222 protein-coding genes, 2 tRNA genes, 1 pseudogene, 1 riboswitch and 1 other annotated feature (2 of these 227 only partly in view) are annotated in these 230,686 nt (G+C 39.3%); of the genes and pseudogenes, 46 read left to right on the forward strand and 179 right to left on the reverse strand.

Annotation, left to right across the window (positions count from 1 at the left end; all coding sequences use genetic code 11):
• The 8 genes from rsfS to RWN13_RS00280 form a co-directional block, all read right to left on the reverse strand.
• Positions 1-334 carry the 5' portion of a ribosome silencing factor gene (gene rsfS, locus RWN13_RS00245; protein ID WP_314059905.1) on the reverse strand. Its footprint begins 26 nt before the window's first position, so only the first 334 of its 360 coding nucleotides appear in the window; its start codon is at positions 332-334; the stop codon falls past the left edge of the window.
• Positions 335-340: 6 nt separating this feature from the next.
• On the reverse strand, positions 341-862 hold the full coding sequence (yqeK, locus tag RWN13_RS00250) for a bis(5'-nucleosyl)-tetraphosphatase (symmetrical) YqeK (protein ID WP_399553620.1): 522 nt from the start codon (positions 860-862) through the stop codon (positions 341-343).
• Between the two features lie 61 nt (positions 863-923).
• A complete protein-coding gene (locus tag RWN13_RS00255) occupies positions 924-1,565 on the reverse strand; it encodes a nicotinate-nucleotide adenylyltransferase (protein ID WP_314059288.1) in 642 nt (213 codons plus the stop codon).
• A gap of 19 nt (positions 1,566-1,584) precedes the next feature.
• The gene (yhbY, locus tag RWN13_RS00260) at positions 1,585-1,896 is read right to left on the reverse strand and encodes a ribosome assembly RNA-binding protein YhbY (protein ID WP_314059290.1); all 312 of its coding nucleotides are present in this window, start codon (positions 1,894-1,896) and stop codon (positions 1,585-1,587) included.
• A gap of 49 nt (positions 1,897-1,945) precedes the next feature.
• Positions 1,946-3,055, reverse strand: coding sequence for a ribosome biogenesis GTPase YqeH (gene yqeH / locus RWN13_RS00265; RefSeq protein ID WP_314059291.1), 1,110 nt, complete (start codon positions 3,053-3,055; stop codon positions 1,946-1,948).
• Positions 3,052-3,579, reverse strand: coding sequence for a YqeG family HAD IIIA-type phosphatase (locus tag RWN13_RS00270; RefSeq protein ID WP_314059292.1), 528 nt, complete (start codon positions 3,577-3,579; stop codon positions 3,052-3,054). The genes yqeH and RWN13_RS00270 overlap by 4 nt, the downstream gene beginning before the upstream one ends.
• Before the next feature lie 194 nt (positions 3,580-3,773).
• Entirely contained in the window at positions 3,774-4,934 is a 1,161-nt protein-coding gene (locus RWN13_RS00275; RefSeq protein ID WP_314059295.1) for a TraB/GumN family protein, read from the reverse strand.
• 182 nt (positions 4,935-5,116) lie between these two features.
• Complete coding sequence (locus tag RWN13_RS00280; protein WP_314059297.1) at positions 5,117-6,214, reverse strand: Glu/Leu/Phe/Val dehydrogenase dimerization domain-containing protein; 1,098 nt, start codon at positions 6,212-6,214, stop codon at positions 5,117-5,119.
• A 544-nt stretch (positions 6,215-6,758) separates the two neighbouring features.
• On the opposite strand from RWN13_RS00280, the gene RWN13_RS00285 reads away from it, so the two are divergent.
• The 3 genes from RWN13_RS00285 (at position 6,759) to RWN13_RS00295 (ending at position 10,985) form a co-directional block, all read left to right on the forward strand.
• The gene (locus tag RWN13_RS00285) at positions 6,759-8,411 is read left to right on the forward strand and encodes a peptide ABC transporter substrate-binding protein (RefSeq protein ID WP_314059299.1); all 1,653 of its coding nucleotides are present in this window, start codon (positions 6,759-6,761) and stop codon (positions 8,409-8,411) included.
• A 123-nt stretch (positions 8,412-8,534) separates the two neighbouring features.
• Positions 8,535-9,770 (forward strand): amidohydrolase, encoded by a 1,236-nt coding sequence (locus RWN13_RS00290; protein ID WP_314059300.1) that lies wholly within the window; start codon positions 8,535-8,537, stop codon positions 9,768-9,770.
• Between the two features lie 3 nt (positions 9,771-9,773).
• A complete protein-coding gene (locus tag RWN13_RS00295; RefSeq protein ID WP_314059302.1) occupies positions 9,774-10,985 on the forward strand; it encodes an amidohydrolase in 1,212 nt (403 codons plus the stop codon).
• 53 nt (positions 10,986-11,038) lie between these two features.
• Here the strand turns inward: RWN13_RS00295 and selA are convergent, their stop codons facing one another.
• From selA to selD, 4 genes are read right to left on the reverse strand one after another with little or no spacing between them, the layout of a single operon-like run.
• Positions 11,039-12,427 carry an L-seryl-tRNA(Sec) selenium transferase gene (selA, locus tag RWN13_RS00300; RefSeq protein WP_314059304.1) on the reverse strand — a complete coding sequence of 463 codons (1,389 nt, stop codon included), beginning with the start codon at positions 12,425-12,427 and terminating at the stop codon, positions 11,039-11,041.
• The gene (locus tag RWN13_RS00305; protein ID WP_314059306.1) at positions 12,420-12,695 is read right to left on the reverse strand and encodes a DUF3343 domain-containing protein; all 276 of its coding nucleotides are present in this window, start codon (positions 12,693-12,695) and stop codon (positions 12,420-12,422) included. Before RWN13_RS00305 ends, selA begins: the two co-directional genes overlap by 8 nt.
• 15 nt (positions 12,696-12,710) lie before the next feature.
• Entirely contained in the window at positions 12,711-13,301 is a 591-nt protein-coding gene (gene yedF / locus RWN13_RS00310; protein WP_314059311.1) for a sulfurtransferase-like selenium metabolism protein YedF, read from the reverse strand.
• A complete protein-coding gene (gene selD, locus RWN13_RS00315) occupies positions 13,289-14,344 on the reverse strand; it encodes a selenide, water dikinase SelD (protein ID WP_314059314.1) in 1,056 nt (351 codons plus the stop codon). Before selD ends, yedF begins: the two co-directional genes overlap by 13 nt.
• A 156-nt stretch (positions 14,345-14,500) precedes the next feature.
• Between selD and RWN13_RS00320 the strand changes: the two genes are divergently transcribed.
• Positions 14,501-14,597, forward strand: a tRNA-Sec gene (locus RWN13_RS00320).
• 135 nt (positions 14,598-14,732) lie between these two features.
• Here the strand turns inward: RWN13_RS00320 and selB are convergent.
• The 9 genes from selB to prdC form a co-directional block, all read right to left on the reverse strand.
• Positions 14,733-16,616: a selenocysteine-specific translation elongation factor gene (gene selB / locus RWN13_RS00325; protein WP_314059317.1), complete on the reverse strand. Its 1,884-nt coding sequence runs from the start codon at positions 16,614-16,616 to the stop codon at positions 14,733-14,735.
• Between the two features lie 137 nt (positions 16,617-16,753).
• The gene (locus tag RWN13_RS00330) at positions 16,754-17,641 is read right to left on the reverse strand and encodes a sulfite exporter TauE/SafE family protein (protein ID WP_314059320.1); all 888 of its coding nucleotides are present in this window, start codon (positions 17,639-17,641) and stop codon (positions 16,754-16,756) included.
• A 24-nt stretch (positions 17,642-17,665) separates the two neighbouring features.
• Positions 17,666-18,682 (reverse strand): proline racemase family protein, encoded by a 1,017-nt coding sequence (locus RWN13_RS00335; protein WP_314059322.1) that lies wholly within the window; start codon positions 18,680-18,682, stop codon positions 17,666-17,668.
• A gap of 60 nt (positions 18,683-18,742) precedes the next feature.
• Positions 18,743-19,213, reverse strand: a complete 471-nt coding sequence (locus RWN13_RS00340; protein WP_314059325.1) for a glycine/sarcosine/betaine reductase component B subunit — start codon at positions 19,211-19,213, stop codon at positions 18,743-18,745.
• 30 nt (positions 19,214-19,243) lie between these two features.
• The gene (gene prdD, locus RWN13_RS00345; protein ID WP_314059327.1) at positions 19,244-19,984 is read right to left on the reverse strand and encodes a proline reductase cluster protein PrdD; all 741 of its coding nucleotides are present in this window, start codon (positions 19,982-19,984) and stop codon (positions 19,244-19,246) included.
• A gap of 155 nt (positions 19,985-20,139) precedes the next feature.
• Positions 20,140-20,865 carry a D-proline reductase (dithiol) protein PrdB gene (gene prdB / locus RWN13_RS00350; RefSeq protein WP_314059329.1) on the reverse strand — a complete coding sequence of 242 codons (726 nt, stop codon included), beginning with the start codon at positions 20,863-20,865 and terminating at the stop codon, positions 20,140-20,142.
• A gap of 23 nt (positions 20,866-20,888) precedes the next feature.
• Positions 20,889-21,182, reverse strand: a complete 294-nt coding sequence (locus RWN13_RS00355) for a CBO2463/CBO2479 domain-containing protein (RefSeq protein ID WP_314059331.1) — start codon at positions 21,180-21,182, stop codon at positions 20,889-20,891.
• Between the two features lie 29 nt (positions 21,183-21,211).
• A complete protein-coding gene (gene prdA, locus RWN13_RS00360; protein WP_314059335.1) occupies positions 21,212-23,086 on the reverse strand; it encodes a D-proline reductase (dithiol) proprotein PrdA in 1,875 nt (624 codons plus the stop codon).
• A 28-nt stretch (positions 23,087-23,114) separates the two neighbouring features.
• Positions 23,115-24,398, reverse strand: coding sequence for a proline reductase-associated electron transfer protein PrdC (gene prdC, locus RWN13_RS00365; protein ID WP_314059337.1), 1,284 nt, complete (start codon positions 24,396-24,398; stop codon positions 23,115-23,117).
• 449 nt (positions 24,399-24,847) lie between these two features.
• Here prdC and RWN13_RS00370 point away from each other — a divergent pair, with 449 nt between their 5' ends.
• The 3 genes from RWN13_RS00370 (at position 24,848) to RWN13_RS00380 (ending at position 29,118) form a co-directional block, all read left to right on the forward strand.
• The gene (locus RWN13_RS00370) at positions 24,848-25,807 is read left to right on the forward strand and encodes an AraC family transcriptional regulator (RefSeq protein WP_314059340.1); all 960 of its coding nucleotides are present in this window, start codon (positions 24,848-24,850) and stop codon (positions 25,805-25,807) included.
• Between the two features lie 341 nt (positions 25,808-26,148).
• Positions 26,149-27,591: a proline--tRNA ligase gene (gene proS / locus RWN13_RS00375; RefSeq protein ID WP_314059343.1), complete on the forward strand. Its 1,443-nt coding sequence runs from the start codon at positions 26,149-26,151 to the stop codon at positions 27,589-27,591.
• Between the two features lie 231 nt (positions 27,592-27,822).
• Positions 27,823-29,118, forward strand: coding sequence for a hypothetical protein (locus tag RWN13_RS00380; RefSeq protein ID WP_314059345.1), 1,296 nt, complete (start codon positions 27,823-27,825; stop codon positions 29,116-29,118).
• Positions 29,119-29,173: 55 nt separating this feature from the next.
• Here RWN13_RS00380 and RWN13_RS00385 read toward each other — a convergent pair whose 3' ends face one another.
• A complete protein-coding gene (locus tag RWN13_RS00385; protein WP_314059347.1) occupies positions 29,174-30,250 on the reverse strand; it encodes an aminopeptidase P family protein in 1,077 nt (358 codons plus the stop codon).
• Positions 30,251-30,671: 421 nt separating this feature from the next.
• Between RWN13_RS00385 and RWN13_RS00390 the strand changes: the two genes are divergently transcribed.
• The 3 genes from RWN13_RS00390 (at position 30,672) to RWN13_RS00400 (ending at position 33,873) form a co-directional block, all read left to right on the forward strand.
• Positions 30,672-31,811 carry an aminotransferase class V-fold PLP-dependent enzyme gene (locus RWN13_RS00390; protein WP_314059348.1) on the forward strand — a complete coding sequence of 380 codons (1,140 nt, stop codon included), beginning with the start codon at positions 30,672-30,674 and terminating at the stop codon, positions 31,809-31,811.
• A gap of 125 nt (positions 31,812-31,936) precedes the next feature.
• Entirely contained in the window at positions 31,937-33,094 is a 1,158-nt protein-coding gene (locus RWN13_RS00395) for a double-cubane-cluster-containing anaerobic reductase (RefSeq protein WP_314059350.1), read from the forward strand.
• A 2-nt stretch (positions 33,095-33,096) separates the two neighbouring features.
• Positions 33,097-33,873 carry an acyl-CoA dehydratase activase gene (locus tag RWN13_RS00400; protein WP_314059352.1) on the forward strand — a complete coding sequence of 259 codons (777 nt, stop codon included), beginning with the start codon at positions 33,097-33,099 and terminating at the stop codon, positions 33,871-33,873.
• A 78-nt stretch (positions 33,874-33,951) separates the two neighbouring features.
• Here the strand turns inward: RWN13_RS00400 and RWN13_RS00405 are convergent, their stop codons facing one another.
• The 12 genes from RWN13_RS00405 to RWN13_RS00460 all read right to left on the reverse strand — a co-directional run bounded on the left by RWN13_RS00405 (position 33,952) and on the right by RWN13_RS00460 (position 46,163).
• A complete protein-coding gene (locus tag RWN13_RS00405; RefSeq protein WP_314059355.1) occupies positions 33,952-34,530 on the reverse strand; it encodes a YdhK family protein in 579 nt (192 codons plus the stop codon).
• 23 nt (positions 34,531-34,553) lie between these two features.
• On the reverse strand, positions 34,554-34,766 hold the full coding sequence (locus RWN13_RS00410) for a heavy-metal-associated domain-containing protein (RefSeq protein ID WP_314059358.1): 213 nt from the start codon (positions 34,764-34,766) through the stop codon (positions 34,554-34,556).
• Between the two features lie 368 nt (positions 34,767-35,134).
• The gene (locus RWN13_RS00415) at positions 35,135-35,974 is read right to left on the reverse strand and encodes a helix-turn-helix transcriptional regulator (protein ID WP_314059360.1); all 840 of its coding nucleotides are present in this window, start codon (positions 35,972-35,974) and stop codon (positions 35,135-35,137) included.
• Between the two features lie 290 nt (positions 35,975-36,264).
• Entirely contained in the window at positions 36,265-37,269 is a 1,005-nt protein-coding gene (locus RWN13_RS00420) for an ABC transporter ATP-binding protein (protein ID WP_314059362.1), read from the reverse strand.
• Positions 37,269-38,120: an ABC transporter permease subunit gene (locus RWN13_RS00425; RefSeq protein ID WP_314059363.1), complete on the reverse strand. Its 852-nt coding sequence runs from the start codon at positions 38,118-38,120 to the stop codon at positions 37,269-37,271. Before RWN13_RS00425 ends, RWN13_RS00420 begins: the two co-directional genes overlap by 1 nt.
• 3 nt (positions 38,121-38,123) lie before the next feature.
• Positions 38,124-38,948 (reverse strand): ABC transporter permease, encoded by an 825-nt coding sequence (locus RWN13_RS00430; protein WP_314059366.1) that lies wholly within the window; start codon positions 38,946-38,948, stop codon positions 38,124-38,126.
• Positions 38,945-39,727 carry an alkaline phosphatase family protein gene (locus RWN13_RS00435; RefSeq protein WP_314059367.1) on the reverse strand — a complete coding sequence of 261 codons (783 nt, stop codon included), beginning with the start codon at positions 39,725-39,727 and terminating at the stop codon, positions 38,945-38,947. The genes RWN13_RS00430 and RWN13_RS00435 overlap by 4 nt, the downstream gene beginning before the upstream one ends.
• On the reverse strand, positions 39,714-40,817 hold the full coding sequence (locus tag RWN13_RS00440; protein WP_314059369.1) for an extracellular solute-binding protein: 1,104 nt from the start codon (positions 40,815-40,817) through the stop codon (positions 39,714-39,716). Before RWN13_RS00440 ends, RWN13_RS00435 begins: the two co-directional genes overlap by 14 nt.
• Positions 40,818-41,018: 201 nt before the next feature.
• Positions 41,019-42,167 carry a mannitol-1-phosphate 5-dehydrogenase gene (locus tag RWN13_RS00445; RefSeq protein ID WP_314059371.1) on the reverse strand — a complete coding sequence of 383 codons (1,149 nt, stop codon included), beginning with the start codon at positions 42,165-42,167 and terminating at the stop codon, positions 41,019-41,021.
• Positions 42,160-42,597, reverse strand: a complete 438-nt coding sequence (locus tag RWN13_RS00450; RefSeq protein WP_314059373.1) for a PTS sugar transporter subunit IIA — start codon at positions 42,595-42,597, stop codon at positions 42,160-42,162. Before RWN13_RS00450 ends, RWN13_RS00445 begins: the two co-directional genes overlap by 8 nt.
• Before the next feature lie 37 nt (positions 42,598-42,634).
• Complete coding sequence (locus tag RWN13_RS00455; protein WP_314059374.1) at positions 42,635-44,704, reverse strand: BglG family transcription antiterminator; 2,070 nt, start codon at positions 44,702-44,704, stop codon at positions 42,635-42,637.
• A 37-nt stretch (positions 44,705-44,741) separates the two neighbouring features.
• Positions 44,742-46,163, reverse strand: coding sequence for a PTS mannitol transporter subunit IICBA (locus tag RWN13_RS00460; protein ID WP_314059375.1), 1,422 nt, complete (start codon positions 46,161-46,163; stop codon positions 44,742-44,744).
• A 370-nt stretch (positions 46,164-46,533) separates the two neighbouring features.
• Here RWN13_RS00460 and RWN13_RS00465 point away from each other — a divergent pair, with 370 nt between their 5' ends.
• On the forward strand, positions 46,534-46,971 hold the full coding sequence (locus tag RWN13_RS00465) for a carboxymuconolactone decarboxylase family protein (protein WP_314059378.1): 438 nt from the start codon (positions 46,534-46,536) through the stop codon (positions 46,969-46,971).
• Positions 46,972-47,013: 42 nt separating this feature from the next.
• On the opposite strand, the gene RWN13_RS00470 is transcribed toward RWN13_RS00465, so the two are convergent.
• Positions 47,014-47,871, reverse strand: coding sequence for a VOC family protein (locus tag RWN13_RS00470; protein WP_314059379.1), 858 nt, complete (start codon positions 47,869-47,871; stop codon positions 47,014-47,016).
• A 446-nt stretch (positions 47,872-48,317) separates the two neighbouring features.
• On the opposite strand from RWN13_RS00470, the gene RWN13_RS00475 reads away from it, so the two are divergent.
• Complete coding sequence (locus RWN13_RS00475) at positions 48,318-48,995, forward strand: TetR/AcrR family transcriptional regulator (protein WP_314059380.1); 678 nt, start codon at positions 48,318-48,320, stop codon at positions 48,993-48,995.
• The gene (locus RWN13_RS00480; protein WP_314059383.1) at positions 48,992-50,056 is read left to right on the forward strand and encodes an alpha/beta hydrolase; all 1,065 of its coding nucleotides are present in this window, start codon (positions 48,992-48,994) and stop codon (positions 50,054-50,056) included. The genes RWN13_RS00475 and RWN13_RS00480 overlap by 4 nt, the downstream gene beginning before the upstream one ends.
• Positions 50,057-50,102: 46 nt before the next feature.
• Here the strand turns inward: RWN13_RS00480 and RWN13_RS00485 are convergent, their stop codons facing one another.
• The 17 genes from RWN13_RS00485 to eis form a co-directional block, all read right to left on the reverse strand.
• On the reverse strand, positions 50,103-51,287 hold the full coding sequence (locus tag RWN13_RS00485; RefSeq protein WP_314059385.1) for an MFS transporter: 1,185 nt from the start codon (positions 51,285-51,287) through the stop codon (positions 50,103-50,105).
• Between the two features lie 124 nt (positions 51,288-51,411).
• A complete protein-coding gene (locus tag RWN13_RS00490) occupies positions 51,412-52,065 on the reverse strand; it encodes a FadR/GntR family transcriptional regulator (RefSeq protein WP_314059387.1) in 654 nt (217 codons plus the stop codon).
• A gap of 74 nt (positions 52,066-52,139) precedes the next feature.
• Entirely contained in the window at positions 52,140-52,460 is a 321-nt protein-coding gene (locus tag RWN13_RS00495) for a hypothetical protein (RefSeq protein ID WP_314059388.1), read from the reverse strand.
• A 566-nt stretch (positions 52,461-53,026) separates the two neighbouring features.
• Positions 53,027-53,626: a sugar O-acetyltransferase gene (locus RWN13_RS00500; protein WP_314059390.1), complete on the reverse strand. Its 600-nt coding sequence runs from the start codon at positions 53,624-53,626 to the stop codon at positions 53,027-53,029.
• A gap of 2 nt (positions 53,627-53,628) precedes the next feature.
• Entirely contained in the window at positions 53,629-54,189 is a 561-nt protein-coding gene (locus RWN13_RS00505) for a nucleotidyltransferase family protein (protein WP_314059391.1), read from the reverse strand.
• A gap of 171 nt (positions 54,190-54,360) precedes the next feature.
• A tRNA-Ala gene (locus tag RWN13_RS00510) sits at positions 54,361-54,433 on the reverse strand.
• A 277-nt stretch (positions 54,434-54,710) separates the two neighbouring features.
• On the reverse strand, positions 54,711-55,223 hold the full coding sequence (locus RWN13_RS00515) for a GNAT family N-acetyltransferase (protein WP_314059392.1): 513 nt from the start codon (positions 55,221-55,223) through the stop codon (positions 54,711-54,713).
• A gap of 327 nt (positions 55,224-55,550) precedes the next feature.
• The gene (locus tag RWN13_RS00520; protein WP_314059393.1) at positions 55,551-55,718 is read right to left on the reverse strand and encodes a hypothetical protein; all 168 of its coding nucleotides are present in this window, start codon (positions 55,716-55,718) and stop codon (positions 55,551-55,553) included.
• A gap of 32 nt (positions 55,719-55,750) precedes the next feature.
• On the reverse strand, positions 55,751-55,891 hold the full coding sequence (locus RWN13_RS00525) for an NUDIX hydrolase N-terminal domain-containing protein (RefSeq protein ID WP_314059394.1): 141 nt from the start codon (positions 55,889-55,891) through the stop codon (positions 55,751-55,753).
• A gap of 5 nt (positions 55,892-55,896) precedes the next feature.
• Positions 55,897-56,352 (reverse strand): GNAT family N-acetyltransferase, encoded by a 456-nt coding sequence (locus RWN13_RS00530; protein WP_314059397.1) that lies wholly within the window; start codon positions 56,350-56,352, stop codon positions 55,897-55,899.
• A gap of 27 nt (positions 56,353-56,379) precedes the next feature.
• A complete protein-coding gene (locus RWN13_RS00535; RefSeq protein ID WP_314059399.1) occupies positions 56,380-56,898 on the reverse strand; it encodes a 2'-5' RNA ligase family protein in 519 nt (172 codons plus the stop codon).
• A 10-nt stretch (positions 56,899-56,908) separates the two neighbouring features.
• Positions 56,909-57,928: a serine hydrolase domain-containing protein gene (locus RWN13_RS00540; RefSeq protein ID WP_314059401.1), complete on the reverse strand. Its 1,020-nt coding sequence runs from the start codon at positions 57,926-57,928 to the stop codon at positions 56,909-56,911.
• Positions 57,929-57,960: 32 nt separating this feature from the next.
• On the reverse strand, positions 57,961-58,239 hold the full coding sequence (locus tag RWN13_RS00545) for a hypothetical protein (RefSeq protein WP_314059403.1): 279 nt from the start codon (positions 58,237-58,239) through the stop codon (positions 57,961-57,963).
• A gap of 15 nt (positions 58,240-58,254) precedes the next feature.
• Complete coding sequence (locus tag RWN13_RS00550; protein ID WP_314059405.1) at positions 58,255-58,896, reverse strand: sugar O-acetyltransferase; 642 nt, start codon at positions 58,894-58,896, stop codon at positions 58,255-58,257.
• Between the two features lie 159 nt (positions 58,897-59,055).
• On the reverse strand, positions 59,056-60,153 hold the full coding sequence (locus RWN13_RS00555) for a DUF4097 family beta strand repeat-containing protein (protein ID WP_399553621.1): 1,098 nt from the start codon (positions 60,151-60,153) through the stop codon (positions 59,056-59,058).
• A gap of 451 nt (positions 60,154-60,604) precedes the next feature.
• Positions 60,605-60,922, reverse strand: coding sequence for a PadR family transcriptional regulator (locus RWN13_RS00560; protein WP_314059409.1), 318 nt, complete (start codon positions 60,920-60,922; stop codon positions 60,605-60,607).
• A gap of 177 nt (positions 60,923-61,099) precedes the next feature.
• Positions 61,100-62,290, reverse strand: a complete 1,191-nt coding sequence (gene eis / locus RWN13_RS00565; protein ID WP_314059411.1) for a GNAT family N-acetyltransferase — start codon at positions 62,288-62,290, stop codon at positions 61,100-61,102.
• A 375-nt stretch (positions 62,291-62,665) separates the two neighbouring features.
• On the opposite strand from eis, the gene RWN13_RS00570 reads away from it, so the two are divergent.
• Positions 62,666-64,009: an FAD-dependent oxidoreductase gene (locus RWN13_RS00570; RefSeq protein WP_314059413.1), complete on the forward strand. Its 1,344-nt coding sequence runs from the start codon at positions 62,666-62,668 to the stop codon at positions 64,007-64,009.
• A gap of 42 nt (positions 64,010-64,051) precedes the next feature.
• Here RWN13_RS00570 and RWN13_RS00575 read toward each other — a convergent pair whose 3' ends face one another.
• From RWN13_RS00575 to RWN13_RS00595, 5 genes are all read right to left on the reverse strand, one after another.
• Entirely contained in the window at positions 64,052-64,300 is a 249-nt protein-coding gene (locus RWN13_RS00575) for a TfoX/Sxy family protein (RefSeq protein WP_314059415.1), read from the reverse strand.
• A gap of 25 nt (positions 64,301-64,325) precedes the next feature.
• On the reverse strand, positions 64,326-64,568 hold the full coding sequence (locus tag RWN13_RS00580; protein ID WP_314059417.1) for a zinc ribbon domain-containing protein: 243 nt from the start codon (positions 64,566-64,568) through the stop codon (positions 64,326-64,328).
• Between the two features lie 8 nt (positions 64,569-64,576).
• Positions 64,577-65,146: a TetR/AcrR family transcriptional regulator gene (locus RWN13_RS00585; RefSeq protein ID WP_314059418.1), complete on the reverse strand. Its 570-nt coding sequence runs from the start codon at positions 65,144-65,146 to the stop codon at positions 64,577-64,579.
• A gap of 751 nt (positions 65,147-65,897) precedes the next feature.
• The gene (locus RWN13_RS00590) at positions 65,898-67,433 is read right to left on the reverse strand and encodes an acyl-CoA synthetase (RefSeq protein ID WP_314059420.1); all 1,536 of its coding nucleotides are present in this window, start codon (positions 67,431-67,433) and stop codon (positions 65,898-65,900) included.
• Positions 67,434-67,518: 85 nt separating this feature from the next.
• The gene (locus RWN13_RS00595) at positions 67,519-68,043 is read right to left on the reverse strand and encodes a GNAT family N-acetyltransferase (protein ID WP_314059422.1); all 525 of its coding nucleotides are present in this window, start codon (positions 68,041-68,043) and stop codon (positions 67,519-67,521) included.
• Between the two features lie 132 nt (positions 68,044-68,175).
• On the opposite strand from RWN13_RS00595, the gene RWN13_RS00600 reads away from it, so the two are divergent.
• The gene (locus tag RWN13_RS00600; RefSeq protein ID WP_314059424.1) at positions 68,176-68,790 is read left to right on the forward strand and encodes an HAD hydrolase-like protein; all 615 of its coding nucleotides are present in this window, start codon (positions 68,176-68,178) and stop codon (positions 68,788-68,790) included.
• 55 nt (positions 68,791-68,845) lie between these two features.
• Here the strand turns inward: RWN13_RS00600 and pcp are convergent, their stop codons facing one another.
• Positions 68,846-69,493: a pyroglutamyl-peptidase I gene (gene pcp, locus RWN13_RS00605; protein ID WP_314059427.1), complete on the reverse strand. Its 648-nt coding sequence runs from the start codon at positions 69,491-69,493 to the stop codon at positions 68,846-68,848.
• A 224-nt stretch (positions 69,494-69,717) separates the two neighbouring features.
• Here pcp and RWN13_RS00610 point away from each other — a divergent pair, with 224 nt between their 5' ends.
• Positions 69,718-70,137: a hypothetical protein gene (locus tag RWN13_RS00610; protein ID WP_314059429.1), complete on the forward strand. Its 420-nt coding sequence runs from the start codon at positions 69,718-69,720 to the stop codon at positions 70,135-70,137.
• 33 nt (positions 70,138-70,170) lie between these two features.
• Here RWN13_RS00610 and RWN13_RS00615 read toward each other — a convergent pair whose 3' ends face one another.
• The 17 genes from RWN13_RS00615 to RWN13_RS00695 all read right to left on the reverse strand — a co-directional run bounded on the left by RWN13_RS00615 (position 70,171) and on the right by RWN13_RS00695 (position 94,455).
• Positions 70,171-71,949 carry an ABC transporter ATP-binding protein gene (locus RWN13_RS00615; RefSeq protein ID WP_314059430.1) on the reverse strand — a complete coding sequence of 593 codons (1,779 nt, stop codon included), beginning with the start codon at positions 71,947-71,949 and terminating at the stop codon, positions 70,171-70,173.
• Positions 71,950-73,668 (reverse strand): ABC transporter ATP-binding protein, encoded by a 1,719-nt coding sequence (locus RWN13_RS00620; RefSeq protein WP_314059433.1) that lies wholly within the window; start codon positions 73,666-73,668, stop codon positions 71,950-71,952.
• Between the two features lie 316 nt (positions 73,669-73,984).
• Positions 73,985-78,874 (reverse strand): 5'-nucleotidase C-terminal domain-containing protein, encoded by a 4,890-nt coding sequence (locus RWN13_RS00625; RefSeq protein WP_314059436.1) that lies wholly within the window; start codon positions 78,872-78,874, stop codon positions 73,985-73,987.
• A 353-nt stretch (positions 78,875-79,227) separates the two neighbouring features.
• On the reverse strand, positions 79,228-80,400 hold the full coding sequence (locus tag RWN13_RS00630) for an MFS transporter (protein WP_314059438.1): 1,173 nt from the start codon (positions 80,398-80,400) through the stop codon (positions 79,228-79,230).
• Between the two features lie 166 nt (positions 80,401-80,566).
• On the reverse strand, positions 80,567-81,808 hold the full coding sequence (locus RWN13_RS00635; RefSeq protein WP_314059439.1) for a dihydrolipoamide acetyltransferase family protein: 1,242 nt from the start codon (positions 81,806-81,808) through the stop codon (positions 80,567-80,569).
• Between the two features lie 18 nt (positions 81,809-81,826).
• Complete coding sequence (locus RWN13_RS00640; protein ID WP_314059440.1) at positions 81,827-82,810, reverse strand: alpha-ketoacid dehydrogenase subunit beta; 984 nt, start codon at positions 82,808-82,810, stop codon at positions 81,827-81,829.
• Positions 82,803-83,810, reverse strand: a complete 1,008-nt coding sequence (locus RWN13_RS00645) for a thiamine pyrophosphate-dependent dehydrogenase E1 component subunit alpha (RefSeq protein ID WP_314059441.1) — start codon at positions 83,808-83,810, stop codon at positions 82,803-82,805. The genes RWN13_RS00640 and RWN13_RS00645 overlap by 8 nt, the downstream gene beginning before the upstream one ends.
• Positions 83,811-83,867: 57 nt before the next feature.
• Complete coding sequence (gene lpdA, locus RWN13_RS00650; RefSeq protein WP_314059442.1) at positions 83,868-85,298, reverse strand: dihydrolipoyl dehydrogenase; 1,431 nt, start codon at positions 85,296-85,298, stop codon at positions 83,868-83,870.
• On the reverse strand, positions 85,289-86,386 hold the full coding sequence (gene buk / locus RWN13_RS00655; protein WP_314059443.1) for a butyrate kinase: 1,098 nt from the start codon (positions 86,384-86,386) through the stop codon (positions 85,289-85,291). Before buk ends, lpdA begins: the two co-directional genes overlap by 10 nt.
• Positions 86,387-86,399: 13 nt before the next feature.
• Positions 86,400-87,221, reverse strand: a complete 822-nt coding sequence (locus tag RWN13_RS00660) for a phosphate acyltransferase (RefSeq protein ID WP_314059445.1) — start codon at positions 87,219-87,221, stop codon at positions 86,400-86,402.
• A gap of 468 nt (positions 87,222-87,689) precedes the next feature.
• On the reverse strand, positions 87,690-88,727 hold the full coding sequence (locus RWN13_RS00665; protein WP_314059447.1) for an AI-2E family transporter: 1,038 nt from the start codon (positions 88,725-88,727) through the stop codon (positions 87,690-87,692).
• 108 nt (positions 88,728-88,835) lie between these two features.
• Entirely contained in the window at positions 88,836-90,695 is a 1,860-nt protein-coding gene (locus tag RWN13_RS00670) for an acyltransferase family protein (protein ID WP_314059449.1), read from the reverse strand.
• A gap of 516 nt (positions 90,696-91,211) precedes the next feature.
• Positions 91,212-91,430, reverse strand: a complete 219-nt coding sequence (locus RWN13_RS00675; RefSeq protein ID WP_314059451.1) for a YozE family protein — start codon at positions 91,428-91,430, stop codon at positions 91,212-91,214.
• Positions 91,427-91,951, reverse strand: a complete 525-nt coding sequence (gene msrA, locus RWN13_RS00680) for a peptide-methionine (S)-S-oxide reductase MsrA (RefSeq protein ID WP_314059453.1) — start codon at positions 91,949-91,951, stop codon at positions 91,427-91,429. Before msrA ends, RWN13_RS00675 begins: the two co-directional genes overlap by 4 nt.
• Before the next feature lie 9 nt (positions 91,952-91,960).
• A complete protein-coding gene (locus tag RWN13_RS00685; protein WP_314059455.1) occupies positions 91,961-92,644 on the reverse strand; it encodes a YpmS family protein in 684 nt (227 codons plus the stop codon).
• 8 nt (positions 92,645-92,652) lie between these two features.
• Positions 92,653-93,525, reverse strand: a complete 873-nt coding sequence (locus RWN13_RS00690; protein ID WP_314059457.1) for an SGNH/GDSL hydrolase family protein — start codon at positions 93,523-93,525, stop codon at positions 92,653-92,655.
• A gap of 90 nt (positions 93,526-93,615) precedes the next feature.
• Entirely contained in the window at positions 93,616-94,455 is an 840-nt protein-coding gene (locus RWN13_RS00695; protein ID WP_314059458.1) for a DegV family protein, read from the reverse strand.
• Between the two features lie 131 nt (positions 94,456-94,586).
• On the opposite strand from RWN13_RS00695, the gene RWN13_RS00700 reads away from it, so the two are divergent.
• On the forward strand, positions 94,587-95,231 hold the full coding sequence (locus RWN13_RS00700) for a hemolysin III family protein (protein ID WP_314059459.1): 645 nt from the start codon (positions 94,587-94,589) through the stop codon (positions 95,229-95,231).
• A gap of 56 nt (positions 95,232-95,287) precedes the next feature.
• Here RWN13_RS00700 and RWN13_RS00705 read toward each other — a convergent pair whose 3' ends face one another.
• The 12 genes from RWN13_RS00705 to RWN13_RS00760 form a co-directional block, all read right to left on the reverse strand.
• Complete coding sequence (locus RWN13_RS00705; RefSeq protein WP_314059460.1) at positions 95,288-95,998, reverse strand: amino acid racemase; 711 nt, start codon at positions 95,996-95,998, stop codon at positions 95,288-95,290.
• A gap of 2 nt (positions 95,999-96,000) precedes the next feature.
• A complete protein-coding gene (locus RWN13_RS00710) occupies positions 96,001-97,245 on the reverse strand; it encodes a carboxylate--amine ligase (protein ID WP_314059461.1) in 1,245 nt (414 codons plus the stop codon).
• Between the two features lies 1 nt (position 97,246).
• Positions 97,247-98,761: a UDP-N-acetylmuramoyl-L-alanyl-D-glutamate--L-lysine ligase gene (locus RWN13_RS00715; protein ID WP_314059463.1), complete on the reverse strand. Its 1,515-nt coding sequence runs from the start codon at positions 98,759-98,761 to the stop codon at positions 97,247-97,249.
• Positions 98,762-99,002: 241 nt separating this feature from the next.
• Entirely contained in the window at positions 99,003-100,871 is a 1,869-nt protein-coding gene (asnB, locus tag RWN13_RS00720) for an asparagine synthase (glutamine-hydrolyzing) (protein WP_314059908.1), read from the reverse strand.
• Positions 100,872-101,154: 283 nt separating this feature from the next.
• Positions 101,155-101,649 carry a dihydrofolate reductase gene (locus tag RWN13_RS00725; RefSeq protein WP_314059465.1) on the reverse strand — a complete coding sequence of 165 codons (495 nt, stop codon included), beginning with the start codon at positions 101,647-101,649 and terminating at the stop codon, positions 101,155-101,157.
• 29 nt (positions 101,650-101,678) lie between these two features.
• Positions 101,679-102,626 carry a thymidylate synthase gene (locus RWN13_RS00730; RefSeq protein WP_314059466.1) on the reverse strand — a complete coding sequence of 316 codons (948 nt, stop codon included), beginning with the start codon at positions 102,624-102,626 and terminating at the stop codon, positions 101,679-101,681.
• A 20-nt stretch (positions 102,627-102,646) separates the two neighbouring features.
• On the reverse strand, positions 102,647-104,518 hold the full coding sequence (locus RWN13_RS00735; RefSeq protein WP_314059467.1) for an ABC-F family ATP-binding cassette domain-containing protein: 1,872 nt from the start codon (positions 104,516-104,518) through the stop codon (positions 102,647-102,649).
• A gap of 226 nt (positions 104,519-104,744) precedes the next feature.
• The gene (locus RWN13_RS00740; protein ID WP_314059470.1) at positions 104,745-105,203 is read right to left on the reverse strand and encodes a hypothetical protein; all 459 of its coding nucleotides are present in this window, start codon (positions 105,201-105,203) and stop codon (positions 104,745-104,747) included.
• 108 nt (positions 105,204-105,311) lie between these two features.
• Positions 105,312-105,674, reverse strand: coding sequence for a thioesterase, FlK family (locus RWN13_RS00745; protein ID WP_314059471.1), 363 nt, complete (start codon positions 105,672-105,674; stop codon positions 105,312-105,314).
• Between the two features lie 17 nt (positions 105,675-105,691).
• On the reverse strand, positions 105,692-106,906 hold the full coding sequence (locus RWN13_RS00750; protein ID WP_314059473.1) for a CCA tRNA nucleotidyltransferase: 1,215 nt from the start codon (positions 106,904-106,906) through the stop codon (positions 105,692-105,694).
• Entirely contained in the window at positions 106,903-107,694 is a 792-nt protein-coding gene (gene dapB, locus RWN13_RS00755) for a 4-hydroxy-tetrahydrodipicolinate reductase (protein ID WP_314059474.1), read from the reverse strand. The genes RWN13_RS00750 and dapB overlap by 4 nt, the downstream gene beginning before the upstream one ends.
• A gap of 23 nt (positions 107,695-107,717) precedes the next feature.
• A complete protein-coding gene (locus tag RWN13_RS00760; protein ID WP_314059476.1) occupies positions 107,718-107,993 on the reverse strand; it encodes a hypothetical protein in 276 nt (91 codons plus the stop codon).
• A gap of 194 nt (positions 107,994-108,187) precedes the next feature.
• On the opposite strand from RWN13_RS00760, the pseudogene RWN13_RS00765 reads away from it, so the two are divergent.
• Positions 108,188-109,074 (forward strand): annotated as a pseudogene (locus tag RWN13_RS00765) (YitT family protein).
• A gap of 39 nt (positions 109,075-109,113) precedes the next feature.
• Here the strand turns inward: RWN13_RS00765 and RWN13_RS00770 are convergent.
• The 9 genes from RWN13_RS00770 to RWN13_RS00810 form a co-directional block, all read right to left on the reverse strand.
• Positions 109,114-109,644 (reverse strand): YpiB family protein, encoded by a 531-nt coding sequence (locus RWN13_RS00770; protein ID WP_314059479.1) that lies wholly within the window; start codon positions 109,642-109,644, stop codon positions 109,114-109,116.
• Between the two features lie 34 nt (positions 109,645-109,678).
• Entirely contained in the window at positions 109,679-110,926 is a 1,248-nt protein-coding gene (locus RWN13_RS00775; protein ID WP_314059480.1) for a tetratricopeptide repeat protein, read from the reverse strand.
• 261 nt (positions 110,927-111,187) lie between these two features.
• Positions 111,188-111,463 carry an HU family DNA-binding protein gene (locus RWN13_RS00780; RefSeq protein WP_209525764.1) on the reverse strand — a complete coding sequence of 92 codons (276 nt, stop codon included), beginning with the start codon at positions 111,461-111,463 and terminating at the stop codon, positions 111,188-111,190.
• Positions 111,464-111,711: 248 nt separating this feature from the next.
• Positions 111,712-113,022 carry a ribosome biogenesis GTPase Der gene (gene der / locus RWN13_RS00785; RefSeq protein ID WP_314059481.1) on the reverse strand — a complete coding sequence of 437 codons (1,311 nt, stop codon included), beginning with the start codon at positions 113,020-113,022 and terminating at the stop codon, positions 111,712-111,714.
• A 413-nt stretch (positions 113,023-113,435) separates the two neighbouring features.
• A complete protein-coding gene (gene rpsA, locus RWN13_RS00790) occupies positions 113,436-114,656 on the reverse strand; it encodes a 30S ribosomal protein S1 (protein WP_314059483.1) in 1,221 nt (406 codons plus the stop codon).
• A gap of 90 nt (positions 114,657-114,746) precedes the next feature.
• Positions 114,747-115,421, reverse strand: coding sequence for a (d)CMP kinase (gene cmk / locus RWN13_RS00795; RefSeq protein WP_314059484.1), 675 nt, complete (start codon positions 115,419-115,421; stop codon positions 114,747-114,749).
• Between the two features lie 73 nt (positions 115,422-115,494).
• Entirely contained in the window at positions 115,495-116,100 is a 606-nt protein-coding gene (locus tag RWN13_RS00800) for an SAG1386/EF1546 family surface-associated protein (RefSeq protein WP_314059487.1), read from the reverse strand.
• Between the two features lie 67 nt (positions 116,101-116,167).
• Positions 116,168-117,595: an ATP-dependent DNA helicase RecQ gene (locus RWN13_RS00805; protein ID WP_314059488.1), complete on the reverse strand. Its 1,428-nt coding sequence runs from the start codon at positions 117,593-117,595 to the stop codon at positions 116,168-116,170.
• A gap of 3 nt (positions 117,596-117,598) precedes the next feature.
• Entirely contained in the window at positions 117,599-118,648 is a 1,050-nt protein-coding gene (locus tag RWN13_RS00810; RefSeq protein ID WP_314059489.1) for a helix-turn-helix domain-containing protein, read from the reverse strand.
• Between the two features lie 27 nt (positions 118,649-118,675).
• Here RWN13_RS00810 and RWN13_RS00815 point away from each other — a divergent pair, with 27 nt between their 5' ends.
• The gene (locus tag RWN13_RS00815; protein WP_314059490.1) at positions 118,676-118,885 is read left to right on the forward strand and encodes a ferredoxin; all 210 of its coding nucleotides are present in this window, start codon (positions 118,676-118,678) and stop codon (positions 118,883-118,885) included.
• Positions 118,886-118,985: 100 nt separating this feature from the next.
• Here RWN13_RS00815 and RWN13_RS00820 read toward each other — a convergent pair whose 3' ends face one another.
• The 13 genes from RWN13_RS00820 to RWN13_RS00880 all read right to left on the reverse strand — a co-directional run bounded on the left by RWN13_RS00820 (position 118,986) and on the right by RWN13_RS00880 (position 131,445).
• Positions 118,986-119,579 carry an ECF transporter S component gene (locus RWN13_RS00820; RefSeq protein ID WP_314059492.1) on the reverse strand — a complete coding sequence of 198 codons (594 nt, stop codon included), beginning with the start codon at positions 119,577-119,579 and terminating at the stop codon, positions 118,986-118,988.
• Positions 119,580-119,764: 185 nt separating this feature from the next.
• A riboswitch (FMN riboswitch) is annotated at positions 119,765-119,897 on the reverse strand.
• Between the two features lie 106 nt (positions 119,898-120,003).
• Positions 120,004-120,714 carry a response regulator transcription factor gene (locus RWN13_RS00825; protein WP_314059493.1) on the reverse strand — a complete coding sequence of 237 codons (711 nt, stop codon included), beginning with the start codon at positions 120,712-120,714 and terminating at the stop codon, positions 120,004-120,006.
• A 58-nt stretch (positions 120,715-120,772) separates the two neighbouring features.
• A complete protein-coding gene (locus tag RWN13_RS00830; protein WP_314059494.1) occupies positions 120,773-121,489 on the reverse strand; it encodes a pseudouridine synthase in 717 nt (238 codons plus the stop codon).
• Positions 121,490-122,104, reverse strand: a complete 615-nt coding sequence (gene scpB / locus RWN13_RS00835; protein WP_314059496.1) for an SMC-Scp complex subunit ScpB — start codon at positions 122,102-122,104, stop codon at positions 121,490-121,492. It abuts the gene before it with no gap.
• Complete coding sequence (locus RWN13_RS00840) at positions 122,101-122,874, reverse strand: segregation/condensation protein A (RefSeq protein WP_314059497.1); 774 nt, start codon at positions 122,872-122,874, stop codon at positions 122,101-122,103. Before RWN13_RS00840 ends, scpB begins: the two co-directional genes overlap by 4 nt.
• Positions 122,875-123,017: 143 nt before the next feature.
• Positions 123,018-123,908 (reverse strand): site-specific tyrosine recombinase XerD, encoded by an 891-nt coding sequence (gene xerD / locus RWN13_RS00845; RefSeq protein WP_314059498.1) that lies wholly within the window; start codon positions 123,906-123,908, stop codon positions 123,018-123,020.
• A 119-nt stretch (positions 123,909-124,027) separates the two neighbouring features.
• Positions 124,028-124,690 carry a SatD family protein gene (locus RWN13_RS00850; protein WP_314059500.1) on the reverse strand — a complete coding sequence of 221 codons (663 nt, stop codon included), beginning with the start codon at positions 124,688-124,690 and terminating at the stop codon, positions 124,028-124,030.
• Between the two features lie 165 nt (positions 124,691-124,855).
• Entirely contained in the window at positions 124,856-125,314 is a 459-nt protein-coding gene (locus RWN13_RS00855) for a Fur family transcriptional regulator (RefSeq protein WP_314059501.1), read from the reverse strand.
• Positions 125,315-125,414: 100 nt separating this feature from the next.
• Positions 125,415-127,958, reverse strand: coding sequence for a LuxR C-terminal-related transcriptional regulator (locus tag RWN13_RS00860; protein WP_314059503.1), 2,544 nt, complete (start codon positions 127,956-127,958; stop codon positions 125,415-125,417).
• A gap of 103 nt (positions 127,959-128,061) precedes the next feature.
• A complete protein-coding gene (locus RWN13_RS00865) occupies positions 128,062-129,003 on the reverse strand; it encodes an ABC transporter permease (RefSeq protein WP_314059505.1) in 942 nt (313 codons plus the stop codon).
• Positions 129,000-129,737 carry an ABC transporter permease gene (locus RWN13_RS00870; RefSeq protein WP_314059507.1) on the reverse strand — a complete coding sequence of 246 codons (738 nt, stop codon included), beginning with the start codon at positions 129,735-129,737 and terminating at the stop codon, positions 129,000-129,002. Before RWN13_RS00870 ends, RWN13_RS00865 begins: the two co-directional genes overlap by 4 nt.
• 29 nt (positions 129,738-129,766) lie before the next feature.
• Positions 129,767-130,705 carry an ABC transporter ATP-binding protein gene (locus tag RWN13_RS00875; protein WP_314059508.1) on the reverse strand — a complete coding sequence of 313 codons (939 nt, stop codon included), beginning with the start codon at positions 130,703-130,705 and terminating at the stop codon, positions 129,767-129,769.
• Positions 130,706-130,860: 155 nt separating this feature from the next.
• Complete coding sequence (locus tag RWN13_RS00880; RefSeq protein WP_314059510.1) at positions 130,861-131,445, reverse strand: DUF1697 domain-containing protein; 585 nt, start codon at positions 131,443-131,445, stop codon at positions 130,861-130,863.
• Positions 131,446-131,606: 161 nt separating this feature from the next.
• Here RWN13_RS00880 and RWN13_RS00885 point away from each other — a divergent pair, with 161 nt between their 5' ends.
• On the forward strand, positions 131,607-132,491 hold the full coding sequence (locus RWN13_RS00885; RefSeq protein ID WP_314059512.1) for a GNAT family N-acetyltransferase: 885 nt from the start codon (positions 131,607-131,609) through the stop codon (positions 132,489-132,491).
• 223 nt (positions 132,492-132,714) lie between these two features.
• Complete coding sequence (locus RWN13_RS00890) at positions 132,715-133,224, forward strand: flavodoxin domain-containing protein (RefSeq protein ID WP_314059514.1); 510 nt, start codon at positions 132,715-132,717, stop codon at positions 133,222-133,224.
• Between the two features lie 39 nt (positions 133,225-133,263).
• Here the strand turns inward: RWN13_RS00890 and RWN13_RS00895 are convergent, their stop codons facing one another.
• The gene (locus RWN13_RS00895; RefSeq protein WP_314059516.1) at positions 133,264-134,178 is read right to left on the reverse strand and encodes a DUF5692 family protein; all 915 of its coding nucleotides are present in this window, start codon (positions 134,176-134,178) and stop codon (positions 133,264-133,266) included.
• Between the two features lie 138 nt (positions 134,179-134,316).
• Complete coding sequence (locus tag RWN13_RS00900) at positions 134,317-134,880, reverse strand: TetR-like C-terminal domain-containing protein (RefSeq protein ID WP_314059517.1); 564 nt, start codon at positions 134,878-134,880, stop codon at positions 134,317-134,319.
• Between the two features lie 290 nt (positions 134,881-135,170).
• Between RWN13_RS00900 and RWN13_RS00905 the strand changes: the two genes are divergently transcribed.
• Together RWN13_RS00905 and RWN13_RS00910 are read left to right on the forward strand one after the other, a co-directional pair.
• Positions 135,171-135,647 carry an NUDIX domain-containing protein gene (locus RWN13_RS00905; RefSeq protein WP_314059518.1) on the forward strand — a complete coding sequence of 159 codons (477 nt, stop codon included), beginning with the start codon at positions 135,171-135,173 and terminating at the stop codon, positions 135,645-135,647.
• On the forward strand, positions 135,631-136,080 hold the full coding sequence (locus RWN13_RS00910) for a GNAT family N-acetyltransferase (protein ID WP_314059521.1): 450 nt from the start codon (positions 135,631-135,633) through the stop codon (positions 136,078-136,080). Before RWN13_RS00905 ends, RWN13_RS00910 begins: the two co-directional genes overlap by 17 nt.
• Positions 136,081-136,117: 37 nt before the next feature.
• On the opposite strand, the gene RWN13_RS00915 is transcribed toward RWN13_RS00910, so the two are convergent.
• The 8 genes from RWN13_RS00915 to RWN13_RS00950 form a co-directional block, all read right to left on the reverse strand.
• Complete coding sequence (locus tag RWN13_RS00915) at positions 136,118-137,482, reverse strand: GHKL domain-containing protein (protein ID WP_314059522.1); 1,365 nt, start codon at positions 137,480-137,482, stop codon at positions 136,118-136,120.
• Between the two features lie 35 nt (positions 137,483-137,517).
• A complete protein-coding gene (locus RWN13_RS00920; RefSeq protein WP_314059525.1) occupies positions 137,518-138,267 on the reverse strand; it encodes a LytTR family DNA-binding domain-containing protein in 750 nt (249 codons plus the stop codon).
• A 238-nt stretch (positions 138,268-138,505) separates the two neighbouring features.
• Entirely contained in the window at positions 138,506-139,318 is an 813-nt protein-coding gene (locus tag RWN13_RS00925; protein WP_314059530.1) for a MerR family transcriptional regulator, read from the reverse strand.
• Positions 139,319-139,394: 76 nt separating this feature from the next.
• Positions 139,395-140,573: an MFS transporter gene (locus RWN13_RS00930; protein ID WP_314059532.1), complete on the reverse strand. Its 1,179-nt coding sequence runs from the start codon at positions 140,571-140,573 to the stop codon at positions 139,395-139,397.
• A 501-nt stretch (positions 140,574-141,074) separates the two neighbouring features.
• Positions 141,075-141,527: a hypothetical protein gene (locus RWN13_RS00935; protein WP_314059535.1), complete on the reverse strand. Its 453-nt coding sequence runs from the start codon at positions 141,525-141,527 to the stop codon at positions 141,075-141,077.
• A 171-nt stretch (positions 141,528-141,698) separates the two neighbouring features.
• Complete coding sequence (locus RWN13_RS00940; protein ID WP_314059537.1) at positions 141,699-142,562, reverse strand: S1-like domain-containing RNA-binding protein; 864 nt, start codon at positions 142,560-142,562, stop codon at positions 141,699-141,701.
• Positions 142,563-142,665: 103 nt separating this feature from the next.
• On the reverse strand, positions 142,666-142,992 hold the full coding sequence (locus RWN13_RS00945) for an AzlD domain-containing protein (protein WP_314059539.1): 327 nt from the start codon (positions 142,990-142,992) through the stop codon (positions 142,666-142,668).
• Positions 142,979-143,698: an AzlC family ABC transporter permease gene (locus RWN13_RS00950; RefSeq protein ID WP_314059541.1), complete on the reverse strand. Its 720-nt coding sequence runs from the start codon at positions 143,696-143,698 to the stop codon at positions 142,979-142,981. The genes RWN13_RS00945 and RWN13_RS00950 overlap by 14 nt, the downstream gene beginning before the upstream one ends.
• Positions 143,699-143,904: 206 nt before the next feature.
• Here RWN13_RS00950 and RWN13_RS00955 point away from each other — a divergent pair, with 206 nt between their 5' ends.
• Positions 143,905-144,108 (forward strand): hypothetical protein, encoded by a 204-nt coding sequence (locus tag RWN13_RS00955; RefSeq protein ID WP_314059543.1) that lies wholly within the window; start codon positions 143,905-143,907, stop codon positions 144,106-144,108.
• Positions 144,109-144,885: 777 nt separating this feature from the next.
• Here RWN13_RS00955 and RWN13_RS00960 read toward each other — a convergent pair.
• The 6 genes from RWN13_RS00960 to RWN13_RS00985 form a co-directional block, all read right to left on the reverse strand.
• Positions 144,886-146,322, reverse strand: a complete 1,437-nt coding sequence (locus RWN13_RS00960) for an NCS2 family permease (RefSeq protein ID WP_314059545.1) — start codon at positions 146,320-146,322, stop codon at positions 144,886-144,888.
• A gap of 320 nt (positions 146,323-146,642) precedes the next feature.
• The gene (locus RWN13_RS00965; RefSeq protein WP_314059548.1) at positions 146,643-147,215 is read right to left on the reverse strand and encodes a hypothetical protein; all 573 of its coding nucleotides are present in this window, start codon (positions 147,213-147,215) and stop codon (positions 146,643-146,645) included.
• 88 nt (positions 147,216-147,303) lie between these two features.
• On the reverse strand, positions 147,304-147,819 hold the full coding sequence (locus RWN13_RS00970) for an N-acetyltransferase (protein WP_314059549.1): 516 nt from the start codon (positions 147,817-147,819) through the stop codon (positions 147,304-147,306).
• Between the two features lie 160 nt (positions 147,820-147,979).
• Positions 147,980-148,639: an aquaporin gene (locus RWN13_RS00975; RefSeq protein WP_314059551.1), complete on the reverse strand. Its 660-nt coding sequence runs from the start codon at positions 148,637-148,639 to the stop codon at positions 147,980-147,982.
• A 188-nt stretch (positions 148,640-148,827) separates the two neighbouring features.
• Positions 148,828-150,219 (reverse strand): L-cystine transporter, encoded by a 1,392-nt coding sequence (locus RWN13_RS00980; protein ID WP_314059554.1) that lies wholly within the window; start codon positions 150,217-150,219, stop codon positions 148,828-148,830.
• Positions 150,220-150,570: 351 nt separating this feature from the next.
• The gene (locus RWN13_RS00985) at positions 150,571-151,536 is read right to left on the reverse strand and encodes a DUF4097 family beta strand repeat-containing protein (protein WP_314059557.1); all 966 of its coding nucleotides are present in this window, start codon (positions 151,534-151,536) and stop codon (positions 150,571-150,573) included.
• A gap of 180 nt (positions 151,537-151,716) precedes the next feature.
• Between RWN13_RS00985 and RWN13_RS00990 the strand changes: the two genes are divergently transcribed.
• The 3 genes from RWN13_RS00990 to RWN13_RS01000 all read left to right on the forward strand — a co-directional run bounded on the left by RWN13_RS00990 (position 151,717) and on the right by RWN13_RS01000 (position 154,087).
• Positions 151,717-153,027, forward strand: coding sequence for a putative DNA modification/repair radical SAM protein (locus RWN13_RS00990; RefSeq protein ID WP_314059559.1), 1,311 nt, complete (start codon positions 151,717-151,719; stop codon positions 153,025-153,027).
• Positions 153,024-153,779, forward strand: coding sequence for a TIGR03915 family putative DNA repair protein (locus RWN13_RS00995; protein ID WP_314059561.1), 756 nt, complete (start codon positions 153,024-153,026; stop codon positions 153,777-153,779). Before RWN13_RS00990 ends, RWN13_RS00995 begins: the two co-directional genes overlap by 4 nt.
• Before the next feature lie 149 nt (positions 153,780-153,928).
• Complete coding sequence (locus RWN13_RS01000) at positions 153,929-154,087, forward strand: hypothetical protein (protein WP_314059921.1); 159 nt, start codon at positions 153,929-153,931, stop codon at positions 154,085-154,087.
• A gap of 96 nt (positions 154,088-154,183) precedes the next feature.
• Here RWN13_RS01000 and cls read toward each other — a convergent pair whose 3' ends face one another.
• From cls to RWN13_RS01020, 4 genes are all read right to left on the reverse strand, one after another.
• A complete protein-coding gene (cls, locus tag RWN13_RS01005) occupies positions 154,184-155,710 on the reverse strand; it encodes a cardiolipin synthase (protein ID WP_314059563.1) in 1,527 nt (508 codons plus the stop codon).
• A 228-nt stretch (positions 155,711-155,938) separates the two neighbouring features.
• Entirely contained in the window at positions 155,939-156,961 is a 1,023-nt protein-coding gene (locus RWN13_RS01010) for a DUF1002 domain-containing protein (protein WP_314059565.1), read from the reverse strand.
• 704 nt (positions 156,962-157,665) lie between these two features.
• On the reverse strand, positions 157,666-157,998 hold the full coding sequence (locus tag RWN13_RS01015; RefSeq protein ID WP_314059568.1) for a metal-sulfur cluster assembly factor: 333 nt from the start codon (positions 157,996-157,998) through the stop codon (positions 157,666-157,668).
• 130 nt (positions 157,999-158,128) lie between these two features.
• Entirely contained in the window at positions 158,129-158,881 is a 753-nt protein-coding gene (locus tag RWN13_RS01020) for a prolyl oligopeptidase family serine peptidase (RefSeq protein ID WP_314059569.1), read from the reverse strand.
• Positions 158,882-159,028: 147 nt separating this feature from the next.
• Between RWN13_RS01020 and RWN13_RS01025 the strand changes: the two genes are divergently transcribed.
• The gene (locus RWN13_RS01025; RefSeq protein ID WP_314059570.1) at positions 159,029-159,700 is read left to right on the forward strand and encodes an alpha/beta hydrolase; all 672 of its coding nucleotides are present in this window, start codon (positions 159,029-159,031) and stop codon (positions 159,698-159,700) included.
• Positions 159,701-159,727: 27 nt separating this feature from the next.
• On the opposite strand, the gene lysA is transcribed toward RWN13_RS01025, so the two are convergent.
• The gene (lysA, locus tag RWN13_RS01030; RefSeq protein WP_314059572.1) at positions 159,728-161,026 is read right to left on the reverse strand and encodes a diaminopimelate decarboxylase; all 1,299 of its coding nucleotides are present in this window, start codon (positions 161,024-161,026) and stop codon (positions 159,728-159,730) included.
• Between the two features lie 108 nt (positions 161,027-161,134).
• Positions 161,135-162,049, reverse strand: a complete 915-nt coding sequence (locus tag RWN13_RS01035; RefSeq protein WP_314059575.1) for a YitT family protein — start codon at positions 162,047-162,049, stop codon at positions 161,135-161,137.
• Between the two features lie 311 nt (positions 162,050-162,360).
• Here RWN13_RS01035 and RWN13_RS01040 point away from each other — a divergent pair, with 311 nt between their 5' ends.
• Together RWN13_RS01040 and RWN13_RS01045 are read left to right on the forward strand one after the other, a co-directional pair.
• Entirely contained in the window at positions 162,361-162,852 is a 492-nt protein-coding gene (locus RWN13_RS01040; protein WP_314059577.1) for a YajQ family cyclic di-GMP-binding protein, read from the forward strand.
• A 519-nt stretch (positions 162,853-163,371) separates the two neighbouring features.
• Positions 163,372-163,914, forward strand: a complete 543-nt coding sequence (locus RWN13_RS01045; RefSeq protein WP_314059910.1) for a biotin transporter BioY — start codon at positions 163,372-163,374, stop codon at positions 163,912-163,914.
• Between the two features lie 404 nt (positions 163,915-164,318).
• Here the strand turns inward: RWN13_RS01045 and RWN13_RS01050 are convergent, their stop codons facing one another.
• The 7 genes from RWN13_RS01050 to RWN13_RS01080 form a co-directional block, all read right to left on the reverse strand.
• On the reverse strand, positions 164,319-165,806 hold the full coding sequence (locus RWN13_RS01050; RefSeq protein ID WP_314059579.1) for a TPM domain-containing protein: 1,488 nt from the start codon (positions 165,804-165,806) through the stop codon (positions 164,319-164,321).
• A gap of 50 nt (positions 165,807-165,856) precedes the next feature.
• Positions 165,857-166,429 carry a LemA family protein gene (locus tag RWN13_RS01055; RefSeq protein WP_314059582.1) on the reverse strand — a complete coding sequence of 191 codons (573 nt, stop codon included), beginning with the start codon at positions 166,427-166,429 and terminating at the stop codon, positions 165,857-165,859.
• A 269-nt stretch (positions 166,430-166,698) separates the two neighbouring features.
• Entirely contained in the window at positions 166,699-167,358 is a 660-nt protein-coding gene (locus RWN13_RS01060; RefSeq protein WP_314059584.1) for a DUF4240 domain-containing protein, read from the reverse strand.
• A gap of 143 nt (positions 167,359-167,501) precedes the next feature.
• On the reverse strand, positions 167,502-167,846 hold the full coding sequence (locus tag RWN13_RS01065) for an EamA family transporter (protein ID WP_314059586.1): 345 nt from the start codon (positions 167,844-167,846) through the stop codon (positions 167,502-167,504).
• Positions 167,846-168,208 carry an EamA family transporter gene (locus tag RWN13_RS01070; protein WP_314059587.1) on the reverse strand — a complete coding sequence of 121 codons (363 nt, stop codon included), beginning with the start codon at positions 168,206-168,208 and terminating at the stop codon, positions 167,846-167,848. The genes RWN13_RS01065 and RWN13_RS01070 overlap by 1 nt, the downstream gene beginning before the upstream one ends.
• A 595-nt stretch (positions 168,209-168,803) precedes the next feature.
• Positions 168,804-169,022: a hypothetical protein gene (locus RWN13_RS01075; protein WP_314059588.1), complete on the reverse strand. Its 219-nt coding sequence runs from the start codon at positions 169,020-169,022 to the stop codon at positions 168,804-168,806.
• On the reverse strand, positions 168,994-169,341 hold the full coding sequence (locus RWN13_RS01080; RefSeq protein WP_314059590.1) for a hypothetical protein: 348 nt from the start codon (positions 169,339-169,341) through the stop codon (positions 168,994-168,996). The genes RWN13_RS01075 and RWN13_RS01080 overlap by 29 nt, the downstream gene beginning before the upstream one ends.
• 12 nt (positions 169,342-169,353) lie before the next feature.
• Between RWN13_RS01080 and RWN13_RS01085 the strand changes: the two genes are divergently transcribed.
• Positions 169,354-170,040 (forward strand): alpha/beta hydrolase, encoded by a 687-nt coding sequence (locus RWN13_RS01085; RefSeq protein ID WP_314059593.1) that lies wholly within the window; start codon positions 169,354-169,356, stop codon positions 170,038-170,040.
• Positions 170,041-170,292: 252 nt separating this feature from the next.
• On the opposite strand, the gene RWN13_RS01090 is transcribed toward RWN13_RS01085, so the two are convergent.
• Complete coding sequence (locus RWN13_RS01090; RefSeq protein ID WP_314059595.1) at positions 170,293-170,712, reverse strand: hypothetical protein; 420 nt, start codon at positions 170,710-170,712, stop codon at positions 170,293-170,295.
• Between the two features lie 421 nt (positions 170,713-171,133).
• On the opposite strand from RWN13_RS01090, the gene RWN13_RS01095 reads away from it, so the two are divergent.
• On the forward strand, positions 171,134-171,922 hold the full coding sequence (locus tag RWN13_RS01095; RefSeq protein ID WP_314059597.1) for an AraC family transcriptional regulator: 789 nt from the start codon (positions 171,134-171,136) through the stop codon (positions 171,920-171,922).
• A 24-nt stretch (positions 171,923-171,946) separates the two neighbouring features.
• A complete protein-coding gene (locus RWN13_RS01100; protein WP_314059598.1) occupies positions 171,947-172,837 on the forward strand; it encodes a DMT family transporter in 891 nt (296 codons plus the stop codon).
• A 324-nt stretch (positions 172,838-173,161) separates the two neighbouring features.
• On the opposite strand, the gene RWN13_RS01105 is transcribed toward RWN13_RS01100, so the two are convergent.
• Genes RWN13_RS01105 through RWN13_RS01120 form a run of 4 tightly spaced genes read right to left on the reverse strand, consistent with a single transcriptional unit; the run spans position 173,162 to position 177,612 of the window.
• A complete protein-coding gene (locus RWN13_RS01105; RefSeq protein WP_314059601.1) occupies positions 173,162-173,872 on the reverse strand; it encodes a transaldolase in 711 nt (236 codons plus the stop codon).
• A gap of 16 nt (positions 173,873-173,888) precedes the next feature.
• Positions 173,889-175,253 carry a PTS ascorbate transporter subunit IIC gene (locus tag RWN13_RS01110; RefSeq protein WP_314059604.1) on the reverse strand — a complete coding sequence of 455 codons (1,365 nt, stop codon included), beginning with the start codon at positions 175,251-175,253 and terminating at the stop codon, positions 173,889-173,891.
• Positions 175,254-175,269: 16 nt separating this feature from the next.
• Positions 175,270-175,551 (reverse strand): PTS sugar transporter subunit IIB, encoded by a 282-nt coding sequence (locus RWN13_RS01115; RefSeq protein WP_314059607.1) that lies wholly within the window; start codon positions 175,549-175,551, stop codon positions 175,270-175,272.
• Positions 175,552-175,572: 21 nt separating this feature from the next.
• Positions 175,573-177,612: a BglG family transcription antiterminator gene (locus RWN13_RS01120; RefSeq protein ID WP_314059609.1), complete on the reverse strand. Its 2,040-nt coding sequence runs from the start codon at positions 177,610-177,612 to the stop codon at positions 175,573-175,575.
• Positions 177,613-177,862: 250 nt separating this feature from the next.
• Between RWN13_RS01120 and RWN13_RS01125 the strand changes: the two genes are divergently transcribed.
• The 3 genes from RWN13_RS01125 to RWN13_RS01135 all read left to right on the forward strand — a co-directional run bounded on the left by RWN13_RS01125 (position 177,863) and on the right by RWN13_RS01135 (position 180,526).
• Entirely contained in the window at positions 177,863-178,267 is a 405-nt protein-coding gene (locus RWN13_RS01125; RefSeq protein WP_314059612.1) for a DUF1801 domain-containing protein, read from the forward strand.
• 40 nt (positions 178,268-178,307) lie between these two features.
• Positions 178,308-179,222, forward strand: coding sequence for a LysR family transcriptional regulator (locus tag RWN13_RS01130; RefSeq protein WP_314059912.1), 915 nt, complete (start codon positions 178,308-178,310; stop codon positions 179,220-179,222).
• A 107-nt stretch (positions 179,223-179,329) separates the two neighbouring features.
• Positions 179,330-180,526 (forward strand): 5-methyltetrahydropteroyltriglutamate--homocysteine S-methyltransferase, encoded by a 1,197-nt coding sequence (locus RWN13_RS01135; RefSeq protein ID WP_399553617.1) that lies wholly within the window; start codon positions 179,330-179,332, stop codon positions 180,524-180,526.
• Positions 180,527-180,819: 293 nt separating this feature from the next.
• On the opposite strand, the gene RWN13_RS01140 is transcribed toward RWN13_RS01135, so the two are convergent.
• The 7 genes from RWN13_RS01140 to RWN13_RS01170 all read right to left on the reverse strand — a co-directional run bounded on the left by RWN13_RS01140 (position 180,820) and on the right by RWN13_RS01170 (position 185,912).
• The gene (locus tag RWN13_RS01140) at positions 180,820-181,422 is read right to left on the reverse strand and encodes a DUF2812 domain-containing protein (protein ID WP_314059616.1); all 603 of its coding nucleotides are present in this window, start codon (positions 181,420-181,422) and stop codon (positions 180,820-180,822) included.
• Positions 181,409-181,744, reverse strand: a complete 336-nt coding sequence (locus tag RWN13_RS01145) for a PadR family transcriptional regulator (protein ID WP_314059618.1) — start codon at positions 181,742-181,744, stop codon at positions 181,409-181,411. Before RWN13_RS01145 ends, RWN13_RS01140 begins: the two co-directional genes overlap by 14 nt.
• A 215-nt stretch (positions 181,745-181,959) precedes the next feature.
• Entirely contained in the window at positions 181,960-182,874 is a 915-nt protein-coding gene (locus RWN13_RS01150) for a LysR family transcriptional regulator (protein WP_314059621.1), read from the reverse strand.
• A gap of 182 nt (positions 182,875-183,056) precedes the next feature.
• Positions 183,057-183,773 carry a 5'-methylthioadenosine/adenosylhomocysteine nucleosidase gene (locus RWN13_RS01155; protein ID WP_314059623.1) on the reverse strand — a complete coding sequence of 239 codons (717 nt, stop codon included), beginning with the start codon at positions 183,771-183,773 and terminating at the stop codon, positions 183,057-183,059.
• Positions 183,770-184,642, reverse strand: a complete 873-nt coding sequence (locus tag RWN13_RS01160; RefSeq protein WP_314059625.1) for a MetQ/NlpA family ABC transporter substrate-binding protein — start codon at positions 184,640-184,642, stop codon at positions 183,770-183,772. The genes RWN13_RS01155 and RWN13_RS01160 overlap by 4 nt, the downstream gene beginning before the upstream one ends.
• Before the next feature lie 15 nt (positions 184,643-184,657).
• Complete coding sequence (locus RWN13_RS01165; RefSeq protein ID WP_314059626.1) at positions 184,658-185,428, reverse strand: SDR family NAD(P)-dependent oxidoreductase; 771 nt, start codon at positions 185,426-185,428, stop codon at positions 184,658-184,660.
• Positions 185,429-185,438: 10 nt separating this feature from the next.
• Positions 185,439-185,912, reverse strand: a complete 474-nt coding sequence (locus tag RWN13_RS01170; protein WP_314059628.1) for an S-ribosylhomocysteine lyase — start codon at positions 185,910-185,912, stop codon at positions 185,439-185,441.
• 110 nt (positions 185,913-186,022) lie between these two features.
• Positions 186,023-186,253: a binding site (T-box leader), on the reverse strand.
• Positions 186,254-186,458: 205 nt separating this feature from the next.
• Between RWN13_RS01170 and RWN13_RS01175 the strand changes: the two genes are divergently transcribed.
• Together RWN13_RS01175 and RWN13_RS01180 are read left to right on the forward strand one after the other, a co-directional pair.
• The gene (locus RWN13_RS01175) at positions 186,459-186,788 is read left to right on the forward strand and encodes a cupin domain-containing protein (RefSeq protein WP_314059630.1); all 330 of its coding nucleotides are present in this window, start codon (positions 186,459-186,461) and stop codon (positions 186,786-186,788) included.
• A gap of 25 nt (positions 186,789-186,813) precedes the next feature.
• Positions 186,814-187,440: a histidine phosphatase family protein gene (locus tag RWN13_RS01180; RefSeq protein ID WP_314059631.1), complete on the forward strand. Its 627-nt coding sequence runs from the start codon at positions 186,814-186,816 to the stop codon at positions 187,438-187,440.
• Between the two features lie 44 nt (positions 187,441-187,484).
• Here RWN13_RS01180 and RWN13_RS01185 read toward each other — a convergent pair whose 3' ends face one another.
• From RWN13_RS01185 to rimM, 13 genes are all read right to left on the reverse strand, one after another.
• Positions 187,485-188,000 (reverse strand): hypothetical protein, encoded by a 516-nt coding sequence (locus tag RWN13_RS01185; RefSeq protein ID WP_314059632.1) that lies wholly within the window; start codon positions 187,998-188,000, stop codon positions 187,485-187,487.
• A gap of 291 nt (positions 188,001-188,291) precedes the next feature.
• Complete coding sequence (locus RWN13_RS01190; protein WP_314059633.1) at positions 188,292-190,130, reverse strand: ABC transporter ATP-binding protein; 1,839 nt, start codon at positions 190,128-190,130, stop codon at positions 188,292-188,294.
• A 15-nt stretch (positions 190,131-190,145) separates the two neighbouring features.
• Complete coding sequence (locus RWN13_RS01195; protein ID WP_314059634.1) at positions 190,146-192,527, reverse strand: ABC transporter ATP-binding protein; 2,382 nt, start codon at positions 192,525-192,527, stop codon at positions 190,146-190,148.
• Positions 192,527-192,973: a transcriptional regulator gene (locus RWN13_RS01200; RefSeq protein WP_314059637.1), complete on the reverse strand. Its 447-nt coding sequence runs from the start codon at positions 192,971-192,973 to the stop codon at positions 192,527-192,529. Before RWN13_RS01200 ends, RWN13_RS01195 begins: the two co-directional genes overlap by 1 nt.
• A 946-nt stretch (positions 192,974-193,919) precedes the next feature.
• The gene (locus RWN13_RS01205; protein ID WP_314059639.1) at positions 193,920-194,711 is read right to left on the reverse strand and encodes a gluconate 5-dehydrogenase; all 792 of its coding nucleotides are present in this window, start codon (positions 194,709-194,711) and stop codon (positions 193,920-193,922) included.
• A 13-nt stretch (positions 194,712-194,724) separates the two neighbouring features.
• Positions 194,725-195,555, reverse strand: a complete 831-nt coding sequence (gene kduI / locus RWN13_RS01210) for a 5-dehydro-4-deoxy-D-glucuronate isomerase (RefSeq protein ID WP_314059916.1) — start codon at positions 195,553-195,555, stop codon at positions 194,725-194,727.
• A 344-nt stretch (positions 195,556-195,899) separates the two neighbouring features.
• Positions 195,900-196,670 carry an IclR family transcriptional regulator gene (locus RWN13_RS01215; RefSeq protein ID WP_314059640.1) on the reverse strand — a complete coding sequence of 257 codons (771 nt, stop codon included), beginning with the start codon at positions 196,668-196,670 and terminating at the stop codon, positions 195,900-195,902.
• A gap of 687 nt (positions 196,671-197,357) precedes the next feature.
• A complete protein-coding gene (rplS, locus tag RWN13_RS01220; RefSeq protein WP_209525992.1) occupies positions 197,358-197,705 on the reverse strand; it encodes a 50S ribosomal protein L19 in 348 nt (115 codons plus the stop codon).
• 150 nt (positions 197,706-197,855) lie between these two features.
• Positions 197,856-199,283: a 6-phospho-beta-glucosidase gene (locus RWN13_RS01225; protein ID WP_314059642.1), complete on the reverse strand. Its 1,428-nt coding sequence runs from the start codon at positions 199,281-199,283 to the stop codon at positions 197,856-197,858.
• Between the two features lie 16 nt (positions 199,284-199,299).
• Complete coding sequence (locus RWN13_RS01230) at positions 199,300-201,159, reverse strand: glucose PTS transporter subunit IIA (RefSeq protein WP_314059644.1); 1,860 nt, start codon at positions 201,157-201,159, stop codon at positions 199,300-199,302.
• A 94-nt stretch (positions 201,160-201,253) separates the two neighbouring features.
• Positions 201,254-202,087 (reverse strand): BglG family transcription antiterminator LicT, encoded by an 834-nt coding sequence (gene licT / locus RWN13_RS01235; RefSeq protein ID WP_314059646.1) that lies wholly within the window; start codon positions 202,085-202,087, stop codon positions 201,254-201,256.
• A gap of 128 nt (positions 202,088-202,215) precedes the next feature.
• Complete coding sequence (gene trmD, locus RWN13_RS01240; RefSeq protein ID WP_314059649.1) at positions 202,216-202,977, reverse strand: tRNA (guanosine(37)-N1)-methyltransferase TrmD; 762 nt, start codon at positions 202,975-202,977, stop codon at positions 202,216-202,218.
• On the reverse strand, positions 202,967-203,491 hold the full coding sequence (rimM, locus tag RWN13_RS01245) for a ribosome maturation factor RimM (protein WP_314059650.1): 525 nt from the start codon (positions 203,489-203,491) through the stop codon (positions 202,967-202,969). The genes trmD and rimM overlap by 11 nt, the downstream gene beginning before the upstream one ends.
• A gap of 215 nt (positions 203,492-203,706) precedes the next feature.
• Between rimM and RWN13_RS01250 the strand changes: the two genes are divergently transcribed.
• Positions 203,707-206,043 carry a family 10 glycosylhydrolase gene (locus tag RWN13_RS01250; protein WP_314059652.1) on the forward strand — a complete coding sequence of 779 codons (2,337 nt, stop codon included), beginning with the start codon at positions 203,707-203,709 and terminating at the stop codon, positions 206,041-206,043.
• Between the two features lie 40 nt (positions 206,044-206,083).
• Here the strand turns inward: RWN13_RS01250 and RWN13_RS01255 are convergent, their stop codons facing one another.
• Positions 206,084-207,073, reverse strand: a complete 990-nt coding sequence (locus tag RWN13_RS01255; RefSeq protein ID WP_314059654.1) for a serine hydrolase domain-containing protein — start codon at positions 207,071-207,073, stop codon at positions 206,084-206,086.
• A gap of 368 nt (positions 207,074-207,441) precedes the next feature.
• On the opposite strand from RWN13_RS01255, the gene RWN13_RS01260 reads away from it, so the two are divergent.
• Positions 207,442-208,449: a MerR family transcriptional regulator gene (locus RWN13_RS01260; protein WP_314059657.1), complete on the forward strand. Its 1,008-nt coding sequence runs from the start codon at positions 207,442-207,444 to the stop codon at positions 208,447-208,449.
• A gap of 20 nt (positions 208,450-208,469) precedes the next feature.
• Entirely contained in the window at positions 208,470-209,081 is a 612-nt protein-coding gene (locus tag RWN13_RS01265; protein WP_314059659.1) for a DUF6273 domain-containing protein, read from the forward strand.
• 79 nt (positions 209,082-209,160) lie between these two features.
• On the opposite strand, the gene RWN13_RS01270 is transcribed toward RWN13_RS01265, so the two are convergent.
• The 5 genes from RWN13_RS01270 to RWN13_RS01290 form a co-directional block, all read right to left on the reverse strand.
• Positions 209,161-210,495, reverse strand: a complete 1,335-nt coding sequence (locus RWN13_RS01270; RefSeq protein WP_314059660.1) for a GntP family permease — start codon at positions 210,493-210,495, stop codon at positions 209,161-209,163.
• A gap of 62 nt (positions 210,496-210,557) precedes the next feature.
• Positions 210,558-211,337 (reverse strand): 3-hydroxybutyrate dehydrogenase, encoded by a 780-nt coding sequence (locus RWN13_RS01275; RefSeq protein ID WP_314059663.1) that lies wholly within the window; start codon positions 211,335-211,337, stop codon positions 210,558-210,560.
• Between the two features lie 21 nt (positions 211,338-211,358).
• A complete protein-coding gene (locus RWN13_RS01280) occupies positions 211,359-212,015 on the reverse strand; it encodes a 3-oxoacid CoA-transferase subunit B (RefSeq protein WP_314059665.1) in 657 nt (218 codons plus the stop codon).
• A gap of 1 nt (position 212,016) precedes the next feature.
• Complete coding sequence (locus RWN13_RS01285; protein WP_314059666.1) at positions 212,017-212,670, reverse strand: CoA transferase subunit A; 654 nt, start codon at positions 212,668-212,670, stop codon at positions 212,017-212,019.
• 15 nt (positions 212,671-212,685) lie between these two features.
• The gene (locus RWN13_RS01290) at positions 212,686-213,891 is read right to left on the reverse strand and encodes an acetyl-CoA C-acetyltransferase (RefSeq protein WP_314059669.1); all 1,206 of its coding nucleotides are present in this window, start codon (positions 213,889-213,891) and stop codon (positions 212,686-212,688) included.
• Between the two features lie 221 nt (positions 213,892-214,112).
• Between RWN13_RS01290 and RWN13_RS01295 the strand changes: the two genes are divergently transcribed.
• Complete coding sequence (locus RWN13_RS01295; RefSeq protein WP_314059670.1) at positions 214,113-215,012, forward strand: LysR family transcriptional regulator; 900 nt, start codon at positions 214,113-214,115, stop codon at positions 215,010-215,012.
• Between the two features lie 270 nt (positions 215,013-215,282).
• On the opposite strand, the gene RWN13_RS01300 is transcribed toward RWN13_RS01295, so the two are convergent.
• From RWN13_RS01300 to adhE, 8 genes are all read right to left on the reverse strand, one after another.
• Positions 215,283-216,059, reverse strand: coding sequence for a hypothetical protein (locus RWN13_RS01300; RefSeq protein WP_314059671.1), 777 nt, complete (start codon positions 216,057-216,059; stop codon positions 215,283-215,285).
• 3 nt (positions 216,060-216,062) lie between these two features.
• Positions 216,063-216,359, reverse strand: a complete 297-nt coding sequence (locus tag RWN13_RS01305; RefSeq protein ID WP_314059672.1) for a hypothetical protein — start codon at positions 216,357-216,359, stop codon at positions 216,063-216,065.
• A gap of 297 nt (positions 216,360-216,656) precedes the next feature.
• Positions 216,657-217,079: a GNAT family N-acetyltransferase gene (locus tag RWN13_RS01310; RefSeq protein WP_314059674.1), complete on the reverse strand. Its 423-nt coding sequence runs from the start codon at positions 217,077-217,079 to the stop codon at positions 216,657-216,659.
• A gap of 103 nt (positions 217,080-217,182) precedes the next feature.
• Positions 217,183-219,429: a glycosyl hydrolase family 18 protein gene (locus tag RWN13_RS01315; RefSeq protein ID WP_314059675.1), complete on the reverse strand. Its 2,247-nt coding sequence runs from the start codon at positions 219,427-219,429 to the stop codon at positions 217,183-217,185.
• Positions 219,430-219,598: 169 nt separating this feature from the next.
• A complete protein-coding gene (locus RWN13_RS01320; RefSeq protein ID WP_314059677.1) occupies positions 219,599-220,795 on the reverse strand; it encodes a serpin family protein in 1,197 nt (398 codons plus the stop codon).
• 102 nt (positions 220,796-220,897) lie between these two features.
• Positions 220,898-221,143: a KH domain-containing protein gene (locus RWN13_RS01325; protein WP_314059678.1), complete on the reverse strand. Its 246-nt coding sequence runs from the start codon at positions 221,141-221,143 to the stop codon at positions 220,898-220,900.
• Between the two features lie 13 nt (positions 221,144-221,156).
• The gene (rpsP, locus tag RWN13_RS01330) at positions 221,157-221,432 is read right to left on the reverse strand and encodes a 30S ribosomal protein S16 (RefSeq protein ID WP_209526034.1); all 276 of its coding nucleotides are present in this window, start codon (positions 221,430-221,432) and stop codon (positions 221,157-221,159) included.
• A gap of 759 nt (positions 221,433-222,191) precedes the next feature.
• On the reverse strand, positions 222,192-224,777 hold the full coding sequence (gene adhE / locus RWN13_RS01335; RefSeq protein WP_314059679.1) for a bifunctional acetaldehyde-CoA/alcohol dehydrogenase: 2,586 nt from the start codon (positions 224,775-224,777) through the stop codon (positions 222,192-222,194).
• Between the two features lie 474 nt (positions 224,778-225,251).
• Here adhE and RWN13_RS01340 point away from each other — a divergent pair, with 474 nt between their 5' ends.
• Complete coding sequence (locus RWN13_RS01340) at positions 225,252-226,025, forward strand: AraC family transcriptional regulator (protein ID WP_314059681.1); 774 nt, start codon at positions 225,252-225,254, stop codon at positions 226,023-226,025.
• Between the two features lie 374 nt (positions 226,026-226,399).
• Positions 226,400-227,794 (forward strand): Na+/H+ antiporter NhaC, encoded by a 1,395-nt coding sequence (gene nhaC / locus RWN13_RS01345; RefSeq protein ID WP_314059682.1) that lies wholly within the window; start codon positions 226,400-226,402, stop codon positions 227,792-227,794.
• A gap of 233 nt (positions 227,795-228,027) precedes the next feature.
• On the opposite strand, the gene RWN13_RS01350 is transcribed toward nhaC, so the two are convergent.
• Both RWN13_RS01350 and RWN13_RS01355 read right to left on the reverse strand, forming a co-directional pair.
• Positions 228,028-228,318: a hypothetical protein gene (locus RWN13_RS01350; protein WP_314059684.1), complete on the reverse strand. Its 291-nt coding sequence runs from the start codon at positions 228,316-228,318 to the stop codon at positions 228,028-228,030.
• Positions 228,319-228,509: 191 nt separating this feature from the next.
• A complete protein-coding gene (locus RWN13_RS01355; RefSeq protein WP_314059686.1) occupies positions 228,510-229,085 on the reverse strand; it encodes a DUF1349 domain-containing protein in 576 nt (191 codons plus the stop codon).
• A 785-nt stretch (positions 229,086-229,870) separates the two neighbouring features.
• Between RWN13_RS01355 and RWN13_RS01360 the strand changes: the two genes are divergently transcribed.
• Together RWN13_RS01360 and RWN13_RS01365 are read left to right on the forward strand one after the other, a co-directional pair.
• The gene (locus RWN13_RS01360) at positions 229,871-230,257 is read left to right on the forward strand and encodes an FMN-binding protein (RefSeq protein WP_314059687.1); all 387 of its coding nucleotides are present in this window, start codon (positions 229,871-229,873) and stop codon (positions 230,255-230,257) included.
• Position 230,258: 1 nt separating this feature from the next.
• Positions 230,259-230,686 carry the 5' portion of a TetR/AcrR family transcriptional regulator gene (locus tag RWN13_RS01365; protein WP_314059689.1) on the forward strand. Its footprint extends 163 nt past the window's final position, so only the first 428 of its 591 coding nucleotides appear in the window; it begins with the start codon at positions 230,259-230,261; its stop codon lies beyond the right edge, outside the window.

Consider the following 230,686-nt stretch of genomic DNA (forward strand, 5'->3'; position numbering starts at 1 on the left):
CCATCGGCGCATCTGACCATAATTTTTCTAAATTGTAAAACTCTCGTTCTGAGGCATGGAAAACATGAACAACGATATCGCCCAAATCGACTAATACCCACTTGCCAGACTCTTTCCCTTCAATACGCCCCACTTCAATACCAGCTTGACGAGCTGCGTTTGCTACTTCATCTACGATTGCACCGACTTGTTTCTCACTGTTACCATGGCAAATCACAAAATAATCGGCTAATAACGAAATACCTTGAACATCTAAGGCAACGATATCCTCCCCACGTTTGTCATCTGCTGCTTTCACTACTACTTCTAATAATTGACTACTTTCTATGATAATTCCCTCCTAGTTTTTTACAACCCATTGATTGTATGTTTCAATTGTTTTCGGATAAATTTTAACTTCTTGATCAATCAAATGACTCAATGTCTGCTTAGTTTCATATGCAACTGCCTCATCAAGGTTGTTAAATGCCACGATTCGAGCCTCTTCTACTCCGGGAAACTGACGACCAGGTTCAATAAAATCAGCAACGTAAATGATTTTATCCAAGAGGGTCATCTCTTTTGCTCCTGTTGTATGAAGTCGAATTGCTTGTAAAACTTCCTCATCAGCGACACCTAGCTCTTCTTTAGCTAAATAAGCGCCTAAAATACCATGCCAAATCTGATTGCCATAATCCAGTAACGCCAAATCGAATCCCTGATTCTTAATTAAGGCAATCATTTCTTCATCTGGCCGTTCCTTGGCATAATCATGACATAAAGCGGCCAAACTCACCTGCTCTGGGTTTCCACCATATAATTCTGCGAGCTTCAGAGCCATCTCTTCCACCCCTAAGACGTGTGTAAACCGTCGTTCACTCATACTAGCTTGAATGTTGTGCAACAATTCGTCACGGGTCAGACTTTGAGAATAAACTAAATCATTAGGGTTCATCCACATACAGTCCTTTCTCGTGTATATAGTTTATCACACTTTGAGGCAGAAGGTAGTTGATTGAACACCCTTCTGCCACTTTCTTACGAATATAAGACGAACTTAAATCCATTAAAGGCACATCCACCCAGATAATTGGATAGCTCGATTCTATCGGATAGTTAGGTCTACGGACGCCGACCAATTGGACCAAGTCCAGCAGTTCTTCCAATCGATGCCACTTGGGCAGATAATCAACCATGTCGCCACCGATAATAAAATAATAATCTGTCTCGGGATTTTGTTGGGTTAATGCTTTCATCGTGTCATACGTGTAACTTTTTCCAGTTCGTTCAATTTCAATGGTTTCAATTTCCAAATGCTCTGCATCACTTAACGCCAATGCCAACATATCCAAACGGAAATTAGCAGAAATCGTCTTTTTTTCATCCACATGAGGAGATTCATTGGACGGCATTAAATAAATTTTATCCAAGCCTAACTGATGGTAGACTTGATCAGCAATAATTAAATGAGCGTTATGAACGGGATTAAAATTGCCACCAAGTATCCCTACTTGTCTCCTTGACTGCTTTTCAAGAGGTTCAACTTGCGGCTGAGTTAAGACTTGACATCTTCCCTTAGATTCCATTATGACTCACCTCATTGTTTTATAGTTTACGGACGTCGATTGATAATTTTTGGTTAGCTTCTTTTGACGATGGCTTAAACAAGACCAACACACGGCCAATAATTTGGACAACATCACATTTGATTTCTTTTTCAAGAACTGCAGCCACGTCAGTTGCAACCTCGTCAGTATTTTGTAAAAGATTGATTTTGATTAATTCTCTTTTCTCAAGAGCTTCCTCAATCTGAGTTATCATCGCCTCATTTAAGCCGCCTTTACCAATTTGAAATAACGGACTTAAATGATGTGCCTGACTACGTAAAAAGCGTTTTTGTTTGCCTCTTAATTCCATGTTTCTTCCTCTTTTCTAACATTCCAATCAGGAAATGCCTATCTTACTGTTATACTAATGCCTTTCGACGAATCACGTCAACACCTTTAGGCGCCCATCCAGCCACCACACAAGGCTCACTGACCATAATCCAACCTAAACCGGCAAAGACAATATCTGTGTTTTCTTTAACAGAAAATTCAAACCGGACTAATTCCGGAAAATCCTCTGTTTCATCAGGACGTGGTGGTTGTAACAGTCCACCTACATGCTTTTGATAAAACTCGTCGGCTTTTTCTAATTTCGTTCGGTGAATTTCCACATCATTTGAGACGTATGCCACAAATGAGCTGCGTTTCCCTTGAATGAAATCAAAGCGGGCTAAACCGCCTAAGAACAACGTTTGTTCCGGATTAAGTTGATAAACTTTCGGTTTGATTTCTTTCGTTGGCGCAATAATTCGCAAGTCTTTTTTTCCAAGGTAATGAGCCATTTGAAATTTATGAATAATACCGGGGGTGTCAATTAAGAACTTACCGTCTTCCAGCGGAATTTCAATCTTATCTAAAGTCGTACCAGGAAATTGAGAGGTTGTAATAAGCTCTTGAACCCCTGCTGTGGACTTAATGATTGCATTAATTAATGTTGATTTACCCACATTGGTCACACCTACCACATAGACATCTCGTCCATTTCGGTACTTTTCAATCGTCTCTAACAAGGTTTCCATTTCCAATGGTTTCTTAGCACTGGTTAATAAGACGTCAATGGGACGCAAGCCAGCCTCGTGAGCTCGTTCTCTCATCCATTGGGTCATTTTACCACGCTTCAAGGATTTTGGTAATATATCGACCTTGTTGCCAACTAATAAAACCGGATTGCTGCCAATAAAACGATGTAAACCAGGAATCAGACTGCCGTTAAAATCAAAAATATCAACCACGTTGACGATTAAAGCGTCCTCTTGTCCAATGCCATTTAACAACCGTAGAAAATCATCATCTGTTAATGACACATCTTGAATATCATTATAGTGACGCAGGCGGAAACACCTCTGGCAATACACTTCCCCTGATTCTAACCCTTTTTCCAAAGCTGATTGGGGCGTATATCCTAAGCCCTCTTTGTCTTCTGTTTGAACAATTGAGCCACAGCCTATACAACGAATTTCTTCGCTCATACTAATTCACTTCTCCATTCCATATCTGAATGATTTTTTTTCAAGGTTTTCATAACTACTTTCTCCATTGCTCGATTTGGCTTAGTATTCCAAGCATCTGATTTTACAATCGGTTGAACTAAAATGGAGCGTATGCCCGCACCGTTAGATGCCCGAATATCGGTCATCACCTGGTCGCCGACCATGACGATTTCACTTTTTGGTAGCCCTAGTTTACTTGCAGCCTCGTTCATCCCTTTCGCCAAGGGTTTTAATGCCCGAGCCACATAGTCCAGTTCTAAATGGGAAATCGCTCGCTCTACTCGTTCAGCCTTATTGTTAGAAACAACGATGACTGGAATCTTCGCCTCTTTCATCGTTTCAATCCAATGAAGTAATTCTTTTGTCCCATCTGGATTATTCCAGGCGATTAACGTATTGTCCAAGTCCGTTAAGACCGCTTTAATGTTATGTTTCGCCAATTGTTCCGGCGTTAACTGATAAATGGCCTCTAACATCCAAGTTGGTTTAAATTTCGAAAACATACATGCTCCTTTCAAGGGCGTCTAAATTTAAGTGAGGTCACACTTTCTCACCTAAAAAACAGGCGTACTGACTCAGTACCCCTTTCATCAACCTTATTATACATTATTTCCATGTTATTTTCATCCTATTACCACTACTTTTCTCAGAGTCATCAAAAAAGGCCTGAGACTATTGCTCAGACCTACACCATTATTTATGAAAAAAGATTGCGGATCATATCGGCACCGCCGATAAAGTTTCCTATTACCCCACCAATATTAGCCATCATCACAACGAGTAATATTCGTAGTACCCGGTTTCTAAAAAAACCTTTCACACTTGAGATATCTTCTTGAACCGTCTGTAAATCATGGACCCTTGGTTTCCGCAATGTCGCTTCAACAATTCCCGCAAAAAAGCCCACAGCTACTAAGGGATTGAGCGTGCCAATCGGAGCTGTCACAAAGGAAGTTAAAATCGTCAAAGGATGCCCCAAAGAAAACAAGGTAAAGAGTGCAGCTAACCCACTGTTCCAAAGAATCCAAGTAGACAGTTGTTGCCAGCCAGTATCCACACTAACAAAAAAGGAATAAATCACTAGCGCAACAATCGCCGCTGGGAACAACCAACCGATCAGCTTCGTCGTTTTTTTAGCAGGTGGAACAGTCGAAATCCTTTCTAAATCGTGGGTCTCAAAGATTTCTTTGGTCACACCAGGTACATGGGCCCCACCTAAAACTGCCACAATTTTTCCACCTGGGGCTTCTTTGATTTTTGTCGCTAAATAAATATCACGCTCATGTACGAGAATCTGTCCAATAACAGGGAATTCTTTTCTTAAATCAGCTAAAGCACTTTCCAACATATCGCTTTCTAACATGTTTGCTAAATCTGCTTCTGATAATTCCTCTTCCTCATCTTCAAAAGACACAAACAAGCTAACTAGCAATTTAGACTTTTCCCAAAAACTCAATTCCCGCCAAATCCGCAAAAAAGTCGTTTGAATATCTCGATCGGCTAGAATAATGTCCGCCCCGATCTCTTCAGCACTTGAGATACCTTGCAACATTTCTCCACCCACAGGCGTATCCAGCTGTTTAGCCATCTTTTTCTGATAAGAACTTAACACTAGATTAACGAGTAAATAACCAACTTTTTTAGATTTTATCACCTGGACAATATCTGTCTCTTCCCAAGCCTTTGGGTGACGAATATTATCATATCGGGCTTCATCTAATTCGATGCAGACGCTGTTCGGTTGCTCTGCCTCGATAACCTCTTTAACTAAGGTGACACTTTCTTTTGACACGTGAGCCGTGGCAATTAATATTATTTCTTTTCCTTCATAAGATAATCGTGTAATCGCTTGTTCCATTTAGTTGTGACTCCTTCAATCCGTTTATAGGCCCCTTTGTCATCTCGTTATCTCTGATAACACTAGGGACTCTTTCTATTATAATACTGGCTATAAAAAAATGATAGTTAAACAGACAAGCCGTTGCAAATAACCAGTATTAAGGGGCCTACTCCGGCTCTAATACTGGTTAACCTCTTACTTTATCGTCTACAGATGGCAGATTTTTCCGTTTGTAAAAAAGTACGTCTAACCTTTAACATTTGAGCAATCCGCTGTTCAGCCAAGTGATTGGCCGCCGCCGCTGTCGTAATGTTCTCTGACTCAGCAATTTCAAAAACCTGTCCCATTTGCTCATAGATAGCTTTGACTTTAACAATCGCCCGTTCTTCATCGTACCCACTTAATTCATCGGCTACATTAATAACGCCCCCACTGTTAACTATGAAATCTGGGGCATAGAGAATGCCTAGTTCTTTCAACCTTTGACTGTGAATCTCGATGTCCGCTAATTGGTTGTTGGCAGAGCCACAAATAGCTTTCACCCTGAGTTGAGGAATGGTTTCATCATTGATAATCGCACCCAAAGCACATGGAGAAAAAATATCCGCTGCCACACGATATATCTCATTGACTCCCACAGCTTCCGCACCAAAATCATTGACTACCCGTTGAACAGCTTCCTGATTGATATCAGTCACAATTAATTTTCCGCCATCGTCACGAATTAACTGGCATAAATCATAGGCCACATTTCCCACACCTTGGATGGCAATTGTTTTCCCCTTTAGAGAACTGTCACCAAAAACCTCTTTAGCCGTTCGTTTCATGGCAGAATAGACACCTAAAGCAGTCTTGGCACTGGGGTTACCTGAAGAACCTGCTCGTGCAGTACTGCCAGTAACATAGTCAGTCTCTAAGTACATCTGATTCATATCGTATTCTGTTGTTCCAACATCTTCCGCAATGATATAACGGCCATTCAAACTTTCTACATAGCGACCCATGGCTCTAAATAACGCTTCACTTTTATCGGTCTTAGGGTTGCCGATAATCACTGACTTGCCACCACCGATATTTAAGCCTGCAGCGGCATTTTTATATGTCATCCCTTTGGACAAACGTAACACATCTCGTAACGCAGCTTCTTCACTCTCATAAGGCCACATGCGACAACCACCTAAGGCTGGCCCCAAAGTCGTATCATGAATCGCGATAATCGCTTTTAAGCCCGACTCCTTATCTTGGCAAAAAATCACTTGTTCATAATCTCCCATGCTCATTTCTTCAAATAACATCATCTTAATTTCCTCCAATTCACCTTATTAAAGAAAGCGTTCGCAACGCCTTAATGGTAACACTCCTGACACTATTCAACAACCAAAGTTTGTGAAAGTAAGAAATTTCTTTCTCCCTTCTAAGCCCTCTGAAAGGAATGGAATATTCTGACAATAACCTCTTATTAAATAACAGTTTCTTCTATTAAATAAGATTAGCTATATTTAGAATGTATGCTTAACCAATATTATAGGTATTATTCATCTGCTTAGCTATATGCTAAACTATCTATAATTTAAGAAAGAAGTCAGCTTAACCGCTACACTTTTTATCAATAATGAGAGAGTTACTGATTAAAAAAAAATCATATAATTGTCGCTTAACCTCTCTTTTTTATGATATTTTCCCCCATATTAGAAAGTAAGTCAAGAAGATTCAATGAAGGGGATTTTTTTGACTTGTTAAAATAACTAAATAAAGCAAAAAACTGGCTTCTTTCTTAAATAGTAAAGGTCCATTGGACATATTCTAAGATTATCACAAACTTAGAATGGAATAGGAGGAGCTATGAAAAAGAAATTCGGGATTATGCTGGTATCATTAACGCTTGCATCACTATTGGTGGCTTGCGAGAAAAAAGACGATACGATCAGCGAGAAAATGGAACAAACGATTAACATAACGTCAGAAGCACAAATATCGACAATGGATCCTGCTTTAGCTGCGGACACAACGTCGACGCTGGCGATGAATCAGGTTTATGAAGGCCTCTATGTTATTGGAAAAGATGATGAGTTTGTTTTAGGGGCTGCGGCCGAGGAGCCGACTATTTCCGATGATCAGTTGACCTATACATTCCCTCTACGAAAAGAGGCAAAATGGTCAAATGGGGACCCTGTTACGGCTCATGATTTTGTTTACGCCTGGCGCCTAATTGCTGACCCAACAACCGGTTCACCAAATACCGATGTTTTGTTGGGTGTCATTAAAAATGCCCAAGAGATTTATACCGAAGGAGCCAATCCTGAGACTCTTGGAGTCAAAGCTCTCGATGATCACACCCTGGAAGTGACCTTAGAGCAACCAATTCCCTACTTAAAATCACTTTTAACTTTTGCCATCTTCTACCCAAAAAATCAGGCGTTTATTGAGAGTCAAGGGGATGACTATGCAACCAGTGGCGATCACTTGGTTTACAACGGGCCTTTTGTCCTTAAAAAGTGGGACTCATTCGCTGATGAATGGACCTACGAAAAAAATCCAGAATACTGGGATGCCAAACATGTTAAGTTAACAGATGCCAAGGTTTCAGTCATTAAATCACCTTCCACAGCGGTAAATCTCTTTACTACAGGAGAAGTTGACGTCGTAAACAAATTAACCTCTGAATTCGCCAAAAACTATCGTGAGGATGAGAGTTTTTTACCTGTCAGTCAATATGTAACTTTTTTCCTAAAGATGAACCCAAAACGGGGCGACAAAGAGACACCCTTGGCTAACTTGGACTTACGGAAAGCCATTGCTCAAGCGTTTAACAAACAACAATTTGTCGATAACATCTTAGGCGACGGTTCTACTCCAACTAATCATTTGATTCCTAAGGGTCAAACACCGAGTCCAGATGGTAAGAGTGACTTTACCGATGCTGCCAGTGAGGCCTATGATTATTTTGAGTACAATCCTGAAGCGGCAAAAAAATCATGGGCGCAAGCACAAAAGCAACTAGGCGATACTGTTTCAGTTGAATTTTTAACTGATGATACAGATGCCGCAAAAACCTCTGCAGAATTTTTTGCAGATCAACTACAAACCAATTTACCTGGTCTGACCGTTAAAATCGTTCAGGTACCATTTCCAATTCGCGTTGAACGTGATCAAAAGCAAGACTTTGAGATTCAATTAAGCGGCTGGGGAACCGATTATCGAGATCCGTTGACGGTGATGCGAATCTTCACCTCCAATAATCCAACTGGTGGTATCACTTACGCAAATCCTGATTACGATGCCTATATTAACGCCTCTCGAACGACAGATGCTACAGATAATCCTAAACGAATCAAAAACTTTATTGAAGCCGAAAACATCTTGTTAAATAAAGACGTTATGTTGGCACCTATCTACAATCGCTCACTGGCGATTTTAAGTAATCCCACTATTCAAGATATGTACTGGCATCCATTCGGCCCCAGTTATAGTTTAAAATGGGCTTTTCGTCAGTAATTCTTAGTAAAATCGACGAGATTCCCATGTCTAAGAAAAAGCTAAAAGCTGTTAGGTACTGATGTTCTTTATCTATTTTCGGTACCTAACCGTTATTAGAAATCAATTAAAAGGAGTTGTCCCATGACCCTGCTCATTCAAAACTGCAGATTAGAAACTGGTTTCAATATCGTCAATCAGCAAGTTGTCAGCACTAAAACGGAGACATATGATGTGTTGATAACAAATGGTATCATTTGTGAAATCGCCAAAGCCATTCCAACTACACCTGATATGACACTAATTAATGCTCAAGAGGCGCTGTTACTGCCGGCCTTAAAAGAGATGCACATCCATATCGACAAAACTTACTTCGGCGGCCCTTGGCAAGCTTGCCAACCTATTACAAATGGTATTTTTACTCGTTTTGAGGAAGAGCGTACTCTTTTGCCTAATCAATTGGACACTGCTTATGATCGAGCTTGTAAGGTGTTAGAACATTATATTGCTCAAGGACACCATCATATTCGCAGCCACTGTAACGTGGATCCTTATATTGGTACTAAGCATATCGAGCTGACAAAAAGGGCCTTTGACACCTATCGTGATTATTTGACTTACGAAATCGTGGCTTTCCCTCAACACGGTCTTTTAAGATCAAATGTCCTGCCTCTAATGAAAGAGGCCATGAAAATGGGCGCTTCTCATGTTGGCGGTGTTGACCCTTCAACCGTTGATCGGGACGTTGATCGTTCTTTGACGACGATTCTCGATTTAGCTGTGGAATTCGAGGCTGGAGTTGATGTCCATCTTCACAATCGTGATTCATTAGGTGAATATGAATTTTATAAATTAGCTGACTACACCCGACAAGCTAATAAACAAAACCAAGTGACGATTAGCCACGGCATGGCTCTCGGTGACTTGTCCGGAGAAGCCTTGACTAAGATGGTCGACACATTAGTAGCTACGGGAATCGACGTCACTACGACTGTTCCCATCAATCGACCGACGATGCCGATCCCTCAGTTAGTCAAGGACGGCTTAAGGGTCTCCCTCGGCCATGATAGCCTAACTGATCACTGGTCTCCTTTTGGAACGGGTAACACAATCGCAAAAATGAATGTCTTGGCTCAACGCTTTGGCTTAAGTGACGAACTAAGACTTAGTCGTATTTGGCAATACGGAGCAGGCGGTTTATTGCCACTTGATGACTTTGGTCAGCAAGTCTGGCCTTATATCGGTGCGCCAGCCGATGCTGTTTTGGTTTCCGCTGAGTCTTCGGCTCATGCCATTGCACGTCAGCGAGAGATCACTCATACGATTACCAAAGGTATTTGCGCCTATGAACAATCTAACCGAATCGATCAGGGGGAATAGCCGATGACAACCAAACGCTTAATTAATGTAAAATTGGAAACCGGTCGCCTCATCAATGAAGGTCAGTTACGTACGTCCACAGCCCTTTACACCATTGATTTAGACGACACATTGATAACAGGAATCTACCTTAAGGACCAAGAACCCATATTCACTGGCCCGACGATTGACATCAAAGGTCGCTTGGCAATGCCACCTTTCAAAGACATGCACAATCATCTCGATAAAACCTATATGACACTTGGCTGGCGGGCTGCCTTACCAGTAGGGAGTTTCCCCGAACGCTTGGCAGCTGAAGCAAGCGAATTGCCACTGCTTGCCCCTTCAACCGAACGCCGCGCCAAGGCAATGATTGAAAGTTTAATGAAACGTGGAATTAATCATATTCGCACACACGTCAACATTGACCCTTACATAGGATTAGAAAATCTAGAAGGCGTTTTAAACGCACTCCAACACTATGACAAATTTATCACATATGACATTGTAGCCTTTCCCCAGCATGGACTACTCCGTGACAAGGTTCCGCAATTAATGCGAGAGGCTCTCCGTTCCGGTGCGACTATGGTTGGGGGACTTGATCCCGGTGGCATTGACAATGCTGTTGAAAGGTCTTTAGACGAAATCATGTCTCTTGCCACCTTATTTGATGCTGATGTGGATATTCACCTTCACGATCGTGGCCATTTAGGCACTTATACCTATAGTAAATGGCTTGATATAGTCGCTGAAAACCACTATCAGGGGCGGACAGCAATCAGTCACGGCTTTTCTCTTGGAGACGTCAGTATCCCAGAACAAGATGAACTTATCGCCAGACTTAATGAACAAGATGTAAAAATCATGTCCACTATCCCTTATGGACTAACGCACCAAATGCCGCCGATTGACCGCTTGCGACAAGGGGGAGTTAACGTTCATCTCGGTTGCGATGGCTTTTATGATTCTTGGAGTTCCTGCGTTTCAAGTGATGTTTTAGAAAAGCTCAGCACATTTTGCGAATTAACGGGAAAAATCACCGAAGAAGGCTTAGCCGATTCTCTTTCTCTCATTACTAATGGTAAACAACCACTAACCATGGGACAGCTCACTTGGCCATTAGTCGGTGACTCGGCTGATTTTATCTTTATCGAAGCAGCGGCTAGTGCGGAAATCATCGCCCGAAAACCGATTGATCGCTTAGTTATGTTTAACAGTCAGATTCTTCAATTTTAAACAAATAACCCACAGCAAAAATTGCTGTGGGTTATTTGTTTATTACGGACATGTCAGGTGAAAATCATTGTCAAGGCACTAGCAATTAAGGGGACTTCCACCTCATTTATGGTACGGACATCGAGTTGAACTTGGTCGTCTTTAATTCTAGCAATGATGGGCGTCTGAGAATCTCTCAAAGCCTTTTCCAGTTTGTCAGCCGTCAGATTTAAACTCTTTAAGGTCACTAATCTAGTCGGCAATTGAACCCCTGGGTAGGATCCGCCGCCGACTTGCGATAGACCTTCTACCACACTTATTTCCAATGGCAGATTTAAAGCCTCTAACGTCTGTTTTAAGTCAGCCCCTCTTTTTTCAATTTCCTCTTTTGAAAGAGATAATAAATGTAAGGTTGGGATGTTTGTCAACAAGGATTCTGGCTTTAAATATTCCTTCAACGTCAATTCCAGTGCGCTGAGGGTCATTTTATCCACCCGCAATGCCCGAGTGAGCTGATTAGCCTTCATCTGATCGATATAAGTCTTTTTTCCAACGATAAGACCTGCTTGGGGGCCCCCTAACAGTTTATCGCCACTAAAGGTAATGATATCACACCCGGCTTGAACACAGTCCATAACGGTCGGTTCATAAGGAAAGCCGAAGGGGGTCAAATCAGTTAATAAGCCGCTACCTAAATCATTCATCACCGGAATATGATGGGAACTCCCTAACTTAACTAATTCTTCCATAGGGACGGTTTCCGTAAAACCAATCACTTTATAATTGCTTGTATGTACCTTTAAAATAGCTCCAGTGTTTTCATTAATCGCTTGCTCATAATCACGAAGATGAGTTTTATTAGTAGTGCCAACTTCACGTATAATTCCGCCACTCAAGGCGATAATATCGGGAATTCTAAAAGAACCGCCGATCTCAACCAACTCACCACGAGAAATAATAATTTCTTTCCCTTGGATAAATGTTTGCAAGGCTAATAATACGGCAGCCGCGTTATTATTTACAACTAGGCCGGCCTCAGCACCTGTTAGTTTCAATAAATCCGCTTCTAAATGCTGATACCGTGACCCGCGACTGCCTTTTTCTAAATCATACTCTAAATTTGAATACCCAAAACTAATCTCAGCCAGTTGTTTCTGTATCATCGGTGGCAACTGAGCTCTGCCAAGGTTGGTGTGAAGGACAACACCTGTGGCATTTATTACCGATCGTAAATAAGGTTCTTGGGTCTGTCGGCAGCGTTCTTTAACAGGTCCAATAAAGCTTCTCAGGCTGAGATCAAGCGATTCATTCCCCTCTATTATGGACTGCCGACGACGGTTAATCTCAGCTTGTGCGGACTCTTTAACCAAGGACCTACCATAGTACCTGACAACCTCTTCCAGTTCAGTCGCCATTAATAACAGATCGACTTTTGGTAGTCGGCTTAAATCATCTTTATTCATCAGAATCGCCTCCTAGTTGAAACTGAGTATAGGTCTTACGAGCATGGTCCTCAATCATTATTCGATACATCTTGGCCTGATCCCCCATCTTCTCAAGGTGTTGTGCAATTGTTGTCAAATCAGTGTCGTTAAATTTTAACGCTAAACCACAACTAGCTGTAATAGACTCTGGTGTAGGAATTAAGCGTGCTCTTAAATGACGCTCTTTGACCCATGACTCCATTTCCATTGCCTGATGAGTGGAATTAAACGCAACAAGATAGTCCATTTCCCAATCTCCTCTCTATGGCTTAACAATCCGTGAGGCTTCACGCATCATTTCAACAATTCGATACATATTGGTAATCTCTCCGACCTTTACTTTTTCCGTCAGGCCATAATAATCCGTACAAGCCCCACAAGCATAGATTTCCACACCGTCATTAGCCAACCTAGTTAAATCCTCAAAAGAGTCAGAGGCTTCCACTGTAAAGTGAACACCACCATTATACATAATCACTCGGCTTGGCAAGCGATCTTGTTCAGTCAGCGCATAAATAAATCCTTTGATTAAAGTGGCCCCCAACTTGTCATCCCCCCGTCCCATACAGTCGGTATCGATGACAACGGTGTATGCCTCATCCAGTTGAGGTCTCGTTTCTTCCAGAACCGCTTCTGGACTTGTCTCATTTTTACTAATGATAACGGAATACTCTTTAAGAGCCAATTGTTGGGTGGCATAACCATACCCTTTCTGTTCCGCTAACTTTTTCAAATTTTGAGTGGCGATTTCATTGTCCACTTTAATTTCAACTTTATCGTGTTCAACTAATGCTTTTTTTGCTTTAATAACGGGTACAGGACAGGCTTCGCCTAATGCATTTATTTTTTCCATATCAATTCCTCCTCTTCCTTCACATATACAGTCTTTTCTTGACGTTCTATGACTTCGCCGATGATTGTTCCTTCTAGTCCACCTAGAGCCATTTCTTTAATCAAATAATCTGCCTCATCTGCAGGCAAACTGACCAGCAATCCTCCAGATGTTTGCGGATCAAAAAGAATTTCTTCTAAAGCAAAATCCTCGCACTGAAACGCAATTTGCTCACTTAAATAGTTACGGTTCCGTTGCCCACCTGCTGTAACTAACAACTCTTTCGCACACTCATAGGCTTCTTCAATATAAGGCACTTGCGACACAGTTAGCACGGCTGAACATTTTTCATTCATCATCTCGACTAAATGTCCAAGTAATCCAAACCCCGTCACATCGGTGCAGCCGTGAACCGCTCGTTGCCGAATATAGTCAGCTGCTTTTTTATTAAGGGTTGTCATTGATTTAACGGCTTTTTGAAACGCTTCTTCTGTTGTTTCAGCCACACTGAAAGCTGTTGTGATAATGCCGACACCGAGAGGTTTTGTTAATACTAGAACGTCCCCCACTTGAGCTCCGTTATTCCTTAGAATTTTTTGAGGATGCACCGTTCCTGTCACTGACAAGCCATACTTAGGTGCAGCATCATGGATGGAATGTCCCCCTACTAAAATCGCTCCTGCTTCTGCTACTTTTTCGGACCCTCCTCGCAGAATTTCTCCTAAAATACCAAGATCCATCTCTTCTGGAAAACAGACGATATTCATGGCAGACAATACGTCCCCTCCCATAGCATAGACATCGCTTAGTGCGTTAGTAGCAGCGATTTGACCGAAAAGATAAGGGTCGCTCACCATCGTCGGAAAAAAATCCAAGGTTTGAATTAATGCCATCTCCTCACTGATTTTTATCACCCCCGCATCGTCAGTCGAGTCAAAACCGACTAAAAGTCGGGGATCCTCATTTTTAGGTAACTGCTCTAATAAATTTGAAAGATTCCCCGGACCGATTTTAGCGTTGCAGCCTCCGCATATAAATAATTGACCAAACTCTTCATTTACCATTTTTTTCACCTCTATATTTTTAGGTACTTCATTATTTGCTCACATTTGAGCAACGTAACCATAACATCCAGCCTTTATCTTTTTAACGCCGCCATTCTGCTGTCCATTGGAAATAGACAATTGACTCATTCCACTCATATATGCTACTATGATTGTGGGAGTGGATGGGTTCTGGTGTTCCTTGCGGTCTTCAAAACCGTTTTGAGGGGTTAGTAGCTTCTTAGGTGGGTTCGATTCCCACACATTCCCGCCAATTGATAATAAGTGATCAATCTTTTCTTTATTAAGATAATCATGTGCCATAAAAAATTGTCTCTAGCTACTTAGGTGGCTTTTTTTTGTCGATCAACTATTTGTCAGCCCACCGATGACTGGGAGTCCCTAATCCTTAAGCCTTGCTACCGAGAATTCTGACACTTTCCACGCGCTTCGTTATCTGCTGTTTATCTAGATATTCCAAAATCAGCATGGATGCTTTTCGACTGGACTCTGTTCTATTTCTAAAATCGGCTAAAGTCATTTCGCTTTTCTCACTCATTAGTTCCCTGACAATCTGAATCCCACGATCCAAATAAACTGTTGAAATGACGTATTCGTGAGTCAAATAAACCAATTCTCCTTCCATGACTTCGATTACCTCTAGAGCATTTTTATTGTTAGCGATTAGTTCCTCTACTTTAATTGGTAAAAAACCGCTCTTTAGCAACTCTTTTAACATCCGCTCTTTTTCCCCCACATGATAGGCATTTAAGACCACTTGAACATTAGGATCGCCAATCCCACGGTCAGACAAAACAATTTTATTTAACTGGGCCATTTCATTTAAAAGTAGCTCCAGTTGGCGTGGTGTTCCCCCAAAGGCCATTTTCGAGCGAAACTCTTCTATGGGCATCCATTGACGAAGGCGATAAGCCTTGCGATAGCTCACCAGAACATTCAATACAGCCTCTTCTACAGCGCTAAACCTGTCACAGGCCAGATAATAATCAGCTAATTGAATCACCTCGCCCTCATCAACTAACTGCCTTAATAAGATACTGATAGCCGTTGTCTCAATTGATAAGTACTGACTTATTTCCGCCACTTTAGTCAAGGGGTCTTGCTTGTTTTGCAAAAAGTCATAAACTAAGTCTTGATAACTCCCTTGATCTTTAATCGTCAAGCTTTCAACGACTTTTTCTTTAAAACGACGATGCTTTTGCGGATTACTGTCTAAAACCACTCCGCCACCAATCGTCACAACGGGGGAATAGCCTCGCAAAATGAAACGATCTCCTTGTTTAACAGCCACTTGTTCTTCTAAGCGCAATTGAACGAATCCGTCTTCTCCTGAATTAAGTTTCTCAACACCTATTGGCACAAGTCTAGCCATCACTTCCCGAGTCCCAATTAGCAGTCGTACACGTTCCCAGAGTCCAATCCCCGGCTCATAGCGTTTCAAACAATTAACTTTAGCATCCAACATCCAAGCTAAGCTAATATTATCAGGGACCGTCAAGACATCGCCACGACTAATGTCCTCCACCTTCAAATTACTAAGATTTAACGCGGTTCTTTGCCCTGTAACGGCCGACTTAACCTCTTCCTCATGAACTTGGATATGCCTAATTTTCGCTTTTCGCTGACTTGGTAAACAGACGAGCTCATCCCCAACTGATAAACGACCTTCAATTAGCGTTCCTGTCACGACGGTTCCAAAGCCTTTGACTGAAAAAACTCGATCCACATTCAAGCGAGCTGGAACTCGTTGTCTGTTGGGACTGCCTCCTTGGATTCTGTCCTGAATCGCCCTCTTTAACTCATCTATACCTAAACCAGACAGGGCGTCGGTCTCAACAATTGCCACTTCTTTTAAAGGTGTCTCATTTAGTTGGTCTCTAATATCTGAAATCACCAACTCTTTCATCTCTTCATCAACCGTGGCCACCTTCGTTAAAACGATGATAAAATCTGTGATCCCTAATAACGTCAAAATATCCAGATGCTCTTTGGTTTGAGGCATAATGCCTTCATTGGCATCAATTGCCAGTAAAACCAAATTGATGCCTGGCAAGCCGGCAACCATGTTTTTGATAAATTTCTCATGACCAGGGACATCGACTATGCCGATACGCTGTTTGTTTGGTAAATCCAAATAAGCGAATCCTAAATTAATTGACAGCCCTCTTTTTTTTTCTTCTTTTGTGGTATCTGTCTCAATACCTGTTAAGGCTTTTATCAAGGTAGTTTTTCCATGATCAATGTGTCCAGCTGTCCCAACTACGGTATGCATCAACTCTCACCTATTTTCTTTCTATAAATTAAGAGCTTCGCAAGTTCGGCCAGCCTTTTAAAGGTTCAGACTTACTTGCGAAGCTATTAGGTCTTATTTACCTCTCAATTCCCACTCTATTAGCAAATACTATTGGTTTAACTTTCTACTAAAACAGATTTAGTCTTCATGGCTTTTAAGAACATTGAAACGCCAGTGTAAAGGACCACACAAACGATAATCCAAGTCAAAATGTCCAAGTTTAAGGCCACAACAAATTTAGCTGCAACGATTACCCCTATTGTACCACCAACGATGATCCCTAGGGAAGTCTTTCGAGAATATTTACCAGCTTTAACAAATTCTGCACTGGCAACTGGCATCAGACCTGCGCAAGACCCCATCATAATTGGCAACGCCACAATCGGACTCATCCCCAGCATATACACCATGGCCATACACGGAGCGTACAACCCGACACCTACGGTCATCAAAGCGCCAAAGATAAAATTACCGACAATCCCAATAATCAAAGCGCCACCTGTCAACCCAAGGGCTGTGTTCCCTTCACCTAACATCTCCAACATGCCAAGCTGTTTTAACGCCATTAAAGCGGCTGTCACGATTAAGGCAATTCCCATCACTAGCTGAATATTGCGCTCAGGTAATTTAGTCACTGTTTTTGACCCAATCCAAGATCCGACAATAGCTGCAACAATCAAGGAAAACAGGGTTAATGGTTCAACTTTAACCACGGTAATAAAGATAAACGCTTCAATCATAACAGGGATGGTATGTGACACATTTAGCGTCCCCGGCAATAAGTCATCTGATTTTAACGATTTAAATAGTTTGAACAGTAAGGTTGTTGGGGCAAAACTGCCAATTCCTAATGTATCTAGAAAATCTGTCACAAATCCAATACCACCAGCAATCAGGAAGTTTCCTTCGCCTAAATTAGCACGATTCTCGTAGATATCTTTGCCAAAAATAACCATGTAATACGCCAACAAAAGGCCTAAGCCTGTTAATAAAATAGTTACCATTATTTTTCGCCTCTTTTCTTTTGCCTATTGCAAGACAAATCCATGATTTAGGGGATCTTCCGGGTCAATCAGAAAACTGTTAAAACCAGTGATATAAGCTGATCCACTAACATTGGGAATGACCCCATCAAACTCTCCGACCTTCGCTTCTTTAACTACTTTCCCTTTAAACAATGTCCCTAAAATACTTTCATAGACAAAAGGCGCTCCCAAAGATAACTCTCCCTTGGCATATAAGGTTGCCAGTTTGGCACTGGTTCCCGTGCCACAAGGAGACCGATCCACTTGTCCATCACCAAAGACAACCACATTTTTATACGTCGCTTCCGGATGAGTTGGTTCGTCATAAAACTCCACAAGATCAACACTGTTTATGTGTGCCATGGTTGGATGTTGAACCTCAATTTGCTCATTGATCGCCTCTCGCAATTGAATTCCTATCTGAGAAAATTTTGAGGCGTTTTTCGGCTCAATCTTCAATCCAACTTCACTTGATCGAATGATGGCAAAAAAACTGCCGCCAAATGAAATATCGAAAGTCACCTTCCCGTATCCTTCCAACTCAATTGTTTGATTTTCTTTATAGAGAAAAGCCTCCACATTGTCAAATGAGACCTCCTCGACTGAACCACTAGTTCCGTGATGAGCAATCGCTCTTACAATTCCAGCTGGTGTTTCTAAGACCACTTTCGTTTCTTCAGCATTCGGACCTGATTCAACCATCCCTGTTTCAACTGCTGCGGTCACTGCAGCAATGGTATTATGTCCGCACATATTTAAATACCCACCAGCATCCATAAAGATGATACCAAAATCGGCTTCTTCAATCGTTGGCTCTAGAATAAAGGCCCCAAACATTTCATTGTGTCCACGAGGTTCATGCATTAATGCGGTTCTCAAATGATCTGAATGGTCAATCAAATACTGTTTTTTATCAGCCATGGTTTCCCCTGGAAATTTAGGGATGCCTCCCGTAATTAAACGGGCAGCTTCACCTGCTGTATGAGTATCAATGGCTGAAATCATCGTTGCTATTTTCATAATATTGCCTCCTAATTAGTCATTTCATGTTAATAAATGAGCAAGTCACCCTATCGGCTATTACTTTCCATCCTTGCGCATCTTCAATTTCAAAAATGCCAAGGCCTTTGTTGCATCTGTCTCACTTACTGTATTCTCACCTACGACTTCGGTTTCTGTTCCGGTTGTTGATTTATTAATATCCACAACTAAATCCGTGTAATCGTTTTCGACAACAAATTTAGCTTGTTGCCCGATAAATTTTAGACCAATCACACTGATTCCTGCTTCACCTATTTTTTCCATTGTATTCGCAAAGTCAACGTCCGAATTTCCCCAACCATCTGAGGACAGGATAGCCCCGTCGCACCTCATCCCTGCCAACCAACGAGCTGTCCGCTCACCTACAAGGTATTTCATCTTATTATCTTGAGGTGTTCCAACTACTACGACACCTTGAAAATCAATGTCAGGATCATTGGCAAAAACGGCCAATAAGGGGTCTCGGAAGTGGTGCAAGGACGTCTCTTTTGTTGAAGGACCTATTCCCATTCGATTCACTCACTTTCTAGAATTTAAAGATCATACCATTGCGCGAATAGCGCCATCACGGTACTCATTAGCACTTAATAATATAGGCATGTTATTGATATCAATGATTGATATCCCTCCTACAAAGCCACTAGGTTCATTCGGGAAAAGTAAATTATCGTACATGGCGCCCTGCCCTGCTACTTGTTTAACCATTGCCACTTTTGGCTTACCTGTTGAATGATAATTCTGAAAGTCATGAACTTCATCGGCCAAGCGTCCATTCACCATCTTTAACAACTGGCGTATAGGTTGAATCACCTGATCCACATAAGCAAACATGTCAAGACAAAGGGGTCTTTCGAGAATAGCGCCTTGTTTTGCGATTAAATCAATGTGAATGAGATAATCACTTTTTTCAGGGGTACCATTTTTGCCAAAAATCATCTGTTCAGATAACCGTCCGTCAGAGGATCCAAACTCATGCATTTGTTCGCCATTTAAAATTTTTCCAGTCATCAAGACATAGACACCCGTTAACGTATGAGTAATACCTTGGCCAATATCGCCTAATACTTTTGTTGAAATCGGGATGACATCCATAATGGTATTAATTTCAAGGTTATGCTCGTAAGGCTGAATAATACTGATGGTTACTTTTTCAAAATCATGATCTAAGTGTGAGTTTATCGGCAGTGACAGATGCTTATCTTTATAGTTATAAGTATCTGCAAGTGTGACATCTTCCACATGAAATGCTTTAATTTTTAAGGTAGACTGCTTACTCATCATTTCACCTCTTCTACTGAGTTCAAAGATCTGGAGTAACTGATGCTTTCATCTCTAGTTACTCCAGATTTCAAACCAATCCATTATTAGTCGATTATCAAACAGCTGCCAAAAGATGTTTTTAACGTCCTTTATAAATATTTTTCCCCATGGGCCATTTACACATGAGCAATGTATTCGTAAGGTAAAGGTACAATTTTACCCGGTGTTTGAATAGCAACTAACTCTGTTAAGGTGTCTTTTAATATATGAGTTTGCATGTCAATATTATGAGGCTCTCCAGCATTGGCACCCATTGGTACAAGTGGCGCTACGGCTCTTGGAGATCCATTCTGTCTAACGACAGGTGGTAATGCTGCAATTAATATCGTAGGAATTCCTGCTTCCTCAATAGCTCTCTGCACGATCACGGCAGTTCTGTGGCAGGTCCCTCAACCAGCAGTTAAAACAACTGCATCGACGTCTTCTTCCACTAATTTTTGAGCTATTTCTGGACCGGTATGATTAATAAACGCATCCTGGTCTCCACCACCGCCCATAAACCCAAAGTGAAGAGGGGCGCACTCCTTAATGAACCCTTCAGAAGCTAGTTCTCTTAAACGCTCAATCGGAAACATGCAGTTAACGTCTTTATTGACGTCAGCATTATCGTAACCCCCATGTGAAACCATTAAATCTTGTACGTCGGCATCGCTTGGAATTTCACGGTAACTTGTATCTCCCGCTAAATTAAACCGCTTATCGCTTTTCAGATGAACACCTGCAGCCGTTGCCATGGCAACACGCATTTCTTTTAACTCTTTGGTAACAGGTGTAAAAACTGATTTAGGGGTAATTGGCACAAAAATCTCAGATTGTAACCCGTTAAATACTGTTAATGACATGTTAATTAACTCCCTTCGACTTATTAATTTTCTGTTTTCATTTCGTAACGACTTTTAATTTCTTCCATTCGCCTTTTGTTTTGTTCGATGGCATAGACATATTTTTCATCAGGCTCTGGATCCAAAACTTCAGGATACGACATAACGAACCCAACAACTTGTCCGACTTTTAGTTCATTGTGCGAAATCAGCATCCGTTTTGGAAGTTTGATTTGGCCTAATCGTCCTTTTAAGTCGATCGTGACACCGGCATCTGTTAATTCGACCAAAATGCCTTCATACATCCGTTCAGTTGAAATATACTTTAATCTATCCATACATACACCTTCAAATAAAGTTTTTATGATTATTCTTGTTCGTAGATTTCCAGTCTCTTTTTACTCTTAGGCAGTACTTGCTCATTATCTGCCAACGCGACCTTCGTTCCTAATGTGGCCTCGATTGCTTCCACATTATTTTGCTTGACATTAGGATTCCACTTACGTTCGGCTTTTTCAATTGTGCCACCACCCATTAGCGTCTTAATCATCGCCAGAGCTCTAAGAGCATCCTCAGGACAAAGGGTATTATTTGATAAGATTTCATTTTCAATCCCTTGCATCGATTTATTGTTATCAATCATGGCATTCATGTATTTATTCCCAACCACTAAGGCCCCTTGAACAGCGCTATAAGTCTCGCCAACGACGTGAACGCCACGCTTGCCAATTTCTTCAATGTGAGAAGCAAAATCAATGTGATTATTTCCAAAGCCTTCCGTTGTCACAATTGCTCCATCAATGCCCATGGCTTCAATCGTCATGCCTAACCGCTTAGAAACATAAAATTTCTCTGAGTTAGCTTGAGGTGATCCCACAAACATAACGCCTACCAAATCAATTTCTTGATCTTCCATAGCCGCTTTGACCAGAGGTTCTCTAAAGTAATGACGAGAGGTTTCTTTCGAAGCGGGCCCAATACAGGTCAAAGCGTGAATGCCGCCATCTAAGACCTCTGTCGGCGCCAACATAACAGGCAAATTACCTAGATCAACATTTGGCTTCGCCCCCAAAACACCAACAGGCTCTACTGGCATAATCAAATTGTCGTGCATGGCGCCTTGTCCCATAATCTCTTTGACAATCAGCACACGTTTTTTTCCTGGACGACGGTATTGAACGATTTCCTCAGAATCAACAACAAGGGCGTCATCAGCTACTTTCATGGCTTGACGAATTTCTTCTGTGATGTGATCAGCAGATTTATGGGCAGCTAACGGTCCACTGCGTTCCATGTTAGTGCCCGCCTTAACGATCACTTCGACTTTAATGAAAATATCACCTTTATCTGGCGCACCCGGTCGTCCCCACATAATATTACGGTCAAGTTCTCCTTCTGATGAACCAAATTCACCAATTTGGACACCATTAGCATCCGTACCAGTAAGAACGATCACGACTCCATCTAAAATTCTCGTAATGCCGTGGCCGAGATCCCCTTCTTCTTTCGTGGCAATCGGTTGAACATCCATAATCGTTTCGCTATAAACTTCATATTTATCAGGTGTGATAATTTCCACATTCATATCTTCTACCAATTCTTGCAATTCAACTGATTCTTTGCAGATGTCAGCGGCACTGCGAATAGTTAAGGTTGTACCTTCTAGTTTAGTCTCATCACCAAATACCACGTTATCAATTTTGAAGTGCTTACGAACAAAAGAACGAACTTCTTGTTCAGCAGCTTCTTTTGGCACGATTGCTTTTGTGACTGCCTGTGATTCGATTGCAACTGGTACTTCTGGAGCAGCTCCCATAGCCCCGGCTAGCATTAGGGGAATTTCTAATTCAATTCCTTTTCCTTCTGCAATGTGAATTTTTACCATTTGATTGGCATTCACAGCTGCTGGAATAGCAGTCGTCGTTATGCTATTGTCTACTTTTTTCTGTACTTTCGGCACTTCCGTAGAAGGTTTTTCTTTTTCAACAACGGTTATTCCTTCTAGTAATTCAGCGGTTAAAGGAACTAACGCATCGGTTGTTTTTAATAATGTTGCACCCAGTACTTCGCCGATGGTCAACGTCTTGTCTCCAAGGCTTAATAAACCAGAATCTTCCAAGTCTGGAAATATTACCGGATCTTCTAAATCTCCGGGTCCAATCACTTTTCCTGATTCTGTTCGACAACAAAGTACGGCTGGATCTTTTGCATGCTCTTGTGCAGTTTCTACAGTAATTGACATTTGTCAAAACCTCCCATTAATTATTATGTTAGTCATCGGTGGGTAATTTTCTGTATAGTTTGTGACCTGCAGCACGAAGCACATGATCCGTATGATGATAAACTGGAACTCCTAACCTAGGAGCAACACCCATGACGGTGTTTGTTCAATCCTGACACGTGCCCGTTAAGATAACTTCAGCACCTGCTTTTTTCATAGATAATACTTTTTCAGCTTGTCCTGGACATATCCCCGGCAAGTCACATCTATATCTTCCATTAACTTCAACCATCCGTTTACAACGTTCAGCTGCCACAACTTTTGCACCCATATTGGTTGCAATTTCAGTCAAGCGTTCTTCACTACCACCACATTCACAAATTAAAATACCAATGTCTCGTGTTTCCTGGGGATAAGGCATCGCAACAATAAATCCGCCAGTTGTTTTCATAACCGGACTCATTTCGTCACCACCGGCTCCTGTGAAAGGCCCTCCTAAAACAATCTCCCCATGAGGTTCAATGTAACCTCCCGTCGCTTCAATTAACGTCGCTGCAGGTGTCCCAATCGGAATCTCTCTGAAGACAGTGCCATTGATAACTCGTCCAGACACGGTCAAATCTTTATCAATAAACGGCTTTCTGAAGATGACGGCTTCTGCTACATGCTTAACTGTTTCAATATTTGAAACAATCACGTTCGCCTCAATCGGCAACTGACCTGGTTCAAGTGTCACCCCAACCAGTTCTCTGACTACCACTCGCTCATCCCCTGCTGGATACATATCCGATAAAAATTTAACATGAATGGTCGCTTCGTCTTTAACGGCCTCTTCCAATAATCTAACTGCCTGTGTATATTTGGCTTTGATGGCCACATAGACCTCAGCTGCCTGAGTAATTTCCTGCATAATTTTTAGACCCTTGATTAAGAGCTCACTGTCCTCTTCTATCGAACGAATATTGTGAGCCAATAAAGGTTCACATTCAGCAGCATTCGCAATTAAATAACCGCCTTTAATCGTTGAAGATAATTTGACATGAGTTGGAAAACCAGCACCACCAGCACCAACAATCCCTGCGGCTTCAATCATTTCTAAAGGATTAACGGATTCTTTAATTGGTAGAAACTCGTGATTCTGTTCGTTCGACAAACTAATAACAATCCCGGTATTAATACTTGTCACCTGACCGTTAACACTGGAATGAATGTTCGCTCCAAGTCCATTAGGCGTTGCAATGAGTTGCCCGCGCCTAACTTGATCGCCGACTGATACAATCGCCTGGCAACTTGGACCAACGTGTTGTTTTAATGGAATTTGAATAGTTACCATGTTTTTTTTCACCTCCTTCTATCGATTGATTGAACTCGACATAAAACGTGTCTAATTCCCCTACATATTAACATATAAAAATATAGAATGCATCACTTTATCACAGGTTTGTCGATGTTTTTCACAAAAGAACCAATTTGAAAATAAATCGGTTACAATTCTTGTTATATTTTACGTCCAACAATTGACTTTTCATATTCTCCATGGTAACCTTAATAAATAAACCGATATAAACATTGCTACAACAAGGAAAATAAGCATTCCCACTCGACCATCTCACTTAATATCGCAGTAAAAAAAGTGACTGATTCAAATGCAAACGTGGTGGTATCAAATATAATAAAATCGCTTTAAAACGGTTTTATAGTGTTATTTTTCACAATAAAATAAAAGTGTCTATTTCTAACCAATGAGTGTCTAAATGACATTTAATAAAGGAGGCCATACAATTGAATACCGATAACACAACTTACTTAAACGGTTTTTTCTATCATTTGGAAGAGAAAAGGTTTTTTTTAAAACAAGAAACCAGTATCAAATCCTATATACAGTCCTTTGAGAACAACCCAGAACTGTCTGCCACTGCCTTTATTTCAGATAACCCCATAAAGTTAACTTATCGTGTGCCTTATTTCCGACTGCTTTACGTCTTAAAAGGGTCTATTGGAATATCTGTGGATCAAAAAGAATTGGATTTTTTTGAAGGTGGCGTTATTTTAGCAAACCCTAATTCTCATATTGTCTATCGTGGCATGAGCACAGATACTGAGGTTGCTACGATTATTTTCAAACCAGAATTTTTTAGCAATTTATTCTTAAGTGATTTAGTCGATTTACCCCTATTTTATGATTTTGTGATGCAAGGCTTAGATGAGAATTACCAGAAAAGCAATTATTTTTTCTTTCAACAATCTTTAGAAAATTTTAGTAATTACTTGCTATTATTTCTTTTTAAAGAAACTATTTTGAACAACCCCAATAAAGCAGTTAAACATCCCGCTTTGTTTCTGCTGCTTTCAGAACTAGATGATAACAAAGATAAGACATTGGTTTTGGAAAAATCAACTTTACCTTCTAACTTATTTATTGGTGAGATTCTTAAACATATTAACCATCATTACGACGAAGTATCCTTAAATGAATTGGCTACTCTTTATAATTTACATCCTAACTCCCTTTCGTCCATGATCAAAAAACAAACAGGTAAAAATTTTTCAGAGCATTTAACAGAAGTACGCTTAAACAGAGCGTCTTATTATTTAAAGAACTCAACTGTCTCAGTTCAAGAGATTAGCGAGAAGATGGGCTACCAAGATAAAAGTTATTTTTTCCGCTTGTTTAAAAAGCATTTTGGTCTCTCGCCAAACCAGTACCGCAAGAAGAATCAACAGTTTATTGAGAAGACGTAAGAGCGTTTTTTTCGTTGAATCTTTGTCATTTAATTCTTTTAATTGCGATTTACATTTGACAAAGTTTAGTTTTAATATATAATTGGCATTACCAAATTGAATAGTTAGTATGGACTAGTAAAGGTATTGCAAATACTTACAGAAAGAAAATCATTAGCTGAGAGATTTTCGTCAATGGCGCCCTTGAACCTACCAGAAGTTATTTTTCGGTGAGATACCGTTATCAGCTATTAGAGTCGTAAAGTTAGCATTACTTTAAAACAAGGTGGTACCGCCAATTATTGGTCCTTGTATTAAAGTAATGCTTTTTTATTTTTATATAATGAAAGGTGGATTTTTGCATGTCAGAAAAAGAATTTGTAAAAGAAATTACGAAACGAGACGTGGATTTTGCTAAGTGGTATACGGATATTGTCTTAAAGAGTGAACTATGTGATTACTCTAGTGTTAAGGGATGTATGATCTTACGTCCTGCTGGATTTGGCTTATGGGAAAATATTCAGGCCGTTGTGGATAAGCGCTTAAAAGCGATGAAACATGAGAATGTCATGATGCCGATGCTTATTCCTGAACATATGTTATTAAAAGAAGCTGAACATGTGGAAGGTTTTGCCCCAGAAGTTGCTTGGGTAACTCATGGTGGTGACAGTGAATTAGCCGAGCGTCTAGCCATTCGCCCGACATCAGAAGTCCACTTTGCTGAACATTTTAAAAAAATTGTCCGCTCCCATAGAGATTTACCAAAGCTGTATAATCAATGGGTCAGTGTGGTTCGCTGGGAAAAAACAACTCGCCCATTCTTAAGAACTACTGAATTTTTCTGGCAAGAAGGTCACACTTGTCATGTTGATTTTGATGATGCCAACGATGAAGCTTTACAAATTTTAGAGTTATATAAGGACGTTTGTGAAAATATGCTGGCAATTCCAGTGGTTGGGGGCGCCAAAACTGAAAGTGAGAAATTTGCAGGTGCCGACATCACCTATACGAATGAAACCTTGATGTATGATGGCAAAGCGTTGCAAATTACGACTTCTCACCACTTAGGCGATAACTTTGGTCGTGCTTTCGACATCACTTACGCGGACAAAGAAGGCAAAGAACAATTTGTTCATCAGACCTCCTGGGCGATTACAACTCGCTCAATTGGTGGCATCATCATGGTTCACGGAGATGATCGCGGTCTTGTATTGCCACCTCGAATTGCCCATGTCCAAATCATGATTATTCCGATTGCCCAACATAAAGAGGGTGTGTTGGATAAAGCCTACGAGCTTGAAACTAACTTACTTGAACGTTTTACTGTCCGCGTAGACGATTCTGATAAGCAAGCTGGTTGGAAATTCAATGATGCTGAGATGAAAGGCATCCCTGTTCGTATCGAGTTTGGGCCTAAGGATCTTGAAAAAAATCAAGTAATCGTTGTCCGCCGTGATACGCTTGAAAAACAAACGATGGCTCTTGACGAGCAATTAGAGGATAATCTTGCCAAGTTAATGGATGATATCCACGATAATATGCTGGCTACCGCTCGCAAACGCCAAGAAGAAAAGACACATCGGACAAATGATAAAGCTGAGTTTATTGAATTGGTTAAAAATGGTGGTTTTGTCATAGCTCCTTGGAATGGCGAAGATGCTGTTGAAGAACAGATTAAAGAAGAAACAGGCGCAACAGCCCGCGTTATCGCTTTTGAAGATGCTAACGCCGATTTAACAGATGTCAAATGTGTTTGGACTGGCGAACCTGCCAAGTTTATTGTTCACTGGGCAAAAGCTTATTAACAATCTTTCCCCCATCTTTTCAACTAAGATGGGGGATTTTTTTCTTCTCTATCTCCCCCTTTTTACCCTAGGCAAGATTCTGTTATTTTAGCTAAAAATCTGATACTATCGTGCTACACTAATTTTTGACCGTTTAAATGAGGTTTTACGCTAAAAACAGACAATTGTAAAGAACCTGGTGATACTCAATCATTATAAGGTGCTAATCGAATTGGGAATGGAGTAGCGATTATGAGAGTGACAGACATTGTTCTAATTTTTTGGCAAATTTTAATGCTAGGGTTATTACCCCATTCAATTGCCAATAAAAGAATCCGCATAAGTTTTACCCTCATTACCAGTAGTCTATTGTTATTGCACCTTGTCCTTGAAAACTATCACTGGCAAATGATTCCCACATATCTGAGTTTATTGCTAACTTTTTGGTTAATCATTCGCCCAACGGCTATTTCTGCCAACTTAACTCTCCTAAAGAAAATAAGTTTAATTTTTATAACTATTGTCATGATTGTGCCGGTCACTCTATTTCCAGTTGTTCAGTTCGACTCTCCCACAGGATCTTTTATCGTCGGCAAACGCTCGATTAGCTTCACTCACCTAGAAACTCAGGACCTTTCTTTTGATCATCTACCTCAGAGACAACTTAAGTTACAAATCTACTATCCAGCAACAGCAAAAACGAGTCAGATGGCTAGCTATCTTCCAAATTCCAATGATTTTCCGAGTGCGTTTGGTACTCGAGTGTTCCCTAATTTTCTTTTCTCCCATTATAAGTTAATTCATACAAATGCCTATACCGATGCCCCTTACTATGAGGGAACTAGTCAATTTCCTTTGTTAATTTTTTCAGGGGGTGGCCAGCAAAACACCTTTCAATTAGTTGAAATGGCCAGTCATGGCTTCATTATCATAGAGATCGATCACACAAGGAAGTCTCAAACGAGTGGAAAAAACCATCTGTTTCCAGTTGCTAGCCAAGGTAAATTAACTCCTTCGTCATGTCTAGATAAACGAGTCTCTCGTTGGGAAGCTGAAATTAAATTTGTTCTGGACAGTTTAAGTAGCAATAAACTTGCCTCAATCACATCAATCGCAGACCGTCATCGAATCGGAGTCATGGGCTATTCTGAGGGTGGCACAGCAGCCACTCAAGCTTTAATCCACGATTCACGTCTTAAGGCCGGTATTAATCTTGATGGCCCAATTTTAGATAATCAACAGGGAGTTGATTTCAGTAAACCTTATCTCTTGCTGAACGCCTCCTCTACAAGTACCGGTCCTTCCAAGCCAATAAACGTAACTAATTGGCTAAATGGCGAAGACAGTCTCGCAATAACTATACCTAACTCCAACCATTTAAGTTTCACCGACCTAGGAGCCGCTTCTTTCTTACTCAATCAACCAGGGGCTGACCCATTTGAACTCTATCGTGACATCAATCGATACTCTCTTAACTTTTTCACTAAACATTTGCAAAATGTTATTGTTTTTGACAATAAAAGGCCTGTCATTGCTTTTTCTGAATAAAAATATGGCTAGGACATTAGTCCCAGCCATATTTCAATTTCCACTTCATAATCCTCTAACCGATAATTGTTAGCTCTTTAGGATAACTATTCAAATTTTCATAACCATCTTCTGTCGCTACAATTAAATCTTCAATTCTTACACCAACTTCTCCCAAAATATAGATTCCAGGTTCTATTGAAAAAATCATGCCTGGTTCTACCAGATTATGATTAGCTGCCGAAACATCGCCAGCTTCATGACATTCAATCCCAATAAAATGACCTGTCCGATGGGTAAAATATTCCCCATAACCTTTTTCTGTAATATAATCACGGGCCGCAGCGTCAATATCACTGAATTTAACCCCTGGTTTAACCATGGCGATTGCTCTCTTATTAGCTTCCAATACTGTTTCATAAACGTCGCGGCTCTTATCAGAAACTGTTTTATAAAAAAAGGTACGAGTCATATCTGAATTATAACCATTTTTCACGCCACCGATATCCAGAATAATACTGTCTCCTTCTTTAACACGCGACTCATCATTCATATGGTGAGGATCTGCTCCATTTGGCCCATAAGCCACTATTGGATCAAATGCAAAACCAGAGTTACCTAAATCAGCATAAATCTCGGCTAATCGAGTGGTCATCTCTAACTCTGTTAACTTCTCAGGAATCAATTGTTTTAATCGATCAATTGCTACGTCGTTATCCTTTGATACGTCACGCATTAATTGAATTTCTTCTGGACTTTTCCGCGCTCTAACTAAGTCCGTAATCTCAGAACCAACCATAAAGTTAGTTGAGTTTGTTAACGTCATCAAACGCAATAAGAAATGTGCAGGCCAATTTTTATCAATCCCCATTACTTGCTCTTGGTCAATGTAATTCAGTAGCACTTTAACACCGTCATCAACGTCATCCACATAAACCAGATTCACACCAAGGTTTTCCGTAATGGGGAATAATTTATTCAAAACTAAGGTATGATCTCCGGATGCTTTCAAAACTAATACTAAAATCCTCTCACCAGGGTGGATCCACCGTCCAGTTAAATAGAAAATTGTAGTTGGATCAGAAATTAACAATTGAGGCACGTCTCGCTTTTTCATTTCAGTTAACACATTGTCTAAACGATCTTGAATCATTTAAAATTCCTCCTTGTTGGTATTATTTAAAGAGAGTTCTCTCTTATTGCCACGGCACGATTTTATAAGAAGCCTAACTGCCATTGCCCTACTTTCATTATATACTATATCAACTGATGGCAAAAGGCGAGGGACTAACTTAATCACGACGTTTGTGATTATTCTTAAACAAATTAATATTATCACAAGAAAACGTTTTTAAGTCCGTTAATAAAAAATTCTAATGGTTATATCAGAAATTAGCCTAACCTAACTTTTCCCATTTACATTGTTTTAGCTAACCTGTTACAATGAAATGGAGCATCCAGAAGATTCGTCACTTTCAACTGATTTTCCGACACTTTCAACTCCGTCTAAAATGATGTATGCTAAAAGTGAAATAGGTAACATGGCATTGCTCTATCACTGAAAACGAGGTTAAATGATGATTTATTTCGATAATGCAGCAACCACACTCAAAAAACCGAGAGAAGTAACCGAGGCAATGGTCAAAGCAGTGACCACCATGGGGAATTCTGGTAGAGGTGTTCACGAAAGCGCCTTAGACTCTTCGCGGATCATTTATCAAACGCGAAAACAATTGGCTGAACTCTTTTGCGTACCCGACCCTAAACAAATTGCGTTCACACTGAATGCCACCGACAGTTTAAATATGGCCATCCAAGGCTTATTAAAGCCTGGTGATCACGTGATTACAACTGTCATGGAACATAACTCAGTGCTGCGCCCTCTGTATCACTTAGAAAAACAAGGGGTTACCCTTTCATTTATTGCCACTAATTCACTGGGAGTCATCGATTATGAGCTTCTTTACAAGGCCATTCGACCTGATACCAAAGCGATAGTCATCACACATGCTTCTAATTTAACCGGCAATTTAGTTAATTTGACTAAAATCAGTCACATAGCTCAAGAAAAAAAATTGCTGGTAATTATCGACGCCTCACAAACAGCTGGCGTTATACCGATTGATGTTACGGACCTGCAGATTGATGCTTTGTGTTTCACCGGACATAAAAGTTTGTTAGGTCCACAAGGAACAGGTGGTATTTATCTGAAGGAAGGCCTCTCTATTCAACCTTTGAGATATGGTGGGACTGGCGTCGAGACTTACAACAAAGACCAACCTCAAAGCATGCCAACTCTACTTGAAGCGGGGACTCTTAATAGTCATGGCATCGCAGGTCTCAATGCCGCCTTAAGCTATATTGAGAAAACAGGTAGGCAAACCATCTATCAACTTGAGCAAGAGTTAATGATTCGCTTTTATAAGGGGATTAAACAATTACCCGGAATTAAGATATATGGAGATTTCAGCACCTTTAACCGCTGCCCCATTGTCTCATTAAACATTCGTGATTTAGATTCTTCTGATGTTAGTGATCAGCTCTATAGTGAATTCGATATCGCCACCCGTTCTGGTGGTCATTGTGCCCCCTTAATGCATCAAACACTAGGAACCATCAACCAAGGAGCTGTCAGATTTAGCTTTTCACATTACAATACAAATAAGGAGGTCGATGAGGCCATTCACGCCATTAACGTTATTTTATCCAAGTAATCAACGTTAATGGCGAAAGCCAGAATAACATAAATTGAATGCGGTTACCTGACGTACTTAATGCGTGTTCGAAATAGAATTAACAGCTATACCATCATAAACTATCACAGAGAGAAGGAATCAAAATGAACATCGTAACAGACTTACCGCTAATCTTTGATACATTTTCTGAGGCTCGCCAACAGGGTTTTTTAGCCGTTAAAGAGCTTAAGGAACAAGGAACGCCAGTCATTGGAGGTTACTGTACATTTTTACCAGAAGAATTGGCCATGGCAGCTGGTGCCTTACAAATCAGTCTTTGCTCCACATCTGACGAAACAATTAGTGCCGCAGAGGAAGATTTACCGCGAAATCTTTGTCCCCTAATAAAATCTAGCTATGGTTTTGGCAAAACAGACAAATGCCCTTACTTCTACTTCTCTGATTTAGTAGTTGGAGAAACAACTTGCGACGGCAAGAAAAAAATGTATGAATACATGGAAGATTTTAAACCTACTTACGTCATGCAACTTCCAAACAAAAAAGATACTACTGCTAGTTTAGCTTTATGGAAAGACGAAATTATTCGATATAAAGAAAAATTAGAAGATTTTTTGGATGTAACCATTACCGACGATCAGATTCAAGATGCGATTCACTTAAAAAATCGCGAACGGCAGGCACGAAAAAATTTTTATGGCTTAGGCAAATTAAACCCGCCAGCTTTATCTGGCACAGATATTTTCAAAGTCATGTATGGTGCTAACTTTACTTTAGATAAAGAAAAACTCATTCAATCCTTGAATGAAATGACGGCTCAAGTGACAGCCGATTATCAAGCTGGCAAGCGATTAGAACAAAAGCCTAGAATATTGATTACTGGTTGCCCAATTGGAGGCGTCACTGAAAAAGTCATTCGGGCAGTTGAAGAAAACGGCGCCGTGGCTGTGGCCTTTGAAAATTGTACCGTTGCTAAATCTGTGGAACGTCTAGTAGATGAAGAGATCGATGTCTATGATGCCTTAACCGAAAAATACATTAATATCGGTTGCGCCTGTATTTCCAATAACAATAATCGTGTGGAGTTATTAAACCAGATGATTGACGACTATCAGGTTGACGGTGTCCTCGATATGGTTTTACAAGCCTGTATTCCTTTTGCAGTTGAGTCAAATAAAATTCGTGAATTTTGTCAAGATAAGAAAGAAATCCCTTATATTTATCTAGAAACTGACTATTCTACTTCAGATATTGAGCAGATCAATACCCGCGTTACTGCCTTTATTGAAATGATTGGTGCCTGAAAATGAAAATAATCGGAATTGATAGTGGCTCAACTACTACTAAAGGAGTCCTCATCGAGAACGGTGTGTTGATCACAAAAAAGTTGATTAAGACGAAAGGCAATCCCAAAGGTGCCATGGTTGACATTCTGACTGATTTGAACTATTTGCCAGATCAGATGCTCCTGACTTCCACAGGTTACGGACGTCAACTCATTGAAGCGGATTACGTCATTACAGAAATTACGTGCCACGCTGAGGGTGTTCGACATCTTAGTCCCACAATCGAGCAAATGATTGATATTGGTGGACAGGATTGCAAAGCCATCAAGATGAACCCCTCAGGAAAAGTACTGGACTTTAATATGAACGACAAATGTGCTGCTGGAACGGGGCGGTTTATTGACGTGATGATGGGCATTCTTGGAGAAGATATTGAAAATATGGACACATTTGTTGACGGTGCTAACGCCATTAAAATCAACAGCATGTGCACCGTTTTTGCCGAATCAGAAGTTATCGGCTTGATCGCACAGGGCTCTGCCAGAGAAGATATTGCCTTAGGTGTCTTGCATTCAATCATCAGCCGCGTCAGCAGTCAATTTACTAAAATCAGACCAAAAGCGCAACAAGCTCTCTTTCTTTCAGGAGGCTTATCCCAAAGTTTGATTATTCGTGAACTATTGAGCGAATACACAGGCGTCCCTGTTCTCAGTCATCCCGACGCTCAATTCGCAGGCGCTATTGGTGCAGCTTATTTAGGAGTGGAACGCCATATTAAAGAAACTCACCTTGTTTAGCTCGTCATCATTTAAACACCAAAAGACCGTTTTCTTAAGGGTAACGGTCTTTTGGCTTTGTCATTCCTAAATCATCTTTTATTCTGCTTTTACTAACTCATCTTCCGTCATCCATAAATGATCTCTGATTAACGCTCCCCCTGTTGTTGGCTGGTAATCCACAACATAAGCCACCGTCTTTTTCGCACTGTCAACTGCCCCGTCTGCCCCCATCATTCCAGTCATATGATTTGCCTGAATATTAACACGGTTCCCAACTTTAGCTCCACGTGGTGTGACTTCTTCATCAACAACCCATTTGTGATTAGTGATTACTTCATCACTACCAGATAAAGGTCGGAAACTAACAGCATAAGCAATCGTATCAAAAGCCTCAACCACCTCACCCTTGGCCCCCTTCATTCCTTCCATATGATCGGCTTTCAAAATTACCTTAGTGTTGACGGGGAACATCGGTTTAGTCGCTTTTTTCATGGTGACAGGAATCACACTTTCATGGTTCATTTCCATTGATGAACTTTCAGTCTGCTGATTGCTACTCATTGACATCTTGCCATGATCCATGTCCCTTGCAGTCTCTTTCTCTGAAAGAGAACAAGCAGCTAAACTCATCGCAAAGCCAATTACCATTGCGGATAGTCCTATTTTTCTTTTCATTAGACCGCTCCCTTTACTTTTCCCTAATTGATCTCACTGACAATCGAAAATTTAGTTCCTTCCAAGGATTTAACTAACTCACTAACTTTTACAGGTTCTTCACTTAAAATTTCTACTGTTTTCTCTTTTAAATCAACCATTATCTCATCAACACCCGTTACAGTTTGAAAGTACTCTTTTACACGGCTAGCACATTTACCACAATTCATGCCTTTAATAATCATCTTTTTATTCATCTAATACACTCCTTAATAGTATCTATCTAATTTTATATACTTCCTGAAATAAGCAAGGATTTTATAACTAGTCTAAAGCCCCTTGCTTTAATGCCTACCTTATTCAATAGATTTAAGTCTTCGATATAAGTTAGTTGGACATAGGTCCTTATCTCATTCAATGCTTTTTTTCTAGGCAATCAAAATGCTAATCTGTTTCTTAGGCTAACAATTATCTCTTTTTTCAACTACCCGTCCCCTTCTTTCAACCATAAATTCCCCCTTATTGTATCTCTACCAATAAGTTTACATCTGTAAACTATTTTAATCAAGAAATACACTTGTGATAAGTAAAACAACCACTGAGTTAAAACCTCAGTGGTTGTTGATTAGCTTGCAGCGACTAATTTTTCTAATGTTTCGGCAATTTCTACTGTTTCAATAGCCTCATCAAACCGATTCGTATCTTGAAATACTAACCCTTTTAAAAGATATAAATCATCTAAGCGATAATAGCTTTTTTTCTCTTGACACCACAGGATTCCTCTTTCAATGTAAGAAAGTGCTTCTTCATAAGTCTTTAAATCAATGAACGCTGTAGCAATGTTATAAAAAACTTTACTCAAATCTACTGTCGATCGGGTAGCATTTTCTTGATAAAATTGACTGATACTCCGCTTCATAAATGATAGCCCCATTTCAAAGTTACCTTGCATATAATAAACGCGACCAATTTCGCTTAATAATAATACTTCTAAATCAGTTGCCGTTGACGTTTGACGGCTATATGTATAGTTTAAACCTTGTTGCAACGTATCAAGGGCTTTTGATGATTGATAATTAGCATAACTCAAGGCGCAGCCATGATAATAAGCAATTTCCTGTAACTCTAACTTTGTAGTAAAGGTGGATTCTTCTAATTGTTCAATCTCGTCAAGTGCTAAGATTAATTGCTCAAATTGTTTGGCGTGCTTGTACTGTTTGATTTTTTCCAACCAAGCATTGATCGGTGTTTTAGCGGCTTCTTCCCGATTCAACACGTAATGAACAGAGACATTTAACTTTTCGCAGATCTTTTGCATAACCAAAACATTGGGTACCACATCGTTGTTCTCAATTCGACTCAACATACCTTGTGAACAAATATTTTCTGCAAGTTCCCCTTGAGATAAAAAACGATTTGTTCGTAATTCCTTAATAACAGTTCCATAGGTTAATGAGTTATACATAATCATGCTCCTTTTCATTTTCATAGTTAATTTATCACTTCTTAAACAGTATACAAAGAAAATGAATGCGAATTGTCTCAATTTTTCAGTAAATAACATCATTTTTTGGCACCAGGCTTTTAAATTCACCTGAGACCCCCTTTTTATATCGATCTATTATTGGAACAAGACGACTGATATCACTATTAATTCAATCATCAAAAGAGGATATCTCAAAAGGATAAACGTTCTTTAATAAAAAAATAATACTCCAATGAACGGACGTCATTGGAGTATTATTAAGGGATATCTCAACCATGGGCTTCAACAGCAATAATATCCGTTGGCTGAATGTATAACATCACATTGTCAGGTAACTGAATTAAGTTGCCATCATTTAAAACATCCACATGGATAAGCTGTTGGTTCTTAGTATGTAAATGATAGCGAACTGTGTTACCAAGGACTTGCTTACTTTGGTAAGTAGCTGCTAAAGCAAAGCTGTCTGGCGTTGACACAAATTTAATTACTTCTGGTCGTACAAAATAACTCGTCTGTTTTTTTTCAATAAATGAGCCACTTAATTCATTGACATCCAGTTGATTATAGTCTCCTATAAACTCTGCTACAAATTGATTATCAGGTTGGGTGTATAGCTCATGGGGCGTGGAGACTTGGGCTAGCTCACCAGCCGATAAGATATGAATCCGATCACTAATCCGCATGGCCTCTTCCTGATCATGAGTCACAAATATCATCGTAATCCCTAATTCTTGTTGAATTCGTCGAACCTCATTTTGCAATTGTTTGCGAATTCGGGCATCAAGGGCACTTAATGGTTCATCTAATAATAGTAGTTTCGGTTCAATAATTAGAGCACGAGCTAGTGCAACTCGTTGTTGCTGACCACCTGACAAACTAGTCACAACCTGACCATGAAAATCAGTTAGCTCAACTAATTGCAACATTTGCCGAACTCGTTCGTTTATTTCTTTTTTGTCAATTTTTTTTACTCGCAATCCAAAGGCTATATTTTCGTAAACCGTCATATTCGGAAACAGTGCATAGGACTGAAAGACCATCCCTATTTGACGCTCTCTGGCTGCTTTGCTCTGAATTTCTTGACCATCCAAAAAAATCTTGCCTTTAGTCGGCTCTTCTAAACCCGCTATCGTTCGCAATAAGGTTGATTTACCACACCCACTCGGTCCTAACAAGGTGACCAGCTCCCCCTTTTCAATTGCCAGTGATACGCCTTTTAATACCTCTGTTTGACCAAAAGAAACATTCATATTCTCGACTTCCAAATAGGCCATTAAATCCCCTCCTCTTTTAATAATTGACCCGTGCTCGTTTCAATTTGCTTGTCTCTTTTTTTCAGTGGCTTAAGCTGTTGACGTTGCCGATGAGACAAGTGATTGATTAGCAATCCAATCAGCATGATACAAATAAAATAAAAAACCATCACAGCACTTGCCAAATGACCATTTTCATTCATTCGACGAAGCATGTAAATCCTCAAGGTTTCAAAACGCCCACCAATCAGTAAATTAGTTAAGACGTATTCACCAAACAATCCTGAAAAAATCATCACGCTTGATAAGACCACACCAATTCGAATGTTCGGTAAGATTACCTGCTTGATAATCGTGAATCCACTGGCGCCTAATGTTTGGCCCGCTTCCATTAGCTCTTTCGTATTAATCGCTAATAAACTGTTGCGTATTCCTAGATACATAATTGGCAAAGCGCTAATAAATAACGCACCGCCCAAAACAATTAACATAGAAACCTCTAATTTTGAGTAAGTTTTTAGTAAGGCCGTCACTAATATAACTCCTGGTATAGCATATGGCATTAAAGACATGCCTTGCATATAGTTGTCTAATTTAGGGAAGTTCAACACGATTACCAAAACACTGGGAATCAGCACTACCAATACAACCGCTAAAACAATTAAAGCTAAAAACGCTGAACGAAGCACTGCCAACCCAAAATCAGCGTCTTGAAATAAGGTTTGAAACCAATAGAAAGTCCACCCCTTTGGGAGAATTGTTTTCCCCCATTCACGACTGAGGGCATAGACAGCAGTCATTATAAAGGGCGACAAATAAAAGAGACCAAACAAACTTAGCACTAGTTTGGACGCATAAATTTTTTGCTTCATTTTTTAAGCGACCTCCTTACGAACTTGTTTCATGACTTTTTGAGAAAGCCCAATGACAACAATCATGCTCAAAGCAAATAGAACAGCCAAAGCACTGCCTACATTTGGTTTTGCGTAAACATCTCCGGCTACTAAAGCCGAAATCCTAGTTGTTACCAAGTTAATGTTGCTACCAACCAGAGCATAGGCTGTTTCATAGGTTCCCATGCCGTTCACAAACAAAATAATAAAGGTTCCTGTTAAACTCGGAGCCATGAAAGGCATAACCACTCGTCGCCAATAATAAAAAGAACTGGCTCCAAATAGCTCAGCACTCTCTTGCCATTCTCTTTTCACTTTTTTTATAACGGGATAAAGAAATAGAGTCGCAAGAGGAATTTGAAAGTAGACATAGGTCAGGACTAATCCCTTCCATGAATACAAATCAAATTCAGCAAAAATCGGTAATAACAATTTTAACACACCAGCATTTCCTAGCATAATGATAAATCCAAAGGCTAAAGGCACGCCTGCAAAGTTGGCAGCTAAGTTAGAAAAAAGCGTCAACCGTTCTTGTGCCCGTTTGGGTAAGGCTAATAAAGCCTGGCAAAAAATTAAAGCTCCCAACAATCCAACAATGCTTGAGACAAAGGCAATCAGGCTGCTATTGGCAAAACTTTGATAGTAATAAGGATTTGTTAAACTTTGCCTGTAATTAGCCAGTGTCCATTGGTTACTGCCATCTAATTGAAAACTTGAAACCACCATGTAAAACAAGGGAATCACTAAGAACATCCCTAAGATTAGCCCTAGAGGAACTAACCAATAAATTGTGACTCGCGACTTCATGAATTCACCTGATCCATTCCCAACAACTGACAAACAAGGGGCATAACTGCCAGTTGTGACAACTCTCTTTCTACCGTCAGGAAATCACCTAAGTAAAACAAAGGGACTTCCCGATGGTCATTAAGGCTACCTCCATGCAAGCCAAATTGATCCATACCGTGATCCGCTGTCACAATAATCTGATAGCCGAGTTTTTGCCAAACAGGAATAAAATAACCTAATATAATATCCGCGTAATTTACAGCAGTCATATATTCTTTTGAATTCGCTGTGTATTTATGTCCAACGTCATCGATGTTCATAGAATGAACCACCATAAAATCAGGTTGATGGTCATTCACCAAGGCATTAGCATCTGCAAAGACATGGCTGTCGGGATAATGATCCTCACTATAGAAAATACCATGTTGAATCAACTTCTCCCGATCGTGTTGAATCCGATCCGTCATGATATTGTAAGGAGCCTGATTGTATAATTCACTTAACCAATAATAACCAGCAACTGCTGTTGTTCCCCCTGCCTTCTTAACCAAATCAAAAATAGACAACTCTTTAGAACGTTGGACCGCTAAATTAGTATAAATCTGATTCTGATGCATCGGAGTCCCTGTCATCAAGACCTCATAAAGAGGTCTTGAATTACTGGGCATCTCCGCAATCACTTTAGTTAATTGGGCTTTTTGATGAGTCACCAAACTATTAAGAAACCCCATCTGTCCCACTGCCGTGTCATAACGACAGCCATCTAAAATAACCATAATAACTTTATTTTTTAACATTCACTAACACCTCACTTTGCCACTTTTCAGGCAGTTCAACGGCTGTTTGATCCCAGGTTTCATTCGATTTAACTGGTTGGGCAGACTTGTATTCTGTCTCATTTAATAACTTTTCTGCTACTTCAGCCGGTAATTTAACATTTTCTCGTATTGGTCGAGCATACCCTTTTGCTAAATTAATTTGACCTTTATCAGATAAAATATACTCACGCGTCAATTTTGCCGCATTTGGATGGGGGGCATTTTTATTAATTAAGGTTGTATAACCACTAATCACAGAGCCATCAGAAGGGATGGTGACTTTAAACCGTTCACTATCAATTTGATCCCGATAGTTCAACGCATTAAAATCCCATAAAACCGTCACATCGATTTCTCCTTTTTCAATATTAGCAAGAGAAGCGTCTACTGCGGATAATCTGCCAGCCTTTGCGATTTCTTTAAAATAATCCAAGCCCGGTTGAATATTCCCTTCATCGCCACCTTTGGCAATAGCGGCAGCCAAGACAGCGAACTGGGCTTGATTAGCTTTGGTCACATCACCCACTGCCACTTGATAATCGCCTTTGGCCAACTCTTCCCAACTTGTGGGCGCCTCTTTCACATTATCGATATCAGTCATAAAAGCAATAGTTCCAGTGTAACTTAGCAGCCAATGCCCATCCTTATCTTTGGCCCATTCTGGAATATCATTCCAGTAACTCGTTTTGTATGGTAAAGTCAAATTCTTACTAACAGCTAATGGACCAAAACTAATCCCAACATCACCGATATCGGCGGTCCCATTTTTACCTTCTGACTCGAATTTAGCTAACTCTTCTGCACTGGACATATCTGTATCTTTATGTTTAAGGCCAAATTCGTTATTCAGGTCTTCCCATGTACCTACCCAATTAGCCCACGTATCAGGCATTCCGACACTGGCTACTTCGCCCTCTTCTTTCGCTTTATCTGTCATCGTTTCAAGGGTCTCTGGTGTTTCACTCTTTTTTTCTGCTTCTGCTGTTTTTTCACTCGAACAACCAGCTAGGGTTGCAACAGCTGCTACACTTAATAAACTTCCAACCAATACCTTCTTAAAACTTTTCATCTCTTCACCTCATCAGTTAGTATGTTACAAATTGATTGTAAAAGATGAATGTAAAGACCGCGTAAATTATCAGTAAACAACAGGTTTTTTTTAGGTAAATATTCTATCTTCACAAAAATGAGCACTTAAAATGACTCATAATCGATGCTAAATACTCATAAATAAAAAAACGCCTGACAGATTGTCAGGTCGTTATAAAACTTAAACTAAACTGTAATAGGAGTCTTTAATCCGTTGAAATAGCATGGTGTAAGGTTTAATCCCGGTATAATCTTCGATTGCTTGATCCAACCCGTCACGAAGGATTGCTGCTTGTAATTGACGAGCCTCTTCATCTTCTGGATCATTGAATTTCAATGCCGCTGCAATGGCATGAGAAAGTGCTTTTGGTGTTTCATTAAACGCCTCTACAAATTGGCGGGCTGGCTGAACAAACCGGTCGTTCTCGCCTATTTTGCGAATCGGCGAACGACCTACACGGGTAACATAATCGGAGATAAAAGGATTTTTAAAGCGTTCAATAATTTTATCAATATAGGATTGATGTTCTTCATGGGAAAAATCAAATTTTTTCTCTAAAAGAGCGCCGGTTTCCTCCAAAGCACTTCTCACTGCGAACAAAATTCGTTCATTATGGATAGCATCTTCAATTGAAGATATCTCTTTCATATAGCCCAGATAAGCTGTCACGGCATGCCCTGTATTAACAGTGAACAACTTCCGCTCAATATAAGGAGTTAAATCCGATACGGTTAACATTCCCTCTATGTGAGGCAATTGAGCCCCCGGTGTTTCCACCACCCACTCGCAAAAAGGTTCCACCATTACTGTTAATTTATCTTGATGAGACTGATTTGGCACAATTCGATCAACTGCTGCATTAGGGAACGTCACATAAGATTCCGCATAACTTTTGGCCTGGACTGATAAAAGAGGCATAATGGCCTCTTGCAATATACTTGAGCCGCCAATCATATTCTCGCAGGCAATAATCGTTAAGGGCTGATTGGAAGAAGCACGTTCTTCAATCCCTTTAGCCAAGGCTCCTGCTAACAAAGGTAAGACGGTCGGGCCTACTGCTGTGGTGATTATAGATGCCTGCCCAATAGTCGCAACCAAAGCCTCTTCTTCTTTACTGGAATGAAGAGCCCTGACTCCCTCCACCCAAAAAGTGTCTTGCTCTTCATTGGCCAAAATAACTTGATAGCGTCCTTTATCGTTGATCTCATTGACAAGTTCATCATTGACATCAGCAAAGACAACTTGGTAACCCGATTGAACTAACAGCCAGCCGATAAAGCCACGGCCGATATTCCCAGCACCAAAATGAACGGCTATTTTCTTAGACATTTTCTTCCACTCCTTCAAATAGGGCGATAATTTCAGCTTGAGAAGTCGCATTAACCATTGTTTCAACGTTGGTGATCTCGGAACACACAATCGCTATCTTGGACAATAACTCCAAATGTTGACCATCAGCCCCAGCAATACCAATTAGTAGTTTCACTTCATTGCCATCAAAACTAACACCTGACGGGACCTGTAGTACCACTAACCCAGACTCATTAATAAACTGTTGTGAGCCGTCTGTGCCATGTGGAATTGCCACCATATTGCCTATAAAGGTCGATGTCAGTTGATCTCTCTCATGCATGGTAGTAATGTAATCCGATTGGATAAAGCCACGTTCAAGTAATGCTTGTCCGGTTGCTTCAATGGCCTCTTTCTTCGTGTTAAATTGTTGGTTCAATAAAATAGCGTCTGTTTGTAAATGTTCCACATTAATTCCTCCTAAATTTGACTCATTTGTTCATTCTTTATGTATAGTTGTTAGCAAAAGCCAACAATCTCTCGACAATAAATTGCGTGATTTGACGAGTATCACCTGATTGTAGTCGTTCCGTGGTTGATTCACTTTCAATTAACAGAGAACTGATCTGACTCATTAACTCTAATCCTTGCTGTTCTAACTTTTCAGGCGCAAGCAACAAGACAATCGTTGAGACCCTGACCTCACCCCCACCCATGGCAGGCATTACGATCGAATGTGCCAAAGGAAACAGTTGAAAAATCGGTTGAATAATACTAGCATTCCGAGCATGAAATAGGGCTAATTGGGTATCTGAAATGCCAAATCCGCTCCATTTTTCTCTGACTAAGAGACTTTGCAACAACCCTTCCACGTCCAACCCACCATCTCGCTCCAGTAAGGTCGTACAAATGGCTCGTAGCGTGTCTTCAATTGTGGTCAAGGTATTATCAATGGGGACTACTTGAAAATGATTCAGTAACGTCACTACCGTCCCAGTGTATAGTTGACGGTTTTCCAATAAGTGAATCGCTTCTAATTTGGTTAGTTGCTGTTCCTTTTCCTCACGATTTTGCTTACGTCGATACTGGGAACGTTTGTTTTGAAGATAGACTTCAATTTGAGATATTTCCCGTTCACTTAAAATAGGCGTGACATGGAAATAGTCATAAGAAACCTCTCCTAAGTCAATTGTTGAAACAATCAAGTCATAAGAAGAATGACCTAGCTCTTTTGATAATTCAAATAACGAAATCGTTTTCAGTGTGTTTAATTGAGGAATCGCTTGTTTCAAACGGGTCACCAACATCCTCGAGGTACCGATTCCACTGGCACAAACAACTAAGGCCGAAAGTGCCACTTGTTCTTCTTGCTGTAGTAAAGCCGCCCCAAAATGTAGAACCAAATAGCCGATTTCTTCTTCTGGAACCGTCTGATAGCGATAGATATCTTTCATACTCTCTTGGACAATACTAAAAAGCTCTTCATAGTCACGCTTAATGGATTGAATAAGTGGGTTTGTAATACTCATTTCAGCATTTAAGCGTCGCAACGCAGGTCGCAGATGAGCTGTTAAGCTTTTTAGTAAGGAGTCCGAGGCTAAAGAACTACCTGTCTTTTCACTTACTTTTGCAATTAGCTGTGTCGCAATCGTCACGGCCTGAACTTGTTCATTACTATTGAACTCACCCACATAGTTTTGTGCCTTTGCACCGCGTAAGTGCATCGTCACAAACTCGACTTCTCCCAAAGGTAATTCCTCTATGGTCAATGACAAACTGGTCGTTAATAATTCTTGAGCAAACTGAAACTCTGGGTAGTTGACCACTTCAGGATTAACCAATTCTTCCTTCATTGCATTTCCGTCCGTGATACGCTGAACAGATATCGCCACATGAATAACTAAGTTAATGTATGACTCATCGGTAATATCGTAAGACATACTATCACGAATATTGCGCAGACTCTGTTCTACCCGTTCAATATGAACTTGTTGAGTAATATAGTTCAACCGATCTTCAGTGAAATCATCGGCAAATTGATTAAACAAAACTCTCATAAATTGTTGTTTAGGGTATTTTTTCCAAAAAAGATCGCTTAGCATGCCACGTTTTTCCATCTCACTAGCATTCAAGCTGATACCCATGCCTTTTTTTCGACTAATCAATGTCGGATTCAAATAATCCTCTTCAATTTTGGTTAAATCATTGCTGATTGTCGAGACTGTCACACTTAGATCGTTTGCCAATCCAATGAGCTTAAGGGTACCATCCGATTTAAGTAATTCTTTTAAGATATACTGTTGTCGCTCCTCTGGTGAAAAATCGTTGTAGGTCAAGTCTAATAATTGCCACTTGAATCGCTGTTTTGCTTCTTCGGAGCCCTGAACAGATAGGTAATGTTTTTCTTTCGTTAACTTTAGATCAAAGGTTGCCAACGTTGCCTTGACTTCCTTTAAATCCCGTCTAATAGTCCGCTCACTTACTTCAAATTCTTCTGCTATATCTGACAGATGCAGAGGCTGTGGCGTCATCATCAGTTGCTCTAATAGTAATCTTGGACGAGCGCTCAAATACATATCTGTTCAGACCTCCTTTATACTTTATAAGGCTTATTTATACCCCTTGAATACTCACTAATTTATCTACAAGGGCATCGTATTGATCACTATTCAGAAAGTTATCAACTGAGACGTGATAAGCATTGGGTAATTTTTCTTTTGCCCGATCCGTTAAATCTTTGTGAGTCACAATAATATCTGCGTCTGCAGGTAATTGCGAAATTGCCGTATTAACAACTGTCAAACCTAACCCAGCATTTTTCACTTTATTTCGTAAAACCGAGGCTCCCATGGCACTTGAGCCCATGCCTGCATCACAAGCAAAGACAATTTTTTGAGCTAAAGTCAAGTCGCCCTTATTCGATAGAGCACTGGCAACATCAGTTGGCGCCATTGTTTTTTTCCCCTTAAGCGAAGATGCTTGATCAGCTGCTGCTTCTAATGATGTAGCGGGTTCTTTAGATGTTCTTAAAATCAATACCGAGACGACAAAGGAGACCGCAGTAGCCCCAATAATCCCGGCTAATAACCCTAGATAATTCCCTCTTGGCGCCATTGCCAAAATAGCGAAAATGCTACCTGGTGATGCTGGTGCAACTAACCCAACATTAAACAGTGAAAACGTAAAGATTCCTGTCATGCCACCAGCTATAGCAGATAATAATAAGGCTGGTTTCATCAAAATATAAGGGAAGTAAATCTCGTGAATCCCTCCAAAAAAGTGAATAATAATCGCACCAGGGGCCGTTTGCTTAGCCGACCCTTTGCCAAATAATGAATAGGCTAATAAAATACCCAAACCTGGCCCAGGGTTTGCTTCTACTAAGAATAAAATCGACTTGCCAACTTCGGTGGCCTGCTCAATGGCAATCGGTCCAATAACACCGTGATTAATGGCGTTATTCAAAAATAACACCTTCGCTGGTTCGACAAAAATACTAACCAAAGGTAACAGTGAGTGGTCCACTAAAAAAGCTACCCCAGTTGCCAGAAAACCGTTTAATGCTTCAACTGCTGGCCCAATTGCCCAAAAGGAAAGGATGGCTAAAATAGCACTCAAAATCCCAGCTGAAAAATTATTAACCAACATTTCAAAACCAGCAGGTACTTTACCGTCAATCGCTTCATCGAATTTTTTCATTAACCAAGCTCCCAAGGGGCCGACCATCATTGCACCCAAGAACATCGGAATATCCGTCCCAACAATAACCCCCATAGTAACCATTGCGCCAACAACGCCACCGCGCTTATCATAAATCAAACTACCACCAGTGAAACCAATCAATATCGGTAACAAATACTTGATAGTTGGATCAACCATTGACCCTAAAGCTTCATTCGGCGCCCACCCTGTAGGAATAAAGAGGGCTGTAATAATCCCCCAGGCAATAAAAGCACCAATATTCGGCATGATCATGCCACTTAAAAAACTACCAAACTGCTGAATCTTTACTTTAGCTCCAGACTTTTTCTCCATTTATCTTTCCTCCTGAATCTTGATTCTTGATTATATCAAGAACAAGCTTGTTTACCTGATTATCGAATAACCGAATTTACTCTTTGTGAAGGATTGATTTGCGCAAATCAATGTATCAGGACAACCTCTTGTTGTCATCCTTATTGTAATCTGTTTGTAAGCGGAAACTCAACCATTTGAAAATACATCTTTGTCCATAATAGTTGGACAAACATTTTGAATTGACTTTCCTTTATTGTAAGTCAGAACACTTAACAAAAAAACGGTTTATGAACGCAATCAAACAGTCATTCAACAACAATCAATTAGCTGGACGCGAACTGACGTTCTTGTTATAATGAGTGTTAAAGATGAAAGGAATGATTATCTAATGTCTCAACGTATTGATTATTACAAAGTTGCTTCTAATGGCTTAAAACCATTGTTGGCAATGGAAAGCTATTTAGGAGAACAGACCACTCTGGACCCCTTATTAAAAGAACTTATTAAAATCAGAGTCTCACAAATTAACGGCTGCGCTTATTGCTTAAACATGCATACAACTGATACACGTAAACTCGGTGAAACTGAACAACGAATTAACTGTGTTAGTGCCTTTGAGGAATGTGGTTTTTATTCAGATCAAGAAAAAAGTGCTTTACGTCTTGCTGAAAAAATGACGTTGATTTCTGACAATCATATTTCCAATGAGCTTTATGACGACCTTCGCACTTATTTTGATGAAAAAGAATACTGTGACTTAGTTTTAACAATCAGTCAAATTAACTCGTGGAACCGGATTGCTATTTCTATGGGAACCACTATCTAAACAAAAACAGCTAGAACCTCCTGGAGGTCTAGCTGTTTTTGTTTAACTATTTGACAACTCTCGTAAATAATCAATATCTATTTTTTTCATTTTATATAAAGCTTCCGTAATCTCTGCTGCTTTTGGATTGTTTGAGCGCAGTAAGGTGTCCATATCTCGAGTCGTTGTTTGCCAAGCAACCCCAAATTTATCAACCATCCAGCCGCACTGACTTTCTTCACCGTCTACCGTGACAGCTTCCCACACTCGATTGATTTCATCTTGGTTATCACAATACACACAAAAAGAATTGCCCATAGTCATTTCAAACTGATGATCATAATCATTATCCATGACAATAAAAGGTTGACCGTGAAGGGTGAATTTCGCAAATTGAATCGTTCCATCTGGATTATTAATCAGCACATCACGCTCTAATTCACCATAATACTTGCCCCATGCATCCATCGCTTCCGCCGCTTCACCAAAATACTGATGGATAAACATAATACAAGGCGTAATAGTTTCCGGTCCTTCGCCCACTGTAATTTGCCAAGAGACACCAAACTCGTCATTGAGCCAGCCAAATAATTTGCCCATTGATTGATCTTCAATTCCCATCAAAATCTGACCTCTGGGTGCTAGCTGATCCCAAATGGCTTGAGCTTTTTCATCAGATTCTGCTTCAACGACATAAGAAACAGCTGGCGTCATGTTAAACTCTGAGCCACCATTTAAAAGAAGAAACTCCTGATTATCAATATCTATTGAAACAGTTAAGATGTCTCCGATTGTCCCATGTTCGTCAGTCTGATAAAAATTTGTCACCTTTCGTTCAATTCGAGAAAAAACCATCTCATAAACAGCAATCATTTCTTCAACACGACCATTAACCCATAAGCACGATGAAAACTTCCCCATCTATGTCACTCCTTAAATTATCCCTTAATATTATTTTGTTCCGCCAACCAACACAAAAAACAAGACACCTAAAATATAATGCAGGCAACGCTTATTCAGCTTTCGGTTATGACTAAAAAGGAAAGTCAATTCCTGTTTGAGTCCCCACCTTTTTCATTAATAGAATAACACTTTCTAGGTTAAATCACAATCATAATGATCTTCCATTTTCAACTACTGTGTTTAGTATGGAACCTTACATTGATTTACCGAAAAATTCAACACTTAAGTTCCTAAAGTAAGCTTTTCGGTCGCCTTTTTTTGACATTTCCACTAGTAACTGTCTGCATTAGTAGTTGATTTAGTAATCACAACCTAATCACATTGAAGAATTTTGACATTTCAAATAACCCATGATAAAGTTAATTAACCGACCTCGGTCTAGTAACTAAGAAAGGACGTTACACATGCGACCAAATAGTAATTTTCCACTCAAGCGTTTAGAAATCATCAAGGTTGCTTTGGATTTATTTTTAGTAAAAGGTTACGAACAGACGAAGATCAGTCATATTTTAAAGACCGCTAACCTTTCTAAGGGGGGAATGTATCACTATTTCGAGTCAAAAGAAGCTATTTTAGATGGTGTTATCGAGTATGCTTTGTCAGAAGAACTGACTGATTTTGATAAAAAGTTACATTCGGCTGACACTGTTTTCGATAAATTAGAACTTTATTTGGATAATTCCCCTCTTGACTATTCCGATTATCTGAAAAAATTCACGCAATTTAAAGGACACTCTAATTCCATCGTGTCTTATCGCATTAAAGATATCTCGGCTAGTTTCGGCATCCCTTATTTACAAACCGTTATTGAATCTGGCATTGATGAAAAAATTTTTAAAACAGACTATCCTGAAGAACTTGCTTTTGTTCTTTACCAAGCTGGTGAAAAATTAGTTACTACTGTTGCCAATCTAAATCAATCTGGTAATCTCGATGCAAACAAGGAGAAGCGTCGAAAAATATTAGCCTTCAACCAATTATTAACTTGCACCTTACAGATTGAAGAGAATTACTCGCAAAAACTGTATCAACAGCTAACCCGTATTTTAATGCCTGAAGATATTCAAGGAGGACAACTATGATTTTACTTTTTACCATCTTTTTTTTACTTTGTTTCATCGTATTTCTTTTAGTTAAAAGCCCAGGAAAGCTCATGCCAATGGCTACAAAGGATGGAACTTATCCAAAAGCTCTCGCCGAAAAAATAAAATTACCAATTGGGAACCATCAACAAGGCCTGTTCATTATGAGTCAGAATCATGATAACCCCGTCTTACTTTTTTTACACGGGGGACCCGGAAGTCCCGAGCTACCTTTAATTTACTCAAAAGACAATCCTCACCCTTTAGAAAGTGACTTTACGGTTTGTTACTGGGATCAGCGTGGCGCAGGTATGTCTCTTAAAAATACATCTGAAGAAACCATGACCCTGGAACAATTAATAGCAGACACTTTGGAAGTGACATGTTATTTAAAAGAACGCTTTAACCAGAAAAAAATATACCTGATGGGCCATTCTTGGGGGAGTTATTTAGGGGTCAAAACAATTAGTCAAGAGCCTGAACATTTTTTTGCTTATATCGGTATGGGCCAAATCAGCAATCAAACATTATCGGAGCAATTGGCCTACGACTATATGGTTCAGCACGCGACTGACATTAACGACAAAAAAACACTTAAAACCTTAGCCAGATTTGACTCTAACTCACCTGAATTCCCTTCTGCCCCCTACATGATGGGAATTCGAAGCTCTACCATGAATCGCTATGGCATTGGAATTACCCATGAGAACTTCTCTATGATGACCCTTGTCAAACAACTTATTTTCTTTACGGGCTATACTTTACCGGAGAAGATCAACTATCTACGTGGTTCCTTATTCTCTCTAAAACATCTGTTTCACTACACGACAGCAGAAGAGTTAACCTTGACAACTCGAGAGTTCGACATACCTGTGTATATCACTCATGGAAAATATGATTTGCAAGTTTCCTATGACTTAGCCCAAAACTATCTTAAGACTTTATCAGCTCCTAAAAAAGGCTTTATTACATTTGAACACTCTGCTCACTCGCCAATTATTGAAGAGCGAGAAAAATTTCTAAAAACTCTCAGACAGATAAAAGAAGATACCTTTTACTAAAATCAAAAAAATGGACAAGTAGCTGGTTAGACTACTTGTCCACTTTTTATGACACTTTTCCCTCTCTTGCTGACGCAATCCCCACAACTAATAAAATTAAACACAATAGGATTAATGTCAAATAAGTCGATGACCAAGAATGGTTCATTTCATACATCAAACCGAATAAAAATGGCCCTGTGCTAGCTAAAAAGTAACCGATTGATTGTGCCATTCCCGATAACTGGGCTGCCTCAGAAGCTGTATTAGTTCTCAAATTAAAGAACATCATCGCAAGACTGAAACAAAATCCACACCCCGCACCTATGAGACTTACTGCTACAAAATTAAGCCCTACACTATTAAATAAGCTAATGCCTAAAACACCCATAAGTAAAATGCTAACCCCTAATACCGTTAGCTTTACCTGTTCTCTCACCCTTCCAGCAATAATCGACACGACAAAAGTGGTGGGTACTAAAAATAATTGCAAAACTGCTAGCATCACACCAGATACTTCTTCCCCAATCCCCTTTGATAATAATATTTGTGGCAACCAGGCAATCGCCACATAAAAGAAAAGAGATTGCAGTCCCATAAAAATGCTAATCTTCCACGCTAAAGTTGATTTCAATAAATTACTTTTCTCATTAAACCCCGTTTCAATTTTAATCACTGAGTGTTTTTTTAATTGAGGGCTCCAGATAACAATCGCTAGAATAGCTAAAATCCCCCAGATACCCAAGGATTGTTGCCACGTAAAACCAAATGAGGTCACTAGTGGCAAACTTATGCCTGATGCTAATGCACCAAATGTATTCATGGTTACCGAATAAAGACCTGTTACCAAGCCGGGATTCTTTTTAAAATCTCGTTTGACCAAACTAGGCACTAGCACATTACAGTGAGCGATCGCTATGCCTATTATGATTGTCCCACTAAAGAGGGCCCATTGGCTGCCTTGAGACCGTAAAAAAATCCCCCCTGCCAATAATAGTAAGGAAACAAAGATCACACGCTCCAAGCCAAATTTTCGTTCAGTCAACGGAGCAATCGTCGAAAAAACGGCAAAAGCTAATAAAGGGGTGGTGGTAATCATGCCGGTTGTCCCTAAACTCATGTTTAATTGTTTACTAATCAGGCTAACTAATGGGCTGATTGATGTTAGAGGGACCCGTAAGTTTGCTGCCATTATCAGCACGCCTAATAGTAATAACCACTGTCCCCCCTTAGATTGTAATTTTTCGTTCATATAAAAGCTCCTTTAATTTAATTGTAGGACAATTGGACAATTAAATAATACTGCTAATACTTTGATTTGTCAAACACTTTTACTATCTTGAGTAAAAAAAAGAAGCCCTACTGGCTTCTTTGGATTAATATGAACTTATTTTGCCAACAATCGTTTCAGCCAACTTACTGTCTCTCGCCTTAATCGCATCAAATAACTCAATATGAAGTTGTTGAGAATCATCGTGATTAAAGGTGACATCTTGTTGCATGTGATCAAAGATCAATTGAAACAAATAAGTTGAAATACTCTGGTAAACATCTAGCATAATTGAATTATGGGCTGCCTTCGCTATTTCTATGTGATAATCAATATCTTTTAAAGCTAGCTCTTCCAGTGTGAAAGCAGGATTATTACGCCTTTCAAGTGCCACTTCCATGGCAATCAAGTCCTCTTCAGTCCTTTTTTTGGCCGCTAAAAAGGCCAAGTTTTTTTCTAGTAACTGACGTGCCTCGGCTATTTCCTGATAATCAGCTTTCCCTAATTCATGATACATATTGGCTTCAAATTTATTTGCGGCAATCACATAGGTGCCATCTCCTGCTTTTGACTCCAATAAACCTGCTTGGATCAAGGATTGTAGTGCTTCTCGCACCGTATTCCGACTAACCTCAAACTGCTCCGTCAGTTGCGCTTCCGTCGGTATTTTGGTTTGAATTGGCCAATCACCTGTTTCAATTTTTTTGGTTAATTCTTGAACTATTTGAGTGGATAATGACACTCTCCTTGGTTTTTTCACAGACTTCCCTCTTACTTTCTCTAAATAATCCTACAGCCTATTATAGCTTACAACCAGTAAAATAGAAAAGAATATTATCGTTCTGGCTCGTCAATGGAAGTCAAAACACCATCAATCACTAGATAGTGACGTTGCTCATTCACCATAACTTTCTGTTCGATTTCAATTTGCAAATCAATCTCAACGATTTCCACCAGACCTATAAGAGAAATGGCAACGTCGGCTAGCGCCTCTCCAATTGATGAGTCCTTTGTAATAAACGCTTGATACCCTTCGACAAATTCACGTAGCATTAGACAAAATTCTTTTTCCACCTTAGTCGTATTAACACATTTGGCAACTTTATTGCTAAAAAACAGCCTTTTGTCATTAATGTACGTTCGCCACTCACTCATTCTAGAAACCATTTTTCTTCAAAATTTGGTATACTAACACATAAATATATGTCTGTTTACATGATATAACGTTTAAATTCCGTAACTTGAAAGTAAGTTGACTATGATTACTTATTAGAATATCACCACACCTAATTCCGAACCCCTATCTGACCTAATGTATCAAGGAAACCACCCATCTCCCGGCAAAAAAATGACCTTTTGATATAATCTACCAACCAGCCATTTATCATTACCTCGTTGATTTTGGGCAATGGGAAGATGATGTTATGATTGGGGCATTCGACCAAGATCGATTGATTGGCGCTGCTCGGTCACGTTTTTTTCACTTGAAGATCCCGGATATGGGACCATTAGCGAAACCATCCCAGAGCTGACACTGGTCGTCAATCATTCCTATCAACAGCGAGGGATTGGCGCCAATTTATTAAAACAATTGCTAACTAGAACTTAAACAAGCTGGTTATCAACAATTGTCATTAAGTGTCACTAAAGAAAATCATGCTCGTCTATTATACGAAAAACAAGGATTTGTCGTCATTGAAAATGACAAAAATAAAGACTCTCTAACCTAAAAATGTTAAATAATCAGTTTTATCTTGTTCGGTAATCTTGCGAATAATTTTACAGGGAACACCAGCTGCTACTACATTAGCTGGGACGTCTTTTGTCACAACACTACCTGAACCGATGACCGTATTGTCACCGATGGTCACTCCCTGATTAACTGTGACATTAGCACCAAACCATACATTATTGCCGATTGTCACAGGCTTTGCGTAACAACCACCCTTAGCGCGTTCCATTGGATCTATGGCGTGGTTAGAGGTGAAAATTCCCGCACGAGGCCCAAATAATACATTATCGCCAATGGTTATCTTGGCGCCATCCAACATGATACAATCAAAATTTGCATAGAAATTTTCGCCTAAACTAATGTTACAGCCAAACTCACAGCGAAATGTTGGTTCAAAATGAGCATTTTCGCCCATTTCCCCAACGATCCGTTTCAAAAGCGATTTTCTAGCCTCAGGGGATTGACCAAAGCTCTGATTGTATTCAGTAGTTTTGATGACGGCTTCTTGTCGATAAGCGGTCAATTCCTCGGTGAGATCATTGTACATGGCCCCTGTTGCCATTCGTTCAAATTGTTGCTCAATCCTCATATTTAATCCTCCATATTTGCCAGAGTTAATCGTGGCCAAATCTCCTGCCACTGCTTATCTGTCACTCTTTTTTTATAAATCTTTAATCGTTCAGCTGTTTCTAAAAAGTGTGGCGTAGGTCTAACCTTAAAATTAACTAAATCTTCAATGCCATGTGGCGCCAAGAAGTCATAATCATCGCCATCTTTCCGCAAAGCAATGGCCGTGCACGTTTCAGGAAAGGAGGCCAGACTCTCAACCAAACTACTATATGGCGCAGTATTTGGATTATGTTCATGCATGTATACTTGATTTTTTACCTCCCAATCAAACTCAGGAAACCCTTCCCTTAATCGCGTCTCCAACTGACACGTCTCATCATAACTAACCCTCTTATCAAAAAAAATAATATCGACATCGGTGAACTGACGGTTCTCTTTTTGAGACAGATAATCCCAAGTGAAATTACGCAGAGTTCCTGCTGACAAATAGCACGTCACCCCTTCGACCTCTTCAATAACCGTAAGAATCTTTTTAATGGTTTCATCTTGTCTAAACATGGCAATTAATTCTTTTTCTGTCATCTATTTCATCCTTCACATCTCATTTCTCTTCATTATACCGAAGCGAATTTAGTAATGAAAGGACTATCAGACTTTTTTTGATCAGTCAGGTATTGCCTAATTTAATTAAGATGGACCTGATACGATTATATAAAAAATAACGCTAGGTCAGATGACCTAGCGTTATTTAAGTGGAGATAAGCGGGATCGAACCGCTGACCTCTTGCATGCCATGCAAGCGCTCTCCCAGCTGAGCTATACCCCCAATAATTGGCTACCTATCTAGTATAACAAAAATATTTTTTTCTTCAAGTCTTTTTTCATTTTTTTTTACTTATTCATAACTTTATCTCTTTCGATAGGCACGAAAATTCTCAATGCTCCTTTGTGACTATCTCAGTCTTAATACGTATGTCAAACAATCACGACTTTTGCTATAATTAAAAGAAAAAGGAGTTAAACCTTGAAAAAATTCGAACCATTCATTAATTGTGCCATTATTTGTTTTTTCATACTTTGGTTAATCATAATCGGGTATATGATTATGGAGATTTGGATCCATCTCCATATGCTTTAAAATCGAAACGATAGCGATAAAAGACTGTATCGACTGCCACTAAGGGAAAACCGATTGGCAAATCATCCTTTCCAATTGAGGTAAAGCCATTCTTTTCATAAAAGCGATGGGCGGCTTTAAATAAAGAAGTGGTTCCTAAGTACAGTGCTTGAAATTGATGGTCAGCTGACCATGTTAATAAAGTTTCTAATAACTGGCTAGAAACTCCGTGCTTTTGTCCTCTGTAGGCTGAGTCGACAAATAGTTTGCGAATCGTGCCAATGTGATTATTTAAATTGAGTAAGGCAACTGTGCCAATAACCTTGCCTTCCTCAATCGCTACCCAAAAATTCCCAGTAGTTTGATAAATTTCAGGGATCCTCTTTAAATCTGGCTGATCCTCCAGTGTAATAGGCACTTGGTATTCATCTTGTTGAATTCTTAAAATTAACTCAATTACTTGTTTTTCAAATAACTCATGATACGCCACAATTTCCATGTTTATCCCCCTTTGGATATCTTCCAGTTTCGCCTCATTTAATCCAAGATTATCTGCCCTCCCACTAATGTCAGGCATTTCTCTAATTGTTGAAGCGTGTTTCTTCTCTCTGATAAAACGAGTAAATCAGTTAAATGAAAATAAGCCAAATCACTTATTTCAACACTAGTTTCCAGCTTACAAGACCGTATTTGACACCCAAAAACAAGTTTATAATACTGTGCCTGTAAAATTTCAGGATTAGACTTATTGGTATCATAAATAGCCAATAAGCGATCCACTGTCACTACTAACCCAGTTTACTCAAAGACTTCCTTAATGACATTTTCAGGTGCTGATAACCCCCTCAGCGTAACCACCAGGTAGCGACCACTGAGCACTGTCACGATCCTGGCCTAATAACAGCCGGTTTGTCTCGTCAGCAATCACTCCTCGAATATCAATTTTTAGGCGTGGCGTAGCCGCTCTCTTGTGCATAAAACTTCCGTATTTCATCCATACTTTTGGTCGTAGATGCAGCCATCATCTCAAAAGGCTATCGTCTGCTGCTCTTCATAGCGTTCTTGATCATAGATATTTGTCGAAAAGGTTAACCCCGATTGAGCAATAGCTTGAATGCGTTGAGCGTATTGCAACACGTCACTTAAATCTCCTCTCTCTTCGCCCATTTAACTCATAACTGTTTTTCCATACAGACGCACAACTCATCTCCAATAAATTCTCCGTAATTAGGAATGATCTGATAACCTTGTTTTTCATAAAAACAGATCGCTCCCGCCATCTCGGCTCCTGTTTCAAGAACCGCTTCAGTGTATCCTTTTTTTAGGATGTCTGCTTCCAATGCCTCTAACAACTTACGAGCCACCCCTCCACCGCGCACTGTTGGTAAGACAAACATACGCTTAATCTCTGGTCGTCCATCGGCTAATAATTTCCAACAGCCACAGCCCACTGCTTGATCATCCCTGTATGCAACTACGGCACAAGCCATTTTGGCAAGGCTGTGATGATTTTGATACCCACTGGCAACTTCGGCACCCCACTCCTGATTAAAAAAATCATTTAACTGATCAACTAGATCGATTAAATCCGGATGTTCTACCTTGACATATCTTAAATCTATTTCCATACCATCACCTTTTTCTTTTCTTCTATTTCAGTTCCTTCCATCCAAATAGTGGATGTATTCGATTGTTGAGTTCTCATCTTGATCGATTGTTTCTAAAGCAATTGTCCGCACTTCTAATTTATAAGACTGGTCATTCTTTCTACTTTCCTCTAAAGCGCCTTGAAAAATATCATAATCTCCAATTTGTCCTACAGTAATATGTGGTAAATAGTGACCCCACCATAAATAAGGCCTCAGTATACCTTGATATAACTGATCATGAATGGCAATCAATTGGTCATTGCCTTTTTTTACATTTAAAAATAAATAACCACTTGGCCAATCACCTGTAATCCCACTAAAAACGACTTTAAAAGACGTTATTCCCCTTAATACCTCTTTCATATGAGTGATTATATCATCGTTTTTCAAATCACTTTCAAAAGGAAATACAACTGTCACATGAGGCCCTATTTTGGAGAATAAGGGGTCATACTGATAACGTAGTTGATGAATCCAATCATCTTCTTCAATTTCAGGTAAAAATAATATGGATCTTTTTAACATACTTTCCACCTCATTCAACAATTTGACTAAACGAACTCAGGGTAAAACTTAGATTAATATCGAAGGAAAAAGCTACCTGACCATTAACTAGAGTCAATTGAATCGTCACAACATAAGGCGTTTCGATAAATGACACAACGAGTGTCAATTTATTATCCGATAAGACTGTTTGGCAATGGTACTCCTGAAGATATTCTGACCGGTCTTTGATGAACCATGTTTGCCCTCTTGTCTCTCGATCGATATGAAACTCAATATCAATCGAATGTTCGACTCTCACTAATTTTAACCCATAAACGTCTGACCCTTTGAGGACTTGACATTTAAGAACGTTCAGACAATTCTCTTTTAGTCTAAACTGCCGCCCCAACAACCACTCCATATCAGTCGCCAAAGAGACACTAGGCTGAGGTATAAACGTTTCCTCTGCTGGCAATAACTTCCGTTGCTCAAATACATACTCATTAATTAATTTAAGGATTCTCTCTTGTTTCACTCCACGACTTAGTACAACCATCACCAATTTATGCGCAGGTGAGATAAATACAAGCTGACCAAAGGCACCATCTAATCGAAAACACCCTTCACCAGATAGATGAAATTGGTAACCATAACTATCCCCTGAATAAAACTTCCCATCCCGTTCTTTCTGTATTTGCCAGCTTGTAGCTTGTGACAAATAACCACTTGAAATTAATTGCCTACCTTTGTAATTTCCTTCATTTAATAAGAGTTCACCAATTTTCAATAGTTCCATTGGCGTAAGGCTCAGCCCCATGCCACCGCATGTCAGCCCTTCTGGTGAGGTTTCCCACTGTGGTTTGGAAATCTCCATTGGATAAAATAAATGTTCTTCTAAAAAATCGACCAACGACCTATTAGCTACAACTGAAATAATAGCTGATAGGATATGACTACTAGGTGTACTGTAAAGATAGGTTTTACCCGGCCGGCAATTAAACTCTTGAGCCAGAAAGGCTTTTACCCAATTTGTCGAAAACATAATACTTTGGTAATGATCGGTCTTCATGCCTGGACTCATCATCAATAAATGGCGAATGGTTAGCTCCTGTAGATGATGGTTAATTCGTTGCGGGCTCTCTTTCGGAAAAATGATACGACCCTCTCATCTAATCCCAACAGCCCTTTATCACAAGCAAGCCCAATCCCTAATGATGTGATTGACTTAGTCATGGAAAACAACATTTGTGGATTAGCTAACTTATAAGGCCCATTTGTATTAGAAACAACTAACTCCCCCCCATAAGATGCTAAGAAATGATTGATAGGCAGTCTCTGACAATAGTCGCCAAATTTTAGAAGTCTTTCACAAATCGTCATATTAACCACCTGCATTTACCTTAGATGTTCTGGCTTGATTTTTCGATTCTGATGATAAAAGTCCTTATCCCGCTGACCTATTGGGCGATTCACTCGACAGGGACTACCAAAGGCAACCACATTAGCTGGAATATCTCTAGTTACTACACTTCCGGCGCCTATCACCGTATTTTCTCCAACTGTTACCCCAGGCATAATCACCACATTCGCCCCTATCCAAACACCATCCTCAATCACCACAGGAAGTGAAAACTGCCCGCCTCCTTGACGGTAATCAGGATGAATAGGATGCCCTGTAGTTGTAATAGTCACGTTAGGCCCAATCATCACATTGTTACCAATCTTGACTGGACCATCATCAACGACAACTAAATTAAAATTCGCGTAAAAATGATTTCCAATTGACGTGTTGACGCCATAGGCAAAATGAATAGGTGATTCCATCCAAATCCCCTCACCCACGCTTCTTAGGAGTTCGCCTAAAAGGTGTGTCTTTCGCGTACTATTACTTGGACGAGTTTGATTAAAATCAAACACCACTTCTTTGCAATTGGTACGCTGCTCCTCAATTATCTTTTCATAATACTGATCCGCTTTAGCAAGATTGCCACTTTCCCAATATAATTCGCCTGTCTTCATCTTCTCTTCTAATGACATCTGATGACCTCCTGATTTCTAAGTATATGCATGATGTTAACTATTTAACCAGATTGTTCCACTGGCTAACTTATTTATCATAACTAATATAAGTTTATCATTTTTCAACTAAAATAGTAGCAATACAATAGAATTCTCTACTATACTGCTACTATTTTACTACTTAACTTTTTCAATTACCCGGATATCACCACTTGTGGATTGGATAAAAATAGTCGGCCCACTTTCTAAATCAGTCAGCTCATTGCGCACCTCACCACTTTTGCTGGAAACCTTAAACTGAACAGGATTACTGACATCGTGTATCCATTTAATAAAGCCACTTACACTAGATACCTCACTAGGCATGCCTTCTGTATCAATGATAATTGACACACCACTGTCATTTTTAGTCCTCAGCTCACCTTGATTGCTTTCGGATACTATTTTACCACGGGTACTTCCAAGAGTTAACTCCCCTGTGGTCCGTGCCACAACGTTTTGACCACTCTCAGCAAAGGAGGTGAGATTAGTCACTTGAGAGTTTTCTAGGGTGATTTTCCCATCTACTGTCCTTAACTCACTTACCTCGGATCTTAGCTCCTTAATAATCGTATGACCATGGTCTCCATTAATAACCAGATCACCAATTATATGGGTCAAAATAGTTTTACCATCTCTATTGTTAATCTGACCATCAATTTGTGAATCCTCCATTACTATGTCGCCTTTTTGACTATTGATCTCGGCCTCATTTGCCATAATACTCTTGCTAAAAATATCACCTTCCACTAAATCCAATGATAATTTTTCAGTTGTCATATGTAATAAACGTAAGTCACCTTTCAATAAATCCAAATTAAAGGCCGATAATTTAGTCCCTTTAGGAATCAACAAAATAATTTCAGACTCTTTCGTACGAGTAAATAAATTGAAGAGTCCTTTCTTATCAATCTTTAAGTCCATTTCTTTTTTTTCGCTATTTTCCGCAATATGCTTGATGTCTTGTTTTTTAAAATTTCCATCAAAGAGAACTCTAAACGCCTCATTAGGTCCTACTTCTGAAGTGGTGATTTCAATGACCCCATCAGATTCTAAAGAAAAGTTCAAATCCTTTAGGCCATCTGCAGTAATTTCCTGAAAATGAGAAATACCTCGGTAAAAAAGATGTTGATTGACCATCCCTTCAATCAAAAAAACTAGACTCAGACTAAGTAATGACAGAATTAATACTCGTCTCATTTGACCCATTTTCAGCCTCACATGACTCACATTCATAAAAACTGCAAGACTGAGCAGGCAGCCAATCAGCGGTATGCGGGCCAAATTCCCCTCAAAATATAACTCGTGAACGATATAAATAAATAAAAAAACATCTACACCTATTAATGAAAATAATAGCACTTTCCTTGAAATAAGAATCCCTTTTTGAACAATTTTACCAAGACGCTTACGACGCGCCTCTTTAAAAACTCCTTCAACATCTTCTTCTGGTACAAGATCTCCCACGGCTGATTGAGCTGTTTCAAACCGTCTATCTGCAAAAAAATCACTGGCAATTTCTGCTGGACTGGATAATTTTTTGACAGCCTCTTCTTCTGTTTGCCCCTCTCCCATAGCGTTTTGGACTTCTTCCAATAAATCTTCCTCTAACTCCTGATAATCAGCCATATTACTTTCTGAAAAATAAGACTTAAGTTCAGCTAAATAAGCATCAATTGTCTTCATCTTAATTCTCCCCTCTCAATCGGTTAACACTTGAAACAAACTCATCCCACTCAGCTATCAGGTCTGACAAATAAGCTTTTCCTTCTTCGGTAATCTGATAGTATTTTCTTGAAGGGCCTTCTGCTGACTGTTTAGTATACGTTAAACAATAACCATCTTTAACCAATCGTCGTAAAACAGGGTAAAGAGCGCCTTCTGTAATTTGGATATACTCATTGACACTCTCACGAAGTTCGTAACCATAACGATCTTCTAACTGAACCAGGTAAAGAACACACATCTCTAGTGCACCTTTTTTAAATTGTCCCGATGCTCTCATCTGTCAATCCTCTCATCCTTAACATTTGCCCGTTTAGTCCTGATAATTCATTCAGAAAAAACGCAGCTTTTCACCATTCCCTCATTGATACTATACTGATAATCCGAACTATTGTCAATAAACCAATAGGGCTAGAACAATAGTTCCAACCTATTGGTTTATAAAAAATTCAACCATTTAGAAATAATCATATAAAGCCAGATCACTTTTTGGTAACAAACGACTGAGTACTTCAGCACTTATTGAGGTTCCCCCACCCATTGTCTCTAGAAAAAGGTGCGTTTCCAGAGATACACGTCCTAAAAAGACTTGTGTCCAAGATTGAATACTCCCACTAAAATCAGCCTCTGGTAAAAGTAAATCAGAAACTAAACTTAGGCTGCCTTTTCCTGATTCAACCGTTAGTCTCCAAGTCCCCGAATTCCATGGCGTCGTAACATCATCGACAGCAAGCAAAAAGGAAACTTTTTCGCTAACATTAAAACTGTACTGATCAATAAAGCCTTCAAGTGAAATGATTTTCACCATCATTCCTTCGTTAATCGTTTGTTCCACTGGCCGCGATTCATTAAACAATAGCTTGACTTGCTCCGATAACTTACTGCTAAAACGGAAGGTCTCAAATGTGCCGCTATGGGAGGCAATAAAACTGCCGATTTTACGAATTGCAAACCCCGATTTATAACTAATTTCATGAATAATCATTTCACCTGGTGCCATTTCATAAGCAATATAGCCGACAGGACTGTTTTGCTCATCAAAACAAATAGCATATTTTGTTTTTGGCGAATAATCGAAACTATTTATCCACCACCAAGATTCTCGAATAACACTTCCTGTGTCTTTTTCTAACGTATCTGCATACAGCTGTTTGATAATAACCTGCCAAGGTTCTTGAGTTTTATCCACTCTTTTCATACTACCGGCTTTCTCATTGGCTAATTGGGTAATGTCTTTTCGAGTCACTTTTGACTCAATTTTATTGAAAATAGCCTCATAACCAAATTTACGATAAAAAGGTTGATAAAATGGTGATAAATAAGAAAGAACGGTTCCATTTTCTTTTAATTCTTCAAAAATAGCCGTAAATAACTGACGTATTCCACCGTTGCCTCGATATTCGGGATAGGTAGCCACATTACCGATTCCAGCCATCTTCATTGATTGACCAAAAATATTAACATGGAAAGGAAATACTAAAATCTGACTTGTAAGTTCTCCCTCTTTAAGAATTCCCCAATTATCCGTGTATTGCCATGTCCTCAAAAAAACTTCTTGAAAGTCTTCGATATGATTAAAATTAAAGGCGTATTCGCTTAGCTTAAGTATATCCTGTAATTCCTTATCTGATGTCAATTTTTTTAACATATTGTCACCTCTTCTTTTATTATACAACTACATGACCATGATACCACAATATCCGTGCTTAGAGACACACTGAAATGTAAATTTGTTTCTCAATATCTCTTTAACTAGACTTATCTCTAAATGAGAATGCATACGTCTTATTCTCATTTGTGAACCCCCCATGTGAATCTACATGTTGTGAAAAATATGCTTAATTGTGAAGTTGATTTCAAACAGTTTTAACAGCGCCCGCTACAACGCCTTAGTTTGTGAATTTACGAGTTATGAACAAAGCTTTTGAAATTCACAAGCAAGAAACTATTTTCACAAAATAGGATATGTTAAATTAAACACGTAACAAAATACGAGTAAGTCTTATTAGGAGGACGTAATTTTATGAAAGTCATCGTTGTTGGCTGTACCCATGCTGGAACATCAGCCGTTAAAAATATATTGAAAGAGGCTCCTGAAGCCCAAGTGACTATTTATGAACGAAATGATAATGTGTCATTCTTATCATGTGGCATTGCCCTTTATGTCGGTGGTGTTGTGAAAAATTCAGCAAGTCTTTTTTATTCAAATCCTGAAGAATTAACCGCTTTAGGTGCAAATGTTAACATGGAACACGATGTGTTAAACATTGATGTTGAAACCAAAACAGTTACTGTTCGCAATTTAAAAACAGGTGCTGAGCTTAATGATACTTATGATAAATTAGTTATGACAACTGGTTCGTGGCCTTTAACACCCCCGATTCCCGGAATTGACCAGGAAAACATTTTATTATGTAAAAACTTTAATCAAGCAAAAGAAATTATTGACCGAGCCGACTCTGCTAAAAAAATTACTGTCGTTGGAGCAGGGTATATTGGAATTGAATTAGTTGAAGCTTTTGCTATGAAAGGCAAAGAAGTAACCTTAATCGACGGCTTAGATCGTATTCTCAACAAATACCTAGACCGTGAATTTACAGACGTGATTGAAACTCAACTAGAAGAAGAAGGCATCACTCTTGCTCTTAACCAGCAGGTCTCATCATTTTTAGGTGAAGGTGGAAAAGTAACTGGCGTGGAGACGGCTGCTGCTGTTTACGAAGCAGATTTAGTAATTCTTTGCATTGGTTTCCGTCCAATGACTGATTTATTAGCTGGAAAAGTTGACCGCATCGACTCTGGTGCAATTATTGTCGACGAATACATGCGGACAAGTAATCCGGATATCTTTGCAGCTGGTGACAGTGCCGTTGTCCACTACAACCCAACCGGAGACTATAGTTATATTCCTTTAGCGACTAACGCTGTTCGTCAGGGGATGTTAGTTGGTAAAAACATTATTGAGCCAAAACTTGCTTACCGAGGGACTCAAGGGACATCTGGTTTGCATCTATTTGGCCTTAACATCGGGTCAACCGGTCTAACTGAAGCAAGTGCCAAACACCTCGGTATGAATGTTGGCGCTACTTATTTTGAAGATAATTATCGTCCAGAATTTATGCCAACAACTGAAAATATTCAAATGAAACTTGTTTACGACGCTGATACTCACCGCATTTTAGGTGGACAGTTGATGTCTAAATATGATATCACGCAGTCGGCAAACACCCTTTCTTTAGCCATCCAAAATAAGATGACTATTGAGGACTTAGCGATTACTGACTTTTTCTTCCAGCCTCACTTTGATCGCCCATGGAACTACTTAAATCTATTAGCTCAACAAGCCATGGAAGATACCGCAAAATAAAAAGCATCAAAAAGGCATCCTAGCGATGCCTTTTTGATGCTTTTACAGCCGATGATAAAAATCTTTTAGGGCTTCTTTTCGAGCAGGGCAGATATCCTTTTTCGGAATACCTTTAATAGCGCCTTCCAAACCATATAGCAAATGTAAACAAGCGCCTTTATCCACTTCACGAACTTGTACAAAAGCGCCTTCTGTGCCAATAGCGCGTAATTCTTCTGGTGTTTCAATCCCCACTTCTTTAAGTCTCTCTTCATTCACTTTACCTAAATTTGGCATCTCTGACAGAGTCATATTCTCACCCTCTTTCCCTCCCTTATTAAAAATAGTCCCGCCATGCTGGTAAGTCTTTCATCATGGAGATAACCATTTTTTCCGCCACTTCTTGACTAATTTCCTGAGTATGAATTAGCAGTCCCTGCAAATCAGATTGCTTTTCTTCGAATGATTTCATAGAGCCATCTTCATTGGCACAATAACAACAATAATTATTGTTGATATCGCCTGAGGCAAAATCACTAGGCACTTTCATTAGCATCCCGCAGGCTACACATTTTTTCATCAGGCACCTCACTTTTCAATCAGTATTAAATATTGATTAACTAACTTCTCTTTTTGATTCTTCACTACTGGCGTAAACCACTCTCTATTTTGAATATAATAGTGAATCACACCTAACCAGGTATTAACTAAAAAACTGAGAGGCAGTTTTTTTACGGGACTTACTACATCTAGTTTTTTGATTAAGCTCTCCATATCAATTGCTAAGGCCGCTTGGAAACCAATTATTTTTGCCTGACAGCCATCTGATACTAATGCCCCCTCAGAACTAATTCGTCGATAAAAACCCTCTTCTAACTCAATCAACTCCAGCCATTTGTGCAAATAACTTTTCAGATCAGCACCTCCGCGGATACATTCATCTAAAGCCTCTCCCATGTCATCGAAGTAATTTGTTAGCACCTCCTGGCATAACAAATCTGCTGTCGAAAAATGAGCAAAAATAGAACCATGAGAAACATTTGCCACTAGGGCAATTTCTTTTGTCGCTACTTGAAATCCCTTATTACAATAACTTTCTTTTGCTGCCATTAATATTTTTTGACGTGTCTCTTCTTTTTGCTTTGCACGTTTATTCATCTCTTCACCTTTTCGTTGAGTACATACTCAATATAAAACAAAAAAGAAATTATGTCAATGATTTTTATTTCTAGGATATAATAAAAACCATTTCACTTAATTTACGTCTTTCATCACTACTTTATAGGAGGTCAGCAAATGACTGAAAATTTAATAACGTTCTATTAGTCAGCCTTTTAACACAAGACAGAGAAATATTAAGATCCTTTTTCACACCCGATGCTTCGATTAAATGGCACACATCAAATGAACAATTACTCCTGATGAATTTTTGATTGCTAATTGTTATTACCTTCGTAACTGACAAGGTACTATTTCTCGTGTATAAAAAGCAGATAGCCAAGTGATCACAATCACTGATATTAACTCTCCTGATTTTAAGAAAATCTATGTGGTTACTTCTATTTTTTCGTTTAAAGATAATAGAAGTAACGAACTAGATGAGTACTGGGCAGAAAACGAGAGTGCCCCCCGAATGGCCCCAAAATCTAAAGATAGGAAAACCCATTAAGTAAAAGATTTTTTCGTTCAATTTGAGATAAAAAACCAGCAGGCTATCCAGGCGGATACGATATTGTTTGTAGCCAATTTTAAAAAATTATGGCTCTAATGAACTAATAACAGGGCGTAAAATAAGGTTTCAATCCCTGTTTTTGAGATTGAAACCTTATTTTTTCTCTCTAAAGTCTAAAGAGATAGAAATCTCTTCCTTTTTCAGCAGCCTCGTATGTTGTCTACAGTTTTTTACATATTAACTATCTGCTTTTAAGCCCTCTTCTATTTTCAAACGCTGAACCTTCATTGTAGCTGTTCGGGGAATGTCCTCAAAAGCCCAAATTAACGGCTCATTCAACAATGGGAAATCAGCAATAGCTTGCCACCATCGTTCCCAATCCATTTCACTGTCAGCATCGACAGAAATAATCGGTTGCGCCACATTGTTTTTGCCACGGACAATAACAACTTCATCAAGAAATTCAAGTTGATCCAACAAAACATCCTCAATTAATAACGTGCTGTCAACTTTATTAATTAAATCAACTTGGCGGTCCAACAAATATAAATCGCCTGCATCGTCTTTATAACCAAAATCACCACTGTCCCACCATAATCCATAAGTATTTTCAGTAAAGCGCAGGTCTTCCTGATAATATGTCAAGGCCCGTCCTTTTGAGAGCATCTGAATATTCCCAGATTCCTTCGCTGGTAATTCCCTTCCTTTTTGATCCACAATTCTAACTTCTGTTAATTCAGGCATTCCAATTCCCATATTGCGGGCATTTAACTCGACGATGCTTTCTTTTGTATGAAATCTCATGATCATCGGTCCACATTCACTTTGCCCATACACTTGCATAAAGACTGGCTTATCAGCTTGCGAGGCCTCTAAGAAGATTTTCATTGTTCCTTTGTTAATCGCATCGAAAGTTGAATGGAAATAATTAAACGAGGCAAACAACTCAGGTTTTTCCTTTGCTAAACGACTCCACTGAACAAAATTATTTGGATGAGTTTCCAAAGCGTAAGGCTCAAACTGACTTAAAGTTTTAGAAACCGCCTCGATTTGACCATTACCAATCCACAATAAAGGAAATCCTTTAGACATCAAAGAAGAAATACCAATGTTAAATCGGGAATGAACCGGTGAAATATGAAATGCCACCAATTTTTTTTCAGGCATTAAATCAAAGACATTGCGCTGCCACTTTGTCCGCCACCCCATCGATTGAGCCGAATGGGCAATCAATTTAGGAACACCTGTTGTCCCTGATGTATGAGTCATATACGAAATCTCACTTAATGGTAAAAATGATTGAGGGACCGTCCCGTTGACTGGTAACTCTCTTAATTGTTCCAATTCAACTAAATGATCCCTTTTAATACTCGTAATTGCTGGTGCTTTAGCGGCTGTTTCATGATCATAAATCAACCAAGGCTCTTCCAATCGCTGACACATTATTGTCATTGTAGGTACAGGTAAGTGATAAGAAATCATGATTGGCACGGCGCCTAAATAGCTGACTGCAACAGCTAGCAGATACGTGTCAAACATTGGTGATTTATAAATCACTACTTTATCACCCTTTTGTATCCCCATAAGGCTTAAACGACTAGCTTGAACAATGATTCTCTTTTCTGCTTCTTCATAGGTTGTTTCCAAGCCTAGTTCAGGAAATCCAATCAAAGTTCCATCAAAATGAATCGCTACTTTTGGGTATTTTTTAGCTGCCTGTGAAAAATTACTATAAAGATTTAATTCTTCATAGGGATTATTGGGAAATTCCATTATACATAACTCCTTCGTCTATTAAAACTAATTAAATTGTCACACAAGGTTATTATAGCAAAAAAAACACTAATAGTTAACTATTTCACAACTTCCTCTCAAAATTTATACTGTAAACTAAGTGTTTAACAGCTGTTCCAGAATAATCTTTGTTATACTCATGTACCACTAACATCTGATTATACTCAGCCACTCTCCTCGATGGTAAATTAGTCTCTCTGATGATTGAGCAAACCTTAGGAGCACCAAGCTTCCGAGCATAATCCAGACATAAACTACTAGCTTCTCTGGCGTAGCCCTTTCCCCAGAACTGTTTATTTAACAAATAACCAACTTCTAACAATTGTTCGCCCTCAACATCTGAAAAAACGAGGCCACACTGACCAACGAATTGATTTGTCACCTTATCAATTACTGTCCAAAGACCAAAACCATGTTCCTGATAGCTCTTTAAATTACATTCAAACCAAGAGTTTACTTGCTTATCAGTAAAACTCGCTTCATATGCATACATAGTCTCCTCATCTTTTAATATACTTCCAAGGTTAGATAAATCTTCAACGGTCATTTCTCTCAAGTAAATACGTTTATTCTCAATGACGACGGCCATTCTAATTCCTCCCATTCTTTAGACATCTCATTTGATTAAATATGCTTTTAATAAGCACCCTTCTTTCCCCTTACTAACAATCATGCTATGATGAACCTATGGAATCACCAAAAAAAACTATAAGGAGAGTTTATGATAACAACTATTTTTTTTGATTTTGACGGAGTAGTTACGATAGATCCCAAAGGTTCTGTTAGTTTCGCCAATTATATTGTCCAAAAAACAGGCATAGATAAAACCTTTTTCTTAGAGAAATATCGTGAATTTGGCCAAGTTTTACTGACTGGCAAAAAAAGTCATCTGGATATTTGGCCTGACCTGTGCCACAATTTAGGCTTGACCATTAACCCTGATTTAATTGAAGCTGCTTTTAAAGCCACACCTATCAATCAAGAAATTGTCATGTTAATGAAAGCTTTAAAGAAAAACAACTATCAAATCGGTCTTATCACTGACAATAAAAACGATCGCATGAGCACCTTAATAACTCTTCATCAATGGGAAGACCTATTTGACGTTCTCGCCATCTCTGCCAGTGTCGGTAGTCGGAAGAATGATGATGCCATTTATCTTTACGCCTTGGATAAAGCTAATACGGCCCCAACTGATGCCGTCTTTATCGATAATACGGTTAAAAACTTAGAAATACCGAAAAAAATTGGTTATCATACACTTTATTTTGATAATCAAAAGCGAGATGTTAACGCTTTGATTACCGAACTTAATCAACTAAAGGTCTTCAGTTAAATAAACTACCAACCAATTCTTAATAGAATTTGGTCGGTAGTTTTTATGGTGAATATTAATGTTCAGCGCCACCAACAACTTTGATATCTTTACTGTCTTTAAAGGCCACGATTTGTTCCAATGCCGCTTCAAGTCCTTTGGCAATATCTGGAATGCTCATAGATGGCATCGTCGGCTTATCTACCACTTGCTGATGAATAAAGGGAACGTGAATAAAGCCACCCTTCATTTCAGGGAACTCTGTTGCAATTAAATACTGAACTTGGTACATAATATGGTTACATACAAATGTTCCAGCCGTATTCGACACACTAGCAGGCAACCCGGCCGCTTTAATGCCATCCACCATCGCTTTGATCGGCAACTGTGTGAAATACGCATTTTCGCCTTTGGCTTGAATGACCTCATCTATTGGTTGCTGTCCTTCATTATCAGGAATACGGGCATCATCCATGTTAATGGCTACACGTTCAGGTGTAATCCCAAAACGACCGCCAGCTTGACCAATATTCAGTACAACATCAGGTTGGTGTTCCCGAACAGCCGCAGCTACGACATCAGCAGATTTATTAAAAACAGTCGGAATCTCCAACTTGATCACTTCTGCTCCTTTCACCGTTTCAGGCAACAACTTAACGGCCTCCCAAGCTGGATTAATCGTTTCTCCACCAAATGGATCAAAACCTGTTACTAATAGTTTCATCTATACGCACCTCTTTCTCGTCTACCTTCAAAATGGCAAACAAACAACTAAATTAGGATAATCATTATCCTTTTACTTATTTAATATAACATTTTTTTTCTTTCTTCACTAGTTTTAACAGCTTAAAAAGAGACCGAATAAAAAAATCAGCCAATAGTCTCATTATTTCTTGTACAATTCGTGTTATATTATCAGTATCAAGAATCAAATAGGAGGTTTATCAAATGCTGACCAAAGGTTTATTAATTATATTAAATGTCCTCATTGGTATTGGTGCTTTAGCAGGTGGTGTCTTAGCCTTATCTCCTGATGCACGACTAGGGGTTGGTATTAGCGAAAGCATGTTAGTCAATTCACCTTTTTCAACTTTTCTTTTTCCGGGTTTGTTCTTAATCATTATCATTGGTTTAGGAAATTTATTGACAGCCTGGAGCAGCTTTACGAATCAAGCAGAGGCTGCCTATTACCAATGCCTAATGGGCCTGATTCAATGTCTTTGGATTATCAGTCAATGTATCATGTTGCTGACTATCACCCCTCTCCATTTCATTTTTTTTATTTTCGGCATAGTTCAATTAATTGGTGGAGTCAGATTAAGCAAACATTTACGGGCCCGCTTTCCTTTTTCTGCCTATCAACATTAAAAAAGAGCAATCCTATTTGGATTGCTCTTTTCATTATTCAAATACGAATTGATTATTATATAATTCAGCGTAGAAGCCTTCTTGATGAAGTAGTTCTTCGTGAGTACCTTCTTCAATAATTTCACCTTGATGCAATACAACAATATAATCAGCATTCAATATTGTTTTCAAGCGGTGAGCAATAACGAAGCTGGTTCGTCCAGCAATGATGTTCTCCATTGCCTTTTGAATGCGACTTTCAGTAACAGTATCCACATTACTTGTGGCCTCATCGAGGATGAGTAAATCAGGATTGGTAATAATTGTGCGAGCGATGCTAATTAACTGCTTTTGACCAACACTAAAAATATTATTTTCATCACTGACTTCTGTCTCATACCCTTTATCCAAACTCATAATAAATTCATGGATATTGGCTTGTTTCGTCGCATCAGTGACTTCTTCATCTGTTGCATTTGGTTTTCCAAATACAATATTATCACGAATACTACCTGTAAACAGAACTGAATCTTGTAACACAATTCCAATTTGCGAGCGCAAACTAGGTAGTGAAATATCGCGAATATCTTTGCCATCTAAAAGTATTTCACCGCTATCAACATTATAGAACCGATTTAACAGATTCATAATAGTAGTTTTCCCTGATCCTGTTGGTCCTACTAAAGCAACCATCTGGCCTTTTTTAGCTCCCATATTGACTTTCTTCAAAACCGGTTTATCAGCTCGATAAGCAAAATCGACATTATTCAAGTAAATTGATTCATGCAAACCGTCAATATCTGTAACATTCGGACGCTCCACTTCATCTTCTTCATCAAAGATTTCATTCAAACGACGAGCCCCTGTAAACGCAAGCTGCAACATGCTAAATTGTGACGAAATCTGCGTCAAAGGCATATAGAATTGTTGGGAGTATTGAACAAACATTACGATTAAACCTAACCCCGCCGCACGTTCAATACTACCATCAAGAACTAGCCAACTACCAAAGAAAATCACAATAGCCGTATTAAACAGCGACAAACCTTGCATCGTTGGGAATAATAAGCCAGAATAAACTTGCCCTTTAAAGGTTGCTTCTTTGACTTTTTCATTAAATACTTTAAAACCTTCAACTGTTTCCTCTTCCAACCCGTTAGTGATAATCACTTTTTGACCAGATATTTTTTCATCGATATACGCATTTAACTCACCGACACTGTCTTGTTGAATGTTAACGTATTTACGTGCTTGACGAATAATCACTACCGCAAAAATAATGGCCACAGGTGACATTGCTAAAGTTGCAAAAGACAACTGTACATTTTGACGAAACATCATAATCAGAACACCGACCATCATTGAAACATTCGTCAATACTTGAATTAAGGCTTGATTCATTGTATTTGAGATATTATCCAAATCACTTGTAAAACGACTTAAAATTTCACCATCTTGGTGAGCATCAAAGAACCGAATTGACATCTTTTCAATCTTTTTAAACAAATCAATCCGCATTGTATTGGTTGATTTACCAGTGACACCAGCCATCAATAAATTTTGGATAAACATGGCAATCCAGTTCATGGCATACAACATCACCAATAAGATAATAATATCTGTAAATGGCCCTTTGTCTGCCGCCTCTTTTCCACCATACATGTACTTACCAGCATAAGTTGCTAATTCAGTCAAAGCATTACCAATATATTCAGGTGTTTTTACCTGCAAGTAAGTTGAGATAACAATAGCCACCATAATAACAGCCAGCTGTATTTTATAAGCTTTTAAATAGTGCCAGAAAAAGTTAGTCATACGATTTTTTTTCACCATCTATAACACCTCTTTTCCTTTTTGAGTCTCATAAATCTCGCGATAAACGTCGCTAGATGCCACTAACTCCTTATGTGTCCCGCTGGCCACTAATTCGCCTTCATCCAACACAAGAATTTTATCAGCTTGTACAACTGAAGATATTTTTTGAGCGATAATAAAGGTTGTTGTATCTTTTAAATCATTGTTTAAGGCTTCCTTAACAAGCTTTTCAGATTTTGCATCTAACGCACTGGTACTGTCGTCTAAAATCAATATTTTAGGATCCCCAATTACTCCTCGGGATATCGATAAACGTTGCTTTTGTCCTCCTGAGAAGTTAGCACCGCGTTCTTCTACCACACTAGCATAACCATCAGCCTGACGATCGATAAATTCCTTTGCCTGAGCTATCCGCGATGCGTGTTCCATCTCGGCCTCAGAGGCGTCCCGCTTACCATGACGTAAATTATCAGCAATTGTTCCAGAAAACAAAATAGCTTTTTGCAGGACTAAAGATACAGATTCACGTAAGTTTTCTTTATTTGCTTCTTTCAAATTGATTTGATCAATTTCGATGACCCCTTCAGTCGGATCGTACATCCGGGCAATTAACTGAGCAAGTGTTGATTTCCCTGCTCCAGTTGCCCCAACAATCCCGATTGACTGGCCATGAACTACATCAAATGTAATGTCTTTTAATGAAGGTCGGTCATCACCATCGTATTGGAAGGTCACATGTTTAAACGAAACATCACCTTTAGTAATCAATTTATTGGCAGAAGATTTAAAGGTAATATCTGGCTCAGTGTCCAGCACTTCTTTAATACGACTTAAAGATACCATCGCTCTAGAAGCCATCATCGTCATCATACCACCGATAATAATTGACATCATAATTTGCATTAAATAGTTCATAAAGGACGCAACTGCGCCTATCACTTCTAAGTCTTTTGTTGCTAAATCAGCTGAAAAATAAATGGCGACCACGATTGCTAAACTAGAAATGACTGTAAAGGTTGGAATCATAATAGCAAATAAATTCCCTACCGAAATCGTATGTTTTGTTAATTTTTCACTTACTTTTGTAAATCGTTTGGTTTCATTTTCTTCTTGGACAAAGGATTTAACGACTCTCATCCCCGCCAAGTTCTCTTTAGCAATGCCATTTACACGGTCTAAATAAGTTTGAATCATGCCAAAATGCTTACCCATCATACCGAAAATTGACATCACAGTCAACAGAACTAACACAACCAACACGATAATAATCCACCATAATTGTGGCAAGGTCATCATCGCTAAAATAAAACTCCCTACAAAAAGAATCGGAATTCTTAATAAAGTTTGGAGCGTCAACATCACTAATGTTTGAATTTGCGTGATGTCATTTGTCAGGCGAACCACAATATTACCTGTGGAGAACTTTTCGATATTACTAAAAGAAAAGGTTTGGATTTTTTGGAATCCTTCTTCCCTAACATCTGCAGAGACTTCCTGGGCTACTTTAGCAGCTAAAATTGTATTAATTATCCCTGCAATCAAGCCAACTCCAGCCACAACAAGCAACGTAATCCCGACTTCAAAGATCCTATCTTTGTCGTCAGCCATCACAGCATTCAATACTTTTTGAAGCAATTTTGGTTGCCATAATTGCGTGCCCACAATGACAAACGTCATTAAAATGGATCCGATCACAGCTCCCAGATGATTTTTCATTTTGTTAATCAGTAAGGACATATCCTACCTTCTTTCTTTTTTAGTCAGAGCTTCATAATACCCAATAATAACAACAATATCAAGTATTAAACTCACATTAAACTAACAGTTGAGTTTTCAGTATAAACGATCCTCTTGGAGGAGTGTAAAGTACGGAAAATAAAAAACATTGCCCCTGGAACTCTAGTTAACGGGAATAAAATAACAACAATTTTAAATAAATTTCAGAGATTTGTTTTGCTTATAGATACACGCATACTTTATTAGTTAAACACTTCGTTAACGAAAAAAACAAACAAAGAGCCTAACAGTTTTACCCGTTAGACTCTCCGATTATTTATCTCAAGTGATTGTTCTCATTCTTGTGCCTTTTTTTCAACTGAACAAGGTAACCACCAACTATCACAACCAAACCGATCGTTGATAACAGTGACTCAGCTCCACCCATTTGAGGGAGTCTCCCCTTAGTCGTAACACTTGGTTTGTTATTACCAACAGTACCTCCTACGACTGGTTTTGCTTCATTTTTTTCAGTCACAAGACGCTCGACTGTGGTTTTCAGCCCTCCATTAGTAAAGGTCGCGATTACTTTATCCCCTGATTTTAAGGTTTCTGGTATGTCAGCAAAGATATAATGACCATCTTTCCCCGTTGTAACTGAACTCGTTTTAATTTCTTTAGCTTGCTCTGTTTTCGGGCTAACAACGTACGTGACAGTTGTACCAACTATTGAATGACCTTTTATTTCTTTATCACCAGCATTAATTGGATCAATACTTGAAGCTTCCACTAATGCCTCAAGCGTTACCAGCACTTTTTCAGTCACAACCGTCGTCTCCACTACAACTTTCACCTTATCTTTCGAAAATTCAACTGACACTTTTTCTTGTTCCTTAAAGTCTTTTCCAGCTGTCAATAAGTAGCTACCAGTTTCATCTGCTACAACACTTTGCTTATCATAAGTAACAGTGGCCCCAGCTAAAGTTTTACCTGTGATGATTGAATCACCAACCATAATTGGATTGACAGTTGAGACTGTTTCCAAAGCTTTTAGCAGATCAACCACGACTTCCTTCACCACACTGACATCGCCATTTTTAAATAAAACCTCAAGGATATCTCCCGTATTAAGCTTAGTGGTAACTGGTAAAGTAAAGACCTCTGACTCCGTCGCCAACGGCATTGTCAAAAGCGATGGTGCCTTTTTCATTGAATAAGAAACCGTTGTACCAACAAGCGTCTTACCTGTTATGTATTGATCATCTGCCTTAATGTCATTAATCATTGAAGCCGCACTTAATTCTTCTTTCGTTATGGGCGGCACCACTTCAGCGGCCTTAACCGTTACATCCACTACTACTTTCGACTTATCTTTCGTAAATTCAACTGATACTGTTTCCTGTTCCTTAAAGGCTTTTTTCGCTGCCAGCGAGTAACTGCCTGTTTCATCGGCGTCTACACTTTTTTCATCGTAAGTAACCGTAGTCCCAGCCAATGTTTTACCTGTAATAATCGCCTCACCAGCCTTAATTTCACTAACGGTTGAGGCAGCTCTTAATTCTTCTTCAGTTGTCCCCCCAACTTCTGCTAGAAACTTACGACCCGTTTCTGGGGAAGATATTGTCTTACCATCCTTTTCCATTAACTTAAAATAATCAATGAAGGTATCCGTATCCGTGTCCATAGCCGTAATTAATTTCCCTTTAGTAAAACTAGTAAACCCATCGCCTCCGCCTAAGAGGAAATCGTTAATGATAATAGTATACGTCTCTGTATCCTCAATAGACTTTCCTTGGGCATCAGTCACATCCACTACCTTAAACTCATTATTTTCTTGTGAATAAGACATTTTTAATCCCGATACTTGTAAGAAATAATGAGTCTTACCATTAGCGTGCTGCTCATTCAAGGCACCCTTTAAATCTTTACCTGAAATGGCGACGACTTGCAGGATATTACCAAAAGGTTGGACATTTTGGGCCGCCCCCCAAGTAATTTCCCCTATATCATTAACTTTTAAATCATCTCGAATGCCACCATTATTAGTTAAGGCAAAATCAGCTCTAATCGTTTTTCCGTTGTCATCTTTTAATTCTGCTTGATTAGCCATAAACAATTGAGCATCAGTAATCAGGTTCCCTAAAGGTGACTCACTATCTGACGTAATCTCACGACTGATTAAGCCGGCTTTTGTTACCTGTTGATCAGCTAAGCCCACTTTGGCAGACGTCACAGGTTTAATTATCTCCTGAGCCTCTGCTACCACTTTAGCAATTGCTTGATTTTTATCATCTCTATCTGTCGTCGCTTTCACGACTGCTTTCGGCACCTCAACAAAATCTTTTGTTTCAGTATCTAATTCGCCTTGTAAATCAATGTAAGCTTTCCCTTGAGACGTGCTTTGAACAACACGTACATCGCTTTTGCTACCATTGATTACACCGTTTGTGTATTGATGATTATGCGCGGCAAAAACCACGTCAACACTATTATCAGGATCAAGGTGATCCACTTTCCCCATAACATTAGCCACTTCACCTGCCACCACTTCTTTAGCACTGGTAGCGGCCAAATGTGAAACAACCACAATCGCATTGACACCCTTTTCCCGCAATTCTTTGGAATACTTCACGATAGTTTCCGCTTCATCAAGGACTTGATAGTCTTCGTGATGTTTTTTCAAAACTAGATTAGGAAACTCGGAAGTGACAATACCGATGTAACCGACCTTCACCGTTTTTTCCCCCTTGCCATAGGTTTTAAGAGTGTATGGTTTAAACTCATGAGGCACCTCACCTTTTTTCCCATGTAGCCCATCAACTTTATTAACAACATTGGCTAAAACCACTTCCATTTTTGATTTTTCGCGAGGATAGTTGTCTACGATTGAGTGAAATTGACCAGGAACTGGCGCCGTCCCGTCTAAAATCCGGCGAAACTCGCCTAACCCTTCATCGAATTCATGATTACCAATCGTCCCAATACTAAAATTCATCATATTAAAAATTTTAATCGTTGGTTCATCTTGTAATAGGGCAGAACTTGCAGGACTGGCTCCCACTAAATCTCCAGCTTGAATCCGTTCCGTATAACCTCCCGATGCCATATTAAACGCACCCTGAGCTTCATCTAAATGAGCAGCAAGATTCGCTGCTAAACCTGTTTTTGGCGTCCCAACACCTTCGATATAGGCTGTTCCAGTTGTATCGATAGCCCCATGGAAATCATTAACTCCTAGAAGTTGAATCGGGATGACATTTTCCACCTCCATTTTTTTCCGTCCCACATTAGGTGTGATAATTTCTTTTCCAGCTTTTTCCATCTCCTCAAAATAATCAACAAAGGTATTGGTGTCAGTGTCCATCGCCGCTACTAATTCTCCTTTAGTAAAGCTACTAAAGCCATCACCACCACCAAATAAGAAATCATTAATAATCACATTATAAAAATAATCATCTCTTATCTCATTTCCTTGATCATCTGTTACTTTTTTTATTGAAAAAGCCCCCTCGATTTTCGTATAAGTCATTGTTAGACCTGACATTTGCAAGAAATAATGAGCTTTGCCATTAGCATGTTGCTCATTCAACGCTCCTTTTAAATCCTTGCCAGATAATTTCACCACTTGTAAAATATTGCCAAAGGGTTGCACGGCTTGAGCCGCTCCCCAAGTAATATCACCGTTTTCGTTAACGGTTAAATCAGCTCTGATACCGCCATTGTTAGTTAAAGCAAAATCTGCCTTAACGGGTCGACCAGCTGAGTCGACTAATCCTGCCTGATTTGCCATAAACAGTTGTGCATCCGTAATCAAATTTCCTAAAGGTGATTCACTGTCTGCCGAATTATCTCGGCTAATTTTACCAGCATTAGTAGCCACTTGGTCGGCAGTTCCTACTTTAGCCGTGGTCACTGCTTTAATGGTCTCATCCGCTTCCTTCACAATTGCCGCAATCGCTTGATTTTGATCTGTTCTTGCAGTTACAGGCTTAACATCTGCCTTAGGAGTCTCAATAAAATCACCTGTCTTAACATCAATTTCACCTTGCAAATCAATATACGCCTTACCGTTTGAAGTGCTTTGAACAATCCGGATATCGTTTGCTTCTGGGTCCCCTGATTTCATGACACCATTCGTATATTGATGATTATGTGCCGCAAAAACCACGTCAACGCTGTTTGCAGGGTCTTGAGCATTGACCTTATTCATCACCTCAACAGCTTCACCTGCTGGCACCCCCGCCTTGCTAGTTGCTGCCAAATGAGAGACGACCGCAATCGCATTCACCCCTTGTTCCCGTAATTCCTTTGCGTATTTAACAATTGTTTCCGCTTCATCTAAAACATTGAATTCTTCATGATGCTGCTTCAATACCAAATTAGTAAATTCCATTGTAATAATGCCGATATAACCAACTTTTACCTGCTTGTCACCTGAACCGTATGTTCTAATCGTGTAAGGTTCAAAATCTTCAGGAATTCCACCTGTTTTCAGCTCCACATTAGCGATGACAATCTCCATCGATGACTTCTCACGGGGATAAGTATCAACAATCGGATTAAACTGACCAGGTTCAGGCGCAACCCCATCTAAAATTCGCTTAAACTCAGCTAGCCCTTCGTCAAATTCATGGTTACCAAGCGTGCCAATTCCAAATTGCATTTGATTAAAAATTCGCATCGTTGGTTCGTCTTGTAACAAAGCCGAATTGGCAGGGCTACCGCCAACTAAATCGCCCGCTTGAATTCTTTCCGTCCCACCGTTTCCATGACTTGCTTGAAAATTTCGTTGAGCTTCATCTAAATGAGCGGCTAGATTGACCGCTCTCCCTGTATCTGGTGTACTAACTCCCTCTAAATAAGCAGAGCCCTTTGTGTCAATCGCTCCATGAAAATCATTCACTCCTAACATTTGGACGGGCACTGTCAGCGATTCACTTGAAGATTCGCTAGTTTCCTTTTGGTCATCTGTTGATTTAGTTAGTTCAGACCCCCTTGTGACAGCTTGATTAACTCCTGTCGATGTTAGATTTTCGGAAGATTCTTGATTGATGCCACTCTCCAAGGTTGCACCTTGACCGAATACACCCTTGGCCTGAGTAACCTCTTCCACAATAGACTGACTCTCTTCGGCTGCTTCTATCAATGTTGGCGCAAGGCTCACAAGATTAGCACTTAATAAAACCGCTACCAAAAATTTACTTGCCATATTTTGCCACTTCTTCATTCATCTTAACCCCTTCCTTAATTCATGAAACACCATAATTCTAACATTAAAAGCGTTTTCTATCAATAACATATAGCAGTAAAACGATATATTGAAATTTAAATCTTTATTTTAATCATTAAAACAATTAAAAACCGAACACTAAATAATAACTAACCAACATCACGAAATAAAAGACGCTCATTCGGAAATATTATTAATTAATCGTTAGGAATATCATTTTCAACAAATACATTAGATTTTTCTAATAATTTGTCTCTCAGATACACCATCTCGACAATTAATAACAAATTTACTTCAACACAAACAACTATTATGGAATTGAAATCAATCAACTCCACAATAGTTGTTCACTAGCTCTGTTTATTTTTAAATAAAGCAAAATGACCAATCAGGCCCAAGCACAAGTAACTAAAACCAACTAAACAAACACCTGACCAGCCAGCTAATTGCCAGGCAATTGAGCCTAGTAGCGACCCACTTGCACCTCCAATAAAGTATGAAAACATAAAGATTGTATTGTTTCGACTTCGATTTTCATCACCTAAGGCTTGAATACGTGATTGATTTGATACTTGAGCACTCTGAGTTCCTAGATCAAGTAAAATAACCCCAATAACCAATCCTACCAGATGTTGGCCAAAAATAAAAAGAATCAAAAAAGAAACGCATTCAATCAGTGTTCCTAAGCCCACACCAAAACGAGGTCCCTTACGATCCGCTACCTTGCCCATGTAAACCGAAGCTAAGGCACCTATCACGCCGACTAACCCAATATAACCAACTTCTTTTGAGCCAAGTCCGTAGACTGGACTTTCCATAAAAAAGACCAAGGTTGACCAGAAAACATTAAACCCACCAAAAATAAAGAAACCGTTAAACGCACTTTCACGAACAACTCGCTGGGATTTAAATAATTTAGGCAGGGAGATCATTAATTCCTTATAAGATAATTGAGAGACTGGGATATTCTTAGGGAAAACAACCACCACTAAACCAATTAGAAATAACGCCAAGATGACACCACAATAATAAACGGCACGCCAACCTAAGTACGCTCCAACAAAACCACTAAAAGTCCGAGACAATAATATGCCAATTAGCAATCCCCCTGTTACTGTTCCTAAAACAGCCCCACGTTCTTGGGGATTAGCAAGCTGACCGGCAAAAGGGATAATCAACTGAGGGATAATCGATGTCAAGCCAATTAATAACATTAACACCATCAAACCATAATAATTAGTCAAGGTGCCAGTTATTAATAGTACGACACTGACCAAGCTTAACATTAAGATAATTAATTTCTTACGCTCAAAGATATCCCCTAATGGAACAATGCACAATAAACCTAATGCATAACCCATTTGACTTAAGGTGGGTGCCAACCCCATTTGCCCGACATTTACACCAAGCTCTAATGCAACCATCCCTTCTAATGGCTGAATGTAATACAAACTTGCAATTGAGATACCACAAACTAGAGCCATGATAAACGTTAATTTTTTTGAAATTCCTCTTTCTTCCAAAGACACACACCCTTCTAATAATAGCCCTAAAAGGCCTCATACATTATTGACATTTTATGACCTCTCTTATTAATAGTACTCCTATTGTTAAAAAAATTCTAGCCTTTCTATATGAGAAAAGACGCTTAACTCACTTCAAAAGAAGCGTTAAACGTCTCTGCTCGACTTAATAAACTGAAAATGTCTGACTATCAACTTGCTCAACGGCTTCTTTGAGCCCCTGTAAAAACTTTCCAGCAGCGGCACCATCAAGAACACGATGATCAATCGATAAACAAAGATTGACCATATCACGTATGGCAATCCCATCCTGATAAAACATCGGACGTTTCACAATCGATTCCACTTGTAAAATACCTGCTTGAGGATGATTAATAATACCTTGCGACATAATCGAGCCAAAGGCCCCTGTACTATTGACGGTGAATGTGCCACCGCTCATTTCAGTTGAGGCCAGTCGATTGGCTTGAGCCTTTTCAACTAACTCTGCAATCTCCCGGGAAATTCCCTTAACAGACTTCTCATCGGCATGCTTGATGACTGGTACATATAGCAACTCATTGGCCGAAATGGCAATTGAAATATTAATGTCATGATGTTCGATAATATGTGTCTCCGTCCATTCGCTGTTGAGAATTGGATTCTGTTTTAACACTTGAGCAACTAATTTAATAAAGAAGGCCAAATAACTTAAAGAATACCCTTCGGTCAACTTGAACTCGTCCTTTAACCTCTGACGTAATCTCACTAAATTAGTTGCATCTACCTCAACCATCATCCAGGCGTGAGGAATCTGACTTACACTGTTGACCATGTTTTTAGCAATTGCTTGCCGGATTGCAGAGATCGGATGCTCAGTCACATTCAACCTTTCACCTGGCGATTGTTGGTTATCCGTATTCACTGTTGGTTGAATCAACTCAGGAGTAGGTGATTGTTCTTTTGATTTACTCTGATCTAAATAAGCTAGGACATCTTTACGCGTGATCCGTCCTTCTTTACCAGTACTAGCAACTTGGGATAAATCCACTTTGTGCTCACTCGCCAAGGTCAAGACAGCTGGAGAAAAACGAGCGCCGCCCTTCTCTTTACGGTTTAAACCGTGACTCACCTGACTTTCCTTTTCACCCTGAGAATGTCTCACAAAGGGCTCCTCACTAGGCTTACCGGCTACTTCTATTGTTGCAATCGGCTGGCCCATCGTCACAATAGCATCTGCCTCATAAAATAATTCCTTAACTATTCCCTCAAATAATGACGGGATTTCAGTGGTAACCTTATCTGTAACTACTTCAAGTAGTGCTTCATATGCTTCAATAGCCTCACCAGGTTCTTTTAACCATTGTATAATGGTAGCTTCAGTTATTCCTTCTCCAAGTTGCGGCATGTTAATCGTTTCTATAACCATATTGAGCTCCCCTTCCTGCTAAAATTCTGCCAAATGACGCATAGCATCTTCAATTTTGTCCGGATTAACTAGAAAGAAATTTTGCATCGGCGTGGCGTATGGCATTGGTGGAATGTTCGGTCCTCCTAAACGAGCAATCGGGGCATCCAAATCAAACAAACAATGCTCGGCAATTATTGCCGCAACTTCGCCAATGATACTACCTTCCAGAGGGTCTTCTGTCACTAACAACACTTTCCCAGTTTCCTTAGCCGCTTTGATGATGCCATCTTGATCCAAAGGGTAAATAGATCGCAAATCTAAAAGGTGCACAGAAATCCCCTCAGTTGCCAAATGCTGAGCCGCCACCTTAGCCTCCTCGACTTGTACACCATAAGTCATAACGGTAATGTCTGTCCCTTGACGAACGACTTGGGATTTATCAAGAGGCACCACATAGTCCTCTTCGGGCACCTCGCCTTTAACAGCTCGATAAGCCCGCTTATGCTCAAAAAACAAGACCGGATCATTGGAACGAATCGCCGCTTTTAGCATTCCTTTGGCATCATAAGGATTAGATGGAATAACAATTCGCAAACCAGGTTGACCAAAAAATACTTTATGAATCGATTGGGAATGATACAGTCCACCGTTAACACCACCTCCATAGGCTGCTCGGATGACTATAGGACATTCCCAAGTATTGTTCGAGCGATATCGGATACGCGCGGCTTCAGAAATAATTTGATTAACTGCCGGCAAAATAAAATCTGAAAATTGCATTTCAGCAATAGGCCGGTAGCCATACATCGCTGCGCCAATTCCCACACCAGCGATAGCCGATTCCGATAAAGGAGTATCCAAGACCCGATCACCGCCAAATTCTGCAAGCAAACCTTGACTCGCTTGGAATACACCACCTTTGACTCCTACATCTTCGCCTAATAGGAAGACCCGTTCATCTCTGCGCATCTCTTCTTTCATTCCAGCTGTGATAGCCTCTAAATAGGTTAATTCAGCCATTCCCCTGACCTCCCCGTTCATCATAAACATAACGCAATGCCTCTTCTGGTTCCGCCATGGAGGCTTGATCCGCATACTCTGTGGCAGCGTTAATCACCTGTTTAATCTCTTTTTCAATAGAATCTATCTCATCCGTCGATAAAAACCCTTCATCTAACAAAGCTTGCTCATAGAGGGACACTGGGTCGTGGTGAGCCTTGGCCTCCTTAAGAGGTTCTTGATCTCGATATAATTTGTCGTCGTCATCCGTCGAATGAGACGTATAACGAACGACGTCAAATTCCAATAAAGTCGGTCCCTCACCAGCTTTAGCCCGTTGAACCGCTCTCTCCGTAGCTTGATAAACAGCGATCACATCATTGCCATCAATCGTTTCTCCAGGCATCCCATAACCAATAGCTCGATCAGATAACTTTGCCGCAGCATACTGTAATTCGGGTCCGACTGAAATTGCTAGCTTATTATTATAAATCACATAAACGACCGGCAACTTATGCACTGCTGCAAAGTTCAGCCCCTCATGAAAATCGCCTTGATTACTGGCCCCATCACCAGTCGAACAGTAAACAACAATCGGGTCCTTTGCTAGTTTTGCTCCATAAGCAATGCCGGCAGCATGTGGATACTGGGTTGACACTGGTGAACTTCCAGTCGGTATTCTATGCTCTTTATTTCCCCAATGACAGGGCATTTGTCGGCTACCAGAACCTGGATCTTCCGCTTTTCCGAATGAACCTAACATAATATCTCTCACAGGTACTCCCCATGCCAACATAATTGCCAAGTCCCGGTAATATGGCAAGGCATAATCCCGATCTAAGTCAAATGCATAAGCACAGCCAACTTCAGCTCCTTCATGGCCCATGCCAGAAATATTAAACCCCACCTTCCCAGCTCGATTTAATAAGTTCAGCCGTTCATCTAAGCGTCGGCTGGTTTTCATCGTTTTATACATCTTTAATAATAACTCTTTATCTAAATCACTATTTTTAAGTTCCATTCAACTTCCCCCTATGCCCTGCACTATTAGTTTTATTTCCACTCAAAAGGGTGTCAACTAGCCATGGATTCCTAAACCATCCACCATTAAAGCCGCTTCTCCCAGAGCTTCTGATAAGGTTGGGTGAGGATGAATTGTTTGGCCTATTTCCCAAGCTGTTGCATCTAGGAAACGAGCCAAAGCCGCCTCACTAATCAAATCCGTTGCATGTGGCCCGATAATAGAAACACCTAATAGATCATTAGTTTTTTTATCTGCAACAACTTTAACAAACCCATCTCCTTCGCCGTAAACTAAGGCCTTGCCGTTGCCACGAAAACTAAATTTGCCTGTTTTGACATCAAGTCCTCGGTCCTTAGCTAGCTCTTCGCTAATTCCTATACTGGCAATTTCTGGAGATGTATAAACACATTTAGCAATATCATCATAAACTAGTGGCTTAACACTTTTACCACTGAGGTGATTGGCCGCCAACAACCCCTCACGCATGGCTACATGAGCTAACTGAGGAGTTGCAATAATATCTCCAATAGCATAAATGTGAGACTCTTTTGTCTGATAGGACTCATTGACTTTAATAAAACCATTCTCCACTACAATTTTCGTATTATCCAAGCCAATAGAATCAATATTGGCCATGCGCCCTACACTGATCATGATTTTCTCAGCTGTAAAGGTTTGATTCTTGCCTTTAATTGTACTTTCAATCGAGACAAGTCCATCTTTACGGACTAAACTTTCAGCTATAACTTTCGCACCTGTATGAATACTCACCTTTCTTTTCTTTAAGTTTCGCAAAAGCTCTTTGGCAATCTCACCGTCTTCGCCAGGAATAATCTGATCGAGATACTCCAATACCGTCACTTCCACGCCAAAATCCCTTAACATTGAGGCCCACTCCATGCCTATCACACCACCGCCAATAATAATTATTGATTTTGGCAACTGACTTAAGGATAACATGCCATCTGATGACAGGACGACCTCTTCATCAAAAGCAAGTCCAGGTAAAGCTTTTGGTCTAGATCCTGTTGCAATAATCAACTGTTTCGGCACAAGCATCTCATTATCCTGACCTTCAATAGGAAATGAAACTATCCCTGCTTTCGGTTCGAAAATCGACGTCCCCAAAATAGTTCCTTCTCCAATGTAAAGGTCAATCCCTCCTTGCTTAAACAACCCCTGAATCCCCATTTCCAAACGATCAACAATCGCTTGCTTTCTTTTCTGAACTGTCAAAAAATTAAGAGTACTGGATTCGAGACCTTTACCTTCCACTCCAAAATCAGCGGCTTTTTTGACCGTTTGAAAAACTTCGGCTGATCGTAAAAGAGCTTTTGTCGGAATACAGCCCTGATGTAAACAGGTTCCCCCTAATTTTGCTTTTTCAACCACTGCTACCTTTTGACCGTTTTTTGCTGCCTGAATCGCTGCAACATAACCTCCTGTTCCGCCACCCAACACAACCACATCATAATTTATAGACATAAACGATCCGTCCTTCCAAGATAGATTTTTACTTTCTCAGCGCCACTTAAGACACGCTGAACCCCTTGATTAAGAGCCTTCATTTCATCTTCTCCCGGTTCTACAAACACCGGTCCTATCCAATCGATATATTGTGATAGTTCCTCGACGAACCTTTGACTAAACACTAATCCGCCCGTAAGCAGAATACCATCAACTCGCCCCTTTAGCACGGCTGCTTGCTCGCCAATAAACTTAGCTACCTGGTAAACTAAAGCCTGAAATACCACCTCCGCTTGTGAATCACCCTGGTCAATCATAGCTTCAACCTTTCGCAAATCATTGGTCCCTAAGTATGAGACTAAGCCACCACGACCAACCACTTCTTTTAATAAGTCACTTTTCCCTCTTTCTTGATTGTCTAAGATAAAGGATAAAAAGTCGGCCATCGGTAAATTTCCAGAGCGCTCAGGACTAAAAGGCCCTTCCCCATCAAGGGCATTATTGACATCGATCACTCGTCCATTTCGATGAGCACCAATAGAAATTCCCCCACCTAAATGAGCGACAATCAGCCTCAATTCCTTGTAATCTCGATTTAACTGTGTGGCGATTTTACGAGCCACTGCTTTTTGGTTTAAAGCATGAAAAATGCTTCGACGCTCAAATAAGTGATTGCCTGAAAAGCGAGCCACTGACTGCAACTCATCCACAACTACTGGATCGACGATATAAGCAGTTACACCAACTTCCTCTGCAACCTCCGCCGCCATAAAGGCGCCTAAATTACTGGCGTGGGCGCCAGAGACTTCCTCTATTAAATCCTCTTTCATTTGTTGATTGACCAAGTATGTGCCTCCAGACATTGGATAAAGTAACCCACCACGTCCAACCACAGCGTCAAGTTGTTGGATGTTAATATGACGATCCACTAAAATCTGTTTAAGCAATTGACTACGGGCAGCTAATTGATCCATTATTTTCGGATACTTCAGCAAGGCCTCTGTAGGATGATCAATAATCTCTTCAAAGAGGCAGTCTTGGCCTTCAAACAAGGCTATTTTCGTTGAAGTTGAACCTGGATTAATCGCTAATACTCTTTTAGACATCTACTCAGCTCCTTTAATCAATCATACTTTCTGCAAGTTTAACTGCGCTAATTTTCGCTTTCGGACAATCACTTCTAGACGTCAATGCAATCGGCACTGACGTTCCCACTAAGACACCGGATAGTCGACAATTAGTAAAATGAGCCAAGGTTTTATACAAGATATTAGCCGAATCAATACCTGGCGCCACTAAGATATCCGCATCTCCCTGAATCTGCCCAGAATACCCTTTGCTTGTAGCAGCCTTAGGATCTGTCGCTACATCCATTGACAACGGCCCTTCGATTATCCCGTTTACCTCTATTTGTTTAAAATAGTCAACTACCTCAGCTGCCGCTACAGCAGAAGGAATTTTCGGATTCACAACTTCAACTGAACTTAATAAAGCCAGTTTTGGCTTTACGATCTCTAACTTTGCTGCAACTTCAAGGGCATTTAGGCAGAGGTCTATTTTATCTTTAACCGTTGGTTCAATCGTTAAAGCCGGATCAGTTAGCAACCAGTGACGGTGGCTATCGATTAATTCAATTTTTGTCACTTGAGAAATCAATCGCCGATGCTCTATCGCTCGATTGTTGAGAATCGCTTTTAGCAACACCGCTGTTTGAATTTGTCCTTTTAACAAGATAGCCCTCGGTAAGTGAGCGACAATCTCAACGGCTCTTTCAGCCGCTTCAACCATTGTTTCTACACGCTCCAGCTTAATCTCTTTATCCGCCTTTAATACCTCACAAGTCAGTAGGACAAAGTCATAACAAGACTCCAACAATAGTGGTTGGATCACTTCAGACATCATTTTTTGATCTGCACCTGCAACAACAATCGTGACTTTCAATAAATAACACACCCCTTCTATTTGAAACCGTTTACTCCTAACTTAAGATTAGCTTTTTTGACTTGTAAATGCAACAAGTTAACCTAAAAGATTTAGCTAAAATCCAGTTAAATAACACTAACACAAAAACAATGCCGACTAATATAAGAATCCATCACCATTGTCAGAATATTACCAATAGAATGACTTTTAGGTAATTATTCTGGTTATTCCAGATTTACTAAAGGCTAACTTTAACTTAATTTATGCAACAACTTGCAGTTAGCTAACTTGACCACGATTTGTGAAAAACGTACTTACATAGAGATGATTTCTAAGCACGATTAAATAACAATACGCACAAACTAATATCTAAAGTTTTATTGAGAATTCCCTTACCTAGTTCTCACCAAAAGCACAGATTAAGACTACCTCAACATAAAAAGCCGCATTAGCGTTTTAATTTACAAGACGCTAACACGACTTCTTCTACTCTTTTTTCAAACGAAGAGGAACCTTATGATTCTCTTTCGGCTTAACTTCAAGCAAATCAAGTAAAAAGACGAACACTGGAATACCAATAACTAATCCCCAAACACCAAAAAAAGTTTCTGAGAACATTAAAATGACAAAAATATAAAAAACTGGTAAATCAGTCTTACTACTCATTAATTTCGGATTTAACAAATAAGATTCCAGCATGTGGATAATCATGATCATAATCAAGACATAGATAACATCTTGAATCCCTCCTACAGTATACCCCAGTAAAGCTAAAGGTATGCAAGAAATGATGACGCCTGCCACGGGAATCAAACTAAAAATGAAAATCATTAAAGCCAAGCTTAACAATTGAGGAAATCCCATCACATAAAGCCCCAGTGTTGTTAGGGCCGTGTTAACCAAGGCAATCATAAATTGCGCTTCAATTACGACACCAAAGGTATTCACAAATTTCTTACCTAAGTAAGCCACATCTTGGCTGAACCAACTGATCTTGCTAGTCAAGAATAATTTGCTGAAGTTCTTTACCCACTCTTCCTCAATACTGAAGAAGAAACTTAAAACAAAGGACATGACAAAGGTCATTCCCATGGAACCAATACTTGACAGGTAATCAAAAACCACTTTAACGCCTGATGTCAACTGATCTTTGATCTCTTTGAAACTGATGTTTTGACTAATCCACTCTAATAAAGAATTGTCATCCATGGGTTTTTGATAAAAGGCAAAGAGCGACTCAATCATCGCAAAGGTTTGATTGATTAATTTTGGCACATAAATCGTCAAAGCAAAATATAGAAAAATGACGATTATGCCATAAATGCCAATTGCAATAATCTTTCTAGGTATTTTTACTTTTCTATGGATTACACTGACTAATCGGGTAATTAAATAGGTTAAAATAAAGGTCAATAAAATCAAACTAATAACTTGTCGAATTAAAAATAAAGCTAGACAGATAACTAGCAAAACAAATGTGCGTCTTAACCCATCATTCTGCTTAAATTTTTCCCATACATTCAAAAAAACACCCTCCAAAAATCATTTTTGCTTATCTATTATCTCATACTGTGTCTAATTAACAAGTCAGAGCTCCCTAATTTCATGAAAAATTAGGAAGCTCTGCTTCAATTATTCTGTTGTATTAGTATTTTCCGTGTTTGACGATTCTTTCGTACTGCTATCTTCCGTGTTAGCATCGCTATTTTTTATTTCACTACTTTGACTTGTTTGATTTTTCTCTGGTAATTTCAAATCATAATGTCCCAACTCGTTGGTAATGAGGCTCACATAACTTGCTTTCCCATCCCCTTCAGAAAGATGAACACCATCCTCAGCTAACAAGCCTGGGGCTTGGGAGGCGATACTGTACCAATCGACCAAAGTCACATTTTCTGATTCAGTAGCTGCCTCAGTTAACATGCTGTTCACTTCACTTTCCCAATTCCTTGGAACACGAGTGTTAATCAGGTAGACATTTGCCTTATCAAATAATGTTAGAAATGTCGACAAATCTTTCGAATTGAAGGGACTATTAGATCCCAACTCGATAAAAATAGCAGCATCTTTGTGATTATAGTCGCCGTACTTCTCTTCAACTAGTTTTTTTGCATCAACCAGTTGTCTGCCCACTTTACCATCTACCACAATACCCGGAACGGCTTCTTCCAGCTGATCTTTAATTCCCAGCATAATCGAGTCTCCAATTGCCAAGACTTGAGTTAAGGTTTCTTTTTTCACTGGTACTTCGCTTGTTTCCGTCTCAACAGGCTTAGTGACTTTCGCATTAGCCCGAGTCAAGAATTGGTTGGTACCCCAAATGCCTAAAGACAGAACAACAATAATTCCTACGGATGCTGCAGGATAATAGAGTTGTTTTTTAGAAACAGCTTTTAATGACTTAAAGCTTGCCTTTAATCCATGCTTGCGGATTGGCTCCTCGATCCACATATAAGAAGAATTAGCTAATACCACAATTAAGGCCAACTGCATCAACACTAACCCTATATGAAAAGTTCCAACTAATTTAACTGGCGTGAATAAAGCCACCACTGGATAATGCCATAAATAAAGACTATAAGATCGCTTGCCAATCCAACTGAACGCCGGATTAGCAAATAATTTTCCGAGTTTACTCGAAGGATGTACAATGACCGCCAACAAAACAACTGTAAAGAGCGCCACCAATACCAACCCACCATGATACAAAAAAGTTTGATATTCATTAATCAGCAATGCGATGATCAATAAAGCAACTAAAGCGCCAGTGCCTGCCCCATCTAAAATTCGCTGAGCTTTTTGACCAAAATTATCCTCTAAATAATAGTAAGGCCATAAAAAGGCTAATCCACACCCTGCTAAAATCGCAAAAATCCGAGTATCCGTTCCATAATAAACACGGTCAATGGCGTTTGGGTTGTATAGAACTGCCATCAAGACTGCTGAAAAGATACCGGCCGTAATAATGGCTAAAAGCACACGCTGTCTTTTCTTTAACCACTTGAGCAACCCTAATAATGCTACCGGCCATAATAGATAAAATTGCTCTTCGATCGCCAAGGACCACAGATGCTTAAATGGACTTGGTGTACCAAAAGAATCAAAGTAAGGGACTTTCTTAAAGATATACCACCAGTTACTTACATAAAATAATGCAGCAATACTATCGCTCCAACTCTTTTTAAAGCTACTTGGAAAGAAAAAGAAGCAAACAATTAAGACCACAATCAATAAAGTGACAACTGCTGGCAATAATCGGCGCAGTCGCTTAAGCCAAAACTGTTTAAAATCAAACTGTTTCGTTTGATGCCATTCAATCATCAAGCTATTCGTAATAAGATAACCGGACAATACGAAGAATATATCAACCCCAATAAAGCCACCTTGTGCAAAAGGGAATTGAAAATGATACAAAATAACGAAAATAATAGCTACGGCTCGTAAACCATCAATACTAGGCAAATACCTCTTCTTTCCTATTTTGTCACTCACACATATAAGCCCCCTGGAATTCGTTCATACTTGCATCTTTATATGCATTTATTTGTTATTTAATTATTTCAGAATTTAGATCGTCAGCGTCTCGCTAACGTCGGTACATCATTCAATATCCCTCCCTTAATAAGCGTTTAATCAACTAACTCTTACGCATGAAACTATCGGGACAAAAATCGACCAGATAATATGTCTCTAACGTTAAGACATATTACATTTTAGCATGTTTTTTACAAACATGTAACAAAAAAATTGCAATTAAAACAAAAATTAAGAAATTCTTTTGTTTTTCCGTTAAATAAACACCCGTTCGTAACATTAGACATAAAATGAAAGCGCTGAACTTACTCACTTCAAGTTAATTTTCACCATTTATCCCAAAAAATGCCCCTTATAAAGAGAGAATATACTTTCATTAACCCCCTTAGAGATTTTAATCTTATTTTGCATAAAAAAAAACAACAAACAATAATGATCCGATTGTTTGTTATTTTTTAAATAATTCTACTATTTCTAATTATGGTCTAAATATTTTTGCCAAAGATCATCAAAAATATCCATATTGTCCAAATAACTGGTGCTCAATTCCAGATAATCACTAATTTCACTGTGACTTTCAGACTGCTTGGGAAACTGAATATCCAAGCCAATGGCATTGGCTAATTTCGTTTCAGGTTCGTTGATTTTAGGTCCTCGTAAAGTTAGAACGTAATGATAAAAACTCCTTCTCACTCAGTTTCCTCCCAATACTCATCGATAAACGTTTGGCGGGTATGATGAGCCTGTTTAAATCGAGTTGGGTTTTTCTTGTAAAAGCCTTGATGATAATCTTCAGCCAGATAAAAAGGTTTCGCTGGTTCAATTGCCGTCACAATCGGATCGTCAAATTTACCGCTATCAGCTAAGGCTTGTTTACTCGCCTCAGCAATTACCTTTTGCTCCTCATTTTGATAAAAAATTACAGCTCGGTAGCTATCGCCACGATCCTGAAATTGACCAAACGCATCTGTAGGATCTGTTTGACGCCAGTAAATCTCCACTAATCCCCTGTATGAAATCACCTGAGGATCAAACACAATCTCGATTGCCTCAGTATGCCCTGTCGTGTGACTGCATACTTCCTCGTAGGTCGGGTTCTCTTTATGACCCCCAGTATAGCCTGATGTAACGCTCATAATACCTGGTTGCTGATCAAAGGGTTCAATCATGCACCAAAAACATCCTCCAGCAAAAATGGCTGTTTCTTTTCCCATATGCTTCACCTATTTCTTTTTAGTTTGGTTACTGTCTATTGGCAAGTATACATTAAAACGGATGTCATCATCAATTAAATTGATTTTCTCTGCTTTAACAAACATCCCATTTTGCAATTTAAACTCATCTAAATGTAAGACGATGGTTTGTTCTTTAGGTAATACTTCCACCCATTTAGGGACATCAAAGTCCTTTGCCACATATTTCATAATTTCACTAATTGGTAACGGCAAACTGCCAATCGAAATGCTGGTGGCCTTTAATTGGATATTCCCCTCTTCGGTCACGTATGGATCAAAGTAGAGATAAAATTGCATATCATAACCTAAAACTTTAAATGTTCCATTCAGTAAGGCGCGATCTTCCAGATAAAAATCATATTGAACTCCCGAGTCCTTTAAAAAATCATTCAAGTAGTAACTGATAATCTGATTGACCTGGTGTTTTTTTAACTGAACTTGAAAAGTAGCGTCTTGTTCATTGCTAACAGATTCTTCTGCGGGTTTATATGTTGATTCTCTTGCAGTCATCATGCGACTAACTAAAAAAACCGTTGCCCCTATCAATAAACCAATTAATACTAAAAAAGCCATTTTCCATGGATTTTTCAATAATTTTTTGAAGCCATTTTCAGTTGAAGTTGCCTTCACTAGGTCAACGTCATCCTGCTTGTTTATTTTATCTTTTTTCATTGGTATCCCTACTTTTCTAGCCAGTCTTTTTTAGTTTCAAACATCTTATCTTTAAAAGCATTTGCCATAATTTGGTACCCTAGATTATTGGGGTGGAAATTGTCCACTTCTGAAATCAAGTTATTCATTGTCGCTTCTGCTGAACTGGTTGATGAGTCTGTCGTCTTGCCAATCCCTATTTCGCCATTTAAGCCCTTGTAAAGCGAATCGTTAATAGGAATGAAGTAAACTCGCTTCTCGTCTCTAATAGCCTCTTTAGCCCCATCGTTCCACAAGGTAACAATGTCTTGCATCTCGCTGACTTCTTGAAAACTTAAGTAAAAGGGGTTATAGATTCCCATCAGGTAAATAGGTGCTTTAGAGTTGTAGCTGCGAATTTCAGCAATTAATAAACTCAGTTGCTTTTTGAATTCTTCAAGAGGCTTATCAAAGGTTTCGTAAGAAATATCGTTCATAAATTCTGACTTGATAACTTTCATCAAATCGTTACCACCAACGGTCAAAGTAATAAAATCAGCATTTTTCAAGCCTTTTTGAATGTCTTCATTTTTCTTAATTCGTTTCAGTATTTGATCGCTTCGGTCACCTGCCTTACCGAAATTATCAGAATGAATTGCGTCAATCCCCGTTTCTTCGCTAATCCCTTGCTTTAACAGTGGCACATAACCACCGGCCTTAGTGGTGTCTCCGACACCTTCAGTCAATGAATCGCCAATGGCAACAAAATTAAGTAACTGTTTTTCTTTGGCCTTTTCCGTAGGACTCGACTCACTGAACATCGGTTTAGCCTTAGGAATAACCGCCGCCAACGCGACAAATCCGATGACACAGGCTAGGATGACCAATCCCAGGCTATAACTATATTTATGTATTAGTTTCATAGTTGTTCTCCTACCTACCTCATTTTGAATAGTCTTTGCTCAAATAATGGTTAAAAAAAACAGACCAGCAACGTGATCTGTTATTGATAATTACTCAGTGTACAACATAACAGCGAAAGCACCCTTGCCAGTATGAGTTGCAATAATTGACGAAGCATCCAAAACAGGGATATGCATATTAGGAAACATTTCTTGCAGCCCCTCTTTAAAACGTTCAGCCGTTTCAATACCATCAGCATGAGTAATCGCAATCTTTTTAACATTCGTCATTTTTGCCAGTTCTACTTTTAACTCATCAAACCACTTATAGAAGGCTTTAGCCCCTCGACCCTTAGTCAGCGTAACCAACTCTGAATCCAGTAATTGCATAATCACCCGAATATTAAATATATTGCCAATCACTCCAGTTGCACGGCTGATACGTCCGCCTTTAACTAGATTATCTAGAGAGGCCACTCCGATGTATAACAAACTGTTAGCTTTGACTTCTTTGACTTTTGCGATAATCTCTTCTTTCGATTTTCCTTCTTGAGCCATTTCAGCCGCTTCAATTACTTGAAAGGCTAACCCCTGGTCAGTAAAGGTACTATCAATCACGGTAACATCACTTTTTGATAAAGTTGCAGCTTGTTGGGCCGTATTGACCGTGCCGCTAATTAATTCTGTCATATGAATTGAGATGATTGCACTACCGTCTGCACCAAGCTTATCGTAAAGTTCAACAAACTCACCTATCGGTGGCTGGCTGGTTTTAGGTAAAGCCTTGGCATTCTCCATCATCGTCATAAACTGACTGCCCGATAAGTCTGAATCATTGTAGATAACACCGTCAATCATCACTGAAAGTGAGACAATTTCGATATTCAATTTTTCAGCCATCCCCGGCTCCATGTTACAAGATGAATCAGTGACTATTTTTACTTTTGACATATTTATACTCCATCCTTTAAAAAAAGAAATTATTCGTGTAGAATAGATACCAGAGAGATATCGTACTAGTTAAGTATAACAGATTAACTAATGATTTTCACTCATTACGTCGTTAAAAAAGGTGGATAATAATGGAACAGACTATGTTTTCAAAGAAATACTTAATCGTCAATGAAGTATTAAACGCGGTAACCCATGGTATTGGTGTCGGTTTGAGTATCGCTGGGCTAGTTATTCTCTTGGTGAAAGGTGCGAGACTTGGCTCTCCTACCCACGTTGTGGCTTACGCCATTTATGGTGCAACCTTGATCTTACTTTTTCTTGCTTCAACGCTTTTCCACAGTTTAATTTTCACAAAAGCAAAAAAAGTCTTTCAAGTCTTTGACCACAGCTCCATCTACTTGTTGATTGCTGGGAGCTACACCCCTTTCTGCCTGTTAACTATTAAAGGCTGGTTAGGATGGACACTTTTTGTGGTCATTTGGTTAATGGCGTTATTAGGCGTCGTTTACAAGTCAATTTGGCTGGCGAAAAAAGGGAATTCAGCCGTCATCATATACATCATCATGGGCTGGCTCTGCCTGACTGCTGTCAAACCACTCTATGAAGGTTTGGGACCTATTGGCACTGGGCTCTTAGTTCTTGGTGGCGTATCATATACCGTCGGCGCCATTTTTTACAGCATGAAAAACGTTAGATTTATGCATGTTGTTTGGCACCTCTTCGTCATGCTGGGAGCTGGGTTGATGTACTTCTCAATTTTACTTTACACATAATTTAGCATACCTAATAAAAAAGACATCAATTCTCATGGTGAGAGTTGATGTCTTTTTTAACGTTGAGCTAAGGCTAAAGCAATCGTCTTGTCGACTAATTCTGACTGGGCGTCCACCACCGGGTAACCTTCATTCATCGTCACCTCTTGCATTAAGGACAATTCGGTACATCCTAGCACCACCACGTCACATTTCTCCTGGTTGATCATAGTATCCAAGATGGCCAGATAGAGTTCCTTATTCAAAAACTGGCTCTCCTTAACATCTCGATAAATCAGATTCATCACATCGTCTTGAATAGTCTGACTCGGATATACCACTTCAAACAACTCATCACTGAATTCTTTGCCATAGACACCTGAATTTACAGTCCCCTGAGTCGCTAGCAAAGCCACTCTTATTTTAGCTTCTCCAGAAAAACGCTCTTTAACTTTCTCAGCCGCAATTCTTGGCATATGCAAGATTGGTATCGATGTTTGAGCTTGAAGCTCCTCATAAAAAGTGTGCGCCGTATTACAGGTCAACACAAAAAAATGCGGATTAAGGGTCGTCTGTTGCTTTAAATCTTCTGTTAAGGCCGCCACCGGGCTTGCTAAGGTTGAGTCCAAGATATAGGCGGTTCGATCCGGTACACTCGCATGATTAACCAAGATATAATTCAAGTAATCCTGATCCGTGTGAGCTGGTGTTCGACTGTTTAACACTCGCACAAAACTTTCCGTAGCCAAGGTCCCCATACCACCTAAAATGGTAAAAAAGTTTTTCATAATTATCCCTTATTTTCTTTAAAGTATTGTTTAAATCGCTTGTGATAGTTATAAAACATATAATGCATCAATAATTTGCGCTTTAAGCTCCCGTCTTCTTTATAGAAGACTGTTGTACCAGACTTGCCATCTCGAAGCATCTGAATGGCTTTCGCTTTATCAGGGCTGTCCTTCACATAGGTTTTAAAGATTTTCTCCGGAATACCCATCCAGAGCATATCACCTTTACCTAAAATTGTCTCTGTAAATGGTTTTCCAAAAACACGATCTTCCGTCACATAACGAGCCAGATTGTAGCCATTTAAAGTAACGTAAAAGCTACTTCTTCCCTGACGCAGATTAATTTCAAATAATTTGTACTCCCCATCCCGTGGGTCATATTTCATATCAAAGTTAGCAAATCCTGTATAGTTAATTCTTTCCAAAAATGACTTAATTGTACTGTAAATTTTTTCATTATAATCTGGTAAAATTGTCACATAGTTACCAATCGATGCAGGGGTCGGGTCTTCCAACAACGGGTGGCCCAAGCACATCATTCTAACATTCGACGCTTCATCGACATAGGCATTTAGTACTCGCATATTATCGTCATCACCGGGAATAAAATCTTGACAAATCATTTCAGAAGAATAACCCGCTTGATAAATTCGACCGAGAATCAAATCAAATTCCTGTTGATTTTTGATGGTAAATGCTTTTTTACGACCTTCAAATTGAGCACTTAAATACTCCACACTATTGGCAGGTTTTAAGGCAACTGGAAAATTAAAAGGCAAGCTGATAGAAGTTTTTTCTGCCGCCATTTCTTTCGTGATAATCAAGGTTTTAGGATAAGGTAAATTAAACTCTTCGCAAACTTCATAAAAACTAACTTTATTCATTAACCGCTGAAATAACTCAATATCAATATAAGGACAAATAAAATGTTCAGACAGTTCTTTTTTATGAGTTGATACTAATTCTGCATACCCATCCCCACAGGCAATCAATAAATACTTCTTAGTCATATCCGTCCGTTCCTTCACCAACTTACGCATCGTGTCAATAAACACGGGATCCGTATCAAATTCATGATGAACGCTCACGTTCACAATTTTACTGTAATTAGTAGGCGCTAATTGATCCGACGCATGGGCTTCCGAGACAATTCCATACTCCTCATAAAATGAGCGCGCCATGCCGTATACATTGATATCACTACCTAAAAGTATTGGTTGAAATTCTGATTGAGTGCTTTGTTGCATTTTAATACCCACTTCCTATTAACGTTTCTGTAATTTTTAAATCTCCCTCATAAGGAATACGCTCACCCTTAATTATCTGGTATAAGTCATTTCCTTTGCCTGCTAATACTACCACATCTTCACCTTTTGCATTATTCAAGGCGTAGCTAATCGCTTCTTTACGATCTAAAATCGTTTTTCTCACCACATGATCACCTAGCGCCTCGGTAATATCAGCAATAATCATTTCAGGGTTTTCATCACCTGGGTCATCTGTGGTTAAAACAGCCACATCTGCTAAATCTGAGAGCACACGACCAAAATCTTTGCGCCTTGACACTCCTTTGCCACCTGTACTGCCGATTACGACATACAATTGACCTTCGGGATGTTCAAGCTTAACAAAAGACAACAAAGTTTGCAGGCTTAAGTAATTATGGGCATAATCCACATAAACACTTGTCCCTTTCCCTGTTACCAATTTTTCCATTCGCCCCGCTACTCTAGCTTTTGATAAGCCCGTGTGAATAGCCTCTCGATTAGCACCAACTAAAGAGGTTGCCAAAATGGCACTAAGAGCGTTCCCCTGATTAAAATCACCTAAGAGATTAATACCGTAAGTCCCATTAATACCTAAGGAATCATTTTTACTCCTTACTTCAAACTCACCGCCTCCAAGAGGCTGAAAACAATAGTCTGCATCAATCTCAGCTTGACCGTATGTCACAATTTGATTAGTGGACTCTTGGCCGATCGTCCTTAACATCTCAAAGTAATCAGAATCTCGATTAAGAATCAACTGGTTTGAATGGCGCAATAACTGCCGTTTGCAATAAAAATAATCGTCAAAATCCGGATGCTCAATTGCCCCAATATGATCTGGTGAGATATTCAAAAAGACACCAACGTCAAAGTTCAATCCGTAAACTCGGCTAGTTTTATAGGCTTGAGAAGACACTTCCATAATTAAATGACTCATCCCATTCGTAACAGCTTGCCGCATCATACGATATAAATCCAAGGATTCCGGCGTAGTTAGCAACGATTTCGTTCCGTTTTTCCCATCTAAAATCGTCTCCATAGTTGAAAATAGCGCCGTCTTCTCTTTTGTCGCAATCTCCATGATGTACTTACAAAAATAAGAAGCCGTTGTTTTTCCCTTGGTTCCCGTATAAGCGATAATCTTTAACTCTTCTTGCGGGTATCCATAAAACGCCATGCTGATAACAGCCATCGCCTTTTTGATATCTGTTACAATAATCCCTAGCCCATGGTGTTCAAGATCATAAACCGTTTCTGACACATAGAAAAAAGCACCAGCTAAAATAGCTTGCTCTAAGTATGATTGTTTAAAGCCGATTCCCTTACAAAAGAAAAGTGACCCTTCTTGGATAGTTCTAGAGTCATAAGTGATATGACCGATAGTGAGAGAAGCAACAGGTTCTGGTGCATGATAGTACCAGCTGTCTTGGTAAATAAATTCTTTTAATAAATCATGTTCTACTAATACTTGCGTTAAAGTCTCTAAAGATAGCATAAGATGCTCACTGTCTCCTCTCGTACTTATTGATTATAGCATAGCCATCTGATATTTTGGAAATGAAGTGCCATCTCTCACGAAAATAACATATAAGAGTAGATAGCATCTATTTTGAATTAAATTAGTCAATTATAACTTAGGGGCTCAAAGTTAATCTATCCGAAAAGAAAAGGCCGAGACATAGTCCCAGCCTGTCTTTTTACTGTCATCATAAGGCGTTGACCGTACCACTCCGGCCTTATTGAGGTGCAACTGGTTTTGCTTCGTCAATAAAGAAAATTTTATACCAGGTCAAGAATGTAAAAATGGTCCAAATTTTGCGACGATCATCGTTTTCCTGCTTGAAGTTTCCGTCTAACATCGCCAAAATTTTATCTTGATCAAAAAACTCAGCAACAAAGTTTTGAGAGAAAATGTCTCTTACATGCTGATAATATTTGTCAGTGCGTAACCAGTCTTTAATTGGCACTGGAAATCCTAGTTTCTCACGATCTGCCCACTCATCTGGCAGATGGCGATTAGCCGCTTTACGAAAAGCAAATTTTGTATTTTCTTCATTCAATAAATATTTAGTCGGGACCTGTTCAGCCACTTCCATCATCCGAATATCTAATAATGGCACTCGCAATTCAATTGAATGAGCCATGCTCAACTTATCAGCTTTCAACAGAATATCTTTCGGCATCCATTGGTGAATATCCAAATACTGCATTTTTTTCACTTCAGATAAGTCTTTGACTTTTTTGTATTGACGGTCAACAATCTCTTTTATACTTTCACTTTTACGGAAGCCAGGTTGTAGCAATTCATCTGCTTCCTGCTCTTCAAAAACTTTCGCTTGGCCAATAAAAAAATCTTCTGCAGGAGCCAATGACGTGTATAAGTGCATGCTTCCTTTAAAATTGGGCGCCTTTTTGATTGTACGGGCGATTGAATAACGAGCTTTTTTAGGTAACTTTTTTAAAACCTCAGCAAACACACGAACAGGTCTTGAACGAGTGTTAAACCCATAATTTTGATAACCGGCAAACAATTCATCCGCACCTTCACCAGATAAAACAACCGTTACATCTTCACTGGCCATCTGAGCTAAGAAATACAGAGGCACACAAGACGGGTTTGAATCAGGCTCATCCAAGTAATATTGAATCGTTGGGAAATAATCAAAAGCTTCATCTCCTGTCACCACTTTAGACGTATTGTTTAAACCAATTTTGTCTGTTAAACGTTTGGCTTCGTGAGACTCATTATAAGATTTGTCGCCAAACCCAATGGAGAATGTATTGTCTGGTCGTAAAACCGATGCCACATAACTGGAATCAACGCCACTAGATAGAAAGGCGCCTACTTTAACTTCGCCAATCGAATGAGCCTCAACAGATTCTTTAACTGCGTCATCAATCATGTCGACAGTCTCTTCCAGCGTCATTTCTTTTTCTTGGAAATTGGCATCCCAATATTTTTCAATGGTTAACGTATTATTTTTATAGGTATAATAATGACCTTCTGGAATTCGATAAACATCTTTAAAGAACGTTTCCTCTAAAGCAGAATATTGAAATGTCATATAGGGTTTTAGCGCTTCTTTGTTTAATGCTTTATTAAAGTCTGGGTGAACCAAGAAACTCTTAATCTCAGAACCAAACATAAAGGTATCATTCATTTCAGCAAAATAATAAGGTTTGATGCCAAAATGGTCACGAGCACCAAATAATTCCTTTGTTTCACGATCCCAAATAGCGAATGTAAACATTCCTCGTAACTGTTTGACAATATCCACGCCATATTCTTCATAACCATGTAAAATCACTTCCGTATCGGCCTTCGTTCGGAAAATATGCCCTTTTGCTAATAAGTCATCTTTAATCTCTTGGAAATTATAAATTTCCCCATTGAAAATAATAACCTTAGTTTCATCTTCGTTAAAAATCGGTTGAGAACCGCCTTCTAAATCAATAATACTTAGGCGGCGAAACCCCAAAGCGACTTGATCATCTATAAATTCACCAGAACTATTAGGACCGCGATGGACAATGGTATCCATCATGTTCTCAATAATTTCTTGCTTGTTTCCCTTTGTATTGACAAAACCGACAATACCACACATAGCCATCTTCCTATCTCTATCCAAAATTAACCTTTTCAGGTCAGTCATTTCTTCATTCATCCTTGAAATACTCTCCTAGGAGTATAACATATTTTATTTTCGGCTTCAATCGCCCTGTTTAATAAGTTTTCTTTAACTTTCATAGATGTTTACATAACCTATTTTAAGAACAGCGACACAGAGCTTTCCCTCTCATCGCTTTTATGAACAACAGTCCTAATTGCTAATGATAAGACGCTCTAAAAAACATCAGCGCTAATGGGACATTAACACTGATGTTTTTTTAATTTGCTTTTCGTTGATACGTTTCAAATGAATGTTTGAAGATATTTTTATCATCGACCAAGCCTTCACTGATGTTAATCATCGTCCACTCTTCCCAATTAACCGGTGGAAAATAAGTGTCTCCCTCAAAACTCTCGTGAATAACTGTTCGATATAAAACCGTACAACTTGGCAGAAATTCCTGATAGACGCTTGCTCCACCCGTAATAAAGGTAATGCCCTCAAAGGTCTCCGCATAATCCAAAACCTCTTGAAGGGAATGCATCACTGCTACACCTTCTGCCTGATAATGACGGTTATTTGTTAATACAATTGTCCGACGATTGGGTAATGGTCTTTTGCCCATCCCCTCAAAAGTCGTTCTCCCCATAACAATCGTATTGTTTTCGGTTGTACTCTTAAAAAAGGCTAAATCATTTGGCAAATGCCAAGGTAATTTATCATCTTTTCCGATCAACCCATTTTCGTCTTGCGCCCATATCGCAGCTAACATATTCAAAATCCTCCTAAAAAATTCCCCAACTAAACAGCAATTGGTGCTTTTATTGATGGATGGGGGTCATACCCCTCCACTTTTATATCTTCCACATCAAAATCAAAAACTGATGTTTTTTCCTGATTCAAAACTAAGGTTGGAAACGGACGTGACTCACGCCCTAACTGTGTCTCCATCTGGTCAATATGATTGCTATAGAGATGAGCGTCACCTAAGGTATGAACAAAATCACCAACCTCAAGACCCGTTTCATGAGCGATTAAGTGCGTCAACAGAGCATAACTAGCAATATTAAAGGGCACTCCTAAAAAGACATCGGCACTGCGCTGATACAATTGACAACTTAACCTACCATCTGCTACGTAAAATTGGAACATCGTATGGCAAGGTGGCAAGGCCATACTTGGCACATCTTCTGGATTCCAGGCTGACACGATTAAACGTCTAGAATCTGGATTGGTTTTAATCATCTCGATAACATCACTGATTTGATCAATCGTTTCACCATTTCGTGTTTGCCAATGACGCCATTGTGAACCATAAATATTGCCTAGCTCGCCAAATTCTGCGGCAAATGCCTCATCCTCCAAAATTTGTTGACAAAACTGGTTTAACTCGACTTGATAGACTTCGTTAAAAGACTCATCTGTCACTGCTCGGCGACCAAAATCAGTCATATCCGGTCCAGTATATGCTTGGCTTTTAACATAGCGCTCAAATGCCCATTCATCCCAAATGTGATTATTATGCTGCAGCAGGTAACGAATATTCGTATCTCCTTTTAAGAACCACAGTAACTCACTTTTAATCAAGCCAAAAGGCACTCGTTTAGTGGTTAAAAGTGGAAATCCCTGACTCAAATCAAAGCGCATTTGATGACCAAAAACACTTTTTGTTCCAGTCCCTGTTCGATCCGATTTCTCGAACCCCTCTGCCAAAATCATTTGACCAAGATCTAAGTATGCTTGTTCCATATAGTCTATCCTCCTATACTTTAGGCGAATTCGCCAAGATAATCCCATCGATTGATTTTTTCTTCTAACAACTGTTCTGTGCGAGTGACCTCATCTTGCAAGTTCTGCAAGGCTGTAAAATCACTGCCTTGATGGTTCATTTCTTCCGCTAATGAGCTTAATTTAACTTCCAGCGCCTCGATATCCGCTTCAATCGTTTCCCACTCTTTCTGCTCTCCGTAAGTCAGCTTAGTCTTAACAGCATCCGTCGGTCTTGTCGCCACTTTAGCTGTTACCTTAAGTTCCTTGTCTTCCTGCTTACTTTCAGACAAATAATCAGACATGCTTCCGAAATACTCAATGATTTTACCATTACCTTGGAAAACAAGCAACTTTTCAACCGTTTTATCCAGGAAATAACGGTCATGACTGACCGCAATAACGGCACCACTGAACTGTTCCAAATAGTCTTCTAGAACGGTTAGTGTATCAATATCTAAGTCATTAGTTGGCTCATCTAGAAGCAAAACATTAGGTTGAGCAATCAATAATTTCAATAAAAAGAGACGGCGCTTTTCCCCACCAGACAATTTACCAATAATCGTGCCATGACTTGAGCGTGGAAATAAGAAACGCTCCAACATATCCGCAATACTAATCACAGTTCCGTCCGCTTGTTTCACCAGTTCTGCCGCTTCTTGGAGGTACTGAATCATCCGCTTATTGAGATCTAAATTTTCATTCTCCTGAGTGTAATAGGCTAAACGGACTGTTTCACCAATCTCATAGATACCGGCATCTAACTCTAAACGTCCAGCTAAAATATTTAATAAGGTGGACTTTCCTGCCCCATTTCTCCCTGTAATCCCAATTCGATCACGAGATTGCACAAGTAAGTTAAAATCTTTTAACAGCTGTTTATTTTCAATCGCGTACTCACCGTGTTCTACAATCAGTACTTTTTTACCTAACCGTTGACTGCCTAGGGAGATATCGATTTCGTCCTGTTGCCCGACTTGATTTAAATTGCCTTTTAACTCTTGAAAGCGATCAATCCGCGCCTGTTGCTTAGTTCCCCGCGCTTTAACCCCTGCACGCATCCAAGCTAATTCTTGTTTGTACAGTTGATTTTGCTTATGCTCTTGAGCTCGTTCTGTTTCTTGGCGCTCCGATTTAGCTAATAAATACGCTTGGTAATTCCCTTTATATTCATGAAGTTTCCCAAAAGACAATTCAAAGATTCGATTGGTTACCTTATCCAGGAAATAACGATCATGGGTGACCATCACCAAAGCGCCTTTGTACTGTGCTAAATAAGACTCCAACCATTCGATAGCCTGATAGTCAAGATGGTTAGTCGGTTCATCTAAAAGCAGTAGATCAGGTTCTTGAATTAAAACTTGAGCCAACCCCACTCGTTTCTTTTGACCACCCGATAGGTCACCGACTTTTTTACCAATCTCACTAATACCCAGTTGCTGTAAAATAGTTTTGGCATTGGTATCAGCTAGCCAAGCATCTTCTTTGTTCATCACTTCTTCTGCTTTTGCATAATCACGCTGGTAAGCCTCACTAGTGCCGTCAGCCGCTAAATTCACCAAAGCCACTTCATATTTTCTGACTGCCTGTAATAACGGTGAATCACCTTCAAAAACAGCTTCAGCCACCGTTAAGTTTTCATCCAAAGTTGAGTCTTGAGACAAATAACTAATATGGTAGTCATGCGGTTTTTTTACCTCACCTTGGTCCATGCCATCCTTATCAGCTAATATATTAAGAAGACTGGTTTTTCCGGTCCCGTTGACGCCAATTAGCCCTACTTTATCTTTTGTATGAATCAAAAAAGAAATATCCGTAAAAAGCGTCTTTTCGCCATATGTTTTCGTTAAATGATCGATACGAAGTTCCTTCATTTGTTACACACCTACTCTTTCTATATCCAATTCATTTTAACAGATAACGAAATCCGACACAAGAAATGGTTAGCCAAATCACCACTCCACTGTAATAAAGTTATAAGGTCACTCCATTCAGTCGCAACCATTAAACCAACAAGTGATTGCAAACCACCATTTTGGAACCTATCGATTTGCCAAAACAAAAAAAGAACAACCATTTCTGGTTGCCCCTGATGTCTATTTAGAATTTATCTCCATACAAATCATCCACTGTCTTCTCAGGATCGATAACAATATACAGATGTTTATCTTTTGAAATTTTTGTTGTTTGATATTGATTGTCCAATCCTTCTTGACCAGGAGTGCCTTTATCCAAGTAAGGGAAGTAAACTAAGTCTTCCTTACCATCATCAAAGATAATGACCATTTTTTCAATATCCTGGTATTTTAACGCACGTTCGAACATACCTAGTTCAAGACCACCTTGGTTAATATCATCCGTTTTAACATGATCCGCTTCTTCGAAAATTTCAATTTTAAACCCTTCGCAAGGATTGATTTTTTGGAAGTCACTGCCATTAATCCGACCAAAGCTAGTGGTAATATGTTTAATCCATAGATCGCCAATATGTTCGCGTTGGATAGTCCAAGTTTCGCTGTTTCTGAAATAGAATCTAAAGCCTGTCATTTGTTTAGTCATTGTGTGTTCTCCCTTTCGTTAAAACCATTATTTATTTATAAGTTCATTATATCACAAACTTATTATTTTTCAACTGTTTTTCGTTAAAAGTTTCACAAATTCTTTCTATTACCTCAATCTACTCATAAAACGCTCAATATCAACGATTGCTCGTTTATGACTTCCCTTGGCTAAGCAAACTTCTTTTTCAAAAACTTCAAACTCATAGGTTAGGCTACCATTAGTTTGTTCATTTAATTGCACCTTAACCCTAACAGAACCACCAATTTTAGAAGCTTTTAAATGAGTAATCTGAATATAAGTCCCCACAGTGGTCTGACCACTTGTCAATAATCCTTTGGCTAAGGTTTGACAGGTATTTTCAGCAAAAGCAACGACAGCAGGTGTTGCCAAGACAGCCAATTCCCCAGAATTCAAGGTATCTGCAGAATGTTCCGGCTTAACTAAATAGTCCTTTTCAAGATAAGTCACCTGATTCCTCCTTTGGATCATCTTTTATCGGCCAAAGCCTCTTTGACATAGGCTAATAACTGTATTTGATTATTTTCTAGCCGGTTATTAATCACAGCCTGTTCCATTTCTGCTAAAAGTTGCCCAACCCATGGCCCAGGTTGACGATCAGTGGCAGCTAATAAATCCTGTCCATTGACGGCCAACTCTTGAATGGAGTGAATGGTCAGGGCTTCATAAGCTTGGATCGTCGCTTCTACTTTTGGCAATTGACCAAAATAAACCAAGCTGTTTTCGATTAAGATCAGTTTTTCAGCCCCTAGTTCATACAACCATTCTGCTGTCCAAGGCAGATGTAACCGATGAGTCAATCCTCTCAAGGAACTGGTCACTAATTTTATCAGGTTATTTGATAACTTCCATTGACTTAACAATCCTCGCCAATCTTTTTCTGAAATTTCCAAACAAAACAAGGTAACCAACCAAACCATCGCCTCACTGGTCATCCTTTGAGCTGGCAATGCAATCAATGCCGCTAGCTCCTTTTCTTTATGGGGAAATCCAGGGCAATAATGATAACACCCGCTCAATTGAAAAGGCTGAAGCCCTTTTTGACGGTAGTTGCCTAACATTAATTTGACAAATTCAATCTGAATCCGCTCAATTGAGATTTTCTCCAGTAGACAATGATGTTCCATAATTGCTTCAAAGGTCTGCCTCTCTATATCAAATCCCAGCTGACTAGCAAAGCGTAAGGCACGCATCATTCGCAAGGCATCTTCATTAAACCGTTCAGAGGCATCGCCAACAGCTTTAATCAGTCCTTGCTCCAAATCAGCTATCCCTTGAAATAAATCAACTATTTCTCCCTTGCAGTTCATAGCTAAGGCATTAATTGTAAAGTCACGTCGTTTCAAATCTTCCTCTAAGCTACGAACAAAGGTCACTTCATCTGGCCGTCGATAATCCTGATAAGTAGACTCCGTTCGAAAGGTGGTAATCTCATACTGTTCTTCTTCAAATAACACTAAAACGGTCCCATGTTCAATCCCTACATCCACTGTCCGCTTAAAAATTTGTTTAACCTCTTCTGGATAAGCGCTAGTCGCAATGTCCACGTCATGAATTTCTTTCCCCAAAAGGACATCACGCACACTTCCACCAACGAAATATGCTTCAAATCCCGCTTTTTCAAGGGCCTCAATCAGTGGCTTCCCACGCTGAAACTCAACTGGTAGTATCTCTAGCCTCATAACAAATTTTCCAACCCATAAACTAACTGTGACAATCCAACAACCTTTTCACACCCAAGTGCAACGCCGGTCATAAACGAACTCCGATCGTAAGAATCATGACGAATCGTCAAACCCTCCCCTAAGCCTCCAAACTGAACTTGTTGATGGGCAATCAAACCTGGTAGGCGAACGCTATGAATCTTCATACCTTGATAATCTGCGCCACGGGCCCCAGGAATTAATTCTTCTTCGGCTGGGTTTCCTTGGATTTTAGGTTCTCTGACTTCAGCAATCATTTCTGCTGTTTTAATAGCCGTTCCACTTGGAGCATCTAATTTATTATCATGATGCAATTCCATGATTTCCACATCAGGGAAATACTTGGCCGCTTTTTGAGCGAATTCCATCATTAATACCGCACCAACAGCGAAATTAGGCGCAATTAAGCCACCTGTTTGTTGTTGTTGAGATAAAGCGATTAATGTTTTGACCTCTTCTTCAGAAAAGCCAGTGGTCCCTACAACTGGTGCCACTTTGCGTTTTAAAGCAAATTTTGTATTCTCAAATGCCACGGCCGGAATTGTAAAATCAATCCACACGTCAGGTTGAACCTTCTCAATTAACGCTTCTTTCGTCTGAAAAACAGGCACATCTTCCTGACTGTATTGTGGAATGTCATTTAAATTGCTTTCCTTTGAATGAGGGTCCAGAACACCTACTAATTGAAAATTATCTCGGTCAATCACCATCTGAGTGGCAGTTGCCCCCATCTTCCCTTTAAAACCCGCTACGACGATTTTAATCATCTTATCCGTCCTCTCATTTATTCCTAATTTTTAAATTTTTTCGCTAAATCATCATCCAAACGGTCAGATGATTGTTCAACATTTGCCAAAATATCGCTTAAACGTCTTGGTTTGACTTCACTACCTTGATCTGCGGCTGTGACTATAGTATCAATCCCCTGACTAAAACTTTCTGTCATCTCTTCAATATTTTCCGTTAAGGCCTGTAGTTTCGCAAAAGGCGAAGTGGCTTTGACTTCTTCCACAACTAGTTGTTTATCGATTTCCTCACGCATTGCCTTAAGGCTTCGTTTTTCCATGATTAACTTCCTCTTTTCTGATGGTCTTTTCGCCAGTTTCACCTATCAACTAGACATATGATGACAGGTCTGACACAAGAACGGCTTCTCACTTATTATCTTATCAAATATCCACGAAATTAGAAAGAGAACTTCTCTAAAAGATTGGCCAATGATACTATCGAGTTAACGAATTCTAGACGTAAAAGAATGTGATTAGTACGAAACGATTGACAAGAATCAGAGATTTATTGTTAATCGTTTTAGCACCAGCTTTTATGCCTTTGGACTCGTCGCCGTTACTTACAAAATAACTTGGCTGAAAGAGGCATTACTGGCGTCACTCTTATTCTTAAAGCCCTTCTCAATATTAACCTCGCTATTCAATCCTTTTTATCAATATACCCTTGATTTTAATAGGTGGCAAAGTATTAGGCTCACGACCCTTTATTTACACAATCTTTGGAACCGTTCCCCTTCCTTTAAAACCTCTGGTTATAGCAACTGATTTTGCTACATATTGCAGTGGATAACGACTTGTTGATAGCAGCTTTACTAGCTGGTTTCGCAGGTGGACTTGGCAGTGGCCTGATTTACCGTGTTGGTGGAACGACAGGCGGCACTGATATTATGGCTCGAATACTGGAAAAAAATCAGGCTTGACTATGGGAAAATCTTTGCTGCTCTTTGATGTGATTGTTTTGCCCCTCTCTCTTGTTTACATCGACATCGTTCACATGATGTGCGCCTTTATCGCTGCCTTTATTTTAATCGAGTCGTCGATTTCGTTCAAAAAGGTACTTATTCAGCTAAGAGCCTGCTTATAGTATCCGACCACCACCTAGCCATTGCCACTCAACTTATGGCACATATGGAACGAGGGGTGACTTATATCAAAAGCGAGGGAGTCTATTCCGCCGCTGGTAAAACCATCATCTACTGTGTGGTCAGTAGCCAAGAAATTGCCGAGATCAAATTTTCAATCGAAGACGTTGACCCCAGTGCCTTTGTCTCAATCATCAATGTCCAAGAAGTATTAAGGGAAGGTTTTAGCTTTGGCGACCCACCTGCTTCAAGCAAAAAAAGCCTAACTTTGGTTTGAAACGTCAAAAGGACTGAGCCACGGCCCAGTCCTTTTGTGTTAATTTTCTTTTAAACTACTTGTTAATCGTTGGAATTCAGCCTGATTACCAGATTCCAAAGCCTGATCAATTTCATGATACAATTCGATCAATTCATTGGATTTTTGCTCTTTTGCCAAGGCCTCCAAAACCGATTGCTCGACCTCGGAATCTACCGTATCATTCCACGAATAAAAAGGATTGTCCGCTAAGACCGCTAAATACTCAGGGCTATTCCATGAATGATCAAATGAAATTTCCATAAACAACTCTTTTTTCCAGTTCATCCGCAACTCATGAAAAACTTGCTCCGAGTCGGTAAAGGTCCGACCATTTAAATATAGCTCTAACCCTTCCACCTCTGATCCAGCTTGCGAAATGCGAACTCCTCGTGGCGTCTTATTGGCATTTTCGACGAATGTGACTTTCGCCAAAATTGCGGCATGGTTCACCAAATAATTTAAAATCCAATAAACTTCTCGGCGACCAAAATCCACATGATCATTTAACCAAGCAATAAAGGCTTTTTTTTCATCCACACTGATGCTCATCACAATTCCCCCTTCTCACTTCTCTACTACCACATTATTCTTCTAGTAAATGATAAATTTCAATATCACCTGGCACATGCTCTAAATAATGAGTTAACATGTGACTAGCTTCTTCTATTCGACCTTCAGCACGCAAGAACAAGCCGTAATCCTTCAAGAAATCAGGCTCATGGGCCAACCCCTCTGCCGCTTTGTCATAATTTTCCGCCGCTAATTTAAAGTCTTCCAATCCGTTGTAAGCTTGGGCTAAGCTCCAATTGGCATGAGGTTGATTACTGCTTTCCAAGCCAGTCAGTGTTTCGACCACCTCTTCAAAGCGCTCATCTGCCAATAAAATATTACTTAGCTTAATTAAAGAAAATTCCTTATCCTCTTCCAAGTTAACGGCTTTGCGCATAAATTCTTCCGCTTCCGCAATTTTCCCTAGACGGTAAGCATTATCTGACGCTAAATGATACAGATCAATGGCATAAGGATTTTGTTTTAGCCCCTCGGTCATAATCAATTCCGCTTCGGTCAATAAATCTTCATCTAACATGGCACTGGCAAGTGGCAGATAAACGGCTTCAAAGCTCGGATTTAACACTTGCAACTGTTGCAAGTGAGAAATCGCCTTCTCTCGCTCGCCTAATTGAATGTAAGTCACCCCTAATAAGAAGAGACGTTGATCCGTCTGTTCATCTTCTAGAGCATGTTCCAAATAAGGAATTGCTTCTTCAAACTCACCGATCATACTCAAGGACGACCCTATACGCTCGTATAAGTTGATTTCCAAGCTTTCCCTCTTATCTTTAGCTAAGAGTTCCTCATAGATGGCAATCGCCTCAACGAACTTGTCAGAGGCATAGTATAGCTCCGCCAACGCCAATATCAAAATTGGCTCATTAGGCATCAGACTTTGAGCTTCTTTTATCTTCTTCTCACTAACTTCCGGTACTCCCATCATTTGATACATATCGGCAGTCACTAGCAAGCTTTCAACATAACTCGGGTGATCATTCGGAATTTTTTCTAAAAAGTCAAAAGCCGTTTCCATTTCACCATTCTCAATCGCAATTTCAGCTAAAGGAATATTCAACCCCAGTTCCTCTGGAAAGGTCTCCAAGAGTTGTTCAAACACGATAGCCGCTTCTTCCAGAAAACCAGCCCCCAATAATTGTTCCCCTAACTGAGATAAGACATCAGGCTCATCACTGCGCAAGGCCTGCTCAAATTTTAATTGTGCTTCAACTAAATCATTGTCGCTCAGTGCCCCTAGCATTTGTTCACTGTATGAATTCATTTCTACTATTCCCCTTTTTCATCCGATGATATTATCCTCAAAAGACAGGTGAATCTCTTAACGGATTGTTTCACCTTCTTTGACCTATTATAAGCCATTCCGTCATTAAAATCACTAAAAAGGCATGAAAACTATCAGTAAACAAAATAAGCAGCAGCCTACTACTTACTCAATTAAAATAATTTCAAATCCACTCTATGATAAAAAAAAGAACCGCAAACCTTGATAAATCAAGATTTACGAGTTCTTTATTGATACAAACTATTTAACTGCATCTTTCAATGCTTTACCTGGTTTGAATGCAGGTACTTTGCTTGCAGGGATATCAATTTCTTTACCAGTTTGTGGGTTACGACCTTTACGTGCTGCACGATCGCGCACTTCAAAGTTACCAAAACCGATCAATTGAACTTTTTCACCTTCAGCTAAAAATTCTTGGATTGTAGAAAATACTGCGTCTACTGATGCAGTAGCGTCTTTTTTAGTCAAGTTAGTTTTTTCTGCAACTTTTTCGATTAATTCTGCTTTATTTGCCATGTTTGTTTTTCACCTCCTGATAAGAGATTAGATGTTTTGATTATTGACATCTTATTAATCATTTTTGAGTGGTCCAAAAATGATAATTTGAAAAATTGACTTACTCAATATTTCATTATCAAAGATATCACAGGAACGCCGATATATCAAGGGATTTGAGTTTTTTTTATCAAAAATTCGAAAAAACTCATTAAAATACAAAATTCGTTGCAGAAATAAAGCAAGTATGTTAAAATGCCGTTTTTCTGCTATTTTCGGCGTCTTGCGATTATATGAATAGGTGTACCTTCGAAGGTAAATGCCTTGCGAATTTGGTTCTCTAAAAAGCGTGAATATGAAAAATGCATCAATTCTTCTTCATTGACAAAGATAACAAAAGTGGGTGGTTTTACCGCAACTTGTGTCGCATAGAAAATTTTCAATCGTTTGCCTTTATCAGTCGGTGTTGGATTGATGGCAACAGCATCCATAATCACATCATTTAAGAGGGATGATGGTATACGTAAATTCTGATTCATGCTAACTTTTTCAATCAAATCAGGAATTTGGCTTAATCGTTGCTTTGTTTTAGCCGAAACAAAAATAATCGGTGCATAATCCAAGTATTTAAACTCTTTGCGAATGTCTTCTTCAAATTCCTTCATCGTGTTCGTTTCTTTTTCAATGGCATCCCATTTATTGACAACAATCACGATTCCGCGACCTGCTTCATGAGCAAAGCCAGCAATCCGTTTGTCGTACTCACGAATGCCTTCTTCAGCATTAATGACCATTAAGACCACATCTGAACGATCGATAGCACGCATGGCACGCATCACACTGTATTTCTCAGTTGTTTCATAGACCTTACCTTTTTTGCGCATACCTGCCGTATCAATCATCACAAATGGTTGACCGCTTTCTGAAACAAATTCTGTGTCAATCGCATCACGAGTCGTCCCAGCAATATCAGAGACGATCACACGATCTTCACCAAGCATCGCATTAATAATAGATGATTTTCCAACGTTAGGACGACCGATTAAACTAAACTTAATAATGCCGTCATCTTCTTCTTCGATCTCAGTTGAGAAATGCTTGACAGCTTCGTCAAGCACATCTCCAAGACCAATTCCATGGCTTCCTGAAACAGGATAAGGGTCGCCTAGTCCTAATGAATAAAACTCAAAAATATCTGCACGCATCTCTGGATTATCAACTTTGTTTACAGCTAAAATAATTGGTTTACCAGATTTGTACAACATTCTAGCAACTAACTCATCTGCATCTGTAATCCCCTCACGAGCACTGGTTAACAAAATAATAACATCAGCTTCTTCAATAGCTATTTCTGCCTGATATTTAATTTGATCCATAAACGGTTCATCACCTAAATCGATGCCCCCTGTATCAATAATACTAAATTCTCTACCTAACCATTCGCCAATGGCGTATAGACGGTCACGAGTCACTCCAGGTGTATCTTCAACGATTGAGATACGTTCACCAGCGATTCGGTTAAAAATAGTCGATTTGCCGACATTTGGTCGGCCGACAATTGCAATTGTTGGATTTGCCACTTGACAATCCCTCCTTTAACTAATTTAGGTCCGTTCTCTAACAACCTTAAACGGTCAAAAAAACGGACTTCCTTGTACTTATGTGTCCGGTACCTTACACTCTTACTACGGATAGACAGCAAGTCATGGGTCCTTCTTCTAAATTCCAAAGCTCTTTAGTAGTTTACCTTATCAAAAGCCTTGAGACAAGTATTATCGCACATAAAATGAGAAAAGCCTCACAGAGCGAGCTATCTCCGAGACTAAAATAGCTCTATTTCTTCAATTTTAAGACTCATTACCGACTAGTTTTGCTCCTTAGATCTTAAATAACCCACGCCATTCCAAACTTAGTTGGGCCAACACCTTGAGGCATAACCAGCTCGAATAACAAAAAAAACGTTAAAAACGACAATCGTTTTTAACGTTTTTTATTAGTCTTCAGAATCAATTTTTGCCGCATTCTCCAGTTCTTTTCCAAGAATATCGCCTAGGGTAAAACCAGTGCTTTCCTCAGGCATTACATACTTCTCAACCACTTCCACAGGCTCAACTTCTTTTTCTTCCAGAGCTTTGATGCTCAAAGCAAGACGACGTTCAAGTGGATTGACTTCCAGCACTTTAACCGTAACCGTTTGACCTACCTCTAAAACCTCATGAGGGGTGGCAATATGTTTGTGAGAAATTTGAGAAATGTGCACCAAACCTTCAACACCTGGTAAGATTTCCACAAAAGCCCCAAAACTAGTTAGACGCTTAATCACACCCGTGAAAACAGATTCCACAGGTGCTTTTTCTTCAACAAGATCCCAAGGACCATCTGTTAAAGCTCTAATAGATAAGGACACACGACTTTTATCAGCAGAAATCGACAAAACTTTAACTCTCACTTCTTCTCCAACTTGGACAATATCGCTTGGCTTAGTCGTATGGTTATGAGACATTTCAGAAACATGAACTAAACCGTCGATGCCCCCAATTAAATTGACGAAGGCACCAAAATTAGTAATTCGCGCAACTTTCCCAGTTAGGATATCATCTTCTTTTAAATTAGCTAGGAACTCTTCTTTATTCTTTTGCGCTTCTTCTTCAAGAACAGCTTTATGAGACAAGATTAAACGATTTTCTGATGGCTCAATTTCAATGATTTTAACCGTCATCGTTTGACCTTTGTATTCATTAAAATCAGAAACAAAATGACTTTCTACCATTGAGGCAGGAACAAACCCTCTCACACCAACGTCTACAATTAAACCACCTCTAACCACATTTGTTACAAGCGCTTCAATTGTCTCGTTATTTTCTAAGCTAGTTTCAATCCCAGCCCAAATTTCTCTTGCATCTAAGCGACGTTTAGATAAAAGATAGCTACCGTTCTCTTTATCTTTTCCAATTGAGGTAATCACTACCACATCAAGAATGTCGCCAACTTTCACGACTTCATTTATATCTTCAGTTGGAATAGTTGACAGTTCCTTAAGTGGAACCACCCCTTCAACACCTGTACCAAGAATACTAACAACGGCTTGTCTCTCTTCTAAAGCAAGCACCTCACATTGGACGATATCGCCAACTTTGACCTCTTGAACGCTATCTAACGCATCGCGCATCACAGCGTTGTCATTTTCTACTTGAATATTTTCTACATCTGTCATGACTAAATGGCCTCCTCACCAACAAAAAAGTTATCATACACTATTGTAACCCATCTATGACGGGATTTCTAGAGTAAAGATTAAACTTTTTTAATTCACTTTAGTTTTTATTACCTTTTTGATACTCTCGACGACTTCATTGATTGATAAACCGGTTGTATCCAATCTTACAGCGTCCTCCGCTTGAATTAACGGGGAATTTTTACGAGTCGAATCCTTATGATCTCGTGCCTCAATCTCAGCTTTTAAACTTTCATAATCCGTCATGATTCCTTTTGACAGATTTTCCTTATAACGTCGATCTGCCCGTTCATTGACACTTGCCACCAGAAAAATCTTAACTTCCGCTTGAGGTAACACAGCAGTACCAATGTCACGGCCATCCATGACAATTCCGCCTCTTAAGGCAAGCTGACGTTGCTGCTTAACTAACTCCAAACGAATTCCTTTATGAGCAGAAACCTGTGAGACTAAATTAGTCACATCCGGTTGACGAATCGCCTCAGTGATGTCACGACCATTTAGAAATACCAATTGACCATCAGTCCCTTGCTCAAAGGAAATCGTCAAATGATGGACCAATTCAGTTAGTTTTACCTCATCACTTGGATCAACCTGTTGCTCAAGTGAAGCCAAGGTAATCGCCCGATACATGGCACCTGTGTCCACATAAATATAATCCAGCTCCTTAGCCAAAATTTTAGCAACTGTGCTTTTTCCAGCAGATGCAGGACCGTCAATCGCAATACTTATTTTTCCACTCATGTTAAAACTCCTTTTTCCTTTTAAACATTTAGCAAACTTCATAAGAAAAAGCCGCCTTACGACAGCTTTTTGATTATTTAAGTTTTAACTCTTGACCAACAGAAATTTCGTTGCCACTAATACCGTTTAATGCTTTCAACTCCTCAGTTGTTAAACCATTATTAACAGCAATCCGATACAAGTTATCCCCAGCTTGAACAACGTAACTACCGCCAGTTCCCGTTGCTGGTTGATTAGCTGGATCAGGTGTGTTGTTTGCATTCGCATTAGGATCTGGTTGTTGATTTTGTTGGGCAGCTAGTTCAGCCGCTTTAGCCTCATCAGCCGCTTTTTGAGCTGCCGCGGCTTGTTTCTCAGCCTCAGCTGCTTTAGACGCCTCAATCGAAGAGCTATCCACCGTCGAGCTAGATTCTTTTGTTGAAGAACTTGGCGCAGTTGACACAGAGCTCTTCATCACAATGTCGTTTTCCTTTTTAGGCTTAGCATAGCGATTTTTAGAAATACTATACATATAAGCTAATATCCCTGCGATTGCCACTAAAAGCACGACTAAGATTGAGATAAATACAGCATTGCTTGATTTTTTAGTCCGTTTATTTGCCCTTGAAGAGGACGTGTCATATTCAGTTTCATAAATGGGCTGTTCCCATGGCTCTTTACGTTCGTTATCTTTATTCACGAAAATCCTCCTAATTATTCTTCTGCTAATTATTTTACCACAAACTTGCCCTCGATGCCCTTAATATTCAAATTATGAATAGCTTTTTAAGGTTTTCTTGCCAATTTTTAGGTAAATTTAAGTTTCTTTCAGATTTTAAATAGCTTTCAGGCAAGATTTTACCATAGTTTCCACAGTTATCGCAACAAACTTGATTGATTTCTTTCATTTTTTCTGAAAAATGCGCCAACAAATAACCCCGCCGACAGCTAGATAAATGAATATAAGTGAGTATCTGGGCTAATTGCTGGCTTTTTTCTTGCTGTTTTAATGCCAGTGCCGCTGATAGCTCCTCTATAGTGTAATAGTTTTTTAAGTAGCCGTCCATCCATTTCTCCTGCAGTTCGTCCAACTGACCTTTGTGCGCTCGAATAAAGGCCGGTGTCTGATCTTTTAACGATGCTAATTGACGACTGGTTTCAGCTAAATCTTGTTGTAAATGACGATAAATTCGCTCATCACCTTTCTGGTATAATACGACCGCCAAGCTTTGCTGACCATCTCTGCCTGCTCGTCCAGATTCCTGGAGATATGCTTCGATGCTTGCTGGTAAATGATAGTGAATTATAAAACCGACATTCGCTTTATTGACACCCATTCCAAAAGCACTGGTTGCACAGAGGACATCTAACTGATTGCCTAAAAACTGTTGCTGAATCAGTGAGCGCTCCTGATTGATCATCTCACCGTGATAGAAGGCAACCCGTCTAGAAGTCCGTTGGTTAAGTTCTCGTGCCACCTCTTCGGCCCTTTTACGGCTGGCAAAGTAGATAATACCCGGTACATCTGTTCCACTTAGAAAAGACTCGATGTAGGCCACCTTATCGTCAGTTAGCTCCACTTCATAGACAATGTTTGGCCGATTAACAGACTGGCGAATAACTGTCGGTTTCTGGACAAATAATTTAGCCCTAATATCTTCTGCGACTTTTTCAGTGGCCGTTGCGGTTAAAGCCAGTACTTTAGTGATAGCCAACTCCTTGATAACCCGTTGAAGACCCTCGTATTCTGGCCTGAAATCAATGCCCCACTGAGAAATGCAATGAGCTTCATCTACGACTAACAAGGAAATAGTCACCCTACTTAAACTTAGGCGAACACTGTCTTGTGACAGCATTTCAGGGCTAAAAAAAACGAACTTATAACGAGATAGATTTGCCATAGCCCATTCTTTTTCTTCGTAACTCATTTGACCATTAATCGCAATGACTTGCTTCTCTCCCTGTTGCTTTAACTGCTGAACTTGGTCTTCCATCAAGGAAACCAACGGTGAAATAATGACTGTCATACCGCTAAATAAATAACTAGGTAATTGATAACATAGGCTTTTACCCGTTCCAGTTGGCAGGATCGATAAAGTCTCAGCCACTGATAAAACAGACTGAATGGTCTCCCGTTGGCCTTCTTTAAATTGGTCGAAACCAAAGCGCTCTTTTAATAACTCATCAATTGACATACCTCACTCTCCTCGAATAGATTGAATTTGGAAACAACGAAAGGCTAGAAAACTAATCCGATCAATACCTTGTCCTAAATCAGTATAACGCCAGTCTCTTACGTTGGGCTCGATTCGTAATAACTGGAGAAAGAACTCTCTGTCTTTTCCCACTAAGACCCGACCATAATCAAAATCCTCACTCATAATCGCCCATTCAATCAAATGGTCATTAACCGTGCTCTCCTTCAATTGCCGCTGATGACAAATTTCAGTCAGACTATAGCCCTTCTGAAAAAGTTGATAGCTTTTAAGGGCACTTTTATTAACCACCGGTTTATCGATACTTTCATACAAACTACTTATGTACGGAAAAGACTCTGGGGTCTTAAGGAGCTGATCAATGCTTAAATGACAGAGTTCCTTGTTGATTAAACCAATGTCAAAGGGATCAACCGACCCTAATTCAGCCAGTTGAACAGCAGTCAGCCCAATCTGACCATGACCAGTCAATGCCGCCACAGCAAAAGGGCGAACGGCCTCAGGAAATGATTCGATTAATTGCCGCCACTCTTGGTAGAAATCTTGCCCCAAAACTTGACGATCCTTGGGAAGATCCTGAAACCATCGGCGAATTAGATATTGCTTATGCCCATTGGTTTCAATTGGTTGATACTGAATATTTCGATGACAATACTCTGAAATGACCTGAGTCGCAAACATTAGCAGTTCCTTAAACCCCTCATCTACTCGGCCATAATAGAAACTATTCAACCCTCGATGTTCAATCACCGGGTGATCGTCAAGATACTTTCGCCCCTTCTGACTGATCTGAACCACACCAGGAGACAGCTCGATTAACAAGTGAGCTTCCAAAAGACGCTGAACAATTTGATTAACTTTTTTTTCTGTTAAATTAGGAAACAGAGAAAAATAAGCCAAGATATTATAGAAAAAACCATACATTAAAATAGACGTTGTCCGCTTGCCACGTAATAAATGAGCAAGAGTTGAATAACGCGCCTTGTAACCGTGTTGAAATAAGGATAGAATGAAGATAGTTTGTTTTTCCATATATTAATTACCTCTAGGAGCGATAGAATGATTGTTAACTTATTACCAGAAAAATGTATCGCCTGTGGCCTTTGCCAAGTTCTCGCCCCAGACGTTTTCGACTATACCGACGAAGGCATTGTCATATTTACAGAAGCACCAGATAGACAGCAATTTCGTCTCGATGATTCTTTAGTTGAACAAGGTATGGCTGCCTATAAACATTGCCCAACAAGAGCCATTGTCGTCCCAAAATAATAACTTCTACCTTAATTTTACCAGAATTGCCAGTCATTCGCTAAGAAAAAAAATACTTCCAAGCAGACATAGCTGGAAGTATTTTTGATTACACTTAAAGTTAATTAATTCGTTTTACAGGATGTGGTTCCAGTCCTTCTTTCTTAGATAACCATGGTAACAATTTGGCATGAACGGCCATAAAGACGACACTGATGATGCCTCCTTTTATTAAGTTAAAAGGAACAACCACTGTCACAATGTACTTACCAAATGCCATGCCGATATCAAAATTCATGACTTTCAAATACAAAGGTAAAGTCACAAAATAATTCATGAAAGACATTGCAACTGTCAGGCTAAGGACACCTACAATCAAACCAATGATCAAACTAAACTTGGAACGACTCTTTTTTGTAATAAAGTAGACGGGCATGACAAAGGCAACCGATGCCACAAAACTTGTTACATCGCCAATCAAATTAGCAACATCCCCACCAGTGGTCACAAAATGAATAACCGAGCGAAGGAACGCTGTGGTAATACCAGCAATTGGCCCAAACAAGTAAGTCCCAATTAAAATCGGGATGTCACTAAAATCGACCTTCATATAAGGAAACAGCGGTATCACGGGGAAGGCTAAAAACATTAACAAATACCCAATGGCAGCCAGCATGGCCACCCCTACCATTTTTTGTGTCTTACTTCTTCTCATCCTAATTCCTCCTCGAATCGCTTAACGAGTTTTTCTCGTAAAGCTGATTAAGGATTCACCTGCAGGCGAGCCTAACAACGAAGAGCTTCAATTCACTTTTATTGTGAAAAATAAAACAAAAAGCTATTTTCTACGTTAGGGCAGAAAATAGCAAATAGTCTTATCTGAAGCTTTCATCAAATAAGCTCTATCTTCTCTTATCCAGACTATACTGTCGGTATTGGAATTTCACCAATTCAGCCATTTCAAGCAACTACTTGAAACAGGTCGTGGACTATAACCACCGGTCGGGAATCACACCCTGCCCTGAAGACGAACCTTAAATATTTTATTGTTCACCATTATTATACTCAAAATAAACAAAAACACAATACTTTTGCCTCAATAAATTAATAAAATCACAAACCCTCTTTTTGAAAAGGCTTTATTTTTTCGCTTGCGGTGATGAATTAAATCGATACCCTCGCTTCCACTCCGTTTGAATTGCAGAGGCAGCAACAGACGAATACACCTTTAATTTATCCCGTAATTTACGAATATGAACATCTACGGTTCGTTCTTCTCCAAAATACTCATACCCCCAAACCCCTTGCAACAATTCGCGACGAGATATTACCTGATCCGGATGCTCAGCAAAATAACGTAATAATTGAAATTCGCGAGGAGTCAGCTTAACCTTTTTTTGATTAATCATCACCTCCCTATTACTTAAATCCAAAGACATAAAAGAAAAGACATAAAAATTACCGACTTCTTTAAACGGTGATGAATCATAAAAATACTTCAATAAGCGTTTTACGCGCAAAACCACTTCTCGAGGACTAAAGGGTTTTATCACATAGTCGGCTACCCCAAGTTCAAATCCACGAATGCGATGAGCGTCGTGTGACAAAGCGGATAAAACCACAATCGGTACTGCTGAGATTGCTGTTACCTCCTTGATAAAATCAAAATCTGGCTCGTCGCCAATGTGAGCCTCTGCAATCACCAAATGGACATTGTGTTTCCGAAAGAGAAATACCCCCTCATGGCCACTGGTAGCAGTCACGAGGGTTAAATTTTCTCTCTCTAATAATGTTTCAAGAATGGACTTAGTACGGCTATCGGGATCTACAATTAAAATCGTCCACATCATCTCAGATTCCTCCATAACCCCCCTTCAAAAGAAGAGTACGTATTAAACCGACTGTTGTTTATTTAGCAAGTTCCAGCAACGCATTGACTTCACGTCTGCTTAAGGAACGATATTGACCTGGTTTTAACCCGTCTAAAGTTAAATTACCGTATAACTCACGTTTTAACTTCGTGACAGGAAACCCTACAGCTTCAAGCATTTTTTTCACTTGATGATTACGTCCTTCATGGATCACCAATTCAACAATAGCCGTCTGCTTAAGATTGTCTGTTGACAAAATTTTAAACTTGGCAGGGGCTGTTTTTCTTCCATCAATTTTAACCCCTTGATTTAATGGTTTCAAATCTTTAGGAAATGGCACACCCATTACTTTTGCTACATATGTTTTATCCACCTCATGTTTAGGATGGGTTAATTTATTGGCAAAATCACCGTCATTTGTCAATAATAGTAAACCAGATGTGTCGTAATCCAAACGTCCTACTGGATAAATCCGTTCTCTGACACCTACAAGATAATCGGTCACTACTTCACGGCCTTTGTCATCGGAAACAGCTGAAATAACTCCCCGAGGTTTATAAAATAGATAATACACATAGTCTTCTTGGCTAATAGGGACACCATTTACTTCTATTTTATCACTGGCCGACACTTTAATTCCCATCTCGGTTACTTTTTTACCATTTACTTTAACGTGTCCAGCGCTGATTAATTCTTCTGATTTTCTTCGTGAAGCGATCCCGCTTTGAGCTAAGACTTTTTGTAGTCTTTCCATTTATACATTCTCCTCTGTTCTCTCACTATTACTATCTTGACCAATCATATCTTCTTTAAAGTTGGCAAAAAACAAATCGCTTGGAATTTCACGATCAATCTCTGCTTCCATCTCGGCAATTGAGGGTAAATCCTCAATAGTTTCTAACCCAAAGTAATTCATAAAATATTTAGTCGTCCCATATAAAATGGGTCGACCAGGACCATCTACCCGTCCTTTTTCTTCGATTAATTGTCGTGCAGACAACTTTTGAACTGAACCGGCCGACTGGACCCCGCGAATCTCATCAATCTTTAGCCGAGTAATCGGTTGTTTATAAGCAACGATCGATAAAGTTTCCAAAGCCGCTTGAGAAAGGGTATTGGACAAAGGTGACTGAGCGTAATTTTTAATGATGTCAGCGTACTCCCTTTTCGTCGTTAAAATAAAATGATTTCCCACTTCAAGTATATGAATAGAGGTATCTTCATTGGCCAGATATCGCTGTTTTAATTCCTCTAAGGCGTCAAAAATTTTTGCCGTTGACTCATCGATTAAGAAAGATAATTCGTCTAGTGAAATGCCTTCATCTCCTGCCACAAACAATAGCGCTTCTATTTGACCTGTAATCTTCATTCTTCATCCTGCTCCAGTTCTTCTTCTATTTCCCGGTTATATAAATAAATCGGGTCATAATTTTCCGGCTGTCTCGCCACAATTTGCCTTGATTTGACTAACTCCAAGAGAGCCATAAAAGTCGTCACAATTTCACTTTTAGAAAATGTGACAAATAAAGATTCAAAAGGAACACCTTGAGTTAAAGGTAAATTCTTCATTAAACTCGAAATAAACCCAATTTTTTGTTCAATCGTGTTGTGGTCATGGGTGATTGTCGTTTCCTTAGGCCCGTCACTTTTCCGTCTTTCCAAAATATCATGAAAAGCCAAGAACAAGTCAATCGAATTGATTTCATTCGGATCCAAAGGCGGAATTTCATCCTTATACTCATCTAAATTAGAGGGTTCCTTGGTAAAATAATTCCCTCGATCTTCTTCTTTTTCTTTCAAAACCGTCGCTGCATATTTGAATTTCCGATATTCCAGCAATTGAGCCACTAGAGCTGCCCGCGGATCTTCACCTTCCTCATCATCACTTTCATCAACCTCCAACTCCTGTTTAGGTAACAGCATTTTACTTTTTATCGCCATTAAGGTTGCCGCCATGACAATATACTCACCAGCCACATCCAGTTGTAAGGTGCTCATCGTTTTGATATACCCCATGTATTGAGCGGTGATTTGCGAGATGGGAATATCGTAAATATCGATTTCCAGTGTTTTAATCAAGTGAAGCAATAAATCTAACGGCCCCTCAAAAACCGCCAGTTTGACATTTAATTCCGTCATTTATGGACTCCTTTTACTCCCTATCCCTTTATTTAAGTATGTATAAATTTAACTTACTTAGGTAATAAACCTCAGGGACTTGTGAACTTTCCGAAAACTTATTATAGCACATTTAAGCCTTGATAGTTAGCAGTTTTTTCCACTTAAGCACGCGGGAAATGGTCTTTATAAACATCGGCCATCCGCTGTTTGGTAATGTGGGTGTAAATCTGGGTAGTAGAAATATCCGTATGTCCCAGCAACTCTTGGACAACTCGTAAATCTGCCCCATTTTCCAGTAAATGTGTGGCAAAACTATGACGTAGCGTATGGGGTGTCACTTCTTTTTTGATGCCTGCTTGCCCCACATAGGCTTTAAGATTTTTCCAAATTCCTTGACGACTAAAACCTTGCCCATGGTGATTGAGAAATAAATAAGGAACCTCCTGTCCCTTATTGGCCAATAGGGGTCGACTTCTTTCCATATAAATATTGATCCACTTAATTGCCATATCACCCAGGGGAATGATTCGTTCTTTATCACCTTTCCCCACCGTTTGAATCAATCCTAATGACAGATGTAAATCATCCATTTTTAAGGAAATTAATTCTGTTACCCGCAATCCAGTAGCGTACATTACCTCTAAAATAGCCCGATCCCGAATACCGTACTTGTCAACTGTATTTGGCGTTTCAATTAACTTTACGACTTCTTTTAAAGATAGTGTCTTTGGTAACTTTTGCGCCTTTTTAGGCGTCTCGATATGCTGCATAGGGTTACTCTCTGTATAACGCTCTTGCCGTAAAAATTGATGAAATTTCCGTAAACTAGAAATCATTCTCGTGATCGTCGCAGAACTTTTTTTCTCTTCCGACAATTGTTTTAAAAAAGCCATCACCAAATATCGGTCGATGTCCTCCCAGCTTTCAAGCTTATTTTCAGATAAATACTTTAAATATTGCATCAAATCCCGACGATAACTGACGACTGTGTTATCGGAAAGACCTCTTTCTACTTTTAAATAATGAATGTAATCATTTAAATCATTGTTCATGATCCTTATTCCTCTCTTTTGCTAAACCACATCATAACAAAGAAAGCTCTGTTCGTATACGAGATAACTAGTTAGTAATAATCCGTCTTTAACAAGGCCCCTTGGGTTAGTTTAAATAGTTACTGCAAGCTTCGATAGACCCCACTAAACGTATCACTGACACTTTGCTTCATCCGAATAAATTGATAAAAACCGGAACTCTGAACCCTTTGGTTGGCCGCTTGCCTCGAAATACCCAATTCTTTGGCCAGATTACTTTGTAAAACATGATCGCTATGCCCATTAGCTAATAAACTGATTTTGACTAACTCACGTTGGCTATCTCGCCAGCGATTCTCAACAAAATCACATAGTTTTAAACTATCATTTAATAATTGAAACTCACTGCCATCGCCGCCAGCACTCAGTAAAATACGAGACAATTGAGACGCATTTTCTTCGAGTACTCGGCTAACCGCACTACGGGCATGCCAAAAAGCAGGTCCATCCATCTCTCCTATTTTGCGACCATCCATAGCCGTCTGAATTTCACCTAAACCTACTCCAAAACGAAACTCCATCGGATAAAGTGAAAATTTTATTATATCAATAATTTCAAACAAATGCTCTGTTGCTTTAAACACCCCTTGAAATTCATCCTGATTTGTCATCGTCAAATCCACTGTTAAGCTAGCTTGATAGTTTTGATTTATCTGATCTAAAACATCTGTTAACTCCCTTGAAATGTTATGACTCCCCCTTTGATTCGATTGAATAACTGCGCCAATCAAAGCAATATACATACTTGTTCCTCCTACCATTAATACTATAAAGTCTATCAGAAAAGCTTTAATTGTCAAGGTTAGAACGCTGATTCCACTTTTTCACTTATTACATATCCTTGTTGAGGCAAAATTAAATAGGTCACACAAAAAAAGAACAAGATTAAAACCTTGCTCCTCTATATTTTATTCAGCTATCTTTTTCTTTTGACAATTGCTACAGACACCGTGAAAGGTTAAGCGATGGTCTTTCACAATAAATCGAAATCGCTTTTCAATAATCTTTTCCACATCGACTAATAAATCCTCTTCCACTTCTTCAATACCGCCACATTCAAGGCACAGCAAGTGGTGATGAAAGTGTTGAGCGCCTTCTTTGCGCATGTCATAACGAGAGACACCGTCGTTAAAACTGATTTTATCCACTACTTTTAATTCCGTTAGCATTTCTAGCGTGCGATAAACTGTAGCTAATCCAATGTCTGGGCTCTTCTGTTTCACTAACATATAGATTTCTTCTGCTGATAGATGATCTTTATCATTCTCCAGTAGTACTAAAACCGTCGCTTCCCGCTGGGGAGTTAGTTTGAAACCACCGTCGTGTAGCTGTTTCCTAATTTTACTAAGCATTGCACCTGTGTCCATAACATAACCCCTTAATTGTAATCATTATAAAAAAGATAGATGTTCTACCCTCTCTGTTTAAACTAATTATAATGTAAAGAACGGACTTTTGCAATGATTCTCAATTAGAAATCTGCAGAATTCCCATTTGTTGCCCTTTTTCAACAGCAGCCACACGAGAATTGACTTCAAATTTACGATAGATATTCAAAATATGGGTTTTAACTGTGGCTTCTGAAATAAATAAGGTCCTGGCCATTTCCTTCGTCGAAAGGCCCTTAGCTATCTCCTTCAGTACGTCTCTCTCCCTCTCTGTTAGTAAATAACTTGTGACTAATTGCCACCGATTAACAAGTGATTGATGAAATGCCCCTTCCACCCCTTCAAGTGACTGTTGAATCAGCTGATAGTCACGTTGAAACAAATTCCTTAATGTAGACTGTTCCAAGTAAAAAGGTTGTAATATCTCATCATCGCAAGCATAATAAACCGCCTCTCGATACAAGTCCTGAGCTTCTTTTAAGCATTCTGGTTTTCCTACAAGCCCCCGTATTTTGACCAGATTGCCTTCAACAATCTGTAAAGGTATCCTTTCTTTGCGACTCTCTAGAAGCATTTTTTCAACACCCTTGTCGGCTTTCTCAAAGCACCCCTCTGCCATCAATAATCGCAAATAAAGAAAAGTAGCCCCTTTCATCTTTCCTTCAGACGCCTCATATTTTTGTTGAAAAGATTGCTTAAGTTGTTGAGACAGCTGATTCGCCTCCAAAGCATAGGTCAATAAATTGGCAATCGGCAATAATTCCTCAAAAAAAGCTTTCTGCAACAACTGAGATAACCCTTCCCAAGCACGATCTGACTCGCCATTTAAGTACCAATATTCGACTTGATTGTATAAGTAGGCCTCTTCATGGATTGCAGCACCTTCGAATTCTTCGATATACTCAAGTTCTTTCTTAGCCTTGTCTAATTCGAATCGCTTTAAATAGGTCCCAGTTATGCTAATATGGTAGCTTAATTCAAAGAAAAGTGAGATCTGGCTTAATGAATTCGACTGGCCCACCAATTCTTTTATTTTCCCATAAACATGAAGCGCATCGTTGAAACAGCCCATCTCCTCTAAGAGTTGAGCTTCTATGTTTAAATTGTAAAAAGTCAGAAAATCACTCTTTAACGCCTTGGTCAGTTCTTGATTAAACCGAATTTGCGCCAACCCTTCTCGATATCGACACTGGTGGAACAAGACAGTCACATTCTTAATCATCATAAGAGCTTTCGTTGTCTCATTTGCCTTCAATTGCTGAATCCTTGGAGTGCTTAAAGCTGGCATATCAAAGACCACCTGCCGATCGCCTATTAAATATTCCATTCCACGAAACAATTCAAACTCTGGGTTCTCTGGAAGTTGGTTAATCGCTAATCGGTAGATGGCTTGCCCTTCATCCATTTCAAAATTAGTGTAATGAAAGAAAAATTTTTGAAGTGTAAAATCAAAATTTGTTATCATCGCTTCATTAGGGATCTGGTTCATGAAAAAAAGCATTTTTAAGGGTTGGCTGATTTCTAAAATCAAGGCCATTGCTTTTTCATAATCCAGCAACTTTAAAGCGATAGTAACAGCCTCCTCCAAGTCACCCAGCTCTTGAAAAACAACCAAGCCCTGATGTAAAATACCATTCTGATCAAATGGTTGCTGTAAGAGAAACTCCTCAAAAAGGTGATGATAGCGATACAACTGTTGAGAATGATCAACAATTTGAACCATGACATGGTAGCGCTCAAGCTGCTCAAGCCAATAATCATAGGTTTGTTCGGGTAACAATTCTTCAGATAGCTCCCGATTAAAATAAGAAAACTGAACCGTAACAAGCAAAAAACGTTGCACTTCTTTTGGTAACGCCCCATACATTTCACGTCTTAAGTAATCATAAACAAGTCCCTTTTCCTCTATCCTACTTAAACCTTGAATGGTTTTCACTGAATCAGCCAGCAACAATTGCAAGCCACCTATCCACCCTTCTGAAAAGTACCAATAGTCTTGTTTCAAATCAGAACTAAGTTGGCAATTCCCCTTTTCCATAAACATCAAAGCTTCTTCCTTAGTAAATGCTAATGTTTTCTGATCAATAGTTAGCAACTGGTTAGCCATTTGCCATTGAGCTAAGTAAAAAGGAATCGGTTGACGACTAAGAAGAATAACGTGGACATTTTCTGGTAATGCTCGAATAAAATACTCAATATCACTTACTAGCCCCTGATGCTGAATCCATTGGAAATCGTCTAGCACCATATACACAGGCGTATCTTGTAAATGATTAATCATTACGGCCAACCAGTCACGAATATGAAGTTGGGTGAATTGACTTTGAATTAATTCAAAATCGATGCTCGTTCCACTTCTAATAAAAGGTCGGACACCTTCCAGTAAGTAGCTCCAGAACAGAGGTGAATCATTGCAATCGGCCGTTAAATTTAGCCAAATCAGCCGCTCCTTTTCTTCAAAATAAGAAGCTAAAAGCATGGATTTACCCGAACCAGGGTTAGCCTCTAAGATAGTCAATTTAACTTGAGCCATCCCGTCTAAAACTCGTCTTAATCGCGGTCGCTCCAAATAATTAGGCGACACGTGAGGTTTTCTTAATTTAGTCGACAATAATATGGTCATATTTTCTCCTTTTTATCGGACAACAACCGACTAGTTTGATTCAAAGTGGACTGGGTTGCCTCATTAAATTTCATTGTATAATGAGTTTCAGTCGATGGCAAACCTAGTTTTTCAGCTTCTTACCTAAGATAAGGATGCCGCCTAACAGGAATAAACAACTACTGCATACAACATGGATTAAATAACCCGTTTGCAAAAAAATGCGCCCTTCACTAATTGTTGCCAGACTTAACAGACTCTTTTGAGGGAATAATTGACTAAAACTCGTGAACCACTGATGTTCTTTACCAATGATACCAAAACTACCTGAAACTACCGTACTTAGCACCAGAGTCGCAGACCCAATCATGTTTGCCGTATCACTAGTTTTAAACGCGCTCATCATCAATGTACCAAAACTGACCCCCAAAGCACAAATTAACGCAATCAGCCCACTATAAGTAAGCAAACTTGCCCCCAACTCCTGACGAAATATTCCTTGAATGACCAAAAGCAGGCCCATGGTAGGGAGATAAAGGAGTAAAAAGGCATTAAGACACTGACTGATTAAATAGGTCTTTAAAGACAGTGGCGATATCAACAGACGCTCCAATTGATGTTGCTCCTTGTCCTCGCCAATTAAGGCACTGAAGTTTAACCCTCCCATAAGTAAAAACATCATCATAAACCCGATGACCTTACTTAAAATTTGATTGTCCTCAACGGGTTGAGTCCCAGCTAACCATTGTCTCAAAACAGAGGCCATTTCTTTCTTCTTAGGGGTGCTAATTTGATACTCACCATTAGCAATCAGTGCCAAATACCCATCGAATTTTCCTGTCATAAATTCTGCATTGGTTGGTTCTTGATCGACTGTCGTAAAGATAAAAGGACCATTAGGAGGTAGATCCACTTCCCCGATTACAGCAATCCTGCCAAGCACCACGGGCTGGTTTCCTAAATAAATAGCAGCTACTAATGAAACAGCGGTTAGGCTAAAAATCAACAGAAGTTGACCTAGACGCTGCCGATAACGATGTCGATTAAGACTAAACACAGCTCTCATAGATAATCATCTCCTTTAAATAATCTTAATGACAGCATCCCACCTACTAATGATAAACTTAAAATAACGAGCAAAGCGCTGTAATAGTGATAAAAATTACCATCATAAATCACTTCGAACAAGGTGTTTATTACCATCGTAACAGGTGAATATTGACTGACAGCCCCTAACTTATCTCCCAGAACATAAATCGGAAAAAAACAACCGGACAGGAGCGCTAAGGTCTGAACCATTAAACTGGTGACCTGATTAGCCGTTGTTTCAGTTTTGAAAATCGTACAAAATAAAATACCTAAGACAATCGAAAATAAATCAACTGCTATTAATAAAAGCCAAACCGCTGGCCAATATGGACCACCAAAATTCACTTGAAAGACTCCATATAAAACAAGCCCATCCAATGAGTAAAACAACACTGAAAAAATAAAGGTGGCTACTATTTTAGACAGTGGAATAAAATAAACCGGAACCGGCAACATAATCAATCGCATATTTGGTAATTTAATTCGCTCCTCCATAAAGGCGTTAGCTGAAAAACTCGAACTTAGTAGGGCTGAAAACAACATCATGGTGATACCAAAATAATCAACAGGCCTCATCACATGCCCGCTTCCTCCCAGAAAACTTAGTGTCATCACAAGTAGTATTGGAAATAGCGTGGCATAAGCGACCCACATAGGATTTTTGATTAAATTTAACAGGTCTAGTTCAACCATTTTTCGTAGTTCATACATCTGGTTCATTCCCTTCTAACCATAATAGTCTAATCTCGCAGATTTCTCCCTGTTAGTTGTAAAAAGACTGTTTCTAAATTAGCGGACTCAATCGATATGTTCTTAATCTTGATTGAAAAATTCAACAATTTACCAATAATCCGATCTAAATTATCAATGTTTTTTAAAGTTTTTATCGTGACTAGATTCTCTGATATTGTCGCCTCTTTGACGCCTTCCAAGCTGTATAATTGATCGATCTTTATCGACCTGCCTTCTGACACCTCAATCTCAATTAACTGGTCATTGACCACTGCCTGTTTAAGCTCTTCTTTTGAGCCTTCAGCCAGCATCTTTCCTTGATCGATAATGATAATTCGACTGGAAATTTCTTCTACCTCTTCCATGTAATGAGTGGTATATAAGATAGTCATGCCCTCATCCCTTAATCTGCGGATTGCCGTGAGAATATGTAAACGTGATTGCGGATCAATTCCCACCGTTGGCTCATCCATAATCAACAACTCAGGATTATGTGCAATCCCACAAGCTATATTTAAGCGTCGCTTCATCCCACCAGAAAAGGTCTTTACCACCTCTTTCCGACGATCCACTAGGCCTACAAAGGCTAAAGCATTTGACACCTGCGTTTGGAGACGCTCACCCTTTAGGCCGTATAAGGAAGCAAAAAAAGTCACATTAACTTCTGCTGTTAAATCGTCATAAAGCGCCAAATCTTGAGGGACTATCCCAATTTGCCGTTTAAATGCCAAATCATTTACTTTCAGTTTCCTCTGATGAAAAAACAACTCACCGCTGTCATAGCTAAGAGCACCTGTCAAAATATTAATCGTCGTACTTTTCCCCGCTCCGTTTGGGCCTAAAAGACAGAGAATCTCTTTCTCATAAATACTAAAAGATAAATTATTCACCACGGTGTTTCTTCCAAATACCTTACTAATCCCTCTGACCTCTAATAAAGTGTCCATACATTCTCCTTTTAAAATTTAATTGTGAAAAATAACAGCTATTACTTATGCTAAGTCTAGTATAGAATTTTCTCTAGTAAAATCCTATCCACCATTCGGTTGATATTACAAAAAAACTAGAAAATGATGAGAGAGTTCCTCTCATCATTTTCTAGTTAATAGGCCTTCAATAACGCCAACAGTTTATTTGACGTTTGCTGGTTTCTGACAGTAATCCGTTGTTGCAATGATTTATTTTTTGTCAGCTCTTTCATTAGCGGTGAATCTGATAAACGAGGACCGATTCGCATTACTAAAACCCGTCCTCTAACCAGAACCTCCTCTTCTTCCATTGAAAACGTATTTGACTCTGACGTTCCAATAAGATCTTGTGCATACCCATACACCAATTGTTGATCGCCGATGATTGTCTGACACAAATCCGCCATCTCTTGATGAAACCTTTCATACTCATCTTTCGTATAAACCACTACAGGTATCTCAAATCCATATTTTGCTTTAATGACTTGAGTGATAAGTTGCGACACCTTCAATGAATTAGCTTCGTCACTTCGTACAATAATATTCCCACTGCGAATATACGTTTTTATGGCGGAAAAACCAGCCTCAGACAAATATTCGCTTAACTCAGCCATTGGTATTTGCCGATGTTTTCCTACATTGATTCCTCTTAATAACACCACAAAGATTGCCACCTTAGCCCCTTCTTTCTCATGTATTGCCATCCTTACAGGTAACAATACATTAACCTCATTAACCCCTGTTTAATTTAAGACTCTTTTCTCTAATTATTATAACAAATATCCCCAGACTCGGCCAAGTTTTACATTCTTGAGTAATTCATTTATAATAATACGAAACTAGGGACTAACTGGTTAGCTTTATGAAATGAGGAACTAATATGACTACTTATCAATTTGTTACTAACTATAAAAATAACGACACTCTACGCCAAAGCTTTTTTGAGCTGGCTTTAGCTACTTTTGACCTAAATTTTATGCCTTGGTTTGAGCTAGGTGCATGGAATGACGACTATTGTTGCTACTCCTATGCTGACGGTGATCAAATCATCGCCAATGTTTCCACCACACGAATGACTGTCCATTTTCAAGGCAAACTAAAACAAGCCATCCAAATTGGGACAGTTATGACTCACCCTGATTATCAGCAGCAAGGTTTGGCTGCTAAGCTGATGGACTATGTGATTGCTACCAATGAAGAACAAGTAGATTTTATTTACCTATTTGCCAATGATCAAGTGTTGAATTTTTATCCTAAGTTCGGTTTTCAGCCTTACGATGAAAGCCAATTCATCATCTCCATCGATCAAGAATGGCAACCCGCTACCAAATCATACCGCCAACTCAACTGCGACTCAAAAAAGGACTTAATCATCCTCCGTGAATTAGCTTTAAATCGATTGCCTAACTCTCAAAGACTTGGGATTAGCGATAATGCCAGTTTACTTTTATTTTATACCACCTTGATTTTTCCACATCACTTATTTTATTTTGAGACAGAACAAACACTGATTATCGCAGAATCGACCAGTACTACACTGAATGTCTTTGATATTGTTCAAGTTAAAAAAACAGACCTCAAACCAATGCTCTGTCAATTAATTAATAATGAAACAGCCACCATCCAACTATTCTTCACGACTGATAATCAGGAATTCACCATCAATCCGCTAAGCCAAACTGACAAAGAGGATTATCTGTTCATTCGGCCTCAATTAAACACCTGGTCCAACCAAACATTATTCCCATTAACCTCTCATGGCTAATAGTTAACATTTTAAAGAGGAATCATTCTACTGATTTCTCTTTTATTATTACAATTATTTATATTAAAAAACTTCATTATGACCCTATCAGGGATAAAAAATCAATTATCATTCAATTGTTGACAATATGCACGATTTACCGTATCGTTATAGATAGATGATATAAGTTATTTAATTTTAAAAGAGGGTTCAAAATGATCCCGATAAAAAGGGGGGCATTGTTTTGAACACATTGATTTTATATACGAGTAGACACGGCACAACTAAAGGCTATGCCAAGGAAATCGCTGCCCAGCTCTTCCCTAAAGGACATGTCCTAAACGTCAAAAAAATTAACCACCACCAAATAAATCAATTCGACACAATAGTCTTAGGCACTCCCATATATGCAGGTCAACCACGACGTGATATGAGTGATTTTTGTCAGAAGTTTCACAATGAGTTACTGACAAAACAACTCTATTTGTTTGCTTCTGGTCTGGCGTCTGGTGATTTGGCAACACGGGAGTTACAAGGGGCTTATCCTGAATCCCTTCAACATCACGCAGAGGGAAAAGTGTTTTTAGGTGGCGCCGTTGACTATTCTTCGCTGAATTTATTAGAAAAAGGCGTGGTCAGCTTAATGCCAAAAGACGACTTTCAAATACCAAACATTAAAAAGGTCCAACAAATGTCAAAACTCAACAGGCAACAAATGGTCCAATTCAGCCAATCGATTAGGCCTATATTCTAAAAGAAATCGCCTTCTGCAAGATGCAAAAGGCGATTTCTTTTAATTGTTGTCTTTGATTTCTTCGAACGTTTTTAATCCTACGTAAACTTCCTCGGTCAAGACATTCCGTTTATATTTCTTAATACGATAGATATGATAAACAAATACGGCTATATTGGCTGCTAGAGATAAGAAACTAGCAATAAAAAGGGAGGCATCACTGTGAGTGCTTGCTACTGCAAATTGAGACTCACCAACAAAAGCTGGGAAAGACATAGTAAACATCATCCAAAAAGCTAAGGTTTGAGCACGATGCTGTAACCAAGCCCCTTTTTTTATGAAGAAAGCAGGAATTGTACAAGAAATTAATAAGGCTGCTCCTGCATAAAATGAGTGATCGGAGACGCAGTTGTAGACATAAGCAAAATTCCACAGATCATAAGCTATGATCCAGAACCACATTTGATCTGGCCAAACCATGTCTTTTTGTTTGTCTTTACTAATTTTAATTCCGACCCATCCAGAAATGGTTAAAATATTAAGAATTCCTGCCACACCATTCATGATATTCCAAATACCACCATTCATCAAAACTCCATCAACCATTCCCTGCAAAGAATAAACTTGGAAATCACGAATAACAGCCTCCATGATATTGATTGCTAGAATAAGTGGGGGGAAAATCAGCAGATATTTGTTGTTGCTTGCCCCTTTAATAAAACGTAAAGCTAAGAAACCAAGACACCCTGCCAAGGCTGAATAGACCTTTACCCAATGGAACCATGTCCCAGTACTACTACCAGCTCCAGCCGTCGTCGGCCAAACAAAAATCGTTAATATGACTGGCACAACCGTAAATAATACCAGGGCTACCCACTTATTCAGTCGCGCTAATTCATTTAGCCCCATTAAAACTGCGACGACTGCCACCCACATCAAGGCAGATTGCCAAGTGATGTTTTCAAAGAAAAACATTGTCATTCCTCCATTTTCCTAAATAATTAATATAATAACTAACAAGTCTTATCATACTCAGATTAATTATTTAAGCTATAAACAAAAAGAGGAATTTGCCCAACTATTAAACAAAAACATAAAACTGCCCAAAAATTTCTACGTATCTTTGCGATAGGTAAGAACCCGTTCAATCGCCCCCACTGTCATCCGTTCCACACGATTAACAAGCTGCCCTTTTGGCTCCCGCAAGTTAGTTAACAACCAGTGAATGACTTGGGCCACAATTGCTCGTCCATAAAAATCAGCAATTTCATGGCGTAGATTAGTATCTAAATTTTCGCCATAAGTTTCCAACGACATGATAGTCAGCAACATATCATAGGTAATCCGATATAAAAAACTTTCCAAACGATCCCGACTTAAAGAATGAAAGGTATTCATGCAAAATGCCCGATTATCCTCAGTATAGTTCAAAACCTTCATTAAACCAGCTTGCCAACTATCCAGTTGGGTGCAAGATTCTAAACTAAATACGACTTCATGGTCAAAAGTCCAACTCAATAAATCATTAATATCTGAAAAATGATAATAAAAGGTATTACGTGATACTCCTGTTATTTCTGTGATTTGACTGACACGAATTTTATCTAACGCCACTTTTTTCATTAGCTCTTTCAAGCCAAGTGACAACGCTCTTTTCGTCACATACCCTTGCTCCATCAAACATCCCCGCTTCCCACTATTTTCCCCACACCCATTATACGGCTTGATGTAAATTTAGGATAGTGGAAACAGGTCTGTAGTACCTCTTTTTCTTAAACGATCGAATTTATAACGACCTGAAATACTTATTATCACTTATTAAAAATCGCCACTGCCTCTGATTCTGGTATTGCCTTTTATTTCAAAAAGAGAGATAATTGTATGCATATCCTTTGTCACAAGTATCTACTAACTGAACTATCACTATTGCGGCTTCCCAACACTTGATAAGCTGAAAGGAACTATCTATGACTGTTACGGACTCATTTAACTTCACTCTACCAACATCAAAAAACGAAGACTTTATTAACAAACATTCCACTAGCAGCCTCGTTATTGCCACTTATAATGCTAAACTAATTATTGGCTACAACAATTGGCGTCAGCAGTGGGAATTCCCTGCTGGCAAACGAGAACATGCTGATAAAGATTGTTACGATACTGCCCAGCGTGAGTTTTTTGAGGAAACCCATCTCATATCTGAAAATCTGCGATTGGTCGGTCTGATTACCATTTCAAAGCCTAATCAGTCTACTCGCTATCGAGCTATATTTTTAGATAATTTAACCTATTTCACACCATTTACGCAACAGATTGGTGACGAAATGGCTAAGTTAGCTTTATTTCCATCATCTGAGTTAACTACTCTAAACATCGATGCTGGTGACTTGGCTATTTATCACAGATTACAGAAAGAAGGTCTGCTAAATGTTCATCTTCCATGAAATTAATCAAAACAACCTTGTAGAGGCGTTAGATTTAGTTAAGGAGACTTTCGATACATCGGCCAACCATTATGGCCCGGAAGGCGTTTACTCCTTTTATCACTTTATCGATGAAACCAACGTAAAAAAATCATTATCTACTGGTGACATGGTACTATACGGAGCTTATACCAATCACTCCTTAGTAGGTGTTTTAGGGATTCGCCAACCAACTCATATTTGTTTGCTTTTCGTTGATAAAAACTATCATCGTCAAGGAATTGCCCGTGACTTATTCAATAACTGGAAAAAGACCCTGAAGCAACCTGCTTCTATCACGGTAAATTCGTCGCCTTACGCCATTCCAGTATATGAAAAATTGGGTTTTTCTCCAATTAAACCAGCACAAACTATTGATGGTATTACCTTTGTGCCAATGATAGCAGCCAACTAAGTCACTCAGGGAATATGTTGTGCCTCTCTTCCATGATTCAAAGGTGAGCAATCGTCAATATTTGAGTGAATTGTCCTTCTTCGCAAATGGTCTGCTTCCAAACATTAGGATACTGATTAATAATTTCCTGATAACTATGCAAACCTAATCCGCGGTTATCTCCTTTTGAAGAAAAACCTGCTTGCCATATCTTCGGTAAAATAGGCAATTCCAAAACCGGATTTTTAACTAAGATTGTTAAATTATGCTCATCTTGACTCAAGACCACTGTCATTTTCCCATGTCTGTCACTTCCACGACATCCTTCTATTGCTTCACTCGCATTATCTATCAGAATTCCTAAGCAACGAACGAGATTATCTATCTCCATTCCCACTTTTTGGACCGGTTTAACCACTTCCAATTCTATGGGAATATTTTTTTTATCCAGTTCCATGATTTTAATGAAAAGCAGGCTTTTGAGCTCTGTGATCTCGACTTGACTTAAATGAGTTGTTTGTTTAATTTTTGTGGCCACTTTACCATCTACCTGACCAATAATCTTGCTTAAATAAGCTTGCATCTCCCCTATTTTACCTTCTTCAGCTTGTAAGTATAGTCCAGATAACATGTTCTTATAATCATGCTGGAGAACACCCATATCTCGTTGAATATCCTCTAAGGTATGTAAATAATTTTTCTGTTCTAAGATAATCATTTCTTGATATTTTAATTTTAATTGAGAAGACCATGAGTAAATCACTAAGCCAAGCATAAGTCCAAAAACACCCCAATAAAAGGCATACATAATCGTTCCTTTGCCCAACAAATTATCTGGATCAACATACTCAATTATATAGTCACCAACTAGGAGCCCAGTAAAAATTAAGGTCGCTATAGACCGAGACTTGTGGTTATTATAGATAACTACAAACCATTCGTCGAAGCCAATCTTCATTAACCCAAAAGAAAGTAGCCCAAAAATGACGACAGGGAGTACTAACAACCCCGACCTCAGGTAAATGCTCTCAATATATCCCTCATTATTGGAAAAGAGATTAAATAGCCCCATTACGATAAAAGTCCCAACTGTCATTAATATACCTGCAATGCCATATAAACCTATCAGCCATGATAACTTTCGTTTGAGTAAAAATTTCATGGCAACCAACAAAATAATTGTATTAAATGTGATATAAACGAACCAGTAAAGGCTTTGCTCATTAATAACATGATGTAAAACATAATTACTAACACTATCAATTACTGCCAGTCCTAAACTAAACACACACAATTTTTGTCGATTAACTTGGCTATGACTAAGAAATGATACCAACTTTAATAGAAGAATCATTCGCCCAACAGTCCCTCCCCAATTTACCAACCAAACTAGCAATTCCATATACGCTTTTCTCTCTTTCACCTTATTTTTCCAAACAAACAGTTACACCAACGATGCTAACAGGACGTTATCTGATTAGTCGTCTGAAAAAATTTTCTCATCTTACGAGACATCAAACAAACTCCCTCATTAGCCATCCTTAACTGCCCAGTGTTGTAATCTACTGCTCTAATATAGTCTCGATTAACTAAATAAGAACGATGGGACCGTATAAACGACTCACCTAGTCTGGTTTCAATTTCTGATAACTTACCAAAAAATTCCAGCTGTTTCCTCGTTCCATGTAATAGAATCCGATGAGTATTAGAAGACGTTTCAAAATACAAAATATCAGTAACGAGAATATGATGGACTTCATTAAAAATCTTTATAGAAAAGTATGAGCCTGCATCAGTCTGATCGTCATATAAGCGCTCAACAACGCTATCCAAGCACTGCCTAATTCGAAGGGGTAATGCTTTGACCTCATCCTTTAAAATATAATCCATGGCTTCTATTCGATAGTTAAAGGTTTCAAACGACAAATCTCCATGAGTCGTCACATAAATAATAAATCCCCGTGGGTCTAATTTACGAATTGCTTCACCTAATTGAAACCCATCCATCGCCTTATCTTTTAAGTCCACATCAAGAAAATAAATTCCTAACTGAGGGTTCTCTTTCAACCTATCCAAGGTCTCCTCTGGTCTATTGGCAATCGAGATAATCTTCAGATCATAAGCTTTAATCAGACAGTATTGACTGATTTGTTTTGCAAGCATCTCTTGATAATGGCGCTGATCCTCACAAATATAAATCGGTACCATAACTTTTCCCCCTTGATTTCCCTTGTCAACGGTTTGACTTTCCAGACTATTTCAACTAGTCTAAAAAAGTTACCTGTGACACGCGGCTGATGTTCTTTAACTATTCCTTATTTTATCTTACTTATACCAAAATTAACAGAAGAACTTACACAGTTTTCTTATATTTGCTCAGATAAAAGAAGCATGCCTCCCCATTTTTCTGGTGAGACATACTTCTTTTAAAGCCAGTTGCCTTGAACTAGCTTACATCAAGTTGATTCTTTTCTACTGGAAAATAAACAGAAGTTTCCCATTCATTGACTGGTTTATTGTTCATAGCAGACTCATCGTAGACTTCAAAAGGTGCCAGTCGACTTTTATAATGATTTTCTGCCATAAACTCAACAATTGCAGCATAAGCTTCTGATAAATTATCATAACTTCCTCGATGAACCGTCACTAAATGCGGACCGCCAGCTAATAGTCGTGATGCCTGCTGACTATCTTTCACTGGAACAGCCACTTCAATATCCGTATCTGCTGCAGCGAACTCCGGGTCATGGTAAATCGCCATTGCAGGACCCGTTGGAAAAGCCTGGAGTTTCCCAATTTTTTCAAACAATTGTCCAAAAGCCTGATCAAACTGTTCGATCCCCATCTGCTGTCGCACACTAATAATTGGCAATGGCTCTCGCTCCACTTGTCTAATCTCATAATTTTTTTGATAATTCATTATTTTTCCCGTCCTCTCTATGTCTTTCAGATGGGCATCAAGTTCAGTAATGGCCGCTTGAATGTGATTGATATCTTTTGCCAGTATGTATTTCTGATTGATTAACGCAGGAATAAGGACGTCTTCAGACACTAATACCACTTGTATCTCTTGCAAACTCATCCCGTATCGCTTCAATCGATTAATTAACAACATCTGACTTATTTTACTTTCACTGTAATACCGATAATGAGTCAGATCATCCACTTTGCTTGGTAACAGTAAACCTATTTTATCATAATGCCTTAAGGTTTTAACTGTGACACCACAAACTTTGGAAAATTCACCAATCGTTAGCATTTCTAACCACCTTTCAACTTGATTACCTCAATTCTCAGCTTACAAGCTGACCTTAGGGGAGAGTCAAGTATTTATTCTAAACTATTTTTTTTCGACGAAGACTGATTAAAATAATCACCATTCCAAGCCCAGCTTGTAAAAGCCCGAACAACAGGAGTTGTAATACACCTGATAGATCTAAAAGCCAGCCACCGACTAAGCTGCCGATAACATTGCCAAAAGTGACACCAGCCATCATAAATGTTTGGCCTTTCACTCGGTCTTTTGGCGCCATCCATTCATTAATATAATGAGCATAGGCTGGTGTAATTAATGCAAAAGACAATGCCTGCAATACCTGAGCGCTCTGCAATACTATAAAATTTGGCGCTAATACATAAATAATCGCTTTAATAAAGAAAAAAACAGCTGAAATACGCAATAAAACAATCACATTAAATTTTTCTTCCAATCGTTTGAAGCCAAACATCGTCGGTATTTCTAAAAAACCAGCCAGGGCAATCGCAAAACCAATCTCCTTATTGCCACCACCGACATGATGGACAATTTGAGGCAAATAAACATTGGCTATTGTGTGAAAGCTAAAGATGATCGCTATTCCCACTAAAAACAGAAAAAAGCTTGGGTATTTTTTGTGAAGTTCCTTAAGACTTGTTGGCGCTTCAACTTCTTCATAAACAACGAATTCACCAAGTTCTGGCAAGCTCCAAATAATAAAAAGAAGAGCCATAGTTAACCCTGTAGACATCCATGGAATCCACATCGTTGAATGAATTTCCAGCCAAAGTCCCATCACAAAAGAAAATGACGCGTACATCATCGAACCCAACCCTCTTGAAAAAGAAAAAGATAAGTCAGCTCCATCATTGATATAATCGTAAATGAGGGAAGTCACTAATGGTTGGCTATTAAACAACAATACAATCAATAAACAATAGAGCACGGCCATAACAAGAGTTTGTTCCACGAAAATCACAGTCCCCAAGGATACCAGTCCGCTAAGAAAAAAGAAAACCATCATCACTTTTCGAACAGTTAACTGTCGATACTTATCAATTAATATCCCCGTCATAAACTGGGCGAAGACAGACAAGAGACTCCCTAAAGCAATAATAAGCCCAATTTGACTGTTTGGCACCGTATTTGATATTAAAAACACGGTGGCAAATCCAGAGATAGAACAAAAAGACATCCAATAAAACGCTTGTAATAAATAAATTCGGCTTTTCAGGCCGTTTGATGTCAACGTAGCCAAAGAATCCCCTCTTTCTCATAAGTATCTTCATCATACCAAAATTCACCGATAGAAAAAAGATGTCTCTCTATTTATTCATTAAACTACAACCAAAAACAAACGGATTTTATCAATAAAAAAAAGACGAGCCTATACTCATCACCTATCTGGTTCCTACTAAATAATCACCACGCTTCGATCTCACCCCATTTAAAATGCTCTTCGACCTTCAAGACCTTGTTCCTTGCTTCTAAATGCTAAGGCATTAAGAGCAACGGCAATGCTCGACGCTTCAGCGTATAGCAAATAATGAGATTGGAAAGAAGCAGAGTGTGCCTTGTCTCTAATTGCTGTTATTATACTTACGAATGTATTCCTTAGAGATAAGGGACATCGTAGGAAAGCACTAAGATTCGAAGACGATTAACTGTTAAACCACCAGCTAAAAAAAGCTGAAAATACCACTTGGAATGGCTCAGTGGAGCTATCTGTTTGAATTATGTTACAAGATGTATATATATCTTAAGTAAAACGTAACTTTCCTTCTTCCATCCGTAAATAATAACTAATTTCCGCCACTTCGTCTAAAATAATTTGATTAATCTTATAGTCACCGTAATAGACAAATAAAGCCTTGATGATTAGTTTACGAATCTCTAAGGTCTCCCTGATTAGTTTTTTAGGCATTTTAATTCCCTTAGCAAAAATTGATTTAGTGACTTCATCACTAAGTTCTGTATGGTCAATGACGAAAAAAAAGATCAGCAGTCCCTTATAATCTAAAACAAAATAACGAGGCATTTCATAACTAAAAGAGATATGTTGATTTGACAATGAGACAAGATAAACCCCTTCATTTTCAGCGATGGTAACATTTTTTGGCTGACTGAGTTTTTGTGAAACTGGATCAACTAAAGGAACTTTGGCAAACTCCTTCAGTTCTTCTTCGGTTACTAGTCGTTTTTTAAAGTTCATTTTTGTCATCCCTTTCAACAGAAGTCAGAATAATTAATCATTTACACTATTATTCCACATTCTGATAAAATGTCAACTTTTCCAACAAAATTGTAAGAAAACTATCAACCTGTAAGAGATAGTTTAAAAATAACAATAAAAAAGCTACCCTACATTCTAGGGTAGCTTGTACTATTCTTTGATTAAGACGGTATAGCCGTCCTCTTGTTTAATTTTACGTTGCTTTAATAACGTCCCCAAGGCCCGTTTAAACTGTCCTTTTGAAATAGCAAAAGTTAATTGAATTTCTTCTGGCGTTGATTTATCCGTAAAGGGAATACGACCATCTGCTGACTTTTCCAAGAACGTTAAAATCATCATGGCATCATCACCGATAACTTCGTGAGCACGTGGTTTGACAGAAATATTGAGTACACCATTTGGTCCAATCCCAATCACTCGGGCTTTCAAGACTTCACCAATCCGGGGTTCAATGTACCGTTCAGAGGGATGTAAAAAGCCTAGATAAAAATCATCTGTAATCACATAAGTTCCGATTACTTTTAAGCGATAAGCCGTTGCTATGACATCCTTATTCTTAAACTCGGCTTCGTCTTTTGCCTGACGGCTAATGGCTTTAAACATTGTTTCGTCAGCTAAAGTCGCCCACATTCTGTCTTTGTCATCAACGATCACGGCTACCATTAAACGGTCACCTTTTTTTGGCCATAATTCCCGCATGGTTGGCAATTCATCAATCGATAAGACAATTTCTTTATCCGGTAGACCAATGTCAATAAAAGCGCCTAAGTCTTTACGCGTCGCCACAACTTCTCCGAAGCCATAATGGCCTTGAGATATTGCCGGGATATTAGTGGTCATACGGTTATCTTGCTTCTGATCCACATACCCGTACCCTTCAACAGCTTCACCTAATTCGTGTTCGCCTTCGCTTTTAGCTAGCTTAAAAGTTACCCCATCTTTTTGCACAAAGTAAGCTAGATCGTTTTCATCCGTAATCAACCCAGTAAACACTGTTCCTAATAAATTTTGCATGTTAATCTCCTTCTTATTCATGAGTTCAAAGTCACTTCGAGCTCCTACACTGCCAATTGCAACGTGTGAAATATTATCTTATTATAGCACAGAAGAATGAAAACTACATGAAAAAACGTAAAGCCGCCATGGAAATAATCCCCACAATCACCGTCCACATTAAATCACGACTAATCACCCCAACAGCGATAGTCGGTAGGCTTGCTAAAATGTTCTCACTATTAAAGGTCGGTAGCCCATGGCTCTGTTGCACTAATAGCCCCTGAACAAATAATGCTGTTAAAATACACATTGGTAAATAGGATAAAAATTCATTTAGTCCTTTAGAGAACGTCATTTTTTTAGATAAAATAAAGGGAGCAATCCGCGGTACCCATGTCACTACTCCACATAATACAATGGTCAACACAATCATTTTATTTGCTGTCACGATTTACCACCACCCCAACTGTGCAACCAATTAACGTTGCCGCGATCACACTCATTTCCGCTGACAAAATCCCCATTAACAGATACAAACTGAACACCACTGAAAGCAAAGTCACTACCGTTTGTTTGGTACGCTTACGCATCGGTAATTCAACTTGCAAAATAATCAATCCGATAAACATAGCGGTTAAAGCAAAATCTAAGCCGAACTGTTCTGGGTTAGGCATCCAATCACCAATTAATCCGCCAATCATCGTGGCAATAATCCATGTTAGGTAAGCCGTTATATTCAACCCGTGAGCCCATTTCGTTGTCACTTCCTTACCATTTTGAATAGCCGTCATTAACACACCATACGACTCATCCGTTAGTAAAGTGCCAATACCAACTGACTGCACTATGGTTTCCTTTTTAAAATAATCGGCCACGGATAAACTCATCAGAAAATGCCGCAAATTCACTAAAAATGTGGTCAGCACGATTGGACCAATCGGACTGCCCATTAAAATCATACCACTAATGATAAATTGCGCACTACCTGCGTAAACAAGCACGGATAATAGCGTAATCTCCAAGATAGATAAACCCGATCCTTTCCCAACAATTCCCGCTGCTAACCCAATTCCCAAATACCCCAAAATGGTTGGCACACAAGCTTTGACCCCTTCATGAAAACTTTGATAACCTTTTGAATAATTCTCTTCCATCGCAACCACCTTTCAACAACCCTGACTTAATTGAATATTCTGACTATTCAGTAAGTCGTAAATCGTTAAGAACCATCTTATCGCTAAATCTTATAAATGTAAAGAGGTTCTAGCTGTTTTCTAAAAAAACCTCACCTTTTACTCCCTTGTCATTTCGTGGTAAACTTAAGTCAAGAACTAGCTCGAAACATGAGGGGGAATCAATCATGATTAAAAGACTGACCACAACATTTCTGGGAATGTTACTATACACTGTTGTGGCCTATGGCGGAAATTTGATTACCGGGGTTGCAAAACATTCCAGCTTTTTGGAAGTATTAGGTGAATCTCTTTTCTTCGGTATTTTTGTCTTCCTCTTTCAAAGTTTTCGCCAAAAAGACTCAAGTAATAAAAATGACAAAACCTCCTAAAGGTTTTGTCATTTTTATTACTTATTTTATAGCTTACAGACTAGCTTAAACTTTCTCTTCAGTGACAAAACTCATCTTTCAAGGTTGAAAACCTATAAGCCAGCTCCGTTAATGGCAGCATTATGCCCCTTCAAAAACTGCTTAATAGATACAGCCAGACTGTCACAAATTGATTCGGCAGACTCTTTGGCTATTTGATTAGTTACTTGTTAGAGACAGGCACCACCTTCTGAGATGACAGCAGCTCTTATTACTTTTTCTTGCAGATTAATGTCAATTCCAATTGCCTCTTTCATCATTTCTCTCCCTTTTATTCAAGCAACGTGACCATTTGGACTGAGTGACAGGACGAATTTGTTTTAATTAATACTTACCATTCCCTTGTCAGTCAACTTTCAACTAGCTATTCGCCCTCAAAATAATCGAAGGTATGTTATTAGTTAATAATTGGACAATCAAAGACACATCCATCAGGAATCAGCCTAAAACAAAACTAATAAAAATCGTTAAACAAACGTTTTTTCAGGAAGTCTATTAACAAGCACCTTGATACAACTAACTTTTACGATGAAATTATACCATGAAAAACAACTGTTTTTGACTATTTTCTCATTCAAAACAATTGCCTATATCCTTTTACAACTCGTTTAACTTCTTAGTATCATTAAATTATACGCAAAATAAAGAAGGCGAGAGCCTTCCTTATTTACGCTTCAATAGTCTAATAACGACATTATTCTTTATTTTTTGATTCAACTACTTCTCAACTAAACTTTTTTACAGAATCGCTAATATTATAAAGTTTAGAATGAATAAACCTGTCACTAACCATAAAATCGGTGAAATTTCTTTTGTTTTGCCTTTAGCTAACTTGACAATAACAAAGAAAATAAATCCTGCTGCAATCCCATTTGAAATACTATATGATAATCCCATAAAAACCGACGCGAAGAAGGCAGGTACAGCGTCCTCTAGATCTGTCCAGTTAATATCTTTAAAGGAGGCCATCATCATCACACCCACTAAAATCAAAGCTGGGGCTGTCGCTTGTGCCGGTACCACACTAATCAGCGGTGAAAAGAAACTACTTAACAAGAATAAACCAGCTACCACGACGGAAGTTAGACCCGTACGGCCACCTACACCAATCCCCGCAGCACTTTCAACAAATGTGGTCGTATTAGACGTACCAAAGATTGCCCCAATCGACGTCGCAATCGCATCAGAGAATAGAGCTTTATCCATTTTAGATTTAAAGCCTTTACTGTCTTCAAGAGCCGCTTCATCTTCTTTACTAAAGATTCCTGTCCGACGACCAGTTCCAATAAATGTACCGATTGTATCAAAGGTATCCGATAAACTAAAAGCCAAGACAGTCATCAATACTTGAGGAATTTTAGCTGTATCTGCAAACAGTGACGGCAACCCTTTAGAACTAAAGGCTGCGCCAAATGTCGTCCCTAATTCATTGATTGAACTGCTCAACGAGTTGGTTTTGAAGTCAATCGCACTTAAATCAACGACTCCCATTAAAATACCAATAAGAGTTGTGCCGATAATGCCAATCAAAATGGCTCCCTTAACATTCATGATGACTAACACAATCATTAGAACAATGCCAATAACAGCTAGTAACACACCCGGGTTATTAAAATTAGCCAGACCTGGTACAATCCCGCCGTTCATTGTCACATTCGTTGCAGCATCGCCTTCGACTACAGAACTTGTGATTGTATTAGAATCAGCAGAAAAACTCAATAAATTGGCGTTTTTAATCCCAACATATGCCACAAAAATACCAATCCCTCCACCAATTGCATGTTGCATACTTTCTGGAATTGCTCTAATAATTAACTTACGAATTTTTGTCACCGTGATGATAATATTGATAATCCCACAAAGGAAAACCATCCCAAGTGCTTGCTCCCACGAATACCCTAATCCAAAAACCACTGTAAATGTAAAGAAAGCATTTAATCCCATACCCGGTGCTTGAGCGTAAGGAACGTTAGCAAAAAGCCCCATGATTAACGTTCCTATGGCCGCTGAAATAATGGTAGCTAAGAACACTGCCTGAAAGGGCATGCCTGATAATGATAAAATAGCTGGATTAACAAATAAAATATAACTCATAGCAAAGAAAGTCGTAAAGCCCGCCATCACTTCCGTACTAACATTGGTGTTATTCTCTTTTAATTTAAAAAACTTTTCCATTTGATATTCCCAATCTCCCTTGTCACTGTTTTTTGTTAATCAAATCACGGTAAAACCGAACAATAAAATTATAAAATGATAATTGCATTCGCCTTTTAATCAACATACCCTTATTATAGTCAAGAATTATTGTTAATACAACATTTTTATAGATGTTTTCACTTTTTTTCTGTTTATTGTTCGTGTTTAAACCGGTAAACCTGATTTACAGCCCAATTAGTTAAATAATGGTGAGAAAAACGGAACAAAAAAAGCTCACTTCATTAAAAGTAAGCCGGATTTAAAATAAATTCGATTCTTCAGTTCACGACTCCCTTACACTACTGAAGAACATACTTCGCCAACATCTCTTGCCCCTTTGGCATCAATACATAAATGCCTGGATGAGTTAAATCATCGATAAATTCCTCAGAAAAATTCAACTTAATGACACTAATCGCCTCCGCAATACTATTTCCTGGTAATAGGTGATGTTCTTCCAGCAACTCATTTAATTCAGTTAGAGGCCAATAAAATAAATTATTGATACTTTCATCAATATCCAAATAATCATCAACCAACAGTTCCTCGGTTTTCGTCACTGGGTTTATACCGTAAGTTCGTTCAAAATAAGCTGGGAATTCCGTGACCTGACAGGAACACCCTTTAATCCATTCCAACAGTTTAAGCTCTCCTTGCAATAACCCATCTTCATTAGGGGTCAAATACTCTTCCCCAATCATCAAATCAGGATGCTTGACCATCTCTTTAATCCATTCCTCGATTCCTTCCTCATACGGAATATAAGGAAAGACTGGGTATTTTTCATAAACGCTAATAATTTTTGCCAACTCTTTTTGATAATCAATCGCCACCAGCGACTCCTTTTTCTTAAATAAATCAAACATTCCCATTGTTCCGTCTCCCTTTTCTCTTCCTTTACTATACAGCTTTCCCACAACCTACCTCAAATTTCCGGATGATATCGAGGAACTAACATTTTTAAGTTAAACTTTTTAAATAAACAACTTGACCACTAATCCCTTTAAGCTCACCAGTTAAGCTCTTGATCATGAAATAACATGAAGGCACCTCAAAGGGGCAAGTAATCCCATAGATTTGTGCTTCTTGATAACCCAAGCGTTGATAATAATCCGGATCACCTAAAATTAAGATCCCCCGATACCCTTCCGCCTGTGCTCGTCTTTCCAACTCAGCAATAAGCTTGCCACCTAGTCCTTGTCCCTGATGGTCCACAGCAACCGTTAAGGGGGCCAAAGCAAGAAATTTATCATGTTGCCCAACTTTTGCCTCACTCAACATCCCATGGCCAACAACATCCCCGTCCTTGAGGGCCACTACCTCAAAATCATTTCGGTAACTAGCTTCCACACGCAAAGATTCAACTATATGATCCTCAGTAACTACCTCTTGAACAGCAGCAAAAGACCTGCAAATCATCTTTTTTATTGCGTGAAATTGATGCTTTTTTACCGTTTCTAATACAACCTGGCTCATATTTTCCCTCCACTAAATCAGGCTGCTACTGTCTAACGCCTTCTCTATTTCCATTTATTATACCTCAGCTTAAAACAAAGTGATAGACTTCCAATCATTCATTCTGTCTTGCATGCTAAATTTTCCTCAAAAAAAAGCGCCCTATTAGGACGCCTTTCCATTATTTTTCTGAATCCAATACTTGTTTAGCGAAGACAGCTGCTAAGACACCTCCGATAAGTGGGGCAACAATAAAGACCCAAACATCTTTCAAAGCATCGCCACCAGCGAAAATCGCAGGAGCCAAACTTCTTGCTGGATTGACAGACGTACCTGTCAATTTAATTCCAAGTAAATGTACCAGTACTAAACCAAAGCCAATTGCCAAACCAGCAAATTTGCCATCGCCTTTTTTACCAGTTACACCCATAACCACTGTAACAAAAACAAATGTTAAAATAATTTCAATGACAACTGCTGCAAAGGTCCCAACTGTTGCTGTTGAATTTTGACCTAAATTACTTGTCTCCACCCCTGCACTGTTTAAAATAAATAATAGCGTTGCTGTTGCTAAAAGTCCACCCAGAACTTGAGCAATGACGTAAATTCCTGCAGTTTTCGTATCAATGCGTTTATTAACCCACATGCCAATTGTCACCGCTGGATTGACATGACAACCAGATATCGTGCCTATTGAATAAGCCATTGCGACGATTGATAACCCAAACGCCATTGCAATCGTTAATACATCTTCTCCTCCAGTTACAACTGCTGTACCTGTTCCGAAAAGAACTAAGACAAACGTGCCGACTAATTCAGCTAACCCTTTTTTTAACTCCATATTCTTACCTCTTTTTCATTTGATTTGTCTCCTAATCCTTAGGGACAATCCATATTTTACTCCTTTAGAAAAAGAAATAACACTTATATGCCTGAACGATTTAAAAACTATCATATGAAATCATTATTTGAACATGACTATGTAAAAAGACTCACTAATCACATAGATTAGTGAGTCCTCATTCAATTTTAGATAGACGAGGAAACCACTGCCTCTTCATCATTTAAGACACTGTCATCTAGTTCCTTAATGCGACGACTGGTAATAATACCGGCTAACATACTGTCACTCACGTTCACAGCTGTTCGTGCCATATCAATCAAAGGTTCAACTGAAATCACCAGGCCAACAATGGCAACAGGTAGATTCAAGCTCCCTAAGACAATTAACGAAGCAAAGGTTGCCCCGCCTCCAACTCCAGCAACACCGAATGAACTAATTGTCACTACTGCGATGATTGTCAAAATATAGGTAGGACTAAAAATATCGATCCCGACAGTCGGTGCCACAATTGCCGCCAACATCGCTGGATAAACACCAGCACAGCCATTTTGACCAATTGACAAACCAAAACTAGCAGCAAAGTTGGCCGACGCATCGTCGACTCCAAGTGCTTTTCGCTGTGTTTCAATATTTAGTGGCAAAGCCCCGGCGCTTGAACGTGAGGTAAACGCAAAGCTTAGAACTGGAAAAGCTTTTTTAATATACGTTAAGGGGTTGACTTTGACAAAAGCCAACAGGACCAAATGGACGATGAAAACCACGATTAAGGCGGTATAAGAGGCTAGCACAAATTTCCCTAAATTGACAATGGCTTCATAGTTACTTGTGGCAGTTACTTTCGTCATTAACGCGACGATCCCATAAGGCGTTAAGCGTAAGACCAAGGTCACTATTCTCATGACAATTTTATATAATGAATTAATTAATTTCGCAAAAAATTCAGCTTCCTCTGGTGCTTTACGTTTGATGCCCAAGTAGGCAACCCCCACAAAAGCTGAGAAAATAACTACAGCAATTGTACTTGTTGCACGAGTGCCCGCTAAATCAGCAAAAATGTTTTTTGGTAGGAAAGATAAGAGTTGTTGTGGAATAGTCACCCCTTCAACCATCCCTTGACGCTCCGCCAATTCGGCAATCCGAGCTGTTTCAGCAGCTCCTTTGGCAAATTCAGCCCCTTGCAAATTAAACGCAAAGACAGACACTATTCCAATTAAGGCAGAAATGGCTGTCGTTCCCAACAACGTGGCTAAAACTGTAAAACTGATTTTACCTAATTGTTTATTCGCCTCAAGTCGGGTAAACGCACCAACGATTGAAACAAAAACTAAAGGCATAATCAACATTTGCAATAGACCCACATACCCATTCCCCACAATATTAATCCAATCCATGGCAGTAGTGGTTACTTTAGAATCAATCCCAAAACTTAATTGAATGACCACGCCAAAGACGATACCGATGATTAATGCCGCGAAGACTCGTGTGGAGAACTTCACATGTTTCTTCTGCAAGACATAAAACCCGTAGATAATCCCTAAAAATACTGCTAAAATCAACAAAATAAACCCTGTTGTCATTAATAAAACCTCCTTTAATCGTCTCCCTAATGACATGGAGACTGTTCCATCATAAGAGTAAAGGTCCCAGTTGTCCTACTTTTTCCGAATAAGCCAACCTAGTAGTTACATACTTTTGATCCAAGTACCTAACTACCAGTGATTTTTTAAGTTTACTAAAGATTAGTAACGATAGCAATTAGAACGCCTCCAATATGATCAGTTAATCCCACCATCTCTAGAATTATCCCATTTGCCCGAGCCTTTAGAGGCAATCGCCTCCCTTTACCTATACATAACACACAGACGCTCAATTAACCAGTTTATCACCAAAAAAAAAAACTGACCCCCTCACGAAGTCAGCTATTCTATTTAATTACGGATTACTTTAATGCTTCCTGATGTGGCCTTAGTTGCAATAGTCACTTCTGGATCAGTCCCAATTGTACCTGTTTTATGGTTACCATCTTTGCTTAAATCATCATTAAAGTCAGTACTGATGCTGCCACTGCTTGTTTTACTATTAAAAGCAAACTGCAAATCCTTAGGAATCGTTAATTTAATACTGCCGCTGTTGGCTTCCGCACTAATATCACCACTAACTTTATTAAAACTTGCTGTAACCGAACCAGAAGTAGTTTTAAGTTTGGCGCTGCCAATTGCTTCTCCCACTTTTATATCACCACTATTCGCAGTCAATTTTAAATCTCCTTTGACTTTCGCTATTTTAAGACTGCCGCTGGTAGCTTCCCCAACAATGGATTGACTGATTATCTCGTCGATTTTGATACTACCACTATTACTCTTAAGTTCTGTCTCATCCCCTATTAGTTTAGTCACTTTGACAGAACCGCTCGTACTCTTTAGCTTAATTTTGTCTGCCTTTACACTCTTTAATTTTAGGCTCCCACTATTTGCTTTACCTGAGAACTCCTTTAACTCAAAGGATTCACTGGCTCTGACAGAGCCGCTTGTCACATTAATCCCTAACATTTCATGGTAATCCTTTGGTAAATAAATATCAATATGACTATTGTCATTTAGTGTGAACCACGAACTCGTTCTTTTTCCACCTGTGATGGAGAGTCTTTTATCCTCATCTTTAATATCTGCTTTTGCATTTTCTTTATTTGTTAGTAAATACTCTTCCACCCTGACTTTATCTGAGTCACTTTCATAAAAATTAACACTGTCAGAATGATAGTTAATTGAAATCTCCTTCAGCCCACTGGTCGACAGCTCTTGAGTGTTAACAAGCTTTGCTTTATTAACACCGCAGCCACCTGCAAACACCGCCAAACTCCCCAAAAGAATAATCCCACAAATTGTCTTTTTCATTGATATTTTCCTCGTTCCCGTCTATTATTTCTTTAACTATACCTCTTTTCGATCTTTTTTACTTAGGACTTGAGACTGATTTATTTCTATGAACTTAGATTTAGAATTGACAATTGCCTTAAAACATCATACACTTAAAATAAACAAGAACATACGTTCGTAACGGAGAGGGAGAAATTTATGGATATTGAGATGAAATTGGAAATATTGACAGAATCAGCTAAATATGATGCATCCTGTTCCAGTAGTGGCGTTACCGGTGAGCGAGGCGGTACTCTTGGAAGCACAGCGGTGGCAGGATGCTGCCATTCTTTCTCAGCCGATGGTCGTTGTATTTCACTGTTAAAAATTTTATTAACAAACGTATGTATTTTTGATTGTCATTACTGCGTCAATCGTAAATCTAACAGCATTCGACGCGCCACCTTTACCCCAGAAGAGATCGCTCGACTAACTATTGATTTTTATCGACGCAATTATATTGAAGGTCTTTTTCTCAGTTCCAGTATTATCAAAAGTCCTGATTATACCTGTGAGTTGATGATTAAAACCTTGGAATTATTACGAAATCACTATGGTTTTGCCGGCTACATTCACGTTAAAGCAATTCCAGGCGCTGATGCCACTTTGATCGATCGCTTGGCTTTCTTAGCTGACCGACTTAGTTCTAATATTGAATTACCAAGCCAAGAAAGTCTGGCGCTCTTGGCACCGGACAAGAGCCCTCAGGCAGTCGTCAGGCCTATGAAGCAGATCGCTCAGCGAAAAAAAGAATTAGCACTAATTGGTCACCATCGTCAGACAAAACAATATGCACCTGCTGGTCAATCCACCCAGATGATTATTGGGGCAACCCCTGATGACGACTATCAAATCTTGCAAACAACGGCCTCACTTTATGATAAATTCCAGTTAAGACGAGTCTATTTTTCAGCTTACATTCCCACGGTAGCTCACAGCTTATTGCCATCTCTTGATACAAAACCGCCTTTACTGAGGGAACACCGCCTTTACCAAGCCGATTGGCTAATGCGCTTTTACCAATTTGAGGCTAGTGAAATCTTGTCACCTGAACAACCTAACTTTAATCTCTATATTGACCCTAAGGCTAACTGGGCGATTCAGCATTACGACCAATTTCCTATTGATGTTCAGCGAGCACCACTTGGGCAGTTGCTGCGAATTCCCGGGATCGGTCCTACTAGCGCTAGACGAATCATCAATTTGCGAAAACATCGACAACTGGATTATACCGACTTAGCTAAAACCGGTGCTGTCATGAAACGAGCCAAGTATTTTGTCGCATGTAAGGACTATGCTAACAATCAACCTATCTCTGACCCACTGCGACTGATTGCCTCCTTAATGTCGGCTAAAGATTATCAACAACTGAAAACAGCTAACACCCAACTGGAAAGTGAGCAGCTTACCCTTTTCGATCCTGAATACTTGGCAAGAGAAAAACAACGAGAGGTGGGAATCGGCCAATGATGCCTGAAAATAACGAACTATTAGAATATGATGGAACCTTTGATGGCTTTCTTTCTTGCGTTGACGTTGTCTTCCGCCACCAACAACGTCCCCAGCAAATCCTCTCTTCAAAGGCTATCGCAGAAACACTATTTAGTGGCCGCTATATTAAAACTGACCACGTATTAGCAGCTCGGATCAAAAAAAGACTGAAACAACGCCTGACAACTGAAAGCTGGCTATTTATCGAAAAAGGATTTGCTACTGTCACTGAAAATCGAGAGGCCTTCTTAATCATCGCCATAGAATACGGGCTTCACTTCGGTGATAATTTGAGTCGTCATACTTACCGCAAAGAAATCGAAGATCTCGCGATTGGCATTCGTCAGCTTAACTCTGAAATCCATCATTATCAAGGCTTTACCCGTTTTAATGAAGTGGATGGCTGGTTGATTGCAGTGATTGAACCTAAACACGGTGTTCTGCCCTTTTTAATGCCTTTTTTTTGTCAGCGATTTCCTAACGAACGGTTCATTATTTGCGAAAAAAAATCCCAGATGATTGGCAGTTATGAGAATAGCCAACTTACTTTTAGCGACTTACACCAGCTGCCTGAATTATCCTTATCTACAACAGAACTGGCTATTCAAGAGCAATGGCGCACCTTTTTCCAGACCATTACGATCGAAGAACGGCGAAACCCAACTTGCCAACAGACTCATCTACCTAAACGGTTTTGGAAATACTTACCGGAGATGACTGAAAATGGATGAAAACTTGCCCTTATGCTAATCTTAATTATTTTTTCACACTTAATTACTTGCTATTTTTGAACGTTTGCTGTAGTATTAAAGATGGAATTTCGTTATGGGATTGTCTTATAGAAATAGCCTTTCAGTCTAGATAGAGAGGAGAAATTATTATGACTACAATGACATTCGGTAACACAACAATGCAATACCGTATCGCACTTGATACAACGACTCAAATGTTTATGGCATATGACCAAGCAGATGCAGCAAAAGTCGGTTATGGTGTAACTATTGAGCAAGCAGTAGCAGCTTTTAAAAAAAATAGCTAAGGAGATTGAGTGATTACATGGACGATAATTGTTCGAACTCAAAGTAGGCATCACGTGAAACCTCATAGTTCACATGATGCCTTTTTATTTTATCTTCTAAAGAATTGGTGCAAACAATGAACTTAACTGTTCTCTGATTTTCGTCATCAGTGGACGTTGTGCTAGCGTCGCCAGTGTTACCGGTGTCGATACCGTTAAATCCGCTTCAAAATCGGAAACTAAATGAGCCACAGCTTGATCAGCATTGGTTAAAAATAAGGATAGTTCGTGATTCAGACGGAAGCTCCTGACATCAAAATTAGTCGTACCAATAGTTCCATACTGATCATCTACAATCATGATTTTACAATGTAAAAATGAATCCTCTTGATAATGATACACCTCAGCCCCAGCTTCAATCATGGTTTTTATAAAATGGTTGCTACCATTAAAGGAAATCCCTCGATCACCTTTACCTGGCATTAACACCTGAACCTTAATTCCATTTAGGGCCATCCGCCTTAACACAGCTAATGATTCTTCATCTGGCACAAAATAAGGCATGGCAATTCGCACATTTTTTTTTGCTCCACTAATAAAATTCAAAAAACTTTCACGAACGAGGCGCTCTTTGTCATAAGGCCCACCATAAATAATTTGACCACTGTCTTCACCGACTCTCTCCCCTGCAAAATACCGTTCTCGGCCTGCTATTGAAATAAAGGGAGCACTAGCATCTTGTTGGTTACTCATATACATCCAATCATATAAAAAAGATTCCTGTAAATAGTTGACCAGCGGTCCTTCCACTTTCAAATGACTGTCTCGCCAAAAATCAAATCGATCTGAAATACTTAAGTATTCATCCCCTACATTTACACCACCTGTAAAGCCTACCTTACCGTCAATTACTACAGTCTTACGGTGATTACGCCAATTTAAATGACTGGCTGTAAAAATAGTATTGACCGGATCATAGGCTAAAACCTCAATTCCAGCAGCCTCCATCTTTTTAACTGTTTCAAATGAGAACGTTAAGGTTCCTAAACTATCTGCTGCGAAACGAACTTCTACCCCTTGCGTGGCTTTTTCAATTAATAATTGAATAATCTTTTTGCCGATTTCTTCTTCTTTAAAAATAAAGAAAAACATATGAATATGATCCTCTGCTTGAGAAATAGCAGCTAAAATGGCATCATAGGTTGCCCGACCATTCGTTAGAACCTTAAATTGATTGCCTCCCACCACTTCTTGACCACTTAGAACCTGATTATAACGAGCAAACTGTGGAACCTCCTGCTCAATGTTACCAGATGTCGTCGTCATCGCTCTAACCGCCTCTTTAATTTTGACTTGCTCCTTCAGCTGGTTATCAGCCAAACGACGTCTTGCTGGATTACGACCTAAAAAGAGAAAGAGTACAATCCCCACATAAGGTAACAAATGAATCGTTAAGATCCAGGCAATTTTCGAGGTCGTGCCCCGCTTATCAAAAAGTAATAACTCCAAACTAATTAGCAGCCCCAATGCCTCGGATAATACTAGTAAATAGACAAACACTCGGGGCATAAAATAACCCACAATCACCAAACTCACAATTAACAAACCCAAGACCAATTTAATTTGGCTTAACTTATTTTTCATTCTCACGTCTCCTAGTTATAGCTATTAAAACCATTCCCTTTTTTGCTCGTAAAGTCACAATATGTCCCCTCAATCGACAGATTTTCTGACATACGTTCTACTTATTAAACCACAGCATCACTTGTCATTCAACCTATTTAACTTGTCTATATTAATTCCCCTCTATTTTAATATAACAAAAAAATAACAGTAGAGACTATTCTCTACTGTTATTTTCTACTAAAATTTTCAACTAAACAAATTGGAGAAGAAATCTTTGACACTTTGCCACACGCCTGAAAGTCCACTTTTAGCTTTCGCTACATTTTCATCAGACAACAAATTATCTTTGAACTCTTTACCATTTTTAATAATATCGTTTCTAAAGTTAGACAATTGTTCCGACATCTCTGTATTATTGATCCCATTGGTACTCGTAAAGCTAACCATATTATTCACCACTTGAGTGCGTAATTCTGGAGTCATGGCATCCTGTAACCCGTGATTATCAATTTGCGTATCGACTATCGTACTGACTTCTTTTTGCACCTCATCTTTAGACATGCCAGCTAACTTCTCATTGATTTTTTGAAGCTCCAATTGAATATCTGCTAACATCACCAAAATATTTTCTGATGAATACTCTTTATTGTCTTGATTTTGACTATCGATTGCCGATACAACTTGCATTTGTTCCTGGGCAACTTCTCGCTGCTCATCCCGATCTGTTTGTTCAGCCTGATCCGATGCTGGTTCAACTTCGTCGTAAATCTTGTAAATTCCGGCTAAAGCACCACTACCATCCATTGTTCTAACACTAGCAATTCGAATATAAGCGTCAAAAACACCACTTGTAATAGCAGCAGAACGATACATCGCTTCCGTCCTGGCTGTAATAGTCTCAGGTGTGACAATCTCAACCGTCACACCTGACCCCTCCTTAGTCCGCGCAATAAAGGCACTGGAATAAGCCTTCGATTCACTCGTAAACTCCGGCACATCCGTTACATATTTTACCAGATCGTTCCCATCCACAATAAAAACATTGTTTTTCGTAACATCGATCCCTTTTAATTCGCTAACTTTATTCAAATCTTTTGTCAGTAAAGTTTTAGTTGCTTCTTTTTCTGACTCTGTCAAACCATTTCCCAAAGCGATATTTGGAATATCCCATCCTTCATCTTTGGCTTTCCCAGCGGCTAAAGCAGTTGATCCTGTAACTAAACTTGTCATCAGTAGCGCGGCTACCATTAATTGTTTGATTATTTTCATACGATAATTCTCCATTCATGCATCACACATTTTTTTGTTCATCTCATTATATCAAGATATTGCCAAAAGGTCATTTTGTAACTAACGCTTCTACTATTCTTATAGAAAAGTTATAGACTGAGGTATTTAGAGATCAATCAATTATTTAATTATTAGCATACTTTTTTGATTTTTCCGATTGACAAACAACCGCTTTCATTGTATGATTATTGCGAGAAAATATGTTTGTTTTGATGTTTTCTTTTTAAATAACAATCGTAAAAAAAGTGTCTTTATCATTAGGTATCACTTAAATGTTAGTAGCCTAAGGAGGCCTAGACTCTCAAATGTCAATTATTTAAAACAGAGATTTAGTAATTTGAAAAATTTGAGGCATGTTGCAGGTTTTGCTACATTTTTATGTGTCAATTGCCTACGAGTTTATTGCCAATGACTTATGATATAAAGATTTGACTGCTTTTTTATTAAATGTTTAACCATTTGAAAAATTTGAGGCATGTTGCAAGTTTTGCTACATTTGTCGCTTGGATAAACTACGAGTTTGTTTTAAATTATTAATTTTCCTCTGTAGATAATCTTTATCTTTCTTCTTACTTAGTTTGTTTTTGCATACAGATTTCTTTATGCTAGTTGTAAAGTGATCTTCAAAAAAGCAGCTTTCCTAAAAATTTAGGAAAGCTGCTTTAGCATTTAATCAATCTCTCTTAACGTATCCCCAAGGCAATCCGTGCATAACGGCTCATCTTATCCGTTGTCCAAGCTGGGTACCATACTAATTTCACTTCGGAATCCAATACCTCGGGAACTTCTTTTAATGCTTCATGAATATTTTCTGTTAAGACATCGGCTAAGGGGCAGCCCATTGTCGTTAACGTCATTTTGATTGTACAAAAGCCATTACTAGCAAATTCGACTTCGTAAATTAAGCCAAGGTTTACAATATCAATCCCTAACTCAGGGTCAATAACCGTCTCCAAAGCTGTTACAATGCGTTCTTTAATAGCTTCCATTTCTTCTTCAGTCCATTGTTCACTCATCTAAATGCCTCCTTTTTGTCTAATTGATGGTGACTCACGCTTCTAGCATCTCCTAGAAAGAACGCGTCCTCTTCCATATAATACCCGTAAAATTCATCTTTGTAAATGAGAAAGTTTATCAATCTTTCCCTTATAAATTATTTCTAAAAAAGCTAGCTGTCTCTTGAGAAATAGTATAAGGAACTTTATGCCCATCTTCAGTCGTCGAAAAACTTACCTGCTTGGCAAATTCTTCGTCTTGAATCCTTTGATAGAAATCAAAGGTCGGCGCGTATGGGACTGTTTCATCCTTTGTTCCATGCCAAAAGTGAACGGGGCGTCCCGCAATTTTTTCTGGATTTTCAGCGAGAGAAAGTGCTTCTAATTCTTGAAGTTGCTCATTAATATCATCCGGCAATACCATCCCCTGCTTTTCTGCCTCAGCTAATACTTGTTGTGTAAAACCAACAGCGTCTGGCGAACCCATTAAACAATCTCCCACCTTAATTTCAGGATAGGTGGCCAATAACGCGCAGGTCGTAATTCCTCCCATTGATAGACCAGTTACGCCCAAGCGATTGGGATCTGTTAAACCGGCTTTGATGTAATAATCCATCAAAACGGGGTATTCATCGACGCTCTCTTGAATGATTGTCCAAAAATCTAATAAACGCTCATCAGTTAAAGGGATACCGTCATTTCGTGCACCGTGATACAATGCTTCTGGCAATAATGTTCGAAACCCTTTTTTAGCAATTTCAAAGCCATGAACCAAGACACTTTCTTTCACATTGGTCCAGCCGTGATAAAAAACAACAGTTGGCAATTTCTCATCTTTTAAGGCACTATCTACTACTTCTAATAAGGGAATTCCATCAATTACGCGATCATATACTTCTATCATGTCATACCTCCTGAATAGTTAATCATACAAATAATTGTAACACAAGGCTAGCATTCTTTGAACTATTTACGGTTGTCTCATCTGATTCCCCTTGTATAAAGAGAACGTTCGTTCTATAATGAAACTAAATGAAATGAGGGTGATAGAATGAAACAATCCGTTAATCAGATTGAGTTATACTATAAAAAAACGGGCTTCGGTGCGCCGCTGATTTTACTTCACGGCAATGGCGAGGACCACTTAATTTTCAATGAACTGGCCAAAGTTTTAGCGAAGGATTATACCGTTTATGCCATTGATAGCCGTAATCACGGTAAAAGTTCTGGAACGAAAGATTTTTCTTATGAGACCATGAGTGCCGATTTTAGTGATTTTATGGAAGCACTGGCTTTAGAAGGTGTTTCTTTAGTTGGCTTCAGCGACGGCGGCATCATTGGCTTGCTTTTAGGCATCGCACAAAACCCTCGCCTTAAACAGATGGCCGTTCTGGGACCAAACCTCAGTCCAGATGATTTTACCACCGAATCAATGGCCTACGTTCGTCAGGAATTTGCTGATACAGGTAACCCACTCTTTCAATTAATGTTGGAACAGCCAAACATTCCTGTCGAAAAACTAAAGGAAATTCAAATTCCAACTTTGGTAATCGGTGCAGAACATGACATTTATCAACCAGAGTTGTTTCCCTTGATTGCCTCAACCATTCCCAATGCTCAACTGCTGATTATTGAAGGCCATGACCATGGCAGTTATATCATAGATAATGACCTTCTGGGAGAACCATTAAAAACTTTCTTTGCAGATAAAAAAGCTCTCTAACCCCTTTTTCAGGTTAGAAAGCTATTTTTAGTCGACATCCAAACTGATTAAATCGTCATAAGTTTCACGGCGAAGAACCAATTTACTCTCACCATTTTCCACAAAAACAACAGCTGGACGTGGGTTTTTATTGTATACACTAGCCATTGAATATCCGTAGGCACCTGTCGTTACAATCGCCAGAATATCCATTGCTTCAAGGACTGGCAATTGGATATCCGTGATCAGTTTATCACCTGATTCACAGTACTTACCGGTCACCGTCACCACTTCTTCTGAAGGTGCATCCATCCGATTAGCCACGACAGCTGAATATTTCGCGTCGTAAAGTGCCGGGCGAATGTTGTCGCCCATTCCGCCGTCAACGGAAACAAATTTTCGGACATCAGGGACAGATTTCCGAGAACCGACTGTATATAAGGTTGTCCCTGCCTCTGCAACAATCGAACGGCCCGGCTCAATCCAAACTTCCGGTAAAGGATAATCAGCACTTTGAGCACTCTCTTTAACCATTGTGGCAATTTGTTTAACGTACTCTGCTGCTTCAAGGGGAGTATCCTCATCGGCATATTTAACGCCAAAACCGCCTCCTAAATTTAACACTGACGCCACATAGTCAAAACGACTTTGCCAATCCAATAATATGGCCATCATTTTCTCAGTTGCCGCTTCGAAACCTTCTGTGCCAAAAATTTGTGAACCGATATGGCAATGGATTCCAACTAAATCAAATCCCTGATCAGCTAATACTAGTTGCAGAGCTTTTTCCGCTTGACCACTTTTAACATCAAAGCCAAACTTCGAGTCTTCTTGTCCAGTCAATATATAGCTATGAGTATGGGCATCCACACCAGGAGAAACTCTCAATAAGATTTTTTGCTGCTTGCCAGTGTCACTTAAAATGGACTTTAATAAATCGATTTCGTAAAAATTATCGACGACGATTGTCCCAATGCCAACATTGACTGCCATGGCCAGCTCGTCTGCGGTTTTATTATTGCCATGAAACTCAATCATCTCAGGTGAGACGCCTGCTTTAAGAGCTGCGTGGAGTTCCCCTCCCGATACGACATCAAAAGCCAGCCCTTCATTTGCCAGTAATTTATATAAAGCCAGTGAGGTAAACGCTTTGCTTGCGTAGACAACTCGATGTTTCATTTCTAAATCTTCAAAGGTTTTTTTAAACCCCCGTGCTTTTTCCTTAATTAAGGCCACATCATAAACAAAAAGTGGTGTTCCATATTGCTTAGCTAATTCCACTGTGTCACAACCACCAATTTCTAAATGATTGTTTTGCTTGATTTTACTCGTCCCGAATAGTTCCATCTTATCAACTTCCTTACATCGTTTGATTTATAAATCATAGCATAGTTCGATTTATTTGCACACCCTAAAAAACAAGCAAATTGAAAAATTCAACTTGCTTGTAGGTCATTAATTAGGGAGTTGTTCTTTTTGACTCTGTGTAAAGGCCTTTTGCTGATCTTCATTCCAATACATTCCCATCACATTCTGAGTTGGCATAATGTTAATAAATGCATTCGGATCAGTTGTGTAAACAGCCTTCTCAAGTTCAAATAATTCATAGCGGCTAACAACCATAATGATCATCGTGCTCTCTTTATTAGTATACCCGCCACGGGCTGGTAACAAGGTCATGCCCCGAGTAATATTCGCCTTTAATTCATTGATCACCAACTCCGACTGGTGGGAGATAATCATGGCAGTTACTTTTTGGCTTCCTGTATGAATCACATCAATCACTTGCGTCAAACAATAAATTGAAATAATGGTAAAGAGCGCACTCTCCCAATTGTACATCACACCGGCAATTAAAATAATCAACATGTTCATACCAAACATTAAACTGCCGACTGACTTACCTGTAGTTTTGCCGATTACCAACGCAATCACATCCAAACCACCAGTGGTGAAACCAAATTTCAAGCAAAGACCGGCGCCAATTCCCACAAGGACACCACCAACAATTGAATTCATCAAAGCATTATCTGTCACAATAACTTGTGGTACTAACATGGTGATGATTGAAATAGATGAGACCGTTAAAAAACTATAAATCGTCGCTGAACGACCTAATTTTACCCAGCTAATAATAAAAATAGGAATATTCAAAATAAAAATTAATAAGCCCGTATCCACTTGAATGCCTATATACATCTCAAATGCGCCTGAAACCAATTGGGAGATTCCATTCATTCCCGCTGAGAAGACATTGGCAGGAATTAAAAACATATTTAAAGAAATCGCTGACAGCACCCCTGTCAAAAGAATCACTGCAATTTTCGTTATTAACTCATTTTCCATTAACCATGAATAGCCTCGCCTCATGTCATACCCCCTCAAATATATCCTAGCTAAGAATATCAGGTTGTTGAGGGGATTAACAGTCTTTTGAATCATTTTCCTGAAAATTCTTTTGCTTTTTAGACGAGACCTTGTTATTCCTGAATTTCTTGAAAGAAGCCTGATGCAATTTCACATTAAACTCTCATTTTTGTTTACAGTCTTTCCTTTATAGTTTTATCATTTCATGATACTATTGATTAAAAGAACGCTGTCAACCGACATCAAGCTTTAAAGCAATCTCTTCTTACCAATGAAAAGAGTGATTGACTTATAACGACAAGGAGGAATTTTATTTGGCAAAAGAAGCAAGTTTTGATATTGTCTCTGAAATTAACATTGAGGACGTAAAAAACGGCATGGCCGTCGCCCTTAAAGAAATTAAAAATCGCTTTGATTTTAAGGGGTCTATTGCAGACATCAAGTTAGAAAAAGAAAAATTATTGATCGTGGCGGAAGATGACTATAAAGTAGAACAAGTAAAAGATGTCCTTTTTTCAAAACTGGTTAAACACGGTGTCCCCATTAAAAACATTCAATTTACTAAAAGCGAAAAGGCCCTTGGTGGCAATGCCCGCCAATATGGTGAACTTGTTAGTGGTATCGACCGTGATAACACGAAAAAAATCACCACGGCGATTAAAAATTCTAATTTAAAAGTAAAAGCAACGATTCAAGACGACAAAGTTCGTGTCTCAGGTAAAAGTCGTGATGACTTACAAGCTGTTATGGCTTTGTTAAAAGACGTCCAACTACCAATTGAGTTACAATATACCAATTACCGTTAATCAGAAAAGCTTCGCGAATCGCTGCCGTTGTTCTTATTGTTTTAGCAATTAGAGACAAAGGACAACGAAGTCAGCCTTGAAAGAAAAGAGGAAAATATTTAAATGATGCTGCTACGCTTCGCTTCGATGTCCGCTATCGCTAAATGCTCTTCGATGCCCCTTATTTCTAAGCCAATAAATTGGCAAGAATAATGGCTAAAGCATTAAGCATAGAGGCTTTCCGAACCTTCAATTCTTAGTGCTTTAGCACTTAGAAATTGATGAGATCGAAGCGGAGAGCCTAAACTCTTGCAGGTTTGCTTGCTTAGAAGTTTAGGACAACGAAATTTATGTAGTGGTTGATGAGCTAAGCTAGACACCGACTACGATATAGAGAAAGTCATATACTTCCCTATAAAATGGACATTAAAAGAAGATCATTAGGAAATTTTCTAATGGTCTTCTTTTTTCTTGCAATCAGTCACAAAGAATGTTAACCTATATAAAAATGAGGTTAACAATAGAAAGTGAGTGGTTAACATTCGAAACAAACAGTTAAAACAATTAATTATCAATGCACAATTTGCGGTGGTCATCGGCATTATTGCCCAGTTCACCATTCCTCTAGGGATTGTCCCTCTTACTGGCCAAACCTTCGCCATTGGGATTGTAGCAACGATTTTATCGCCGATTAACAGTACCATCGCTGTTTTAGTTTACTTATTAATGGGAATTATCGGTTTGCCTGTTTTTGCTGGCTTTAGCTCTGGTATCAGCATTTTATTTGGCCCTACTGGCGGTTATTTAGTTGGTTTTATTTTTAATACCCTAGTCACTGGTTTTATTCTGCAAAAAACACGTTACACCCCTTTTTGGGCAATACTTGCTAATAGCGTAGGCGCACTGGTAACCTTATTCTTTGGTACTATGTGGTTAAAAATTGCCGCGGATATGACATGGACCGTGGCGATTAACAGTGGCTTTACAGCCTTCATTATCCCCGGCATCATTAAAGCCGTGGCAGCAGCCTTTGTGGGACTATTCGTTCGTAATGCTCTTATAAAGGCGCGTATAGTGGCTTAAACAGCAACAGGGTGGGACTCGGTCCCACCCGTTAATGTTTTCAAGAAGTTTGTGCGATAGCGCTCCAAACCTTTACTTGCTTTACTGTCAGGCACTACGTGTTTCGCCTTACCTCACTCTCATTAATTTCTATAGACTACCTTTGTTCTATCGTTTTGAATGCATAGAGACAAGGGACAACGTTGTGTCTCCCGAGAGAATTGAAGGTCTACACATTGAAATTTATTCTTATTGCGTTACTTTGTTGTTCCTCATCTCTAGCGAATAACGGCCGCCTTTAGAAACAGAGAATAGGGGCATCAAAATCGGAACGAATTAACACTTCATAACTTCTTTGATACTCAGAGCTTGTGTTTATCTGCGACGAGTCGTCCTGCGAGGAAACAAAACAACGTTTCTTCTCATTACCAGCCACCTGAGAAGCCTCCGCCTCCGCTGGATCCTCCACCAAACGACGCCCCACCGCCACTGGAACTGCTACTAGAGTAACTTGACCAAACCATGGCCTGTTGCATGTAATAACTACCAATCATCATTTGATCTAAATCAGAGATAGCTTGACGGCGATAGCTGGATTCGATACTACGACGCTTTTTCTTCGCTTTTTCATACATCTTTGCCATTGTGACTTGGCTTAAAAGATCTTTGTCAACCGCATCCTCTTCAGCTAAATTACGACCTTCTAGTAAAAAATAGGTCATTAAAGCAATCATCAACCGTTCATCCACTCCATCTTTAAAGGAAATCCTAATCCCCTGTAAATAGGCAGTGACAGCCTCTTTAACGATCCCTTTATTACGTTTCGTAATAGCTAATGAACGCTTGTGTTTCGCCGTTAATTCAACTATATAAGGTTCAATTAACTGATGACCTTCATTCGTTAATAAAGGATTTTTTTGCAATGGGTCTGCGGTAAAAAGCTGATTGCCATATCTCTTGACTAGTTGGTGAATATGAGCGTTCTCCAGATAGACGTCCACGTCGTAATGAGCCACTTTTTGATGACTAGACCAGTAGCCAATAATCCCGTCTTCTATCAAATATGTAGCCAATATATTTTTCAAATAGTCATCATCTTTTGACAATTGACGACTATTTGATCTGCGAATTAATTTTGTTGCCCCATATTTAGAGAGCTGGTAATCTTTAATCCCCTTCTCGCCAGTGATCGTGCTTAAGCCTGATCCAGCTGTTGGTCGACGATAAACCCGTACGTTCAACTTGGGACTGATAAACCGCTCGAAACGATGTTGAATGGCTTTCTTACGCAACAGATAGACTATCATTGCGAAGATAATCACAAGACCTAAGCTGGCAAAACCGAGTAAAACTACTTTTAGCACTTGTTGATTCTTAATTTTCTGGTTCTCTATAGCTGCTACTGAAGCTCCGTAGTTACCGTAACGCTCTTTGACTAGTTGTTCAATGTTTCGAGTAACTCCCATAACTGCTTGGCGATAATTTTCCTGATCAAGAAAGTCCTTGACCTTGTCTGTGATAACCTCTTCTTTCATACTGTCTGTAATTACTGCCTCGACACCATATCCCGTTTCTAAGCGAAACTCACGATCGTCAAGGGAAATCACAAACAGAAACCCATTATCCAAGTCTTGATTCCCCACACCTAATTCTTGAAATTTTGTTGCGGCATACTGTTCTATACTATCGCCATTTAATTTCTTAAGGGTAACAACTGCATACTGGGGTTGCCCCTCCAATTGTTTAAACGTTGATTCATTTAAATCATGTATGTAACGCTTGTCATCTTCTGTCAGAATCCCCGCTTTATCTTCCACAAAGATTGTTTCTTCTCCATAAACAGTGGGGCCAATTACCAGTGATAAACCAAACAAGACAACAAGCAATTGTAAATATCTAGTTAACTTTTTCATTGTCCTCATCTCCTCGTCCTTGCTACAAAACCTTAAATTAGCTGTAGTCATTAATTTTCCAAATCAACAACTGGTGCGCTTTCCGCCTCTTTATCAGCTTCAAAAAAGACTTTCTGATCAAAGCCTGCCATCTTGGCAAAAATTGATTTAGGGAATTTTTTTATGGTAACGTTATATTCCTTAACTGCTGTGTTGTAACGATCACGTTCCACAGAAATACGATTTTCAGAGCCCTCTAATTGTGTCATTAAGGTTTTAACATTTTCATTTGATTTTAGTTCAGGATAGTTTTCCATGACAACTAAGAGTTGAGATAAAGCACCTTCCATCGCTGTATTAGCAGTTGAAACATCTTTAACTGATTTAGCCCCAGCCATTTTTGTTCGTGCCTCGGTAATGGAGGTTAGCACTTTTTCTTCATGTGCCATACTTCCTTTTACTGCATTCACTAAGTTAGGAACCAAATCGTAACGACGCTGTAACTTAGACTCTACATTTGCCCATTGACTTTCAACCTCTGCCTCTTTACTGATAATGCCGTTGTACGACACCACACTGGCAACGATCAAAGCAATAACAACTAACACTACGACAAGTAACCCTGTTGTTTTTTTCGCTTTCATTTTCCATTTCCTCCTTTTTAACTTATGAGTCCGGTGGCCACTATCGGTAAGTGCTCAAGTACTAACCATAGGGACTCTTCTTTAATTCTAAGATTTAACTGTAACAAATATATCTAAATATTTCTTTTTCATTACAATTAGTTTTCTTATTGTGACAAGTATACCTCTAGATCAAAATAAAAAAACCAGACCAAAGTCTGATTTTTTACATGATTATTTCATATTTATGTGAAATTGTTCCATTGTTTCTCATTTAACAGTGGATTTTGCTAAAAATCATTGCTAAAAAAGTCTTCACTATGAGTAGATAGCTCCCATTTACTTGCTTTTTTATCCAGATATTTCCAATACTTAGCAAATAGTTTAGGCAACTCTGGTTTAAAGTATTTAACAGTATGCTCATCCCACTCAGTATCCATATTACGGTCATAGGTGATTTGATGGTACAGCACATTTTGCTCGACTTGGGACAGAGAATATTCTTCCAAATAATTAAAGTAGGCATCTTCTGCGTCTATTTGGCTGTTATGACGAGATATTTTAGCCATTAAGACATCCTGCCCCACATACATCACTTCTTCAAATCTTGCTACATAGTGTTCTGGCTGTGACACTACCAAATCAGCCAAATTGTCCACATGTTCCAACATTTCAAAATAATACTCTTCTCCCATAGAAATTAGCCACGCACGAAACGTATCAAAATGATCATCACTACATTCACCCTTGTTTAAAATAAATGCCCCTGCCCATAATTTCTCCTTATTGGCTAACTCCATATAAGCATCAAAATAATTTTCCCAAAGAGCCACATCTTCCATTGGCAGCATCTCCAACTGGAAGGCAAGCTCCTCCAAATAAGACGCCATCGTATGATGATAAGTTTCTATTGTCGTTCTAATAATTGCCCAAAACTTTTCTTGATTCATCTCTTTGCCCTCCACTCCTTCACTATCCCTTAACTAAGTAGGCTATTACGTCTCACGATCAAGAGAACGAATTTCCTGATAGCCATACTTTTCATACACATTCCTTTACCCCCGACTAACGTCATTAGAACATAACCGTTAACTTATTGACTTAACACAAAGACGCCAATAATGATTAGCGTAATGGCTATTAGTTTATTACGAGTCAACTGTTCCCGAAAAACAAAAACCGAAATCATGGCAGTCCAAACATAAGATAAAGACGTCATTGGAAAAACAACAGAGTATTCAAAGGCGTCTAATAGAATAATATTTGTTACCGCACTCAACATGTAGAAAAAAAGTCCCAAATAGGCCGCCCCTGACCGTAAAACATTGGCAACACTTAATTCCGACATCTGATTCATCGCTTTCTTTAGATAAAGGGCGCCGATACTCCCTGTCAGAGTCGTTGTAAGCAATAAGAAAAAACCAATGAACCAATTCATTAGCCCTCCCCTTTCTTTCCTTCAGTATTAAGCAACGCCGCTCCAACAATAATTAAGATCGTCCCGATAAGTTTATTCAACGTGATGGTTTCTGCAAAAAAAAGAGAACCAAAGACCATCGTTAAAGCAAACCCAACACTCATCATAGGCTGTAAAATTGAAACCTCACCAAATCGGAAAGAAATCATCATAAAAACCATCGCTGCTACGGAAATGACTAAGCCTAAAAGCACTATCAAAATACCCTTTAAACTCTGCATATCGCCGATTTTCCAAAATACCTGACTTAAACTATTTAAAGTGGCTGCCATACAAATTAACAGGATAGCCGTTGTCCAATTTTTCTTTTTTGATTCTGCCATGTCACTCTCTCCATTCTTTCATGCCTTCTCTATTAATAGTAACACAAGACTGGTTTATCTGTATAGAAACCTCAGATATTATTGAGAGATGTTATCAACTGTATGACGCACTTGGTCAACCATTATAACACTTAAATTAGATGTTTACTCAAGTCATTGAAGCAATTGCCCTAGTACCAAACTTTTATCACAAGGAAATTCAGCGAAAAAAAACTCAACTGAGGTTACTGACATTAGCGGGATTTTGGCTGTAGATCCTTCTAATGGCCATAACTTGCATCTGACTTAATACTTGTAGGAAGAATTGATAATATGAAGATTTACTGTGATATGTCCATGAAGGTTAGGAAAGTTTTTAAAATCACAAGGTTAAAACCAAAGGAAAACGACCTTTAAACGTCTTCAAAGACAGATGTTGCACCCACGGCAAAAACAAAATAAAAAGGGCTATTTATAAAAATAGTCAGCCCAGTTATTTCCCAGGTTCCCTTCTAATAAAAAATCAACACCTTACTAAACGCTTGATTCAGTTAAATCTCTATACGCCTTCGTAAAAAGAGTTCAACGAAGTAAACATGCTTCACTGAACTCTTTTTTATTCCAATTTCTCAATCACGTCACGGGTTAAATCGCTGGCCTTCATCATTTGCTCAATCAGTACGCCTATTTCTTTTAAATTCCTGACCATTTGCAGTTTGCCTTGTTCTATTCTTTCTTCTCTACTTTTCTCTAAACCCAACTTCATTCCACGTCTCTCACTTGTAAGTAAGATCCACTTTTGGGTTTCATGGGCTTTCTCTGCTAAAATGACCATTTCCAATTCCCTTCCGGTGTCCATTATTCTTGAGCGATAAATCGCCAAGGGTAGGGGCCACTTTCGTCAAGTTTTGGCGACGAACTTGTTCGCAGTCGTCTTTAATGTTATCTGGGGCATCTAGTCCGACCTTTCCTTTTACGAAAAAGTCAATCCAATGATTAACATTTGATGCCATCTTCGTCTTCTTAACTAACTCAAAAAACGTAATAATCAGTATCTCTGCTCCCTTTTCGTCTAAAAATTTACGCTTGCCTCGTTTACTACGAAGGACAAAATGATCTAAGGGAAACTCATCGTCAAACAGCATGAAATTCAAAATAGTGATTCTTTGTATGGATTCCAGCGAATCGTATTTTGTTTGCTTAGTCGGTCGGTTCCTTTGATTGACTTTGCCATACATGGCCCGATAGCGCTCGACAGTATATTAAAAGAACGAGAAGCTTCCCAGCTTAAGATTGGTGAAAAGTATTGGAATCAAGGTGAAGTGGTTCAAATCCAGTCCTTTGATGGATTGCAGTTAAACGGACGACTTATTATAGGCAAACCAACAGCTAAATGGGTCCTGTGTTTTCACGGCTACCGCACAAGTGGTAAAGTCGATAATGGCTTCATCAGCAGCCATTTAATCAGCCAAGGGTATAATTGTTTAATTGTGGACCAACGCGCTCACGGTGATAGTCAGGGCCGCTACTTAACCATGGGCTGGCTGGAACGACTGGATGTCCTAAGTTGGACCGATTTTTTAATCAAGACACAGACTCCAAAAGAAATTATCTGGTTTGGAGACTCAATGGGGGCAGCTACTGTTTTAATGGCCAGTGGCGAATCTGTTCCACCAGTTGTACATGGCAAAATAGCTGATTGTGGTTATACATCTATTCCTGATCTGTTCCACTACTTATTGAGCTCTGCTTTTAAGGTACCTTCATGGGTGCCGATCTTGCCTTTTTTTAATCTTATCGTCAAAAAAAATTGGGATTTAGCATTTACGATGCATCAGCTTATGAGCAGCTAAAAAAGAATCACTTACCGGTGCTTTTTATCCACGGTGATGCCGATACCTTTGTTCCTCTTTCAATGTCAGAAAAAAATATGACCGTCACTGAAGACAAGGAATTAGTGGTGGTGAAAGATGCCCCACACTTTTCTTCAATCCTCTTTGATCCAAAGTTATACTTTCACTCAATCGATGCCTTTTTACGAAGGGTTACTAGCTCCCAGTGAGATTTGATACTAAAACAAAAAAGACTCTAGTCAGAGTCTTTTTTTATGTTTTTTTCTCAAATTTACTGTGACAGCTTGGACAAGTAATCATGATTTTGCCACGGTTCCGTGGCACTCTAATATGTTGCTTGCAGTTACTGCAACTAAAATAACGATAGTCTTTACGATACTTAAACTGATTGAACCTAAGCACAAATGGCTTTTTAACTCTCGTCCACCAAGCCAAATATTTTTGATTTTCATTACTGCGAACGTATATCTTTTTCGACAACAATCGGTAATAAGCGATCACCATTCCGATTAAGACCACTGTACTGATGATCGAGCTTCGCACAAAAAGGTTGACGATTATTAAGGCAAACGCTGCATATAACAGGTGCTTACTCAATATATCAAAGCGACCATAGCGCCCCCTCATAAACTGCATTAACTTTAACTGCCACTTTTGTTGGCTCTTTCCCATAAAATCCCCTACTTTTCATCTATTACTTCAATTGTAACGGTCTTTTGACCAAGAATCAAACAACAAATTAGGAATAATCTATGACTTTTTCATGGCTTATTATAACTCTTTAAGAACAACTCGCTCAAGCTAGACACCACTTACCTCAAATAGATCAAAATACGCTTAGCTAACGCAGTTAGACCTTCCCAAAACAACCTCAACCACAAGCAAGTGTCGCTTGGCCATTCCAGATAATTAAATGTGTGATTAACTAGAGGACTAAATGAGCCTTAGCTCACTTATTTTGAAAAAAAATGTCACTTTTTTGCTATACTTATAATAGAATTTAATTCAATTAAGAAAATTGTCAATATTTTACAATTAATCGTCTGTTTTTTATGGTATTCTATTAAAATCAACAGCTTAAAGGAGGAAACAAATGCTAGAAGAGCGACATTTATACATGGACCGTGATTTAGGAATAGAATATTGCACCTTTATTAACTTGCCTCAATCATTTCCTAGCCACTGTCATGATTACTATGTGATTGGCCTGATTATCAAAGGGTACAGACAATTAACTTGTCGGCAAGAGGTCTCAGAACTAGCTCCCGGGGATTTATTTGTTCTAAACCCTTACGACCCACATGCTTGTGCTCAAATCGGGACCATCCCACTGGATTATCAATGTTTGCATGTTTCCCCCAAAAAAATGAAGGAATTAACTGGAATAGAGATCATTTTTAACGACAATGTGATTCGCTCACGCACTGCCAAAAAGAGGATAAAAGCCTTGTTTCAAGGAATTTTAGCAGAAGAAAACAAAGCGACAAAAGAGGACTTATTCTATATACTCCTGAGTACTTTCCCCACTCGGGTAGATCAGCCTGAATCCCCTTTATCGATTGTTCAACAAAAAACCATCAATCAGGTAGTGACATATATGACTAACCATTGTCAAAATAAATTAACCTTGGATCAATTAGCCCATATTAGTGAACTAAATAAGTTTACCCTTATTCGTCTTTTTCTTAAGGGTACCGGCTTAACTCCCTACCAATACCTTGAAACCATCCGAATTACCAAAGCAAAAGATTTGTTAAGAAAACAAACAAACTTGTTAGACATTAGTTTTAACTTAGGCTATAACGACCAAAGTCATTTTTCTAATGCCTTTAAAAAATTAACTGGCCTCACACCTAAACGTTATCAGAAGACTTATACATAAGATTATCGATTGGAGACACTACAAATGAAAGAAACCAACCACATTAACAAACATACTAGCCTAGGCCATATGGCTGCCTTAATTACGATTTTTCTCTGGGGAACCACCTTTATCTCAACAAAATTTCTGTTAGCTTATATCAGCCCATTAGAAATACTGGTTTTCCGGTTTGTCCTTGGCTGGCTGGTTTTGCTCGTCATCGCACCAAAATTACTAAAAACCACCAATTGGCGTGAAGAATTACTCTTTGTAGGAGCCGGGTTAACTGGGGTCACCCTTTATTTCTTATTGGAAAATATCGCCTTAACGTATACCCTGGCTTCTAATGTCGGTGTAATTGTGGCTATTACGCCCTTCTTTACCGCTCTTTTAGCCTCCTTATTTTTAAAGGAAGAAACACTTCGATTGAGTTATTTCATTGGTTTTTTGATTTCATTGATGGGGATTTGTGTGTTAAGTTTCAGTGGCGGTGAGATTAGCTTTAGTTCCATTGGGGATGTATTGGCCGTTTTAGCTTCTATTTGCTGGGGCTTTTATTCCATCTTAACGAAAAAAATCAGTAACTTGGGGTATTCCAATATATTAACCACTCGTCGAATTTTCTCATACGGCATTCTGTTTATGCTAGTGGCCATGCCCTTTCTGGGATTTAAGCCCCAGCTCGCTCATTATACGCAAACGGTAGTCTGGGCTAACTTACTTTTTCTCGGGATTGGTGCTTCAGCTTTTTGTTTTATTTCATGGAATTATGCCGTCAAAGTGATTGGCGCCGTTAAAACCAGTGTTTACATCTACTTAGTACCCGTTGTTACCGTGACATTTTCTGTCTTAATTTTACATGAACCATTGACTTTGCCAATGGTCATTGGAATCGGCTTAGCAATTGTTGGCCTCCTTGTTTCTGAACGAAAATAAACAAGCTGGGACATAAAGTCCTTTTGTTTCCTCGTTAGACAACTCACAGATAAACAAATGTTCCGAGCACTATGCAAGCTTCGATACCTTAATGCTCTCCCTTTGACACCAAAAGCTAAAATAAACGTCATTCTTTTTCCTCTTTTCATTTTTATTTGAAGGACTTTCATTACAACGTTTAGATTCTAATTTCCTATACACAGACTCGCAGTCCTTGAGGCTATTATCCCTGCTTCCTTTCATCTTCGCTGTACTCTATTAATAAAAAATAATGGGTAAGGTATTCGACGGAATACTTTACCCACCAATCTTAATATGTTTTGTCTAAAGTATACTAAATCCTAAAGCCTCGCTGTCACGCTTAAACATGTTAACCGTCTCGATGGACAATTGATTTAGATCCATACCGACCATGCTCATCTTTGCTAAAATTTCTGGCGGACTAGTAATAATATCTGCCCCTACTTGATCAGCTTGGAAGATATTTAACAGTTCCCTAGTACTGGCCCACAACAATTCCGTTCCAGCTTTTCCACGACAGATCGTAACAGCTTCTCTCATTAAAGGAATAGGATCAATCCCTGTATCAGCAATACGGCCAGCAAAAACCGACACCACATTTGTCGTTCCCTCTGAAAAAGCCCCTACCGTTTCTTTGACTTGTTCAATCGTCATAATCGCTGTGATATTGAGAGAAACGCCTTGACTGGATAGGCGTGTAATCAATGGAATAGCAGATTCACCTTGGGTATTAACAATCGGAATTTTCACGTAAACATTTTTACCAAAACTAGCAATTTTTGCCGCCTCTTTTTCCATTTTAGCAAATTCATCGGCAAACACTTCAAAGGAAATCGGTAAGTCAGGAATCGCCTTAACCGCTTCCTTAGCAAAGGCCACATAATCCTTAACTCCTGCTTTTTTCATCAATGTAGGGTTGGTCGTAAAGCCCTCAGCTCGGCCACTCTGATAATCAGCCACCATTTTTTCTAACTCTGCACCATCTGAGTAAATCTTAATGTTTAAATCAGTCATCGTTATCCTCTTTTCTTCAATCTTCTATTTTATTATTAATAGCATACGGAGCTGGTCTCAAGATACTTGGTAAGATTAAGACCACCAAAATAGCCACTACAATACCATAGATTCCAATCGTTCCCATCCATTCTCCTAGTTTCCCTAAAAGAATGCCAATAATCGCAAAATCCACATCACCAAATGTCGTATTACCAAACCCTAGATTACCAAGAACCGGTAACAATAAGGCAGGCAGAAAAGCCAAAGCCAAACCATTAACAAAGGAACCAACAACGGCACCTCTTCGTCCACCAGTTGCGTTACCGTAACCCCCTGCCGTAGCACCGCAGAAGAAATGAGGCACAAGTCCTGGGATAATCAACACACCACCTACAGCCCCTAAAACAAACATGCCAATTAAGCCCCCGATAAAACTACTGACAAAGCCCAAAATAACAGCTGTTGGCGCATAAGGGAAAAAAACAGCACAATCGACTGCGGGAACAGCGTTCGGAATAACTTTTGTAGCAATCCCTTGAAAGGCTGGAATTAAATCTGCTAAAATCATTCGCACCCCAGCATAGACAATCGTTACCCCAACTGCAAACTGCAAACCACACATCATCGCATATAAATAAGGTGACTTGCCTCCTGCCAAGGTTGACACAAAGTCAGGCCCAGCAGCAATAGCTGAAACAAGGTAAAAGATCACCATCGTCAGAGCTGTCGAAATGGTTGTATTCCGCAAGAAACTCCATTTTTCAGGAACCTTAATATCTTCGGTGCTCTGACTACCTTTGCCAACAACCTTGCCAATTGCCGCCGATAAATAATAACCAATACTACCAAAATGGCCCATAGCGACTTCATCTCCGTCAGTGACCTCCAGTGTATACTTCTGACCGATGGCTGGAGAAATAGCGCTCCAAGCCCCCAAGAAGAAGCCACCGATGACAATTAGCTGCCAACCACTTAAACCTAAAGCCCCTAAAACCGCAGATAACAAGCAAGCCATAAAGAAACTATGGTGGCCAGTTAAAAAAACATATTTATAGCGGGTGAAACGAGCGATTAACACATTAAAAATCAGTCCGAAAATTAAAATGGTCATAGTTTCCACACCTAAAACCTCTTGGGCCACCGATGTCACCGCTTCATTATTAGGCACAACCCCTTTTATTTTGAAACCGAATTCAATCATTTGAGCCAAAGGATCTAAATTAGAGGAAATCACATTAGCTCCTGCCGCCAGCATTAAATAGCCCAAAATCGGCCCTAATGTTCCCGTTAAAATTTTATGACCAGGTGCTTTTAAAGCGATCAGACCTACCATGGCAATTAACCCCATTAGAATTGCTGGTTCACTTAGAACGTCCTTTAAGAATTCAAGTACAAACATTTTCCATCATCTCCTTCTATTGATTAGCTAATTCTTGTAACGTTGGTAACACATCTTCCGTAATTTTTTTCTTATTCATGTAACTACGAGTAAATACCACTTTTTGATCACCTTTAAAAATATCTGCAAATTCCTTCACCGTCACAAATAAGTCCGCTTCTTTTCCTACAGCTCCATTTGAGTCAATCGACTCCGCCGCAATCTCGATTCCATACTCCTTTGCAATTTCCTCAATCTTCATTTTTAACATCAAACTACTACCAATGCCATTACCACATACTGTCACGACTTTAATCATATCAACGACCTTCTTTCTTGTTTATAAATAACTAGTCAATCTATCATAGAGTTGATCAACGCTTGTTGCCTCAATTAAATTATCAATCGTGGCCTCTTCTTCCAGTATCTGAGACAACTGCTTTAACGCCGTTAAATGACTGACATTATCCACTGCCGCTAGGACAAAAATCAGTTGAACCAATCGCTCTTCGTCAAAGGGTTCATTCAAATTAAAATCCACAGGCTGAGATAACCGTAATAAACTAATTCCCAGTTGTTTCACCCCTTCCTCTGGTCGAGCATGAGGTACGGCTACTTTTGGGGCCAACACGATATATGGCCCCATTTTTTCCGTGCTAGCAATCATTGCATCGATATAATCCAGCGTGACATAATCCTTTCGCAATAAGGGTTCTGTTGCTTTAGCGATAGCCTCCTTCCAGGTATAGTGCTGATCTGTCAATGTGATAAACTCTTTAGTTAATAGTTCCGTCAACGTTTTTCCTCCTTCATTTAGCGACAAATTTGTTCCAAACATCCGCGCCGATAAGTCTTCAAATAAAGCTTTTTCATTGGTGATACTTGCATGTTTGGCGACCACTTCCAAAATGTCGTAAACACTTAACTCTCGGGTGTACTCGCTTAAATCAAAATCCTGCAAAACTTTAGATTTAAGCATCTGAACTTCTAAATAATTCAATATAGGTTTGGTAATATACAATTTTTTAGCGGTTTGGTAATAAGTAGTAGAAAAAATCATGTCGTAGTCTTCAATCTCAATTTCCCTCACCAAGTCCATTTGATGGACACGGTGAAAACTTATCATCGGGAAGATTTCTTTGAGATTACTGGTAAGTATCAAAGATGAACTGATACCATTGGGACAGATTGCCAGCGCCCGCAACGGTCGTCGTTCTGTTTTTAACCGTTCTAATTGACCACCAAAATGAATCGTAAAGTAGGCCACTTCATTTTCAGGTATCTGTTTCCCAAGGAAAGTGGCAAAAGGCTCTAATCCCTTTTCCACTAAATAAAAGAGCTCTTCGTATTGGCTTTTTATTTGCGGAGTATATGGATTTTCAAGGGAAATATTATAAGCAATTCGAAAATAAGCCGGGACCAAATGTTCAAACAAAGACTCTTCAATCGTGATGGAATGAAACTCAGTTCCCATTAAAGCTTGGACTCGTTGAATAATTTGACTGTTAATCTCCCATAACCCACTGTTGTCAACTAAGTGGGAATTTCCCTGTAAGGCTCCCAGCAAACGAATTGTAATAAATGTTGCTTCTTCAGAACTTGATCTGGCAAATTCCTCGGCAATCACTTTGCCAATCTGGTACAAAGGTTGGTTCATTATTTCCAACAACGTTTCTTGAGGATAACTCAACTTTTCCCTGACCTCCTGTTCCTTAATAAAAGCTAATAAATAAAGGATTTCCAGCAGTCGTTCTTCAACAAAGTTGACTTGAAAGGGTCTGGTCAGATGCTGTAACTCAAGATGAATCCCTTCGATATCCAATTTCTTTTGCCACATATTAAAAACTAATTCCAAGGCCCATTCTCCGGTGGTCAACTGCAATAATTGACTAATCGCATGTTCCGTTAATTGGCGGATGGACATCTCATCACCTACAAAGTGATACCCCTTTTGCCGGGTATAATGAAAGACCAAGTCATAGTCTTGCGCATAGCGTCGTAATTTCTTGACCTCTTCTAAAACCGAATTTTTACTCAATTGCAACAAGTCCTGAAAATGCTGGCCAGAAACTTCTTCTCCGCGAATAAACACATACAAAATCATGACATACAATCGCTCTTCCCGAATAAACACCTCTTTTCTTGATAATGACTGTTTGACATCCGGCCAGTTTTCTTTAAAGGCTTTTGGAATCAACAATTGCCCATCAGCAAGCTGAAAGGTCGGCGCTTTGACCGTTGTCAAGGCACCATTTAATTGATTGATCTCATACCACAATTTTTTCCGTGACATATTGTGCTTGCGAGCAATGTCGCGAACTGACTGGCCTTCGTCAGCAAGTAGAGCTTCAATAAAAAAAATAATTTCGTGATTAAACATCAGTCAATCCCCTCACTTACACTTTTATCCTACAGTAAAACGCTTACGATAACTACGCCTGTTGAGCCCTATCTCTCGGATCGACTAGCAACAAGGACTGGGGTCATCACGTCAATATGCTTTATCTTAGCTTAACTCATGCCAAGAGAGTTAGTATAACGCGCTCTTTTGTTTCTGATTAACTCTCACAATTGTTCCTGTTAGTCTTCTTTGCTATAATAAACCTAATCACCCAACATGGAGGTAAACAATGACCCCTTTTAATGATTCACAAATTCAAAGAACCTTTCATGACTTTCCTGAAAAATGCCAAGAACCTTTACTCACGATTCGTGAACTGATTTTTACAACAGCTAGCGAGCTGCCGGCGATTGGTACCATCAGTGAAAGTCTCAAATGGAACCAGCCTTCTTATGCCACTTCAAAAAAAGCGGGCAGTCCCTTTCGATTAGGAACCACAGACACAGAACAGGTGGCCCTTTTTTTTCACTGTCAAACGACCTTGGTGGAAACCTTTAGAGGATTATTTAATGACCGTTTAATGTTTACAGGGAATCGAGGAATTCTTTTAGACCCAGATAAACCTTTACCAATTAAAGAATTAAAATTTTGTATCGAATCTGCCTTGACTTACCATGTACACTCAAAAAAATGATTTACCAAGTCATTCTTCTAACTAAAAGGAGGTCTTTCCGATTAAACTTCAGCAATTGCGATACATGATTGAAGTGGTTCAAGCTGGTTCTTTTAATAAAGCAGCTAAACATCTCTATATCTCTCAATCAACCCTCTCAACAACAATCAAAGAATTGGAAAATGAAATTGGCATCGATCTGTTTATTCGCACCAATACTGGTATTTCCTTGACAGTGGATGGTATTGAATTTTTAGGTTATGCCCGTCAAATCGTTGAACAAACTCAATTACTGGAACAACGCTATTTAAATAAAAAACCAGCTAAATCTCTATTTTCTGTTTCAACTCAGCATTATGCTTTTGCTGTTAATGCCTTTGTGGAGGTCATTCAAACTGCTGGTGGTGACGAATACGAGTTCACCTTACGGGAGACTAAAACCCATGAAATCATCGATGACGTAAAAAATCAACGGAGTGAAATCGGAATTCTTTACAAAAATGACTTTAATCGCAAAGTCATTGAAAAATTACTAAAGGAACATCATTTAGTCTTCCACCCTTTGTTTGAAGCCCATCCTCACGTTTTTATTAGCAGTGTCAATCCCTTGGCTAAACAGGATTATGTCACTCTCGAAGATTTGGCCGCCTATCCCTATCTTTCCTTTGATCAAGGTGTTTATAATTCATTTTATTATTCAGAAGAAATTTTAAGTACCATTGATCATCCAAAATCAATTCGTGTCAGCGATCGAGCCACTCTTTTTAACCTGTTAATTGGTCTAAATGGCTATACGATTTCAACCGGTATCCTAAGCACTGCCTTAAACGGCACCAATATTGTGGCCCTTCCATTAAAAGTCAATGAGCTGATCCAAGTTGGTTGGATTGGAAATGCTAAAACGCAATTAAGTCGGTTAGGCGAACTCTATATCTCTAAGCTAACTACCATACTGGCTGAAGACCAACTCAGTTAATCAGGATAGCCTGTTATCTCTTTTACCGATAACAGGCTATCCTGATTTCATATTACATAATACTGGTTATTTCAGGCTATAATACGATAACTACTAAAATTGGAGTGATGAGATTGACAACAAATCTGACAAACCGAATCCTACCCCCTTTTCGCTATGACGTTGTGGGCAGTTATTTAAGACCAGCATTCTTAAAGGAAGCGCGTGCCGATTTTACTGCTGGTAAAATTGATCAAGAAACCTTGACACAACAAGAAAATCAAGCCATTGCTGAACTTGTTCAGCAACAAAAAAAAGCCGGGCTACAAGTTATTACCGACGGAGAATTTCGGCGTAGCTGGTGGCATCTGGACTTTATGTGGGCATTAAATGGTGTTGAAAAAGTGGCTATTGAAAAAGGCTATGAATTTAATGGCGAGGTTACCCGAGCCGAAAGCGCTCGTTTAACAGGAAAAATTTCAGGAGAGCAGCATGCTTTTGTTGATCATTTTGTCTTTCTTCAACAATTTGCCGAAGCTGGGATTGTGCCGAGACAAACGATTCCTGCCCCCGCACAATTTTTAAAAGAACTGCAGCGGCCTGATAATCAGGCGGCCACAACTGCAATCTATACTAGCGAAGAGGAGTTAATCTCTGACATAGCTGCAGCCTATCAACAAGTTTTTCACGATTTATACAATCAGGGATGCCGCAATATTCAACTGGATGACTGCACGTGGGGGATGATGGTTGATCCGTCTTACTCAAGCAATGGATTACAGAATAACGGCCACACCTGTAGCTGCGGCAAACAGTCATCCCTTCGGAACGAGGCTATCGATTTAATGGCTGAACAATGTTTAGCTGTAAATAACGCTGCCCTAGCCGATTTACCCCAAGATTTAATCATGACCACTCATGTTTGTCGAGGAAATTATCATTCAACTTGGGCTTCAAGTGGCGGCTATGAGCCAATCGCAGATGTCTTATTCGCTCGAGAAAACGTCAGTGCCTATTATTTGGAGTTTGACACGGAACGGTCCGGTGATTTTTCACCTTTGGCTCATGTTTCTGATGACAAATACGTGGTATTAGGCTTGGTTTCCTCTAAACTTGGTGAACTAGAAGAACCATCTGAGGTCATTAGCCGAATCAAAGAAGCTACCAATTATGTCCCTCTTGAGCGACTTTGTCTCAGTACTCAGTGCGGATTTGCTTCGACAGAGGAAGGCAACATTCTAACTGAGGCTCAGCAGTGGGCAAAAATCGCTTTTGTTAAAGAAGTGGCCGAACTGGTCTGGGAAGATAAACAAACTGCGATATAAAGTTGGTTGGACCCCAGATAAACACATGCTCGGAGCACTACGCAAGCTTCGATACCTCAACTTTCTTTGATCTGATCAATCGCTAAACGCTGCCGTTGTTCGAGCATTTTAATTCGTAGAGACAGGGGTCATCGAAGAGAGTAGGCTTCTGGAGCGCGTCGATGGCACACTGTTCGTAAAAATATCGGAGGCTGGGTCTATTGTCCCAGCCTCTATTCGATTTCAATATCCATAGACAATTGCCTCTTATTTTGGCATATCAAGAATAGTCAATCGCCATGATTGACATGACTTTACCTATTCTCTTCATTAGTCATGAGTTTTTTTGCTTGAGTCCCAACGACAATATAATAGACTGCACTGATCATCAGGTAGAAAAGTGGTATTAATGGTAAAATCAGGAAAAAGGTTTCCATGACAACCATTCCGACAAGTTGTAGGCCTTTGTAATCCCAAATGGTTGGTGCCAAGTACCAAGAAAAAATCCCTTTATATGATGGCTGAAGAATCATGACATAAATAATTCCTAGGATTCCTGTTGCTAAGGCTCGTTTATAAAGACGCTTGTAGCGAGCATTTCTTGATGTATCATCGGAAAAAATATCTGAATCGTGTTTCATATTAGCCACTGGTAAAAAAATGTGAATGCCACTTCTTTGACTACCACTGACGTGTTGCCAGCCGCTGTCTTCAAACAACGTTAAATAAGCAATATAGTCGGCTTTCCTTTTAAATGTCTGATAATCAATTCTATAATTTCTTGCTTCTGGGTTGATTGTCTCAAAGGTATACCTATCCCATGAATTATAATTAACTAATCCCCACCCTTGTTCTGCCATCTCTTTTAAATAGTGCTCTTCTTTCTTCATATCAATGATTGTTCTAAATTGTTTCATTTATATCATTCTCCCCTAATAGTTTATCAGCAATGACGACTAATTGTTTTAATCGTTCTGTTTCAAATTGCAACACTTCTTTTCCATTATCAGTTAATTGGTATACTCGTCTCCTCTTATCATCGCCTGGCACTTCACGAATCAACTTCTGTTTTAATAAGTTTTCAGTTGCTCCATACATTGTCCCAGCCGCAATACGTACTCTTCCGTAACTTAATTCCTCGACTCTTTGCATCACTGCATATCCATGAGATGGCTCAATTAGTGAGACCATTATGAAGAAGGTTGTTTCTGTTAGTGGTAATAATTTATTTAAACTCATATAACATCATCCTCTCTATATAGTTGAACTGTACAACTAAACTATATACCGTCAAACTGTATAAATCAAACTTTTTTCAAAAAAACGAAGGCATTCACAAATCTGTAAGTTCCTATTCAAATGTAAAGCCTTGGCGCACTAGACTCTGAGAAAAAAAAAAACAGACAATTTCTTATCTGTTTTTTGTGGCTATACGGGACTTAGTTTCAATTCTTTTAAACAGTTGTTCTGTCCGCTAATGTCATTTCAAGTAAGGTGATATAACGGTGGCCTAACTCAGATAGACCTCCCTCTTGCTTTTGAATCCATACGATTTGATGCTGTTGAATGCTGTCAATTGGAATAGAAACCAGTACGTCTCTAGTAATTGAACTACTCATAATCCCTGAACCAGTCAGATAACTCTTTGAGCCAATTAATATATTAATGGCGCTAGTTCGGTCGCTGACGATGACTTTTTTGGCGTGATTCTGTAACTCGAGGGGCTCTTCGGCAAACTGACTACCGGTATCCTCTGCTTGTTCAAAAGTGATGGCAGGATAGTCGCTTAATTGCTGATAAGTCACTAACTTCTCCTTGGCCAAAGGATGAGATTTCCCTACATAGACATGTGGCTGAAAATCCAATAAGCTAGTTGACACAAGGTTTTCGCGCTCAAACAGCCGATATAGAACCTTTGAATTAAACTCACTAATATAAACGATGCCCATCTCACTAATATTGTTGGCCACATCTTCAATGACTTTTTTTGTGTCTGTTTCTAAAAAACGGTAAGAAAAACTCTCTGATGTGGATTCATTGATCAATTTCGCAAAAGCCTCTGAAGCGAAATCATAATGTTGACTGGAAACTGAAAAACGATTTTTTCGCGATTTACGATTGACATAGGTTTCTTCAATAAGAGTTAACTGAGCAAGAAGTTGTCGCCCGTATTCAATAAATTCTGCTCCTTCAAGAGTCGGTTTCATACCTCGCTTGGAGCGAGTAAAGATCGCTAAATCAATCTCCTCTTCCAACTCTTTAATCGCCGTCGAAATCGTTGAGGGTGCCACAAAAAGCCCTTTAGCTGCTTCATTGATGGTCCCGTATTTAACAATCGAATCCATGTACTTAAGTTGTTGAATGTTCATAGCGTTAGCCCCTTGTATCTGTCAGTAGCGTCACTAACAGGTTGATACTTCATTATACACGATTAAGTCTCTCAGATAAAACTACTGACTTTCTGAAAGGCTACATTTACGACCAATCTCCTAAATGGCGACTCCCTTTAACCCAAAAATAGCCAAGGAACTGATAACAGCCCTTGACTAATTTATGACTCATTTTTCAGTGATGCTACTAAATTTCGAATCAACAGAACCGTTTGTTCAAAGGCGTGTTTAGCGGCTAACTCAATGTTATCATCAAATGCTTGAGGGGCATCTTTCCCTGCGATATCAGAGATTCCCCGAATATTTAACACCGGAATATCATAAAAACTGGCCACTTGAGCAATTGCTGTGCCCTCCATATCCGAAGCTAATGCCCCTGGAAATAACGTCTTAATCTGAGTCACCTGAGACAGGTTGCTCATAAAAGAGTCAGCAGTTACCACTAGCCCATTAAGCCGCTGATATCCCTCAGGCTGGGGCAAGCCCTCTATTTGCTTTAACCATTCCTGACTGACCTCATAACTGGCCGGCATCTGAGGTACTTGCCCTAATTCATAATCAAAGCCTGTTGCATCGACATCACTGTAACGAAAAGACGAGCCAACTACCACGTCCCCTACTGCCAAGCGGTTAGAAAATCCACCAGCCGAACCGGTATTAATAATAATATCCGGTCCGATTTGTTCACATAAAATGGCGGCTGTGCTACCAGCATTGACTTTACCAATCCCTGTTTCAACTAAAAATAGCTGATACCCTTGAGTGTCACTAACTTCTTCAATTTTAATTTTTCCTCTGTGAAAACAAGTGGTTGCTTGATAAAAAGAGCGAAAAGGGCTCAGCTCTTCCACCATGGCTGCGGCTATTGCAATTTTCATTGAACAGCCTCCCACAAAGGCGTAATCTCTTCTTGAACGTCAATCTTCGTTCCACCAAAGTTCTCTTTGATATAGGTCTTAACTTCCTCACTATGGAACAAAGTCGCCAGTTTTTGCAGCTCTTTATCCTCTTGACGATCTTCCCTTGTGGCCAAAACATTAATACTTGATTTGGTGTTTTCATCCACCTCTTCTTTAAAAATCGCATCATCCAAGACATTTAAGCCACCTTCAAAGGCAACCGTATTACTAATTAATGCCAAGCCAACATCTTGTAAGATCCGCGGTCCAGTTGTATCATCGATTAGCTTAAACGCCAAATTTTTAGGGTTTTCAGTCACATCGGAGGGTGTTCCCGTGCCATTATCAAAGTCATCAGCTAATTTAATTAAACCAGATGCCTCCAGCAAACGGAGGCCACGAGCTGTATTTGCAGGATTGTCTGCGACTGCCACAATCGCCCCGTCTTCCACGTCGTCAATTGCTTTAAATTTATCCGAATAAATCCCCATTGGCTCAATATAAGTCGTGGCAATCGGAACAAGTTTCTCCTGACTGTCATTGTTAAAACTTACCAAATAACCCAATGATTGAAAGGCATTGACATCTACTTGTTCTTCGACTGTTGCCGTGTTTAATAAGGGGCCGCCATCAATCACTTTCACCTCAATAGCCAATCCCGCTTCCTTAGCTAATTCTGATTCTGCAATGAACTTCCATATTTCCGCATCACCACCAACCGATCCAATTACCACCTTGTCTTTCGGATCTGTCGCCTCCTCTACTTTTTTTTCTTTTGTTTGGTTGCCACAAGCAGCCAGCAGTGCGACAGTTCCTAAGACCATTATCCCGAAAAGTCTTTTTTTCATACTAATTCCCTCTTTCTAATGCATTGTCATACCACCTGTTACATTAATTGCCTGACCCGTTAAATAACTAGCTAAAGGACTTGCTAAAAATAAAACCACATTGGCCACATCTGCTGGCTGACCTGTTCGTCCTAAAGGAACTTGAGAACGATCTTCAGCAGCTATGGCTTCTGCCGACAGACCTCTTAACCGACCACCTTCAACTCGCTCTCGCCATTTCATCTCGGTTTCAATAATACCTGGGCAAACGGCGTTAACCAATATACCATCCGCTGCGACTTCAATCGCCAAGGTTTTGGTTAAGCCAAGAACAGCATGTTTCGAGGCCACATAAGCAGACATCCCTTTATAACCGTTTTTACCTGCTTGAGACGCTAATAAAATAACACGACCAGCTTTCCCAGATGCTTTCATCTCTCGGACAATGTATTTACATAATAAGTAAACACCTCGAGTATTAATGGCAAATACTTTATCGAAATCCGTGGTTTGGCTTTCCAGTAAAAAATCCATCGTCGAAATCCCAGCTACATCAACAAAGACATCTGGAATTAATCCCTCAGCTCTAATCGTCTCTACTAAGACTTTGACTGATGCCTCATCTGCTACATTTACCTTAGTTTCCAAGGCGCCATCCTCTGCCTCTGTCAGCCCAAGCTGATATTGAATGTCGGCATCCAAAACAACGGCCTTTTCCTGAATAAACCGTTCGCGAATGGCTGCCCCAATTCCTTGGGCGCCTCCAACGATTAAGACCACTTTTCCTTTTAATTCTGAAAATACCATGGCCTCACTCCTATACTGTGTGACGTTCAAATGGTAAATCGCTAATGCCTTGTTCTAAGACTAACTTCGCCCATTCTTTGGCTGAGAATAAAGAATGATCCTTGTAATTTCCACAACTCTTGGCATCTGTCCCCTGAACATCTGACCATTCGATGTCTTCGACGATTTCTCTTAAAGTTTCTTTCAGTGCAACGGCCACCTCAGTTGCTGAAATTTCACCCCAAACAATTAAGTGGAAGCCGGTTCGGCAACCAAAAGGTGAGACATCAATAATACCAGATAAACGGTCCCGTAAAGAAGCGGCTAAGACGTGCTCCAACGTATGAATCGCTCCTGTTGGAATTTCGGCTTTATTCGGTTGCGCAAAACGTAAATCGTAATTTGTAATGATATCGCCTTTTGGTCCCTCTTCTGTTGCAATCACTCGAACATAAGGGGCAATCACCTTGTTGTGATCTAATGTAAAACTTTCTACCTCTGCCATAATAACTCGCTCCTCTTCATCTTTATTTTTTTCATACCTTTGACTAGTTAGCCTGTTCTTCGGTTTAGCACACAAAAAGCCCCTTTGAATCTGCGCATTATACGCAAATACAAAGGGGCGAAATAATTTCGCGTTACCACCCTTATTCATGTTATTCTCACAAATAACATCTCGACAGTTCCTGTTGAAACTCGGCAAAATAACGGTTGCTACCGACCAGAAGGCGTGAACCTCCTAGTTGCTCAGAGCTCATCTTCACTCAATCTGTTAAGCCCCTTTCTCACCATCCCGGGTTCTCTTTCTTAACATCCTTCAGCTACTCTTCTCTTCCATGCATAACTATTCAAAGTTTTTAACTATTTTTTAAAGTATACTACAAAAATAAAATATGTCAATTTAAACCTAAATTTTTTTATAATCCCATGGTCACAGTCAAGTCTCCAAGTAGTCAATAATAAGATAAATAGCTAATAAATGACTATTCACTTCCTTTATTATATAATATCAGTAAGAATTAAAATAAAGATAACCTAAAGGAGACATACCATGATTATTGATTTTGAGACACTTCCAATCAAAACCTTTCCTCATTTTTACGATGGCACCAAAGAAATGAACGCCCAACTATTTATGGATGACGCAAACCGCATCATGCTAGTAACGCTTGAACCAGGAGCCTCGGTCGGTTCTCACCATCACGATGAACAAAGTGAAATCATTTATATTTTGGAAGGCAGTGCCACGATTGTTTTTAATGGTGAGACCGAATACATTGCAAAAGGTCAATGCCATTATTGTCCCAAAGGCAATACCCATAGTATCGCTAACGAGGGTCAGAGCGACTTAGTCTTTTTTGCTGTGGCGCCAACGCAATAAGTTTAACTCTAAAGGAGAATAAAACGTGACAACTATTTATTTCGTCAGGCATAGTCGACCAGATCTTTCTGTTCATGATGATAGCAGTCGTCCTCTAAGCCCGGAAGGTCAGGAAGATTGCCAAAAGATTCAAACTTTCTTCCAACAAATCCCCATCGATCAATTCTTAACCAGCCCTTTTAAACGGTCCTATGATACCATTCTGCCCCTTGCTCAATCTCGAGCCATGACAATTACCACGATGGAAAATCTCAGAGAACGCAAAGTATCAGATGACTGGCTGGCAGATTTTTCAACCTTTGCCTACAATCAATGGCATGATTTTTCGTTTAAACTTGAAAAAGGCGAATCTCTTCAAGAGGTTCAGGCTAGAACTACCCAAACAATTAACCATTTGCTGACTGAATATCAAGGAAAAATGCTTGTGATTGGCACCCACGGAACAGCACTCTCAACCCTAATCAACCACTACGATCAAGACTTTGGCTTCGAGGCTTTTACTGCCATTAAAGGGATTATGCCTTGGATTGTCAAAATGACTTTCGCAAAAAAAAAGTGCCTGACCATTGATTCCTATGATTTGATGGAGCAGCCACAATTTACGTATCACCGGGACTTTAACGGCCCTCTTAAACAAAGAAGCCACAAGTGACTTCTTTGTTTAACTATTTAGAAGTAGCGCCTTATACCCAACTTCTAATCCTCGTACTTTAACTTTTCAAGTAAGTCTATTTCTGAACTTTCGATTTCAATCAGTTTAATGTCTTTTTTCAAAAATATGGCTGTGCCATTATTAAAATAGTCGCTTGAATATTCATTGAGAAAAACGTAGTCCTCTTCTACATGTTGAATTCTTCCGTATACTCTACTCTCTCCCCCAATTTCCAAACCTAAAAAGCGATCCTTTTCCAAGTAATACCTTAGCAACTTATCAAAATCCAAATAGATGTCTTTTTCAAAAGAACTCAAATGATTAATTCTTGGTGAATCAAATCTGGAGAGATACAGCGTGTCATATCTTATTTTAGTGATATCCTTAATCCTACCAATTAGAAAACCATTGTTTGCGCCTTCTTTAGTAAAGGTTTGTGTGACATACACCATCTCGTCAAAGCCAATTAGGTAACAACTATTAACTTGTTTACTAATTTTTTCCGTGTATATTTCTAAAAGCGTTTCTTCAGGTACTTTCGCTAAAATAGTGCTATTCATTGTTAATCCCCCATAAATGTTTTTTTAATCCAAATCTGAACGAAAGTTATGTCCATCGCCCACCTAATAATGAACGTTTTTCAAATCCTTTCCCCTCATAGACTTGCCTTACTGCATTTCGTTCGGATTCGATTTTCCGTTTTAATTAGGACATTATTTGCCTAATAAATTATACCTCAAATCAAGTAAATATTCTTAAGATACGCTCATATACGAATGTTATTTAAAAATATAGTAAAAAAAAGCCGATCCACGGCCTAAGTCGCGGATCAACTATAATCAATTTGTTGGTTATTCGTCGACTTCTTCAAATTGAGAATTGTAAAGGGAAGCATAGTAGCCACCTTCAGCAAGAAGTTCTTCATGTGTTCCTTGTTCTTTAATATCACCATCTTGCATATAAAGTATCTTATCTGCATCTTTAATCGTCGATAGACGGTGAGCAATAACAAACGAAGTTCGGCCAGCCATTAAATTGTTCATGGCTTCTTGAATCAAGCCTTCTGTCCTAGTATCAACGGAAGAAGTGGCTTCATCTAAAATCAAAATTGGTTTTTCTGCTAAAATTGCCCGAGCAATTGTTAGTAATTGTTTTTGACCTTGAGAAATATTAGATGACTCTTCGTTTAACTCCATATTATAGCCACCAGGCAAGGTTTGGATAAAGTGATGAACGTGAGCTGCTTTGGCTGCTTCGTAAACCTCTTCATCAGTGGCATTTAAGCGTCCATAACGAAGGTTCTCCATAATGGTCCCCTTAAATAACCAGGTATCTTGAAGGACCATCCCAATATTTTTCCGAAGATCCGCACGATTAAAATCTTTAATGTCATAACCATCAATTTTGATGGCACCTGAGTTCACATCGTAAAAGCGCATGAGGAGTTTAACCATCGTTGTTTTCCCCGCACCAGTTGGTCCTACAATGGCTACCATTTGACCAGGTTCAATGTGTGAGCTAAAGTCATTGATGATGATTTTATCCGGTGTGTAACCGAAATGAACGTGCTCAAAATCGACCATTCCTTTGGCTTTATCAATGATTACTGGATTTTCAGCCATTTGTTCTTCTTCATCTTCACCGAGGAATTCAAAAACACGTTCGGCTGCCGCTGCCATTGATTGTAACATATTGGAAACTTGAGCCAGTTGCGCAATCGGTTGTGTTAAGTTTCTAACATATTGGATAAAGGCTTGGATATCCCCAACGGTAATCGAACCGTTATATGCCATAATCCCACCAACAATCGCCACTGCTACATAACCTAAGTTCCCGACAAAGTTCATGATCGGTTGCATTAAACCTGAAAGAAATTGAGATTTCCATGCTGACTTAAACAAGATATTATTTTGTTCTTTAAATTCGTTAAGCGAGTTTTCTTCTTCGTTAAACAACCGAACGATGTTGTATCCACCGATGGTTTCTTCCACTTTACCATTGATCACCCCAAGGTATTCTTGTTGTGTCTTAAAGTATTTTTGAGAATTTTTTACTACAATCATAATCAAAATAAAGGAAATTGGCACAATCAATACTGCAATTCCCGTCATCTTAACGGAGATTGATAACATCATAACGATGACCCCGATAATCGTAAAGACCGAGGTAATCAGCTGTGTAATCGATTGGTTTAAAGATTGACCTAGAGTGTCAACGTCATTGGTAATACGTGACAATACTTCACCGGTTGTCCGGCTCTCAAAGTAGTTCATCGGCATCCGGTTAATTTTTTCAGAAATCTCTTTCCGCATACGGTAAGTGATTTTTTGCGAAATCGTCGACATAATCCATCCTTGGATAATCCCAAAGAGTGACGCTACAACGTACAAACCAAGCATGAATAACAGGATACCGCCGACTTTTTCAAAATCAATACCACCGGTACCTTGATATTTTTTAATTAAACCATTAAATAGTTCTGTAATGGCTTGTGATAATATTTTAGGACCCCAAATATTAAAAATTGTCGATGCTATTGCAAAGATAATCACGAAGAACAAAGGAATTTTGTAAGCACCGATGTACGATACTAGTTTTTTGATCGTTCCTTTGAAGTCTTTCGCTTTTTCTACTGGCGCAATCTGTCCAGGTCCGCCGCCACGAGGGCGATTTTGTTTTCTTTCTGGCATTATGTTCGCTCCTCCTTATTCGGCTTCTTCTATGCCTAATTCAGCATTGCTTAATTGTGATTGAGCAATTTCTTGATAGACAGTTGATGATTGCATTAACTCTTCATGTGTCCCTTGATCCACAACACGTCCGCGATCTAGTACGATAATATTATCCGCATTAAGAATCGTGGAAATCTTTTGGGCAACAATTATTTGTGTAGCGTCTTTAACATTTTCAGATAAGGCTTTACGTAAAGCTACATCTGTTTTATTATCCAGGGCTGAGAATGAATCATCAAAAATCAGGATTTTAGGATTCTTTGCTAGTGCTCTGGCAATTGATAAACGTTGTTTTTGCCCGCCTGAGACATTGGTACCACCTTGAGAAATTTCGCGCTCATACCCTTTTTCATTGGAATTAATAAATTCTTCTGCTTGGGCAATTTTCGCCGCTTTTCTCATTTGTTCATCAGTAATATTAGCATCACCAAATTTAATATTTGAGGCTATATCTCCTGTAAACAGTACTCCTTTTTGTGGCACAAATCCGATGATTTCGTGTAGTTTATGCAAACTCATCTCACGAACGTCAACACCATCAATGGTAATCCGTCCACCTGTTACATCAAAGAGACGGGGAACCAAGTTAGCAATGGTTGACTTCCCTGAACCTGTTGAGCCGATTAGAGCAGTCGTTTGGCCAGGTTTAGCCGTGAAATTGATGTGATGCAAAACATCTTCATCAGCGTCTCCATAACGGAATTTAACAGCTTCAAATTTAACCTCACCTTTAAAGTCATGATCGTCTTGAGGTTGCGCAGGATCTTCAATTGTTGGCACTGTTTCAAGAACTTCTTCTACCCGTCCAGCTGCCACATTAGCACGAGGAAGGATAATGGAAACCATTGACAACATCATAAAGGACATAACGATTTGCATGGTATAAGTAATAAAGGCCATCATATCACCGACTTGAAGTTGACCCGTATCCATATTATGACCACCTACCCAGACGATTAAAACAGAAATACCATTCATCATTAACATCATAACGGGCATCATAATAGACATTGAACGGTTAACAAATAACTGAGTTTTCATCAAATCAGTATTAGCACCATCAAATCGTTTTTCTTCAAATTTTTCTCGTGAGAAAGCGCGGATAACGGGTAAGCCAGTAATAATTTCACGGGAAACTAAGTTGACTCGATCGACTAAGTTTTGCAATGCTTTAAACTTAGGCATCGTCACAATCAGTAAGGTGCCCACTAATAAAAGAACGGCTCCTACTGCCACACCAAGTATCCAGCCCATGCCGGTTCCTGTTTTATAGACCTCATAAATCCCGCCAATACCAAGGATTGGTGCATACAAGACGATTCTCATAATCATCACAATCGCCATCTGCATTTGTTGTATATCGTTGGTATTACGAGTGATTAAGGAAGCTGGCGAGAATTTCTCCATCTCTTTATTCGAAAATTTAAGGGTTTGCTCGTATTGTCCCACCCGTAAGTTACGACCAACGGCGGCCGCTACCAATGAGGCAATTAATCCAACGATAATGGCTGCAACAGCTGCCACTAGAGTTAAGAGAACCATTTGCGTCCCTGTTTTGATCATATAATCCGTTTGAATTTTTTGTGTATCCATCTTTAACGCTTTATATTCAGCCAGTGTCAGTTGAATGCCCACAGTCTTCATGGAGTCGGCCCCTAAATCGCCTAATTCTTTTTCCGTAGCCTCACGCGCCGCTTTTACCTTTTCTGGCATAGCATCGGCCATGGCTTGAACAGATTCACCTAGCTGTTGAGCCTCTTCAGCTTTTGCTTGAGCTTGTGCTCCAAGTGTCTGAGCTTCAGCCGCTTTAGCAGCCGCGGTGGCAGGATCGGTTGCTGTTGCAGCCGCTTGGCCAGCCGCTTGTGCTTGCTCGCCTAACGCTTTGGCTTCTTCTCCCAACGCTTTGGCTTTCGCTCCGTCAGTCGACATCGCTGTGTAGCTATCCAAAATAGTTTTAGCTTGGCTGCCATTTGCCGAATCCTTGGCTTGGGAGGAAGCTAGCATCATCATTGGCAGATTAAAAATATCCGCTAACTTAGCTTTTGTCATGCCATCTTGAAGCTTTAATTGATAAACTTCCACTTTTTTACCATCAATGGTTTGAGTGGCTAGTTTATAGTTATCTTCAATTGTTTGTTTCTCCGTGTCGGTCATGAACATTTCAATGCCTTGGAGTGTTGTTTGTCTAATTTTTTCAGGAGTGGAATATTCTAGCCCTCCTTGCTGGATACCGACGTCAACGATATCTGATGTTAAACCTGGTAGGCTTAACTCACTACGTGCCTGTACGAACAAAAGCGCAAGAACGACGATGACGGCGTACCAGTATTTGCCAAGATGTTTAAAAATCTTCACTATTGGTCACCTTCCTCTTTCACGGATAATTTGTGGGAGTAATCTACGAACTTCGTCATCAGCTCTACGAACTTATTAGTATCCTCTTCGCCCATTTGGTTAAAAATTTTAATAATCTTATCGTGCATTTCTTTCTTTTCAGCATTTGCGGCCTTCTTGCCACAATCCGTTAAGGTGACGCTAATCCGGCGGCGGTCATTAGGGTCCATATTGCGGGCGACCTGACCTTTTTTCTCTAAACTGCCTAACAAAACGGCAATTCGAGCGCTGGAAAGATTAAGTGATTCAGCTAAATGTTTCGGGCTTGTCGGTTCACCAATCAAATCAAGAAATTTGATTACCATCGTCTCACCTTGATGGCTCTTTTCAATTCTGCTAAACGCACCATGACGATTTTCGACCATTAAACGAATGAGCTCTCGTTCAGCTTCTTCTGCGAATGTCATATGATTCCTCCTTCTTAAAAAAATAATTACTAATACTATTAATTGCTAACACTGTTAGTAACTAGTACTGTTTGATATTAACTCAGTTATTTAAACTTGTCAACAGTATTGAACCAAATAAAAAAATGAATGCGGTTTAATTATTTTTTCTTAAACAATCATTATACAATAGCCGAAAATGGTTATTAAGATTTAACTTGTTTGTAAAAGAAAAGACAGTCACTAATCGCGCTTGCAAAAAAAATATTTTTATTGTTGATCATCCTAGGTATTCAGCCTTATTTAATTTCTATTCTCTATCTATTTTTATCAAATATAGGAAAGGTAGTTAGATTATGGAACTTATTAGTGACTTAGTTCTACTCATAATAGATGGATACATGACTTTTCATACAAAAATTGGAACTATCGTTGGCAAGAATATCACATCTGTATAATTCAGTACTATTTGATTTCAATAGCTAATCACCAGTTAATTTTAATGCATTTGATTTTTTATTCTTCTGTGATAGTCATAATTAAGCGTTCGAAAACTACCTATAAATTATCAGTTAATAACAAAAGGCTTCTTGAACCCCCTGGTGTTGGTACTTGCTTCTATTATTGTACTAGATTTCCTTATGGAGAAATTGACGAATGGTTAAGAGATGTCACACATAAAATTGCCATCTGGGAAAGCGAAAAAAGAACTAGTCCAACACCTCGCCAGAGAAGATAAACAAGCCAGAAACCTTATGTTAAAGGATTCTAGCTTGTTTTTAGATATTTTTTCTTTACGGTGATGTTTCACTGAATCTTCATAAACAACGGATCTATCCTCTTTGACTAAGATCCGATTTTTCTCAGTGAAATACTCAATGTAATAATCATTCTGACTCATTACATGTGACGCACTGCCTAGCTAAATCAGTGGTTAAGACTTGCCACAAGGCTCATTTAACATTTTTTAAGGTTGTTTACCAATTGACGCTAAAATACCACCATCAACATAAAGAATATGACCATTCACAAAATTTGATGCATCTGATGCCAAAAATACAGCTGGCCCTTTTAAATCTTCCACCGTCCCCCAGCGTGCGGCAGGAGTTTTATCAATAATAAAATTGTTAAATGGATGACCTTCCACTCGTAATGGCGCTGTTTGTGGGGTTTCAATATAACCTGGCCCAATACCATTACACTGAATATTATGCCCGCCAAACTCCGCACAAATATTTTTGGTCAGCATCTTCAAGCCACCTTTGGCAGACGCATAAGCACTTACGGTTTCACGACCTAATTCACTCATCATTGAACAGATGTTAATAATTTTCCCCTGCTCTTTTTCAATCATTGACGGCAAAACAGCTTTAGCCACAATAAATTGTCCTGTTAAATTCACATCGATTACTTGACGGTACTCATCTGCTGACATTTCTAACATCGGAATCCGCTTGATAATTCCTGCATTATTAACTAAAATGTCGATGACACCAACCTCTTTTTCGATTTGCTTAACCATTCCTTGAACACCCGCTTCATCTGTCACATCACAAACATAACCATCTGCCTCAATGCCCGCCTCTTTGTAAGCCGTTAATCCTTGATTAACAGATTCTTGATTCAGACTGTTAAAAACTATTTTAGCGCCTGCTGCCGCTAAAGATTCAGCTATGCCAAAACCAATTCCATAGATGGCTCCTGTAACTAACGCCACTTTACCAGTCAAATCAAAAATATTCTGTTTAAGTTTTGTCATTCTGATCCTCCTTTTATTTTAACTGATCCATGGCAACCATGTCCATGTCAGTGTATGTAATATTTTCTCCACCCATTGCCCAGATAAACGTATAATCCGCCGTCGCAACCCCAGTGTGAATTGACCAACTTGGTGAAATGACCCCTTGCTCATTAGCGATGACCAAGTGTTTTGTTTCATCTGGTTTCCCCATAAAATGGAAAACCCTTGTATCCGGTTCCATATCAAAGTACAAATAGGTTTCCATTCGTCTCTCGTGGGTGTGACAAGGCATCGTATTCCAAGATGAACCTTCAACTAGGATTGTGTAACCCATCTGTAACTGACAGCTTTCGCATACATTTGGATGAACGTACTGATAAATCTTACGCTCATTTAGCGTCTTCGCTTCGCCTGTTTCCATTGGCGTGATCTTGTCGATGCTAATTTTTACATTGGGATATATTTTATGCGCTGGAAGCGAAACACAATAAAATTTCGCTGGATGATTTGCATCATTTGACTTAAATAATACTTGCCTGGTTTCCTTGCCAATATAATAACCATCTTGCTTTTTCATCCTTTCTTCTTTGCCATCAATCGAGATACTGCCTGGACCGCCAATATTAATCACACCTAATTCGCGACGCTCTAAGAAGTAATCTACACCCAATTCTTTTGTTAAGATAATTTCCAAAGGAGCGTTTGTCGGTGTCACACCACCAAATATCATTCGGTCATCGTGTGTATACGTTAACAAAACTTTTCCTGGTACAAATAGTTCTCCTACTAAAAACTCATCTCGTAACTGAGCCGTTGAATGATGTCTAATTGCCTCGGGGTTAGTTGCGTATCTTGTCTCCATTTTCATCTGTCATCTTCTCCTTTAGATTAACTTTTTTGTCACTTCCAATTACCAACAATCGGAAGCGACCACTCTTTTTTCCTATAAAGAAATTTTCATCTCTTTATAGGAAATACATTTAAAGTATATCGCTTATCTAAATATATATCAAGGGCTTTCATTCAAATAAATATTTTTAAAAATCTTTATTCGATTGGATAACTCCACACCAAAATGCTTGGTACCCCACAGATGGGCTACCAAGTATTGTTATTCCTTTTTTTATATACAACTAATTGTGTTAAAGTCCCTGATGCTCTCGACTCCTACTATATTTATCAATAATTACTAAATGAATCCTCATTTCAAGACTCCATAATCTCTTTTTCAATATCCGCTTTCGTTGCTTTAATCAATCGACTCAGCTCCTCTTTTTTAGCCGCTGTCACTCGAAACTTCGGCATACTAACACTAAAGGCACCGTACTGATTGTCCTCTAACTGAATCATGGCACCAATACAAAAACAATCTTTCTCCATTTCTTCATCATCAAACGCGACTCCTATGGTCCTAACCTGATTGATTTCAGCTTTTAAGGCCATCGTGTTCGTTATCGTATTAGTGGTAAATGGAATCATCTCGGTTTTCATCAAATACTCTGCTAGCTCTTCATCACTAAATGTCGCCAAAATCGCTTTCCCCATGGCAGAACTGTACAAGGGTCGGGTGTTTCCTACTTTCGATGTCATGTAAATCGACTGCTTTTTTGGTTCCAATTTACTCAAGTACATCACTTCATTCCCACTATAAATCCCCAAATGAATGGTTTCATCTACTTGTTCCTGCAATGCTTCCAAAAGAGGTGTTGCCACTTTCACCAAGATAGAATCATTGATATACTTGTTGGCGTAACGTACCAAAGAGGGCCCCAATGAATACTCTTTGCTCTCCTTTTCTCGGGTCACATAACCAATCATCAGTAATGTATCCAAAATTTTTAACGTAGTAGAGGTCGTCATATCCGTAGCACTGGCAATGTCTTTTAGACATTCATTTTTAGTGGATGCTGCCAGAAAGTCCATAATTTTCGACGCTCTAACTAAAACTGTTCCATAGGGCTTTTTTTTGTCTTCCATCTTCTTCACCTTTTCATTATAAGAAACTATCTATACCATATAAGAACGGGACAAGAAAGTAAAGAGTTAAATAGACTTCATTTCTGCTATTTTTTTAGCAAATACTAGTCAAATATTCTACTCTATTGAACATCAATAAGAACATTCATCATTTGAAAATGTTTATGCCTATTTGCTATATCAAAAATTTTGATAGTTTTTGGATCAATCACTTCTTTACATTATTGATTCTTTTCTAGGAATGGTGACATATTGCCAATTTGACAATTTTTTTCGTTCATTAATTTTTTAATAGCAGCAGGCTTGAGATGCTTTTTCAGCTACAGAGTCAAAACCTCCTCGTCTACAATATCACTCTTCATCAATTCCATAATAAGCCCTCTTCTTAGAGAATTTCATTTTTAATAAAAAATAATTAGATCCTCTTACAATTTTAATCACCAAGTGAAATAAACATAAAGATTACCGTACCAAAATAAAGGAGGTAATTATATATTCCCCATTGATTAACCTCAAGAACTCAATACAATCGTTGCTAAAAATGCAATTTTACAGTGGCCAGAGGAGAGGGACACAGTATATGTAAGGATGACCACTTATTAAAACCATACTATCACTTTCTAAAAAAATGCCAACAAAAAACCCCTTGAGAAATCAAGGGGTTTAGTACCGTTATATAACGAGTTATTAACGACGAATTTCTTTGATACGAGCTGCTTTTCCGTGTAATTCGCGGATGTAATAAAGTTTCGCACGACGAACTTTACCAAAGCGGATAACTTCGATTTGAGCAACACGCGGTGTGTGAACTGGGAACGTACGCTCCACGCCAACACCACCAGAAATTTTACGTACAGTGTATGTTTCGCTAATTCCAGCACCTTGGCGTTTAATAACAACACCTTCAAATAACTGGATACGTTCGCGAGTACCTTCGACTACTTTCGCGTGAACACGTACAGTGTCTCCAGGACGAAAAGCAGGAATGTCACTACGTAATTGTTCCTTTGTAATAGCTTCGATTAATGGATTCATTTTATCTTTCTCCTTATTCCAAACACTCATATGATTTCAGCACAGCGGAATGTCGTAATAGTTGAGCGCTTTTGCACTCACTAAATCAGTTTAACACAGCCAACTACTCATGTAAAGTTAAAATTCTTTACATCCCTTTTTATTTCCTAGCTAGCCCAGGTTCTTACCATTTGATGCAATCACCTCTTGATACCAGGAGAACGATTGCTTTTTAGAACGAGCTAGAGACCCGCTGCCATCATTCTCACGGTCGATATAAATGAAACCGTAGCGTTTTTTCATCTCACCTGTCGTAAATGAAATCGGATCGATACAGCCCCAGACTGTGTACCCCAATACATCGACTCCATCCAGTTCAATGGCTTTTTTCATTTCGATAATATGCTCGCGTAAATAGCCGATTCGATATTCATCATTAATTTGTCCATCTGTCACTAAATCTACAGCGCCAAACCCATTTTCAACTATAAATAATGGCAGTTCATAACGGTTGGTCAGGAGATTTAGATAATATCTTAATCCCACAGGATCAATCGACCAGCCCCATTCAGTTGATGGTACATGAGGATTCTCCACAAGGACATCATCCCCTAAAAGTCCATCGCCCAAGGGCTTGCCCTCTGTTGAAGAAGATACCGTATTACTTAAATAATAACTCAGTCCAATATAATCGACTTTTCCTTGAGCCAGCCACGCTAAGTCTTCCTCTGTTTGATCTATCTGATAGCCTTTGATTTCCCATTCCTTTAAGACTCGTTGGGGATAATGACCTCTAGCATGAACATCTGTAAAAAACAATTGCTTTTCATCTTCTCCTTGGGCCAATAGCAGATCCGTCGGGCGGCTACTGTAAGGATAGTTAGGTGTGGCTGCCAACATACAGCCTATTTGAAAATCAGGATTTATCTTATGGCCTTCTGCTACAACTTTTGCACTTGCCACTAATTGATAATGGGCGGCTTGATACATGACTTCTTCTTTATTTTCGCCTTCTTCATAAATAATCCCTGAGTTAGTAAAGGAATAAATTGGGTTATTTAGAATCCGTTGGTTATTTATCTCATTAAACGTCATCCAATACTTAACCCTATCGCGGTAACGTTCCATGACAGTCAAGGAAAACTTAACAAAAAAGTCAATTAATTCACGACTGCGCCAGCCTCCATAGTGCTTCACCAAATAATAAGGCATTTCAAAGTGAGACAGAGTGATTACCGGCTCAATGTTGTAGCGCAGTAATTCATCGATAAGCTTGTCATAAAAGACCAGGCCCGCTTCGTTAGGCTCTACCTCATTCCCTTGAGGAAAAATCCGCGTCCAAGCCATACTTGTCCTAAAACACTTAAATCCCATTTCAGCGAATAACTGAATGTCCTCTTGATAATGGTGATATAAGTCAATCCCTTCGTGGTTAGGATAAAATGCGTCTTTTATTACACCGTCCGTAATCCGTCGGGGGCGATCCTTTGTACCAGCTGTCATTACATCGGCAATACTCAGTCCTTTTCCACCTTGATTCCAACCGCCTTCAACCTGATGAGCGGCAACAGCGCCGCCCCATAAAAAATCTGCTTTCATCTCGTCATCCTCTTTTCTAATTTGCTGTAATGGTGAAAAGCGCCTCACCGTTTTTGATACTGTCCATGGATAGTGGCAGTAAGATCGTATTTTCAGGTAGATTCGTCGTAATAATTGGTGTCACTAAAGAATAACCTTCTTTTTCAATTAGAGCCTTATCAAAGGTAATCAACAACTCACCTGCTACTACGAATTGACCTTGAGTCACGTGGACATCAAACCCTTCTCCTTCCAGCATCACCGTATTAAGGCCGATATGAATTAAAATTTCGCAACCACTTGTTGATTTGATGCCAATGGCGTGTTTAGAAGGAAAAACGGCGACGATTTCACCGTCAAACGGTGCTACAATTTGATTATCAGTTGGTAGAATCGCCACGCCTTGACCTGCTGCACCACTGGCAAAAACTTGATCGTCCACTTCTGACAATGGTAGGACTTGACCTGAAACAGGAGCTAAAATCAACGTTTCATCCCTGTTTTGAACAGATGGCGCAGGCTCTAACGACTCTGCTTCAAAACCTGTCTCTGGTAAAAATTCACTTTCCTCTTCCTTTTTGACGCCGAAAAAGTAACTCAAAACGGCCCCGACTATTAGTGAACTGCCTACCCCTAAAAAGTAGCCTAATTTAGGCGTGTAAACAGGAATCGAAAAGATATTATGGAAGACATAAGCATTCATTGTAACACCTGTTACACCACAGATTGCGCCACCAATTGCCCCTGAAATCGCCACGATTGGCAACAATCGTTTATATCGTAAAATTAAGCCGTAAACAATTGGTTCTGTCACGCCAGCAAAAAGGCCAGTTAAGGCTAATGGTCCCGTTAAAGCTCTCATTTTTGAATGTTTCTTCGAACGCAAGTAAAACCCAATCGCTATACCAATTTGCGCAAAGACAGCGGCCACGGCCATCCCTTCAATTGGATCACCACCTAAATTAGCTAAATTATCAATGGTGATCGGTGAAAATCCCCAGTGAAGACCGAACATCACCATAAATGGCATGCCCCCACCTAAGACAATGCCAGACAATAAACTGCTTTTTTCAATTAACCAAGTCACTCCTTGGGATAAACCATCTCCAACAACTGTACCGAAAGGTCCAAAAATCAAGATGGTTAGAGGAACCATGATCATCAAACTAAACATCGGCACTGCAAATAGCTGAATATCTTTAAAAATAAGTTTCTTCAAATAGTTATCAACAAAGTAATAAATGAAAATAGCCACAAAAATCGGGAAAATAGTGGTAGCATAGTCAACGGCTTTCATGGAGATTCCTAGGAAGTGCAAGTTTTCTTGACCGATGAGGCCAGTAAAGCTAGGTTCCAAAAGAGCTGCTCCAATTACGCCACCCACATACATATTGCCACCGATTTTACTGGTTAAGGTAATACCTAAGAAAATCGGTAAGAAATAAAAGATTGCATTACTGGCTGCTGACATGACGGCATAACTAGAACTAGCATCCGATAACCAACCCACTTGCACTAGAATTGTCAAGATAGCTTTGATCATCCCAGACCCTGCCATTGCTGGAATCAAAGGAGAAAAGGCGCCCGAAATAATTTCAAAGACCGTGTTAAAACTAAAACTGCCTTTCTTTTGACTAGTGCTTACGCCATTTATCTTGGCAATTGATTTAATTGCCGCAAAATAATCTGGTACCTTGCTGCCAATGACCACTTGGAATTGCCCTCCGCTGTTCACCACGGATAAAACGTCTGGTAGAGATTCAACCGCCCCTTTGTCGACTTGACTGTCATCTGCTAAGCTAAATCGCAAGCGAGTGGCACAGTGCACCAGACCCTTAATATTTTTTTCACCGCCAACACTTTTTACAATGGTTTGTGCTTCTTCTAAATGCTTCATTCTTCTCTTCCTTTCATCAAAAAAGACCTAAGGACAAACACAAATAAACCGTGTTTAATTCTTAGGTCACGCCTGCATTACCAGTAACGATCCATTATTTAATTGTCGATAAGCGATTAAGATGAATCGATAAGTACAATAACTCATCTTTGCCAATCTGCCAATCGTAAGTTTGTTCTAAAAAATTGGTTATCTTTAAGGCACATTGATAATCCTGAGGGTATTTCGCTGCAACTACCTTAACAATGCTCGAATCAGCGCTTACTTGAGCCTGCTGCAACTGTCGTTTAATAAAATAACGGATATGAGTCACAAAACGACTAAAATCAAGAGACGTCTCATCAAATTCTCTACCGTAATGATACTTCGTAATGTCCACCACATTTTGAATAATTTTCGTGTAAAGGATGGTTTCTTCCATATCGTGATTAAAGGTATACGTATTGATGAAGTGCAAGGCAATAAAAGCCGCTTCTTGCTTAGGAATATCGTAACCGGTTCGCTCTTGAATGAGCTGAACTGCCTCCATGGCAAAGGCGTATTCCTTCGTATATAATTGCTTAATATCCCATTCCAACGGTGTTCGAAAGGTTTCATTACGGCGAGTACGTTCCAGCATAAAGCTAATGTGATCGGTTAAAGTTAATAAAATGGTATCATTTGGCTGGTAACCAAGTTTTTGTTCCGCACGTTGAATAATATCACTGGCCAGTTCAATATCATCCATTTCAATGCGATCCAATAAACTTTGGAGTTGACTGACAGAATGATCACTCTCTAAAACGAAACGCTTTTCAATCAATCCTTGATCAATCAAATCCCCCTCATACTTCTTAAAGCCAACCCCTTTTCCCATAATAATTTCTTCAACCTGGTCATCGTTTAAGACTAATGACACATTATTATTAAATACCTTCACAATTTTCATCTGCCACTTCTCCCGCTTCATTTGCTTCACAGCCACAAAAAAAAGACGTAACCAAATTAACCACACCTAAGTCTGGCTAATGGTCACGCCTGATTTAACAGTAACGATCCGTTTTTCACAGTATATAATTAAATATTTTCTTTGTCAACTACCTGAGTTTCTTCTTGAATAATTTCCTGTAAGATTGTTTCCATCTCTTTAGTTAATACCAACTGTTCCAGCATCTCCGGCCGGCGTAAATAAGTTCGCCGTAAAGACTCCTTCAACTGCCACTCAGCAATCAATTTATGGTTGCCATTTCGCAATACTTCTGGCACTTTCATGCCAAGGTATTCCGCTGGTCGTGTGTACTGAGGGTGTTCCAATAGGCCTGTGGAGTGTGAATCTGTTTTAGCCGATTCATCATTTCCCAATACCTCTGGCAGTAATCGAACGGTGGCATCAATCATCACCATTGCCCCTAATTCACCGCCGGTTAAGACGTAATCCCCAAGGGAAACTTCGTCTGTCACAAAGCTGCGAATTCGTTCGTCGTAGCCTTCGTAGTGGCCGCATATAAAAATCAAATGCTCCTCTTCAGCAAATTCCTCTGCTAAAGGCTGATCAAATTTTTTCCCAGCTGGATCCAATAGTACAATTCGCTTCTTAGTAGTCGGGCTAACTTCATTGATTGCTTCTAAAGAGGCATGGATTGGCTGTGCTTTTAGCAACATACCGGCACCACCACCGTAAGGATAATCATCGACTTGTTGGTGTTTATTGTCTGAAAAGTCGCGGAAGTTATGGACATGGACGGCCAACAACTCTTTTTCAATGGCTTTCCCTAAGATTGATTCCGTTAACGGGCCTTCAAACATCCGCGGAAACAAGGTTAAAACATCAATTCTCATCGTCTAATAACCCCTCAGGAATTTCCACATTAACTTGACCTTTTTCTAAGTCAATAACTTTTACAACCGACTCAATGTAAGGAATCAAGGCGTCTTTTTTCCCTTGACGTTGAACCACCCAAACATCGTTGGCCCCTGGTGATAAGATTTCTTTGATCTTACCCATTTCTGTACCCGTTTCATCGATGACGGTCAGTCCGACAATTTCATGGTAATAATATTCATTTTCTGGTAATTCGGTTAAGACATCTGCGGTCACTTTTAAGATGCCGTCACGATATTTTTCCACGTCATTGATATTCGGATGGTCTTCAAATGCCAAAATATCAAAGTTTTTATGCTTGCGATGTGATCGAATCGTTAAGGTAATTGGTGCTTTTTTATCTTGAAATAAATGCAGAACGTTGCCTGGTTTATAGCGTTGGTCAGCAAAATCTGTGACGGAAATGACGCGAACTTCCCCTTTTATGCCTTGAGTGTTGACAATTTTACCTACATTAAAATACTCTATCATGATTAATCTCCTCTTAGTACAACTAAATTCTTCTCATATTGTATCATTGGCGGGATTATTTATCTATGAAAATGTTGTACTTTGATAGATTGTTCGAACGCCGTTAAATTATATTCCGTTTTTTTGTATATTAACTTGAAATATTATTTCATAAATGATATATTGAAAGCACTGATAACGTTATCAATTATTTCGAAAAATGGAGGAATTTATCGTTGAAGAAAAAGTTTGGAGTGACAGCATTATTAGCCCTTAGCACGCTTCTATTGCCTGTTGGAGCATTAGCGGAATCTCAGCCGCTTTATAAATTCGGGAAAAAAGCGGACGGTACACTAGGTTATGATACCGCGACACCCGTTCCCTTTTATGCTAATTCGAGTGACTTTATTACCATCCCAACTCTTTATGAGCAACCCAAAAATCAATTTAAGAGTTCTTGGGTCGCTACCATCAGTAATTTGAATTTTCCTAAGGCAACTTCTCAGGCAAATTTCCAGGAGAATTATTTGAAAATTTTGAATGATTTTTCTGATTGGAACATGAATGCGATGATGTTCCAAGTTCGCCCTCTTTTGGATGCTTATTATCCATCGGAATTAAACCCTTGGTCGGAGTTTATCACTGGTCAACAAGGGACAGATCCTGGCTACGATCCTTTAAAATGGATGGTTGACGCTACCCATCAGGCAGGCATGGAATATCATGCCTGGTTTAATCCTTACCGTGTGAGCAACACCAAACTATCTAGTGACAGTATTTTGAAAAAAACTGGCCTAACGAAAGAAGAAATTTTGGCTTTAAGCACTGCTGAACAGGTCAAAGCTTTAGGAAAAGCAGGCATTCTAGCAAGTAATAACTATGCCCTTCTCCATCCTGAAAATGTTTTGTCATTTGATGAAAAACTATTTTTAAACCCGGGGATTCCAGCTGTTCGTGATTATGTTGTGTCCTCCATTGCTGAAGTGGTGCACAACTATGATGTGGATGCGATTCACTTTGACGATTACTTTTACCCGTACCGCATAACCGTCGATGGTGTTAATGTAATCTTTGGTGATAAAGGTGAAGATGCCGATACCTTTCAACAATATGGCGCGGGCTACACAGATATTGAAGCATGGCGACGTGATAATATTACTGCCTTAGTCGACGGTCTAAAAACCGTGATTGATACACATAATCAAACGAATAAAAAGGCGGTTCAGTTCGGTATTAGCCCCTTTGGTATTTGGGAGCACAAAGCAAATAATCCCCTAGGATCTAATACACCGACAGGTTCTTCACAATCTTATTCGTCTAGTATTTACGCGGATACTTATAAGTGGATGAAAGAAGAAAGCCTTGACTATGTGATTCCCCAAATTTATTGGAGTTTTGATCAAGCTGCTGCTCCTTATGGCGAATTAACTCGCTGGTGGAATAATGCAGCTGAAGGAAGTCATACTCAAGTCTATGTCGGTCATGCCAACTATAAACATGTTAGCAATGGCGGCTGGGATGCCTCTTGGTTAAACCCTGAGGAAGTGCCGAATCAACTGAAATTTCATCAGAACTACGCCAATATTAAAGGGAGTGCTCTCTTTAGTTACAACGATATTCAGCCATCAGACATTAACAGTTTAGCTGAAAATTTGAAAGAAAGACACCAGGCTAAAAATGCCTCTATCGAATTATTAAAAGAAGGCTACTTTAACTTGCCGACCTTGGTACCAGAAAAACCATGGTTATCCCATGAAACACTGACTGCTCCGGTGGCCATCAGTAAAGATGCCATCACCTTAAAATGGTCAGATGCAACAGCTAATGAAACCACTCGTTATTACGTGTTATATAGTGGTGAGGGTTCCGCTGCTGAAACAACCAAATCAGCAGACAACATTGTGGACCGAATTTGGGCTGGCACTGACAAAACACATACGTATCCACTGCCAACTACTCGAACTACTGATAAAAACTATTACGTCACAGCAGTCGATGCGGCTGGGATGGAATCTGAGGCCACGTTGATTAAAACGCCTGACCCGCTTAGTGGCTCAGTGACAGTAACATACATGACCGATACGGAAACAGAGTTAGCACCTAAAATAGTTTTGGATGGTCTGGTCGGTGCCAATTACCAAACTGAAAACAAAACGTTTAAAGGTTACACTCTTAAAGAGGTTCCTGCCAATGCAGAAGGTAAATTTACAAACGCCCCTCAACGCGTAGCTTATGTCTACACAAAAGACACGGAAGCTTTACCCAATGAGAGCTCTAGCACTAGCGACACCACGTCGTCAAGTGACACATCCAGCTCAACATCAAGTGATACGTCTAGTTCTACCAGTGATTCTACTTCATCGGCAGACACTAGCTCATCAAGTTCTTCCAGCAACAAGGGGAATGGCTCAGGTACAACGCCTTCATCGAGCAACAAAAAAGAACTTGATTCAACAGCTAAAAAAGGACTATTACCTCAAACAGGTGAAGCAGTCAAAACTTCACTGCCTTATCTCGGTCTAATAGTTTTAGGTCTAACAATTGGCTTGCTTTACAAAAAGAAACGAATCTAATAAAAAACAGAGAATTGACGATAGTCAGTTCTCTGTTTTTTTAGACTTGCTTAAAAAAGTCCATCCCTATTTGCCATACATTATCGGTTTTATTGCTTATGGCAATCACGTTCACCTCGCGCGTCACATCATATAAACTAAAGAAACAAATCCCCGGGTCCATTCCTTCAAAATAAGGAACTAGTTGCCCGTTTAATTCAGTCAACCAAAAACCCAGTCCATAGATTTCTTCACCATTAGTTGCCTGCTGAGTGAACATCTGCTCACGGCTAACAGCACTAACCAGTCTGTCATTCAACAAGGCTTGCCAAAAACGGCGAACATCTCCTACTGTCGTCAAACAACCACCTGCACCGGTGCCCTTGACGTCTACACTGTAGATATTCGTGTAATAAGCTTGTGTTTTCTCGTCAAAACAATAGGCACTGGCTGTGTTCGCAGGTAGGCGATCCAGTTCATAATACCCAGTCCGAGTCATGCCCGCTGGTTCAAAGACTGCCACTTGAAGGTACTCATCAAAAGGCTTGTCTGTGACGGCTTCAATAACAGATGCCAGCATCACAAATCCTGAATTATTGTATTGAAATTTTCCTCGATTGGCCGGATTGACAGGTTTATGAATAAACAAGGGGTACAAGTCATGATTCTGGCGAATTCGATAATTGGGAAAATCCTGCCAGAGTTCATCGTAATCTTCCATAATGGACTCATCGAAATAATCTTGAATCGTTGACGTATGAGTTAATAACTCGTAAATGGTAATCTCTCGATCAACCACCCCTAAATCATCTGGCAGTAACTCTGCTAACGTTGATGTTAACTGAATGCTGCCAGCTTCGATTAGGGTCATAATCCCAACTGCTACAAATGCTTTACCAGCAGAAGCTGTACCGAATAACGTCTCCCGATTATTCTCTAGCTGATTGGGTAAGTCGCGAAAGCCATAAGGCATTTCAAGTAACGTTTGATCTTTTTGATACAGTCCAATCACCCCACTAAATGTCTCAGATGCCACATTTTTGATTTCCATTGTTTGTCTCCTCGTGTCTTTATTTCTTTCATTATAACAGATGCCACTCTTGAGAGACAGCTACTCTACTGCTAAAAAAAGGAGCTCTTTATGGCTAACGTCATGTCTGTTTTGACTCACTTCTTTCGATAGAAATCGTTCATTATTCATGCTACACTAGTTGCAAAACATTGTAATAAAAACAAGTTGATAGCGATTGCTTCCTCACTTAATTTCACCATCTATTAATAGAGGGGTTAATTAACCGTTGACTCTGACACCGTGTCGTCCTTTAAACTTAAACTATATAGTTCCTATTAAATTATTTAATGGAATTATATGTCTGCTTATTTAACATGATGTACATAGAAAAAGAAACGAGGGATAAAATGGAACTTCAAACAATCAGTCAAGTTGCCAATGACTATGGTATTTCTACACGAATGTTGCGTTATTATGAGCAAGTCGGGCTTATTGAAAGCTTGCGAAAACCAGATTATGCGTATCGAGTCTATAATGAGACAGCTTTGATTCGTTTACGCCAAATCATCATCTTACGTAAATTACGGATTCCAGTCAAACAAATCATTCGGATTCTTGATCATTCAGATGCTAGTCAAATTGTTGAAATCTTCAGGCAAACTATCGAACAACTTGATACCGAACTAACCGCATTATCAACAGTCAAATCCATACTGATACGCTTTGCAGAAGAAATTAGTGCCATGACTAATGTTAGCTTGAATTTACTAGGCGACGAGGCATTGTTTTCCGTGATAAACGCTCTTCCTTTTTCTGATAACCAAATCAAAGAGACAAAGGAGAATGTGACCATGAATGAATTAACTAAAGCAAGTGACGATTTAAACAAGTTAACAGATAAAGATGTGCGAATTATTTATTTACCCCCGATGACGATCGCCGCTGCCTATGCTTCTGGAGAAGGATGTGAAAGTCAGACCATTGCTATTATCAGCCATTTTGTCACTGAAACCAACCTCCTGGCAATCAAACCAGATGCTCGCAGCTTCGGCTTTGATTGCTCAGAAGAAGCCGTCAGCATTGGTGAAAACTCACAAATTTATGAAAGTTGGGTATCTATTCCCAAGGACATGGAGGTCCCTTCTCCTCTGGTGAAACGACAGTTTAAAGGTGGCTTATACGCTGCCCATGTACTGCGGGCCTGGGATTTTGCAGATTGGCGCTGGCTAAAAGAATGGGTTGAGGAAAGTGAGCAGTATGATAATGATTGGGGATCACCACGTTGGAACTCTGCTGAAACGGTTTTTGGACAAGGCTTCGAAGAAACCCTAAATTTCTACAACTTTGTCCAGACCCATCACTCGGAAATGAACTATCTGCAACTTGATTTATTATTTCCTATAAAAGAAACGTAATAACAAAGATGGAGGTTATTATGGATAACTATGAAACTGGTGCAATTCTCTCATTTGGTGGCTATGACTGCCGTGTACTTGATAATCAGCCAGATAGGCTGTTGATTACCGAGAGGATTATTGAACAACGATCTTACCACGATACCTATTCAACTATCAACTGGGCTGCTAGCGCCTTAAGAGGGTATTTAAACGGTGAGTTTTATGACCGCTTTAGCGATAGTGCTAAAGCAAAAATTCTGCCTGTCATCAATAAAAATCCAGATAATCAATGGTATGGCACTGCTGGAGGGCCTGACACCACGGACCACTTATTTTTATTAAGTCTTGAAGATGTTGCTTGTCGTTATTTTGGTGATAGTTCGGCAAAATTATATCACCCTGGAAAAAATCAACGCTATCGGTTTGAGAGAAAAGATAACAATAACAGACGGCGCCTAGCAGCACTTGCCACAAAAAAAGAATGGTGCTGGTGGTGGCTCCGATCACCAGGACGTGTCAGTCTCAAGGCGGCGTTTATTCACGGAATCGATGGAAATATAGGTATTCAAGGGAATAATATCCTTAAACGTAATATTGCAGATGGAAAATGTACCGGCGGTGTGCGCCCCGCTTTATGGCTCAAGCTATAAAATCTGACAAAGTGAGCAACAAAAAAAAGAGCGACTTATGAAGATAGTTGCTCTTTTTTAATAGACGGTCCATTCTCAATTAATAGAAAAATGACCCTGAAATAATAATGATAATCACAGCGATTAAGGTGCTTACGGAAACAGTGATAAAGGTCTCTTTGAACGCATTTTTGTGAGTTAACCCCGTCAAGCTAAGAAAGGTTAGAAAAACGCCACTTTGAGGGACAATTGTCAAAATATTTGAAGCAACTGCCGCTACTCGGTGAATCATTTGCGGATCAAGCCCTTTACTTAAATAATAATCAGCGAAGTTTGGCATGACGATGCCTAGTGCTCCAGAAGATGAACCTGTAATAGCTGACATCGAAGAAGTTAAGACCGTCAAACTGATTAATGGGTTTCCAGGAATATTCATGATAATATCAGAGAAAATTTTAAATCCCGGGGCAATCATCACCACTGCTCCAAAGGCCACGGCAGATGCTGTTGCAAATATCGGGCCGATTGCTCCAGTTGCGCCTAAGTTCAACACTCTAATTTTATCTGGTGTAAATCGGTGAAACAGAAGCAACCCTAAAATGATAGCCGATAATAAGGCGATATAAATAACATTTTTTTTCATAAATTCATTCCCAAATATACTACCTGTCAACGCCAGAACAATTAATAGCAGAAGTGGCGCAATACTTGGAAAAAAATTAGGAAGTTCTTTTTCAGTGACTTCCTCGTGAGAGTCAGTTGTATAGGTCCCATAAGTCTCACCTTTTGCTAAACTTTTAGTCAAACAACGTTTCATATAAACTAATCCAAATGCCACACAACCAATACTTCCCAAAATACTTGGAATTGCCGCCGCTGTTAATGAGGTGTCCAAGTACTGAATCGGAATAACATTTTGGATTGCAGGTGTTCCTGGCAAGATTGTCATAGTGAATGTGGCAATCCCTAACCAAAGTGGTACTTGAATCAGGTTCCAGGACAGATTCATTTTTTTGAACAGACTTCTAGCTAATGGCAGAACCGCAAACATCACGACAAACAAACTAATCCCACCATAAGTAAGGATAGAACTCACTAAAAAGATGGCTACCAAAACTTTGAACGGGCTGTCATACCCTACTTTCTGTAAAATATAATCGGCGATTGATGTGGTAGCCCCACTTATTTCCATTAATTTTGCCAGAATGGATCCCAATAAAAAGATGGCAAAATAATTTAATATATAGGTGGATAATGCTCCCATAAATTGATTGGGTTCTTTCCCCAATAGCGATGTAACAGGGTCCATTTGATTCATGATCACCACGATTGCAGTGGCCAAGGGTGCCGCAACCATAATATTTATCTCTTTTAATGAAAAGTAAATAATCGCAATAACACCCAGTAACACGCCGACCGATCCAATAACTTCCATAATTGTTCCTCCTAGAACGATCAAGAGCCAGACCTTTTGTCTTAACTCTTGATCAATCAATCTTATTGAGCTGTATAACCGCCATCAAGTAGACAAGCTTGTCCAGTCACCCCTTTAGCTTTATCACTAGCTAAAAATGAAACATAGTCAGCAATTTCCTGGACATCCAACAACCGTTTTTGTGGAACTAACGGGTATAAAACTTCTTCAAGGACATTTTCCAAGGGAATATTACGTGTCTTTGATAAATCTTCAAATTGTCCTCTGACAAGTGGTGTATCAACATATCCTGGGCAAATGGCGTTCACGGTAATACCATCTGCCGCCGCTTCTAGGGCGGCCACCTTTGTTAAGCCTATTAACCCATGCTTAGCTGAATTGTAAGCTGATTTACCAGCAAAACCAATCACACCATTTATCGACGCCATATTAATAATACGACCGTGTTTTTGCTTTTTCATGATAGGTAAAACTCGTTTGATAGCGATAAAAGGTGCTGTCAGCATTAATTTAATCATAAATTCAAATTTTTCAGTTGGGAAGTCTTCTATTAATGACACATGCTGAAGACCTGCGTTATTAACTAAGATATCGATTTTTCCGTATTTGTCAATCACGGTATCAATTGCACCATTAATAGCACTTTCTTTGCTGACATCACAAAGTACGCTGTCCGCATCCAAGTTTTGGTTACGGTATTCTGCAACTACTTCATCTAATTTGACCTGATTAATATCTGAAAAGATGACTGTTTTCCCTTCTTTTAAAAATGTTTCGCCAATTTGCTTTCCAATTCCACTAGCGGCTCCTGTAATAAATACCACTTCTTTTTTGTTTGTCATTGTTGTTTCCTCCATTATTTTTTAATTTGTTTGGTTGATTAAGGTCACCCCAGTTGCCTTTTGAACCTCTTCAAATGTGTAGTCAGGATGAATTTCAGTGACTGCTAGTCCTTCTGCCACAATTTCAAATACACCCATCTCAGTGATAATCATTCCTACCACCTTTGATGCCGTCAGCGGTAAGGTACACTCTTTAAGTATTTTAAATGAGCCTTTGTTCGTATGCTCCATGGCAACAATTACTTTTTTAGCGCCTACCAGCAAGTCCATTGCTCCCCCCATACCAGGCACCATCTTTCCAGGAATTAAGTAGTTGGCAATGTTACCTGATTCATCTACTTGTAACGCTCCTAAAACTGTAGCATCAACGTGACCGCCTCTGATAATCCCAAATGATGTAGCGCTATCAAAAAAGGCTCCTCCTGGAATGATTCCCACTGATTGGCCCCCTGCATTCACAATTGATGGGTCATCGTGTTCAGGATCTGCTGCCGTTAAACCAACAAAACCATTTTCAGATTGAAGGGTGACTGTCATTGTTTCAGGAATATAATTTGCCACCTTCGTTGGTAGACCAATTCCCAAATTGACTAAGGAATTATCTGACAACTCTTGTGCCACTCGTTTGGCGATTCTCGATTGAATGACCTCTTTTGAAAGTTCAGTTGCATCTGCCATGTTAGTTACCTCCCTGTACTAAGTAGTCAACGAAAATACCTGGCGTATGAATAAAATTAGGGTCAATTTCCCCCGCCTTAACAATTTTCCGTGCTTCAACAATCGTCGTTTTGGCATTTGCCGCCATCATTTGATTAAAATTATTTTCAGACCCTTTAAATTGAAGATTGCCTTTTTCATCTGCTAAGTGGGCAAAAATAAGGGCCACATCGGCCTTTAATGGCTCTTCTAACAGGTAATCCCGCTCATTGACTCGGATTACTTGTTTACCTTCTTCAATCAACGTCCCAATGCCTGTGGGTGTTAAAAAACCACCTAACCCAAAAGCACCTGAGCGAATTTGTTCGATTAGTGTCCCCTGAGGAACCAGATCAATACGTGTTTCACCACTGGTCATCTGTCTGCCAGCTTCTCGGTTAAGGCCAATATGTGAGGCAATAATCCGAGAGAATTGTTTGTTCGCGACCATTTTGCCAACACCCTTATCAAGAAAACCGGCATCGTTACAAATTAACGTTAAATTTTTCACGCCTTTTTCGACTAGCGCGTCAATTAAATACTCTGGTGTTCCGTTAGTCATAAAGCCGCCGACCATAATAGTGTCACCTTCTTTAATATAATGAACCGCCTCATCGATGGTAATTTCTTTGCACATGTTCTTCACTTCCTTCTATTGGAGTTTTGCTTCATTTTTAATAATCAGACTAGTCCCTTGCCCTCCACCAATACAAAGTGTGGCCAGGCCAAGTGATAGATCTCGACGCTTTAGCTCGTGAATAAGTGTCACTAGGATTCGAGCTCCACTGGCACCAATTGGATGACCTAGGGCAATTGCACCACCATTAACATTAACTTTTTCAGGGTTAAGCATTAATTCGTTCATCACATTGATTGCTTGAGCGGCAAAGGCTTCATTCGCCTCGATTAAATCCATGTCCTCTATGGAAAGCTGAGCCTTTTCAAGCGCTTTTTGACTAGCTGGAATAGGTCCGGTTCCCATCAACTCTGGGGCAACACCTGCACTTGCATAACTAACAATTGAGGCTAAGATTGGCAGGTCAAGCTGTTCTGCTTTTTCTCTTGTCATCAACAATACCATCGCTGCCCCATCATTTATCCCTGAGGCATTTCCAGCTGTGACAGTTCCCTCTGGCTGAAAAGCTGGCCGCAACTTCTTCAATCCTTCAATCGTCGATTCTTTTTTCGGGTATTCATCTTCTATCACATAGAGAGGTTCTTTTTGTTTTCTTTGAGGAACAGGCATGGGAACTATTTCATCCTTAAAGAGTCCTTGAGCGATGGCTCTGATTGCTTTTTCCTGACTAGATTGAGCAAATTCATCTTGCTCTTCCCTTGATATCTCAAATTTTTTCGCGATATTTTCAGCTGTGATTCCCATATGATAGCCCTTAAAGGCATCAGTTAAGCCATCGGTTACAAGGCTGTCCACAACCGCTCCATTTCCTAAACGTTGACCGAAACGTAGTGTTGGCAGCACATAAGGCGCTTGACTCATACTTTCCGTACCACCAGCTATCACAATTTCTGAGTCCCCAGTTTGAATACTTTGAACGGCTAATTGAATGGCTTTCAAACCAGACCCGCAGACCATGTCTAAGGTGAACGCTGTTTTATCATTGGGAATATTAGCTTGTATAGCCACTTGACGGGCTACATTTTGCCCTAAACCTGCATGAAGAACATTACCAAGGATGACTTCATCAATTTCTCCTGGATCCAATTTAGTTCGAGTGATGATCTCAGTCAATACCCTTTTACCTAAATCGATGGCGGTCAGATTTTTAAATACGCCACCAAAAGAACCTACAGCGGTTCTTAATGCCTCAACGATGACAATCTCTTCTTTATTAATCATGTTATTGATTCCTTTCATCTCCGCTTCGTAAAGCGCTTTCTATTTACATAATAACAAAGAAAGCCCTTTAATTGAAATACTTTTTTTTTAGATAAGTATAAACAAAATTGATACTTCGTGTTATAATCAGCTTTATAACAACTATTATCTATTCACTCGACAAGAAAATCATTAATATATTTGATAGTTATCTTTTTCTAAAACAACGGGAGTGATCATTGATGGACATTAAACAGTTACGTTATTTTACAGCAATTATCAAACATAATTACAATCTAAGTCATGCTGCCAATATGCTCTATGTGTCACAACCAACCTTAAGCATGATGGTCAACGAATTCGAAAAAAAAGAAGGCGTCAAGCTATTTCAACGTGAACGCAGTCGGATCACTGGCTTGACTTATGTCGGCGAACGTTATTACGAGGATGCGCTTAGTGTCTTAAGCCTTTATGATGAGATGTTTACTCATCTTCATGACAGTCAAGCAGAAAGCGAGGGATCCATTACCATTGGCATTCCCCCTCTAGTATTAGCCGTTGTTTTTTCGACTATCATGCCTGAATTAATTCTTAAAAACCCGAAAATAACCATTGACGTTAAGGAGATAGGGGCTTATCAATTAAAAGATGAGTTGTTACTGGGAAATGTTGATTTGGCAGTCTTGTTGGCGCCCGCTGGATTTAACAGCCACCTAGTGGAAACTTACGACATTCAGCAATCGGAGTTAGCAGCCTTCTTTTCCAGCGAACATCCTTTGGCAAAAAAGAAGGCCATTCAGTGGCAAGATTTCAACAACCAAAATCTGGCTATTTTTGACAACTCCTTTATGATTCATCATTTATTGTCAGAAGCCTTTGGCAGACAACAGGTTCACCCTAACATTATCTTGACTTCAGGCTCATGGGACTATATGTTAAATGCTACACGCATCAACAAGGAGATTGCCACAATTTTACCTAAGCCCATTCATGAGTTATATCACGTTGAAGGTGTCACCTGTTGCCCGATTGAAAAACCAGTAGTTTGGCAGGTTATCTTGGCTCGGTTGAAGAAAAAAAACTACTCTCACGCAGAATCATTTATTCTGGATTCTCTTCTAAGCACATTTAATCAAAAATAGTACTAACTAGCAACAGAATCAAAAAACACGCCTCAAAATGGAGGATGCTGAAAAAGTCCAAATTTTCTTAACCGAAAATTTGGACTTTTTATTTTTTCCCACTAGTGTAGTAAATACTAATAGAATGTGAAGGTTCATTTCCACTGGGAACGCTTATTTCAATCTATTTTGGGAACTGAATTTTCCTGTTTTTTCTATTTTGTTATTTTATGAGTTTTTCAGCAGCTTCTCAAAATGAGGTGTGTTTTTTGATTTTTCTTAATTCTTTGTTTATTTTGCTGCATCTGCAATGGCTTTGACATAACCAGTTGTATCGCTAAATGTGGCACCTGTCACGACATCTACCATATTTTCATTATCACTGACATCTTTATCAATATCTGCAGCTGTTTTACCTGTCACATATGCCAAAATCGCATTCATTGATTCAGCATAGTCTTGTGTTGCTTGGCCTTTGTCAGCCATCATCTTGCTGTATGCTCCGTTGTTTGTCATCTTAGAAATCAAAACAGTTCCTTCTTCAAAGTTTTCACCAAAACCGCCATCTGAGTTTGGCACCCCTTGTACATCACCTTTATCTAGGAATTGGAATTCATCCACATAAGCTGCACCGATTTTATCCCCTACCTTTGCTAAACTGATGATAGCAAATGCCTTATCCCCATGTGGTGCTGCATAGGTATGAGTTAATTCAATCTCTCCATCGGTGGCTTTTATTCCGGCAACGCCAAAACCATTTTTAGCCGTATCTATAACTGCTTGCAAGTAACCATTGCCATCAGAAAAGGTTGCACCTGTTACCACGTCTGTAATTTTTTCATTATCAGCCAATTCTTTTTCCAACTCTGCAATTGTTTTTCCAGCTGCGAAATCCATCAAAGCGGTCATTGATTCAGAGTATTTCTTCGTTGCTTGGCCCTTTTCTGCCATCATTTTACTGTAAGCTTCATCATTTTCCAGCTTAGACGCCAGCACTAAGTCTGTTGGATAGTTCTCTCCAAAACCACCGTCCGAGCTTGTCACACCTTTAAAATCTGCTTTGGCCACATACTAAAATTCATCCGTTGATGCTGCTGAAATCTTGTCGCCATCCATCACAACTGTTGTTACCCCAAAAGACTTATCACCATGAGGCGCCGTGTATAATTGACGTATAGCCAAGGTTCCGGCTGGCACCTCCAGAGCGACTGATTCAGAGGCACCTGATTCTGTCTCACCTGATGAAGCTTTGGTGGCTTCTGTCTCGCTACTTAAAGATGAAGCGGTTCCGTTTTTATCATCGGCTTTACATCCTGCCACAAACAATACAGCTGCAACTGCAATTATACCTAATTTCAACTTTTTCATATTATTTCCCCCATCTGTATTTGATACCTGTATTATAACACGTTTGATACTTTATTCACATTCTTTCCTACCCGAAATATATCTTTAATATAGGTTTTAGTTAATACATACGGAATAACATCAACTCATTAGTTACTGTTATCACAATAACTTTAGTCATTTTAACAAAAGGGAGACAGTCAATTTGTTGTAAATCGACTACCTCCCTTTATGTCCCTACACAGCCAATTTCCAACTTGTCACTAGAATTACCCAAAAGTCTATTTAGTCACCTATAAGGCATCGGCACCAGTTAGCTCAAAGTTTCTTTTGAAATTGATGACTAACTAATTGATAATCGGCCTTTTCCTGATAAAAACGATGAGCCTCTGTTCGTTGAATCCCTGATGAAAGTGCCATTTCCTGATACCCCTCTGCTTTTGCCCATTTTTCCATGATCCTTAAAAATTGTCCGCCTATCCCTTGGCCTCGAAACCCCTCTCTGACTATTAATTCCGCTACCCATAAGCAATCGGTGTAATATAACGTTGGCATCGGCATAACGCCACAACAAGCGACTAATTTCCCCTCAACTTCCCAGGCAAATAAGCGATACTTCCCTCGCCTTTGGCAATCCGTTACTTTTTCTGTAAACTCAGCTAAAGTTAAGGCTTGACGCAACTCTTTAACAACCTCATAGCCTAGCCCTAACTCCTGATCTGACTTTAATTCAACTAACACTTAACCACCTCATTTCTTCTCATTCATCCCTTTCTGTTAACAGGACGTATGCTTTTAGTTTACCAAAAAAAAGAGAATGCGGGAGTTCCACATTCTCTAACCTTTACTCTTCTTTCAAACGCTTCACGCCTATTAAGCTAATTAAGAGAATCAGACCACTTAAGGTTAGCCACAGTTGGGTATGACTGCCTGTTTTCGGCAGAGTCTCGATTTTCTTTTTAGACCCTTGTGTGTCAGCTTCTTTTTCTTTAACTTTCTCAGAAGAACTGGATTCTGTTGTTGAATTAGTAGTCTCTTGAGCCACGTAAACAAAGATAACCTCTTGCTCATAATGATGGTAAAGCCCTTCCTTATTGTCTGGCGTTTCACGTAATGTATATCCTTTTAGTTCAATAGCTTTTGCTTGATAACTTTCACCAATCTTTCCTTCCAAGGTTGTACTTCGAGCCAATTCTTGGCCATTTCCATCCTGGAAATGAACCTTGACAGTACCAGTTGTCTCAATATCACCGGCTTTTGTATAGAGGGCCTGATTTCCTAATAAACTAGCTGTTTCCCCCATTCGTTGACTCAAGGTAATCGCCAAAATTTGATTGACATCTGCTACTACAGATGAGGTACTTAGACGAATCGTTACAGACTCTCCTGGAGCAATCGTCTCAATTCCAGCATCTAATAGATTGATTTGCTTGTTACCTGATGTTTTTTCTCTTTTCTCATTAATTGGTGAGAGAACTTCTCCAGTGACTGTTTCGATGGTTAACACTGGTAATTTTACTGTTTTAGCGCTTAGTTCCAACTGCTTTAAAACGGGACCCGTTTCGCTTAGAACTTCCTCGTTCTTAAGAGTCAACTGATAGAGGTCTTCTTGAGCAACTGCTATCCCTTTTAGCTCAGCCTTAATTTGTTGAGACGGGTAATGGATGGCTTGTCTCGTCAATTCTTTATCGCCAAATAAGCCTTGTTTGACGGCAGTGGTTAATTGATCACGCCGTTGACTACTTTCAACAGTCGCTTTATCTTGAGACTGCATCCAAACAATCATTCCACCTAACTGTTTTTCTTTAATATAATCTGTTTTAGCCTTAATCGAACGTTCATTCTCAAAGGTATAAAATTGCTTCTTTTCTTTGCTGTAAAGGTATGGTGCTTTAGCTACATCATCCCAGTACTCGGTCAAATCTGGTACTTGGGCTTTTAATTTATCCAACGAACGGAAAGCCCAAATCCCACCATTTCGCCCACCATCCCCATTAATTAACGGTTTTTCATTGGATGCCCCGCGGCTTTTGCTACCATCTGCGTCAACGGAAGCAAAGTCGGCTTTTTGAAACAATCCTGGTAATTCAGCATTTGTACCCACTTCCACGTTGCCCCAACCTCGCCCATAAAATGCTGACCCGATACTTATTTTATTGGCAGACGCACCATTTTTAAGCAAATAATTAACCGTGTCGTTTGTACTCCATGCCCAAATCCCCTTCTCAGGATTGTTGGCTTCTGGATTTGTATAAAGAGCCGTATGATGGTTCGATTGGGCCTCCCAGGCACCGTGAATATCATACGTCATCATATTGGCAAAATCTACGACGTCAAAAATACCAGCAACATCAATTCCTTGGCCCAATGCCCAGCCACCAGCTGGCAAGGCAACGGATAGTTCATAGGTTTTCCCTAGAAGCTTGCCCTGTTTATCAAGAGCTGCTCGAAACTCTTTTAGCAGTGTCACATAATTTTCTTTGTCTTCTGGCTTTGCATAAGGAGTCCCTTCATCTTTAGCACTGTCCACTAGATCACCGTCACGTGGCATATTTGGGTATTCCCAATCAATGTCAACAAAATCCATATTTGTGTAGGTGATAAATTTTAAGACATTATCAATAAATACTTGACGGGTCTCTGGTTTTTCTGCCAGTTGACTAAAGTCACCTGACTTAGTCCAGCCACCTAAAGATACACCAACGTTTAAATTAGGATTTTTCTCCTTTAAATCTGTCAAGCCATTCAAGATACCAGCATAGGCCTTGCCTTCTGCTGCTGCGCCATTACCAATACTTGAGGTAACAGCCGCAAATTCATCGGTAAATTCTAAATTGCCTTTTTCATCAAAATCTAGAAAAGCAAAATTCAGGTGAGTTAGCTGATCTGCCGGGATATCTTTTGGCATAAAATTCCCTTCACTGTCTTCAATTGACCAATCTCCGTAATACATGATACTGCGATACGTTTCTTGACTTGCCCCATAGCCTGTCAAACTCCCGACACCTACAGCAGCCATACTCATCATTAAAATACCAATCAAAACAATAATAAAGGATCTTAAACTGAACTCACGTCTTTTCTTTTTCACTACACATCCACCTTTTCAATAAATTTATAATACTAAAGCGTATTCATTATATTGTTATGATATCACAATTTTAAACATAAAAACAGATTTATTGCACAAAAAACAGTAAGTCTTCTGAGACGTTCTCATCTAACTTACTGTTCTCAACTAATTCGTGACTATTGGATTTCTAATTACGCCCATAAACAATGGTAATTTGTCCTTCCCCTGAATAATAAAGATAAAGGGTTAGATCTAGTTGTTTAGTTTCCATTGGTCTTGCCGCTGCTGTTGCCGCCCCCATGGAGGTAACACTTTCAACTTTCACTTTTTCCTCATCTATTTTCAGTTGATTCGTTTGTTTAAACGAATTGATAACTAGCGGCTCGCTATCGATTAACTGGCTTAAATCAGCTTTAGTATTATCGAAAATACTGGTTAACCCCAGTTGTTTCATCACTTCAATCAAATCGATATCAGTCGTCAGCTCAAACTTAGGAATAGCAAAATTAACATCAGCTATTTCAGTCTCTTCCAAATTAATTAACTCATGAAGTTTTTCGGGAGCCTCAATTAATTGATTAACTGGAACATCTTCGTCGGGCAAAATAAACAACAACTGATGGTCATTTTCCAAAGCCAATGAACTGGCCACAAAATTAACACCATGAGCATAGGGATGGTTCTCTTGCTGCTGATGCATAAAATCTGTCCTTAGATCCTGTTCCCCATAAAAAAGCTGTTTGTCTGTTTGGGATGTTTCAAATTTATCAATCCAGGCTAAATGTAAACGAACCGTGTTGAGTAACACTAAACGGGTCTCTTCAGTCACTTCTTTTTGATCAAATAAATCAGTTCCTAATTGCTTTTCAACCCAGTCGGTGACCTTTTTTGCCGCTTTCCTTGGGGATTTGGCGAAAGGAACCGTATTTACACTAGCTGAATAAGTTTCCTTGGCCACTTTTTCAAATGCGGGTCTTACGTTGAACTCTTGATCCACCCAAATAGAATTAGCCAGACTGGCTACCTCTTTATCCTGATAAACACCTAATAATTCCTGGTTAAATACTTTTAGTGAAGGATATTCTTCTGAATTGGTAAATAGTACCCCATAAATATCCTCTTTACTCTTCCCTGCTGCCCCTTCACTTAATAAGCCTAACAATTGAAAAGGTCCGATTGGTCCATATAACGGATTACCTACTTCCTGTAAAATTATACTCCCACTAGTAGCGGCGAACTGATTAAAACTGTCAGCTCCTGAGATACTTGAATAAGTCTTTTCCTTCGTGCCTTCTGATAAAATAACTTGCTTCCCTGGTTCACCACAACTTACCAATAAAAAGGACATAAGACTTAGCCCCATTATCATTAACTTCTTTTTCATACTAACCTCCTTTATCTATTAGACGTATCAAGGTGTAAAAAGGTTGGTTTTTTTAGTAAAAAAAAGCCCTAAAGCTTTTGCTTCAGGGCCCAATACGTGTATTTAATTTCCGTCTAATATATTCAAGCGAACTTTCTTGGGTCCATCTAACCGAACACTGTAAACAATCGTGCGAATAGCTTTCGCAACTCGACCTTGTTTACCGATAATCCGCCCAATATCTTCGGGATCAACAGATAAATTGTATTCAAAAAAATCTTCCGACTCTTCAATTTCCAACTTTATCTGCTCAGGATGACTGACTAACGGACGCACAATTGTCAAGACTAACTCTTTTACATCTGTCATTTTTCAGCCCTCCTTATTTTTTAACGTATTTAGCTTCGTGATGTTTTTTCATAACACCTTCACCAGAAAGGATGTTACGTACTGTATCTGAAGGTTGCGCACCTTTTGATAACCAGTCCAACACTAAATCTTCTTTTAAGACTACTTCCGCAGGATCTTTCAAAGGATTGTAAGTTCCAACAGTTTCGATGAAACGTCCATCACGAGGAGAACGAGAATCTGCAACAACGATACGGTAAAAAGGGTTTTTCTTAGAACCCATACGTTTTAAACGAATTTTAACTGACATGTATATTTCCACCTCCATTAACTTATTACAAATGTTAGTTTACCAGTTTTCAAAAGAGATGTAAAGTGTTTTTTCTTTACAGCTTAAAATTTCTTTTGTTTAACTGGGTTTGTCAATCAAATTTTGGCTAATCTTAGGCATATATAGCAATAAATTTCATTCATCAAAGTCTTAACTACGTTAGCTAATTCTTCTAAAGACTTCCTCCAAATAATGTGGTCATATCACTTGGTGACAGCTACTATTAGCATTTCCATCCCTATATTTCCAATCTGACTCAACGCCTATCTCCAAAAAATAGACTATTTGCTCCTGATTAGACCATTCACTCTGACTCTAAGAGCACTTGGCCAATGTGGATCCACTTATATCTACTGTTTCTTCACGTTCTGACTCACTTAAAGAAATCGGTGAATTTGCTGATGTGCTCGACTAACTAATGTGCTGTCCCAAAAAACGATTGAGCCTAAGTCCTAGCCCTTCCACACTTTACTCAGAGCCATAGCGAGCGCTTAGAGGCTTTATATTGCTGATTTAATCCTATCACGCGTCTCTCGATAGCCAGCTTTAAATGGACTCCTAAAGGGTATCCCTCTGCGCCACATCCTTTGGCTAACTAAAAACATGAGATGATATAAAAAGGCGAATTAACTGGCTTTAGTTAAACCAAATATGTCACTTAATAACAAATAAACGACGTGTAGCCATCACGCTACACGTCGTTTATCCATAACACTAGTTACAGTCTAACTAGTTGGTTTAAACACCTTCAAATGAATCAATAATAATTTGTTTCAACTCGCTAATAAGAGGTTCTTTTGGATTGGCAGTTGTACACTGATCTTCATAAGCCAGCTCAGCCATTCGATCAACGGTACTGTCTAGGACTTCCTGAGTGACACCTTGAGATTTCAAGCTCATCTCAATGCCGACAGCTTTGCCTAATTTAATCACTTCTTGAACCAAACTTTCGACTAATTCCTCTGTGGTTTTACCTTTCAAACCTAATGTGCGAGCGATTTCCGCATAATCTTCATGAGCTCTAAAGTACTCATATTTAGGGAACATCGCATGTTTTTGTGGATCTTTAGCATTATAACGAATGATATGCGGTAATAAAATCGCATTGGTTCGACCATGAGGGATGTGATACTCACCACCAATTTTATGGGCAACCGAGTGACAAATTCCTAAGAAAGCATTGGCAAACGCCATACCAGCTAAAGCTGAGGCATTATGCATCTTCTCGCGAGCATCAAAGTCCGCTGTTTTAACCGATTCTTCCAAATTAGCAAAAACCAATTTAATCGCTTCAATACTCAATCCGCGAGTATAATCAGATGCCATTACAGAGACGTATGACTCCAAAGCATGGGTCAGAACGTCCATCCCTGTATCAGCTGCAATTGAGCGAGGTAGCGTTTGAACAAACTGAGCGTCGATAATCGCAACATCTGGTGTTAAGGCATAGTCTGCTAATGGGTACTTAACGTTAGTTTCACTATCTGTAATCACAGCGAATGGTGTAACCTCTGCCCCTGTTCCAGAAGTGGTTGGCACACAGACTAATTGGGATTTTTCTGCTTTCGGATATTTGTAAATCCGTTTGCGAATATCTAGGAATTTTTGCTTAGCGCCAAAGAACTCTGTTTCAGGATGTTCATAGAACAGCCACATACCTTTAGCTGCATCCATGGCTGAACCACCACCTAAAGCAATAATCGTATCAGGTTGGAAGTCAACGATTTGTTCCGTTCCTTTGTAAACCGTGTTCGTTGATGGATTCGGTTCGACATCAGAAAAGACAGCAATCTTCACGTCATTATCCCGTTTGCGTAACTCATCCATAACAATATCGGCATAACCGAACTGAACCATACCAGGATCACACACAAGGAACACACGCTCTACTTTTTCCATTGCTCTTAAATACTGAATAGAGTTTTTCTCAAAGAAAATTCGTGATGGAAGTCTAAACCACTGCATATTTTTCCTCCGTTTCGCGACTGTTTTAATGTTCAATAGATTGACTGCTGAGACGTTTCTGGAAATGGAGTTTTTACCGTATGAACCACAGCCTAAAGTTAATGATGGAATCATTTCATTATAAATATCACCAATTCCCCCTTGTGACGTTGGGGTATTAACTAATATACGGCAGGCTTTCATCCGAATAGCAAAGTCTACTTGAAGATCTTCATCTTCCGTATGAATACAAGCCGTATGTCCTAAGCCAGTCTCTAACATGCCTTCACATAATGCCATGGCATGCTCCCGGTCTTTAGCTTTAATCATCGCCAGAACAGGGGATAATTTTTCTAATGACAATGGATATTTAGCACCTGTTCCCTCTAATTCCGCAATTAAAATTTTGGTTCCAACGGGAACACTAATTCCTGCCATTTCGGCAATTTCAAAAGCAGGTTTGCCAACAACTGCTGGATTCACAGCTGTTTTAGCTTCATTCATGACAGCCGCTTCTAATTTTGCCACTTCATTTGGTTTAGCCACATAGACTTGATGGGCCTGAAACTCTTTTTTCACCTCATCGTAAATCGCTTTGTCCACGATAATTCCTTGCTCAGAGGCACAAATCATGCCGTTATCAAAAGATTTAGAGACAATTAAATCATTAACTGCCCGCTTGATTTTAGCTGATTTTTCAATGTAAGCAGGTGTATTTCCAGGTCCAACCCCTAGTGCTGGTTTACCTGTTGAATAAGCCGCTTTAACCATTGCACCACCGCCTGTGGCTAAGACAACTGCAACTTTTGGATGGTTCATTAAGGCACTTGTTGCTTCCAAGGATGGTTCTTCTACCCATGAAATACAATTTTCCGGAGCACCAGCTTTAATCGCCGCGTCACGAACCACACGAGCTGCTGCTGCTGAACATTTTTGAGCGGCCGGATGGAAAGCAAAGATAATTGGGTTACGAGTTTTTAACGCAATAATTGCTTTAAATATAGTCGTCGATGTTGGATTGGTCGTAGGAGTGACGCCACATAATACGCCAACTGGCGCGGCAATTTCCATGAGCCCACTTTGTTTGTCTTCACTGATAACACCAACAGTTTTATTATTTTTGATATTGTTCCAAATCGACTCTGAAGCAAACATATTTTTTATCGCTTTATCCTCATAAATACCACGACCCGTTTCTTCAACAGCTAATTTAGCTAAAGGCATGTGTTGATCGTTCGCTGCAAGTGACATCTGATAAACAATTTCGTCCACTTTCTTTTGGTCAAACGCTTCCATTTCTTTTAATGCAATTGTGGCTTTTTTCGCTAGAGAATCAATAACTGTGTCTACACTTGAAACTTTTTTAGTTTCTTTTGCCATACTATTCCTCCTTGATCTTATCCGTCGGGTATCCCGCCTGCTCAACGCTATAACTTTTGGTTACATATGAGTCATGCTAAGACCCTTTCTGATTTTTAGTAGCCTAGAATAAGAGTTAGTCCTTGTGTTGAAAGCAATAAAGATACAAGTCCCTGACCGCCTATTCAAAAGAATTGCGAAAGATGATTGTGTGTGTTCTTTCTGTCTTAATAATAGCAAATTTCACAAACTTACTGGTAGGATAATTTTCAGCCCTTATTGGACATTTTTAAGATAATTAAATATATACTTCACAATCATTTTTTGTGTTATAATAGTTATATTAGTATTTGCCAGTCGCTTTGGATATGATTTCACTAACTCGTCTTCTTTCATTTAACTAGTAGTTATTAATCCAGTTAGTGATTTTTATAGCAATCCTTTCAAAAGGATTCCATTCAAAGCAAACCATACATAGAAACGAGGGAGACAGTTATGTGCAACATCTTAATGGTAACGTCAGACAGTGAGTTAAAACGAAAATTAGTGAATTTATTGAACAAATACTTCGTAAACGTATTCATATTACCTCATGCTAAAACTGGGGCTGATGCCTTAGCCATCGCTAAGAATCATCAACCAGAGATAATCATGTTAGATTTAAACCTAAAAAATGAAAACGCTTATTCTTATCAACGTGACTTATTAGCCTCCTACCCTAATTTAAGAAGTATCGTTATCGACAATCAAGAAAATTGTAAAAATGCTCAAACTGCCATCCGATTTGGTGCCATTGATTACTTAGTTCAACCTCTGATAGAAAGTGAAGCCTTAAGCAGCATTCATCGAGCCATTATTTCTTTAAACCAAGTTTCATTGCTTGACCACCGCTCTGTGGACGCATTACCCACCCAAAATGAAACAATTTTACCGATGATTCAATATATTCACAGCAACTACCAGCAGGAACTAAATTTGAATTCATTAGCTGATTTTATGCATCTCAATAAGAACTATATTTGTCAGTTATTTAAGAAAGAAGTTGGTATGACTTACATCACATACTTAAATCAGTACCGCGTTGAACAGTCAAAACTTTTATTGCGCAATAGTGATAAACAACTGGCTGAAATTTCAGAGAAAGTCGGCTATACCGATCCAACTTACTTCAGTCGAATTTTTAAAAAAATTACAGATATTAGTCCTAATCAGTATCGCCAAACCTATAAAGGTGATTTCATTCCTGTGGATCTTCAGCAAGTTTTTTAGCTTGACAGCTGAATTAAAAGATGAGATAGTATGATTCATATTGTTAATCATAGTCAGTGACAGTAGCTTCTCATGTTTGAATGGAGAGAATTGACGGTTGGTGGAAGTCAATCAGCATGAGTGAGTGAATTACACACTTAAACAGTTTTATGAAGGGGGAGAGCCCATATCCTCTATAAGAGAAAAGCAGCGTGCTTTTAAAAATTGGGTGGTACCGCGAATGATTCGTCCCTGTTAGTTGATACTAACAGGGACTTTTTGTCGCTTAAAAGGAGGAGGTAATAATGAGCATTACAAGTGTTGGTGGACTTATTCGTTATCGACCACAATGATTAGACAAATTATCAGATATTAATCATATGGAGGAACGTTTTATGTCAAAAAAAATAAGTTTTATGGAAGCTGCGTTAATCATTATTACAATGTTGGGAATCATTGGAATCAGTGTGATTCATTTTGGTCTTTCACCGACTACTCCCATTATTTTTGTTTTAGGATTATTGATAATATGGGGAAAATGTCGAAGATTCACCTGGCATGAAATTCATGAGGGAATCCAAGAAGGAGTTACCACAGGAATAATTCCGATGCTTATCTTTTTATTAATAGGAGCGCTAATTGCTAGTTGGATTGCTGCAGGTATCATACCTGCAATGATGGTAGTTGGCTTTAAATTAGTCAGTGTCAGTATTTTTGTTCCCTCTACCTTTTTAGTTTGCGCCATTATTGGCACCTCTATCGGCAGTGCCTTTACAACCGCTTCAACGGTTGGTTTGGCACTGATGGGAATGGGACTCTCTCTGGGCTTTAACCCTGCCCTAATAGCAGGTGCGGTCATTTCAGGATCCGTCTTCGGTGATAAAATGTCGCCACTTTCTGATACAACCAATCTTGCGGCCGCTGTAGCAGGTACTGATCTATTTAAGCATATTCGCAACATGATGTGGACGACTATTCCAGCATTTGTTATCTCATTAATTTTATTTTATCTATTGGGTAGTCAAGCCAGCATCCAGTCGTCTCAAAATGAAATCAGTCATTTGACCAACATTTTAGAGAAGCATTTCACCATGGGTTGGTGGTCAACGATTCCAATTCTCGCCATGATCGGTTGTTCCTTGACAAGAGTTCCAGCTATTGCCACCTTATTGTTGAATATCGCCTTGTCATTAGGACTGTTTATTGCTCAATCTCCCAATGTGACCTTAAGCGCAATAGCCGAAATTATTGAGAATGGCTTTATTTCAAAGACAGGTGTTTCAAACATTGATTCATTATTAAGTCGCGGAGGCCTGAGCAGTATGTTAGGTGCTATTTCATTAATTATTCTGACTCTCTCTCTCGGCGGATTGCTGATGAAATTTGGTCTCATTCACCGTTTGATGGCACCTCTCTCAAACAAATTAACCACGGCTACCGGTTTAGTGACCGCTACGGTCATTGGTGGTGCCTTAGCGAATATTATGATTGGTGAACAGTATTTATCGATTATTTTACCAGGAAAAGCTCTAAAGCCTTCTTTTGATAAAAGTGACTTGGATGAGGTTGTCTTATCCCGAGCTCTGGAAGATTCAGGGACCGTCTTAAACACTTTGATTCCATGGGGAGTTAGTGGTGTATTCATGGCAAATACATTAGGGGTCAGTACCATTGCCTACTTGCCCTTCTGCTTTTTTAGCCTCCTTTGCCCCATTCTGTCAATCCTTTCCGGCATGACAGGTGTCGGAATCAAAAAGAAAACTCCCAATCGCATAATTAACCAAAAATAATTAACTGATTAACTGTCACTAATATTTTCTACTACTTCCATTTGAATGCAACCAAACAAGCTGGGACATAAAGTCGTTTTGCTCCAAAGACTGCACAAGTTTCGATGCCCCTCATTTCTAAGGTCTTTACGATGCGCCTTCTTTCATCTTTATTTTTGCACTACAGTTATTCACATTTCAACAGATCCATTTTGATCTGGATAGACTTCAATATCAGAATAAGAGGCCATCATCTATGCCGTTTCAGAACCTGAATCAAGTAATTTATTACTTGATTCCACTTGCCAGTTTTCAAGATCAGGAGTAAGATATGTGCCCTTTCGGCTTGGTTTTTGCAAACAAAAACCACCCAAGTTCCAACTGGCACTAGGTAGACCACATCCTCTTTGGGACTTCACGTGTCGAGACAAGTAATCAAACGCCTTAGAATTATGATCCTCCGTATTATAAACACTCATTCCGATTAAACCAAAAGATGCCTGATTCATTAACGGAATTAACTCTAAACGTTTTCCTGTCATCATAAATTCCTGCCACTATATTATGTTGATTGGTCATTGAACGTTTCATTCCAATGACGTCGAATCCATCTTTTGTTGTATAACTTGCTTCTAACGCCACAACACTCCTCTTTAATAGATTAGTTACTAACTCAAGGATAGCAGTATCTCAAGTTAGTAACCTCTCTTTTTTTACAAAGAAATGCGCGCTTTTCTTAAACCTCTCCCGACCTGACATTTTTAGCCTGGATTTCTCCCAAACTAATTTCTTCAAATAAAACACTAGTCCCTTCACCTAATGGCGACTGGGCGACAAATCCAACTTTTACGCTAGGCCCACAATCCATGCCAAAGTAGCGCGCCATAAAAAAATCTTCACCATTATAGGAATAGTGAAAACCAAATAAATCGCCTTTTCGAACCATTTGTAAATAAACAGTCCCACCATCAATATTGACCCCATTGGCATCATCTGACAATCCCTTAGTTACCACTGAGACGACTGACTGAGTTCCAATATCAGTTTTCTCAAAACAAAGCTTTCCCCAAAGGGTGGAATCTTTCAAAAAAAACAAACAACCTGCATCATAAATCCCTCTGAAATCTGGTGAGACTTTTGCTCGCAAGACAAAGTCACCAGTCACATCTCGATAATAAAAAGCCCCATTTTCTGTGACCTCCTCATTTTCCGGATTGACAAAGAAATCCGACTTCGGTAACGCTGTCATTTCTAAGGAATCCTCTGTCATCACCTCTACGTTTGACTCATTTAACCATTTAAACCCATTCATCACTCTTCCTCCATTCATATCAAGCCCTTGAGACTTTGATGACCAAAATAAACGTGTTTTGCTCATCGACAATAGTGACCTCTATCTACCAATTAACCATCTCAGCAAGGAGTTGAACAATCGACAAACCTATGACAAATGACTCGTTTGCTCCTGCGTAAAAGTTCAATCAAAGAATCAAGCTCTCCCCCCATTCAGTTAATGTTGCTAAAACTTATTCTGATGGCTAACTCAGTCATTTCCACTTTGATAGAACAATTACCAACGCCATGATTTAAAGTATTTTTAATTAGGTTACTGTAGATCCGTGGGTAAATCTTTCGGTCACCTAATAATACCATTGACTCCTCAGAATGCTCAATACTTAGTTGGATAATTTTTTCCTGCAACTCGTCACAATACACGACCAGCTGATTTTGTCACACAACAATTAGAGTGATTTTTTGAGAGTAATCAGCAAAATCAAGCAATACAATCATTTACTTCCCAATCTCAATGCCGTCACAAAAATCGATATCATCCTTAACTGTAATGGCGATAATTAGACTTTCAAAAGTTAAACAAACATGGACCATACAGGCTTTACGTTTCCAGCAACTAGCATCACGAATGAGAGTCATAAAGGTAAATTGAAATCAAAAAAAATTATTTAACAATTTAGCAATTTTTTCATGCACTAATTCATAAAAAATCAGTCCCTAGTCTGACTTATTTTTCTTTTCTCAATGATAAACTAATATAAACGAGAGAGTTCTCGTTTATTTTGAGAAAGCAGGAGATCATGAATGAAGAAAAAAATAATTACTTTTTTGCTAGCTAGTTGTTTAATTGGTGCTTGTCTATATGGAGGTGTCTTTCTAATTTACCAATCGCGAGTAAAAGCTATCACCTTATCACACCAAGATCTTAAAAACGTCGACGATGGTAATTATTCAGGGACTTATAACGCACTCTTTGTCCAAGCGGCTGTTACTGTCAAGGTAAAGAATCATCGGTTTACAGCAATTAACTTGGATAAGCATATCTATGATCGCGGCGAAAAAGGACGCGACATTATCGATCGTGTCTTAAATGCCCAAAGTACCGATGTTGATACCATTAGTGGTGCAACCAACAGCTGTAATGTTATACTGAAATCAATCGAAAATGCCATTGATAAAGGAGCCAATTAAAATGCCAAAAGTATCAGAGGCGCATAAAGAAGAGATGCGCCGAAAAATCAGAGCCAGCGCTAAAGCCCTTTTTTTGCAAAAAGGTTTCCGAGCAGTCACCATGAAAGATATTGTGACAGCTTCCGGCTTAAGTTTTGGCGCTGTCTATTCCTATTACAGCAATACTTCCGATATTTTTCTCGTGCTAAAACAGGAAGAAATTCTAACGGACCATTCACATTATCAGCTCATGTTAACTGCAACAAACAAAGCAGAGTTTGTGGGACAATTTCTAACCTTTCTGACCGAGCGATTGTCCCATCTCGAAAACACCCTTGTACCAGCTACCTATGATTACTTAACCTTTGTGGCAAAAGGTGCTCATCACACGGCCATCAGCGACATCGTCTACAGGGAATTGGAGCAGCAGATTTATGATGTCCTACAACA

This window comes from uncultured Vagococcus sp. (assembly GCF_963518325.1).
Lineage (GTDB): Bacteria > Bacillota > Bacilli > Lactobacillales > Vagococcaceae > Vagococcus_D.

Coding starts and splice junctions, on each gene's coding strand:
- rpsA (WP_314059483.1), bottom strand. CDS start 114,656: ATGACAGATGTAGAAAATATTCAAGTAGAAAATGACAACGCTGTGATG.
- RWN13_RS00340 (WP_314059325.1), bottom strand. CDS start 19,213: ATGGGAATAGGTCCTTCAACAAAAGAGACGTCCTTGCACCACTTCCGA.
- RWN13_RS00555 (WP_399553621.1), bottom strand. CDS start 60,153: ATGAATGTGAGTCATGTGAGGCTGAAAATGGGTCAAATGAGACGAGTA.
- RWN13_RS00595 (WP_314059422.1), bottom strand. CDS start 68,043: ATGGCCGTCGTCATTGAGAATAAACGTATTTACTTGAGAGAAATGACC.
- RWN13_RS00435 (WP_314059367.1), bottom strand. CDS start 39,727: ATGTTAAAAAATAAAGTTATTATGGTTATTTTAGATGGCTGTCGTTAT.
- prdD (WP_314059327.1), bottom strand. CDS start 19,984: ATGATGAGTAAGCAGTCTACCTTAAAAATTAAAGCATTTCATGTGGAA.
- RWN13_RS01350 (WP_314059684.1), bottom strand. CDS start 228,318: ATGATGACAGGAAAACGTTTAGAGTTAATTCCGTTAATGAATCAGGCA.
- yedF (WP_314059311.1), bottom strand. CDS start 13,301: ATGGAAAAAATAAATGCATTAGGCGAAGCCTGTCCTGTACCCGTTATT.
- yqeK (WP_399553620.1), bottom strand. CDS start 862: ATGAGTGAACGACGGTTTACACACGTCTTAGGGGTGGAAGAGATGGCT.
- RWN13_RS01150 (WP_314059621.1), bottom strand. CDS start 182,874: ATGAACATTCAACAACTTAAGTACATGGATTCGATTGTTAAATACGGG.
- RWN13_RS01290 (WP_314059669.1), bottom strand. CDS start 213,891: ATGATTAATAAAGAAGAGATTGTCATCGTTGAGGCATTAAGAACCGCT.
- RWN13_RS00805 (WP_314059488.1), bottom strand. CDS start 117,595: ATGTCAATTGATGAGTTATTAAAAGAGCGCTTTGGTTTCGACCAATTT.
- asnB (WP_314059908.1), bottom strand. CDS start 100,871: ATGTGTGGTATTGTCGGTTTTGTCAATACAAAGGGAAACAAGCAAGAA.
- RWN13_RS00990 (WP_314059559.1), top strand. CDS start 151,717: ATGGATATTGAGATGAAATTGGAAATATTGACAGAATCAGCTAAATAT.
- RWN13_RS00780 (WP_209525764.1), bottom strand. CDS start 111,463: ATGGCAAATAAAGCAGAATTAATCGAAAAAGTTGCAGAAAAAACTAAC.
- RWN13_RS00770 (WP_314059479.1), bottom strand. CDS start 109,644: ATGAGCATCAGTGTGGATGAAAAAAAAGCCTTTATTGCTTGGTTAAAT.
- selB (WP_314059317.1), bottom strand. CDS start 16,616: ATGCATACCGTAGTTGGGACAGCTGGACACATTGATCATGGAAAAACT.
- RWN13_RS00705 (WP_314059460.1), bottom strand. CDS start 95,998: ATGAAAAACTTTTTTACCATTTTAGGTGGTATGGGGACCTTGGCTACG.
- RWN13_RS00580 (WP_314059417.1), bottom strand. CDS start 64,568: ATGAAAAAATGTGTAGCCTGCGGGATGCTAATGAAAGTGCCTAGTGAT.
- RWN13_RS00825 (WP_314059493.1), bottom strand. CDS start 120,714: ATGATGTGGACGATTTTAATTGTAGATCCCGATAGCCGTACTAAGTCC.
- RWN13_RS00520 (WP_314059393.1), bottom strand. CDS start 55,718: ATGAAATACGGAAGTTTTATGCACAAGAGAGCGGCTACGCCACGCCTA.
- RWN13_RS01075 (WP_314059588.1), bottom strand. CDS start 169,022: ATGGTCATTTTAGCAGAGAAAGCCCATGAAACCCAAAAGTGGATCTTA.
- RWN13_RS00940 (WP_314059537.1), bottom strand. CDS start 142,562: ATGCAAAATTTATTAGGAACAGTGTTTACTGGGTTGATTACGGATGAA.
- RWN13_RS01025 (WP_314059570.1), top strand. CDS start 159,029: ATGAAACAATCCGTTAATCAGATTGAGTTATACTATAAAAAAACGGGC.
- RWN13_RS00540 (WP_314059401.1), bottom strand. CDS start 57,928: ATGAAGACCGATCATTACCAAAGTATTATGTTTTCGACAAATTGGGTA.
- RWN13_RS01010 (WP_314059565.1), bottom strand. CDS start 156,961: ATGAAAATAATCAAACAATTAATGGTAGCCGCGCTACTGATGACAAGT.
- RWN13_RS00975 (WP_314059551.1), bottom strand. CDS start 148,639: ATGGAGTTAAAAAAAGGGTTAGCTGAATTAGTCGGCACGTTTGTCTTA.
- RWN13_RS00475 (WP_314059380.1), top strand. CDS start 48,318: ATGCGACCAAATAGTAATTTTCCACTCAAGCGTTTAGAAATCATCAAG.
- RWN13_RS00740 (WP_314059470.1), bottom strand. CDS start 105,203: ATGACTAAACAAATGACAGGCTTTAGATTCTATTTCAGAAACAGCGAA.
- kduI (WP_314059916.1), bottom strand. CDS start 195,555: ATGGAGACAAGATACGCAACTAACCCCGAGGCAATTAGACATCATTCA.
- RWN13_RS01225 (WP_314059642.1), bottom strand. CDS start 199,283: ATGAAAGCAGATTTTTTATGGGGCGGCGCTGTTGCCGCTCATCAGGTT.
- yqeH (WP_314059291.1), bottom strand. CDS start 3,055: ATGAGCGAAGAAATTCGTTGTATAGGCTGTGGCTCAATTGTTCAAACA.
- trmD (WP_314059649.1), bottom strand. CDS start 202,977: ATGAGAATTGATGTTTTAACCTTGTTTCCGCGGATGTTTGAAGGCCCG.
- RWN13_RS01020 (WP_314059569.1), bottom strand. CDS start 158,881: ATGATAGAAGTATATGATCGCGTAATTGATGGAATTCCCTTATTAGAA.
- RWN13_RS00730 (WP_314059466.1), bottom strand. CDS start 102,626: ATGGAACAAGCATACTTAGATCTTGGTCAAATGATTTTGGCAGAGGGG.
- RWN13_RS00905 (WP_314059518.1), top strand. CDS start 135,171: ATGACTGTTACGGACTCATTTAACTTCACTCTACCAACATCAAAAAAC.
- RWN13_RS00610 (WP_314059429.1), top strand. CDS start 69,718: ATGCTGACCAAAGGTTTATTAATTATATTAAATGTCCTCATTGGTATT.
- RWN13_RS01120 (WP_314059609.1), bottom strand. CDS start 177,612: ATGTTTAATCACGAAATTATTTTTTTTATTGAAGCTCTACTTGCTGAC.
- msrA (WP_314059453.1), bottom strand. CDS start 91,951: ATGGGAAAAGAAACAGCCATTTTTGCTGGAGGATGTTTTTGGTGCATG.
- RWN13_RS00935 (WP_314059535.1), bottom strand. CDS start 141,527: ATGAACTTTAAAAAACGACTAGTAACCGAAGAAGAACTGAAGGAGTTT.
- RWN13_RS01065 (WP_314059586.1), bottom strand. CDS start 167,846: ATGAATTGGTTCATTGGTTTTTTCTTATTGCTTACAACGACTCTGACA.
- RWN13_RS00270 (WP_314059292.1), bottom strand. CDS start 3,579: ATGTTTTCGAAATTTAAACCAACTTGGATGTTAGAGGCCATTTATCAG.
- RWN13_RS01265 (WP_314059659.1), top strand. CDS start 208,470: ATGGATAACTATGAAACTGGTGCAATTCTCTCATTTGGTGGCTATGAC.
- RWN13_RS00910 (WP_314059521.1), top strand. CDS start 135,631: ATGTTCATCTTCCATGAAATTAATCAAAACAACCTTGTAGAGGCGTTA.
- RWN13_RS00330 (WP_314059320.1), bottom strand. CDS start 17,641: ATGGTAACTATTTTATTAACAGGCTTAGGCCTTTTGTTGGCGTATTAC.
- lysA (WP_314059572.1), bottom strand. CDS start 161,026: ATGGAACTATTCGGGACGAGTAAAATCAAGCAAAACAATCATTTAGAA.
- RWN13_RS00280 (WP_314059297.1), bottom strand. CDS start 6,214: ATGATGTTATTTGAAGAAATGAGCATGGGAGATTATGAACAAGTGATT.
- RWN13_RS00485 (WP_314059385.1), bottom strand. CDS start 51,287: ATGAACGAAAAATTACAATCTAAGGGGGGACAGTGGTTATTACTATTA.
- RWN13_RS01260 (WP_314059657.1), top strand. CDS start 207,442: ATGGAACTTCAAACAATCAGTCAAGTTGCCAATGACTATGGTATTTCT.
- RWN13_RS00685 (WP_314059455.1), bottom strand. CDS start 92,644: ATGAAAAAAGATAAAATAAACAAGCAGGATGACGTTGACCTAGTGAAG.
- RWN13_RS00810 (WP_314059489.1), bottom strand. CDS start 118,648: ATGGAAAAACAAACTATCTTCATTCTATCCTTATTTCAACACGGTTAC.
- RWN13_RS01125 (WP_314059612.1), top strand. CDS start 177,863: ATGACCCCTTTTAATGATTCACAAATTCAAAGAACCTTTCATGACTTT.
- rimM (WP_314059650.1), bottom strand. CDS start 203,491: ATGATAGAGTATTTTAATGTAGGTAAAATTGTCAACACTCAAGGCATA.
- RWN13_RS01325 (WP_314059678.1), bottom strand. CDS start 221,143: ATGACAGATGTAAAAGAGTTAGTCTTGACAATTGTGCGTCCGTTAGTC.
- RWN13_RS00425 (WP_314059363.1), bottom strand. CDS start 38,120: ATGAAGCAAAAAATTTATGCGTCCAAACTAGTGCTAAGTTTGTTTGGT.
- RWN13_RS00955 (WP_314059543.1), top strand. CDS start 143,905: ATGATTAAAAGACTGACCACAACATTTCTGGGAATGTTACTATACACT.
- RWN13_RS00420 (WP_314059362.1), bottom strand. CDS start 37,269: ATGGCCTATTTGGAAGTCGAGAATATGAATGTTTCTTTTGGTCAAACA.
- RWN13_RS00590 (WP_314059420.1), bottom strand. CDS start 67,433: ATGGAATTTCCCAATAATCCCTATGAAGAATTAAATCTTTATAGTAAT.
- RWN13_RS01015 (WP_314059568.1), bottom strand. CDS start 157,998: ATGAGTGAACAATGGACTGAAGAAGAAATGGAAGCTATTAAAGAACGC.
- RWN13_RS00440 (WP_314059369.1), bottom strand. CDS start 40,817: ATGAAAAGTTTTAAGAAGGTATTGGTTGGAAGTTTATTAAGTGTAGCA.
- RWN13_RS00530 (WP_314059397.1), bottom strand. CDS start 56,352: ATGGAAATAGATTTAAGATATGTCAAGGTAGAACATCCGGATTTAATC.
- RWN13_RS00695 (WP_314059458.1), bottom strand. CDS start 94,455: ATGTCAAAAGTAAAAATAGTCACTGATTCATCTTGTAACATGGAGCCG.
- RWN13_RS01095 (WP_314059597.1), top strand. CDS start 171,134: ATGCTAGAAGAGCGACATTTATACATGGACCGTGATTTAGGAATAGAA.
- RWN13_RS01275 (WP_314059663.1), bottom strand. CDS start 211,337: ATGACAAACAAAAAAGAAGTGGTATTTATTACAGGAGCCGCTAGTGGA.
- RWN13_RS00500 (WP_314059390.1), bottom strand. CDS start 53,626: ATGAGGATTGAGCAACAATTTGAACGAATGGCAACAGGGGCCATGTAC.
- RWN13_RS01360 (WP_314059687.1), top strand. CDS start 229,871: ATGAAGAAAAAAATAATTACTTTTTTGCTAGCTAGTTGTTTAATTGGT.
- cls (WP_314059563.1), bottom strand. CDS start 155,710: ATGAAAAATAAGTTAAGCCAAATTAAATTGGTCTTGGGTTTGTTAATT.
- RWN13_RS00620 (WP_314059433.1), bottom strand. CDS start 73,668: ATGTCCTTACTGATTAACAAAATGAAAAATCATCTGGGAGCTGTGATC.
- lpdA (WP_314059442.1), bottom strand. CDS start 85,298: ATGTCTATAAATTATGATGTGGTTGTGTTGGGTGGCGGAACAGGAGGT.
- RWN13_RS01100 (WP_314059598.1), top strand. CDS start 171,947: ATGAAAGAAACCAACCACATTAACAAACATACTAGCCTAGGCCATATG.
- RWN13_RS00525 (WP_314059394.1), bottom strand. CDS start 55,891: ATGGGCGAAGAGAGAGGAGATTTAAGTGACGTGTTGCAATACGCTCAA.
- RWN13_RS00415 (WP_314059360.1), bottom strand. CDS start 35,974: ATGTATAACTCATTAACCTATGGAACTGTTATTAAGGAATTACGAACA.
- rplS (WP_209525992.1), bottom strand. CDS start 197,705: ATGAATCCATTAATCGAAGCTATTACAAAGGAACAATTACGTAGTGAC.
- RWN13_RS00550 (WP_314059405.1), bottom strand. CDS start 58,896: ATGTCATTAGAAGAGAAGATGAAGACAGGCGAATTATATTGGGAAAGT.
- RWN13_RS00625 (WP_314059436.1), bottom strand. CDS start 78,874: ATGAAGAAGTGGCAAAATATGGCAAGTAAATTTTTGGTAGCGGTTTTA.
- RWN13_RS01320 (WP_314059677.1), bottom strand. CDS start 220,795: ATGAAAAAGAAGTTAATGATAATGGGGCTAAGTCTTATGTCCTTTTTA.
- RWN13_RS00545 (WP_314059403.1), bottom strand. CDS start 58,239: ATGACGATTTGTGAAAGACTTCTAAAATTTGGCGACTATTGTCAGAGA.
- RWN13_RS00600 (WP_314059424.1), top strand. CDS start 68,176: ATGATAACAACTATTTTTTTTGATTTTGACGGAGTAGTTACGATAGAT.
- proS (WP_314059343.1), top strand. CDS start 26,149: ATGTCAGAAAAAGAATTTGTAAAAGAAATTACGAAACGAGACGTGGAT.
- RWN13_RS00380 (WP_314059345.1), top strand. CDS start 27,823: ATGAGAGTGACAGACATTGTTCTAATTTTTTGGCAAATTTTAATGCTA.
- RWN13_RS01200 (WP_314059637.1), bottom strand. CDS start 192,973: ATGACATTCGCAGAAGAAGCTGAACGAGAGCTCATTCGTTTAATGGTC.
- RWN13_RS00715 (WP_314059463.1), bottom strand. CDS start 98,761: ATGCTATCTTTAGAGACTTTAACGCAAGTATTAGTAGAACATGATTTA.
- RWN13_RS01000 (WP_314059921.1), top strand. CDS start 153,929: ATGACTACAATGACATTCGGTAACACAACAATGCAATACCGTATCGCA.
- RWN13_RS00305 (WP_314059306.1), bottom strand. CDS start 12,695: ATGGACTATCTTGTTGCGTTTAATTCCACTCATCAGGCAATGGAAATG.
- RWN13_RS00850 (WP_314059500.1), bottom strand. CDS start 124,690: ATGTATATTGCTTTGATTGGCGCAGTTATTCAATCGAATCAAAGGGGG.
- RWN13_RS00750 (WP_314059473.1), bottom strand. CDS start 106,906: ATGAGGCTAGAGATACTACCAGTTGAGTTTCAGCGTGGGAAGCCACTG.
- RWN13_RS00290 (WP_314059300.1), top strand. CDS start 8,535: ATGACCCTGCTCATTCAAAACTGCAGATTAGAAACTGGTTTCAATATC.
- RWN13_RS00495 (WP_314059388.1), bottom strand. CDS start 52,460: ATGAGTGAGTGGCGAACGTACATTAATGACAAAAGGCTGTTTTTTAGC.
- RWN13_RS00470 (WP_314059379.1), bottom strand. CDS start 47,871: ATGGGGAAGTTTTCATCGTGCTTATGGGTTAATGGTCGTGTTGAAGAA.
- RWN13_RS01090 (WP_314059595.1), bottom strand. CDS start 170,712: ATGGGAAAGAGCCAACAAAAGTGGCAGTTAAAGTTAATGCAGTTTATG.
- RWN13_RS00255 (WP_314059288.1), bottom strand. CDS start 1,565: ATGGAATCTAAGGGAAGATGTCAAGTCTTAACTCAGCCGCAAGTTGAA.
- RWN13_RS01070 (WP_314059587.1), bottom strand. CDS start 168,208: ATGGCAGAATCAAAAAAGAAAAATTGGACAACGGCTATCCTGTTAATT.
- RWN13_RS01055 (WP_314059582.1), bottom strand. CDS start 166,429: ATGAAAGCGAAAAAAACAACAGGGTTACTTGTCGTAGTGTTAGTTGTT.
- RWN13_RS00430 (WP_314059366.1), bottom strand. CDS start 38,948: ATGAAGTCGCGAGTCACAATTTATTGGTTAGTTCCTCTAGGGCTAATC.
- RWN13_RS00965 (WP_314059548.1), bottom strand. CDS start 147,215: ATGGGAATGTTTGATTTATTTAAGAAAAAGGAGTCGCTGGTGGCGATT.
- RWN13_RS01205 (WP_314059639.1), bottom strand. CDS start 194,711: ATGACAAAACTTAAACAGAATATTTTTGATTTGACTGGTAAAGTGGCG.
- RWN13_RS00395 (WP_314059350.1), top strand. CDS start 31,937: ATGAACATCGTAACAGACTTACCGCTAATCTTTGATACATTTTCTGAG.
- RWN13_RS01035 (WP_314059575.1), bottom strand. CDS start 162,049: ATGAGGCGAGGCTATTCATGGTTAATGGAAAATGAGTTAATAACGAAA.
- RWN13_RS00815 (WP_314059490.1), top strand. CDS start 118,676: ATGATTGTTAACTTATTACCAGAAAAATGTATCGCCTGTGGCCTTTGC.
- adhE (WP_314059679.1), bottom strand. CDS start 224,777: ATGGCAAAAGAAACTAAAAAAGTTTCAAGTGTAGACACAGTTATTGAT.
- RWN13_RS00405 (WP_314059355.1), bottom strand. CDS start 34,530: ATGAAAAGAAAAATAGGACTATCCGCAATGGTAATTGGCTTTGCGATG.
- RWN13_RS01295 (WP_314059670.1), top strand. CDS start 214,113: ATGGACATTAAACAGTTACGTTATTTTACAGCAATTATCAAACATAAT.
- RWN13_RS01110 (WP_314059604.1), bottom strand. CDS start 175,253: ATGTTTGTACTTGAATTCTTAAAGGACGTTCTAAGTGAACCAGCAATT.
- RWN13_RS00400 (WP_314059352.1), top strand. CDS start 33,097: ATGAAAATAATCGGAATTGATAGTGGCTCAACTACTACTAAAGGAGTC.
- RWN13_RS00980 (WP_314059554.1), bottom strand. CDS start 150,219: ATGACAACAGGGTTTATTTTGTTGATTTTAGCAGTATTTTTAGGGATT.
- RWN13_RS00900 (WP_314059517.1), bottom strand. CDS start 134,880: ATGGAGCAAGGGTATGTGACGAAAAGAGCGTTGTCACTTGGCTTGAAA.
- RWN13_RS00925 (WP_314059530.1), bottom strand. CDS start 139,318: ATGCTAACGATTGGTGAATTTTCCAAAGTTTGTGGTGTCACAGTTAAA.
- RWN13_RS00985 (WP_314059557.1), bottom strand. CDS start 151,536: ATGAAAAAGACAATTTGTGGGATTATTCTTTTGGGGAGTTTGGCGGTG.
- RWN13_RS01140 (WP_314059616.1), bottom strand. CDS start 181,422: ATGAAACAATTTAGAACAATCATTGATATGAAGAAAGAAGAGCACTAT.
- RWN13_RS00460 (WP_314059375.1), bottom strand. CDS start 46,163: ATGGAGAAAAAGTCTGGAGCTAAAGTAAAGATTCAGCAGTTTGGTAGT.
- RWN13_RS00355 (WP_314059331.1), bottom strand. CDS start 21,182: ATGGATAGATTAAAGTATATTTCAACTGAACGGATGTATGAAGGCATT.
- RWN13_RS00830 (WP_314059494.1), bottom strand. CDS start 121,489: ATGGAAAGACTACAAAAAGTCTTAGCTCAAAGCGGGATCGCTTCACGA.
- RWN13_RS01170 (WP_314059628.1), bottom strand. CDS start 185,912: ATGGCAGAGGTAGAAAGTTTTACATTAGATCACAACAAGGTGATTGCC.
- RWN13_RS01285 (WP_314059666.1), bottom strand. CDS start 212,670: ATGTGCAAAGAAATTACCATCGATGAGGCGGTTCATTATATTAAAGAA.
- RWN13_RS00645 (WP_314059441.1), bottom strand. CDS start 83,810: ATGGAACTTAAAAATAGTGATTTAGATAAAGAGTTATTATTAAAGATG.
- RWN13_RS00875 (WP_314059508.1), bottom strand. CDS start 130,705: ATGGACACTTTATTAGAGGTCAGAGGGATTAGTAAGGTATTTGGAAGA.
- pcp (WP_314059427.1), bottom strand. CDS start 69,493: ATGAAACTATTAGTAACAGGTTTTGATCCATTTGGTGGAGAAACGATT.
- RWN13_RS00410 (WP_314059358.1), bottom strand. CDS start 34,766: ATGAATAAAAAGATGATTATTAAAGGCATGAATTGTGGTAAATGTGCT.
- RWN13_RS00515 (WP_314059392.1), bottom strand. CDS start 55,223: ATGGAAATTGTGGCGTATCATGAGTTATTTGAAAAACAAGTAATTGAG.
- RWN13_RS00535 (WP_314059399.1), bottom strand. CDS start 56,898: ATGTTAAAAAGATCCATATTATTTTTACCTGAAATTGAAGAAGATGAT.
- RWN13_RS00385 (WP_314059347.1), bottom strand. CDS start 30,250: ATGATTCAAGATCGTTTAGACAATGTGTTAACTGAAATGAAAAAGCGA.
- RWN13_RS01105 (WP_314059601.1), bottom strand. CDS start 173,872: ATGACTGATTTAAACATTAAGATTTACTCAGATGGTGCAGAGTTAGAA.
- selA (WP_314059304.1), bottom strand. CDS start 12,427: ATGAATAAAGATGATTTAAGCCGACTACCAAAAGTCGATCTGTTATTA.
- RWN13_RS01355 (WP_314059686.1), bottom strand. CDS start 229,085: ATGAATGGGTTTAAATGGTTAAATGAGTCAAACGTAGAGGTGATGACA.
- scpB (WP_314059496.1), bottom strand. CDS start 122,104: ATGAAGATTACAGGTCAAATAGAAGCGCTATTGTTTGTGGCAGGAGAT.
- RWN13_RS01165 (WP_314059626.1), bottom strand. CDS start 185,428: ATGGTATTTTCAGAATTAAAAGGAAAAGTGGTCTTAATCGTTGGAGGC.
- RWN13_RS00445 (WP_314059371.1), bottom strand. CDS start 42,167: ATGTCTAAGAAAATAGCCGTTCATTTTGGTGCTGGGAATATCGGCCGT.
- RWN13_RS01135 (WP_399553617.1), top strand. CDS start 179,330: ATGAGATTGACAACAAATCTGACAAACCGAATCCTACCCCCTTTTCGC.
- RWN13_RS00725 (WP_314059465.1), bottom strand. CDS start 101,649: ATGTTAGCTGCGATATGGGCGCAAGACGAAAATGGGTTGATCGGAAAA.
- RWN13_RS00970 (WP_314059549.1), bottom strand. CDS start 147,819: ATGAGCCAGGTTGTATTAGAAACGGTAAAAAAGCATCAATTTCACGCA.
- RWN13_RS00575 (WP_314059415.1), bottom strand. CDS start 64,300: ATGACTCTGTCAGAGATGCCAAATTTAGGTAAAGTGAATGAAGAGAGA.
- RWN13_RS00855 (WP_314059501.1), bottom strand. CDS start 125,314: ATGGACACAGGTGCAATGCTTAGTAAAATTAGGAAACAGCTACACGAC.
- RWN13_RS00885 (WP_314059512.1), top strand. CDS start 131,607: ATGACTACTTATCAATTTGTTACTAACTATAAAAATAACGACACTCTA.
- yhbY (WP_314059290.1), bottom strand. CDS start 1,896: ATGGAATTAAGAGGCAAACAAAAACGCTTTTTACGTAGTCAGGCACAT.
- RWN13_RS00995 (WP_314059561.1), top strand. CDS start 153,024: ATGATGCCTGAAAATAACGAACTATTAGAATATGATGGAACCTTTGAT.
- RWN13_RS00285 (WP_314059299.1), top strand. CDS start 6,759: ATGAAAAAGAAATTCGGGATTATGCTGGTATCATTAACGCTTGCATCA.
- RWN13_RS01160 (WP_314059625.1), bottom strand. CDS start 184,642: ATGAAAAAAAGACTTTTCGGGATAATGGTCTTAGGAACTGTCGCACTG.
- selD (WP_314059314.1), bottom strand. CDS start 14,344: ATGGTAAATGAAGAGTTTGGTCAATTATTTATATGCGGAGGCTGCAAC.
- RWN13_RS00735 (WP_314059467.1), bottom strand. CDS start 104,518: ATGAAGGAACTTCGTATCGATCATTTAACGAAAACATATGGCGAAAAG.
- licT (WP_314059646.1), bottom strand. CDS start 202,087: ATGAAAATTGTGAAGGTATTTAATAATAATGTGTCATTAGTCTTAAAC.
- RWN13_RS00860 (WP_314059503.1), bottom strand. CDS start 127,958: ATGACCATATTATTGTCGACTAAATTAAGAAAACCTCACGTGTCGCCT.
- RWN13_RS00585 (WP_314059418.1), bottom strand. CDS start 65,146: ATGAATAAACGTGCAAAGCAAAAAGAAGAGACACGTCAAAAAATATTA.
- RWN13_RS00455 (WP_314059374.1), bottom strand. CDS start 44,704: ATGTATTTGAGCGCTCGTCCAAGATTACTATTAGAGCAACTGATGATG.
- RWN13_RS00920 (WP_314059525.1), bottom strand. CDS start 138,267: ATGGTACCGATTTATATTTGTGAGGATCAGCGCCATTATCAAGAGATG.
- RWN13_RS00710 (WP_314059461.1), bottom strand. CDS start 97,245: ATGCAACAAAGCACTCAATCAGAATTTCAACCAATACTTTTAGGTAGT.
- buk (WP_314059443.1), bottom strand. CDS start 86,386: ATGTCTAAAAGAGTATTAGCGATTAATCCAGGTTCAACTTCAACGAAA.
- RWN13_RS01305 (WP_314059672.1), bottom strand. CDS start 216,359: ATGAAAAAGTTGAAATTAGGTATAATTGCAGTTGCAGCTGTATTGTTT.
- RWN13_RS01280 (WP_314059665.1), bottom strand. CDS start 212,015: ATGGCAGATGCAACTGAACTTTCAAAAGAGGTCATTCAATCGAGAATC.
- RWN13_RS00895 (WP_314059516.1), bottom strand. CDS start 134,178: ATGTTTTTCTTTGAAAACATCACTTGGCAATCTGCCTTGATGTGGGTG.
- RWN13_RS01190 (WP_314059633.1), bottom strand. CDS start 190,130: ATGCCAGAAAGAAAACAAAATCGCCCTCGTGGCGGCGGACCTGGACAG.
- RWN13_RS00775 (WP_314059480.1), bottom strand. CDS start 110,926: ATGAATTCATACAGTGAACAAATGCTAGGGGCACTGAGCGACAATGAT.
- RWN13_RS01175 (WP_314059630.1), top strand. CDS start 186,459: ATGATTATTGATTTTGAGACACTTCCAATCAAAACCTTTCCTCATTTT.
- RWN13_RS00870 (WP_314059507.1), bottom strand. CDS start 129,737: ATGTATGAACTACGAAAAATGGTTGAACTAGACCTGTTAAATTTAATC.
- RWN13_RS00295 (WP_314059302.1), top strand. CDS start 9,774: ATGACAACCAAACGCTTAATTAATGTAAAATTGGAAACCGGTCGCCTC.
- RWN13_RS01115 (WP_314059607.1), bottom strand. CDS start 175,551: ATGATTAAAGTCGTGACAGTATGTGGTAATGGCATTGGTAGTAGTTTG.
- RWN13_RS00390 (WP_314059348.1), top strand. CDS start 30,672: ATGATGATTTATTTCGATAATGCAGCAACCACACTCAAAAAACCGAGA.
- RWN13_RS01340 (WP_314059681.1), top strand. CDS start 225,252: ATGTGCAACATCTTAATGGTAACGTCAGACAGTGAGTTAAAACGAAAA.
- rpsP (WP_209526034.1), bottom strand. CDS start 221,432: ATGTCAGTTAAAATTCGTTTAAAACGTATGGGTTCTAAGAAAAACCCT.
- RWN13_RS01215 (WP_314059640.1), bottom strand. CDS start 196,670: ATGGAAGACAAAAAAAAGCCCTATGGAACAGTTTTAGTTAGAGCGTCG.
- RWN13_RS01050 (WP_314059579.1), bottom strand. CDS start 165,806: ATGAAAAAGTTAACTAGATATTTACAATTGCTTGTTGTCTTGTTTGGT.
- RWN13_RS00560 (WP_314059409.1), bottom strand. CDS start 60,922: ATGAGAGCATCGGGACAATTTAAAAAAGGTGCACTAGAGATGTGTGTT.
- RWN13_RS01060 (WP_314059584.1), bottom strand. CDS start 167,358: ATGAATCAAGAAAAGTTTTGGGCAATTATTAGAACGACAATAGAAACT.
- RWN13_RS01155 (WP_314059623.1), bottom strand. CDS start 183,773: ATGAAAATTGCAATAGCCGCAGCCATGGTGGAAGAGCTGAGCCCTTTT.
- RWN13_RS00635 (WP_314059439.1), bottom strand. CDS start 81,808: ATGGTTATAGAAACGATTAACATGCCGCAACTTGGAGAAGGAATAACT.
- RWN13_RS00840 (WP_314059497.1), bottom strand. CDS start 122,874: ATGACGGAATTAAATGTCAAACTGGCGGTTTTTGAGGGGCCGTTAGAT.
- RWN13_RS00865 (WP_314059505.1), bottom strand. CDS start 129,003: ATGAGAGCTGTGTTTAGTCTTAATCGACATCGTTATCGGCAGCGTCTA.
- RWN13_RS01255 (WP_314059654.1), bottom strand. CDS start 207,073: ATGGAAATCAAAAATGTGGCATCTGAGACATTTAGTGGGGTGATTGGA.
- cmk (WP_314059484.1), bottom strand. CDS start 115,421: ATGAGTGGAAAAATAAGTATTGCGATTGACGGTCCTGCATCTGCTGGA.
- RWN13_RS00950 (WP_314059541.1), bottom strand. CDS start 143,698: ATGGAAGAGAATTATTCAAAAGGTTATCAAAGTTTTCATGAAGGGGTC.
- RWN13_RS00335 (WP_314059322.1), bottom strand. CDS start 18,682: ATGAAAATAGCAACGATGATTTCAGCCATTGATACTCATACAGCAGGT.
- RWN13_RS00480 (WP_314059383.1), top strand. CDS start 48,992: ATGATTTTACTTTTTACCATCTTTTTTTTACTTTGTTTCATCGTATTT.
- RWN13_RS00570 (WP_314059413.1), top strand. CDS start 62,666: ATGAAAGTCATCGTTGTTGGCTGTACCCATGCTGGAACATCAGCCGTT.
- RWN13_RS01270 (WP_314059660.1), bottom strand. CDS start 210,495: ATGGAAGTTATTGGATCGGTCGGCGTGTTACTGGGTGTTATTGCGATT.
- RWN13_RS00505 (WP_314059391.1), bottom strand. CDS start 54,189: ATGACAGAAAAAGAATTAATTGCCATGTTTAGACAAGATGAAACCATT.
- RWN13_RS00960 (WP_314059545.1), bottom strand. CDS start 146,322: ATGGAAAAGTTTTTTAAATTAAAAGAGAATAACACCAATGTTAGTACG.
- RWN13_RS00640 (WP_314059440.1), bottom strand. CDS start 82,810: ATGGCTGAATTAACCTATTTAGAGGCTATCACAGCTGGAATGAAAGAA.
- RWN13_RS00820 (WP_314059492.1), bottom strand. CDS start 119,579: ATGAGAAGAAGTAAGACACAAAAAATGGTAGGGGTGGCCATGCTGGCT.
- nhaC (WP_314059682.1), top strand. CDS start 226,400: ATGTCAAAAAAAATAAGTTTTATGGAAGCTGCGTTAATCATTATTACA.
- RWN13_RS01145 (WP_314059618.1), bottom strand. CDS start 181,744: ATGAGTTTAAATAAATTATTACCACTAACAGAAACAACCTTCTTCATA.
- RWN13_RS00275 (WP_314059295.1), bottom strand. CDS start 4,934: ATGGAACAAGCGATTACACGATTATCTTATGAAGGAAAAGAAATAATA.
- prdA (WP_314059335.1), bottom strand. CDS start 23,086: ATGTCAATTACTGTAGAAACTGCACAAGAGCATGCAAAAGATCCAGCC.
- RWN13_RS00465 (WP_314059378.1), top strand. CDS start 46,534: ATGTCTCAACGTATTGATTATTACAAAGTTGCTTCTAATGGCTTAAAA.
- xerD (WP_314059498.1), bottom strand. CDS start 123,908: ATGAACAATGATTTAAATGATTACATTCATTATTTAAAAGTAGAAAGA.
- RWN13_RS00700 (WP_314059459.1), top strand. CDS start 94,587: ATGGAACAGACTATGTTTTCAAAGAAATACTTAATCGTCAATGAAGTA.
- RWN13_RS00615 (WP_314059430.1), bottom strand. CDS start 71,949: ATGGTGAAAAAAAATCGTATGACTAACTTTTTCTGGCACTATTTAAAA.
- eis (WP_314059411.1), bottom strand. CDS start 62,290: ATGTTAAAAAAATTGACATCAGATAAGGAATTACAGGATATACTTAAG.
- RWN13_RS01185 (WP_314059632.1), bottom strand. CDS start 188,000: ATGAATAGCACTATTTTAGCGAAAGTACCTGAAGAAACGCTTTTAGAA.
- RWN13_RS00760 (WP_314059476.1), bottom strand. CDS start 107,993: ATGGAAAAACGAAGCCTTAAGGCAATGCGTGAGGAAATCGATAAACAA.
- RWN13_RS00690 (WP_314059457.1), bottom strand. CDS start 93,525: ATGAAACTAATACATAAATATAGTTATAGCCTGGGATTGGTCATCCTA.
- dapB (WP_314059474.1), bottom strand. CDS start 107,694: ATGATTAAAATCGTCGTAGCGGGTTTTAAAGGGAAGATGGGGGCAACT.
- RWN13_RS01230 (WP_314059644.1), bottom strand. CDS start 201,159: ATGAAGCATTTAGAAGAAGCACAAACCATTGTAAAAAGTGTTGGCGGT.